The sequence below is a fragment of the Flavobacterium amylolyticum genome (assembly GCF_048284335.1).
In the GTDB taxonomy this organism is placed as follows: domain Bacteria; phylum Bacteroidota; class Bacteroidia; order Flavobacteriales; family Flavobacteriaceae; genus Flavobacterium.
In genome coordinates this window covers 1-230686 of sequence record NZ_JBLVPG010000001.1, presented here as the reverse complement: position 1 = coordinate 230686, position 230686 = coordinate 1, and the positions used below count along the sequence as shown (strand labels likewise).

200 protein-coding genes and 2 tRNA genes (1 of these 202 cut by a window edge) are annotated in these 230686 nt (G+C 33.4%); 101 read left to right on the top strand and 101 right to left on the bottom strand.

Features of this window, described 5'->3' with window-relative positions:
• Positions 1–1326 carry the 3' portion of a DNA helicase RecQ gene (recQ, locus tag ACNQF9_RS01010; protein ID WP_417989449.1) on the top strand. 870 nt of this gene lie to the left of the window's left edge, so 1326 of the gene's 2196 nt are visible here — the last part of the coding sequence; the start codon falls outside the window, past its left edge; the stop codon is at positions 1324–1326.
• Positions 1327–1398: 72 nt separating this feature from the next.
• Here the strand turns inward: recQ and ACNQF9_RS01005 are convergent, their stop codons facing one another.
• Positions 1399–1638 (bottom strand): hypothetical protein, encoded by a 240-nt coding sequence (locus ACNQF9_RS01005; protein ID WP_417958408.1) that lies wholly within the window; start codon positions 1636–1638, stop codon positions 1399–1401.
• 179 nt (positions 1639–1817) lie between these two features.
• On the opposite strand from ACNQF9_RS01005, the gene ACNQF9_RS01000 reads away from it, so the two are divergent.
• The gene (locus tag ACNQF9_RS01000) at positions 1818–3380 is read left to right on the top strand and encodes an NAD(P)/FAD-dependent oxidoreductase (protein WP_417958407.1); all 1563 of its coding nucleotides are present in this window, start codon (positions 1818–1820) and stop codon (positions 3378–3380) included.
• 398 nt (positions 3381–3778) lie between these two features.
• Here the strand turns inward: ACNQF9_RS01000 and ACNQF9_RS00995 are convergent, their stop codons facing one another.
• The 6 genes from ACNQF9_RS00995 to ACNQF9_RS00970 all read right to left on the bottom strand — a co-directional run bounded on the left by ACNQF9_RS00995 (position 3779) and on the right by ACNQF9_RS00970 (position 11035).
• Positions 3779–6271: a PAS domain-containing hybrid sensor histidine kinase/response regulator gene (locus ACNQF9_RS00995; RefSeq protein ID WP_417958406.1), complete on the bottom strand. Its 2493-nt coding sequence runs from the start codon at positions 6269–6271 to the stop codon at positions 3779–3781.
• Positions 6272–6663: 392 nt separating this feature from the next.
• Complete coding sequence (locus tag ACNQF9_RS00990) at positions 6664–7476, bottom strand: CHAD domain-containing protein (protein WP_417989448.1); 813 nt, start codon at positions 7474–7476, stop codon at positions 6664–6666.
• A gap of 250 nt (positions 7477–7726) precedes the next feature.
• Entirely contained in the window at positions 7727–9034 is a 1308-nt protein-coding gene (locus tag ACNQF9_RS00985; RefSeq protein ID WP_417989447.1) for an amidohydrolase, read from the bottom strand.
• Positions 9035–9234: 200 nt separating this feature from the next.
• Entirely contained in the window at positions 9235–9864 is a 630-nt protein-coding gene (gene msrA, locus ACNQF9_RS00980; RefSeq protein WP_417989446.1) for a peptide-methionine (S)-S-oxide reductase MsrA, read from the bottom strand.
• 1 nt (position 9865) lies between these two features.
• On the bottom strand, positions 9866–10426 hold the full coding sequence (gene msrB / locus ACNQF9_RS00975; protein ID WP_417989445.1) for a peptide-methionine (R)-S-oxide reductase MsrB: 561 nt from the start codon (positions 10424–10426) through the stop codon (positions 9866–9868).
• Positions 10427–10573: 147 nt separating this feature from the next.
• Positions 10574–11035: a GNAT family N-acetyltransferase gene (locus ACNQF9_RS00970; RefSeq protein ID WP_417989444.1), complete on the bottom strand. Its 462-nt coding sequence runs from the start codon at positions 11033–11035 to the stop codon at positions 10574–10576.
• Positions 11036–11201: 166 nt separating this feature from the next.
• Here ACNQF9_RS00970 and idi point away from each other — a divergent pair, with 166 nt between their 5' ends.
• From idi to ACNQF9_RS00940, 6 genes are all read left to right on the top strand, one after another.
• Positions 11202–11762 carry an isopentenyl-diphosphate Delta-isomerase gene (gene idi / locus ACNQF9_RS00965; RefSeq protein WP_417989443.1) on the top strand — a complete coding sequence of 187 codons (561 nt, stop codon included), beginning with the start codon at positions 11202–11204 and terminating at the stop codon, positions 11760–11762.
• A gap of 13 nt (positions 11763–11775) precedes the next feature.
• Positions 11776–12186, top strand: coding sequence for a 6-pyruvoyl trahydropterin synthase family protein (locus ACNQF9_RS00960; RefSeq protein ID WP_417958398.1), 411 nt, complete (start codon positions 11776–11778; stop codon positions 12184–12186).
• The gene (locus tag ACNQF9_RS00955; protein WP_417958397.1) at positions 12186–12644 is read left to right on the top strand and encodes a peroxiredoxin; all 459 of its coding nucleotides are present in this window, start codon (positions 12186–12188) and stop codon (positions 12642–12644) included. Before ACNQF9_RS00960 ends, ACNQF9_RS00955 begins: the two co-directional genes overlap by 1 nt.
• A 377-nt stretch (positions 12645–13021) precedes the next feature.
• Entirely contained in the window at positions 13022–13288 is a 267-nt protein-coding gene (locus ACNQF9_RS00950; RefSeq protein WP_073209770.1) for a hypothetical protein, read from the top strand.
• 78 nt (positions 13289–13366) lie between these two features.
• A tRNA-Thr gene (locus ACNQF9_RS00945) sits at positions 13367–13440 on the top strand.
• A 128-nt stretch (positions 13441–13568) separates the two neighbouring features.
• The gene (locus ACNQF9_RS00940) at positions 13569–14033 is read left to right on the top strand and encodes a hypothetical protein (RefSeq protein ID WP_417989442.1); all 465 of its coding nucleotides are present in this window, start codon (positions 13569–13571) and stop codon (positions 14031–14033) included.
• Between the two features lie 137 nt (positions 14034–14170).
• Here the strand turns inward: ACNQF9_RS00940 and ACNQF9_RS00935 are convergent, their stop codons facing one another.
• The 10 genes from ACNQF9_RS00935 to ACNQF9_RS00890 all read right to left on the bottom strand — a co-directional run bounded on the left by ACNQF9_RS00935 (position 14171) and on the right by ACNQF9_RS00890 (position 22119).
• Complete coding sequence (locus ACNQF9_RS00935; protein ID WP_417958395.1) at positions 14171–14881, bottom strand: DUF4369 domain-containing protein; 711 nt, start codon at positions 14879–14881, stop codon at positions 14171–14173.
• Positions 14882–15077: 196 nt separating this feature from the next.
• Positions 15078–16946: a M61 family metallopeptidase gene (locus tag ACNQF9_RS00930; RefSeq protein WP_417989441.1), complete on the bottom strand. Its 1869-nt coding sequence runs from the start codon at positions 16944–16946 to the stop codon at positions 15078–15080.
• A gap of 55 nt (positions 16947–17001) precedes the next feature.
• On the bottom strand, positions 17002–17949 hold the full coding sequence (locus tag ACNQF9_RS00925; protein WP_417989440.1) for an alpha/beta hydrolase: 948 nt from the start codon (positions 17947–17949) through the stop codon (positions 17002–17004).
• A gap of 1 nt (position 17950) precedes the next feature.
• Complete coding sequence (locus ACNQF9_RS00920; RefSeq protein WP_417958392.1) at positions 17951–18295, bottom strand: hypothetical protein; 345 nt, start codon at positions 18293–18295, stop codon at positions 17951–17953.
• Positions 18296–18357: 62 nt separating this feature from the next.
• Positions 18358–18636, bottom strand: coding sequence for a DUF2805 domain-containing protein (locus tag ACNQF9_RS00915; protein ID WP_126462107.1), 279 nt, complete (start codon positions 18634–18636; stop codon positions 18358–18360).
• Positions 18637–18754: 118 nt separating this feature from the next.
• Positions 18755–19582 (bottom strand): sterol desaturase family protein, encoded by an 828-nt coding sequence (locus ACNQF9_RS00910; protein WP_417958389.1) that lies wholly within the window; start codon positions 19580–19582, stop codon positions 18755–18757.
• Positions 19583–19626: 44 nt separating this feature from the next.
• Positions 19627–20235, bottom strand: a complete 609-nt coding sequence (locus ACNQF9_RS00905; protein ID WP_417958388.1) for an alpha-ketoglutarate-dependent dioxygenase AlkB family protein — start codon at positions 20233–20235, stop codon at positions 19627–19629.
• Positions 20236–20239: 4 nt separating this feature from the next.
• Positions 20240–20593: a DoxX family protein gene (locus ACNQF9_RS00900; protein ID WP_417989439.1), complete on the bottom strand. Its 354-nt coding sequence runs from the start codon at positions 20591–20593 to the stop codon at positions 20240–20242.
• A gap of 68 nt (positions 20594–20661) precedes the next feature.
• The gene (locus tag ACNQF9_RS00895) at positions 20662–21558 is read right to left on the bottom strand and encodes a DMT family transporter (protein ID WP_417989438.1); all 897 of its coding nucleotides are present in this window, start codon (positions 21556–21558) and stop codon (positions 20662–20664) included.
• Positions 21559–21717: 159 nt separating this feature from the next.
• Complete coding sequence (locus ACNQF9_RS00890) at positions 21718–22119, bottom strand: DUF2721 domain-containing protein (protein ID WP_417958383.1); 402 nt, start codon at positions 22117–22119, stop codon at positions 21718–21720.
• A gap of 162 nt (positions 22120–22281) precedes the next feature.
• On the opposite strand from ACNQF9_RS00890, the gene ACNQF9_RS00885 reads away from it, so the two are divergent.
• On the top strand, positions 22282–24387 hold the full coding sequence (locus ACNQF9_RS00885; RefSeq protein ID WP_417989437.1) for a TonB-dependent receptor domain-containing protein: 2106 nt from the start codon (positions 22282–22284) through the stop codon (positions 24385–24387).
• Positions 24388–24493: 106 nt separating this feature from the next.
• Here ACNQF9_RS00885 and ACNQF9_RS00880 read toward each other — a convergent pair whose 3' ends face one another.
• On the bottom strand, positions 24494–25411 hold the full coding sequence (locus ACNQF9_RS00880; RefSeq protein ID WP_417958380.1) for a LysR family transcriptional regulator: 918 nt from the start codon (positions 25409–25411) through the stop codon (positions 24494–24496).
• Between the two features lie 274 nt (positions 25412–25685).
• On the opposite strand from ACNQF9_RS00880, the gene ACNQF9_RS00875 reads away from it, so the two are divergent.
• The 5 genes from ACNQF9_RS00875 to ACNQF9_RS00855 are packed head-to-tail and all read left to right on the top strand — an operon-like array spanning position 25686 to position 30138.
• Complete coding sequence (locus ACNQF9_RS00875; protein WP_417958378.1) at positions 25686–25988, top strand: hypothetical protein; 303 nt, start codon at positions 25686–25688, stop codon at positions 25986–25988.
• Positions 25981–26817 carry a DUF6671 family protein gene (locus ACNQF9_RS00870; RefSeq protein ID WP_417958376.1) on the top strand — a complete coding sequence of 279 codons (837 nt, stop codon included), beginning with the start codon at positions 25981–25983 and terminating at the stop codon, positions 26815–26817. Before ACNQF9_RS00875 ends, ACNQF9_RS00870 begins: the two co-directional genes overlap by 8 nt.
• Positions 26818–26820: 3 nt before the next feature.
• Positions 26821–27780, top strand: coding sequence for an L-threonylcarbamoyladenylate synthase (locus ACNQF9_RS00865; protein ID WP_417989436.1), 960 nt, complete (start codon positions 26821–26823; stop codon positions 27778–27780).
• A gap of 3 nt (positions 27781–27783) precedes the next feature.
• Positions 27784–29136, top strand: a complete 1353-nt coding sequence (locus ACNQF9_RS00860; RefSeq protein WP_417989435.1) for a dihydroorotase — start codon at positions 27784–27786, stop codon at positions 29134–29136.
• Positions 29137–29172: 36 nt separating this feature from the next.
• Positions 29173–30138 carry a sodium-dependent bicarbonate transport family permease gene (locus ACNQF9_RS00855; RefSeq protein ID WP_417989434.1) on the top strand — a complete coding sequence of 322 codons (966 nt, stop codon included), beginning with the start codon at positions 29173–29175 and terminating at the stop codon, positions 30136–30138.
• Positions 30139–30295: 157 nt separating this feature from the next.
• Here ACNQF9_RS00855 and htpG read toward each other — a convergent pair whose 3' ends face one another.
• Positions 30296–32197, bottom strand: coding sequence for a molecular chaperone HtpG (gene htpG, locus ACNQF9_RS00850; RefSeq protein ID WP_417989433.1), 1902 nt, complete (start codon positions 32195–32197; stop codon positions 30296–30298).
• A 180-nt stretch (positions 32198–32377) separates the two neighbouring features.
• On the opposite strand from htpG, the gene ACNQF9_RS00845 reads away from it, so the two are divergent.
• From ACNQF9_RS00845 to ACNQF9_RS00835, 3 genes are all read left to right on the top strand, one after another.
• The gene (locus tag ACNQF9_RS00845; RefSeq protein ID WP_417989432.1) at positions 32378–32854 is read left to right on the top strand and encodes a lipocalin family protein; all 477 of its coding nucleotides are present in this window, start codon (positions 32378–32380) and stop codon (positions 32852–32854) included.
• Between the two features lie 25 nt (positions 32855–32879).
• The gene (locus tag ACNQF9_RS00840) at positions 32880–33575 is read left to right on the top strand and encodes a YiaD family glycine zipper/OmpA-like lipoprotein (protein ID WP_417958366.1); all 696 of its coding nucleotides are present in this window, start codon (positions 32880–32882) and stop codon (positions 33573–33575) included.
• Between the two features lie 104 nt (positions 33576–33679).
• Positions 33680–34627, top strand: a complete 948-nt coding sequence (locus ACNQF9_RS00835; protein WP_417989847.1) for an ABC transporter ATP-binding protein — start codon at positions 33680–33682, stop codon at positions 34625–34627.
• Positions 34628–34723: 96 nt separating this feature from the next.
• Here ACNQF9_RS00835 and ACNQF9_RS00830 read toward each other — a convergent pair whose 3' ends face one another.
• The gene (locus tag ACNQF9_RS00830) at positions 34724–37135 is read right to left on the bottom strand and encodes an alpha/beta hydrolase family protein (RefSeq protein WP_417989431.1); all 2412 of its coding nucleotides are present in this window, start codon (positions 37133–37135) and stop codon (positions 34724–34726) included.
• A 287-nt stretch (positions 37136–37422) separates the two neighbouring features.
• Between ACNQF9_RS00830 and ACNQF9_RS00825 the strand changes: the two genes are divergently transcribed.
• The 3 genes from ACNQF9_RS00825 to ACNQF9_RS00815 all read left to right on the top strand — a co-directional run bounded on the left by ACNQF9_RS00825 (position 37423) and on the right by ACNQF9_RS00815 (position 40259).
• Positions 37423–38430 carry a 3-oxoacyl-ACP synthase III family protein gene (locus ACNQF9_RS00825; protein ID WP_417958361.1) on the top strand — a complete coding sequence of 336 codons (1008 nt, stop codon included), beginning with the start codon at positions 37423–37425 and terminating at the stop codon, positions 38428–38430.
• A gap of 146 nt (positions 38431–38576) precedes the next feature.
• Positions 38577–39572, top strand: coding sequence for an isoaspartyl peptidase/L-asparaginase family protein (locus tag ACNQF9_RS00820; protein WP_417958360.1), 996 nt, complete (start codon positions 38577–38579; stop codon positions 39570–39572).
• Entirely contained in the window at positions 39573–40259 is a 687-nt protein-coding gene (locus ACNQF9_RS00815) for a copper homeostasis protein CutC (protein WP_417958358.1), read from the top strand.
• Positions 40260–40328: 69 nt separating this feature from the next.
• Here the strand turns inward: ACNQF9_RS00815 and ACNQF9_RS00810 are convergent, their stop codons facing one another.
• Positions 40329–42728 carry a TonB-dependent receptor gene (locus tag ACNQF9_RS00810; RefSeq protein ID WP_417989430.1) on the bottom strand — a complete coding sequence of 800 codons (2400 nt, stop codon included), beginning with the start codon at positions 42726–42728 and terminating at the stop codon, positions 40329–40331.
• A 567-nt stretch (positions 42729–43295) separates the two neighbouring features.
• Positions 43296–43736 carry a retropepsin-like aspartic protease gene (locus tag ACNQF9_RS00805; protein WP_417958355.1) on the bottom strand — a complete coding sequence of 147 codons (441 nt, stop codon included), beginning with the start codon at positions 43734–43736 and terminating at the stop codon, positions 43296–43298.
• A 167-nt stretch (positions 43737–43903) separates the two neighbouring features.
• On the opposite strand from ACNQF9_RS00805, the gene ACNQF9_RS00800 reads away from it, so the two are divergent.
• The 5 genes from ACNQF9_RS00800 (at position 43904) to ACNQF9_RS00780 (ending at position 48067) form a co-directional block, all read left to right on the top strand.
• A complete protein-coding gene (locus ACNQF9_RS00800; protein ID WP_417959383.1) occupies positions 43904–44671 on the top strand; it encodes a TatD family hydrolase in 768 nt (255 codons plus the stop codon).
• A 65-nt stretch (positions 44672–44736) separates the two neighbouring features.
• Positions 44737–45873 carry a 1-acyl-sn-glycerol-3-phosphate acyltransferase gene (locus tag ACNQF9_RS00795; protein ID WP_417958354.1) on the top strand — a complete coding sequence of 379 codons (1137 nt, stop codon included), beginning with the start codon at positions 44737–44739 and terminating at the stop codon, positions 45871–45873.
• The gene (locus ACNQF9_RS00790; protein WP_417989846.1) at positions 45863–46891 is read left to right on the top strand and encodes an asparaginase; all 1029 of its coding nucleotides are present in this window, start codon (positions 45863–45865) and stop codon (positions 46889–46891) included. Before ACNQF9_RS00795 ends, ACNQF9_RS00790 begins: the two co-directional genes overlap by 11 nt.
• A 61-nt stretch (positions 46892–46952) precedes the next feature.
• Positions 46953–47039, top strand: a tRNA-Ser gene (locus ACNQF9_RS00785).
• A gap of 326 nt (positions 47040–47365) precedes the next feature.
• The gene (locus ACNQF9_RS00780; RefSeq protein ID WP_417958352.1) at positions 47366–48067 is read left to right on the top strand and encodes a porin family protein; all 702 of its coding nucleotides are present in this window, start codon (positions 47366–47368) and stop codon (positions 48065–48067) included.
• Here the strand turns inward: ACNQF9_RS00780 and ACNQF9_RS00775 are convergent.
• The gene (locus ACNQF9_RS00775; RefSeq protein WP_417958351.1) at positions 48062–48274 is read right to left on the bottom strand and encodes a hypothetical protein; all 213 of its coding nucleotides are present in this window, start codon (positions 48272–48274) and stop codon (positions 48062–48064) included. The two genes, ACNQF9_RS00780 and ACNQF9_RS00775, sit on opposite strands and share 6 nt — an antisense overlap.
• Positions 48275–48890: 616 nt before the next feature.
• Here ACNQF9_RS00775 and ACNQF9_RS00770 point away from each other — a divergent pair.
• The 8 genes from ACNQF9_RS00770 (at position 48891) to ACNQF9_RS00735 (ending at position 59384) form a co-directional block, all read left to right on the top strand.
• Positions 48891–51338 (top strand): bifunctional UDP-N-acetylmuramoyl-tripeptide:D-alanyl-D-alanine ligase/alanine racemase, encoded by a 2448-nt coding sequence (locus tag ACNQF9_RS00770; RefSeq protein WP_417958350.1) that lies wholly within the window; start codon positions 48891–48893, stop codon positions 51336–51338.
• Positions 51339–51418: 80 nt separating this feature from the next.
• Positions 51419–51835, top strand: a complete 417-nt coding sequence (gene mscL / locus ACNQF9_RS00765) for a large conductance mechanosensitive channel protein MscL (RefSeq protein ID WP_417958349.1) — start codon at positions 51419–51421, stop codon at positions 51833–51835.
• A gap of 241 nt (positions 51836–52076) precedes the next feature.
• The gene (locus tag ACNQF9_RS00760) at positions 52077–53066 is read left to right on the top strand and encodes an aspartate-semialdehyde dehydrogenase (protein WP_417958347.1); all 990 of its coding nucleotides are present in this window, start codon (positions 52077–52079) and stop codon (positions 53064–53066) included.
• A 100-nt stretch (positions 53067–53166) separates the two neighbouring features.
• On the top strand, positions 53167–53514 hold the full coding sequence (locus ACNQF9_RS00755; RefSeq protein ID WP_417958346.1) for a hypothetical protein: 348 nt from the start codon (positions 53167–53169) through the stop codon (positions 53512–53514).
• A 131-nt stretch (positions 53515–53645) separates the two neighbouring features.
• Complete coding sequence (locus ACNQF9_RS00750; protein ID WP_417958345.1) at positions 53646–55853, top strand: TonB-dependent receptor; 2208 nt, start codon at positions 53646–53648, stop codon at positions 55851–55853.
• A gap of 151 nt (positions 55854–56004) precedes the next feature.
• Entirely contained in the window at positions 56005–58107 is a 2103-nt protein-coding gene (locus ACNQF9_RS00745) for a prolyl oligopeptidase family serine peptidase (protein ID WP_417959381.1), read from the top strand.
• Positions 58108–58653: 546 nt separating this feature from the next.
• Positions 58654–58950: a hypothetical protein gene (locus ACNQF9_RS00740; RefSeq protein ID WP_417958344.1), complete on the top strand. Its 297-nt coding sequence runs from the start codon at positions 58654–58656 to the stop codon at positions 58948–58950.
• A gap of 119 nt (positions 58951–59069) precedes the next feature.
• A complete protein-coding gene (locus ACNQF9_RS00735; protein WP_417958342.1) occupies positions 59070–59384 on the top strand; it encodes an HPF/RaiA family ribosome-associated protein in 315 nt (104 codons plus the stop codon).
• Between the two features lie 104 nt (positions 59385–59488).
• Here ACNQF9_RS00735 and ACNQF9_RS00730 read toward each other — a convergent pair whose 3' ends face one another.
• Positions 59489–61069 (bottom strand): L,D-transpeptidase family protein, encoded by a 1581-nt coding sequence (locus ACNQF9_RS00730; RefSeq protein ID WP_417958341.1) that lies wholly within the window; start codon positions 61067–61069, stop codon positions 59489–59491.
• Between the two features lie 616 nt (positions 61070–61685).
• Here ACNQF9_RS00730 and ACNQF9_RS00725 point away from each other — a divergent pair.
• Complete coding sequence (locus ACNQF9_RS00725) at positions 61686–64082, top strand: AsmA family protein (RefSeq protein ID WP_417958339.1); 2397 nt, start codon at positions 61686–61688, stop codon at positions 64080–64082.
• 13 nt (positions 64083–64095) lie between these two features.
• Positions 64096–64599 carry a nuclear transport factor 2 family protein gene (locus tag ACNQF9_RS00720; protein ID WP_417958338.1) on the top strand — a complete coding sequence of 168 codons (504 nt, stop codon included), beginning with the start codon at positions 64096–64098 and terminating at the stop codon, positions 64597–64599.
• Positions 64600–64818: 219 nt separating this feature from the next.
• Here the strand turns inward: ACNQF9_RS00720 and ACNQF9_RS00715 are convergent, their stop codons facing one another.
• On the bottom strand, positions 64819–69105 hold the full coding sequence (locus ACNQF9_RS00715; RefSeq protein ID WP_417958337.1) for a T9SS type B sorting domain-containing protein: 4287 nt from the start codon (positions 69103–69105) through the stop codon (positions 64819–64821).
• A 204-nt stretch (positions 69106–69309) separates the two neighbouring features.
• On the opposite strand from ACNQF9_RS00715, the gene argS reads away from it, so the two are divergent.
• From argS to ACNQF9_RS00670, 9 genes are all read left to right on the top strand, one after another.
• Positions 69310–71088: an arginine--tRNA ligase gene (gene argS, locus ACNQF9_RS00710; protein WP_417989429.1), complete on the top strand. Its 1779-nt coding sequence runs from the start codon at positions 69310–69312 to the stop codon at positions 71086–71088.
• 53 nt (positions 71089–71141) lie between these two features.
• Positions 71142–71858, top strand: a complete 717-nt coding sequence (locus tag ACNQF9_RS00705; protein ID WP_417958334.1) for a hypothetical protein — start codon at positions 71142–71144, stop codon at positions 71856–71858.
• A gap of 128 nt (positions 71859–71986) precedes the next feature.
• Positions 71987–73336 (top strand): signal recognition particle protein, encoded by a 1350-nt coding sequence (gene ffh / locus ACNQF9_RS00700; protein ID WP_417958333.1) that lies wholly within the window; start codon positions 71987–71989, stop codon positions 73334–73336.
• Positions 73337–73487: 151 nt separating this feature from the next.
• Positions 73488–74369 (top strand): bifunctional 5,10-methylenetetrahydrofolate dehydrogenase/5,10-methenyltetrahydrofolate cyclohydrolase, encoded by an 882-nt coding sequence (locus ACNQF9_RS00695; protein WP_417958332.1) that lies wholly within the window; start codon positions 73488–73490, stop codon positions 74367–74369.
• Positions 74370–74592: 223 nt separating this feature from the next.
• Complete coding sequence (locus tag ACNQF9_RS00690) at positions 74593–75519, top strand: magnesium transporter CorA family protein (RefSeq protein ID WP_417958331.1); 927 nt, start codon at positions 74593–74595, stop codon at positions 75517–75519.
• A gap of 84 nt (positions 75520–75603) precedes the next feature.
• On the top strand, positions 75604–75735 hold the full coding sequence (locus ACNQF9_RS00685) for a hypothetical protein (protein WP_417958330.1): 132 nt from the start codon (positions 75604–75606) through the stop codon (positions 75733–75735).
• A gap of 135 nt (positions 75736–75870) precedes the next feature.
• The gene (locus ACNQF9_RS00680; protein WP_417958328.1) at positions 75871–76485 is read left to right on the top strand and encodes a hypothetical protein; all 615 of its coding nucleotides are present in this window, start codon (positions 75871–75873) and stop codon (positions 76483–76485) included.
• A gap of 2 nt (positions 76486–76487) precedes the next feature.
• Positions 76488–76781 (top strand): winged helix-turn-helix domain-containing protein, encoded by a 294-nt coding sequence (locus tag ACNQF9_RS00675; RefSeq protein WP_417958327.1) that lies wholly within the window; start codon positions 76488–76490, stop codon positions 76779–76781.
• 53 nt (positions 76782–76834) lie between these two features.
• Positions 76835–78220 (top strand): DUF4153 domain-containing protein, encoded by a 1386-nt coding sequence (locus ACNQF9_RS00670; protein ID WP_417958326.1) that lies wholly within the window; start codon positions 76835–76837, stop codon positions 78218–78220.
• 40 nt (positions 78221–78260) lie between these two features.
• On the opposite strand, the gene rluF is transcribed toward ACNQF9_RS00670, so the two are convergent.
• The 4 genes from rluF to ACNQF9_RS00650 all read right to left on the bottom strand — a co-directional run bounded on the left by rluF (position 78261) and on the right by ACNQF9_RS00650 (position 81942).
• The gene (gene rluF / locus ACNQF9_RS00665) at positions 78261–79073 is read right to left on the bottom strand and encodes a 23S rRNA pseudouridine(2604) synthase RluF (protein WP_417958324.1); all 813 of its coding nucleotides are present in this window, start codon (positions 79071–79073) and stop codon (positions 78261–78263) included.
• 94 nt (positions 79074–79167) lie between these two features.
• Positions 79168–80025 carry an alpha/beta hydrolase gene (locus tag ACNQF9_RS00660; RefSeq protein WP_417958323.1) on the bottom strand — a complete coding sequence of 286 codons (858 nt, stop codon included), beginning with the start codon at positions 80023–80025 and terminating at the stop codon, positions 79168–79170.
• A gap of 39 nt (positions 80026–80064) precedes the next feature.
• A complete protein-coding gene (locus ACNQF9_RS00655) occupies positions 80065–80844 on the bottom strand; it encodes a zinc ribbon domain-containing protein (RefSeq protein WP_417958322.1) in 780 nt (259 codons plus the stop codon).
• Positions 80845–80847: 3 nt separating this feature from the next.
• Entirely contained in the window at positions 80848–81942 is a 1095-nt protein-coding gene (locus ACNQF9_RS00650) for a Nif3-like dinuclear metal center hexameric protein (RefSeq protein ID WP_417958320.1), read from the bottom strand.
• Positions 81943–82038: 96 nt separating this feature from the next.
• On the opposite strand from ACNQF9_RS00650, the gene lpxK reads away from it, so the two are divergent.
• Together lpxK and ACNQF9_RS00640 are read left to right on the top strand one after the other, a co-directional pair.
• The gene (gene lpxK, locus ACNQF9_RS00645; protein WP_417958319.1) at positions 82039–83073 is read left to right on the top strand and encodes a tetraacyldisaccharide 4'-kinase; all 1035 of its coding nucleotides are present in this window, start codon (positions 82039–82041) and stop codon (positions 83071–83073) included.
• Complete coding sequence (locus ACNQF9_RS00640; protein ID WP_417958318.1) at positions 83036–83848, top strand: purine-nucleoside phosphorylase; 813 nt, start codon at positions 83036–83038, stop codon at positions 83846–83848. The genes lpxK and ACNQF9_RS00640 overlap by 38 nt, the downstream gene beginning before the upstream one ends.
• On the opposite strand, the gene ACNQF9_RS00635 is transcribed toward ACNQF9_RS00640, so the two are convergent.
• The 5 genes from ACNQF9_RS00635 to ACNQF9_RS00615 all read right to left on the bottom strand — a co-directional run bounded on the left by ACNQF9_RS00635 (position 83845) and on the right by ACNQF9_RS00615 (position 92517).
• On the bottom strand, positions 83845–86016 hold the full coding sequence (locus ACNQF9_RS00635; protein WP_417958316.1) for a tetratricopeptide repeat-containing hybrid sensor histidine kinase/response regulator: 2172 nt from the start codon (positions 86014–86016) through the stop codon (positions 83845–83847). The two genes, ACNQF9_RS00640 and ACNQF9_RS00635, sit on opposite strands and share 4 nt — an antisense overlap.
• A 17-nt stretch (positions 86017–86033) precedes the next feature.
• Positions 86034–87038 carry a type I glyceraldehyde-3-phosphate dehydrogenase gene (gene gap, locus ACNQF9_RS00630; RefSeq protein WP_417958315.1) on the bottom strand — a complete coding sequence of 335 codons (1005 nt, stop codon included), beginning with the start codon at positions 87036–87038 and terminating at the stop codon, positions 86034–86036.
• A 34-nt stretch (positions 87039–87072) separates the two neighbouring features.
• Positions 87073–87942, bottom strand: coding sequence for a lipoyl synthase (gene lipA / locus ACNQF9_RS00625; RefSeq protein WP_417958313.1), 870 nt, complete (start codon positions 87940–87942; stop codon positions 87073–87075).
• A 320-nt stretch (positions 87943–88262) separates the two neighbouring features.
• Entirely contained in the window at positions 88263–89090 is an 828-nt protein-coding gene (locus tag ACNQF9_RS00620; protein WP_417958311.1) for an energy transducer TonB, read from the bottom strand.
• Positions 89091–89340: 250 nt separating this feature from the next.
• Positions 89341–92517 carry a TonB-dependent receptor gene (locus tag ACNQF9_RS00615; protein WP_417989428.1) on the bottom strand — a complete coding sequence of 1059 codons (3177 nt, stop codon included), beginning with the start codon at positions 92515–92517 and terminating at the stop codon, positions 89341–89343.
• Positions 92518–93149: 632 nt separating this feature from the next.
• Between ACNQF9_RS00615 and ACNQF9_RS00610 the strand changes: the two genes are divergently transcribed.
• A complete protein-coding gene (locus tag ACNQF9_RS00610) occupies positions 93150–94016 on the top strand; it encodes an alpha/beta hydrolase (protein ID WP_417958308.1) in 867 nt (288 codons plus the stop codon).
• A 99-nt stretch (positions 94017–94115) separates the two neighbouring features.
• Here ACNQF9_RS00610 and ACNQF9_RS00605 read toward each other — a convergent pair whose 3' ends face one another.
• Entirely contained in the window at positions 94116–94703 is a 588-nt protein-coding gene (locus ACNQF9_RS00605) for a DUF1543 domain-containing protein (RefSeq protein ID WP_417958307.1), read from the bottom strand.
• 71 nt (positions 94704–94774) lie between these two features.
• On the opposite strand from ACNQF9_RS00605, the gene ACNQF9_RS00600 reads away from it, so the two are divergent.
• Positions 94775–95266 carry a hypothetical protein gene (locus ACNQF9_RS00600; protein WP_417958306.1) on the top strand — a complete coding sequence of 164 codons (492 nt, stop codon included), beginning with the start codon at positions 94775–94777 and terminating at the stop codon, positions 95264–95266.
• A gap of 56 nt (positions 95267–95322) precedes the next feature.
• Here the strand turns inward: ACNQF9_RS00600 and ACNQF9_RS00595 are convergent, their stop codons facing one another.
• Entirely contained in the window at positions 95323–96270 is a 948-nt protein-coding gene (locus ACNQF9_RS00595) for a TerC family protein (RefSeq protein ID WP_417958305.1), read from the bottom strand.
• Between the two features lie 290 nt (positions 96271–96560).
• Between ACNQF9_RS00595 and ACNQF9_RS00590 the strand changes: the two genes are divergently transcribed.
• The 9 genes from ACNQF9_RS00590 (at position 96561) to ACNQF9_RS00550 (ending at position 106608) form a co-directional block, all read left to right on the top strand.
• Positions 96561–98750 carry a glutamine synthetase III family protein gene (locus tag ACNQF9_RS00590; protein WP_417958304.1) on the top strand — a complete coding sequence of 730 codons (2190 nt, stop codon included), beginning with the start codon at positions 96561–96563 and terminating at the stop codon, positions 98748–98750.
• A 347-nt stretch (positions 98751–99097) separates the two neighbouring features.
• Positions 99098–99784, top strand: a complete 687-nt coding sequence (locus ACNQF9_RS00585; protein ID WP_417958303.1) for a hypothetical protein — start codon at positions 99098–99100, stop codon at positions 99782–99784.
• A 146-nt stretch (positions 99785–99930) separates the two neighbouring features.
• Positions 99931–100455 carry a hypothetical protein gene (locus tag ACNQF9_RS00580; protein ID WP_417958302.1) on the top strand — a complete coding sequence of 175 codons (525 nt, stop codon included), beginning with the start codon at positions 99931–99933 and terminating at the stop codon, positions 100453–100455.
• Positions 100456–100459: 4 nt separating this feature from the next.
• Positions 100460–101194 (top strand): CsgE family curli-type amyloid fiber assembly protein, encoded by a 735-nt coding sequence (locus ACNQF9_RS00575; RefSeq protein WP_417958300.1) that lies wholly within the window; start codon positions 100460–100462, stop codon positions 101192–101194.
• A gap of 121 nt (positions 101195–101315) precedes the next feature.
• Positions 101316–101723, top strand: a complete 408-nt coding sequence (locus ACNQF9_RS00570; RefSeq protein ID WP_417958299.1) for a curli assembly protein CsgF — start codon at positions 101316–101318, stop codon at positions 101721–101723.
• Between the two features lie 127 nt (positions 101724–101850).
• Positions 101851–103224: a CsgG/HfaB family protein gene (locus ACNQF9_RS00565; RefSeq protein ID WP_417958298.1), complete on the top strand. Its 1374-nt coding sequence runs from the start codon at positions 101851–101853 to the stop codon at positions 103222–103224.
• 83 nt (positions 103225–103307) lie between these two features.
• A complete protein-coding gene (locus ACNQF9_RS00560; RefSeq protein WP_417958297.1) occupies positions 103308–104789 on the top strand; it encodes a carboxypeptidase regulatory-like domain-containing protein in 1482 nt (493 codons plus the stop codon).
• Positions 104790–105020: 231 nt separating this feature from the next.
• A complete protein-coding gene (locus ACNQF9_RS00555; RefSeq protein ID WP_417958296.1) occupies positions 105021–106199 on the top strand; it encodes an AIR synthase related protein in 1179 nt (392 codons plus the stop codon).
• Positions 106200–106251: 52 nt separating this feature from the next.
• Positions 106252–106608, top strand: coding sequence for a hypothetical protein (locus ACNQF9_RS00550; protein WP_417958295.1), 357 nt, complete (start codon positions 106252–106254; stop codon positions 106606–106608).
• Positions 106609–106802: 194 nt separating this feature from the next.
• On the opposite strand, the gene ACNQF9_RS00545 is transcribed toward ACNQF9_RS00550, so the two are convergent.
• Complete coding sequence (locus ACNQF9_RS00545; RefSeq protein ID WP_417989427.1) at positions 106803–109640, bottom strand: M16 family metallopeptidase; 2838 nt, start codon at positions 109638–109640, stop codon at positions 106803–106805.
• 279 nt (positions 109641–109919) lie between these two features.
• Between ACNQF9_RS00545 and ACNQF9_RS00540 the strand changes: the two genes are divergently transcribed.
• Complete coding sequence (locus tag ACNQF9_RS00540) at positions 109920–110387, top strand: hypothetical protein (protein ID WP_417989426.1); 468 nt, start codon at positions 109920–109922, stop codon at positions 110385–110387.
• 61 nt (positions 110388–110448) lie between these two features.
• Here the strand turns inward: ACNQF9_RS00540 and ACNQF9_RS00535 are convergent, their stop codons facing one another.
• The 8 genes from ACNQF9_RS00535 to ACNQF9_RS00500 all read right to left on the bottom strand — a co-directional run bounded on the left by ACNQF9_RS00535 (position 110449) and on the right by ACNQF9_RS00500 (position 116247).
• The gene (locus ACNQF9_RS00535) at positions 110449–111039 is read right to left on the bottom strand and encodes a hypothetical protein (protein WP_417989425.1); all 591 of its coding nucleotides are present in this window, start codon (positions 111037–111039) and stop codon (positions 110449–110451) included.
• Positions 111040–111194: 155 nt separating this feature from the next.
• Positions 111195–111587, bottom strand: coding sequence for a ribosomal maturation YjgA family protein (locus tag ACNQF9_RS00530; protein ID WP_417958290.1), 393 nt, complete (start codon positions 111585–111587; stop codon positions 111195–111197).
• Between the two features lie 32 nt (positions 111588–111619).
• Positions 111620–112180, bottom strand: coding sequence for a YdeI/OmpD-associated family protein (locus ACNQF9_RS00525; RefSeq protein WP_417989424.1), 561 nt, complete (start codon positions 112178–112180; stop codon positions 111620–111622).
• A gap of 412 nt (positions 112181–112592) precedes the next feature.
• Positions 112593–113036, bottom strand: a complete 444-nt coding sequence (locus ACNQF9_RS00520; protein ID WP_417989423.1) for a MarR family winged helix-turn-helix transcriptional regulator — start codon at positions 113034–113036, stop codon at positions 112593–112595.
• A gap of 129 nt (positions 113037–113165) precedes the next feature.
• Complete coding sequence (locus tag ACNQF9_RS00515; protein ID WP_417958287.1) at positions 113166–113585, bottom strand: organic hydroperoxide resistance protein; 420 nt, start codon at positions 113583–113585, stop codon at positions 113166–113168.
• Between the two features lie 280 nt (positions 113586–113865).
• Positions 113866–114288, bottom strand: coding sequence for a putative quinol monooxygenase (locus ACNQF9_RS00510; protein ID WP_417989422.1), 423 nt, complete (start codon positions 114286–114288; stop codon positions 113866–113868).
• A 197-nt stretch (positions 114289–114485) separates the two neighbouring features.
• Positions 114486–115226: an SMI1/KNR4 family protein gene (locus ACNQF9_RS00505; RefSeq protein ID WP_417989421.1), complete on the bottom strand. Its 741-nt coding sequence runs from the start codon at positions 115224–115226 to the stop codon at positions 114486–114488.
• A 280-nt stretch (positions 115227–115506) separates the two neighbouring features.
• Entirely contained in the window at positions 115507–116247 is a 741-nt protein-coding gene (locus tag ACNQF9_RS00500) for an SDR family oxidoreductase (RefSeq protein WP_417989420.1), read from the bottom strand.
• A gap of 103 nt (positions 116248–116350) precedes the next feature.
• Here ACNQF9_RS00500 and ACNQF9_RS00495 point away from each other — a divergent pair, with 103 nt between their 5' ends.
• Positions 116351–116698 carry a winged helix-turn-helix transcriptional regulator gene (locus ACNQF9_RS00495; RefSeq protein WP_417958282.1) on the top strand — a complete coding sequence of 116 codons (348 nt, stop codon included), beginning with the start codon at positions 116351–116353 and terminating at the stop codon, positions 116696–116698.
• A gap of 180 nt (positions 116699–116878) precedes the next feature.
• Here the strand turns inward: ACNQF9_RS00495 and ACNQF9_RS00490 are convergent, their stop codons facing one another.
• From ACNQF9_RS00490 to ACNQF9_RS00480, 3 genes are all read right to left on the bottom strand, one after another.
• Positions 116879–117763: an alpha/beta hydrolase family protein gene (locus tag ACNQF9_RS00490; RefSeq protein WP_417989419.1), complete on the bottom strand. Its 885-nt coding sequence runs from the start codon at positions 117761–117763 to the stop codon at positions 116879–116881.
• A 224-nt stretch (positions 117764–117987) separates the two neighbouring features.
• Positions 117988–118464 carry a cupin domain-containing protein gene (locus ACNQF9_RS00485; RefSeq protein WP_417958280.1) on the bottom strand — a complete coding sequence of 159 codons (477 nt, stop codon included), beginning with the start codon at positions 118462–118464 and terminating at the stop codon, positions 117988–117990.
• A gap of 198 nt (positions 118465–118662) precedes the next feature.
• Positions 118663–118965, bottom strand: coding sequence for an SdpI family protein (locus tag ACNQF9_RS00480; protein ID WP_417989418.1), 303 nt, complete (start codon positions 118963–118965; stop codon positions 118663–118665).
• Positions 118966–119175: 210 nt separating this feature from the next.
• Here ACNQF9_RS00480 and ACNQF9_RS00475 point away from each other — a divergent pair, with 210 nt between their 5' ends.
• The gene (locus ACNQF9_RS00475) at positions 119176–119517 is read left to right on the top strand and encodes a hypothetical protein (protein WP_417989417.1); all 342 of its coding nucleotides are present in this window, start codon (positions 119176–119178) and stop codon (positions 119515–119517) included.
• Between the two features lie 154 nt (positions 119518–119671).
• Here the strand turns inward: ACNQF9_RS00475 and ACNQF9_RS00470 are convergent, their stop codons facing one another.
• A complete protein-coding gene (locus ACNQF9_RS00470) occupies positions 119672–121195 on the bottom strand; it encodes an RNA-directed DNA polymerase (RefSeq protein WP_417989416.1) in 1524 nt (507 codons plus the stop codon).
• A gap of 161 nt (positions 121196–121356) precedes the next feature.
• Complete coding sequence (gene xerA / locus ACNQF9_RS00465) at positions 121357–122268, bottom strand: site-specific tyrosine recombinase/integron integrase (protein ID WP_417989415.1); 912 nt, start codon at positions 122266–122268, stop codon at positions 121357–121359.
• Positions 122269–122928: 660 nt separating this feature from the next.
• On the opposite strand from xerA, the gene tgt reads away from it, so the two are divergent.
• The 8 genes from tgt to ACNQF9_RS00425 all read left to right on the top strand — a co-directional run bounded on the left by tgt (position 122929) and on the right by ACNQF9_RS00425 (position 131518).
• Complete coding sequence (gene tgt / locus ACNQF9_RS00460) at positions 122929–124059, top strand: tRNA guanosine(34) transglycosylase Tgt (RefSeq protein ID WP_417989414.1); 1131 nt, start codon at positions 122929–122931, stop codon at positions 124057–124059.
• A gap of 73 nt (positions 124060–124132) precedes the next feature.
• Positions 124133–125221 carry an LptF/LptG family permease gene (locus ACNQF9_RS00455; protein ID WP_417989413.1) on the top strand — a complete coding sequence of 363 codons (1089 nt, stop codon included), beginning with the start codon at positions 124133–124135 and terminating at the stop codon, positions 125219–125221.
• The gene (locus ACNQF9_RS00450; protein ID WP_417958264.1) at positions 125208–126104 is read left to right on the top strand and encodes a DMT family transporter; all 897 of its coding nucleotides are present in this window, start codon (positions 125208–125210) and stop codon (positions 126102–126104) included. Before ACNQF9_RS00455 ends, ACNQF9_RS00450 begins: the two co-directional genes overlap by 14 nt.
• 106 nt (positions 126105–126210) lie before the next feature.
• On the top strand, positions 126211–127164 hold the full coding sequence (locus ACNQF9_RS00445) for an acetyl-CoA carboxylase carboxyltransferase subunit alpha (RefSeq protein ID WP_417958263.1): 954 nt from the start codon (positions 126211–126213) through the stop codon (positions 127162–127164).
• A 140-nt stretch (positions 127165–127304) separates the two neighbouring features.
• Positions 127305–128849, top strand: a complete 1545-nt coding sequence (dnaB, locus tag ACNQF9_RS00440) for a replicative DNA helicase (protein ID WP_417989412.1) — start codon at positions 127305–127307, stop codon at positions 128847–128849.
• 162 nt (positions 128850–129011) lie between these two features.
• Entirely contained in the window at positions 129012–129410 is a 399-nt protein-coding gene (locus ACNQF9_RS00435) for a hypothetical protein (protein ID WP_417989411.1), read from the top strand.
• Positions 129411–130054: 644 nt separating this feature from the next.
• Positions 130055–130846 carry a sensor histidine kinase gene (locus tag ACNQF9_RS00430; RefSeq protein ID WP_417989410.1) on the top strand — a complete coding sequence of 264 codons (792 nt, stop codon included), beginning with the start codon at positions 130055–130057 and terminating at the stop codon, positions 130844–130846.
• Between the two features lie 3 nt (positions 130847–130849).
• Positions 130850–131518, top strand: a complete 669-nt coding sequence (locus ACNQF9_RS00425; RefSeq protein WP_417989409.1) for a response regulator — start codon at positions 130850–130852, stop codon at positions 131516–131518.
• Positions 131519–131551: 33 nt separating this feature from the next.
• Here ACNQF9_RS00425 and ACNQF9_RS00420 read toward each other — a convergent pair whose 3' ends face one another.
• Positions 131552–132220, bottom strand: coding sequence for a DUF547 domain-containing protein (locus tag ACNQF9_RS00420; RefSeq protein WP_417989408.1), 669 nt, complete (start codon positions 132218–132220; stop codon positions 131552–131554).
• 394 nt (positions 132221–132614) lie between these two features.
• Here ACNQF9_RS00420 and ACNQF9_RS00415 point away from each other — a divergent pair, with 394 nt between their 5' ends.
• On the top strand, positions 132615–133799 hold the full coding sequence (locus ACNQF9_RS00415) for an asparagine synthetase B (RefSeq protein WP_417989407.1): 1185 nt from the start codon (positions 132615–132617) through the stop codon (positions 133797–133799).
• 126 nt (positions 133800–133925) lie between these two features.
• Here ACNQF9_RS00415 and cphA read toward each other — a convergent pair whose 3' ends face one another.
• A complete protein-coding gene (gene cphA, locus ACNQF9_RS00410) occupies positions 133926–136550 on the bottom strand; it encodes a cyanophycin synthetase (protein ID WP_417989406.1) in 2625 nt (874 codons plus the stop codon).
• Positions 136551–136815: 265 nt separating this feature from the next.
• On the opposite strand from cphA, the gene ACNQF9_RS00405 reads away from it, so the two are divergent.
• Entirely contained in the window at positions 136816–137688 is an 873-nt protein-coding gene (locus ACNQF9_RS00405; RefSeq protein ID WP_417958254.1) for a cyanophycinase, read from the top strand.
• 34 nt (positions 137689–137722) lie between these two features.
• Positions 137723–138565: an isoaspartyl peptidase/L-asparaginase gene (locus tag ACNQF9_RS00400; protein WP_417989405.1), complete on the top strand. Its 843-nt coding sequence runs from the start codon at positions 137723–137725 to the stop codon at positions 138563–138565.
• A gap of 36 nt (positions 138566–138601) precedes the next feature.
• Here the strand turns inward: ACNQF9_RS00400 and ACNQF9_RS00395 are convergent, their stop codons facing one another.
• The 12 genes from ACNQF9_RS00395 to ACNQF9_RS00340 all read right to left on the bottom strand — a co-directional run bounded on the left by ACNQF9_RS00395 (position 138602) and on the right by ACNQF9_RS00340 (position 148873).
• Entirely contained in the window at positions 138602–139405 is an 804-nt protein-coding gene (locus ACNQF9_RS00395; RefSeq protein WP_417989404.1) for an endonuclease/exonuclease/phosphatase family protein, read from the bottom strand.
• A gap of 277 nt (positions 139406–139682) precedes the next feature.
• Positions 139683–139994: a hypothetical protein gene (locus ACNQF9_RS00390; RefSeq protein WP_417958251.1), complete on the bottom strand. Its 312-nt coding sequence runs from the start codon at positions 139992–139994 to the stop codon at positions 139683–139685.
• 259 nt (positions 139995–140253) lie between these two features.
• Positions 140254–140541, bottom strand: coding sequence for a hypothetical protein (locus ACNQF9_RS00385; protein WP_417989403.1), 288 nt, complete (start codon positions 140539–140541; stop codon positions 140254–140256).
• A 216-nt stretch (positions 140542–140757) separates the two neighbouring features.
• Entirely contained in the window at positions 140758–141426 is a 669-nt protein-coding gene (locus ACNQF9_RS00380; RefSeq protein ID WP_417989402.1) for a DNA-binding transcriptional response regulator, read from the bottom strand.
• 11 nt (positions 141427–141437) lie between these two features.
• Positions 141438–143156, bottom strand: coding sequence for an ATP-binding protein (locus ACNQF9_RS00375; protein ID WP_417989401.1), 1719 nt, complete (start codon positions 143154–143156; stop codon positions 141438–141440).
• A gap of 143 nt (positions 143157–143299) precedes the next feature.
• Positions 143300–143644 carry a 50S ribosomal protein L20 gene (rplT, locus tag ACNQF9_RS00370; RefSeq protein WP_035633036.1) on the bottom strand — a complete coding sequence of 115 codons (345 nt, stop codon included), beginning with the start codon at positions 143642–143644 and terminating at the stop codon, positions 143300–143302.
• Between the two features lie 172 nt (positions 143645–143816).
• Complete coding sequence (gene rpmI, locus ACNQF9_RS00365; protein WP_022827375.1) at positions 143817–144014, bottom strand: 50S ribosomal protein L35; 198 nt, start codon at positions 144012–144014, stop codon at positions 143817–143819.
• A 116-nt stretch (positions 144015–144130) separates the two neighbouring features.
• The gene (gene infC / locus ACNQF9_RS00360) at positions 144131–144688 is read right to left on the bottom strand and encodes a translation initiation factor IF-3 (protein WP_379852977.1); all 558 of its coding nucleotides are present in this window, start codon (positions 144686–144688) and stop codon (positions 144131–144133) included.
• A 16-nt stretch (positions 144689–144704) separates the two neighbouring features.
• Positions 144705–146651 (bottom strand): threonine--tRNA ligase, encoded by a 1947-nt coding sequence (gene thrS, locus ACNQF9_RS00355; RefSeq protein ID WP_417989400.1) that lies wholly within the window; start codon positions 146649–146651, stop codon positions 144705–144707.
• 236 nt (positions 146652–146887) lie between these two features.
• On the bottom strand, positions 146888–147520 hold the full coding sequence (locus ACNQF9_RS00350; RefSeq protein ID WP_417958245.1) for a hypothetical protein: 633 nt from the start codon (positions 147518–147520) through the stop codon (positions 146888–146890).
• Positions 147517–148020: an RNA polymerase sigma factor gene (locus ACNQF9_RS00345; protein ID WP_417958244.1), complete on the bottom strand. Its 504-nt coding sequence runs from the start codon at positions 148018–148020 to the stop codon at positions 147517–147519. The genes ACNQF9_RS00350 and ACNQF9_RS00345 overlap by 4 nt, the downstream gene beginning before the upstream one ends.
• 424 nt (positions 148021–148444) lie before the next feature.
• Positions 148445–148873, bottom strand: coding sequence for a hypothetical protein (locus ACNQF9_RS00340; RefSeq protein ID WP_417989399.1), 429 nt, complete (start codon positions 148871–148873; stop codon positions 148445–148447).
• 185 nt (positions 148874–149058) lie between these two features.
• Between ACNQF9_RS00340 and ACNQF9_RS00335 the strand changes: the two genes are divergently transcribed.
• Positions 149059–150363: an NAD(P)/FAD-dependent oxidoreductase gene (locus tag ACNQF9_RS00335; protein WP_417958242.1), complete on the top strand. Its 1305-nt coding sequence runs from the start codon at positions 149059–149061 to the stop codon at positions 150361–150363.
• A gap of 81 nt (positions 150364–150444) precedes the next feature.
• Here ACNQF9_RS00335 and ACNQF9_RS00330 read toward each other — a convergent pair whose 3' ends face one another.
• Entirely contained in the window at positions 150445–151512 is a 1068-nt protein-coding gene (locus tag ACNQF9_RS00330) for a DUF3810 domain-containing protein (protein WP_417989398.1), read from the bottom strand.
• 109 nt (positions 151513–151621) lie between these two features.
• Between ACNQF9_RS00330 and ACNQF9_RS00325 the strand changes: the two genes are divergently transcribed.
• On the top strand, positions 151622–153085 hold the full coding sequence (locus ACNQF9_RS00325; RefSeq protein ID WP_417958239.1) for an aminoacyl-histidine dipeptidase: 1464 nt from the start codon (positions 151622–151624) through the stop codon (positions 153083–153085).
• Positions 153086–153353: 268 nt separating this feature from the next.
• Here the strand turns inward: ACNQF9_RS00325 and ACNQF9_RS00320 are convergent, their stop codons facing one another.
• From ACNQF9_RS00320 to ACNQF9_RS00305, 4 genes are all read right to left on the bottom strand, one after another.
• Positions 153354–153692, bottom strand: a complete 339-nt coding sequence (locus ACNQF9_RS00320; protein WP_417958238.1) for a DHCW motif cupin fold protein — start codon at positions 153690–153692, stop codon at positions 153354–153356.
• 137 nt (positions 153693–153829) lie between these two features.
• Positions 153830–154597 (bottom strand): carboxypeptidase-like regulatory domain-containing protein, encoded by a 768-nt coding sequence (locus ACNQF9_RS00315; RefSeq protein WP_417958236.1) that lies wholly within the window; start codon positions 154595–154597, stop codon positions 153830–153832.
• Between the two features lie 86 nt (positions 154598–154683).
• Positions 154684–156642 (bottom strand): DEAD/DEAH box helicase, encoded by a 1959-nt coding sequence (locus ACNQF9_RS00310; RefSeq protein ID WP_417958235.1) that lies wholly within the window; start codon positions 156640–156642, stop codon positions 154684–154686.
• 169 nt (positions 156643–156811) lie between these two features.
• On the bottom strand, positions 156812–157417 hold the full coding sequence (locus ACNQF9_RS00305; RefSeq protein ID WP_417959380.1) for a non-canonical purine NTP diphosphatase: 606 nt from the start codon (positions 157415–157417) through the stop codon (positions 156812–156814).
• A gap of 1336 nt (positions 157418–158753) precedes the next feature.
• On the opposite strand from ACNQF9_RS00305, the gene ACNQF9_RS00300 reads away from it, so the two are divergent.
• Positions 158754–161135: a hybrid sensor histidine kinase/response regulator gene (locus ACNQF9_RS00300; protein WP_417989397.1), complete on the top strand. Its 2382-nt coding sequence runs from the start codon at positions 158754–158756 to the stop codon at positions 161133–161135.
• Here the strand turns inward: ACNQF9_RS00300 and ACNQF9_RS00295 are convergent.
• Positions 161132–161896, bottom strand: coding sequence for an NYN domain-containing protein (locus ACNQF9_RS00295; RefSeq protein WP_417958233.1), 765 nt, complete (start codon positions 161894–161896; stop codon positions 161132–161134). The genes ACNQF9_RS00300 and ACNQF9_RS00295 overlap by 4 nt on opposite strands.
• Positions 161897–162144: 248 nt before the next feature.
• Here ACNQF9_RS00295 and ACNQF9_RS00290 point away from each other — a divergent pair, with 248 nt between their 5' ends.
• Positions 162145–163407, top strand: a complete 1263-nt coding sequence (locus ACNQF9_RS00290; RefSeq protein ID WP_417958231.1) for a cysteate-C-fatty acyltransferase — start codon at positions 162145–162147, stop codon at positions 163405–163407.
• Between the two features lie 68 nt (positions 163408–163475).
• Here the strand turns inward: ACNQF9_RS00290 and ACNQF9_RS00285 are convergent, their stop codons facing one another.
• Both ACNQF9_RS00285 and ACNQF9_RS00280 read right to left on the bottom strand, forming a co-directional pair.
• Complete coding sequence (locus tag ACNQF9_RS00285; protein ID WP_417958229.1) at positions 163476–164162, bottom strand: IS3 family transposase; 687 nt, start codon at positions 164160–164162, stop codon at positions 163476–163478.
• A gap of 179 nt (positions 164163–164341) precedes the next feature.
• Complete coding sequence (locus tag ACNQF9_RS00280) at positions 164342–164770, bottom strand: transposase (protein ID WP_417958228.1); 429 nt, start codon at positions 164768–164770, stop codon at positions 164342–164344.
• Between the two features lie 140 nt (positions 164771–164910).
• Here ACNQF9_RS00280 and ACNQF9_RS00275 point away from each other — a divergent pair, with 140 nt between their 5' ends.
• The gene (locus ACNQF9_RS00275; protein ID WP_417958227.1) at positions 164911–165378 is read left to right on the top strand and encodes a hypothetical protein; all 468 of its coding nucleotides are present in this window, start codon (positions 164911–164913) and stop codon (positions 165376–165378) included.
• A gap of 154 nt (positions 165379–165532) precedes the next feature.
• On the opposite strand, the gene ACNQF9_RS00270 is transcribed toward ACNQF9_RS00275, so the two are convergent.
• Both ACNQF9_RS00270 and ACNQF9_RS00265 read right to left on the bottom strand, forming a co-directional pair.
• Positions 165533–166651, bottom strand: a complete 1119-nt coding sequence (locus ACNQF9_RS00270; RefSeq protein WP_417958225.1) for a GTP cyclohydrolase — start codon at positions 166649–166651, stop codon at positions 165533–165535.
• A gap of 22 nt (positions 166652–166673) precedes the next feature.
• A complete protein-coding gene (locus tag ACNQF9_RS00265) occupies positions 166674–167609 on the bottom strand; it encodes a transporter (RefSeq protein WP_417989396.1) in 936 nt (311 codons plus the stop codon).
• 121 nt (positions 167610–167730) lie between these two features.
• On the opposite strand from ACNQF9_RS00265, the gene ACNQF9_RS00260 reads away from it, so the two are divergent.
• The 5 genes from ACNQF9_RS00260 (at position 167731) to ACNQF9_RS00240 (ending at position 173805) form a co-directional block, all read left to right on the top strand.
• Positions 167731–168012 carry a DUF4834 family protein gene (locus ACNQF9_RS00260; RefSeq protein WP_417958223.1) on the top strand — a complete coding sequence of 94 codons (282 nt, stop codon included), beginning with the start codon at positions 167731–167733 and terminating at the stop codon, positions 168010–168012.
• A 48-nt stretch (positions 168013–168060) separates the two neighbouring features.
• On the top strand, positions 168061–170472 hold the full coding sequence (locus ACNQF9_RS00255) for a YfhO family protein (protein ID WP_417989395.1): 2412 nt from the start codon (positions 168061–168063) through the stop codon (positions 170470–170472).
• Between the two features lie 59 nt (positions 170473–170531).
• Positions 170532–171821: a glycosyltransferase family 4 protein gene (locus ACNQF9_RS00250; protein ID WP_417958221.1), complete on the top strand. Its 1290-nt coding sequence runs from the start codon at positions 170532–170534 to the stop codon at positions 171819–171821.
• Between the two features lie 47 nt (positions 171822–171868).
• Positions 171869–173329 carry an oligosaccharide flippase family protein gene (locus ACNQF9_RS00245; protein WP_417958220.1) on the top strand — a complete coding sequence of 487 codons (1461 nt, stop codon included), beginning with the start codon at positions 171869–171871 and terminating at the stop codon, positions 173327–173329.
• A gap of 176 nt (positions 173330–173505) precedes the next feature.
• Complete coding sequence (locus ACNQF9_RS00240) at positions 173506–173805, top strand: hypothetical protein (protein WP_417958219.1); 300 nt, start codon at positions 173506–173508, stop codon at positions 173803–173805.
• 4 nt (positions 173806–173809) lie between these two features.
• On the opposite strand, the gene uvrA is transcribed toward ACNQF9_RS00240, so the two are convergent.
• Positions 173810–176593 (bottom strand): excinuclease ABC subunit UvrA, encoded by a 2784-nt coding sequence (uvrA, locus tag ACNQF9_RS00235; RefSeq protein ID WP_417989394.1) that lies wholly within the window; start codon positions 176591–176593, stop codon positions 173810–173812.
• A gap of 413 nt (positions 176594–177006) precedes the next feature.
• Here uvrA and ACNQF9_RS00230 point away from each other — a divergent pair, with 413 nt between their 5' ends.
• On the top strand, positions 177007–177591 hold the full coding sequence (locus ACNQF9_RS00230) for an RNA polymerase sigma factor (protein WP_417958217.1): 585 nt from the start codon (positions 177007–177009) through the stop codon (positions 177589–177591).
• Between the two features lie 306 nt (positions 177592–177897).
• Here ACNQF9_RS00230 and ACNQF9_RS00225 read toward each other — a convergent pair whose 3' ends face one another.
• A complete protein-coding gene (locus ACNQF9_RS00225) occupies positions 177898–178548 on the bottom strand; it encodes an endonuclease III domain-containing protein (protein WP_417958216.1) in 651 nt (216 codons plus the stop codon).
• Positions 178549–178636: 88 nt separating this feature from the next.
• Here ACNQF9_RS00225 and bcp point away from each other — a divergent pair, with 88 nt between their 5' ends.
• Positions 178637–179089 carry a thioredoxin-dependent thiol peroxidase gene (gene bcp / locus ACNQF9_RS00220; protein ID WP_417989393.1) on the top strand — a complete coding sequence of 151 codons (453 nt, stop codon included), beginning with the start codon at positions 178637–178639 and terminating at the stop codon, positions 179087–179089.
• Positions 179090–179166: 77 nt separating this feature from the next.
• Here bcp and ACNQF9_RS00215 read toward each other — a convergent pair whose 3' ends face one another.
• The gene (locus ACNQF9_RS00215; protein ID WP_417989392.1) at positions 179167–180627 is read right to left on the bottom strand and encodes a TonB-dependent receptor; all 1461 of its coding nucleotides are present in this window, start codon (positions 180625–180627) and stop codon (positions 179167–179169) included.
• A gap of 94 nt (positions 180628–180721) precedes the next feature.
• On the opposite strand from ACNQF9_RS00215, the gene ACNQF9_RS00210 reads away from it, so the two are divergent.
• Together ACNQF9_RS00210 and ACNQF9_RS00205 are read left to right on the top strand one after the other, a co-directional pair.
• Positions 180722–181486, top strand: coding sequence for an MBL fold metallo-hydrolase (locus tag ACNQF9_RS00210; RefSeq protein WP_417989391.1), 765 nt, complete (start codon positions 180722–180724; stop codon positions 181484–181486).
• Between the two features lie 10 nt (positions 181487–181496).
• Positions 181497–181997, top strand: a complete 501-nt coding sequence (locus tag ACNQF9_RS00205; protein ID WP_417989390.1) for a hypothetical protein — start codon at positions 181497–181499, stop codon at positions 181995–181997.
• Positions 181998–182056: 59 nt separating this feature from the next.
• Here ACNQF9_RS00205 and ACNQF9_RS00200 read toward each other — a convergent pair whose 3' ends face one another.
• The 4 genes from ACNQF9_RS00200 to ACNQF9_RS00185 form a co-directional block, all read right to left on the bottom strand.
• The gene (locus ACNQF9_RS00200) at positions 182057–182704 is read right to left on the bottom strand and encodes an alpha/beta hydrolase (protein WP_417989389.1); all 648 of its coding nucleotides are present in this window, start codon (positions 182702–182704) and stop codon (positions 182057–182059) included.
• Between the two features lie 4 nt (positions 182705–182708).
• Positions 182709–183041, bottom strand: coding sequence for a hypothetical protein (locus ACNQF9_RS00195; protein ID WP_417958210.1), 333 nt, complete (start codon positions 183039–183041; stop codon positions 182709–182711).
• A gap of 5 nt (positions 183042–183046) precedes the next feature.
• A complete protein-coding gene (locus ACNQF9_RS00190; RefSeq protein ID WP_417989388.1) occupies positions 183047–184300 on the bottom strand; it encodes a dihydroorotase in 1254 nt (417 codons plus the stop codon).
• Between the two features lie 121 nt (positions 184301–184421).
• On the bottom strand, positions 184422–186350 hold the full coding sequence (locus tag ACNQF9_RS00185; RefSeq protein WP_417989387.1) for a BatA domain-containing protein: 1929 nt from the start codon (positions 186348–186350) through the stop codon (positions 184422–184424).
• Between the two features lie 181 nt (positions 186351–186531).
• On the opposite strand from ACNQF9_RS00185, the gene ACNQF9_RS00180 reads away from it, so the two are divergent.
• Positions 186532–187644: a lactonase family protein gene (locus tag ACNQF9_RS00180; protein WP_417989386.1), complete on the top strand. Its 1113-nt coding sequence runs from the start codon at positions 186532–186534 to the stop codon at positions 187642–187644.
• A gap of 65 nt (positions 187645–187709) precedes the next feature.
• Here the strand turns inward: ACNQF9_RS00180 and ACNQF9_RS00175 are convergent, their stop codons facing one another.
• The 12 genes from ACNQF9_RS00175 to ACNQF9_RS00120 form a co-directional block, all read right to left on the bottom strand.
• Complete coding sequence (locus ACNQF9_RS00175) at positions 187710–189062, bottom strand: DEAD/DEAH box helicase (RefSeq protein WP_417958206.1); 1353 nt, start codon at positions 189060–189062, stop codon at positions 187710–187712.
• An 89-nt stretch (positions 189063–189151) separates the two neighbouring features.
• Entirely contained in the window at positions 189152–189523 is a 372-nt protein-coding gene (locus ACNQF9_RS00170) for a response regulator transcription factor (protein WP_417989385.1), read from the bottom strand.
• Positions 189524–189535: 12 nt separating this feature from the next.
• Positions 189536–191704, bottom strand: coding sequence for a DUF4838 domain-containing protein (locus tag ACNQF9_RS00165; protein ID WP_417989384.1), 2169 nt, complete (start codon positions 191702–191704; stop codon positions 189536–189538).
• 69 nt (positions 191705–191773) lie between these two features.
• Positions 191774–193042 carry a YaiO family outer membrane beta-barrel protein gene (locus ACNQF9_RS00160; protein WP_417989383.1) on the bottom strand — a complete coding sequence of 423 codons (1269 nt, stop codon included), beginning with the start codon at positions 193040–193042 and terminating at the stop codon, positions 191774–191776.
• Positions 193039–194481 carry a glycosyltransferase family 2 protein gene (locus ACNQF9_RS00155; RefSeq protein ID WP_417989382.1) on the bottom strand — a complete coding sequence of 481 codons (1443 nt, stop codon included), beginning with the start codon at positions 194479–194481 and terminating at the stop codon, positions 193039–193041. The genes ACNQF9_RS00160 and ACNQF9_RS00155 overlap by 4 nt, the downstream gene beginning before the upstream one ends.
• Positions 194481–195542, bottom strand: coding sequence for a HEAT repeat domain-containing protein (locus ACNQF9_RS00150; protein ID WP_417989381.1), 1062 nt, complete (start codon positions 195540–195542; stop codon positions 194481–194483). The genes ACNQF9_RS00155 and ACNQF9_RS00150 overlap by 1 nt, the downstream gene beginning before the upstream one ends.
• Positions 195543–195880: 338 nt before the next feature.
• Positions 195881–197146 (bottom strand): YaiO family outer membrane beta-barrel protein, encoded by a 1266-nt coding sequence (locus ACNQF9_RS00145; RefSeq protein WP_417958199.1) that lies wholly within the window; start codon positions 197144–197146, stop codon positions 195881–195883.
• On the bottom strand, positions 197143–199533 hold the full coding sequence (locus tag ACNQF9_RS00140) for a sulfatase-like hydrolase/transferase (protein ID WP_417958198.1): 2391 nt from the start codon (positions 199531–199533) through the stop codon (positions 197143–197145). Before ACNQF9_RS00140 ends, ACNQF9_RS00145 begins: the two co-directional genes overlap by 4 nt.
• Positions 199534–199553: 20 nt before the next feature.
• Positions 199554–200984 carry a glycosyltransferase family 2 protein gene (locus ACNQF9_RS00135; protein ID WP_417958197.1) on the bottom strand — a complete coding sequence of 477 codons (1431 nt, stop codon included), beginning with the start codon at positions 200982–200984 and terminating at the stop codon, positions 199554–199556.
• 2 nt (positions 200985–200986) lie between these two features.
• Positions 200987–202096, bottom strand: coding sequence for a hypothetical protein (locus ACNQF9_RS00130; protein ID WP_417989380.1), 1110 nt, complete (start codon positions 202094–202096; stop codon positions 200987–200989).
• A gap of 30 nt (positions 202097–202126) precedes the next feature.
• The gene (locus ACNQF9_RS00125; protein WP_417958195.1) at positions 202127–202495 is read right to left on the bottom strand and encodes a response regulator transcription factor; all 369 of its coding nucleotides are present in this window, start codon (positions 202493–202495) and stop codon (positions 202127–202129) included.
• Positions 202496–203885: 1390 nt separating this feature from the next.
• Positions 203886–206078: a PAS domain S-box protein gene (locus tag ACNQF9_RS00120; protein ID WP_417958194.1), complete on the bottom strand. Its 2193-nt coding sequence runs from the start codon at positions 206076–206078 to the stop codon at positions 203886–203888.
• Positions 206079–206552: 474 nt separating this feature from the next.
• On the opposite strand from ACNQF9_RS00120, the gene ACNQF9_RS00115 reads away from it, so the two are divergent.
• Entirely contained in the window at positions 206553–206993 is a 441-nt protein-coding gene (locus ACNQF9_RS00115; RefSeq protein WP_417958193.1) for a hypothetical protein, read from the top strand.
• Between the two features lie 149 nt (positions 206994–207142).
• Here the strand turns inward: ACNQF9_RS00115 and ACNQF9_RS00110 are convergent, their stop codons facing one another.
• The 6 genes from ACNQF9_RS00110 to ACNQF9_RS00085 all read right to left on the bottom strand — a co-directional run bounded on the left by ACNQF9_RS00110 (position 207143) and on the right by ACNQF9_RS00085 (position 212999).
• Positions 207143–208384, bottom strand: coding sequence for a peptidylprolyl isomerase (locus ACNQF9_RS00110; RefSeq protein WP_417958192.1), 1242 nt, complete (start codon positions 208382–208384; stop codon positions 207143–207145).
• 37 nt (positions 208385–208421) lie between these two features.
• Positions 208422–209549 (bottom strand): peptidylprolyl isomerase, encoded by a 1128-nt coding sequence (locus tag ACNQF9_RS00105; RefSeq protein ID WP_417958191.1) that lies wholly within the window; start codon positions 209547–209549, stop codon positions 208422–208424.
• A 14-nt stretch (positions 209550–209563) separates the two neighbouring features.
• Positions 209564–210220 carry a gliding motility-associated peptidyl-prolyl isomerase GldI gene (gene gldI, locus ACNQF9_RS00100; protein WP_417958190.1) on the bottom strand — a complete coding sequence of 219 codons (657 nt, stop codon included), beginning with the start codon at positions 210218–210220 and terminating at the stop codon, positions 209564–209566.
• 4 nt (positions 210221–210224) lie between these two features.
• A complete protein-coding gene (locus tag ACNQF9_RS00095; RefSeq protein ID WP_417958189.1) occupies positions 210225–211229 on the bottom strand; it encodes a DHH family phosphoesterase in 1005 nt (334 codons plus the stop codon).
• A gap of 69 nt (positions 211230–211298) precedes the next feature.
• Positions 211299–212555 carry a chloride channel protein gene (locus ACNQF9_RS00090; RefSeq protein WP_417989379.1) on the bottom strand — a complete coding sequence of 419 codons (1257 nt, stop codon included), beginning with the start codon at positions 212553–212555 and terminating at the stop codon, positions 211299–211301.
• Between the two features lie 33 nt (positions 212556–212588).
• Positions 212589–212999 (bottom strand): RidA family protein, encoded by a 411-nt coding sequence (locus ACNQF9_RS00085; protein WP_417989378.1) that lies wholly within the window; start codon positions 212997–212999, stop codon positions 212589–212591.
• A gap of 280 nt (positions 213000–213279) precedes the next feature.
• On the opposite strand from ACNQF9_RS00085, the gene ACNQF9_RS00080 reads away from it, so the two are divergent.
• Positions 213280–213948 (top strand): hypothetical protein, encoded by a 669-nt coding sequence (locus ACNQF9_RS00080; RefSeq protein ID WP_417989377.1) that lies wholly within the window; start codon positions 213280–213282, stop codon positions 213946–213948.
• Positions 213949–213968: 20 nt separating this feature from the next.
• On the opposite strand, the gene ACNQF9_RS00075 is transcribed toward ACNQF9_RS00080, so the two are convergent.
• On the bottom strand, positions 213969–214496 hold the full coding sequence (locus ACNQF9_RS00075; RefSeq protein ID WP_417958184.1) for a hypothetical protein: 528 nt from the start codon (positions 214494–214496) through the stop codon (positions 213969–213971).
• 199 nt (positions 214497–214695) lie between these two features.
• Between ACNQF9_RS00075 and guaA the strand changes: the two genes are divergently transcribed.
• From guaA to ACNQF9_RS00020, 11 genes are all read left to right on the top strand, one after another.
• Positions 214696–216225, top strand: coding sequence for a glutamine-hydrolyzing GMP synthase (gene guaA, locus ACNQF9_RS00070; protein ID WP_417958183.1), 1530 nt, complete (start codon positions 214696–214698; stop codon positions 216223–216225).
• 131 nt (positions 216226–216356) lie between these two features.
• A complete protein-coding gene (locus ACNQF9_RS00065) occupies positions 216357–218300 on the top strand; it encodes a LysM peptidoglycan-binding domain-containing protein (protein WP_417989376.1) in 1944 nt (647 codons plus the stop codon).
• Positions 218300–218701: an OsmC family protein gene (locus ACNQF9_RS00060; RefSeq protein WP_417958181.1), complete on the top strand. Its 402-nt coding sequence runs from the start codon at positions 218300–218302 to the stop codon at positions 218699–218701. Before ACNQF9_RS00065 ends, ACNQF9_RS00060 begins: the two co-directional genes overlap by 1 nt.
• 80 nt (positions 218702–218781) lie before the next feature.
• A complete protein-coding gene (locus ACNQF9_RS00055) occupies positions 218782–219015 on the top strand; it encodes a DUF3820 family protein (protein WP_417989375.1) in 234 nt (77 codons plus the stop codon).
• Positions 219016–219088: 73 nt separating this feature from the next.
• Positions 219089–220702, top strand: coding sequence for a CTP synthase (locus tag ACNQF9_RS00050; protein WP_417958179.1), 1614 nt, complete (start codon positions 219089–219091; stop codon positions 220700–220702).
• 61 nt (positions 220703–220763) lie between these two features.
• Positions 220764–222668 (top strand): membrane protein insertase YidC, encoded by a 1905-nt coding sequence (gene yidC, locus ACNQF9_RS00045; protein ID WP_417958178.1) that lies wholly within the window; start codon positions 220764–220766, stop codon positions 222666–222668.
• Between the two features lie 177 nt (positions 222669–222845).
• Entirely contained in the window at positions 222846–223559 is a 714-nt protein-coding gene (locus ACNQF9_RS00040) for a toxin-antitoxin system YwqK family antitoxin (protein ID WP_417989374.1), read from the top strand.
• Between the two features lie 72 nt (positions 223560–223631).
• A complete protein-coding gene (mnmA, locus tag ACNQF9_RS00035; RefSeq protein ID WP_417958176.1) occupies positions 223632–224819 on the top strand; it encodes a tRNA 2-thiouridine(34) synthase MnmA in 1188 nt (395 codons plus the stop codon).
• A gap of 135 nt (positions 224820–224954) precedes the next feature.
• Positions 224955–226568, top strand: coding sequence for a S8 family serine peptidase (locus ACNQF9_RS00030; RefSeq protein WP_417989373.1), 1614 nt, complete (start codon positions 224955–224957; stop codon positions 226566–226568).
• Between the two features lie 18 nt (positions 226569–226586).
• Positions 226587–227531, top strand: a complete 945-nt coding sequence (locus ACNQF9_RS00025) for an NAD(P)H-dependent flavin oxidoreductase (RefSeq protein ID WP_417958174.1) — start codon at positions 226587–226589, stop codon at positions 227529–227531.
• Between the two features lie 2 nt (positions 227532–227533).
• On the top strand, positions 227534–227944 hold the full coding sequence (locus ACNQF9_RS00020) for a hypothetical protein (protein WP_417958173.1): 411 nt from the start codon (positions 227534–227536) through the stop codon (positions 227942–227944).
• A 33-nt stretch (positions 227945–227977) separates the two neighbouring features.
• Here ACNQF9_RS00020 and ACNQF9_RS00015 read toward each other — a convergent pair whose 3' ends face one another.
• On the bottom strand, positions 227978–228418 hold the full coding sequence (locus ACNQF9_RS00015) for a DUF4268 domain-containing protein (protein WP_417958172.1): 441 nt from the start codon (positions 228416–228418) through the stop codon (positions 227978–227980).
• A 93-nt stretch (positions 228419–228511) separates the two neighbouring features.
• Between ACNQF9_RS00015 and ACNQF9_RS00010 the strand changes: the two genes are divergently transcribed.
• Both ACNQF9_RS00010 and ACNQF9_RS00005 read left to right on the top strand, forming a co-directional pair.
• Positions 228512–229162, top strand: coding sequence for an NUDIX hydrolase (locus tag ACNQF9_RS00010; protein ID WP_417958171.1), 651 nt, complete (start codon positions 228512–228514; stop codon positions 229160–229162).
• A gap of 85 nt (positions 229163–229247) precedes the next feature.
• Positions 229248–230057 (top strand): lysophospholipid acyltransferase family protein, encoded by an 810-nt coding sequence (locus ACNQF9_RS00005; RefSeq protein ID WP_417958170.1) that lies wholly within the window; start codon positions 229248–229250, stop codon positions 230055–230057.
• Positions 230058–230686 lie beyond the last annotated feature (629 nt).

Genomic DNA, 230686 nt, shown 5'->3' with positions numbered 1-230686 from the left:
GCAACTATTGCTTTTGGGATGGGTATTGACAAACCGGATGTACGTTTTGTAATTCATCATGATATTCCTAAATCATTAGAAAGTTATTATCAGGAAACGGGTCGTGCCGGTAGGGATGGGGGCGAAGGTCATTGTTTGGCTTATTACTCCTACAAAGATGTTGAGAAATTAGAAAAATTCATGTCTGGTAAACCTGTTGCTGAGCAGGAAATTGGATTTGCTTTACTGCAGGAAGTTGTTGCGTATGCAGAAACTTCGATGTCAAGAAGAAAGTTTTTATTGCATTATTTTGGTGAAGAATTTGATGATATTACAGGCGAAGGAGCTGATATGGATGACAACGTTAGAAATCCAAAAACAAAAATTGAGGCGAAAGATCAAGTAGTACAACTGTTGCAAGTAGTTCGAGACACCAAACATTTGTACAAATCTAAAGAGGTTGTTTTTACGTTAATTGGACGTGTCAATGCTGTGATAAAAGCGCATAGAACGGATACGCAATCTTTTTTTGGATGTGGTTCAGCTCATGATGAAAAATACTGGATGGCCTTGTTGCGACAAGTTCTGGTAGCGGGGTACTTATCTAAAGATATTGAAACCTACGGCATAGTTAAAATCACTAATAAAGGATTGGATTTTATTAAAAACCCAAAATCTTTTATGATGTCTGAGGACCATGAATACAATGAGACTGTAGATGAAGCGATTGTAACAGCTTCTAAATCAACGGGAGTTGCTGATGAAGTTTTGATGAGTATGTTGCGTGATTTACGTAAAAAAGTTGCTAAAAAAGTTGGTGTTCCTCCTTTCGTGGTTTTTCAAGATCCATCTCTGGAAGATATGGCTTTGAAATATCCCGTCTCTCAAGAAGAATTAATTAATATTCATGGAGTTGGTGAAGGAAAAGCTAAAAAATACGGAAAAGAATTCTTAGAATTGATAAGTCAATATGTTGAGGAAAACGATATCATTCGTCCGGAGGATTTAGTAGTAAAATCAACCGGTGTCAATTCAGTTAACAAACTGTACATTATTCAAAATATCGACAGGAAGTTGTCTCTAGATGATATTGCTTCTGCCAAAGGAATTAATATGGATGCTTTAATTAAAGAAATGGAGCAGATTGTCTATTCCGGAACCAAGCTGAATATAAAATATTGGATCGATGATATGCTTGATGATGATCAACAAGAAGAAATTCATGATTATTTTATGGAATCTGAATCTGATAATATTGAAAACGCACTCAAAGAATTTGATGGTGATTATGATATTGATGAATTGCGCTTGATGCGAATTAAATTCATCAGCGAGGTAGCTAATTAATCATAAAATCGAAAGGCTTACAATCATAAAGTTTTAGAAAGTTTGGTTTTTTAGCATTTCTACTCTATGACTTTAGACTACATAAAGTTCTCCACGATGTGGTTTCAATGCATCTCGAACCTGAATCATATATTCATCGGTTACTACCATAAAAGCAATAGCTTGCATTTCACCATGAATTTCAAATCCAGTTATACTTAACGGTAATTTTTCAATAGTGATGTATTCTTTCAAATGAATTTCGTGATGTTCTGCTGTTTTTGCGGAAGCTGGCCCGCGGAAATCCCATATCAGTTTTATTTTTCTAGACATTTTGTTAGGTTAATTGTTGTTGACGTACAAAGTTACAAAGTCTATTTATAAAATAAGGTGATTTGAAAAATGGATTTTCTTTTCAATAACAGGAAGTCCGTACAAAATACTACTTTTGCACTTAGATTATTTTAAACATTTTAAAGTCAATAATCTAAAAAATCGAATAATCTATAAAAATGCCTCAAGAACTCTTATTACAAGTATCACCTGAAATAGCAGCAAACGATTTACTGCTAAAAGACCATTTGTCCAAACAAATTACCGTTTCTGTACATGAAATTCAGCATATTTCTATTTTAAAACGGTCAATAGATGCACGTCAAAAAGCAATAAAAATTAATCTTAAAGTTTTAATCTATTTTAAGGGAGAATCGTATCAGGAGAAAAAAATTGAACTTCCAGAGTATAAGAATGTTTCCGAAGCTCAAGAAGTAATAGTTGTTGGTGCTGGACCTGCAGGACTTTTTGCCGCTTTGCAACTAATAGAGTTGGGATTAAAACCAATAGTAATCGAGCGTGGAAAAGACGTTCGAGGTAGAAGAAGAGATTTGAAAGCAATCAATTTGGATCATATTGTTAATGAAGACTCCAATTATTGTTTTGGCGAAGGCGGAGCAGGAACCTATTCGGACGGGAAATTATACACGCGTTCTAAAAAACGAGGTGATGTAACACGCGTTTTGGAATTGTTTGTCGCTTTTGGTGCTTCAGAGGATATTCTGATTGAAGCGCATCCGCATATTGGGACAAATAAATTGCCTCAAATTATTCAAGACATGCGCGAGAAAATTATTGAAAGCGGCGGCCAAGTTTTGTTTGAGACGAGATTAACAGATATTATTCTAAAAAACAATGAAGTGCAAGGTGTCGTTACTCAAAAAGGAGATACGATTCTTGCCAATAAACTCATTCTGGCTACAGGACATTCTGCTCGTGATATTTTCGAATTATTAGATAGAAAGAACGTTTTTATAGAGGCCAAACCTTTTGCTTTAGGCGTTAGGGCAGAGCATCCACAATCTTTGATCGATAGTATTCAATACAGCTGTGATTATCGTGGGGAGTATTTGCCTCCAGCTCCATATTCCATCGTGAAACAAGTTGGCGGAAGAGGAATGTATTCGTTCTGTATGTGCCCCGGTGGTGTAATTGCGCCTTGTGCCACAAGCCCTGGCGAAGTGGTTACTAATGGTTGGTCCCCATCCAAAAGAGATCAGGCTACTGCAAATTCTGGAATTGTAATTGAACTTCAACTGGAAGATTTTAAACCTTTTGCTAAATTCGGTGCTTTAGCCGGAATGGAATTTCAAAAAAGTATCGAGCAAAAAGCATGGCATTTGGCAGGAGAAAGCCAAAAAGTGCCTGCGCAACGCATGATTGATTTTACGCAGAACAGAATATCTTCGGATATCCCTAAAACATCTTATGTTCCAGGAACGACTTCAGTAGAAATGGGGCAAGTTTTCCCTGAATTCTTATCACAAATATTGCGTGAAGGTTTTACGGAATTTGGAAAGGCGATGCGTGGTTATTTAACCAATGAGGCAGTGCTTCATGCCCCAGAATCCAGAACGTCATCACCGGTGCGTATTCCCAGAGACCCATTGACTTACGAGCATGTTCAAATAAAAGGGTTGTATCCTTGCGGAGAAGGGGCTGGTTATGCGGGTGGAATAATTTCTGCGGCAATTGATGGTGAAAAATGTGCGTTGATGATTGGTGCTATTTTAAATAATTAGAATACCTCAATATGAACTGCGCTCAAAATTTCAGACAAATTTATTGTTAATTTGAGAATGCTATACTCGATAGTGTATCGGGTATAGTAATTCTATTTAAAATAGGCACGGCAACTAATTCGGCATTCACTTAAGGAACATTTACAAAAACAATTCGATCTCCTATTTTTAAAAGCAGTAGGATTATTTATTAGAACAACAACTACAGCACTTTATAAGCTTCAATACAAGCAGGTTTGTCTCATATGTTATAATTTCCTTTTCGGTTGCATATATTAAGGAAGTATAATTTATGAAACGTATTTCGACCGTATTGTACCTTCTTTTGGTATTGAATATCTGTGTACTCTATAATATCTAAATTGCTAAATGCAAAATAAGGTAGTGCTATCAGACTATTATTTTTCAGTATTGAGATCACTTAAACATTGATTCATTTTGGTAAATAATAGTTTTTCATCAATAGGTTTGGACACATAATCATTCATTCCGACTTCTTTACATTTTTTAACGTCTACTGATGTCACATCAGCAGTAAGTGCTATAATTGGAATTTTTGATTTCATAATATTTCTAATGTAAGTAGTGGCTTCGAAACCGTTCATTTCTGGCATTTGTAAATCCATTAAAATAATGTCATACTTGTTTTTTTGCAGTTCTTCTACGCCTAGTTTACCATTATCAGCAATGGTCACATCATAGCCAAAATCGAGAAGTATTATTTTTATTAAAAGTTGATTTAGTGCAATATCTTCTACAACCAATACTTTGATGTTTTGGGCAGTTTTTTCTTTTGATGTTTTTTCTTGTAGTGATTTGAATGTATCCATAGATTGTATTTCGGGTGTAGTATTTTCTTTTTCGAAACTAAGAATGAAACCAAAGGTAGACCCTTTGTCTTCTTTACTGTTTACTATAATTTTGCCTCCTTGTAGTTCTACAAGTTGTTTTACAATGGCAAGCCCTAATCCAGTTCCTCCAAATGAGCTGCTTGTTCCTGCCGTTGCTTGTTCAAAATTATTAAAGACTTCGGTTAATTTATTTTCGGGAATTCCTATTCCGGTATCTATAATCAGGAATTCGATTGTCGCTTTTTTAGAATCCTGATTCAGCAGGTGAACGCGTATAGTGATCTTTCCATTGGGTGTAAATTTTACGGCATTGCTCATCAAATTAAGCATGATTTGCCGTAAGCGCATCGAATCGCCTAACAGATTTTCAGGAATCCTCAGGTCATAATCATTGATTAGTTGTAAATTTTTCTCCTGCATTTTAGGTTCAAACAAATGGAGCATTGTGGAAACTGACACAGACAAACTTAATGGAAGCTTTTCAAAAGTCATTTTTCCAGCATCAACTTTAGCAATATCAAGGATATCATTAATCAAAACAATCAAAGCATCTCCTGATTCTTTAATGGCATTAATATATTCTTTTTGGGATTCATTCAAATTAGTCTTTAAGACCACATTAGTAAACCCAATTATGGCATTCATAGGTGTGCGTATCTCATGACTCATGTTTGAAAGAAATTGTTGCTTTGACTTTACTGCTTCTTCCGCTATTTTTGTTTTTAATTCCGCATTAATTTTAGCCGCAATTAATTCTTTTTTTGCTACTACCTGTGGTGTAACATCGTAAGCAATGATAGTGACTCCGGAAATTGTTTCGTTGGCTTCCAGATAGGGTTGATATACAAAGTTGAAATAGGTTTCTTCGGTTTTTCCATTGCGTACAATAGGTGCTAATAGTTCGTTTCCGTAAAAAGGAATTCCTGATCTAAAGACCTCTTCAAGTAATTTTGGAAAAGGTAAATCTATGAGTTCAGGTAAAACGGCAATAAATTTTTTTCCTTCTACAGCGTCTCCTTTTCCCCAGATGTCTTTTATGCTTTTATTGGCAAGGGTAACAATCATATCTTTCCCTTTTAATATTGCTATTGCAAAAGGAGATTTCATCAGCATCATATTATAGCGTTTTTCGCTATTTTCAATTCTGATCAGTGTTTTTTTATTTATTTCCAGTTCTTTTTCAAGCAGTATTCTTTCTTTTCTCTGGAGTTCATCGGCGAGTCTTCTAACTTCAGTTATGTCTTTTATGGTTAGTAGAATTAATTCTTCGCCAATTGTTTTTTTTACAAAACAATTGGCATTAAGTAACATTGTCTTTTCTCCAAGATTAGGGAAAAAATGTTTTACTTCTAAATCCGGAATACTATCCGTGCATGAAAGGGCATTATTAAGTAACTGATGGAGTTCAGGAATATCCCATAGCCCATTTTTTAATTGAAATAAGTAGTTTCCTTCCGTTTCTTCTTTGGTGATGCGATGTTTTTTATAAAAGGATTTACTCGCTGATTTTATACAAAAATCTTTATTGAGTATCAAAATTGTTTCCTGAATGGAATCAATTATTGCTTCAGAATATTCATAGGATTCTTTGAGTAATTCATTATTTCTTTTTAATTCTTGATTATTTGAAATAAGAGATTGATTCTCTGTGATATCCTCCCCTTGTTGTATAATATATTTAACATTATTATCAGCATCTAATACAGGAGTGTGACTTATTTTCCAATAACGAACTTCGTATCCCCCACCGTCAGCGTCTGGTTTTTTAATATCGTATTTTTGGACGGGTAAAAAATCAGTTTCCTTATTTTTTAATACACGATTAAAAGAAGCATTTATGTTTTTTTCTCCATCGGCAACTACATCATCAGGATTATTTGGGAACACCTCGAAAATATTTTTATCTAAAATGTTTTCTCTTTTCGTCATGGTGACTTTCAAGAAAGCATCTGTAACCGCTATTATAGTTAAGTCAGGATTTATAACTAACAGAAGTGCTGGAGAGAAATTGAATAATTCTGGGTAGATGTTTTCTTCCATAAGTGTAACCTTTTGATTTTGTAGGTTTAAATTTATTCGGGGATACTTTATCAACTTTAAGAAGCAGGTTTTAGATTTTGTAAATGTCCTTTTTCTTTCAATTGAGTAGTTAAATGTACTAATTTAATTTCTTTAATTCTTAAAACATCACTAAAGTTCAACAAATGTTAAATTTTTTTGTATGAATAATAATTTCATTTCGTTTATACTTTTTATTAAGTATTTCAAAATAGCATTTCAAGAATGGAGTGTGTGTGCTTTACTTTAGTTTAATTTTTTTTAAGTATTTTGTAATAGAAAACAGGGTTATTAATTGTTTTTTCGGAGACATTATAAGATTCGTTGACTCTATTTAGAGGTTATTGTAAAAAATTTAAATAAAAGCTATAACTCTAATCTGAGTTGAGTTGTATTTCAGTGTTGTGTAATTTTGATATCGGAAGTAAAGCATTTATCCTCTCGTGAAGTATTTTGCTTTTGGAGGTGATTGCTACTTTAATGCTTTTAAGGTGCTTTTTTTCGTTTGGATTTGTCTTTTCTGTACTAATAAATCTTTTTAAATGGATGAGGATTACGTGATAATCATGCCATTCTCCAAGCATATTCAACAAGAAAGTCTTGTCAGGAATCAATTTATTTTGATCATCTAAATCGAATATTTTATCATTGTATTGGTACACTTTTAATCGTTTCCGAAATTCATGAATCTGGTTTTTTTTATAAGCATCCTTACTGATTAATTTTCGCGTCTTATTTCTTATTTTATTGATGTAACGATGCGCTTTTTTGCTGCTTATTTTTGTAAGCACCGTAATGATTTTGGGATACTTTTCTTTTAGCTTTTTAATCAGGTGTTTATTTACAATCGTGAAAAATTTTTTTACTGATTTGGTTTCTAGCCTTTCTAATCGTTTGTGATATTTTCTTAATAAATAATAGGTAGGCTCTTTTTCAAGAATAATTTGTTCCAGTTGCAGTTCTCTGACTTCTCCGGCTACTCTAAAAATCATTTTAAAAGGTTTAAAAGTTTCCTTTTGTTCCAATTTTTTAGAACAAAAAACCATTAATTCAAATAATGCTTTTATCTTTTTGATCTCCACGCGGAGTTCGTGGAAAGTTTCTACGGTATACGATAGTGGTTTTTTTTTAAATAAGAGGTTTAAGGCACTTTTTCGTTTTTTAAAATATGTTTGAAGTGCTTTCATTTTACAGTCTTCTAATTGGGGTTTTACTAATAATTCCTTTTACTAAATTCAGAAAATTCAGGGTTAAATCGCACAGTAAGATGTAGTAGTAAATATACTAAAAAATGCTTATTATAGGTAATTAAATACTTTAAAATCAATGTGTTGATGGATTGTAAAATTTTGCTGCGTTAGTTTTGTGCATAAAAAAACCGAAAATCACTTTTCGGTTGTTGTTTCTGAAATTTTTTAAATTTTTATTTATAATAAATTATTTTTTAGCATTCATTTCCATGTAATCTAAAGTTAGATTTGACATTGCTTTCATTCCTAATACAAAACCACTTTCATCAATGTAAAAATCGGGAGTATGATGTGAGGCTGTTTCAGCTGCATTCGTACCTTTTGGCATACCGCCCAAGAAAAAGAAAAATCCTGGAATCTTGTCTTGGTAATACGAAAAATCTTCAGCTCCCGTCGCTGCGGGTGCTAATAAGATATTATTTTTTCCTGCGACTGATTCTAATGTAGGAACCATTTTTTCGGTTAAAATTGGGTCGTTATAGGTTATCAATGTTTGCTTTGTGATACTTACTTCGGCAGTAGCTCCAGCACTTTCCGCAATATTAGTAGTGATTTGTTTTAATCTGTTGTGAATCATTTCCTGTACTTTTTTATCCAGTGTGCGTATTGTTCCGGCCATTTCAAGTTCTTCGGGTATAATATTGCTACGTACGCCAGCTGTAATTTTTCCTACACTAACCACAGCAGCGGATTCAGTAAGATTTACGTTTCGGCTAACAATGGTTTGTAAGCCTATTATTATTTGCGAAGCTGTAACAATGGGGTCTATAGATTGCCATGGGCTGGCGCCATGTGATTGTTTGCCTTTTATTTTTATTTTGAACCAGTCTGAGGAAGCCATAGCGCCTTTTGGTCGGTAATTAATTTTGCCTACTTCCATTTGAGCACTGATGTGTAAGCCAAAAATTACATCTACTTTTGGATTTTGAAGAACGCCTTCTTTTACCATTAATGCCGCTCCACCTTCTTCTCCCTCTGGAGCGCCTTCTTCAGCAGGTTGAAAAATGAATTTGACTGTTCCTTTTAATTCACTTTTAATAGATGCTAAAATTTCGGCGGTTCCCATCAGCATGGCTATATGTGAATCATGTCCGCACGCATGCATAACTCCCACTGACTGACCGTTATATTCGCCATCAACTTTAGAAGCAAAAGGGATGTTTACTCTCTCTTTTACCGGTAATGCATCCATGTCAGCCCTAAGAGCGACAACAGGCCCTGGTTTTCCTCCTTTTAGAATTCCTACAACCCCAGTTTTTGCAACCCCAGTTTGTACTTCAATACCTAAAGAACGCAAATGCACTGCTATTTTTTCGGCAGTTTTAAATTCCCTGTTTCCTAATTCTGGGTTTTGGTGAAAGTCTCTGCGCCATGTAATAACTTTGGACTCTAAAGATGCAGCTTTTTGAGTAATTTTAGATTTGAGAACTGAATTTTGGGCAGAAGCAAAAAAAGAGAAAGCGAATACGCCTGTAAATAAAATAATTTTGTTCATTAGTTGAGGTGGTTTGGTTTAGTACTAATTATTGTTTGAAAAGAAATTTTGAATGTTTTATTAGTAGGTAAAGTCAGTAAAACAAATATAGCAAAATTATTATGTCGTACAGTAAATTTAAGGGAGTACTAACAAAACATCTTATTTTAAAACAGATAAAAAAAACCGCCTCGTTTTGTTTCGTGGCGGTTGTTGTACTTTTACTGTTTCGGGTTCTTAAGTTTGCTTTTAAATAGTTTTTCAAACTTTTCCATTTTTGGTTGAATTACCATTTGGCAATAGGGTTGCGTTTTATTATTTTGATAATAATTTTGATGATAGGATTCGGCTTTATAAAACTTGGTCAGCGGTTCTAAAGTTGTTACAATAGGAGTGTCATAAATTTTAGCTTTTTTCATTGCATTTATTATCGTTTGTGCTGATTTTTTTTGTGTTTCATTTTTATAAAAAATAGCAGAACGATATTGTGTGCCTACATCTGCGCCCTGACGGTTTAAAGTAGTTGGATCATGGACTGTAAAAAAAACTTTGAAAATTTCATCTAGATTTGTTACGTTTTGATCATAGGTAATTTGAACGACTTCGGCATAACCGGACCGTCCCGTAGACACATCTTCATAAGTAGGATTCACGTTCTTACCACCTGCATATCCTGATATTGCTGATTTTACACCGTTTAGATTTTCATAAACCGCCTCTACACACCAATAACAGCCACCGGCTAATGTTATAGTTTCAAGAGGAGATTCTTTTGTAGCTTTATCAGCTGTTTTGTTTTGTGCAAATACACTACATGTAGTCAATAGGCACACTAAAAATAAGTTTTTCATGTTATTTGGTGTCAGGGATAAAGTCAAGTGCAATAGAGTTCATACAGTATCTTTTTTTGGTTGGTTCTGGTCCGTCATCAAAAAGATGTCCTAAATGCCCGTCACATCTTCCGCAAAGAGCTTCAATTCTTTCCATTCCCAGTGAATTGTCGGTTTTATAAACCACGCTATTTTTATTGTCTTGCTCAAAAAAGCTTGGCCATCCACAATTGCTCGAAAATTTGGCGCCAGAGCGAAATAATTTATTGCCACAGGCTGCACAATAATACGTTCCTTTTTCATCCGTGTTCCAATATTTCCCTGTAAAAGGTCTTTCCGTATCGGCATTGCGGGTTACTTCGTAGACATCTTCGGGTAAAACTTTTTTCCATTCGGCATCACTTACGTTAAGTTTTGTCATATCGGTATTTGAATAATACGGATTTCCTGGTTTTTTTAATGAATTTTCCATTGCGATAGGGTTTTTTGTATTGCCTTGTTTTTTTGTTGTTTGTGCACAAGCGGTGAACATAAATAAAGGGATTAAGAATAATACGCTTACTAATTGAGTTTTTGTTTTCATTTTTTTAAATTTATACCACAAAGGTAAAGCGCTTCTAAAAGTTTAAATGTCGCTTACTTTGCAATTTGTTTTTCTTTTAATTAAATTTCTTGTTATAATTTACGATTAAAAGATTCATTTGGATTTGCTATTAACAAAACCTTATAATTATAAAATCATTCGCATGTTTACAAGATGTTTTTTGAATCCTGCTTTCTCATAGGCTTTAATTGCAGAAAGGTTTTCACTATAAACATCCAGCCTTAGTTCAAACACGTTCTGTAGGTTGCACCATTCTTTCAGCGACGTGATAATTGAATTGTTTACTCCTTTTCCTCTGTGATTAGGATCGGTGTACATAAATCCTAGATAGGCATAAGTGGCATGATTCAAATAGGGTTTTGCTACCTCAATACGGGCATACCCAGAACCAATAAGCTTGCCATTTATCTCGGCTACTACTACTTTTATATGCGGTGCTGAAATCATTTTCTCAATGTCGTAATAATGAATTTCACCTTCTTTTAGAGTAGGATCAAAAGGCCGTTCAGCAGTAATAATCCCTTGTTCAAATTCAAGAAGTTTTTCTAAATCGGTAACATTTGCTTTTCGGAGGATTATAGTGTTCATTGCGTTATTTATAATTTTTATAAAAATACAAAAGAAACATTGAAAGTATAGTGCTAATTTTATTGAGATAATGGTAAAATAATTCCAGTTCAACAAATCGAAACAGAACGTTAAAGCCCCCGTCCTTAAGTATCTTTTTTGTATTTTTGACCTGAAATATATTTATATGTTAGAAGAAAACGTAATATTAGTTAATGAGAAAGATGAGCAAATAGGATTAATGCCTAAGCTTGAAGCGCATGAAAAAGCGGTCTTACATCGTGCTTTCTCGGTTTTTGTTTTAAACAATGAAAACGAAATCATGTTACAACAGCGGGCAAGTCAAAAATACCACTCTCCTTTGTTGTGGACGAATACTTGTTGCAGTCACCAGCGGGAAGGTGAAACGAACATTCAGGCAGGGAGTCGAAGGTTGTTTGAAGAAATGGGCTTTGAAACAGAATTAAAAGAACTTTTTCACTTTATATACAAAGCTCCTTTTGACAATGGTTTAACAGAACATGAGCTCGATCATGTGATGATTGGTTATTATAATGAGGTTCCAGTTATTAACCCAGAAGAAGTTGAAGCCTGGAAATGGATGAAAATTGAGGATGTAAAAGTGGATATGGAACTTCATCCAGAATTTTATACGGTATGGTTTAAGATAATTTTTGATGAATTTTATCATTTCCTTGAAGAACATACGAGTCCATTAAATACAAGAAGCGCTAAATTAAAGATCTAAATCATTATTTTTTATGAAAGTTACTATTTCACGAAAAGCCCATTTTAATGCGGCACATAGATTATACAGGAAGGATTGGACTTTCGAACAAAATGATGCGATTTTTGGGAAGTGTAATAATCCTAATTTCCACGGCCATAATTATGAATTAATCGTCAGTGTTACTGGAGCAATTGATCCAGAAACCGGTTATGTCATGGATGTTAAATTCCTGAGTGACATTATTAAAGAAGATGTTGAGAATCAGTTTGACCATAAAAACTTAAATCTTGACGTTCCAGAATTTCAGGATTTGAATCCAACAGCTGAAAATATTGTGGTTGTTATTTGGAATAAAATTAGAAAAAGAATAAAGCCAGAATTTGAATTAGAAGTAGTTCTTTACGAAACACCTCGAAATTTTGTAACCTATAAAGGACAATAATGGTACTAAGAGTAGGAGATACAATTCCTGATTTTATTGCAAAAGACAGTAATGGGAATAATTTTGACAGTAAAAATATTGTGGGTCACAAACCCCTTGTTATTTATTTTTATCCAAAAGATAACACTCCGGGTTGTACTGCGCAAGCCTGTAGTTTTAGAGATCAATATGAAGATTTTAAGGATTTGGGCGCTGAAGTTATTGGTATAAGTAGTGATAGTGTTGCTTCACATGAACAATTCAGTTCACAATTCAAACTGCCCTTTATTCTTTTGTCAGATGCTGATAAAAAAATCAAAAGACTTTTTGGTGTTCCATCGGGAATGTTTGGTCTATTACCAGGTAGGGTAACGTATATTACAGATAAGAAAGGAGTTGTGCAAATGATTTTTGACAGTATGCTGGCCACAAAGCATATTCCTGTAGCTTTACAAGCCATCAAAAAATTAGTATCTTAAATGATATCTTAATTATCCATTGTAATCTTAGTTTAGCAAATGCGTTGTTCGTTTTAGTTTAATGCAATAGATTCTTATAAAGTGGGTTCAATGCACACTACAACTCTTTTATTTCGATTACTATTGAAATTTTAGTTTCTTAATCTATAAAATTCTACAGTTTTTATTAGTGTTTGGGAAATTTTTTAAATAGAATGCAAGAACGTAAAGCTTTACAATATAAAGAGAGATGTGGTTTTGATTCTTGTTGGTATGAATGTATTCATTCTCAATGGAAAAGCTTCAATTTTAGAAATTTACATTTCATAGTCGGTAATAGAAAGATTATGTGTACTTTTGCAGACGCAAATTAAAATTCAAATTTTAAAATAATAAAAATGGCTAACGTTAAGAATTTAAAAAAAGACATCAACTACGTTTTAGGAGATATTATTGAAGCAGTTTACTTGTTCGAAATTTCTACTACAGGAAAACCTACAACAGAAACTAACGCTTTAATCGACGAAGCTATCGCTGCTTTTGACGCTTTGATCACAAAAGTGAACGCTAAAAAGGTAGAGGATAAAAAAGCACACTTCAAACAAATTAATGTTGAATTGGAACAAACTGCTAATCAATTGATTGCTAAAATCAACGAATTGTAGTCAAAAAAAACGCAAAAAAAGTTTGAATTTGTTTTGGAAAATAGAAATTCAGACTTATATTTGCACCCGTAATGAGTCGCCAGCGTAGCTCAGTTGGCTAGAGCAGCTGATTTGTAATCAGCAGGTCGTGGGTTCGAGTCCCTCCGCCGGCTCTTAATAAAACCATCTAACTTTTGTTAGGTGGTTTTTTGTTTTTAATACCTTCAAAATTGAAACATGTTTTAATTACATGTCATAATTTTTTTGTTAAATTTGGAAACTAATCTAAAATAACTAAATTATGGAAGAACATTCAGGTATTGAAAATTTCGAGATGAGATTAAGTGAGTCTGCTAAATATTTTTTGAAGGAGACAGCCAAATGGGCTTATTTTTTATCTATCCTTGGTTACATCGGAATTGGTTTTATAATTTTTGCCGCTTTATTTGCTGGGACCTTATTCTCTGCTATGGGCAAGATAAATCCTGCTATGGGAGCAATGGGATCATCTTTTGGTATAGTAATGGCTTTTGTGTATTTTTTAATTGCGGTGCTTTATTTTTTCCCAGTGTATTATTTAAATAAATTTGCATCAAATGCTAAAATGGCGTTCAAGAATAACGATTCCGAAACATTGACTACTTCTTTAGAATATCTAAAATCACATTATAAATATATTGGAATTATGACATTAGTTATTTTTTCGCTCTATCTCTTGATGTTTGTAGGTATGATAGTGACAGGGATCGCTTTTAACAATGCTTAAACGGGTTTTATAAATGAAATGTTGAGGTTTAGTTTAGCTTCAGGATTCTATACTTTTTGACAAAAAAAATCATCTTGCTATATAGCAAGATGATTTTTTTTGTAATTGTAAGATTAAAATGCAGCTTTCAAAGCTGTTTATTTTTGGTTCTTAATGCTGGTAACATATTCTGTTAATTTCTTGCCATAATGAGACTTTGCTACTTTGGGTGACATTGATTTTTGAATCGTATCTAAATATTTGATATTAATATCATAGATGTCTGATAAGGCAATGTACGGTGCCACTTCAAAGTTTCTGTTGTTTAACGCAAAATTAGTAGCAAATAAATATTTTCGTTTGATATTAGAATCTTGTTTTGCACTGAGGCTATCAACTGCTTTTGTGTTTTGACTTTTTATTGCATTGAATTTTTTTTCAATTAAGGTCAAATTTTCATCAGTGAAACGGGTGTTGATTTTTTTATATTCTTCAAATATTTTTTGATTTTCTGAACCTGTGATTTTTGCATCAGATAAATACCGGTCTAAACTAGTTTCAATAGTTATAGCTCCAGGTTCAGCAAAAAAGGATAGATTATTGTCTAATGAATTGCTAACGCCTCTATCCAAGAACAAATAGAGCATCTCTGGCGATTGAAGAGTAAGATCGCTCTGAAAAGAAGAACTTCCATCAATGATAATAGTGTCGATAGCCACTAGTGTAGTATCAACAATCCTTTGAATGTACAAGGTCCCTTTTTTTAATCCTTTTATATTTCCAGTAATATGTAAATTAGTTTCGGATTTATTCTTGTTGCAAGACACTATTAATAGGAGTGTAACGAAGGTAATAATTGATTTTTTCATGTGGGGTTAATTTTTTTTGGAATATGGTTTCGCCATTCCGTTATGATTTTTTTTGAATGATGGCTATTTTATTTGTATTTCTATTTTGGCGCAAAATAAAGAAAATTGTTGGTAATATTTTGGTGTCGAGGCCAAATTTTACAAAAAAAATCCCAATCTATTTCTAAATTGGGATTTAATGAATTAATTTTTTAACTTATGCTTTGAGCCAAGCTTCTTTTAAAACTTTTTTTGTTGTATCAGTGGCCTTAAGTCCTTCTTTTTCTTCATAAGGAAGTTTTATTTTTCCTTTTATTACTTGTTCCTTACCGTCACGTTTTATTTTAATTGTGATAGCTTCGTTTTCTTTCCATTTTTGACTTTCAGTAATCATTTCATAAATATTGTCTAATGAATACGGTTTGTCATTAAAGGATAGTAAAATGTCTCCTCCTTTTAAACCTAAATTGCTATAAAAAACATTCAATTCCATGTTTGGAATCACGATGATTTCTTTTGTTTGTTGGTTAACAGTAATGTAGGGTGATTGCCCCTTTAAGAAAACATTTGCAGGTGCTTTTTGCATTGATTGAGTAACACCAACTTTAGCTAAATAATTTCCGTAGGGAATAGGTGTAGTACCCGATACATAAGTAGTTAAAAAAGTTCCAACTTCTGGATAAGTTAATGATGTTATTTTTGCGAATAGCTCATTGTCATTAAAGGGTTTAGATGCGCCATACTCGTTAGATAATTTTTGCATCAAATCCAAAATTCCTTTTTGACCGTTGCTTTTTTCTCTAATAATGATGTCCAGACACATTCCTATTAGGGCACCTTTTTCATAAACGTTTAAATATTGTGTTTTGTAAGGTTCTGTTAATACATTGGCACTCATTGTAGTAAAAGGCATAGTGTCATTCATAGCATTGGCATGTGTAATTTTTTCTGCTATACGAGTGTAAAATTCCTCTTCAGTAATTAAGCCTTGGTTTATTTGGAAGAGATTAGCAAAATATTCTGTTACGCCTTCATACATCCATAAATGTTCCGACATTTTAGGAGTGTTGTAATCAAAATAGTGAATCTCTTTAGAATGAATGGATAATGGGGTCACAATATGGAAGAATTCATGAGATACAACATCTTTCATTGATTTTACCAATTCTTCTTTTGGCATCATTTCAGGTAAAACTACCGTTGTAGCTGTAGGGTGTTCCAACGCTCCAAATCCTTTAGCATCAGTGTCTTTCATGCTTGATAAATACAATAATACTGTGTATTTTTTTGTAGCATTAATTTTCCCTAGAAAGGTTTTTTGCGCAGTCATCATTGTTTTCATTTCTGGAGTGATGCTTTCTGCAGTTACTTTTCCAGTTGGAGAATAAACCCCAATTAAGATTTCCATGCCATCAACAGTAAAAGTTGTGTAGTCTGGTTTTGCATACATAATTGGATTCTCTACTAACTCAGCATAACGTGCTGTATGGAACACATCATTAGTTGTGCTAGGATCTTGATCCGTCATAGAAGTAGCCCCCCAAAGCATTTCAGGATGTGCTATACTTACCTGGTATGGAAGGTCTTTTTTATCTTGAAAATACCCTACAAAACCATGCATGTTGAGCATAAAGTTTTTACCAACCTCTATATTTGTTCCCGCTGGGGAAAAAATGTCATTGTTACCAAAGCCGCCCCCTTTTTCAGTATCAAAGGTGTCGTTTACTAAATAGGTGATCTTTACTAACGTTTTTGCATTCTTGATTGTCCAAGTGTTTTCATCTGTTTTTGCAGTAGCAAGAATATTTCCTTTACTGTCAAATGCCTTAAAATCTTCAATATATTTTCCATAATCATCAATAGAATACGTTCCTGGAACAATTTTAGGAACACTATAAGTTACTTCTTCTAAGATAATTTTTGGTGCTGTAATGCTGACCATTACTTTGTCATCTTTAATGTCGATTAAATTGATTCCCACTTGTACAACATCAGAAACAGATTTTGAGGTTTTAGTCGCCGTAGTAGCAGTTTGACAGCTCCAAATAGCTGAAGCAAATGCTAATGCAAAAATTATTCTTTTCATTTTTTGTGATTTTATTTTTAGTTATTAGTCCCTTCAACACTATAATTGTTACATCTTACAGTGATTTTACAAAGGTTATTATGGAGTTCGGTAACCCTTTCGATATTGGGAGATCAGAATTACTGTAAGAGTTTCTGTTTTCTGTGTTGTCTCCTTTGATTTCTTTAAAAACATGATTCATATTTTCAATTAAAACAAGTTCGGACTCTGGTTTTGCTTTTTTTAATAATGCAGCATCTTCTTCAGAGACTTGTAGGTCTTTGGTTCCGTTTATAATTAAAACTGGGATTTTTAGTTTTGTAATTTCTAATTGTGGATTGTATTTTATCCAAGAAATCATATAGGGCTGCACGCTTTTTCTAAAAACAGAGGCTAACATTGGGTTTTTTAGTTCGAAAGTTTTTCCGGTTTTAAGAATGACAAAATTATTTTCCACTTCCTCTTTTAAAGAAGGGGCTTGTTTTGTTATTTGTTCTACAATAACGTCATCAATAGTTCTTCCGGCTCCAGCCAATGAAATAAAAGCATCCGCTTTACCATTTGCCGCAATCATTCCTATTAGAGAACCTTCGCTATGTCCTGCAATTATTATTTTGTTGTATTTCTTTTGATTTTTAAAAAACAATAAAGCGGTTGTCGCGTCGGTGATGAAATTATCAAAAGTAAGCGTTATTTCATTTACCGTTCCACTCTTCATTTGTTCAAGGATTCTTTTATCATAGCTAAAAACCGCAATATCATTTTTAGTTAATTCTTCTGATAAGTATTTCAATGAATTGTTGATTAGTCCTTTTTGATTGCCGTCTCTGTCTGTAGGTCCTGAACCTGCAACGAGAATAACAAGATTTGTCTTTTTGTTTTGTTTTAAAGGAGAATACAACGACCCTTTTATCAATGAATTTATAGTAACTTCTTCTTTATTAAAAGATTTAATTGCTATTTGGGTTTGTGAATAACAGAGTATCGAAAACAATGTCAGGAGTAAGAATAGTGATTTTTTCATTTTATTTCGCATTTAATTTGTTGATTGTCTTTTCTGGATTTTCAACTTCGATAATTAGTTTAGTATAATAGGACTCTTTGAGTTCGACTATAATTGCATTTTTTTTATTGCAAACATCCCAAAAGTTGCGTTTTCCCTTCCTAATGTAAGTTCCAGCAGTAATAATCCATGGTAATTGGGTACCTGGCATTTTCCAACCAATCCAAAAAGTAAATTCATCGTTGCTTTGATACGCCCGAATGATTTTATCTTTCGGTACTCGAATCTTATTTTCAAAAGCCCAAAATTTATGACTTCCAAGGATGTCAAAAATAAATTCATTTTCGTTTGATGTTACTGAAACCATAATTACATTTTTTGAGACCGCTGTTTTAAAACAAAAAACTCCCGAATATCAGGAGTTTTATTTTAATCTAATTTATTTTTTATATAATATTTACCATCTAAATCTTCGTCAAAATCATCGACTTTAATAGGTTTTGGTTTTGGTTTATTTGCGGTAGCTTTCTTTTTCCACATTTCAAATTTTTCTGCCGGCATCTTCTTTTTCATGATCTCAAGAATCTCTTTTTCAGCCAGACCAAATTCTTTTTTTATGATTTCAAAAGGATTTTTTTCTTCTAAAGCCATTGTAACAAGTTTTTCTGTTTGCTCCCAGTTCAATTCTTTTCGGTTACTCTTTTTCATCACGTGAAAATTAATTCAAATAAGTTGTTAATGATTAATAAATTACATTTCTAATTTGTACCAATATTAAGAAAAAAAATAATTAGATTTTCTCAAATGGTCATTTTTTTTATACTTTTTACTTATTTTCTTTCAATGGTTGTTTTTGAAAGGGTATTTTTAATAAATTTTTCAATTCATTATGTTCTTCGGGCCTCGGATGAGTATCGATACCATAAATGATTTCTTCTTTTGAAAGAGTCCTAAAAGTACCAAATAAACGGTCCCAAATCGAAAATATATTACCATAATTACTATCCGTGTACGGCAGAACATGATGATGGTGTACTTTATGCATGTCCGGGGATACAATAAAATAACTTAAAATAGTATCTAATTTTTTTGGAAGCGATATGTTAGCATGATTGAATTGCGTTGCCACTACGGATAACGTTTGGTAGAGAAAAACCATCCACATGGGACTTCCTATGATTAAAACTCCAAGGGCAGTAAATGTAAACCGGATAACACTTTCGCCAGGATGATGTCGGTTTGCTGTTGTCGTATCAATCCAAGTATCGGTATGATGTATCAAATGAAAACGCCATAAAATTTTGGTTTTATGTTCTACCAGATGCACCAGATACGCACCAATTAGATCCAGTAAAAGCAATCCAACAAATGCATAAAGCCATACCGACATTTGAGGTAGCCATTGTAAAATTCCAAAATTATGGGCAATTGTCCAATCAGCTGTTTTTAATAAAATAAAAGCCAAACAAAAATTGACTAGGATAGTGGTAAATGTCATGAAGATATTAATCCCGGCATGATGCCATTTTTTATAGGAGAAGTTAAAAAGCGGAAAAGCATTTTCGATCAGCCAAAAAAAAGTGATGCCACCCACAAGAATTAAGCTTCGATGGCCTGATGAAATAGTAGAAAAATAAGTAATAATGTCATTCATAATTCAGGTATTTATTTCAAATTTAATATTTTTTTCTGAAATACTTATTTGATTACTCGGAAAGTAAGATTTATTCGAGGGGCAATAGGTTTTGTAGTTTTTGGAATCTGATGTTTCCAGAAATGCTGTGTTGTTCCTTTCATGATGATTAAACTGCCGTGTTCAAGAACGATATTTTTCTTTAGTTCTTTTTCGGAATTGTGTTTCAGCTGAAAAGTTCGTTCTGCACCAAAACTCAACGATGCAATTACAGGATTTATTCCTAATTCTTTTTCATTGTCAGCATGCCATCCATTACTGTCTTTGCCGTCTCGATAATAATTCAGTAGTACTGAAGTAAAATTTGTGTCAGCAACCTTTTCGACTTGTGATTTTAGTTTCTGCAAAAGTACATTCCAAGGATGCGGTTGCATGATGATATTAGAATACGAATAGGGTTTTCCTTCATTTCCAAATAAAGCAGTTAAACGAGGTTGTGGGTAAGTTTTTCCGTATACCCGAATTTCATCTTGTTGCCACGGAACCTCTTTTTCAAGTTCAGCAAAAATTATATCTGCTGTCGGTTTGTCAAAAAATTGTGGGTAATAAATGATTTCAGCGTCAGGTAAGAGGAGAACTAATGGTTCAGATGTGGAGTCGAATAGTGATTTCAAAAGATTAAGTATATTGGTAAGCCCAGAAAATTAGAAATAATTGTAACGGCATTCGTAAAAACAAAGCCCATTTTGGCAAACCCATTCTTGCTTTTTTATCCAAATACATGTACAAGTGGGTTGGAAAAATAGCAATTAATAGGGTTATAACTCCCCAAGCAGCATAGGTAGAAAGTAACGTAATACAAAGTGCTGCGGACAAAAGTATTTCGGCTATTCCACTTAAGTAATTTAATAATTTTGGATTCGGGAAATACGGCGGAATAATTTTCAAATACAATCTCGGGTTTCTGAAATGGTTTAATCCTGCTAAAAAGTAAATGAAAGCCATCACATACAAATGCCAAGGTAAATTCATAATAAAGTTATTTATGACGAATTTATAAAAATTTTAATGAAATTTGAGCAATTGTATTGAAATAGCAATTAGGCTCTTTTTTTTAGGCTAACATTCATGATTACAATTGCCAAGATGATTAAAATTATTCCAATCCATTGAATTAAACTCACTTTTTCATTCAAAAGAAAATACGCCATTAGGACTGATACCGGAAGCTCTAAAGCGGATACGATACTACCTAAACCAATTCCTGTAAGTGGGAAACCAGCATTGAACAATAAAGGTGGAATTATAGTCCCAAAAAGAGCTAATATTATTCCCCATTTCATGAAAATTTCAAAATTTAAAGGAGCTGTTTGTGTTGCTATTGCAAATCCGGTCACGATTACAGCACCACCCAATAGCATGTATAAACTGCGTTGTGCAGAGGAAATATGTGTAGCCACACGATTTGCGGTAAACATTGTAGTAGTAAAGGAAGTTGCTGCCAAAAGCCCTAAAACAATCCCACGCCAGTCTATTTCAATTTTGCTTTGGATAAGATTTGTGGCAAGTGCAGTTCCGATTAATACAATAACGACAGCGATTATTTTTTGTGTGGAAGGTCTCTTTTTTTCTAAAATCATTTCGAATAAAACACCCATCCAAACGGTTTGCATCAATAGAACAATAGCAATGGAAACCGGAATATATTTTACGGCTAAATAATAAAAAATACTGGTCATCCCCAGAGAAGTTCCAGCAAGCATTAATTGAGAAATATTTTTCTTAGATGCTTTTATAACGTCATTTCCTTTTTTAATTTTTTGAAACAGATTAATAAAAAGCATTCCTGTGATTCCATATACAAATTGTGCAATCGTAACTTCGGGAGTGGTGAAGCCTTCGCCGTACGCTATTTTTACAAAAGTAGCCAGCATACCATAACTTGTTGCGCCCAGTCCTACTAAGAAAACTCCTTTTAATACATTGTTCTTTGTCATTTTTTTCGATTTTAAAAAGCGGGCAAAGATAGGGTTTAGTTCCTAGTAATGAGTTATAAACTAGGTGTTAATATTTTAGACCTAAATTGTGTTTTTATTTCGCTTAGAAATGAAGGAATTATAAATTTCATTATTAGATTACTAAGATGAAAGCGATTTTTATTTCACTTTTGTATTTATTAAATCACTTAAATGTAGGCGCAGTGCATTTACGGATATACTAATTTCCCAAAAAGATAACGCCAAGGAAATCAATAATCCTAATAAACTCAACCCAAAGAGATAGATTCCAACCGTTTGCTGTTCCAAGAATAAAAGGAGCATTGCAAAAACGGATAAAAACAGACTCAAAACACCTGCCATTTGCATATTTCGAATCAATGTCAAGCGCAAATTGAGATTTTTGATTTCTAATAAAATGATATCATTGTGTTTTTCGGTATAGGTTTTTTTTAATCCCCTTACAATTGTAGCAATAGTCAAAAATCGATTGGTGTATGCTAATAAAATCAAAGAGGTCGCACCAAAAAGTAGGGCCGGAGTTTCTATGTGTAAAGTCATATTTGCTTGTGTTTTGGAATTGTAATGATTCTCAAAGGTCGTTATTCTTTATAGAAATAGGGCTTCAAAGGTTGCTAATTAGAGCAACGTATAATTTTTTTTTTGATTTTGAGTAACGTTTTGTTTTATAGGACTACTAAATGGGTATTACATATTCAAACAATGAAAAAGAATTATTTACTTAGTATATTTTTTCTAGGGGCTGTATTTACCCTCACAGCTCAAGATGCGCCTGGAAAAGCAGTGGAATTGAATGAAGTTGCAATAGTGAAAACTAAAAAAGCAATAGAGCAAAAAGCGGATAGAACCATATTTGATTTTTCCAGTCAGCCCAGTCTAAATTCTGGTTCTGTATTGGAAGGGATTAAAAAACTACCCGGTCTTATCGCTTCGGATGTTGCGGGAATGCTGTATCAAGGCAAACAATTAGATGTTTTTATGGACGGAAGACCATTGAATATTACCTCAAATGAGTTGAATTCTTTTCTGGAGGGAATGCCTGCCAACGCTATTGAAAAAATTGAAATCATAACACAGCCAGGGGCGGAGTTTCCAGCTACTTCGGGTGGTGCGATTATGAATATCATTACCAATAAAAATGCCAAGAATTATTTAAGTGCGACCTATACCAATAGTACTAATTTTACGAGTTACGACTATTTGCGGTGGAGAGTCAATAATAGTTTGTTGTTGAGTGCTAAGAATAAATATTTTGGATGGCAATTGAATGTAGGACAAAATTATAGAGAAACGGCGGTGTGGACATCATTGACAAAAAAAGAAAACAATGCAACCTCATTGCTTTCGGCTACATCTGCAGCTCGTATCGGGCGCACTAATTTTGCGAAATCAGCGCTGACTTTCGATATAGGGAACGATCGCTTATTATTTAATTATGATGTAAACTACAGTAACAACAATAGTAATACAATAGGAAATGGACCTGGATTCAGCACAAATGATGATTCCTACACGGATGCTTTGCGTCAGGATTTTGTTATTACTTTCCAAAAGAAGTTTGAGGATAAAGCCAAAAAATTAGATTTCAGATTCAATTATAACAGCAATCAGAATGATTTTGCACTGAATTCTAGAAAAGAGAATGTGGTACTATTAGATAATGCCTCAACACAACGATTGTATAACGCCAAATTTGATTATTCCCAACCCATTGCATTTTCTGATGAAGGGAAAATAAGTTTTGGAGGTTTGTATGAAGCACTTCTTTTTGAAACCCAAAACATGGAAATTGTCAATTTGGATTATCAGCGTAAAACGGCAGCTGCTTATGGTGAACTACAATCTAAATTTGATAAGTTTAATTTTATTTTGGGTGGAAGAGCTGAGGATTATAATATTACTGGAAAAACCAATACAGCCGAGTTGATTCCATTCCAACAATTCCGTTTTTTTCCAAATGCAAGCGCCCAATATAATTTTAGTAATTCGGTTTATTTTAATGTCAATTACAATAAGAAAATTAGTTTGCCAAGCACTTCCGCTTTAAATCCAAACAACACGAATTACCAAAATCCAAATGTAGATTATTCTGGAAATCCTAATTTGCAACCTACGATTTTTGACAATTATGAAGCCAAATTGAGTGCTTTTGATTACGCTTTTATCGGGTATAATGTGAGTTCTGCTCAGAATCAAGTAATCAACAGAGTGTTGCTTACAGACAATGTCGTTGTGAATACTAGTGTAAACGTTCCAAACATTAAAATTCACAATTTTAATGTCGGTTTGCCTATTCCGTATATGTTGTTTACAAAGGGGCTCAAAGAAACGTTGAAGATGGATGTTAATCCGGATACCATGAACTTTTTATATGTGTATACGGCGTATCAGTTTCATCAGATCCCGGGAATTACGACTCATGGTTTTTGGATGTTCAATTTGATGTCTCAAATTCTGTTGCCAAAAGGCATCAAGTTTGTTGCTAATTTTAATTACATCGTGCCTAAGGGAAATTATTTTTATTTTATTGCTGAGAAACCCTTTAATAATACCTTAGACTTAACATTTTCTAAAAAATTCTTCAAGGATCAATTGTCGGTTTCGATAAGTGCGGATGATGTCCTCAATTCCAATCGATTTTTGTTCAGCTCCTACGATACACCTTTGTTATTGGCGAATAAAAATGATACGCGTCGTTTTGGGTTTAGCGTAAATTATAAAATTCCAACCAAAAACAAATTGGCCAAAGAAGATCCTAACTTGTTAAACAAAGAGAAAAAAGAAGAGGCAGGCCTTTTAAATCAATAGCGATATTGTTTTTTAGCAGGGGATGCTTTCTATTTTGAAGTGCCAAATTGTATTCGATTGTTTTTGTTCAAAGCGACCGTTTGGTACTTAATTGTTACCTTTATTATTATTTAATCCAGTTAAATTTTTGTTCAATAATTCTGTTTTTTTCTTCTTGAACGAATTTTAAGTAGGCAGTGGCTACTGGTGAAAATTTCTTGCCTTTTAACCATATTAAATTCCAGTTGGATTGAATTGGCAGGCCGTGTACCGCAATAATTTGTAAGTCACCGTTATGGAGTTCGTTTTTTATACCGATTAATGGCATGATAGAACATCCAAGTCCAGCGATTACCGCTTGTTTTACCGCTTCATTGCTAGTAAGAACCATTTTTTTTAGGACCGTCAATTGATTGTTTTCTATAAATTTTTCCATGACATATCTGGTTCCTGATCCTTGCTCGCGATAAATCATCGGTAAGGTTTCTATGATTTTTTTATCTTGAATGCCATTCCCTATTTTTTGATCCATGTTAGCAACAAGAAAAAGGGAATTAGGCATAAGCTCTACTTTTTCAATTTGCAGGGTTTCTGGCAGAACGGAAACCAAGGAAAAATCGACTTCGTTTTTTTCTAGATTTTTCAACACTTTAGTCTTATTGGTCACATCCAATATTAATTCAACGCCCTGATGTTGTTTCAAAAATTCAGATAAAAAATAGGGAATGACATATTTCCCTGTGGAAACTACGGAAATTTTTAATCGCCCCGCAAGTTGTCCTTTAAACGCCATTGTTTTATAGTTAATGGCATGCACTTCATTTAATATCTTCTCGGCAGCTATCGAAATTTCTTTACCAAAATCAGTTACGTATAGTTTTCTGCCAATAACTTCTGTTAGGGGAACATCAAATTGGTCTTGAAAATTTTTTAATTGAATCGATACTGCGGGTTGTGAAAGATGCAGTTCCATAGCCGCCTTTGTAACGCTGTTATTTTGGGTTATTTTTAAAAACACGTGTAGCTGATGCAAGGTATAGTTCATAAATATTTTTTATGTATATCATTGCAAATATAAATAAAAATATATGAATATCCGGTTTTACCTTTGTGTGAAATAAATTAGTAGGTATGAAAAAAGAGAATAAGAACAAAAAAATCAGTTTGCTGTTTGCTGTGGTTTGGCTAATTTGTGGACTACTATTATCAATACTGGATCATACAAACATGTTTTGTACAATTTTATTAGGAACAGGAATCTTTTTTAGTACCTACATGTTGATGAAGAATGAAAAATCTAATCTGTTATAAAAAAAGCTATGAAAAAAGAATATCAATTTAAATTAATTGAAGGTCAATTTGAACCTTCCGAGGCAGGGAAAGTCCTCTTTTCTTTGATAAACAGTAAAATTAATTTTCATAATTTGGAGGTGTTTAGCAGCCAGATACGATACAATCAAGAGAATCTACATTCAAAAATCAGACTTGAAGCCCTTACAGATGCTTCTGAATACATCAAAGAACTGATTGAAGAAGCTTCGGCAAAGGATCTGGTATTAAGAATTGACAGTGTGATTCAAATCGTTTTAACTTCCAAAATAAAAACAGAAGTGAATGTTTAAAGATAGGAAATTGCTAATTGCAACGAAACATCACAAAGAGCAGGTAATTGCTCCCATATTTGAAAAAGGTTTGGGCGTTCACTGTTTTGTACCTCACAATTATGATTCGGATATTTTCGGAACTTTTTCGGGAGAAGTGGAACGAAAAAATAGTGCATTAGAAACCGTAAGAGCTAAATGTTTATTGGCAATGGAGCAATTTAACTGTGATTTGGGGATTGCTAGTGAAGGTTCTTTTGGTTCGCATCCCTCTCTTTTTTTTGCTCAGGCTGATGATGAACTTTTACTTTTTATAGATAAAAAAAACAATTTAGAAATCGTTGTTAGAGAACTCAGTCTGAATACTAATTTTTATGGAGCAACAATCAATACTAAAGAAATGCTTCTTGATTTTGCGGATAGGGTTAAGTTTCCGACTCATGGAATAATTTTGAGAGCCAAGCAGGGGGATCTTACTCCTATAATTAAAGGCATTACTACACGCAGTCAGTTAGAAGAATCTTTTGAACATTTAAGTAGTGTTTTTGGGAGCGTTTATGCCGAAACCGATATGCGAGCCCTCCATAACCCCACCCGGATGGGTGTGATAAAGATAGCGGCACAAAAATTACTAGAAACCATAAAAACAGGATGTCCCAGTTGTAAAACGCCTGGTTTTAGCATTACAGCAGTTGAGTCTGGCTTGCCTTGCTCTTGGTGTTCAACACCCACTCGTTCTACGCTGAGTTTTATTTACACTTGCCGGAAGTGTACTTTTAGTTTGCAAAAAATGCATCCTCATCAAAAAACAACGGAAGAACCCGGTTATTGTGATGCCTGTAATCCTTAAATTATGCCTGTAATACGTAATTCGATTTACAATGCCGTAGCGCTTTTAAATAACGACCAAATCATCGGTATTCCTACCGAAACGGTTTATGGTTTGGCAGGAAATATTTACAGCCAAAAAGCCATCCAAAGTATTTTTACGATTAAGCAAAGGCCTTCTTTCAATCCCTTAATCGTTCATATTAAGTCGTTACAGGACTTGGCATTGGTAGCAAGAGACATCCCAGAAAAAGCATTGGAACTGGCAGCTGCGTTTTGGCCGGGGCCTTTAACGTTAGTATTAAAAAAACAAAGTTCTATTCCGGATCTAGTTACAGGTGGCAAAGATACCGTGGCCGTGAGGGTTCCGAATCACCCGCTGACTTTGGCTCTTTTACAACAATTAAGCTATCCGCTTGCCGCACCAAGTGCCAATCCTTTCGGTTCTATTAGTCCAACAAAGGCGGAACATGTCAACGCTTATTTCCACGATACTGTACCAATGGTTTTAGATGGCGGTGCATGCGAAAGGGGAATTGAATCCACCATCATAGGATTTGAAAACGGGGAGCCTGTTGTATACCGATTGGGATCTCTTGCAATTGAAGATATGATAGCAATTGTGGGTACTGTTAAAATGATGACCCATGACGATACTACACCTATAGCACCTGGGATGCTTTCCAGGCATTACGCGCCATTGACTTCGACCCTTTTAACAGCAAATGTCCTTGAGTTGCTTGAAACCTTTTCAAATCAAAAAATTGGGGTGTTAGTATACCAAAATGGGATTTACGATCCAAGAATTACAGCAGAAGAAATTCTATCACCCAAGGGCAGTTTAACCGAAGCTGCTTCGGGATTGTATGCCGCTATGCACCGATTGGACAGCCTAAATCTTGACTTCATTATTGCAGAACGATTTCCAGATGTTGGTTTAGGCAGAACGATAAACGATCGATTAGAAAGAGCTACTAAAAAATAATATATGAATACTATTATCAGAAACGCAACGGTAGTTAACGAAGGTCAAATACGTGTTTTAGATGTGTTGCTTTCAGGGGAAAGAATTGAAAAGATAGCACCTGTAATTGTGTTAAACGCTGCAGAAAAACACATTGAAATTGATGCAACAGGACTATATCTACTTCCGGGTGTAATTGATGATCAGGTTCATTTTAGAGAACCCGGACTAACCCATAAAGGCACAATTTTTTCAGAGTCAGTAGCCGCTGTAGCGGGAGGAATTACTTCCTGTATGGATATGCCTAACACGATTCCTAACACGCTGACTCAAGATTTATTAGAAGAAAAATACACGATGGCGGCTGAGAAATCTATTGCTAATTACTCGTTTTTTATGGGGATTTCAAAGCATAACTTAGAAGAAGCTTTACAAACGGATACCGAAAATGTATGTGGGATCACTGATGATGGACTCTATTTTAACAATGACGAAGGAATTCTAGCGAATTATCCAGATTTTTTAGAGCAGCTTTTTTCAAGAACAGATACGCTTATCGCCTTGCACAGTGAAGATGACGCAATTATAAAAGCAAATATCCGGAAGTTCAAACTTCAATATGGGACCGACATTCCTTTTTTGTACCATTCACTGATCCGGGATGAACTTGCTTGTGTAAAAGCGACCAAAAGAGTGCGGTCGATTGCTAAAAAACACGATACGCGCTTGCATCTGTTTCATATTTCAACTTTGGCGGAAGCTGAATTATTTGATAATACGGTACCCATTCGAGATAAACGAATCACCGCCGAAGCTTGTATACACCATCTTTGGTTTTCGGATGCCGATTACTCTAAATTGGGTTCCAAGATTAAATGGAATCCCTCTATTAAAACAAATCAGGATCGAAAAGGTTTAATGCAGGCATTGCTAAACAATAGAATAGATATTATTGCTACGGATCATGCTCCCCATACTATTGCTGAAAAAGCAGGAAATTATTTTGAAGCGCTTTCAGGCGGCCCTTTAGTACAACACGCTCTTCTAGCAATATTAGAATTATTTCATCGCGGTGAAATTCCTTTGGAGAAGGTAGTCGAAAAAATGAGCCATAACGTAGCCGAAATTTACAGAATCAAAGAAAGAGGCTTTATACGAGAGGGCTATTTTGCCGATTTAGTTCTAGTGGATTTAAATAAAGAACAGGAAGTAACCACAAGTTCTCTTTTATACAAATGCAAGTGGTCTCCTTTTGTAGGACAGGTTTTTAAAAGCAGCATCAATTCAACTTTTGTAAATGGAAATGTAGTGTATGAAAAAGGACTTGTCCAAACGGATATAAAGGGAAAAAGATTAAAATTTGAAAAGATAAGATAATCAAAATGTATAAAATAATTTTAAAACAATTGAAATATGAATCTTAGTTTATTAGTAGATAATTTAACTAACCCGGCCCTATTGTTTTTTGTGTTGGGAATTATAGCCGTCTATGTAAAAAGTGATTTAGAAATTCCGGAGAATACCTCTAAATTTATATCGCTATACCTTCTTTTTTCAATTGGTTTTAAAGGCGGACAGGAGTTAGCCCACAGTCATTTTACTGTTGATATACTTTGGTCGATCGTTTTTGGGGTATTGATTGCAGTAATAATTCCATTCTATACCTTTTTTATTTTAAAGAAAAAGTTTAGCATTGAAAATTCAGGGGCTATTGCTGCGGCTTATGGATCCGTGAGTGCAGTTACCTTTGTAACGGCCATCTCTTTTTTAGAAATTCAAAACTACAGTTTCAGCGGCCACATGGTTGCTGTCATGGCATTAATGGAAGCTCCAGCCATTATTATTGGCGTAATTTTAATTCGGCTGTTTAGTAAAGAACACGTTCAGAAAACCAAAATAAGTACAATTGTTAAGCACTCTTTTACCAACGGAAGCGTACTCTTGATTCTTGGAAGTTTGGTTATTGGGTTTTTGGCCAGTGAGCAACAGGCTTTAGGAATTAAGCCTTTTACTACTGATATTTTCAAAGGGTTCTTGGCTTTATTTTTATTGGATATGGGAATTGTTAGTGGCCGAAAATTAAATGATTTTTTCAAAAGTGGCTGGTTTAGCGTCTTTTTTGCTATTGTTTTTCCATTGATCAACGGATGTATTGTTGCTTTTTTAAGTCAGTTTGTTACAGAAGATATAGGGAACCGTTTTGTTTTTGCGGTGTTAGCGGCAAGTGCTTCCTACATTGCCGTTCCGGCAGCGATGAAAATAGCCGTTCCAAAGGCGAATCCAGGAATCTTTTTACCCATGGCTTTGGCGGTAACGTTTCCTTTTAACATTACTTTTGGGATGCCCATTTATTTTTCAATTGTATTGTGTCACATTTAATAAGGTGCTTTATTTGAGGTAGTAATGCTTATTAATGAACCTGAAAAAGGGGTTGTAAACCATTGTTGATATGATGAATTAGAACGGAATGATAAATTGTAAAAACAAAAAAACCTGCAAACTTTCGCTTGCAGGTTTAGTTTAATAATCTAACGATCTATTTGATTAACTCAAAACTTCTTTTCACAAAAGCGGTCAACGCTTCTCCTTTCAATAGGTTTTGCGATAATTTAGCTAAGTCAAGCGCTTGTTTGACCAAACTTTCCTGAGCGTCTTTGTCTTTATTATTTAGGATGCTTGTTGCCAATTCAGAATTAGTATTGACTACCAAATTGTACATTTCCGGCATATTTCCCATTCCGAACATCCCACCGCCGCCAGACTGACTCATTTCTTTCATTCTACGCATAAATTCCGGTTGCGTGATGATAAATGGAGAAACATTACTGTCTAAAGCTTCCAGTTGTACGGAATACGTTTGTTTTGGAACAATAGCTTCTAAAACAGTTTTCAAGTTGGTTTGCTCTTCCTCTGATAATTTAGAAATAGTCGTTTCCTCTTTCTTGATTAAATTATCAATATGATCTGAATCTACACGTACAAAAGTCATGTTGCTGTTATCACCTTCAATTTTTTGAATTAAATGTGAGATAATTGGGGAATCAAGCAGTAATACTTCGTATCCTTTGTCTTTTGCAATTTCGATATAAGAGTGTTGCGCTTCTTTGTTTCCAGCGTATAAAACTACTAATTTTCCGTCTTTATCCGTTTGATTCGCAGCGAGGTTTTCTTTTAATTCTTCTAGCGTGTAATATTTTCCATCAACTGTTGGGTATAATACAAACGCTCCTGCTTTTTCGTAGAATTTATCTTCAGAAAGCATTCCGTACTCCAAAACGATTTTGATGTCATTCCATTTTTGTTCAAAATCTGCACGATTTTCGTTGAATAACGATTTCAATTTATCCGCTACTTTACGCGTGATGTAATTGGATATTTTCTTCACCGCGGCATCCGCCTGCAATCCAGAACGAGAAACGTTCAATGGAATGTCCGGTGAATCGATAACTCCTTTCAACATGGTAAGGAATTCAGGAACAATTCCTTCTACATTATCTGTTACGTACACTTGATTTTGGTACAACTGGATTTTATCTTTCTGAATTTGTAAATCCGAACCTAATTTTGGAAAATACAAAATACCAGTTAAATTAAACGGATAATCTACATTCAAATGGATGTGGAATAACGGCTCTTCAAATTGCATAGGATAAACTTCTCTGTAGAAATCCTTGTAATCAGCATCAGATAATTCAGTTGGCTGTTTCGTCCAAGCCGGATTTGGGTTGTTGATGATGTTGTCAACTTCTACTTCAGTAAAAGTTTTATCGATATCTTCTGCAGCAACTTCTTCACCCTTTTTTTGTTCAATTTTTTCTTTTTTGGTTCCAAATTTAATTGGAATAGGCATGAACTTATTGTACTTATTTAGGAGCTGATTGATTTTTGAATCTTCTAAAAATTCTAAAGAATCTTCGGCGATATGCAAAATTATTTCTGTTCCGCGAGTGGTTTTGTCAGCTGGTTCTAAAGTGAATTCCGGGCTACCATCACAAGTCCAGTGTGCAGCAGGTTCATCTTTGAATGATTTAGTGATAATTTCCACTTTTTCGGCTACCATAAAGGCAGAATAGAAACCAAGACCAAAATGGCCAATAATTCCAGAATCTTTAGCGGAATCTTTGTATTTGTCCAAAAATTCCTCAGCACCAGAAAATGCGACTTGATTGATGTATTTCTCTACTTCATCCGCCGTCATTCCTAGACCTTGATCGATGATGTGTAGTTTTTTGCCTTCCTTGTCGATTTTTACTTCGATAATTGGGTTGCCATATTCTACTTTAGCTTCACCAATACTGGTTAAATGTTTTAATTTAAGCGTTGCATCCGTTCCGTTAGAAATTAATTCACGCAAGAAAATTTCGTGATCACTGTATAAGAATTTCTTGATTAAGGGAAAGATGTTCTCTACTGAAACATTAATTTTACCTGTTGTCATATTTTGAATTTTTAAGTTTATTTTTATGGATAGAAATCTTTCAAATAGAATACCAATTCTAATAGAAGTGACAAATTGTCGCAAGCGTTAATTATGATATAAAATAATTTAATTCTGAAACAATCTTGTTTCATTGCTTTGTATATTTGTGTAAGTATTAATTCATTAAAATTTAAGAAAATGAAGAAAGTTATTTTATTGTGCACATTAGCGGTTTTGATGTTTGCATGTAAGTCAACATCAGCAACAAGTACAAATACAGATAGAAAATCTCAAGTAGCAATAAAAGGGAATTGGGTAATCAGTTCAGTGACTTATCCTGGTTCACAATACATTAAAGTGAACACTTTTCAGATTGCAGACTCGGAATGTTTTGTAGGTAGTAATTGGAAGTTTGTTTCAAATAACAACAAAGGAAATATGGCTTTGACAAAAGCCAATTGCATCACATTCAGTTCGCCAATTACTTGGTTTGTGAATAATGAAGGTCAATTTGTGCTTAAAGTGCTTAATGCGGGAGAAAAAGCTAGAAAAGTTAGAGAAGGGTATGTTTTAAATCTAGCCAATCAAACTGAAACTTCCTTTCAATTGATTGATAAAATTGATGTAGGAGGAAAAATGACAGAGGTGGTGTACCAGTTTCAAAAAGTTAATTAATTAGTAAAAAATAAAAAATAGAGATATGAAAAAGATTTCAGTAGTTGCAATAGCAACAATAATGGTCATAGGTTCACTATTCACAAGTTGTGAGTCCTTAAAAAACACTAACAAAACACAACGAGGTGTAGCCATTGGAGCTGCAGGTGGTGCGGTTTTGGGAGGTATTCTTGGGAATAATGTAGGAAAAGGGGGTAAAGGCGCCATGGGAGCTGTATTAGGTGGTGTTATTGGTGGTGTTGCCGGAGGCGTTATTGGTAATAAAATGGACAAACAGGCCAGAGAGATTGATGCTGTTCTTCCAGGAGCAGAAGTAGTGCGTATTGGAGAAGGAATCAAATTAGTTTTGAATGAAAATGCGGTTCGTTTTGATACCAATAAATCATCTTTGACTGCCAGTGCAAAAGCAAACTTAGATAAACTAGTTCCTGTTTTTGCAGAATATCCAGATACTAATATTACTATTTATGGATATACAGACAACACGGGTACCGCTAGTTACAACTTAAAATTATCAGGCCAAAGAGCCGCATCGGTTAGAAATTATTTGAGTAGTAAAGGAGTTTCTTCTAGTAGATTTCAAGTTACTGGTTTAGGAATTGCTGATCCAATTGCTTCAAATGAAACAGTTGATGGCAGAAGTCAAAACCGTCGTGTTGAATTTGCTATTACTGCAAATGAAAAAATGATTAAAGATGCCGAAGCTGAAGTGAAAAACTAAGCAAAAAAATACCATAAAAACAAAGGCTGTTTCGTCAAGAAGCAGCCTTTTTTTTTGGCCAAATTTAATTAAACATTGTAAATTTGTACTCTTAAATACAAATGATGCTCGAGATAAAAGATATTTCCTTTACTTATATTGATTCCCCCGTTATTGAAAATGTTAGTTTTACTATTGCCAAAGGTCAAAACACTGCTATTATTGGCGAAAGCGGTTGTGGCAAAAGTACGTTGCTAAAACTCATATACGGATTATATGATTTGGATAACGGCGAAATCATTTATAACAAAAAACCTATTTTGGGTCCTAAATACAATCTTATACCAGGAGAAGAATATATCAAGTATTTAGCTCAGGATTTCGATTTAATGCCCTATGTAACCGTTGCAGAAAATGTAGGCAAGTTCTTGTCGAATATGTATCCTGAACAAAAGAAAGCCCGTGTTCAAGAATTATTAGACATGGTCGAAATGACCGCTTTTGCAAAAGTAAAAGCGAAGTTCCTAAGTGGCGGACAGCAACAACGAGTGGCTTTGGCCAGAGTTTTGGCTTTGGAACCCGAAATTATTTTGCTGGATGAACCTTTCAGCCAAATTGATTCCTTTAGAAAAAATTCGTTGCGCCGCAACTTATTTAGGTATTTAAAAGACAAAGGGATTACCTGTATTATCGCCACACATGACAGCACCGATGCATTGTCTTTCTCTGATGAAACTATTGTGCTTCAAAACGGAAAAGTGGTAGCAAAAGGGAACTCAAAAACACTATATCAAAACCCGGCTAATAAATACATAGCCTCGCTTTTTGGGGAAGTAAATGAATTAAAATTATCTCAACTAATAGCGCTTGAAGGCGAAGAGGATGTTGCACTTTTATTGTATCCGCATCAATTGAAAGTGGTTGACAACGGAATGTTGCAAGCGGTTGTAAAACAATGCTATTTTAAAGGAAGCCATTATTTAGTTAAAGCAGCTTTTGAAAGAAGGGCTATTTTCTTTGAACACGATTCAGAATTAGAACGCAATCAGGAAGTAACCTTGATGATTGCTTAAGGATATCCTGTAATTTTATACCAACTTACAAAGCAAAACCCCAAAATCAATGTGATTTTGGGGTTTTGCTTTGTAAGTTGGTATTGCCTATCCGAATTAATTTTTTAAATACTTTTCTAAGAACTGATCTTGTTCCCAAAGCAAATGTAAAATGTTCTCTTTGGCTACATAACCATGTGCTTCTTTTGGCAGAATTACCATTCTTGCCGGAGCGCCCAAACCTTTCAAAGCTTGAAAATAACGTTCCGTTTGCAGGGTGAACGTTCCCGGATTATTATCTGCTTCACCATGTACTAAAAGCATAGGCGTTTTCATTTTGTCTGCATTCATAAAAGGCGACATCGTATTGTATACTTCAGGAGTTTCCCAGTAGTTGCGTTGCTCCGTCTGAAAACCAAAAGGAGTTAACGTTCTATTGTAAGCACCACTTCGAGCAATTCCACAAGCAAAAAGATTAGAATGAGTCAATAAATTAGCCGTCATAAATGCGCCATAGGAATGACCACCCACAGCTACTTTTTTTCTATTGATGTACCCCATTGCATCTACCGCATTAATGGCTGCTTCAGCATTGTCGACTAATTGCGTCATGAAATTATCATTAGGTTCCGTTGTTCCTTCACCAATAATAGGGAAAGCCGCATCATCAAGCACCACATACCCTTTGGTAACCCAATATACGAAGGAACCATAACTAGGAAAAGTAAATTCATTCGGGTTTTGTGTGCTTTGTCCTGCTGAATTTTTGTCTTTGTATTCTGCTGGATAAGCCCAAATCAGCAATGGCATTTTCTCTTTTTTGACTTTGTCGTAACCCACAGGTAAATATAATGTTCCAGACAATTCAACACCATCTTTACGTTTGTATTTAATTACTTCTTTACTCACGTTTTTAATGCTTTCAAAAGGATTTTTGAACGCGGTAATAGGTGTCAGTTTATTTTTTTGTTTGATATTTCGAAGGTAATAGTTTGGATACTCATTTTTAGACTGGATTTGGACTAAAACAGTTCCTTTTTTGAAGTCTTCAATCTCTAACAAATCTTCTTTTTTATCGCTGTAAGTTGAAGTATACAAGCGGTTTGCTTGTAATGTATTCAAATTAAATTCGCTAATAAAAGGGAATTGTCCGTTTTTAGTAAATCCGTTTCCTATGAGGAATGCATTGTCCTTTTCGATAGCCAACACATAACGGTTGTATTGGTTTTTGCGAGTTTCAAAATTCCCAGGATCTGAATACACATCCTGAGAGTTTCTATCAAAAATAACTTTAGGTGTCTGACTTGGGTTTGAAGGATTGATTAAATATGTTTTGGTATTGCGCGTGTCATACCATTCATCTGTAATTATGGCGGTGTTGTCATTTCCCCAAATGATTCGGTCGTAGCGTTGCGGTGTTTTAACAAGGGAAGTAGGTGTGTTTTCAAAAGGGGCGTCCCAAAGGAAAACTTCGTCTCTGAATGCTACTTTATTGGCTGGATCTCCCGCATCTAATGCCTCAGCAAAAACTAATGTTGCTGGTTTGTCTGTTCTCCAGCTCATGTTTCTTTTTCCTTTGCGAACGGCCATGAAGCCTTTTGGAATGATTTCAGTCAGCGGTACTTCATTGACTGCTTTTACTTCGTTTCCAGTTTTGTCATAGATTACTGATTTTGATGGAAAACGACTTAACGGAACGATGTATGAAAATGGTTTTTGAATGGTAGTCAGCATGATATAATTTCCGTCAGGAGAAAAACTTTCTCCGGCATACATTGCTGCGTTTTTGAATAAAGTGATGGTTCCGTTGAGGGTTACTTTGTACAATTCAGAAGTCATGATGTTTTCAAAATTGATTTCATCATTCTTATTTTTCAACATGTCCGGATAGGTTCTATTCTGTGATTTCACACCATCAGCGTTAGAAATTATAGGGCCGGTTGGTAAATCTTTTTTAGCATCCAAAAGCGCTATTCTATTTTTGGGTAGCATTTTTACCAAAATAGTTTCATTGTCATTCATCCAACTGAATGGATTACCAAGATTTGCATTTACAGTAGCCGCAGTTAATTTAGTGGCTTTCGCCGAAGCAACATCGATGAACCAAAGCTCAACTCCGGTAGCTGTAGTGTGCGAAAACAAGATTTTTTTATCATTGGGTGACCACGCGATATTACTGATACGAGGATTTGTTGGCAAGCCTAAAACGGGTATTTCATTTTTGTCTTTTATTTTACGTAATTTCAGGTTGTTCACATACGTGACTGTACTCGAAATATTAGTGATTGGATTGATACGCAATCCGCCCAAGCGCAATTCGTCCTGATTTAAATCATCCAGCGATTTGTAGGTATTTCTATAGGACAAAAGCAGGTATTCCTTTTTTGTGTCCATGGATACCGAAGGAGCTCTTTCATAATCTGCTAAATCCAAAATGGATTGGGAGGGTTTCTGATAGCTAAGATTTTCTTGTGCAAAACCAGTTAGGCTGAGCCCAAGAAATAGAAATAAAGGAAATTTTAACTTCATAGTTTGAATGATTTTAAATTAGGGTGGATAGTGACAATAATTGGTCTAAAATAATTCAATGTTGTTACATTTGGTGAAAAATATTTCTTTTTAACGTTTTAAGCTTAATGCTGGCACTAATGTAAATTTATTTCGCAGCTGTCTAGAGGTTTTATCTTCAATAAATAAAGGGAAAAAGGGCTAAAATTTGTCGGAATTGTTTTTTGGTAAAAAAACAGTACTTTGTGAGCTCAAATTTTTAAGTATGTTATAAATTTGCACTCTTATTTTAATAAAATAATAATAATATGTATCATTCTAAAATAGCAGGATTAGGTTATTATGTTCCCGAAAACGTAGTTACTAATGACGATTTATCAAAAATCATTGATACCAATGACGAGTGGATTCAAGAAAGAACGGGAATTCAGGAGCGACGACACATTATAAAAGGGGAAGATACGACGACTTCTATGGGAGTTAAAGCTGCCGAAATTGCAATTGAGCGTTCTGGTGTTGATAAGGAAGCAATTGATTTTGTAGTTTTTGCCACATTAAGTCCTGATTTTTATTTCCCAGGTCCCGGGGTTTTAGTGCAACGGGATTTAGGCTTAAGAACTGTTGGAGCATTAGATGTAAGAAATCAATGTTCAGGGTTTATTTATGCATTATCTGTTGCGGATCAGTATATTAAAACCGGAATGTATAAAAACATATTGGTTATTGGATCTGAGGTACATTCTACAGGATTAGACTTGTCGACGCGTGGTAGAGGGGTTTCTGTTATTTTTGGAGACGGTGCCGGAGCAGCAGTTTTGAGCCGAGAAGAAGATTTAACAAAAGGAATTTTATCTACGCATTTACATTCTGAAGGGCAACATGCGGAGGAATTAATTGTAAAAGCGCCAGGAATGGGAGGTCGATGGATTACTGATATTTTGGCAGATAATGATCCGGAAGACGAAAGTTATTTCCCGTATATGAATGGACAATTCGTATTTAAAAATGCAGTGGTTCGTTTCAGTGAGGTAATTAATGAAGGATTACAAGCAAATAATTTGCAGGTTTCGGATATAGATATGTTGATTCCACATCAGGCAAATTTGAGAATTTCACAGTTTATCCAAAAGAAATTTAATTTGAGCGATGATCAAGTGTATAATAATATTCAAAAATACGGTAATACAACCGCAGCTTCTATTCCGATTGCTTTGACCGAAGCCTGGGAAAAAGGCAAAATAAAATCAGGAGATACAGTAGTTTTAGCTGCTTTTGGAAGTGGATTCACTTGGGGAAGTGCGATTATTAAATGGTAAAATCCTACGATGTTTAGCACTTCATTTACAGCTGTTTCCATGTAAATGTCTTAAGCCTGCACAATTCTTTGTGCAGGCTTTTTTATTTAAAGACTATGGTTTAAATTTGAAAAGCCAAATGAGAATTAATCAAAAAAAAACCTAAAATGACAAATCGTAGAAATTTTATTAAAACAGCGGCCATAGCTTCGGCGGCTGTTGCATTTAATTCATTCAAAGGGAAACCAGATGAGGATAATGATTTTTTATCCCAAAAAGGGAATAAGCCGATTGTACTTTCTACGTGGAATTTTGGACTTCAAGCAAATGCAGCTGCATGGGAAATCTTAAAAGATAAAGGACGTGCTTTAGATGCTGTAGAAGCCGGAGTAAAAATTCCGGAAGCAGATCCAACAGAGCGGAGTGTGGGGTATGGCGGAAGACCGGATCGAGAGGGTCGTGTTACACTCGATGCATGTATTATGGACGAAAATGCTAACATAGGTTCCGTAGCGTGTTTAGAATTTATAAAGCATCCCATTGCTGTTGCTCGAGCAGTGATGGAAAAAACGCCACATGTTATGTTGGTAGGGGACGGAGCTTTACAGTTTGCCTTGTCTCAAGGTTTTGTTAAAGAAAATTTATTAGTCGAAGAATCTGAAAAGGAATGGAAAGAGTGGTTAAAAACGAGTCAATATAAACCCATTGCCAACATTGAAAATCATGATACTATTGGGATGATTGCTTTGGATGCTAACGGAAATTTATCTGGGGCTTGTTCAACAAGTGGCATGGCTTTCAAAATGCATGGTCGCGTTGGAGATTCTCCAATTATTGGGGCAGGATTGTATGTAGATAATGAAATAGGCGCTGCAACAGCCACAGGACATGGAGAAGAAGTGGTTCGGATTTCAGGTTGCCACTTGGTTGTGGAGTTAATGCGCCAAGGTAAATCCCCTCAAAAAGCCTGTGAGGAAGCGGTTGCCCGAATTGTACATTTAACTAAAAAAAGAAACAAAAATTTAAAAGATATTCAAGTTGGCTTTATAGCTTTAAATAAAAAAGGGGAATATGGGTCGTATTGTATTCAAGGAGGATTTAACTATGCTGTTAATGATGAAACCGGAAACCGATTAATTGATGCGAATTACTTTTTGAAATAAATGAAAAAAGTACAACTGGAAATCGCATGTTTTAATCTTGAGTCGGCGATTATTGCACAGCAAAACGGTGCTGACAGGGTTGAATTGTGTGCCAATATGAAGAATGGAGGTACAACACCCAGTTTTGAAATGACAAAAGCTGCCCGGGAAGTTCTGACTATTGAATTGTATATTATGATTCGGCCCCGTGCTGGGAATTTTAGCTATTCAAACTCTGAATTGGAAGAGATGAAATCAGCAATTCAGATGTTTAAAAAGCTACAGGTAGATGGTTTTGTATTTGGAATTTTAAACCCAGATGGTAGTTTTAATGCAAAACAAAATAGGGATTTAGTACAATTGGCTAACTCATTGCCTTGTACTTTCCACCGTGCTTTTGATGAGATTAGCAATAGAGATGAATCGCTGGAATCAATTATAAAATGCGGTTTTAAAACCATTTTGACTTCAGGACAAGGAAATAATGTAGTGGAAGGAATAGCGGTACTGACCCATTTAATAGAAAAAGCAAACGATCGGATTATCATTATGCCAGGCGGCGGGTTGCGAGCTGCGAATAGTGTGTTATTAAAAGAAAAAACAAAGGCTATTTTCTATCATTCCTCTGCTATAACGGATTCAAGTGATATCGCAAATCAGCTGGAAATACAATCCATAAAAGCGAATTTAGAAGTTATAGGAAAGTAATTTGATCGAAAAACCCGGAGTTGGCATACTCCGGGTTTTTCTTACTGCAACAAACTATTAAAACTAATTTTATAAAAGTCCACCGCCTCCTTGGGTTTCGTTTTTATCTCTTTGCTTTCTCTCGGCCGCTTTGTTTTTTCCACTTCCAAATCTATAGTTGAATCCTAAATACACAGTTCTGCTCTCCCAGTTGAATTCCCCATTTGATTTATAAGGGCGTTCTCCATTAAAAGCAAAGTGCATTGTTTTAAAAATATCGCTGAATCGCGCACTTATAGTTCCGCTTCCTTTTAATACGTTATAACTTGTACCAATATCCATTTTCCACATTGGACTTCGATCAAATTGCAGACTTAAATCTCTCCCTCTGTACATTCCAAAAAGCTGAAAACGCAAATCTTTGGTCGCTTTAAACGTATTGTTGATGCGGGCGTTGAATGTAGTAACATCAATTTCTACAAATTCATAATTACCCGGAGTATCTTCAATTGTGCCTTTCGTTTTCTTATTATAAGCATCAAAACTAATATTAGCACTCCACCATTTTTTGAAATCTAAGTTTCCGGACACTTCGATACCATACGCATTATTGGTATCAAAATTATCGTAGGAGATAATTTGCCTGTTGGATGCACTTGGATTCGTAAAAATCACTCGCGTTATTTCGTCTTGAATTCTTCTGTAAAAGATACCGGAAGTGATGGAACCAATTTTAGTTTTTCGGGTGTAATTTAATTCAAATGAGTTAGTGAATTGAGGAACCAGAAACGGATTTCCTTCGGAATCTATGGTAGGTGTACTCCATTCTCTAATAGGATTTACCTGAGAAATGCTTGGTCTGTCGACTCTTCTGGAATAATTCAAACTAAAAGAATTGGTGTCAGTTGGATTAAAAGTTATAAAAGCGGATGGGTAAATACTTAAAATGTCATCTTCAAACTTTGAGTCTTCTTCACTTACTTTTCTAAATAAGGCGTCAACATTGTATTGTTCTAAACGAGCTCCCGCTTGAAAATTCCATTTTTTCCATTGCTTTCCTAAAGTTGCATAGGCAGAATAGAGGGTTCTTTCATAAGTAAAATCAGAATTATAGGTATTGTTCAAAAACAAGTTGTTGTCCGTGTTTTCGTTTCTGCTTTCTAAACCTAATTCCAGTTTAGTAGTTTCGGTAAGTGGGTTTACGTAGTCAAGATTGATAATTGTATTTTTTCCTATCGTTTTTACATCATTCGTAAAGGAATTAGTAGCTCCATTTACATTAGTATATAATGCATTTTCCGGACTGTCATTTTTATTGTAATTCACTTCTAGTTCTAAATTATGACCTTCTTTTTTAAAGTCTAATTTATAATCAAAATTATAGGTTTCAGAGTGGTTTTTACTTTTATTATCAAAAAACTGTAGTCGGTCATTAGTTTGTGCTGAAACATAATCTACTGTAGTATTTCCAAAATCTTTTCCATTAGAAAGGTTTTGATTGGTGTAAAAAGAGAATGTATTTTTCTCGTTAATATTAAAATCAAATCCAATTTTTGCTAAATGAGAGGTATTCTTAGAATTCATGTCAAATATCTGCTTGTTTTCATTATTTGATTCTTTGCTATTTATAAAGCCATTGTTTGAATATTTCCCATGATTAAAGCCGTAATTTCCGTAGAAATTAAATTTCCCTGATCTATAGTTTAAGTCAAACGACGAATTTACTTTGGGCGTTATTCCAAAGGTTACACCATTGTTTATACTTCCATTAAATCCTAGTTTGTTGTTCTTATTCAAAACGATGTTGATGATTCCGCTCATTCCCTCCGGATTGTATTTAGCAGATGGATTCGTAATTAATTCGATTTGTTTGATCGATGCTGATGGGATTTGTTGTAATACTTGAGCGGCATCCATATTCGTTGGTTTTCCATCAATAAGGATGCGAACATTAGAATTCCCTCTTAAACTAATGGCATTGGTTTGCGGATCTACACTCACTGATGGAATGTTATTCATGATTTCTCCAGCAGTAGCTCCCGCAGAGATCAAATCTTTACCCACATTAATAATCTTTCTATCAATTTTTTGTACAATTGTTGATCTTTCGCTTACCACTTCGACACCAGCCAGCTGAACAGCGTCTTCTTCTAATACAATTGTATTAAAATTAATGCTGCTGTCTACCGTTAATTTTGCTGATTTTGAAACTGTTTTGTACCCCATAAATTGGATTTCTAGAGTGTAATCTTTCAACGCTAAATTTTTTATTTGAAAAATTCCTTTATCAGATGTGATCCCGCCCGTAATTACTTTACTGTTTTCCTTTACAACAATATTTACATAGGATAATGGTTCGTTGGTAGTCTTGTCAATAATTTTACCAGTAATACTTCCAGAGTTTTCTAGATTTGACTGTTTGACTGAAGTTTGTGCTTGCGTCGAAAAAAACGTTCCGATAATGCAGATTAAGAGTAATTGGAGTTTCATGATTGATTGTGATTTAATTGATTTGATGATGCAAATATAAATACTTATTTTGATTATTATGTATTACAAGGTACTTTTTTATACATATTATGTATTTCGTTTTTAAATGTACCTAATAGACTAGTCAGGCTCGGTTTTGTTACAATGATTTTGCAGTTTTATTTATTTAAATGATAAATAAACCAAAGGACTATCGGTTAGGATAGCCCTTTGGTTTAATTTATATTGGAGTCTGTTTTTTGCTTTTTTACTTTTAATAACAGCTGTATCGTTAAATTGATAAACAGAATAGTTGGGAAGCAGGTGCCATATTTCTTTAGGGAAGTGCAATTTTTCAGTACAAAGGGATACGGTTTAAATAGCTTTATGGATAGCTTAGAATTTTGGGAATCTTAGATGGTCGTATCTAGAAGGTTTAGTCTTTGAATAACCGATATTGATAAGCTGTTAGAAATATGTATGAAAGAGAAGGATATAAATGCAAATAAAACTTATAAAATCAATCCCAAAAAATTAAAAAAGAATGCATGGTATTATTAGAGATTTGTATGAGCGAGAACTATTTTTCTATTTTAACAAATACAAATAATGATGGTAGTAATCCACAATCGCCTTTCCTTTCATCAAAACATCAGCTCCAATAATTCCATGAACGGGTTTTGATTTATGTTGTATCAAAGCTTGATTAACGTGAGATAAATCAAAGATAACAATGTCAAAAGCGATGTCTTTCCAAGAGCCCAGCTGCAATTGGTTTTTTGTAGCAATTTGTGTAAACATTCCTGTTCCACCGGCTCCAGCAGCTTTGGTTTTAGATTTTTTTGCTTCCAATAAAAATAAATCAATACTTTCAAATCCGATACAACTATTGGAGGCTCCAGTGTCAAGAATAAAACTTCCCGTTATACCATTTATTTTTGCTTTTATTAATAGGTGCTGAGTTTTGGTAATCTTAAATTTTACTTTTTTGTAGTTTTCTTTTTTAAGAATATTTTGTAGTTTTTTCATTTTTGCTGAATTTTTCAATCATTCACTTTCAGTTTCACAAAGATACATGGAGTTATTTAATGATTACCAGTAAACGCTTATTCAATGCGAATCTTTTCAGAACCATTTTTTCGACAACTTTTATTCTTGTAATTTTGTACTCTTAAACTTAACACTTGGAAACAAAAATAATAATTACCGATACGCATACTCATTTATATTCAGAAGAGTTTGATCAAGATAGAGCCGAAATGATACAACGGGCAATTGATGCCGGTGTTTCGCGTTTTTTCATACCGGCAATTGACTCCACTTGTACAAAATCCATGTATGAGCTGGAAAAAAATTATCCGGAGAATGTATTCTTGATGATGGGATTGCACCCTACGTACGTAAAAGATAATTATCTGGAAGAATTACAACACGTAGAAAGCGAACTGACCAAAAGAAAATTTTATGCAATAGGTGAAATAGGAATCGATTTGTATTGGGATAAAACTCATTTAGCACAGCAACAAATCGCTTTCAAAAGGCAAATTCAATTAGCTAAACAATACAATTTACCCATTGTAATTCATTGTCGTGAAGCTTTTGATGAGATATTTGAAATTCTGGAACAGGAAAAATCAGCTAATTTATTTGGAATTTTTCATTGTTTTTCAGGAACGCATGAACAGGCTTTAAAGGCTATATCCTATAATATGAAGCTTGGTATAGGAGGTGTAGTCACTTTTAAAAATGGCAAAATCGATCAGTTTTTGAATCAAATCGATTTGAAACATATCGTTTTAGAGACAGATTCTCCCTATTTAGCACCTATTCCTTTTCGAGGGAAACGCAACGAAAGTAGTTATATTGTTAATGTAGTTGCTAAATTAGCACAAATTTATACCCTTTCGGCAAATGAAATTGTGACTGTGACAACGGATAATTCAAAAGCTATTTTTGGGATTTAAAGAAGAATTTACCTTATTTTGATATTTTTTTTGTTCATTTGCCAACATAAAAATTGAGAACCAAAATGCAGAAATTTGACGCTATTCGGCCATTTTACGATTCCGAAATAAATGAAGCACTTCAAAATGTGATGAATCATCCGATGATGAAGGCATTGATGAATTTTACTTTTCCGGATGTCGCTGACGAAGTTTGGAAAGAACAACTTCATAAAACGCATTCTATTCGTGATTTTCAATGTAATTTTATTTACCAATCCGTTAAAAAAGTATTGGAAAAAAGTTCCGAAGGATTGACTACTTCTGGCTTTGAAACGTTAGAGCCTAATACTTCTTATTTGTTTGTCTCGAATCATCGTGATATTCTCTTGGATACGACGTTATTAAATACTGCTTTATTTGAACATGGGCTAGTAATGACTGCTTCGGCAATTGGCGATAATTTAGTCAAAAAATCGTTTCTGAATACGCTGGCTAAACTAAATCGTAACTTTTTAGTGCAACGTGGCTTAACGCCAAGGGAAATGCTGCAAAGCTCTAAGTTGTTATCGGAATATATAAGTAATTTACTGCTTCATGAAAATCGTTCGGTTTGGATTGCACAGCGGGAAGGAAGAACTAAAGATGGTAATGACGAGACTAATCCTGGTGTGTTGAAAATGCTAGGAATGGGTTCTGATGAAAGTAATTTGATGGATTATTTCAAAAAAATAAAAATAGTGCCCGTTTCTATTTCGTATGAGTATGATCCTACGGATGCTTTGAAAATGCCACAACTTATGGCTGAAGCCAATAATGAAGTGTACATCAAAGAAAAAAATGAAGATTTCATGACAATTCTTAGTGGTGCTTTGGGACAAAAGAAACGAATACACATTCACGTAGGGAAGGTTTTAGATACCGAAATAGATGCGATTAAAGCTGACAATGACAGTACCAATAAGCAAATTGTCGCTTTGGCAAAAGTGATTGATGATGCGATTTTGAGTAATTATAAGCTGTGTCCAACCAATTTTATTGCGTATGACATTGTAAATAAAACAGACCGCTATTCCCATTTGTACACAGAAAACGAAAAATCATTGTTCGAACGCAGACTCGAAATGCGAATTGATCATGACAATCCTGTAGCTTTAGATGGTTTTTTGGCAATGTATGCAAATCCCGTTGTGAATAAATTAAAATACCATGATGTTGTATAAATCCAAAATACTTTTAATCTATACTGGTGGAACCATTGGTATGAGGAAAGATTTTGAAACTGGTGCACTCATGGCTTTCAATTTCAGCAAATTATTGCAACGAATTCCTGAATTGAAACAATTAGACTGTGAAATAGAAACGATTTCATTTGAGAATCCCATTGATTCTTCGAACATGAATCCTGAAAAATGGGCAAAAATTGCTACAATCGTCAAGGATAATTACACTTCATTTGATGGATTTGTTGTACTTCATGGATCAGATACGATGTCATATTCCGCATCAGCGCTGAGTTTTATGCTCGAAAATTTGTTGAAACCCGTTATTTTTACAGGCTCCCAATTACCTATTGGGGATTTACGTACCGATGCCAAAGAGAATTTGATTACTGCAATTCAAATTGCTTCTTTGCGTCATAATGATGCGCCGGTTATCACTGAAGTATGTCTTTATTTTGAATACAAATTGTACCGAGGCAATAGAACGACAAAGATTAATGCAGAACATTTCAAAGCATTTACTTCGCCTAATTATCCTGAATTAGTGGAATCCGGAGTCCATTTAAAATTGAATTCCGAATTGTTTTTGCCTAAAAACGAAAATAAGGAATTTAAGGTTCATAAAAGCTTAGATAATAATGTGGCTATTATAAAAATGTTTCCTGGAATCAGTGAAGCAGTTTTATCGGCTATTTTAGACATCCCAAATCTTAAAGGTGTTGTTTTAGAAACTTATGGAGCCGGGAATGCACCTACAGAAGAGTGGTTTTTAGGTTTGTTAAAAAAAGCTATTGCTAGAGGGTTACATATAGTGAATGTCACTCAATGTTCTGGCGGAAGTGTGCGAATGGGACAATATGAGACCAGTACAGGCTTGAAAGAAATTGGAGTAATTTCCGGAAAAGACATTACTACTGAAGGCGCAATAACAAAATTAATGTATTTATTAGGCCAAAAAATAGCTCCAAAGGACTTTAAAACTGTTTTTGAAACTTCTTTGCGAGGAGAAATAGCATAATAGTTAGATTTTACTTTCCTAACTCATTTTTTTTCATGTTATTTGCAACCTCAAATAAAATAGAGAGGTGTCCGAGTGGTTGAAGGAGCTAGCCTGGAAAGCTAGTATGTGGGTAACTGCATCGAGGGTTCGAATCCCTTCCTCTCTGCAAAAAAAATTAATGCTTCCTTAAAGGGAAGCATTTTTTGTTTTAAAACAGGATTTTTATTGGTGTAGTGTGAATGGTAAAAAGGATCTAGTATAATTTTTTTGAGTCGCCTTTCAGAAGCATTTTTATTAATCTCATTAAATAGGGTTGAATAAAACAATATTTAATGGGATTTTATTGTGCATTAAAGTTTTGTAAAAAAGATTATTTGCTGTTAAAACAAGCCATAAAACGATCAGAATAGTATATTTGTAAAGTCTAAAAAAGGCATATAAAGTCTAAAATCTGTTTTTAATAGTCATTGAGCAATTTAAACATAAAACAATATGCGATTTTTTCTGAGTTGGTTTCTTTTTTTATCGGTTTTGAAAGTTTTTTCACAAGAAGTTGCAACTACTGAAAATGCACCTCAGATACAGGTTGACTCCTTGTATCGGGAAGATCAGTTTTATTTTGCAATAACCTACAATACTTTGACCGATAAGCCTTCAGGTTTGTCACAAAGTAAATTTTCATCAGGTCTTTCTGCAGGTTTTTTGAGAGATATGCCTATTAATAAAAATAGAACAGTTGCTATTGCTTCCGGCATAGGTTTTTCCTACAATAATTACAATCAAAATCTAGCTATTTCATCACCAAATGGAACTCCAGTTTATACTATTTTAGATTCAGATATGAGGTATAATAAAAACAAGTTTTCTCTTTTATCTGTAGATGTACCTATCGAGTTCAGATGGAGAACTTCTACTTATGAAAGTCATAAATTCTGGAGGATTTACTGCGGAATAAAATTCAGTTATTTATTGTATGATAAATCAGTTTTTGATGGTGATAGCGGGAAAGTACAGGTTACAGGAAATCCGGATTTTAATAAATTGCAATATGGAGCTTACCTATCATCAGGATACAATACAATAAATTTATATGCTTATTATGGCTTGAATTCTTTGTTTAAATCTGCAAACATTAATGGAGAACCGGTTAACATGAAAGCGTTAAATTTTGGAATTATATTCTATATTTTATAACCACAGTACCAACAAGAGTAACTGTGGAACTGCCCCCAGAAAGAATCCGATTAGCAATTCTTTATATGTGTGAGCTTTCATCTCCAGTCGGGAAGAAGCTACAAAACCATTGAATAAGATAAGTAGTGTGATAATAAATGTATTCTGAATCCGAAGATGCATGCTTAATCCTATCACAAAAATGGTTAGTGAACTGATTGCAATCATATGAAGACTAGCCTTTATATTTGCAAATAGTAGGATCAAAGCTAGTAAAGTACTTAAAAGCCCCCCTAATAGAAAAAAATGGAATTCGGGATATCGGTCTATTGTTATGCTTTTTCGGACCAATAGTATAATTAAAAAGCAGTGAATAATTAATGGGATTTTGCGTTGGGACACCTCCACAAGCATAATCGAATTTATATTTCCTGTAGCCCGTAACAGGAAGAATATTAAAACAGGGATAATAATGGTAACAATTATAACTTGAAAAAAAACAAATAGTTTTTCTTGATTTGTAAAGTCAGTTCCTTTAGATAAAAGGTAAAACAGGGTAGCCATAGCCGGTATAAATATCGGATGGAGAATATAAGAAAACGGGGGAAGGATTTTTTTCAAAATGCTGATTATTTTTCTAAAACAAATATAAGTAATCTACCAAAATTAGTGAAACATATTAGCATTGTTTCTTAACTTAAATAAAAGGGATTGCTAATAATTATAGTATATCTACATCTTCATTTTGAAAAGAAGTGCTATTTTTGAGGAAGTTTTAGAATTCATAAAACCATTAAAAGTATAATTTTCATAAAAGAAATTTATCGCAAACTCTTTTAATTCCATGACCCAAAAAATCATCAGTAGCATTCAAAATATCACGGCAAAGTTCATCGGAAACAATAGTGCCTCAATTGTAGATGTGATTTCTATTGACAGCCGATCCTTGCAAAACGGTCCACAGACTTTGTTTTTTGCGTTGGTAGGAGCCAATAATGATGCGCACCGGTACATCTCGGATTTAATTGGAAAAGGCGTTCGTAATTTTGTGGTTACCCACATTCCGGAGGATTGTACTCATAAGGCTAATTTTTACGTTGTAGAGGATACCGTATTTGCTTTGCAACAGTTTGCGGCGCAGTATCGTAGTTTATTTGATTTCCCCATTATTGGATTAACTGGTAGTAACGGGAAAACAATAGTAAAAGAGTGGCTAAACTTTCTGTTGAGTCCGGATTATAATATTATTAGAAGTCCAAAGAGTTACAACTCACAAATTGGCGTTCCTTTATCAGTTATTGCAATCAATGAGCAACACAATCTCGGAATTTTTGAAGCTGGGATTTCTACCAGTTTCGAAATGGCAAAATTGGAAACGATAATAAAGCCAACGGTTGGTATTCTAACGAATATTGGCTCTGCACACGATGAGGGTTTTATAAATTTGGAAAATAAAATAAAAGAGAAAATTACCCTTTTTCAAAATTCGGAGGTGCTCATTTACCAAAAGGATGAAATGGTTGATGCTGTTTTTTTTCCAAAAACAAAAGCCTTTACCTGGAGTTTTAACGCTAAAGAAGCAGATGTTTTTGTTTTTAATACCCTAATTAGTAATGGTACGACTACACTCCAATACAAATATAATCATAATTCATTCGAATTAAGAATTCCTTTTCAGGATAAAGCATCCATTGAAAATGCCATTTCCTGCTTGATGGTTTTGTTGTATTTTAAATACGATCAAACAACTATTCAAAACCGGATGGATTTGTTGTATCCAGTAGAAATGAGGTTGAAAGTTAAAAACGGAATCAATAATTGCAGTCTTATTGATGACAGTTATAGTTCTGATTTTCAGTCTTTGAAGATAGCCTTAGATTTTCTAGAAAGCCAAAAGCAGTATAAGAAAAAAACAGTTATTCTTTCTGATATTTTTCAAAGTGGTTTATCTAATGATGCACTCTATTCTAAAGTTTCCCAATTAATAGTCTCTAATAAAATTGATCGAGTTATAGGGATTGGAGAAATGATTTCGGCTTTTGGAAATAAATTTACGAATTGCATTACGTTTAATACAACGGCTGAATTTATATCAAAATTTGATGATTTGAATTTTACCAATGAAACAATTTTAATCAAAGGAGCGAGGACGTTTCAATTTGAAGAAATTGTATCTTTACTAGAAGAAAAAACACACGAAACCGTTTTGGAAATCAACCTCAATGCGATCGGGCACAACTTAAACTTCTTTAAATCAAAATTGAAGCCGAATGTCAAAATTATGGTGATGGTTAAGGCCTTTGGTTATGGGAACGGCGGTTTTGAAATCGCTAAATTACTGGAACACCACAAAGTAAATTACCTCGGCGTGGCTTTCGCAGATGAAGGGATTTCGCTGAAAAGTGCAGGAATTCATTTGCCTATTATGGTTTTAAATCCTGAAACGACGAGCTTTTCTGCGATTATTCAACATCAATTGGAACCGGAGATTTATAGCTTAAAAGGACTTCATGCGTTCCTTAAAATTGCGGAACAAAAAAACTTAAAGCAATTCCCAATTCACATCAAAATTGATACGGGAATGCATCGTTTGGGTTTTGAAGAAGCTGCAATTGATGATTTGATTGCTACTCTAAAAGGAAATCAAACCGTAAAAGTCAAAAGTATTTTGTCACATTTAGCTACAAGTGACGATTTGAATTACAAGGATTTTACGAATGCACAAATCAATTTATTTGAAAAAGTATCTTCAAAATTGATGGAACAATTACAAATCAAACCATTGCGACACATCTTGAATACTTCTGGAATTACTAATTTTCCTGCTTCGCAGTTTGATATGGTGCGGTTAGGGATTGGTCTCTATGGTGTTTCGAATGATGCTGAAGAACAAAAAAAACTTGAAAACGTTGGTACGCTCAAATCTGTAATTTCACAAATAAGGACTATCGCTGCTGGTGAAAGCGTAGGATATGGCAGAAGATTCTTGGCTGAGAAACCTACAAAAGTTGCCACGATACCCATTGGGTATGCCGATGGTATTTCCAGAAGTTGGGGAAATAGTGTGGGGTTTGTTACAATTAAGAAACACAAAGCATTAATTATTGGTAGTATTTGTATGGACATGATAATGGTTGATGTTACTGAAATTGAATGTACCGAAGGGGATCAAGTAATCATTTTTGGAGAAAGCCCAACGGTAACATTTATGGCACAAAAATTAAACACAATACCCTACGAGATTCTTACCAGTATTTCCCAACGAGTAAAGCGTGTATTTTATAGGGAATAATTAAATATGATAAAGGGATTAATAGCTTAAAATTGTATTAAATTCGTTTAAAAAATAAATTGTAATCTAAAAAATAAAATATGGGGTTCTTTGGCGATTTCAAAGCTTCTTTAATGAAAGGCGATGTTTTAAGTTTAGCAACAGCTGTAGTTATTGCTGGTGCATTTGGCAAAATTGTTGGATCTGCTGTGGATGATATCATTATGCCAATTGTAGGTTTGATTACTGGTGGAATTGATTTTACCCAAAAATTCATCACGTTGGATGGTAACAGTTATCCTGATTTACCTGCAGCTAAAGCCGCAGGAGCCGCAGTACTCACCTATGGGAATTTAGTTCAAGCGATTATTAACTTCGTTATTATTGCTTTTTTCGTTTTTGTGATTTTAAGAGCCGCTGAAAAAGCCAAGAAGAAGGAAATAGTCGTTGTTGTTGCACCGGTGGGACCAACTCAAGAAGAATTACTGATACAGATAAGAGATTTATTGAAAAAATAATTACCGCTATCCTATATATTCTAACTAAACCGCTTTGTAATTGAGGCGGTTTTTCTTGGTACAAAAAGTAAATATTTTAGAACAGAACTAAATCAAAAGAGAATTTCAGGATTATTATCCAACTAAAACTATTGAATGTTGCATTTGTAACATTTTGTTATTTTTTGTGAAGCTACTTGTTTTGATTTCAATATTACTTACTTTTGTACTTCAAATTTAATATTCAATAATATAATATAAGATGAGAATAGCAGTTGTAGGAGCCACCGGAATGGTTGGCGAAGTAATGTTGAAAGTTTTAGCAGAAAGAAATTTCCCTGTAACAGAGTTAATTCCTGTAGCTTCAGAGCGATCAGTAGGAAAAGAAATTGAGTATAAGGGCAAAAAATATAAAGTGGTAGGCATGCAAACAGCGGTAGACATGAAAGCAGATATTGCTCTGTTTTCTGCTGGTGGAGATACATCATTAGAGTGGGCTCCAAAATTTGCAGCAGCAGGAACAACCGTTATCGATAATTCATCAGCTTGGAGAATGGATCCAACCAAGAAATTAATTGTGCCGGAAATCAATGCATCAGAATTGACTACAGCAGATAAAATTATCGCAAATCCAAACTGTTCTACCATTCAAATGGTATTGGTTTTGGCTCCTTTGCACAAAAAATACAACATCAAGCGTGTGATTGTTTCTACATATCAATCCATAACCGGAACCGGAGTAAAAGCAGTACAACAATTGGAAAATGAATATGCAGGTGTTCAAGGTGAGATGGCTTATAAATATCCAATTCATAGGAATGCCATTCCACAATGTGATTCATTCGAAGAAAATGGATACACTAAAGAAGAAATGAAACTGGTTCGTGAAACCAAAAAAATATTAAGTGACAATACTATTGCCGTTACAGCAACAGCAGTTCGCGTGCCAATAGTAGGTGGACACAGCGAAGCAGTAAACGTAGAATTCTCAAAGGATTTTGACCTAAACGAAGTAAGAAATATTTTGCATCATACCGATGGGGTAGTTGTTCAGGACAACAATGATACTTATACCTACCCAATGCCGATGTATGCCCAAGGCAAAGATGATGTTTTTGTAGGTAGAATTCGTCGTGACGAAAGCCAAGAAAACACCTTGAATATGTGGATTGTTGCGGATAACTTGAGAAAAGGAGCAGCAACAAATACGATACAAATCGCAGAATATTTAATGGAAGCCAAATTGGTGTAAATTATTTTCATTTTTTTAAATGGAACCATTTATCTAACAAAAACACATTTTGTTAGATAAATGGTTTTTATTTTTGCCTGTTTCATTACCTTTGGCTCGGATGAAGAAGAATAAACTCATAATAAGTCTTTCTCTGATTGTTACGGTATTGTTTTCAATGCTGTTTCAGTCTTTTCATACCTATGAGCATTTGGCAAAACAGCTTGCCGAAAAACAATGCCACCATAAATATAATGTTACCGGTACAGAAATAACGCACCACCACCACAAATTAGATCATTGTTATGTTTGTGAATTTGCTTTTGGAAGTTATATTACTCCAAAAGATTTCTCCTATCAATTGTATGCTAAAATTGAAGAAATTCCTCATTTTAATTCTGCTGAGAAAACCATTATTTTCTTTTCCGGTAGTTTATATTTCCTTCGAGGTCCACCAGTGAATAGCTAAATTCAATTTATTTTCCATACAATTTCATGAATTTGATTTTGTTGGATACTTTTTATTTACTTAATAATTTCTATTCTTGGCGAAATTTCTTCTGAATAAAGTCACGAGAAGGAATACTACAATCATTTTCAATGAAAAAATTTATTATAACCCTATTCTTGGGGTTTTCAGCATTGCTTCAAGCACAGAACACGCTTTCTGGAACCGTTACTAATATAAGGAACCAACCTGTAAAAGGCGTTTCAGTATATGCATCAGAATTGCATAAAGGAACCACAACAGATGAAAACGGAAAATATGCATTTTCAAATCTTCCAAACAGGAACTTAAAAATCAGCTTTACATCCATAGGGTTTGCTACACAAAATAAAACCATAAGCAGTCTTCAAAAAGAAAACACGCTTGATATTATCCTGCAAGAAACAATATTCGAAATGGATGAGGTAATTATTTCAACCGCTTTTAATAAAATACAATCACAAAATGTGATGAAAGTGGAGCACGAAAGTATTAAAAATTTGCAGCGAAAAGGAACAGCCACTTTAATTGAAGGATTGGCGACTATTCCCGGAGTTTCTCAGGTTTCTACCGGAACGTCTATTGGGAAACCGGTGATTCGTGGTTTGAGCGGGAATCGTGTTTTGGTGTATTCTCAAGGTGTTCGCATAGAAAATCAACAGTTTGGAGACGAACACGGATTGGGGTTAAACGATTCCGGAATAGAAAGTGTGGAGGTGATTAAAGGACCGGCTTCATTGTTATATGGTTCCGATGCTTTGGGAGGTGTTTTGTATTTCAACCCTGAAAAATTTGCTGATGCGAATACCTTTAAAGCTAATTTTAGTCAAAAATACTTTTCAAATACTGCTGGAAGCAATTCTTCTTTGGGTTTTAAAACTTCCTCCGATAACTGGAAATTTCTCGCTCGTGGAAGTTACAATACGCATTCGGATTATAAAATTGCTGATGGCGACCGTGTGACTAATACCCGGTACAATGAAACTGATTTCAAGACAGGAATTGGTTATAGTAATGCTAAGTTTTCAAGTGTATTGCGTTACAATTATAACAAATTAGATTTAGGAATTCCTGAAAATGGTATTGCGGATCAAACAACAAGCAAGAAAACTAGATTTCCAAAACAAGGAATTTTTAATCACTTATGGAGTTTAAACAATGTTTTCTTTTTCGAAAAATCAAAGTTAGATCTTGATTTAGGGTACATTGCCAATGATCGAAGTGAGTTTGAAGACAGTGATGTAGCAGCTTTACACATGAAATTGAAAACATTCAATTACAATGCTAAATACCACTTTCCAAAAATGGGAAAAATAGAAACCATTGTAGGGGTTCAGGGTATGTACCAAACCAATAGAAATTCAGGGGAAGAATATTTAATTCCGGATGCGGTTACCAATGATTTTGGTGTTTTTGGGACCGCTAATTATGAGTGGAATACCAATGTATTACAAGCGGGATTGCGATTTGACAATAGAAACATAACTACGGATGCACAGGGAACCGCAGGGGAACAAGGCTCTTTTAAAGCTATCGATAAATCATACGACAGTTTTAATGCGTCTTTAGGGTACAAAACCAATCTGGCCGATGATGTGACGTTGCGTTTGAACGTAGCTTCTGGTTTTAGAGCGCCAAATCTTGCCGAATTAACTTCTAATGGTGTTCATGAAGGAACGAATCGCTATGAAGTAGGAAACAGTGATTTAGCGACCGAGCAGAATGTACAAACAGATTTGAATTTAGAATATAAGAATAGTCATTTTGAGTTTTTTATAAACGGATTTTACAATCACATCAACAATTATATCTACACTTCCCCAACAGGAGAAGTGATTGAAGATAATATTGTTTTTGATTATATTCAGAACAACGCTAAATTATATGGAGGTGAAGTCGGACTTCATTTTCACCCACATCCGTTGGATTGGTTGCATTTTGAAACGAGCTTTGAAACTGTAACTGGCGAGAAGCAAAACGGAGATTACTTGCCATTAATCCCAGCAAACAATTGGAATAACACCATTAGAACCGAATTCAAAATTAATAATTGGCTCGAAGATGGTTTTGCAACCTTAAATGTTTCCAGTACATTCAATCAAAAAAATGTAAGTGGATTTGAAACGGAATCGAATGGGTATAACTTGGTAAATTTAGGTTTTGGCGGAACTGTAAAGTTGGGTAAAACTACTTTTGATGTCAATATAAACGGGAATAATTTATTTGATAAAAGATACATTGCACATCTTTCCCGTCTAAAAACGGATGGTATTCCAAACATTGGAAGAAACATCGTTTTAGGTGTGAATTTTAATTTGTAATTCATTTGCTTGAGCAAAACATAAAGCGCTATTCGAAAGAGTAGCGTTTTTTTTGGTTTTATTTAAGACTTTTCCTCATTTAGAACACTAACTATTTTCCTATTTTTGTAACAACCTAAAACACAATCTAATGAAAAAAACTTTTTTAATAATGGCTGTATCTTCTGCAATGGCAACTTTCGGCCAAAACCAAAAACCAAAATTGGTGACGTATCCCACCACTAATAAAGGAGAAACCGTTGACGTGTATTTCGATACAAAACTTCCGGATCCGTACCGCTGGCTCGAAGACGACAAATCATCTGAAACCGGTGCCTGGGTAAAAGCCCAAAACGAAGTGACGTATGGTTATTTAGCGCAAATTCCGTTTCGAGATGTCCTAAAAGCAAGAATGGAAAAACTGTGGAATTATGAAAAAATAGGTGCCCCTTTCAAAGAAGGAAATTTCACGTATTACTATAAAAATAACGGTTTGCAAAACCAATCGGTGTTGTATAGAAAAGACGCCAAAGGAACCGAAACCGTGTTTTTGGACCCGAATACGTTTTCTAAAGACGGAACCACTTCGCTTGGCGGATTGGATTTCTCCAAAGACGGTTCTAAAGTAGCCTATGCCATTTCAGAAGGCGGAAGCGACTGGAGAAAAGTCATTATCATGGATGCCATTACCCAAAAAATAATCGAAGACACAATTGTCGATGTGAAATTCAGCGGTGTGTCTTGGAAAGCAAACGAAGGTTTCTATTATTCCAGTTATGACAAACCAAAAGGAAGCGAATTATCGGCAAAAACCGACCAGCATAAACTGTATTTTCACCAGTTGGGAACTGCACAAAAAGACGATAAAGTAATTTTTGGTGCCGACCAAAAACGCCGTTATGTAGGTGGTGGCGTGACCGAAGATGACCGTTATTTAGTAATCACCGCATCCAATTCTACCTACGGAAACGAATTGTACATCAAAGACCTGACAAAACCGAACAGTCCTATTGTAACTATTGTGGATAATTTCAAGAGCGACAACAACATCATAGAAAACGAAGGGGAAAAATTATTCATAGAAACCGATTTGAATGCGCCCAATAAACGTATTGTTACCGTGGATGTCAATAACCCAAAACCGGAAAACTGGAAAGATTTCATTGCAGAGACCGAGAATGTATTGTCTCCATCAACAGGTGGCGGTTTTTTCTTTGCCAATTATATGAAAGATGCCGTTTCGGTGGTGAAACAATACGATTATTCAGGGAAACTTGTACGTGAAATTCAGTTGCCAGGATTAGGAACTGCCGGTGGTTTTGGCGGAAAGAAAAAAGAAAAAACCTTGTATTATTCTTTTACGAATTACATTACTCCGGGTTCTACTTTTTCATTCGAACCACAAGCAGGAACTTCTGCGGTGTATCAAAAACCAAAAGTAGATTTCGATAGCGCGCAATACGAATCGAAACAAGTGTTTTATACCTCTAAGGATGGAACCAAAATCCCAATGATTATCACGCATAAAAAAGGATTGAAACTCGATGGGACAAATCAAACTATGTTGTATGGTTATGGAGGATTTAACGTGAGTTTGACACCAAGTTTCAGTATTGCTAATGCCGTTTGGATGGAAAACGGAGGCGTTTACGCAGTACCTAATTTACGTGGCGGTGGCGAATACGGCAAAAAATGGCACGATGCGGGAACCAAAATGCAAAAACAAAATGTATTTGATGATTTTATCGCAGCGGCAGAATACCTGATTGCGGAGAAATATACCTCTTCACAATATCTTGCCATTCGAGGTGGGTCAAACGGAGGATTGCTTGTAGGAGCTACCATGACGCAACGTCCCGATTTGATGCGTGTGGCTTTACCAGCAGTGGGTGTGATGGACATGTTGCGTTACCATACCTTTACCGCAGGAGCAGGTTGGGCGTATGATTACGGAACGGCACAGGACAGTAAGGAAATGTTCAACTACATCAAAGGGTATTCTCCAGTACACAACATTCAAAAAGGGATTCAATATCCGGCAACCATGGTCACTACGGGCGATCACGATGACAGGGTAGTGCCGGCACACAGTTTCAAGTTTGCTGCCGAATTGCAGGAGAAACAAACCGGAACAAATCCAACTTTAATTAGAATTGACATTAATGCAGGACACGGCGCTGGGAAATCCGTGGCAGCAACCATTCAGGAAAATGTCGATATTCAGGCCTTTACCTTGTATAATATGGGAGTGGTGGTGTTGCCAGTTTTGGAATAACACTAATTGGAGGTAAGTATTTAGCCCTGAGCGGACAATAGCAGTAGCTTTTCCTGCTGTACACTGTATCTTTTCCTCCGCCGAAAGAGGCGGAAGGAAAAGGATGCCGTTCCCATCAGGGCTAGGATATTAGATTCTCGAGAGGATTGTTATTGCGAGGAACGAAGCTATCACATCACAAATCGATACCAGAAACAAATTCCAAAAACGCTATTCGAAAGAGTAGTGTTTTTTTGTGGAATAAATTTACTTATCAAAAAATCAAGTTGAAAACTAAAAATTAGTGAGGTCAATTGCAGGAGGGTCAGTTGTATAATTAATTATGATTTGGATTTTTTTTACGTTATTAATAAGCCGTTGTGTGAAAAGCAATATTAAAATAGTTTTGTTCCGCTACACTTTAAAATATTTATATTTGTGTAGCAGATAAATAACAATATAGCTCAAAAAAATCTTTGGACTCGTGAAGAATTAATACTTGCTTTTAATCTATATTTAAAAATTGAATTCGGGGAAACTCATAAGGGTAATCCAAAAGTTATTGCTTTGGCAAATATATTAGGAAGAACGCCAAGTTCTATCGGGATGAGGTTAGGTAATTTTGCTAGTGTAGATCCATATCATCAAGGAAGAGAAGTAGGCGTTTTAAAAGCCGACATTACTATGTTCTTTACGGATGATTTTTCTGAAGAAAATTCACAGTTGCTTTTTTTGGATAATCTAAATTCAAAACAAGAAATCGAAAATTGGGTTGATAAATTGACTTCTCGATTTGTAATTAAATTTGATTCAGAGTTTGAAAACGAGAATGATTTCATTTATGATTATTTAGAAAATGGATAATCCAATTCCTTCCTAACTCCACAATTTAGCTCTTTTATTATCACAATGTTTTATTAATTGGCTCGTTTTTTCATACTGCAATCGGTAAATTTGAAAGACAACATTAAATAAATAAAAAAATGACAGTACAAATTAACACAGACAACAATGTAGAGGGAAACGCACGTTTGAAAGCGTATATTGCAGAAGAATTAGAAACAGCTTTGGCTCGTTTTGAGGATAAAGTAACCCGATTAGAAGTGCATCTTGGTGATGAAAACAGTGATAAAACTGGAGTAAACGACAAACGATGTCTTATTGAGGCTCGACCAATAAACATGCAGCCCGTAGCGGTTACCAATCATGCAGATACCACCGAGAAAGCTTTTCAAGGAGCATTGGACAAAATAAAAAAAGTATTAGACACCGCTTTCGAAAAACAGAAAGCGTATTAAATAGTTGCCACTTGGCAAATAAGCATAAAACTAAAATGACACTATCTCACAATTCGATAGTGTCATTTTTTTGTTAATTATTCGCGAGAGAAAGAAGTTGCTCTTTATTTGTCAAATAGTAAAGTGGCCAAGGTTTCATCTCTTTTGTATACATCTTCATAGAAATGTACAATGCCGTCATCACTCACCCAAGCAGTAAAATAACCAATATAGACTGGAATTTTATTTTTAAGCGTATACCAGTATTCCTCTCCGCTGTTCATAGCAGTTTCTATTTTTTCAGGATTCCATTTTTTATCATCCTTCATTATCATGGCAGCAAGTTCTTTTGGCTTTGCTACACGAATGCAACCATGGCTAAAAGCGCGGTCTTCCTTACTGAATAAACTTTTGGATGGCGTATCGTGTAAATAAATCGCGTTAGAATTAGGGAATAAAAACTTTACTAATCCTAATGAGTTTTCTGGTCCGGGTTTTTGTCTCACATAATCATCTTTCCACTCCATATCATGTTCAGCCAAGTAATTTGGATTGTTTTCTATGGCTGGAAGAATTTCTTTCTTTAGGATACTTCCCGGTACATTCCAATAGGGTCTAAAAACAATATATTTCATTGGTGCACTGAAAATAACGGTTTTATTCATGGCTTTTCCTACCACTACTTTAGAGCGCAATTCAGGTTTTCCATTTCTAAAAAAAGTTAGCTCATAGGCAGGAATGTTCACCACGATTAATTCTTTGGACTTAGTGATATCATTCGAAATCCATCGGCAACGTTCCATATTGACCATAATGGTTTTGATGCGATCAGCAACGGATACATTCATATAATTGATGTGTTCCGGCAGAATCGTTTTGTTAATGGTATTACCACTTCGCTTTTTATATTTTAAGATTCCCGTTGCTAATTCGTCATCATACCGCGCACTTTTAGAATCTCGGCTAAGATCACCAGTAATCAATAAACGAGTTCTGATTTGCGCAATTGTTGCGGCACTATCACCTGGTTTGTACGATTTGACATTTGGATCTAACGCAATGGTTTTCCATCCGCCTTTTTTTTCTATTTTACGGTATTCTTGCAAGACGTCTTTAAGTAGGTAATACTGTTTCAAAACCCCTTTTTCATCTTTGTTGATAAGCGAAGGATTGATTAACAATGAATCCAAATAATTGACATACGATTGTCTTTTACGAGGTAAAAACCACCCTAAGTCTTTGGTTTTTTGAGTACTGATCCCATCGTATACTTTATCAGCATAAAAAAAATACAAGGCAGAGCTTAATAACTCGGTATCAATAGTCGCTTTTTGATTGTCTTCTGGATTGTCATAAATGTCATCTAATCTTTCTTTGTACGGAATTTCGGTTTCAATGCCTTCCTGACTCAAATTATTGACTTTGTTGTACAATAAACCGGCAAATTCATTCAGTCCATCTCTGTCAAACCAAATGTAATGAAACTGATGTTTGCGGTATAATTTTTCAACATCCCCTTGGTAACTTTTCAGTTTTGGGTATTTATCAAAAAAAGTGTTAATCTGTGTACTGTCAAAAGCAATTTCAACGGTATTTAAACTTATTTCCTTTTTAGCGGAATCTGTATTGTCTTTCTTTTTACAAGAAATGAGGGTTAACAGTATTGTAAACGCAATAATTAGTATTGGGGATAATAACTTTTTCATAGGTCATGTTTTAATTCGTAAAGAATTGATTTAAGGCAGTACAAAAATACGCCAATTTGAGTGTTGTACTACCAGTCTTGAATGCGTTGCTTTTTTAATAATTTTATTTTTAACGCTATTTTGTTTATAATTTTAAAAATAATAATGATTTTAATAATTTATAAATCAATGTTTTAGGTGTTTTTTTAGTATTTAATAATAAAATATTTTCTATCAAATTGTTTTATTAAAATCCAAAAATTATGAAAAAAATAGTACTACTTTATGTAATTTTTTTACTGCTTTTAGCTTTTAATTGGATTGTTCGAGGGATTAATAAATAAAGAAAAAACGGATGTGTTTTTTAATTCTAATTAGTAACAATGAGAGGATAGTGGTTTTAATTTTCCGCAAAAGGATTTATTGTTTTTTGTTGAAAATAGGATTCAATTTCAATTTATCTTTAGGGATAAAAATAAAAAACTGAAAGATCTAAATCGTAGAAAACCAGTTTAAAACATTCATTTTATAAATGAATGTTTTAAACTATCTTTATTTTAAATATACAGAGTGCCACATGAATCAATTTTTGAAGAATATAAAGACATATTTTAAAACGGAGCAATTAAGAAAAATAATGAAGAAAATTATTGTTTTCTTTGTGGGAATAGTTGTGGTTTTCCTTATATCTTCGGCAGTTTTAGCGCTATATTTTAATAATAACAAAGCAGAAATCATTGCCCAAATCAATGCTAAAATCAATGAAAATATTACAGGTACAATAGATATTGGCGATATAAAATATAAATTTTTAAAGGGTTTTCCCAATATGACTTTGGCGCTAAATCAAGTAGAGTTGAAAGACAGTTTATGGGCCGTTCATAAGCGTACATTACTCAAAGCAGAACAAATTGAGATTCGTATCGATTTGTGGGACTTGCTTTCAAATGAGATTAACATAGATAAAATAGAAATTCAGCAAGCCACGTTGTATTTGTTTAAAGGGAAAAACGGAATCGTCAATACCACTATTTTTAGACCCCAAACCAAAGGTGAAAAATCTAAAAGTTCCACCACTTCTTCTCTCAATGAAGTTGTTTTAGGTCAAGTTCATTTTATTTCTGAAAATCAAGTAGGAAAGAAGTTATTTGATTTTGATATTATAGCTTTAAAAAGTAAAATAGAGTTTGACGAAGGCAACTGGAATACCAATATTTATTTGAAAACGCTAGCCAGAAGTATGGCTTTCAATACACAAAGAGGAAGTTTTATCAAGGACAAAATTATTGAAGGCGTTTTGGGAGTTGACTTTTCAAGCCAGAAAAACCAGATCAGGGTCGCTACAGAAAATCTCGAAATTGGGAAAGAACGGTTTGATATTAACGCACATTTTAGTTTGGAGAAAAACAAGTCTCCTTTTGATGTTTCCATAAAGACAACTATTTTATGGAAAGACGCTTCGGCATTGTTGAGTGCTAATATCAGTAGCCGAATCAATCAATTTGACTTGAAAAAGCCAATACCTGTTGGCTGTACGATTGTTGGCGATATGAATGCGACAGGTGATCCTGAAATTGTGGTAACTACAAAAACAAAAAATAATGAACTCAAGATACCAGACGGAATTATATCCGACTGTAGTTTTGAAGCCAGTTTTACCAATCAATATGAAAAAGGCGCTGGCTGTAATGATGTTAATTCTACAATAACAATTACGAATCTTTCGGGGAAATACAAAACGATTCCTTTTACAATTCCAGTGGGAATTATTTCAAATTTTGAAAAGACAACTGCGGCGGGAAGTTTTAGATCAGATTTTAATGTGGCCCGATTGAATGAGATAATTACTAAGGATTTTATCCATTTTTCTGATGGTCAGGCCAAAGTGAATCTAGAGTTTAAATTTGATATTTTAGATTTAAAAATACAAAAACCTTTGTTTACGGGAAATGTAGCCGTTAAAAATGCAACGGTAAAATATGGTCCACGGAATTTGACTTTCGTAAAAACAGACATTCAGCTTGATTTTACAGAAGAAGCACTTTTTATAAAAAAAATTAATTTTAAAGACCGCCGCAATGCGGTTTTTATGGACGGAAAAGTTAATAATTTCCTGACTTTGTATTATGATAATCCAGAAAAAATGATTGTAAACTGGGATATATATGCTCCTTTTCTAGATGTGAAACAGTTTGTGGGCGTTATTACCAGTAGGAGTCAGAAAAAGCAGCAAAAAAAGAAAACAAGCGCCGATTTTTCTCAAGAACTCTATTCTGTAATTAATAAATGCCAAGTCGTACTAAATATAAGGGCAGATAAAATGGTCTATAGTAAACTAGAGGCAACTAATGCTAAAGCCACAGTTTTATTGGTTAATAATCAGTTAGTAGTGAAAAATGGCTGGGTTCAGAGTTCAGCTGGAATAATTTCTTTTGACGGAAAATTGATGCCAAAAGGAGATCTTTTCTTTTTGGATGCTAATGCTAAAATTAATCATGTAGATATTGCTCGCTTTCTTACTTCGCTGAATAATTTTGGAATTCAATCTTTTAAGCCAAAAAACATTAAAGGGCTTCTGAACGCTTCGGCATCGCTGAAAGGAATACTGCTTTCTGGAGGACAATTAAAAACAAATTCACTCTCTGGGCATGCAACATTTGATGTGAGGAAAGGCGCTTTAATCGATTTTGAACCTATTAAAAATATTGGTAAGTTCGCTTTTCCTTTTCGGGATGTTAACAATATTGTGTTCAGTGATTTGTCCGGTAACTTTAAAATAAACGGGGACTTAGTCTATGTTCCTAATTTGAAAGTCAGTTCGAGTGTTTTAAATTTAGATGTAAACGGAGTTTATTCGTTCAATAGAGGGACAAATCTGGCTATGACAATCCCGCTGAGAAATCCAAAAAAGGATGAGTTTATCACCGATAAAATTGAAAGAGCTGAAAAGCGCAATAAAGGAATTGTGTTGCATTTACGGGCTGTTGACGTAGATGGAAAAATAAAAATAAGATGGAATAAAAACCATGAATAAATACCTTAATCAAATGAAAAAAATACTGACAGTCCTTATCGTTCTCACTTTAACCGGATGCAAAAGCATGATAGAAAATCAAACAGTTTCAAAAGCAAATATCAATTCCGCACTTGATTCCTGGCACAAAGCCGCCGCAGAAGCTAATTATAATGCCTATTTTGCTTTAATGGCCGATGATGCTATTTTTATTGGTACCGATGCAACAGAAAATTGGAATAAAACTGCTTTTCAAGCGTATGCAAAGCCGCATTTTGATAAAGGGAAAGCATGGAGTTTTACCACTTTGGAACGTCATATTTATTTTGAAAAAAGTGGCAAAACTGCTTGGTTTGATGAATTATTGAATACCCAGATGAAAATTTGTCGAGGCTCTGGCGTTATGGTAAAAATTGGTAACGATTGGAAAATAAAGCATTATGTTTTGTCTATGACTATTCCAAATGAAAACTCTGATGAAGTGGTAAAAGTTAAAACATCAATTGAGAATGTTCTATTAAAAAAACTTGAACAGTGACTCAAATTACCTCTAAATTTAGAATTTTAATTTAGACGTTTTAAAATAATAATAAGAGGCCTTAAACAATTAGAAAGGTAGACAAATAGTGATTTTTTTACTAGTTTGAATCTCCCATACGATCTATTTGTAGCAATAGAAAAGTTAATATTGCTGTATTTAATGAAACTTTAGGCGGAAATATTCGTTTTTTAATAGTTAATAAAGTTTAAGCTATATTTACCTTTTTAATGAAAAATGGGATTTATATTCTTTAGTAATATTGTTTTCAGTGTAGGATATAGAAAACCAATAATCATCCGCTGGGATCGCATATCCATTATAGGTTCCATCCCATCCCGAGCCATTCGGTAAAAGTTCTTTTAACAGTTTTCCATATCGATCGAAAATATATAATTTAAAATTTTCTTCATTTGGTATTCCAAGTATATTCCAAGTATCGTTAAATCCATCTCCGTTTGGAGTGAAAAATCGAGGACTATTTATGAATCTGACGGCTATCGGGTTTGTTATAGTTCCACAGTTTGCATCAATTACAGTTATTTCATGAATTCCGGAAGTTACATTATTAAATATGTTACTCGTTTGGGGCGTTCCTCCATCTAAGGAATAAAGAAAATTACTTCCATCACCTATAAATGGTACTGCGTTTATGGTTATGGTTTGATTGTCAGTAAACCATCCACTGGTTGTAAAAGTTACAGAGGCTGGTTTTGAGGATTCAATAACGGTAAAAGGTACGCTCTCTGATGTACAGCCCAAAATAGACAGATCAGTAACTGTTAGCGCGTAATTCCCAGGCTCATTTGTTGAAAAATTCTCAGCTGTACTGACTAAAGTTCCATCCTCAGTCTTCCATTCAAAGGAGTATTGAGGCGCGGTAAAACCACTTACAACATAAGAATCAGTTGTGGTACCTGTGTCAATATCAATACAAATGGGAGGAACGCTGAGCATTGGTTTTGGTTTTTCAGTAATAATAATTACCATGGAGGTTTCTGCAGGACAAATTACCGTTGCTGGTGTACCCGTTTCTGCATATGCATAAATAGTTGTTGAAACAGTAATGAAATCGCCTGGGAATTTTTCAGTATTATTGTTTCCTGGGCCACCGGAGTTTAAAAAGTAGCGGCTAATTGGAGCAGCATAGGGCGGGAGCTCATAGGATTCACATCTTGTTGTATTACTAATAGGGGATATTATTGGGCTAGCATAAATGGTGATAAGAAAAGGATCTTCATCAATGCAAGACACTCTATTGTTGTTTTTTACATATACATAAAGTGTTGTTGTAGCGGTTATAGGAGAGTAGGGCGGCAGTAATTCTCTGCCTGTCCCGTTGGGACCATTCGGAGCTGTATAATAACTGCCCATACCTACTATGGCTGGTAAATTAAAACTGTTACAAGCATATTGATCTTCTATGTCATTTACAAAAGTAACTAAAACAGTTATGCTATATTCTGAGATGCAGCTGTTAGGTGCAACAGCTGCTGCATAAACATAAATTGTTTTTGATGTTGTCAAAACCGTGCCTGCAGGTAAGATAGGGTTTGTAGATGATGGACCACCTGCAAACTCATAATATTCTCCGTTTTTCAAATCATCAAGAACATAACTCTGACCACATCGAATAACTTCAACTGGTTTTGCATCGACCAACGGTGATTTATTAATAGTGATCAGGAATTCTTCTTCTACAAAACAAGGTCCCGTAGTGGCTTGGTTATAGAAATACATAGTTTGGGTAGTGGTAACAGGATATCCAACGGGGCGAAGTTGCCCAGTGCCTTGAGGTCCCGTGAAATAATTGCCGGAATGAGACACAGGAGGTAAATAATACACATCACATTGTGGAGTTGTATCTGGTATTACCGGTAAGGGTGCAATGTTTATGGTAACGGTAAATTGTGCGTTATCGGTACAGTTTTGCCCTGTAACATAATACCAAAGCGTTGTAGTCGCAGTAATAGATGTGCCTGCAGCAACAAGTACTCCTCCACCTGCAGGAGCAGTTCTATATTCTCCAATTGTTAATGTAGGAAGAATATAGGTGGAACAGGAGTTTACATCCGTTGGAGGGTTAAGACTAGGCAAACCAATAAGAATTGTAAGTATTCTTTCAGAAGCACAGTTTTTTGGAGTTGTATTGGTTTCCTTGAAAATATATAGAGTTGTTGTAGTAGTTATAATTGTTCCTACAGGGATCATTGGAAGCCCTTTTTCTGGTCCTGAATAATAGGTGCCTCCATTTGGATCTGGAGGAACGGTGTATGAGTTGCAGTCAAATTGGATTGGATATTTAGGAAGGCGAGTAAACGGAATTATGGTTATTTCAAACGCGCTTTCTTGAGTACAAGAGGGCGTAACAGTGGTGTCTTCAAACCAAATGTATAAAATATTTTGCCCTGGGGTATTTATAACTGTCCCTGGTGCCAATTCTGTGTTTCCAGCAGTATTGGCTCCTCCACTGCGGGTAAAATACCTTCCGTACGGCAATGCTGGAAGCTCGTATTCGGTACAATAAAAGGATTTTTCGGGGGTAATATCACTCAATTTTACAATTGTGATATTAAAAGCGTCTTCATTGGTACACGTTCCAGATTGGTTGAAAACATATAAATTAATCGTCGTAGCGGTTATAACATTTCCAGCAAATAATTGTGTTCCAGTTCCATTACTTCCGGTCCAATATTGTGCGCCTGGATTTCTTAAAACAGGTAAAGTATAGGATGTACATACAAACACGTCATCGAGCAGATCTACAGTTGGTAATGGATTTACAATCAACTTAAAACTAGTAACAACAAAACAATTGTTATCTGAAATATTTTGTAATCGAACCCATAATGTTGCGCTGGGAGACACTAATTCGTTACCCGAATTTAGAGTTACCCTATTGGTATTATTGTTCGCTCCTGTTAATGTAGAATGAACGGAAAGTAAGTTGTACGTATTGCTTTGGGAACCTAATATGGAAGCAATGTTTGCGTTAAGGTTAAAAGTAGCTATTGGAGGTGTTTCAGAAAAATTTCGAGCACATTGGGATAGGTCAACTGGAATTGAGGCAATTATGGGAGAAGGAACAATCTGTAACTGAAAAGACCTAATTTCATAGCATAAGGTAGTCGGATTTTGAATTCTTACAAAAATTGTTTTTCCATTCTCAGCATTCGAAATGGTATGAATATTGGATATTGGAGCGGTATTGCTAGTAGCTGTTGCATTAGTAAGATGGTATGATATTTTAGTAGTTACTGGTAAATCATCTAAAGCACCGGTTGCAGTAGTAGATTGATCAATACCAGCTAAAATGATTGTACTGTTTTTATTTAAATCGAAATCATAGGATGGCGCTCCAGCATCACAGGTGTAAATGGTAGGCACCGTTTGTATTACTCCAATTTTAGGATAAATTTCTAGAATAATTTCATCGGTAACTTCAATACATCCAGGTTCTTTATAAGAGACACTAAAAGTATGGATCCCAGAACTTATCATTGGAAATAAAGTGTTTAGGTCTAATGTTTCCCCAGTTTGTGCTGGAGAAATTCCCATGTTTTCTTTTTTCCATACAAAGGTAGTGCCAGGACTTAAACCCCTTGCAGATAATATGGGTAAAGTACTTCCTGGACAAATTGCAGAATTGTTTGCTTCTGTATAATCCAAACCTAGTACATCTTGTCCAATGTTAAAACTATTAGCCTCTAAAAATATAGCAGAATCATAGCCCGTATTGTTTCCTCCGTCAGCAATAACTAATTTTATGCGGTAAACGTGATTGATATCTAAGCCAGTTGCAGAAGCTATCATTGAAATGGTTTGTCCGTTGAAGTTTATAGCAGGACCAAATCCGTTGCTGTTAAAAGCACCAAAATAGCTTGGATTGGCAGAAGGACAATTAGCATTATAAGTGTCATCTCTTATCGTTTCTACTGAAACGGGTAGGTTGGTGTTAGGAATTACGGCTAGATTTACTGATGTGCCCCCGGCAGTAACATCTTTTAAAAGAAAGGCAAATGCATCAGAGAAATTACATTGGGAGGTTCCATATTCTTCTGACGCAAATAGAAAAGAAAAATCAAAATTGGGTGTTTTTGGTTGGAAATCAAATTCTATATAGCTGGCATTTATAGAATTAATAGTTATTCCAGACTGAGAAAGTAAATTAGCTTCAAGATCGGAGTCGCCCAACCATGCAGAAGTACCATCACTTAGGATGTTAGTATTTGGTCCTGGGATTTTAGTGACATCTCCGGTACTCAAAACTACACCATTGGAAAAGGGGAAACCAGAATTTGTGTTTTCAAAATACCCTATTCCGTTTGAAGATCCAAATGCTATTCCTGTTCTGGAAGTTATATTCGAGCCTAGAACACAAGGGGAATTTATTAACACCTGATTTATTAATTGGTCAATCGAGTACTGAGTGGTACTAACTGTTATTGACTGCGAAAAACCAGTGTGAAAAACTATCAACAGTATGAAAATAATTATTTTTTTCATGGCCTAGGTTGTTAATTTCTGCATATCAAAAATAATCAAAATTGAATTAATAATTTAAAAAAACGCTGAAATTATGTTAACTCAAACTTAAAGACAGGAGGAGAGTAGCTTTTTTAATTTATTAGTGTTTTTAAGGCGTAATTGAACTCTTTTTATAAGCATATTAAGGAATTAGAATTATCTTTGCATTTTTAAATTTATATCATGACATTATCACAAATTCTTACGCCCTCCATAGAAAAAGCAGTGCACGCTTTATTTGATGTTACCATTGGTAAAGTTGAATTTCAAACTACACGCAAGGAATTTGAAGGGGACATTACATTGGTTATTTTTCCATTGTTGAAAGTAGTTAAAAGTAATCCGGTGGAATTAGGGAATAAAATAGGGGCTTACTTAGTCGAAAACTTGGCTGAGGTTAGTCGTTTTAATGTGGTTTCCGGATTTTTGAATATTGTCATTTCAGATGACTATTATTTGAATTTCTTCGGAAATATCAAAGACGTTGTGAACTTTGGTTTCGTAACACCAAATCCCGAGGATAAAGCGGTAATGGTAGAGTATTCTTCGCCAAACACTAATAAACCATTGCATTTAGGTCACGTACGTAATAATCTTTTGGGGTATTCAGTGGCGGAAATTATCAAAGCTTCTGGTAAAAAAGTATATAAAACCCAAATCATTAATGATAGAGGAATCCATATTTGTAAATCGATGTTGGCTTGGCAAAAATTTGGAAACGGACAAACGCCAGAATCCACAGGTTTAAAAGGAGATAAATTAGTAGGAAATTACTATGTTGCTTTTGATAAAGCATACAAAGAAGAAATAGCGCAATTAAGAAACGCGGGTAAAACCGAAGAGGAAGCTAAAAAACAAGCACCAATCATTCTCGAAGCCCAAGAAATGTTACTAAAATGGGAAGCTGGTGATGCCGCAGTTATGTCCCTTTGGAAAACTATGAACACCTGGGTTTATGATGGTTTTGCTACAACGTATAAAAACCTTGGTGTTGATTTCGATTGTTTTTATTACGAAAGCAACACGTATTTACTAGGAAAAGATGTCGTGCAGATTGGTTTGGACAGAGGTGTTTTTGAGAAAGACCCTGATGGTTCGGTTTGGATTGATTTAACCGAAGAAGGTTTAGATCGTAAAATTGTATTGCGTTCTGATGGTACTGCGGTATATATGACGCAAGATATTGGCACTGCGATTCAGCGTGTAAAAGATTATCCAGATGTAGGTGGAATGGTGTATACGGTAGGAAATGAACAGGATTATCACTTTAAAGTGTTGTTCCTTATTTTGAAAAAACTAGGTTTTGACTGGTCTAAAAATTTGTTCCATTTGTCTTACGGAATGGTTGATTTGCCTTCGGGAAAAATGAAAAGCCGAGAAGGGACGGTTGTCGATGCCGATGATTTGATGCAGGAAATGACGGATACCGCCCAGAAAATTGCCGAAGATTTAGGGAAATTAGATGCGTATTCGGCTGATGAAAAAGCTAATTTATACGGAACGATAGGTTTGGGTGCTTTGAAATATTATATTTTAAAAGTAGATCCTAAAAAACGAATCCTTTTTAATCCAGAAGAATCAGTTGATTTTGCTGGAAATACTGGACCGTTTATTCAATATACGTATGCCAGAATCCAATCTATTATTCGTAAAGCCAATTTTGATTTTTCAAACAAGTCAAAAATAACAACGTTGCACGAAAAAGAGAAAGAATTAGTGAAACAATTAGAGTTGTTTCCAGAGGTTATACAAAATGCAGCACAACATCACAGTCCCGCTTTGCTAGCAAATTTCACGTATGATTTGGTTCGGGAATACAATTCATTCTATCAGGCAGTTCCAATTCTTGGCGAAGAAGATTTAGAGCAGAAAATTTTCAGAGTTCAATTGTCTAAAAAAGTAGCAGATACTATTTCGGCTTCCTTTAAATTATTAGGTATTAGTGTGCCCGAAAGAATGTAATAATGGCATATTTTTTGCGTTAATTATTACTTAAATGATTTAAAGATACAATTATGAAAAAAATTCCAATTTTAGCTTTACTTGCACTTATAATAAGTTCTTGTACAAATGATTCCACTTCAGAAGGTAATGTAACTTTGAAAGCCACTGCGGTGTCTACAACAGGTAAGACTTCTCTAACTGCACGTACGGCTGCCTCTACAGTAGTTTTGACTGATTTTAGGATTAATATTGGGAAGATTAAATTTGAAACCGATGTGGAAGACGCGATGTACGGTATGGATCCCAAATATGATGACATTAAACTTGATGGGCCTTTTTTATTGGACTTGCTTGATCCAAACCTAACGTTAAGTCCGTTTATTACTTCTGTAAATGTTCCGAATGCGAGATATGAGGAAATCGAATTTAAGTTCGAAAAATCTACTTTAGTTGGTGAAATGAATGGCAAGACTTATTTGATTAAGGGAACCATAAATGGGAAACCATTTATTATTTGGAGCGATAAGGATGCCGAACTTGAATTGGATTTTGACGACCATAATAAAGATTTTACAATAAATAGTAATGATATTTCTTTAAACATTAAAATACATCTTGATGCTTTAATGAATAAACTAACAACTTTGGCAAACCAAGGCCTATTGTTAGATACCGATGGAGACGGAGTTATAGAAATTAGTACTGGTAGTGATGATAGTCACAACGATATTGGGGATTTCATAAAAGATTTACTAGAACAGGAAACAGATTTAGACGATAGAGATTAATCTTCAGTTTCATTGATTTCATAATAAAAGAGGCTATCTGAAGAAGACAGCCTCTTTTTATTTATAATACTATTTAAACTTCAAAATCAAATGCTTAAATTTGCGCCTTAATTAAAGAGAAAAAAATTATGTTCGATAATTTAAGCGATAAACTAGATAAAGCCTTTCATGTACTTAAAGGTCACGGAAAAATCACCGAAATAAATGTTGCCGAAACATTAAAAGAAGTTCGAAGAGCCTTACTTGATGCCGATGTTAACTTTAAAATTGCTAAAGATTTCACGACTAAGGTTAAAGAAAAGGCAATTGGACAGAATGTATTGACAACTCTTCAACCTGGTCAGTTATTAGTGAAGTTAGTTAAAGATGAACTGACAGAATTAATGGGTGGTGATGTCGCAGGAATTAATCTTTCCGGAAATCCAACAGTTATTTTGATGGCAGGTTTGCAAGGATCCGGAAAAACTACCTTCTCCGGAAAACTAGCAAATTATTTGCTTACAAAAAAGAACAAGAAACCATTATTAGTTGCGTGTGATATATACCGTCCTGCGGCGATTCAACAATTATATGTTGTTGGAGATTCTATAGGAGTTGAGGTATATTCAGAACCAGAAAATAAGAATCCAGTTGAAATTGCTCAAAATGCAATCAAACATGCTAAAGCTAATGGATTCAATGTGGTGATAGTCGATACAGCGGGGCGTTTGGCAGTCGATGAAGAAATGATGAACGAAATCGAACGCGTTCATAAAGCTATCGAACCGCACGAAACATTGTTTGTTGTCGATGCAATGACAGGCCAAGACGCTGTAAATACAGCCAAAACCTTCAACGAGAGATTAAATTTTGATGGTGTTATCTTAACCAAATTAGATGGAGATACCCGTGGAGGGGCTGCAATTTCGATTAAATCGGTTGTTAATAAGCCAATCAAGTTCGTAGGTACAGGGGAGAAGATGGATGCTATTGATGTGTTCTATCCGATTCGTATGGCCGAAAGAATTTTGGGGATGGGAGATGTTGTGTCTTTAGTAGAAAGAGCCCAAGAGCAATTCGACGAAGAAGAGGCACGAAAGATCCAGAAGAAAATTGCCAAAAATGAATTCGGTTTTGATGATTTCCTTTCTCAAATTCAACAAGTAAAGAAAATGGGTAATATGAAAGACTTGGTAGGAATGATACCAGGTGCTTCGAAAGCCATGAAGGATGTAGAGATAGAAGACGATGCATTCAAGCATATTGAAGCAATTATTCACTCTATGACACCAGTTGAGAGAAGTAAACCAGCCTTAATTGATGTGAAAAGAAAGGCAAGAATTGCTAAAGGTTCTGGAACCAAAATTGAGCAGGTTAATCAATTAATGAAGCAGTTCGATCAAATGAGTAAGATGATGAAAATGATGCAGGGACCAGGAGGGAAAAACTTAATGAAGATGATGGGCGGAATGAAAGGCGGAATGCCAGGAATGAAGTAATATTTGTTTAGGTTTAAGGTTTCAAGTGTATGAAACCTTAAACCTAACTTTTTTGATAAACAACTACAACAACTATTCAGTGATGAAGTTTTTTGTTTTAAGTTCCCAATAACTTTAAACAAAGGGCTTTTTAACTTTAAATTAAATTTAAATGCAACTACTAGACGGAAAAAAAACTGCGGAAGATATTAAGAGTGAAATTGCAGTAGAGGTTCAAAAAATGAAAGACAATGGGGAAAAAGTTCCTCATTTAGCGGCACTGATTGTAGGTAACGACGGCGCTAGTTTAACATACGTAGGAAGTAAAGTAAAAGCATGCGAAAGAGTGGGCTTTGAGTCTACTTTAGTAAAAATGCCCAGTACAACTACTGAAGTTGAATTGTTGAAAAAAATTAAGGAATTAAACGAGAATGATGCCATTGATGGGTTTATCGTGCAGTTGCCTCTCCCGGAGCAAATTGATGAACAAAAAGTTTTAATGGCGGTAGATCCAAGTAAAGATGTTGATGGATTTCATCCTGAGAATTTTGGAAAAATGGCTTTAGACATGACAACTTTTATTCCTGCAACACCGTTTGGAATTTTAGAATTGTTAGAACGATACGGCGTAGAAACTAAAGGAAAGCATACTGTAGTAATAGGACGTAGTCACATTGTGGGAAGACCTATGAGTATATTGATGGGAAGAAAAGGTTTTCCTGGAAATTCAACCGTAACTCTGACTCACAGTTATACTAAAAATATTGAAGAAATTACTATTCAGGCTGATATCATTATTACGGCTCTTGGTGTACCAAATTACTTAAAAGCAAATATGGTGAAAGAGGGAGTTGTGGTTATTGATGTAGGTATTACTCGTGTGCCAGATGAAACGAATGACAAAGGATATGTAATCACCGGTGATGTTGATTTTGAGCAAGTAAGTAAAAAAGCATCATTTATTACTCCTGTTCCGGGTGGTGTAGGACCTATGACCATTGCGATGTTATTGAAAAATACGCTTTTGGCTAGGGAAATGAAAAGAAATAAATAAAAAAATAGTTTTTGATTGAAAGCCTTAAATATACCTTTAAGGCTTTTCTTTTCTTAAAAAACGATTAAAATTCTAATAATAGATATTTATTTAGAATTTAAAGAATACTTTCGCAGCACTAAAAAATTACCTTTAAATGGACGATTATTATTCGGAAATGTTAAACTAATATAGCTCTAGAACTATTTTCAAGATGCTGTAAATAAACCTATAGAATTTTGAAATGAAAGCTTTTTACAAAAACAACAACGGATTAATTGCTACTACAGAATGGAGTCCAAACTGCTGGATAAATATTGAATGTCCTACCGAAGCAGAAAAAAAATATTTACTCGAAGACTTACAAATTCCCGAAGCATTTTATAACGATATTGAAGATATTGACGAAAGACCACGGATAGAAATTGAAAATGGTTGGACTTTGATCATCATGCGAATTCCTGTGAAGAGTACTGATGTGAAATTACCTTTTCATACTATTCCAGTGGGTGTTGTTTTTAAAGGAGAAGTATGTATAACCATCAGTTTTCATAAAACAGAAATGCTCACGGATTTTGTTACTTACACCAGACGTAAGAATATCAACATTAAAGATAACTTCGATTTAGTGTTGAAGTTATTGCTGTCTTCTAGCGTTTGGTATTTAAAATATTTAAAACAAGTCAATCAAAAAATAAAATTAGCCGAAGATAATTTAGAGAAATCCATAAAAAATGAGGAGTTACAAGCTTTGTTTCAAATTGAGAAATGTTTGGTATTCTTCATGACATCCTTGAAGGGGAATGATATTTTACTGCATCGAATCAAGAATATAAAAGCTCAGAGAGAGTTTTTTGACACAGAATTAGTAGAAGACGTCGAGATTGAATTGCGCCAAGCCCAAGAAACAACAAGTATTTATAGTGATATTTTAACAGGAATGATGGATGCGTACGCATCTGTAATATCCAACAATATGAATACGATTATGAAGCAGATGACTTCGATTTCGATTATTCTTATGATTCCAACATTGATTGCCAGTTTGTATGGAATGAACGTTCCCAATGATTTACAAGATAATCGCTATGGAATTTGGATTGTTATTTCCGTATCTGTTTTGTTATCTGCTTTTGGCGTGTTTCTATTCAAAAGAAAAAGATGGTTTTGATTTTATATTAACATCTGTAATCTTACTTTTTTATGTCTTTAATAGAATGTTTTTATATTTATAAAATTATTAAATACAATAAAAATGAAAATTTCAAACAGAGACATTAAAATATTTTTCTTAGGATTTGCTACGCTTTTTATCATAGAAACAGTTTACGACTGGGATTCTACTATTGGGTCTTTTAAAAGAGGCTGGGATGCAAGCTCAAAATAGATTATGAGAAGTTAAAATCTTTATCAATACCCTTTTCCTTTAAATGAAAGGAATTTATACTTTATAAAATTAAATCGGTTTCTATTTTGATATCTAATAATAATAATTAACTTTGTATTTCAAAGTACTTTATTTATGAATCAAAAATTGCAAGAAGATTTATCACACATTCGTTCCATGATGGAACGTTCTTCAAGATTTATTTCGTTAAGTGGCCTTTCAGGAGTATTTGCTGGGTTATTTGCGTTAGCAGGCTCAATTTATGCATATCAATTATTTAAAAATAATGGTATTGAATATTTTGATGGTAAGCAAAAGATATATAGTTCTGATTTAATAATCGATTTAGTTTTGATTGCTTTTGCAATTCTCGTCTTTGCATTAGGATCGGGTATATTTTTTACGTTGAGAAAAAGTAAAAAGTTTGATTTGCCAGTTTGGACTAATACTACAAAAAAAATGGTGTTAAATTTAGCGATACCTTTAATGGTTGGGGGTATATTTTGTATGGCACTTATATATCATCAGTTATTCGCTTTGATTGCTCCTGTTACTTTATTGTTTTATGGCTTAGCATTAATAAATGCAGGAAAATATACTTTTTCGGATATTAGATATTTGGGTACATGTGAAATTATTTTAGGTTGTGTTTCCCTTTTTTATCTTGGTTTTGGACTTGTTTTTTGGGCAATAGGATTTGGCGTTTTACACATCCTGTACGGAATAATTGTGTTCAAAAAATACAAATAGAAATGGGAATCATTGATGCATTAAATAAAGATTTTGAAAGTCGGGTCAGATTAGGCATTATGTCTGTTCTGATGGTAAACGACTGGATTGATTTCACTGAAATGAAATCTTTATTAAATATCACGGATGGTAATTTAGCAAGTCATTCTTCGGCATTAGAAAAATCGGGATACATTGAGGTTAAAAAAGAGTTTGTTGGCAAAAAACCGAAAACATCGTATCGAGTTACCCATAGTGGTCGCGCTGCTTTTGTTTCCCACTTGAATAGTCTTGAAAAATTAATTAAATCTAAATAGCCTTTTTTTTAACTTTAAACTTTGAAATGCAAAGTACTTTTAAATTTTTTATTATGAAAAAACATCAATTAATTTTAGTCTGTAGCTTGATTTTTACGTTGCTTTTTTACAAGCAAGAGGTAGGCGTTAATCTTGCTATTTTCGGTGTAGTATTAACCGGAATGATTTGCTATTTCTGTCAAGAACGATTTACAACTCGTTTGCATTTAATATTAGTAACCACCTCAGTTTTGTCGTGTTCTGCCTTTGCTTGGTATGGTGATTTTGTGTCTTTTTTGGCTTTAGCCATGTCTGTTCTTTTTTTACAATTTAAAACTCGTGAAGTAAAACTTAAAATATTACAGATTTTCCCCATTATATTTATCAACGGGTTTGCTTCATTAGGTCGCATATTCTTATTTAGTCAATGGCTTCCAAAAAGAGAATTTAAAAATGATTTCGCAAAAAAAATAATTGCTTACGTTTTTATTCCAGCTTTATTCATAAGCTTGTTTTTTGTGGTATATGCATTTGGTAGTGATCATTTTTCATCTCTATTTATGGATTATAACTTGGATTTGGACATCTTCGAGGTCTTTCTGATAGCTTTGTTAGGATTCTATATTTCGTTTAGTTTTTGGAATTATTGGGTTCCCGATGTTTGCTACGAGTACAACTCAATATTAGATACTGATTTCAGCAACGAAATTAAAAACCAAAATAAAAAGACTTTTTCTTTTCTTGATTTAGATTTCGAGAGAAAGAGTGGCGAAATTACCTTTGTACTTTTGAATGTTATGCTTTTGATTTTTATAGTTACGTATAATTACGAACAGTTTTTTGAAACAATCGAAGTGTCTACATTGAGTTCAGCCACTCACGAAAGCGTAAATGCAGTAATTTTCTCTATTGTTATGGCTGTAGGTGTAATCTTATTTTATTTTAAAGGAGGATTTAATTTTGATGAAAAAGCAAATCATTTAAAACTTTTAGCTAAAATTTGGATTCTTCTAAATGGAGCTTTAATCATTAGCGCGCTTATCAAAAACTCAGAGTATATTTCCTATTTTGGTTTAACCTACAAAAGATTGGGTGTGTATGCTTTCTTGATTTTGGCAATTATTGGATTGTTTTTTGCCTTTTCAAAAATTATTAATCAAAAAACCAATGCCTATCTTTTCAATCAAATGCTTTGGTATTTCTATGGAACGATTCTGTTATGCAGTTTTGTGAATTGGGGAAACCTGATCACTAATTACAATATCTCCGTTAATAAAGGGGTGGAGCCTATGTTTTTATCCACACTTAATTTTAATGATGAAATTCGCAGTGATTATTTTTTACAAAATAAATTAGATGGACAGTACATTGAAATTTCAAGAGAGAAGGAGATTAGTCGCTATCAATCCGAGCCCTTTTTATCAAAAGCTTTGTATTATGAGTTTATAACTGGTAAATAAAAATAAAAAACCATTCAGTTTCTGAATGGTTTTTTTATGCTTAATAATCTCCTTTTCCTTTGAATCTGGGATCATCTCTTTTGATGAATTCAGTTTTTCTTTTAGGTACTTCTGTTTTAGGTAAACTGGCTTCTTCCGTTTTGCTAGAGGGCTCAATAAGCTCGTTTAATTCTTTGATTTCGGCATCAGTCAAATCACGGTATCGTCCAACAGGAATATCTAATGAAATGTTTATGATTCTAATGCGTTTTAGAGCCGTTACATCATAACCTAAATATTCTGTCATTCTACGGATTTGACGGTTTAAGCCTTGTGTCAATATAATTTTGAAAGTGAATTTGCTAATTTGTTCCACCTTGCATTTTCGGGTAACGGTGTCCAAAATAGGAATTCCATTTCCCATGCGTTCGATAAAACGATCGGTGATGGGTTTGTTTACGGTTACTGTATATTCTTTTTCGTGATTGTTTCGGGCACGTAATATTTTATTAACGATATCACCGTCATTGGTCATGAAAATCAACCCTTCACTGGCTTTGTCCAATCGTCCAATAGGGAAAATACGTTTGGGATAATTGATGTAATCCACAATATTATTGCGCACATCAAGGTTTGTGGTGCACTCGATTCCTACTGGTTTATAAAAAGCAAGATAAACAGGTTTCTCATTTTTTTCCCGGATTAACTTGCCATCAATACGCACTTCATCATTCGGGGAAACTTTGGTGCCTAATTCTGGAACGATTCCATTGATGGTTACTCGACCCTCTTCAATGATTTTATCAGCTTCACGGCGAGAGCAATACCCGGTTTCTCCAATGAATTTATTTAGGCGTTTTAAATTTTCTTCCATACTGCAAAAGTAGTACTAAATTGTTTAATCGATTATGCCGTTATTTATTTATTTATTTGAAAAATTAATAAATAAATAAAGCCTGAAGTATCAGTTATACTTTAGTGTCTGAATCAAACAAGAAATGGGAAACTTTTTTATACAACTCATCGTCATGCATGCTATGTCCCAAACCTTTCGTTTCTATAAAAACTACATTTTTCCATGCCCCAGCAATTTTTTGGCCTTCTTCAAATAAAACTATAGAGTCGTCAATATCATGAGCGATTAATCCTTTTATATTTAATTTCGAAGCAAATATTTTACCTGAAAATTGTTCCAGGCTCAGTTTGAAATTATTGAGATAATGGACCTCTAGAGATTTTGAAACTTTAAGGTTTAAGCTTAATAATGCAATGTAATTGTTCAGGATTATTTTAAAATCGCTTGGCGCTCCTAGGATTACCATTTTTTTTAGTGCATCATTTTGATAAACAGATTGGTAATACAAGCAGGTTTTTCCGCCTATAGAGTGGCCGATGAGATATTGTGGCTTGAATTTTTGAACTGCAACATGTATAAATTGGGCGTACTGAGGTATATTAAATTCTTTTCCACTGGATAATCCATGAGCGGGACCGTCTATAGCAATGATCGTACTTCCTGATTTTTTTAGATGCGGAAGTAAATTTTCCCATCGAGAAGCATTACTTTCCCATCCATGAACAAGAAGGATAATGGTTTCGTTTCCTTTCCAGGTGTAGGTATGAAAATAATCTTCTTTGAGTTGGAATGTTTCAGACTGTGCTTCTTGCAGAATTTTAGGAAGTTTGTTTTTGGATAATTTTCCTTCTCTGGGTTCACTAAAAAACGCATACGCAAGTTGCGATGCTTTTTTCGGGAATACAAAACTTAAAATGTTAATGTATAACCCAATGGATTTAGTGAATATAAAAAACAGGACTTTCTTCATAATAAAAAAGTCCCGATGGGGATCGGGACTTGAGTGTAATTAGAATTTAGAAAACAATTGTTCCATTTTCTCTTTTTCTTCGTCAGCCAATGAACTATCGACTAATATTCTTCCGGAGTGTTCATCAGTAATGATTTTCTTTCTGGAAGCGATTTCTACTTGTGTCTGTGGTGGTATAGTAAAGAATGATCCTGCAGATGCTCCCCTTTCAATAGAAACAACAGCTAAACCATTACGAACACTTGTTCTGATTCGTGTGTAAGCCTTCAATAATCTTTCTTCAATTAAAGCTTGAAATTCTGCCGATTTTTCAGACAAGAAAGCTTCTTCTTTTGCTGTTTCAGCCATGATAGCGTCTAACTCTGATTTTTTATGCTTTAAATGATTTGATTTTGCTTCTAATCTTTCTTTAGAACTTGAGATTACTTCTTTCTTGTGTTCAATTGAAGCTTTCATTTCTTTAATTTGTTTTTCAGACAATTGAATTTCTAATTCTTGAAATTCTATTTCTTTAGTCAACGAATTAAATTCTCTGTTGTTACGAACAGTTTCTTGTTGCTTCGTATATTTTTTGATCGCTTCTTTGTGCTCATCAATTGCATTCTTTTTTGCTTTGATTAGATCCTCAATAACTTCAAGTTCTCCTTTCAATTTTTCTGAACGTGTGCTTAAACCAGCCACTTCATCTTCTAAATCTTCCACTTCTAAAGGAAGTTCTCCTCTTACGTTTCTGATTTCGTCAATTCTAGAGTCAATAAGTTGTAAATCATAAATTGCTCTTAACTTGTCCTCAACACTTAATTCTTTCGTATTCGCCATATTCTATAAGTACTTAACTGGATTTGAATTTTCTTCTGATAAAATAACTGCAAAATTAAGGATTTTTTTCCGAAGATACTCTACAATATAATTTTTTGTATAGCGTTCGCTTTCAAAATGACCAATATCTACTAAAAGCAACTTGTTTTCGGCCTCATAAAACTGATGGTATTTTAAATCGGCTGTTAAATAAGCATCAGCTCCAGCTTGAATTGCATTTTTTATTGCAAAACTTCCTGCTCCACCAAGTACAGCTACTTTTTTAATTTCTTTTTCTAAAAAGTTGGAATGTCGAATTCCTTGACATTGCATCTTTTCTTTTACAAAAAGTAGAAATTCTTTTTCTTTCATGGGATTTTTTAATTCACCAATCATTCCCAAGCCAATATTTTGATGCTTGTTTTGTAAATCATAAATTTCATAAGCCACCTCTTCATAAACATGGCTTTTGAATAAGTTTTTGAGGATTTTATTTTCCAAATGTTTTTCGAAAGTGACTTCGATTTTAATTTCGTCTCCTTGTACAAATTCAAATCGCTCTCCAACTTGCGGATCGCTATGCTCGTTTCCCATATAAGTTCCTATCCCTTTCGAATTAAAACTGCAGTTTTCATAATTCCCAATCTTTCCCGCTCCAGCATCGAATAATGCATTGCGTACTTCTTCGGCATTTTCAGGAATAGTATAGGTTACTAATTTGCGGATGAAATTCTGCTTCGGAATCAGGATTTTAGTGTTTATCAATCCTAATGAAGTACTAAAAATTTTATTTACGCCTTCTTGATGATTGTCTAATGCAGTGTGAACGGCATAAATGGCAATATCATTTTTTATGGCTTTAATCACGGCTCGTTCTACGTAGTTTTTTCCTGTTATTTTTTTTAGACCTGAAAATAATATTGGATGAAAACAAACGACCATATTGCAATTTTTTGCAATTGCTTCGTCAATTATGTTTTCTAGTGCATCATGGCAAACTAGAATTCCTTTTGCTTCGGATTCTTGGTTTCCAACCAATAAACCCACATTGTCAAAATCTTCAGCATAGGCTAGAGGTGCCATTTCTTCGAGCACGGAAATGATTTCTTTGATTTTCATAGATCAGATTTTTGATGGTTTAATTCTGGATTTTCGAATAAACAAATTAACGAATAAACAAATCAACTTTAAAATAAAATATTCTACTTTCGTAAAATGAATTTACTTCGAAAATTATTATTTCCGTTTGCCATTTTGTATGGTCTGATAACTAATATTCGGAATTTTCTTTTTGATAAAGGTATTTTAAAATCATATTCATATAATTTGCCAATTATTGCGGTGGGTAATCTTAGCGTTGGCGGCACTGGAAAAACACCGCAAATTGAATATTTGATTCGGTTGCTCTCTGATAAATATAAAGTGGCAACATTAAGCAGAGGGTACAAAAGACAGTCCAAAGGATTTATTTTGGCTCAAGCCGATTCAAATGCGTTGGTACTCGGTGACGAGCCTTTTCAGTTTTATAAAAAATTTGAAACGATTCAAGTTGCAGTTGATGCGAATAGAAAACATGGAATCGAACAATTACTTGCACAAGCCATACAACCGGAAGTTATTTTACTGGATGATGCTTTTCAACATCGAAGCGTAAAGGCTGGTTTTTATATTTTACTCACTTCTTATGGTGATTTGTATTCGGATGATTTTATATTACCTACTGGAAATTTACGCGAAAGTAGCAGTGGAGCACAAAGAGCGAATGTGATTATTGTTACGAAATGTCCATTTAATCTTTCGATAGAAGAACAGAATGATATTAAAAAAAGATTGAAGGTTGTTGCAGAGCAGAGATTGTACTTTACTTTTATAGCATACGAAGATTTTATTTATGCAGAGAAACAAAGGATTAAGCTGACTCAAATTCAGTCAGCTGGTAAATTACTGGTGGCAGGAATTGCAAAACCGGAACCTTTTTTTGCTTATTTGCAAAACACCAATGATGTTTGCCTGTCTTTTCCGGACCATCATAATTTTACCGATAAAGACATTTTAAAAATTAAAAATTTAGCTCAAAATAACATTATTATCACTACCGAAAAGGATTATGTACGGTTAAAAGGAAGTTTGCCAAGCGAGCAACTTTTCTATTTACCCATACAAAGTTCTTTTGTTTCTGGAAGTGAAAATTTTGATAAAACAATTAGTGATTATGTGGGAAAAAGTTCAAGAAACAGTAAGTCAGATTAAAGAAAAAATCAATTTCACACCAGAATATGGAGTGATATTAGGTTCGGGATTAGGGAGTTTTACAGATGAAATGGATGTTGCGTATACCTTACCATACAGTGAAATTCTGAATTTTCCTGTCTCAACAGTTCCAGGTCATAAGGGTGCATTAGTTTTTGGAACCATAGGAACTAAAAAAGTAGTGGCCATGCAGGGGCGTTTTCATTTCTATGAAGGGTATTCTATGGAAGAAGTTACTTTTCCAGTGCGGGTAATGAAATTCTTAGGTGTCGAAAAACTAGTAGTTTCAAACGCTTCAGGCGGGGTAAATCCAAGTTATAAAGTAGGCAATATTGTCCTGATAAAGGACCATATCAATATGACACCGGAACATCCTTTGCGTGGTAAAAACGACGATCGTTTTGGTCCTCGTTTTGTGAATATGAGCGAGCCCTATTCTAGAAAAATGATTGCTAAAGTTACTGAAATAGCTAAAGAATTAAATATTGAAGTTTTTGAAGGAGTATATTTGGGTTTGCAAGGTCCAACTTTTGAAACTTTGGCGGAATATAAAATGGTAAAAATTCTTGGTGCGGATTGTGTAGGAATGTCAACCGTTCCCGAAGTCATTGTGGCACGCCACATGAATTTAGAGACATTTGGAATTTCAGTAATCACTGACATGGGGAACGAAGAAAGCATTGGAACTATTTCACATGATGAAGTATTAGAAGCCGCTAAAAATGCAGAACCAAAAGTGAGAAGTCTTATTAAAGAATTGATTCTGAATTACTAGTTCTTTAAATGTTCAGCGATTATGGTATAAAATTCCTCTGGTATGAACGGTTTAGTAATAACATCGTTCATGCCAAATGATAATAACATCTCGCGATTTTCATGTAGTGAGATTGCAGTAAGCGCAATAATAGGGGTAGTTGTATCAAATGCCCGAATCAGTTCTGTAGCAATAGTACCGTTTATACCTGGTAAATGTACGTCCATAAGAACCAGATCAAATTTGTTTTTACGAACCAAATTTATTGCTTCCTCGCCATTATCAATAACTTCACAGATTATTCCTTTGTTGTAAAGCATTTTGGTAGTTATCATTTGATTGATTTTATTGTCCTCAACTAATAGAATTTTTTTGTTTAACAATTTAGCAGCGTAATCTATTTTATGCGTCGCTTCAATAGGCAACGGTTGTTCTCCTATTTTAAAAGCCAAATGAAACGAAAATGTAGAGCCTTGACCAACGATGCTTGTTAATTTTATTTGTCCACCAAGAATTTTAATTAATTTTTTTACGATAGTTAATCCTAAACCTGTTCCGCCATATTTGCGATTAACTTCTATAGAGCCTTGAGAAAAACTATCAAACACGCAAGCTAATTTATCTTTAGGTATTCCTATTCCTGTATCTTTTATTTCAAAATATAATATTGCATTTTGATTTTCTAAACTCTTTAGATTATTAATAACAGTGACATTCCCGTCCTTTGTAAATTTAAGCGCGTTGTTAATCAAATTTAACATAATTTGAGATAGCTTTGTGGGATCGCCAATTAAATAATCAGGAATAGTAGGATCTATTTCCAAGATGAAATTATTGTTGTTAACCAAAGCTAATTCTTTTAAGGAATTTTTAATATCTCCCAAAAGTTTTTTAAGGTTAAAGCTTATGTTCTCTACTTCTACTTTATTAGATTCAATTTTGTTTATTTCTAAAATTTCATTGATAAATTTTGTTAAATAATCACCTGAAAATTTTAATGAAGATAAATAATCCATTTGAGTTTTCTTAGGTTTTTCTTCTAATAATAAATGGGTGATACCGTTAATGGCATTCAGTGGTGTTCGTAATTCGTGACTTACGGTGGAAAGAAATTCAGATCTTGCCTTTGATGCTTTTTCGGCTTTGTCTTTTGCAATTTCTAATTCTTTATTTTTCTCTTTTAATAATAAATTAGATTGGTTCCTGATGATGTTATTTTTGTACAATGACAGACTCAATAACGATAAAATTGAAATTAACGCTATGGCAAGAATGCTGATCAATTTAGAAAATTTATTTGCTTTTTCTTGTTCCCTATTTTCAGTATTGGTTTGTATAATTTCCTTTAATCGTTCTGATTCTTTGAATTCAGTATAGTCATCTATACCAAGTCTCTCGTTATTTAAAATCGCAAGATGCTCCTTTAGATTTAAATGTTGTTTTAAATGGGAATAGGCGTTATTTTTATCTCGCGTCTTTTCATAAACATTGCTTAAAGCAAGCAAAATATTAGACTTTTGTTGCAAATTCTTTGTTTTGCTATTTAGCTTGAGTGCTTTGTTGAGATAATTTAAAGCTAAATTATTCCTGTTTTTTAAGGCTTCAATATTTCCGGTTTGGTATAATGCTTCTGCTTTAGTGTCTAATAAAGCAGGATTATTAGGTTTTGCAATTATAAAATTGAAAACAGATAAAGCTAAATCTAATTTGTTTTTTGATTTATAAATGAGTCCTTTTTGAAGATTAAATACCTCAGCAGTATCAGAAATTTTTAATTCGCTATAAATGGATTTAGCTTTATTAAAATGCATGGCAGCCCTGTCAAAATTTTCTTTTGCCATATAGGATAAGCCAAGATAGTAAAGGGTTGTGGCTTCATTAGAACTAGAATCTAAGTCTGCATATAACTCGGAACTTTTTAACAACGACTGAATTGCATCGTCATATTTTTTTAAATCGTAATAAAGTTTTCCAAGACTGAAATTTTGTGACGCTAAGTCTTCAATATTTTTACTAAGGTTCGCATATGCAATCGCCTTTTGAGTATAAAATAATGCATCTTTATAATTGTTGTTTTGGATGCAAGAGTTACTCAGACTGCTGTAATAAGAAAGACTGTCTGTTTTCTCATGGGATTGAGAAAACAATATTGTATTAAAAAAAAGTACAAAAACGAAAATATATTTCATTTGTAGCTGATTTTTTGTTAATTGGGTTTTATATTTGTTACAAGTATTAAGTCAATTATTCTTGAGGAATATCCTATTTCATTATCGTACCAGCCTACGACTTTTACCATTTTATCGATAACCGATGTAAGTTGTGCATCAAATATACATGAATTTCTATTGCCAATTACATCGACGGAAACAATTGGGTCTTCGGTATAATCCAAAATGCCTTTTAAAGTAGTTTGTGCAGCAACTTTAAAAGCTGTATTTATTTCATCTATTGTCACGGCACGCTTTACATTAAAGGTGATGTCAGTAAGGGATCCATCGGGTACTGGAACTCGTATCCCACAACCGCCAATTTTTCCTTCAAACTCAGGAAATATTTTTGTTAACGCTTTTGCAGCGCCAGTTGTTGTAGGAACAATAGATTGGCTGGCACCTCGGGCACGGCGTAAGTCTTTGTGTGGCTGATCATGTAAGCTTTGATCCGTTGTGTAGGAATGAATTGTGGTTATGTAAGCTTGTTCTATACCGCAAAGTTCATTCATTACCTTGATCATTGGCGCGGCATTATTAGTAGTGCAACTTGCATTTGATATGATGGTTTCAGTTCCGTCAAGTATGAAATCATTTACCCCTAAAACAATAGTTTTTATGGTGTCTACTTCTGAAGGCGCAGATAGAATTACTTTTTTGGCGCCAGCAATAATATGAGAATTTAATTCTTCAAAAGTCTTGTATTTCCCCGTGGATTCTATGACATAGTCAATATTTATACTTTTCCAATCCAAGTTTGAAATACTTTTTTCATGAAAAAACAAAAAATGATTCCCATCTACCAGAATTCCTTTGTCATCATCGCTTACTGAAAACGGTAAAACTCCGTGGATACTATCGTATTTTACTAAATGGGCCATTGTTTTTTTATCGGCAATATCATTTATGGCAATCACTTCAATCTCAGGATGATTTAGAAGTAATCGGAATAAATTTCGACCAATTCTTCCAAAACCATTAATGGCAATTCTTATTTTCAAATCTATTTATTTATTAATTAGCCAATTGAATTAGTTATAAAATATGTTTCTGTGCTTTGTATGAAGAACGAACAAGTGGTCCGCTTTCTACATGACGGAAACCTAATTCTAAGCCAAATTTTTCATACTTTGCAAATTGTTCGGGTGTTATAAATTCTTTGACGGGCAAATGTTTTTTGCTGGGTTGTAAGTATTGGCCTATTGTAACAATATCTACATTAGCTTGACGCAAATCCCTCATTGTTTGATATACTTCTTCTTCTTGTTCGCCAAGGCCTAGCATAATTCCCGACTTGGTTCTATTTATTCCTTTCTCTTTCAAGTAGCGTAGGACTTCTAAACTTCGGTCGTATTTTGCCTGAATACGCACTTCACGAGTCAATCTGCGAACGGTTTCTACATTATGCGAAACTACTTCCGGATTGGCTTCCACAATTCTGTCAATATTTCTTTCGATTCCTTGAAAATCAGGAATTAAAGTTTCTAAAGTTGTGTTTGGATTCATTCTGCGAATGGCTTTTACTGTTTCTATCCAAATGATTGAACCGCCATCTTTTAAATCATCTCTGTCAACACTGGTAATTACGGCATGTTTGATGTTCATGATTTTAATTGAACGCGCTACTTTTTCAGGTTCGTCCCAGTCTACGGTTTCTGGTCTTCCGGTTTTTACACCACAAAATCCACAAGAGCGCGTACATACATTTCCTAGAATCATAAATGTAGCCGTACCTTCGCCCCAACATTCACCCATATTAGGGCAACTTCCAGAAGTGCAAATGGTGTTCAAACTATATTTATCTACCAAGCCACGAAGCTCAGTGTATTTTTTACCAATAGGGAGTTTTACCTTCAGCCATTTCGGTTTTCCTACAGGTAAAGTATTTTCTAAAACAGTTTCCATATATCATATATTCAAAATGCAAAGATAAGGAATGTAGTCTATTTGTAGATTCGTTTATTTGTTTATTTGATCAAAGTAAATGGAAGTCATAAAATAGAATAGTTTACTTTTTTTTGAGAATTAGTTGCTTTGCCATTGGTTCTATCCTCACCGAAAGTCTCCTTTCAAGTAATTAGAATATGGGAGGTCTATGCAATCAAGGTTGTATTAAGTTTTTTTTGCTTTAGCGGGGTTTAAAGAGTAGAACTATTTTTAATAAATAATTTACTAAAATTATTCCAAAAGCAGAAACATAAAGTCCTGCTTTTGGAACTTAAGGATTAATTCATTTGTACCGTAATAGGAAGATTATATGCAGTACGGACAGCTTTTCCGTCAATCATTCCTGGAGACCATTTCGTTTTTAGAGATTTTAGTACTCGAACCGCTTCTTTGCCTAACCCATAACCAGGATCTTTTTTTACTTGAATATCTGTCATGCTTCCATCTCTCTCAATTACAAAAGAAACAAATACCCGAATAGAACCGCTACCTTCGATTTCTTGTTTTTCAAAATTAGTACCTACAAAATTATAGAATTTAGTAATTCCTCCAGGAAATTCAGGAAGCTTATCCAAAGAAATACTATTAACAATCGTATTTTCGGTATCGATGGTATTGGTGGTTCCTATATTGGTGCTTGAAGAAGGGGAGGTGTTTACTACACCTGTAGTTGTGCCATCAGTAGTTGTAAATTTTGCAATAGTGTTATCTGTGTTTTTTGCACTATCTGGATTCACTTGTGACGCTTGTACTATAATTGGATTTACGAGTTGGTCATTTTTAAAAGGTATTTTTGTAATTTGTTTCTTTATTTCGGGCAATAATTTTTTTGGGGTTTCTTCAAGTTGATTTGGCACTATATCAGATAATTGAACTATAGTATTTTTAAATTCAGGTATTTCGATTGTAGTACTGCTATCTTGTCCAAAATAATTAATTAGTGCAGGAATACTAAAAATCGTAGCAGAAAATAAAAGGCCCATAAAAAGTGCCTTTAAGCAAATTTTAGTGCTTTCCTGACGCAATTGATACGCTCCATATTCTTTGTTTCTGTCTTGAAATACAAGGTTGATCCAATCAGTTTCATAAAGGCTTAATTTTGACATAATTAAAGGATTTAAGGTTAAGTAGCAGTTAAATCATAAGCAGAGGATATTTTATATTAAAAAATAGTGCTGGAATTGTAGTATATAAATTTAGTATTTATTTTCAACTAAATTAGAATTTTTTTATTTATTTAGTTGGTATGTTGGTAAATTAATATTTATACCCTTATTTTTAAGTTAATTTATAAATAAAAACGCATCCATGTTAATGGATGCGTTTTGCAATAAGTTTTATAACGCTTTAAATTATTTAGAAAGCATATTTAAATCCAATTTGTATTTGAAATGGGTTTCCGGAAAGGGTGGGAAGCCCGGCATTATTGACTCTGTAATTAAATTGACGTCTAGTATTGTCAAATCCAGGAACTGCAGTTGTTGTTCCAGAGGCAGGTGTGCCTAAAGCATACAAGGACTGGCTTCCAAGGGATTTATTTACGCCCCATTCTTTATTTAATAAATTGGCAACATTAAATATGTCGGCAGTGAATTCTAAAAATTGTTTTTTATACAAAGCAACTTTTTTACTAATTCTTACATCAACAAGTCCGTAAAACTCATTTATTCCTCCGTTTCTTTCTGCTAATTTACCAGAGTATTTATTGATATAATTTTTTAAACTTTGGCTTGCATTAGGATTATCAAGTATGGTTTGTAAACCTGTTTTGATGTTTTGAGGGACACTTGGATTATTGATGTCAAAAATGTAGGCTAAATCATTTGAAGCTGTAACAAAATCTGCATTCGTATTTCCTCCTGATAATAAACTGTATCGTGTACCACCTATACCGGAATATCGAACACCAACATTAAACCCATAAAATGACGGCAGGGTTCCGTAAAAGACAACTTTATGACGGAAATGATTGTCAGAATAACTCATTTTGCTTAAGTCTCTAGGGTCATCTTCAACAGGTAATACCAAAGTTGCAGTATTGGCTACATTTCCATTAAAAGAAGTATTGTCCTTCGTTTCATTCAAGGTGTAACTCGCGGATATTTCGCCATCTTTAAAATAGCGGTATGTGGCATCCATGACTAGTGCAAATTGATTGACTTTACCTTCGCTGTTTAATTCCAAAACACGCCCTAATTTATTACTTAATCGTCCTTGCATCCAATCTCCAGCCCCATTTGCAGGAATGGAACTAGCGGGTACAAATACACCACGGTCTCCTTCATTGGCCAAAGTGAAAAATGGATTCGCTACCATATTTCGGTCTACATATACATAATTGTTGCGACCCAAAGTAGCATAACCGGCTATTCCTGCTTTTAATTTTTCAGTAAAAAAATGGGAATACGAAACATTAGCCTTATAAACTACCGGTACTTTAGCAGTAGTTCCTGTAAAATTAATAGTTGGCAATTGAAAAGCATCCAAAGTGGGAATACTAGCATAATTGTTTCTATAATCTATAAAATTGGGCATAGGGACATTTGGTGATCTTACATCTACCGTAGCGGTATGATTTCCATCAAAATATAAATTATTGATGATTGCATAATTATTCAAATCAGATGCAAAGATTCCGGCTCCTAAGCGTATATAATCCTTATGGTTTTCATTTACATCCCACGACAATTGTACTCTTGGTTGCAGGATTGCTGACTGTAGTTTATTATCTGTACGAATGCCTAATTCATCAAAAACCAATTGGTTAAATGTAGCCGACGGATATTTAGCATAATCAAATCTTAAACCTAATGTCAAGTCTAAGCCTACTGCTATTTTAGTTTGTAATTGACCGTAAAGACCGGCATTTAGAATATTGGATGTTACTGTAGGATCGCTTACTAATGGTACTTCTCTGAAGTAACGGTAAGGGGTTTGGTTATCAAAATTAGCAATGCTATTGAAATGGAAACGTCCATTAACTTCGCTTCCATATAAAGATTTTGAATTGGTGTGCATTAAATCAAAACCAAAAGTATATTTAATCTTATCCGTATTAAAATATATATTATCAACGATTTGGAAAACATTATTAGAGAATTTTTCTTGTGCAAATCGATGACCACCAATTTGGATATTGGTGGTTCGCACAGCACCATTAATTGTAGAAGCAACGTTTTCTACAATAGCGCGGGGAATGTTGTAGGAAGGCAGTTGGTCGCCGGGACTGCTATCTTGAAAGGTATACAGGTGTTGTATTTTTAGCTCATTAGTAACTCTTGTATTTACTTTGGTTCGTAAAGAAGCCAGAATACTATTGTCAATACTTAAATCATCTCCAGTTGACTCAAATAAATTGATGGCAGTATTGTCTTGAAGACCTAGTTTATTATTGTCATACGTAAAATTATTGCGAACAGTCAATAAATTATTATTGTTTATTTGCCAGTCAATACGAGCAAAGGCCGCATCAGAATTTCGTTTTTTCTCAAAAGAACCGTATTGAGGGGATCTGGAAACGCCATATTTATTTTGGGCTATTGTTACAAAATTATCAAGAGTGGCCCTTGTTACATTAAAACGTAATTCGTCCTCTGGGGATTGAACATCCGCAATGATTAGAGGTCGTAAATCTTGTTGATGGTCCCAGGCAACAAAGAAGTGCAATTTGTCTTTAATGATTGGTCCACCCAGAGTGAAGCCGTATTGTGTTGTAGAAAAATCATTTTGACGCCTGTTTCCTCTAATGTCATACGGACTAGACAGCCAATCCGCACGATTGTAAGCAAACATACTTCCTGTAAGGTCGTTTGTACCGGATTTAGTCACTGCACTTACGGTTCCACCGCCACTTCGGCCATAGCTTACGTCATATTGATTGGTGACCACCTTGAATTCTCTAACAGCCTCAATAGATATAGAGTATGGAGCACCGCTTCGGCTAGTTGTTGCTCCTGCTGAAGTTGGATTTTTAGCATTCATTCCGTCCAGCGTGTAATTGGTTGAAGAGGCTAATTGTCCTGAAATATTTCCTCCTCGTGTTAAAGGAGATAGATCCATCAAACTGGTAAAGTTTCTACCATTTACGGGTAATGCATTAATTAGTTTTGCGGTTACTGCTGTTGCAGCTCCTAAATTCCCAGTTTTGTTTTTTAAACCTCTGCCAACTACTTCAACCACTTCAAGGTTTTGCATTTCGTCTTGCATCAGTATTTCAATATTTATTAAATCACCTTGATTTAAAGTATAACCAGAACGTTGTTGTAAGCCATATCCTGAAGCGGTAACGCTTATTGTGTACGGTCCACCTAGTGGGAGTTCTTTAAAAGTAAAAACTCCTTTAAAATTTGATAATGAATTGGTTTTAAATCCGGTTGACTCATTTCGTATTTGAACCATTGCATCTTTAAGTGGCTCAGTGTTAGTGCCTGAAATAGTACCAGAGATAGATGCTTGAGTTGTTTGGGCAAAATTCGTATTGCCCACTGAAATAGTCAGCGCAATAGAAAATAAAAATAGTTTGAGTTGTTTCATGAATACTTTTTTTTGTTTTTTAATGCTGACAAAGGAATTGATAAATTGAAAATGAATGGTTATTTAAACAATAACTGTAGAATACTTTTATGTTAAAAAGAAGTTGTAAAAGAGTTGGAAATAGAATTGTTTATGTGATATTATTAACGAAAAAATAGTAATGAATACGCTTTTAAAATTTATAAAATGCGGATGTTTAAAAAAAAAGTTGTCTGGAGTGATATCCTTGTTTAAGGTATTCATTTGTATTTCAATTAGTTTACTTACTGATCGTTGTTAGGTTTTCTATTTTGAATTTTAGATTGTAAACTTCGGAGATTGATTTATTTGCTAAAGTTGATTTTGGTGCAGATGTTAATTTTATGTTTTAGTATTTTAGAATTCTTTCAATTATCAAATAAGACCTTCTCATGGAAATTCTTCTAGATTGTAGGTTTTGTAAATTCCTTTTTTTAAATGTGTAGCAGAACAAATTAAGAATTGAATTTTTTTTACAAAAACACATCAATATCGAATTAAGCTATTCAATATGAATCAATTTTTTTTGTAAAGTGTGTTTGATTTTTGAACGATAAAGCAAATTTTTCTGAAAAAGTGTATATTTACTTTTCAATCATAAAAAAAACTATCAAATGAAAAAACTTCAGATTCTATTTTTATTTTTTCTTCTGGGGCACACTGTATTATCTTATGGTGCTAAAGCCGATACGTTACAAATCCCGAGCTCAGCTATGAATAAAACCTACAAAGCTGCAGTAGTATTGCCCAGTTCTTATGCTAAAAGCAAGGTTAATTACCCCGTACTTTATTTGTTGCATGGTGCTTATGGACATTTTAATGATTGGTTGTCTAAAACTCCCGATAAGAATTTATTGCACAATTTAGCCGATCAGTATGATATCATAATTGTAATGCCGGAAGGGGAAACTTTCAGTTTTTATCTTGATAGTCCTGTTAATAAAGGAAGTCAGTTTGAAACGTACATCACCAAAGAAGTAATTCAGAAAGTAGATAACACCTATCGAACAATAAATGACAGAAAAGGACGTGTAATTACAGGGCTTTCTATGGGAGGTCATGGGGCATTGTATCTTTCCACAAAACACCCGGAACTGTTTTGTGCAGCGGGAAGTATGAGCGGAGCTGTTGATATGGGGAGCATGATTAATCCGGAATCTAAGGAAAGAGTGACTAAACTAATGGAGCCTGTTTTTGGAATTGAAGGAGTACCACAGGAAGTGTATGCCTCAAATGCTGTTTTAAATATGGTTGATAAAATAAAAAGTAACAAACTGGAATTAATTATAGATTGTGGAGTAGATGATTTTTTGATAGAATCTAACAGGGAATTGCACCGAAGACTCGTTTATAATAAAGTTTCTCATGATTATACGGAACGTCCAGGAGCGCATACTTGGGAATATTGGGAAAATGCGTTGCCTTCACATGTGCTTTTTTTTAGTAAAATTTTTAAAAATAATGCTGTAGTGGTAAAATAGACTTTGTATGTTTTAAATTTTTTAAAAGGTCTTTCATTACCATCACATGAAAGGCCTTTTGCTTATAATCTACTAGAACAAAAGCAAATGTTGATTAGGCTAATCTTTAATTTTTTTCAATTTTAAATAGCCTATATGCAATGGGTTTTGTTCTAATGGCATTTCGGACTTTGTGATTTTTAATGAATATAAAGATTGGAATTGCGCTGGTAACATGTCTGACACATTATAAATATCATCTATATCTATTCCATATTGATCGTCAATATGTGAAGGTGCTTCTTTGAAACCGCAATGTTTATAAAATGCAGTTTTCTTTGATTTTTTTGATGCCAATGCTAGACTAGCAGCAACTGTAATCATTTTGTAATGGTATTCTTCAAATTCATTTTCTTTATAACCTCCTAAATTGATGAAAAATAATTGTTCTGGAGTAATTTGTACCGCTGTGTTTTTTGGAACAATTTCAATAGAGCAGTCATCAACTACAGAAACTTCTCGCCAGGCATCAATATGAATTTTACCTTTAGCTTCTGGCCAAAAAAGATTTATATGAGGTATCAATTCTTTTAAGGATTTACCAATTCCAAAATAGATATCATGCTGTTCTGTAAAGCGTCCTTCTGGCACACAGCCTAGCATTATCATGTATAATTTAAGTTCATTTTCCATAATCCAAAAGTACATTTTTTTTTAAAATAAAGTTTGGCACAATTCATGAATAGAGTTTTTAATATAAATTATAAAAACGATAACGAATGAAAAAAATTACCTTATTTTTAGTTTTCATCGGGATGATGGCACTACAGAGTTGTGAAGTTAATGAGACTGTGGATAATGATACCATTAGTGAAGTTTTTGAAATTACGACTTCATTTAATTCCAATAATAATTACAGCAAATTGGTTTCCTTTGATCCACCAATTTACTCTTCAGATGCAGTTTTAGTATATCATCTATATGATACTGTAAATGGGGAGGATGTATGGAAGTTAATGCCCCAAACGTATTATTTCAATGATGGCGGAGAGTTGGATTTTAATTTTGATTATTCAAAATTTAGTGTAAATATTTTTCTAACTGCTAACTTTAATTTGAATACTTTACCGGCTAGCTGGACACAAGACCAGACTTTTAGAATTGTAATAATACCCGCTAGTTTTTCTACTACTGTTAATAAGAATAATTTAGACGCGGTTATGTCTGCCTTAAAGGTTAATAAAAGTGAAATTCAGAAAATTAATTTTTAGATTGTATTTTTAATAAAAAAAAAGGGAAATCGTGAGATTTCCCTTTTTTTTATTATTTATATGAATTCCTTACTACTTTTTCTCAAGGAGACTACAATACCAGCTACGAGTGAAATAGCTATAAAGGCTAGGGATCCCCATTCAGGAATTTCAATAAAATCATGAAGCACCATTTTAAATCCTACGAAACTTAAAATAGCAATGAGGCTGTATTCTAAATAACTGAATTTAGCTAACATATTTGCCAAAAAGAAATACATAGATCGCAATCCTAAAATAGCAAATATATTGGAACTAAAAACCAAAAACGGATCATTAGTAATGGCTAATATTGCGGGAACGCTGTCAATTGCAAAAACAACATCCATTACCTCGATTACTACAAGAGCAACAAAAAGTGGTGTTGCTGCAGTGATGTGTCTTCTTTTTACAAAAAAATGTTCCTCATCAATATGGTTAGATATGGGGATTATTTTTCGGAGTGTTTTGTAAACAAAAGATTTTTTAGGTTGGAATTGCTCGTCCTCATTGCTAAACAGCATTTTCATGGCGGTGTATATAAGGAAAGCTCCAAATATATAAGTCATCCAAGAGAATTTATTGATCAACATTACTCCAAAAAAGATCATTAGGCCTCTAAAGACTATGGCTCCTAATATACCCCAAAATAAAACGCGATGTTGGTATTTTTGAGGGATTTTAAAAGCAGAAAAAATTATTGCAATTACAAATATATTGTCAATACTTAATGATAATTCAATCAAATAGCCAGTTATGAATTTTATTGCTGCAGTTGTTGGCTTTAATTCATCTGGATTAGCAATGTAATTATTACTGTAAAGCCAATAAATCACTCCTGAAAACATAAAAGATAAAGTGACCCATATTGCAGTCCACTTTCCGGCTTCCTTTGAACTTATAATATGTGGCGTCTTATTAAAAACTCCTAAATCAAGAGCTAGAAAAATTAAAACAGCGGTTAAAAAAGAAATCCAGACAATCATAAATTTTAGGTATTTGTATTTGTGTAAAGATACTTTTTGATTTTTTAACTTTAACAGATATTTTAAGTAAAGTTAATAGTTGTTTATTATTTGATATTTTATGTAATTCTCTTCCTGAAAAAAAAGTACCCTTAAAATTACTAAGTTGTGATTTCTAATGCTTTTTTTTAGGAATCTCACAAATTTGGAGGTTTAACCCATAAAAATAAGAGGCAAAATTTTATAAAAGTAATAATTAAATTATATTTGCATCAAAATAATAGGGGTCTAATTACTTAAAAACAATTTTTATGTCAACATTACGTTTTCAAGCTTTGAAAGAAGCATCGACTAGAAAGCCAATTAAATTTGAAGAATCTGATAGGAAATCAACTATTTTTGGTTCTAATGTCTTTAATGACAAAGCGATGAAGCAATTTCTAACTTCAGATGCTTTTAAAGGAGTGCGCGATGCAGTACAGCATGGAACTAAAATTGACAGGAAATTAGCCGATTATATCGCCATGGGTATGAAGGAGTGGGCTTTGTCAAAAGGAGTGACACATTATACACACTGGTTTCAACCTCTTACGGGAACAACTGCTGAGAAACATGATGCTTTTTTTGAGACCTCTTATGATGGTAGCGATCCAGTAGAGAAATTTGGGGGAGCGCAATTAGTACAGCAAGAACCTGATGCCTCTAGTTTTCCAAATGGAGGAATAAGAAACACTTTTGAAGCAAGAGGATATACAGCTTGGGATCCAACATCTCCAGCATTTATTTTTGGAACTACATTATGTATTCCAACTGTTTTTATTTCTTATACCGGAGAGGCTTTAGATTATAAAACACCTTTATTGCGTGCTTTAACGGTTATGGATGAGGCCGCTACTGAAGTATGTAAATATTTTGATAAGAATGTAAAAAAGGTTACTGCGACTTTAGGTTGGGAACAAGAATATTTTTTAGTTGATAGAGCCTTAGCGGATTCTCGTCCCGATCTTATGATGACTGGAAGAACTTTGTTAGGCCATACTTCTGCGAAAGGACAGCAACTGGATGACCATTATTTTGGTTCTATTCCTACCCGTGCATTAACTTACATGAGGGATTTAGAACAAGAATGTATGTTATTAGGGATCCCTGTAAAAACGCGTCACAATGAAGTTGCACCAAATCAATTTGAATTGGCACCAATTTTTGAAGAAACGAATTTAGCTGTAGACCACAACTGTTTATTGATGGATGTGATGCAAAAAGTAGCTGAACGTCATGAATTGAAAGTATTGTTTCATGAAAAACCGTTCAAGGGAGTTAATGGTTCCGGGAAACACAACAACTGGTCATTAGCTACGGATACTGGAGTCAACTTATTAAGCCCCAGCAAAACGCCAATGAGTAATTTGCAGTTTTTGACTTTCTTCATTAATACCATCAAAGCAGTAAATGATAATGAATCATTATTAAGAGCTGCTATAGCTTCGGCAAGTAATGATCATAGATTGGGAGCTAATGAAGCTCCGCCTGCAATTATATCAGTTTTTATTGGAGGACAATTGACTAAAGTTTTGGCTGAATTAGAAGGTGTAACTGCTGGAAAATTATCTCCTGAAGAGAAAACAGACTTGAAATTAAATGTAGTGGGTAAAATTCCGGATGTCCTTTTGGATAATACAGATAGAAATAGAACATCACCGTTTGCCTTCACAGGAAATAAATTTGAGTTTAGAGCGGTAGGTTCAACAGCTAACTGTTCTAATGCAATGACTACTTTAAATGCAATAGTTGCAAAGCAATTAAGAGATTTTAAACTGGAAGTTGATGCATTGATTGATTCAAAGGACATGAAGAAAGACGATGCGATTTTTAATGTATTAAGAGAGTATATCAAGCAATCTAAAAAAATCCTTTTTGAAGGGGATGGATATAGTGAAGAATGGGAAATCGAAGCTGCAAAAAGAGGATTGAGTAACTTTAAAACAACTCCTGAGGCATTAAAAGCAAGAATTTCTAAACAATCATTAGACTTATTTTCCGAATTGAATATCATGAACCACATTGAGGTGGAAGCGCGTTACGAAATTGAATTAGAGGAATACACTAAAAAAATCCAAATTGAAAGCAGAGTTTTAGGTGATATTTCTAAAAATCACGTTATACCTACTGCAATACGTTACCAAAATACGTTGATCACGAATGTTAAAGGTTTGAAAGATATTTTTGGGACTGATTTTGAAACTATTGCTAAAGAGCAAATTGTTTTGATTAAAGAGATTTCAGGTCACATTGAAGGAATCAATTCTAAAGTGGAAGAAATGACTAACGAAAGAAAAATAGCAAACAATTTGACTGATGCACAGGAAATGGCAGAAGCATATTGCAATAAAGTAAAACCCTATTTTGAAATCATTAGAAATCACTGTGACAAATTAGAGTTGTTGGTAGACAATGAAATATGGACTCTAACTAAATATAGAGAGTTGTTATTTACTAAGTAATCTACTCGCAAACATATTAAAAAGAGGCTTTTTCATTAAAAGCCTCTTTTTTGTTTATCACAAATGTTAATTTCAGTATTTATTAATACTTGTCCTACTTTGTGAAATTCAATTTTAGTTCTTCATCGATTTAGTTAATCACTTCATCGAAAAAATCTATAAAGACTTAAAAAACAGTTTGTTAGTTTTTTTGTTCCATAAATTCTTTTCTATCTTTGATATGTAATATTAAAATAAGCAATTAATTAAAAACATATTTCTTATTAAATATTCCCTAAGAGAGGTTCCCCAAATCACTTTTAACCTATATATTAACTTGTATTAACAACCAATTAAATATATTTATTATGAAAAAAGTAATTTTGAGCATCTCCGCGATGCTAGTAGGTTCATTGGCTTTTGCACAAGGGAACATGAGTATGGTTAACCAATTTGGAGTTGGCAATGCTAGCTTTGTAACGCAAGCGGGTATGCAAAACGATTCGGATGTTTTGCAATTAGGTTTTGCAAATATTGCGGTCATTGATCAAAGTGGAAGATTTAATGAATCTGACACAAATCAAGCGGGAGCATTTAATTATGCTGATGTTGAGCAAGACGGGCGTCGCAATGATGCTTACATTGGCCAACTTGGAGTTGCTAATGCGGCTTACATCGATCAAGATGGAAGAAGAAATGACGCTGTAACGGGACAGTTTGGATTCTTTAACGTATCCCAAACTACTCAAATAGGCAGAGATAATTCTTCTACTACACTACAGTTTATTGCAGGGAATTATTCAGACGTAATGCAAGAAGGGCACGATAACAATTCCACTGTTGTTCAATTTGGTTTTGGAAACGCCTCTTTTGTTGATACTTACGGAGAGTTCAATAATGCTTTAACTCTTCAAATTGGGGTTGATAATACTTCTTACATCAATCAATATGGAACTGCCAATAATGCATGGACTATCCAAACGGGTAGTGATCATTTGAGTACAGTTAACCAATGGGGTTTAGGTAATTTAAGTATAGTAGTACAATCTAACTAACTTTTACATTATAAAAGGGGATGGAGTTGTATAGATTCAATTCTGTCCCTTTTTTTTACTTTGTTTTATTTCAAATTAATTCATTTTTGAATTTAATTTTTTAGATAATATTTATTTTTATGGCAGTATCAATAAATTAGAAAATCATGAAACTAAAGCTAAATAATATCCTGTTTGTAATTGCATTTGTACATACACTTTTTATTAATGGTCAAGTTTTACAAACTAATGAGTTTTCGTTGGGTTTATATGAACTGGTAGATAAGGTTAAAAATTCCAATTTTAATAATGATGGAATTGGTCAAGTTGAGCCATTAGACAAATATCTTCAGAATAATAATTTGATTCAGATTGCGCAGGTAGGTTTTAATAATTATGCAACTCTTAATGTTAAGGCTGCAAATTATGAAATTGCCATCCATCAGAATGGATATAATAATTATTTCAATATGTATAAAAACACGAGTGATTTAAATCAATCTGTTTCTCAATTAGGTTCTAATAATTTTATAAGTGATTTTTCATTATACGCTGAGGGATCCATAAATATGTCTATAAATCAAGAAGGAAATAATTTATCGTTGTATAATAATGGCACAAATTCAATATCTAAAGACATGAAAATTACACAAACGGGAAATTCAGGGGCGATTTATATCTTTAATCATTAGCACTATGAAATCATCTATATTTAGGATAGTCTCTATTTCTTTTTTACTATTCATAACAGTCGGTTTCTCTCAAAATATAAACAAAGACATTAAACCAAAAATAGAGGTTGAAGAAGTAGAGAATACACTTTCAATAACTGGAACTGTGGAGAATTTAAAATCAGAGTTTAGAAATATCTCCTTTAAACTTACCGTTTTTAAAAAGAATAAATTGAATTCTAATAGATCCGATAATGCACAAGATGGTCGTGTAACATTAGAGCCTATTCAAAAAGTTTTTCTTTCAAAAACACAGGTAAACAGGAGTAAAGAGGATGAAATTATTATATTATTATTGATTTATGATGAAGATAATACTATCATTGGAAAAGATCGTCGCGTTTTTGGTGGAGCGGACGAGACTGAAGTCACCATACTTAAGCCTAAGGATGGTCTAGAAATGTTAGGTATAATTTCTAATGAAACAAAAACCAAGTTAGGAAATGATTTTTATGATTTCTTCTATTCCGAGTTTTCGAAATTAAAGATCAAATCTCAAAAAATAATTACTGTTCAAGAAGAGTTGACTTTTGGACGAACCACTAAGATTATTCTAAAAGTAGATAGTGATGTTATCGAAGAATTTATAGCCAGGCCAGACGAAGACTTTTTAAAATACATGGCTGAATCATCCGCTACTAAAATTTTTCAATATTTTAAAAATATTGAAAAGCAAGCTAAATTTATTACTCAATATTAATTTTCAACTTCAAATTGTTGCTATTGTTTCTTTAAAGTATCAATTTCATATTGTTAGGCTTCTTATATTTTAAAGTTTTTTAAACCAAATCTACTATTCCTTCATTTAAATAAAAACTATTATGAAACTACTATTTGTAATTTGCGGTCTAATTATATTTTCTACTACTTTGAGTGCTCAAGATATGGTTTATAAGCCACGAAATCCTGCTTTTGGTGGGGATACGTTTAATTATCAGTGGTTGCTGAGTTCAGCTGAAGCTCAAAATGATTTTAAAGAGGAGGCGGGTACTGATTTTAAACAGCCAACAGAATTGGAACGATTTAAACAAAATTTAAATAATCAATTGTTGAATCAATTATCCAATTCCTTATTTCAAAAAAAGTTTGGCGAAGGAGGAATTAAGGAAGGATCTTATGTTTTTGGGAGCTTATCCGTTGATATTTATCCTTCAAATTTGGGATTAGTAGTTGATATACTTGATACAGATACGGGTGAACAAACCCAGATTATTATTCCAGGAAACTAACTTTTGTTTTTGAATCAAATGACATGATTTTTTTAAAATCTACCTAATAGTCATAAAATTAATTCATCACTGATTTAATTTTTGTATGATATTTTTTGTTAAAAAAGCCCTAAATACTACCAATATTATGAATAAAAAAACTGTACTTACACTTCTATTTGTTTTTCTATTATCTAGTTGTGGTGCTTATTTCAATCAACCCGTTGGTATTGAAAAAGCCATCTATGGAGAAAACACACCCGCTACATCTTTATTGACAAAGCTACCTAAGCCCAAGGAACAAATAGTTGTTGGGGTTTATAAATTCAAAGACCAAACCGGACAATATAAAGCGATTGATCAGGGAAGCACATTTAGTACTGCAGTGACCCAGGGAGCAACTTCAATTTTAATTAAAGCCTTAGGGGATTCTAAATGGTTTGTGCCTATAGAGAGAGAAAATCTAGGAAATCTTTTAAACGAGAGAAATATTATTCGTTCTACACGTCAAGAATATGCTACTGATTCAAAAACCACGGAAACCCAATTAACCCCTTTGTTATTTGCAGGTGTTTTATTAGAAGGAGGTATTATATCGTATGATTCTAATATCATTACAGGAGGTTTCGGAGCCCGGTATTTTGGAACTGGAGGTTCAACAAGATACCGACAAGATCGAATCTCGATCTATCTCAGGTTAGTTTCTACTTCAAATGGTAAAATTTTGAATACAGTGTATGTATCTAAGACCATTTTGTCTCAAAGCGTAGATGCTAACTTATTTAAGTATGTAAACATCAAAAGGCTTCTCGAAGTAGAAACCGGTTTCACTAGAAATGAACCTATTCAGCTTGCCGTTACTGAGGCTATAGAAAAAGCAGTAGAAGGATTAATAGTGGATGGAATTAAAAATAATCTTTGGGAAGTAGCGGCAACCTCTAAGGAAGTAACCACTTTTATCGATTCCTATACCAAAGAAAAAGAAGAAGCGGATTTAGCATTACTTTATGGTAGAAATAGGGATGAAAAAAGAGGTAAAATTGGGGTAGAAGCAACAAGTGGAGTTACGTATATGGCTGGAGATTATCCAAATCCGATCGCTAAGCCAATGCTTAGAGGTGCGATAAAGTATTTTATAAAACCCAATTTGAATTTGAGCGCTTCAAGCAATGTGTTTAGACTAGGAAATAAAGGTAAACTAGATGTTGGTTACGCATCATTAGAACTAAATTTGGAGTATTTATTACTTCCTTATGACGTTTTTACTCCGTATTTTTTTAGCGGTTTTGGAGCAAGTTTTAATTCTGATTTTGATAATTTAAGTGCCAAAGTTTTATATGGTGCAGGAATAGAATATTTAGTAACGAATAATTTTGGATTAAAATTATACGGAGAGCATAATTTGAATTTTTCGGATAATATTGACTATGTAGTAAGTGGCGTTCGAGACGATTATTATTGGCGTTTCGGTTTTGGGATGACGTATTATTTTCATCGAAAACTAAAGACCAAAATCAAGTAAATTTTGATTTTTTTATAAAAAACAAATCATTAAAGAGTAAGCTCAAATAGTTTCTAATGTCTAATAAATAACACAGTATAAAGATGAAAAAATTAGGAATAAAAATCATAATATGTTTTATCCTCTTCGTTTCTTGTAGTGAAGAACAGATTGATGATAATGGCGTGGGAATAGTGAAAGGAAGAGTTGTTGATGCTGGAACATTTGAACCTATAGCTAACGCAAGAGTTTCTACAAGTCCAACAACAAGTACCTATTTTACTGATAAAGACGGTTATTTTGAGTTCAGTGAAATTCTAGTAGGGAAGTATTCGTTTCAGGCACAAAAAGAGGGTTATATTTCTAAGTTCGAGCCTGCTACAATTACTAAAAATGTGACCGTGCAAATCATCTTTGAGTTAGATATTTCAACGGCTAATAATAAGCCCCCAGCTATTCCCGTATTAACCTCTCCTTTGGATAATGCTAAAAGTCAAGGTTTGAAATTAAACTTGGCTTGGACGGCAACTGATAAAGAATTGGATCCTCTGACCTATACCATAACTCTTAAAAACGGAACGACTGATGTTGTGACTACTTTTAAAGATATTAAAACGACTACTTTTGAGATTTTAGGACTAAGTTACAGTACAAAATACTATTGGCAAGTATCTGCGTCAGATGGTATTAATACACCCTCGAATAGTGTAACGAATATTTTTACAACTGTTGCATTCCCTAATCCTAGGTTTTTGTACATAAAAAAAGTCAATAGCAATAATGTTATTTATACAGCTGATGAAGCGGGTAATCAATTACAATTGTCTTCCTCTGAAGTAAATAGCTATAGACCTAGAAAAAATCTGGAAATTAATAAAATTGCATATATAAGTTCTGATGGTTCTCAAAATCAAATTTATACAATGGATCCAGATGGTCTAAATGTTTTTAAAGTGACTAATTCTATTCCTATTGCAGGTTTCAACATGGAGCATATCAATTACAGTTGGAGTACCAACGGTAGTCAGCTGATATATCCAAATTTTGACAAATTATATCGAATTAATGCAGACGGAAGTGGACTAGTCGAATTGTTTAGAACTCCAAATGGTAAATTTATATCAGAATGCGATTGGAGCCAAGATACCACTCAAATTGTACTAAAAGTAAATGATATTTCGGGTTACAATTCCGAGATCTATGTGATAAATACTTCAGGAGTCGTCCTCTATCAGGTGCTGTCAGGATTAGATGGAGCGGTAAGTGGTTTAGATATTTCTGTTGATAATCAAAAAATCGTATATACAAGAGATGTATCTGGCTATCAAAGTTCGAACTATAGAAGACTCGATTCTCGTATTTTTATTTACAATCGTTTGACCAATACCTCCACAGAAGTAGATACAAATAAGCCAAATGGATTTAATGATCTAGATGTTAAGTTTTCTCCAAATGAAGCAGAAGTAATTTTCACAAGTACTTCTAACGATGGAATTTCGATCAAAAATATTGTAAAGTCAAGTATAACGGATCCAGATACGCGTGCAACTTTATTTTCTGGAGGCTCAATGCCGGAATGGAAATAGAATGTATCTACTCAATTCACCTTTGAATTTGTTCAGAAACATAATTATAATAACGATACAGCTGCTAGCGAAAAAAAATAAGTTTAGCTAAATTGCTAATATATGGTCCGGGATTTACTTGGTCAAAAAATAGTATAATAAATCCTAAAACCTAATTCTGAATTCCTAAATCAAATTAGTATCTTTGTTGCACAACTATCTGCCTAAAAGCAGGCTTCACAACTATACTACATGAGTTCAGAAACTTCAAAAAGATATGCGCTTCGCGGTGTTTCAGCATCCAAAGAAGATGTTCACAACGCTATAAAAAACATTGATAAAGGATTATATCCACAAGCATTTTGTAAAATTGTTCCGGATTATTTAACTCAGGATAGTGATTATTGTTTGATTATGCATGCTGATGGCGCTGGAACTAAATCCTCTTTGGCATATATGTACTGGAAAGAAACCGGTGACATCTCCGTTTGGAAAGGCATCGCTCAAGATGCTTTGATAATGAATATTGACGATTTATTGTGCGTAGGTGCAACCGATAATATTTTACTCTCATCCACCATTGGAAGAAATAAAAATCTAATTACGGCTGAAGTAATTTCGGCAATTATCAACGGAACCGAAGATCTTATCAAAGAACTGGATTCTTTTGGTGTGACTATACATTCCACTGGAGGTGAAACAGCAGATGTGGGTGATATTGTTCGAACAATAATTGTAGATTCAACGGTAACAGCCCGGATGAAACGTAGTAAAGTAATTGATAATGCTAATATTAAAGCGGGTGACGTAATAGTAGGACTAGCTTCTTTTGGCCAAGCTACATACGAGAAAAGTTATAACGGAGGTATGGGAAGCAATGGATTAACATCGGCACGTCATGATGTTTTTGGAAAATATTTAGCCACTAAATACCCTGAGAGTTACGATGCCGCAGTTCCAGAAGAACTAATTTATTCCGGACAGATTAAATTGACTGATGCGGTAGCAAATTCACCAATAGATGCAGGACAATTAGTGCTTTCGCCTACACGTACTTATGCACCAATCATCAAGAAAATTTTAGACCAATATTCTTCTAATGAAATTCACGGAATGGTGCATTGCAGTGGAGGCGCTCAGACTAAAATTTTACATTTTGTAGAGCATTTACACATTATAAAAGACAACTTATTTCCTGTCCCGCCGTTGTTCCAGTTGATACAAGAACAATCCCAAACTGATTGGAAAGAAATGTACCAAGTATTCAATTGTGGCCACAGAATGGAAATTTATGTTCCCGAAGCTGTGGCTCAAGATATTATTGCGATTTCGAAATCATTTAATGTGGAGGCTCAAATTGTGGGTAGAGTAGAAGCTGCTGATGCTAAGAAATTAACCATTAGTAGCGAATACGGTACTTTTGAATATTAAAGATTTTAACTGTAGCTATTTTTTTAATTTTTAATCTTTTAACTTTTTTCTAATGTACGAATTACTTTTTTGGAATTATGAGGAGGGTATCTATCTAAATCATCATTTGGTTTACGAAGATATTGCAGAACAGAAAATTATAGCGGGATTAGAAAATCTTCCCGTTGATGTTATCATGAACAGGCTTAATACGGTATTTTCAAACTGGGAAAAAGTAGATGACAACAGCTGGAAGAACAGTACCGGAAAAGGCGCTTTTCATGTTAAAACTACACCACAAAGCATTCAAATAGATTGTTATGGAACTGAGGGAAAAACGATGGATCTTCTTGTAGATACTATGGCAGAATTTAAATGTGCGCTCTATGATCCCCAAGTTCCAGTTCGTTATGATGAAATGAATGAATAGGATTTTGAGGAGCTAATCCAGCACTCCGTAACAAGTCCTCCATTAAAAAAATATTTTTCTAAATCCTGAAAGGAGCTTCCGTTAATCGCTCTTTCAGGACAAGAAAAATTATTTTTTTGCAGTCCGGGCTTTTCACTTCGATCTGGGCTAAAACTATCCTGCACCTAAGAATAGTTTTTTATGGCTAATACAGTTTAATTTTCAGCTTTTACCTCAGTACGATTCAAAAGAATTGGCTCTCCAAAACCAACTTTATTTAACTTTTGCAATTGCGTTTCAGCATCACCTACTACTAAATAAATCATTTTATTTGAATTTAAGTACTTTTCAGAGAGTTTTTTTATTTGTTCAATAGTAATGTTTTTTACTGTATTCCCCCGTAGTTTAGCGTAATCATCTGAAAATTTATGAGTGCTAATCTCATAGAGCATGTCTAGTTTAGCGGATAGCGTTTCAAATGTTCTTGCATTACTCTTTATTAAATATCCTTTGGTAACTTCTAGATCTGTTGCATTGAAGCGTGGACCATATTGTTCTACAATTTCTTTAATTAAACTTATGGATTCAAACGTTACATTAGAGCGAACACCGCTAAAAATAGTGAATGGGCCTTTGTTATTTGATCCATCAAATGAAGAACCAATACCATATGTATATCCTTTTCCTTCTCTTAATTGTTGGGTTAATTGTGATGCAAAACCACCGCCACCTAAACGATAATTCATAATAGTTGCTGGATAAAAATCCTTGTCAGTTGCAGCAAGTGCCGGATAACCAATTCTAATTACGGATTGTTTTGCTCCTGGAACATCATAAAAATAAATTTTTGATGCAGTAACAGTTTTTGTAAAGGCTATTTGAGGAATAGTAACTTTTTTGGACTCCCAATTTTTGTTTAGGGTCGCTAAAGAATTGGTCACATCATTTTTTGAAACAGCACCAACAATTTGAAAACTGGAAATTACCGGAGAGATGTTATTCACATAATAATTTTTAAGATCATCAATAGTGATTGTGTTTACAGAATTCTCTGTACCGATACGGTTGTTTGATAAGATCGATTCTTTTCCATGAATTAATTTTTTAAACTCATTTCTTGCAATGTTGTTGGGGTCTGCTTTCTGTTGTGTAATTTGACTTAGAGTACTTTGTTTGATCAAATCAAATTCTTTGATGTCCCATCGGGGTTGCAACACTATTTCTTGTATTAATGCCATAGTCGCATTGTAATTCTTTGCCAGGGTATTCCCTGAAATAAAGATTGCTTCATCAGTTGCATTAGCTTTGATTGTGGCTCCAAGGCTTTCGATAGCATTTTCGAGTTGCTCCGGAGTTTTATTTTTTGTTCCTTTTGTCATCAATTCAGCCAACATATTAGAAATACCTACTTTTTGGTTTTTTTCAAGTAGCATTCCCCCTTTTATTTGTAACTGAAACTGGACAAGTGGGACTTCATAATTTTCAATTCCCAAAACGTTTAGACCAGAAGATAATTCATTTTTCCATACTGATGGTAATTTAACATCCGGGCTTTTACCATAAGCTGGTTCTATACTTCGGTCAAATTTTGAAGGCGTTTTTTTATAAGTTGCTGTTATGCTGGCATCAAACGAATCTTCTTTACCGTCAATTATTTTTTCCTCAACAACGGTTGCTAAAGTGGAGCCTTCGAGTATTAAATTAGCACCTCCTTTTGGTACAAAACTGGTGGCAATATAAGGTTTTCCTTTTATATATTTTTGATATACCCGCATTACATCTTCAGTAGTTACGGCAAGAATGTTTTTCACATCCTGATTAATATAATCTGGAGTTCCTGCAAAAATTTCATACTGTGCTAATTGAAATCCTTTCCCCAATACACTGGATAAATTGGTGTAAAAAGCAGTTTCTTGACCCGCTTTAATACGGTTTAAATCTTCCTGTGAGATCCCTTGGGCTTCAAAGTCTTTAAAAGCTTCGTTAACACCATTCAGGACTGTATTTAAATTTATTTTTTCAAAAGCAGTAATATTTAGCATATATTGCCCTGCTATTTCTGAATTGTATTGAAACAAATCAGCGGCATCAGTTAATTTTTTGTCTTCTATGAGTGTTTTGTATAGCGGGGCTTTCTTCCCTTTTGAAAGATAGTTGGCCAATACTTCTAGCGCGTAACTATCTGGATGGTATTCATAAACGGATGGCCATGTTAATGTCAGTTGAGGTAAACGAGCAAAATTATCTTCATAATATAATTTTTTAGTTTCACTAAGCATTACGGGCTGTTTCTCTATTTTAGGAATATTTTCACCTCGTTTGATCTCTCCAAAATATTTTTCAATCCATGCTTTAGTTTGATTGATATCAAAATCTCCTGCAATGGTGAGCGTAACATTGTTAGGTACATACCAGCGATTGTAGAAATTTTTAACATCTTCAAGGGTAGCATTTTGTAAATCTTCTAAGGAACCAATTACATCCCAATTATAGGGATGTGTAGGAGGATATAAATTTTTTGAGATTACCGAAAAATTGTGTCCATAGGGTCTGTTATCATAACTCTGTCTTTTTTCATTTTTAACTACCTGTTTTTCTTTTGCAAGAACAGGTTCAGTTACTGTATTGATAAAGTAGCCTAATTTATCGGCCTCTGCCCATATCATTTTTTCTAATGCATCTTTGGGTACGGTTTGAAAATAATTAGTACGATCTCGACTTGTAGAACCATTAGCACCAGCGCCACCAATTCGCGCACTCATTTTGTCAAGGCCTCCTTTACCTAAGTTTTCAGATTCTAAAAAAAGCAAATGCTCAAATAAGTGTGCAAATCCGGTACGACCAGCCTTTTCTCTTGCGGAACCCACATGGCTTGTTAGAGCAACTGCAACAACGGGGTCCGATCGATCAATATGTAAAATTACTTGTAATCCGTTTTCTAAAGTAAATTTTTCAAATTCAACTTTGAAATCGTTTGATTTTTGATTTTGAGAATACGAGGAGAACGCACTAAGAAGTATAAAATAAAAAAATAATAACTGATTTGATTTCATTTTTTAAATTTAGTAAGAAGTTATTTTGTGAAAGAATATGATTTATTTATGGAACTAAAGTATGAAAATTAAATAATAAAATACAGAAGTTTAGGTTAAAACCAAAATAATGAGCAACAATGTCAAAAAATAAAATTCACTCACCGCTTTATAAGTGCTGCTTAGCGATTAAATTAAAATTATAATTTAAAAAGAAAGTAGGGTAAACGGTTTTATAGTTGTCTTATTAGTGAAAGTTGGTAGTACATCAATATCATATTAATTACTAAATTAAAAATTATGAACCCATTTAAAGCCTTATTTATTTTGATTGCCTTTGGTTTTTCCATAAATGTAACTGCACAAAAAGCGAAAGTTACTGCTGACAATCAAAACGATACCAAACAAGAATTTCTATCATATTATGAGCAACGAGCTGCAGAGGATGCTAAATATGAGCAAGAATTTAAAGCAGAAAATAGTAATGAAGATAAAGTTTTCTGGGAGGAACAAAAGCAATACGAAAAAAAATTAAAGAAAAATAACAGAAAAGCTTACCGAGTTTATATTCAAGGTAAAAAAGAGTCGTATTCGCAACACAACAACTATTGTGATCACGATCATCACAGCGACTATTATTACAGGAATGCAAGATTTTATTATTATGACTATAATAGCAGAAGTAATTATGAGACAAGATCTAGTGGGGCTACAATAAGCACACCGGTTCGCATCAATACTCCAAGGGTACGATTGGGTATTTTTTAATTTGGCGTTAAACTCTGAATCAATCCCTTTGCTTTTAAACCTTTAATAGTGTAGATAAATTTTATTTCCCGTTAGGCTTGGATAGATTTGATGTTGCAAAATGCAGTACCTGCGTTGTAATATACAATGCCACTGGTCTAATGCCTAAATAGAGGACCATACCAAATAGGGCTAATAGAGATCCGACTCCAGTAGGAAGAACAGCACCAAAAGTATAGGTCATGCCAATCACAAACCCCAGAATGCATTCGGCCTTATAAATTGGAAAAAACAGGGCCAATATAAAAACGCCAATGAGCATATAACCGGGTATCTCAGTATAACCAAGAGTGAAAAAGAGCGAAAGTAGTATTCCAAAAGATAGTGCGCCTATGAACCCGTAAAAAATGTGCTTAAAAAGCTTTGATTTTTGTGATTTTTCATGTTTGGTGTCGTTAAACTTGATTTGAATCCGATAGAGCAAAAACCATGTAAGAAATGGAATTAAAAGCGCTCCCCACCAATTTGAAATTTCAGGCAAATCTTCCCGAGCCAATATATGATGGCTTGGAACACCACCATGATAATGGTTCCAAATTAAAAGTGATCCTATTGCAATTGTTGCAATTCCAGTACAATACAAACGGGTCTTAAAGAACATTCTATCATTCATAGTGGCTAAGTTTATAAGTTAGGTTGTTTTAAATTGGATTTGTTGACTTCTTCACTTGATTTGAGTTCACTTACTTTAAAATACTTTTAACGAAGTTATAAAAAAAAACAGTATGTGATACTACTAGTGAACCGTACTGATAAAGTGTTAATAGGCTAAACGACTTTTCTTTTATTCTTTCGTTTTAATAGATTTTTTTCAATGGCAATAACCGTCAGAATACCTAAAATATAAGCAAGTAAATCTACCCATGCAAAGGAATTCCCAAGAATAACGGTAGTGATTTTAGACTCCTGCAAGCCTAGTTTTTCAACCATATTTAAATATTGGGCGATTTCTATAGCAAATGAAAAGGCCAATACACTACCTGAGGCAATATAAACCGTTACATTTATAAATGATTTTAGAAAACAATACAGTAAAATAACAACTAAGAAATCTCCAAAATAAGGTCTTATAAAGGTATCATGCACAAACAAAGCAATTGTTAGTTCTATTAGAAAAAGTAAAATAGTATATGCAAAATATTTCGGGTTGAATTGAAACATATTAGTTGGTTAGTGATTTGATTGTTTTATTTTTACTCCATTTTTTTTTGGTGTTCACTTATTTCTATTGTTTTCTCAAGCCTTGATATTCTGGTCTTTTCTTGTTTAGCAGTCATTATCCAATGTATCATTACCTTTTTGTAGGATGGAGCTTGTGTATTGAAAAAGTCCCATGCTAAGGAGTTCAGTCTGAATTGACTTTCATAATTCGGCGAAAGGATCCCCATTTCTTTTTTTTCGTGAGAATAAATACGGGATTTGCTCTCTGTACGTAAATCAAATGCTTTTTGGCCTTCGGGTGTTATTAGTCCGGATTTATTGAGCTCCTCTACTTTTCGGATGTTGATAGCGCTCCAAATACTGTTGCTTCTTCTGGGTGTAAAACGGATGCTGTAACTTTCATGATCTATTGATTTACGTACGCCGTCTATCCAGCCAAAGCACAGTGCTTGATCCACAGATTGCGACCAAGTCATTGAGCGTTTGTTGCTACCCACTTTATAGAAACCAACTAATAGTTCGGTTTCTTTTTTGTAATGCTTTTCTAACCATTCTCTAAATTCGGCTTGTGTTGCAAAAAAGGTTGGTGTCATTTTAAAGACTAAGTTTATTAATTTGTTGAGAAAAATACAAAAAAAGAGTTTCACAACCATGCTGATTGTTTCTTTAAAAAACAATCATTAGCGCAGTTTTTCGCCCTGTGCTTATTCTAATTAGGAATTATGATATAAATAATAAAATCATTTACCATACAATTTCTAATAAGTTCTTTATTGGTAGTGGCTTGATAGAAAATCAACATTTTTTGTTTTCAATGTGTTAGTTACTTAATAGTCTAGGCATATTTTACATAACGTTGCAAACGAGTGGGTTGTGTCAGCAAAGTGGGAATATGAATTTTTACATTTAGAGTCAAACACGTAAAAGAAATTTGTGGGATTAGCAAGTCTACAATGCGCTAATTGAGCATGGAAGACTTTGCATTTATTATGTTTTTTAAGACGATTAGGTTTTTATATTTTGAATTAATTTATTCAATAAGCGATGAAGGTCAATACCTTCTTGACTCGTAAGTCCAACATTATCGGATAAATGTTTTTGTAAAATTGAGGCTTTCAATTGTATTAAGTTTCCCGTTTCAGTTAATGATATAATGACATTGCGCTCATCTATTTTAGAGCGCACTCGGCTTACTAAATCCATTTCCTGCATTCTTTTTAATAATGGCGTTAGCGTGTTTGACTGTAACTTTAATTTGTCTGAAAGGTAATTAACATTCACAGTGTCCGATTCCCATAAAACGATAAGCACCAAATATTGCGGATATGTGATTCCCAAATTATCAAGAATAGGATGATAGCATTTTGTAACCAGACGCGAAGCCGCATACAATGGAAAGCATAATTGATTCTCTAATTTTAGTGATTCCCTTGTTTCGTCATTTTCCATTAAACTATTTATTTGACCCGTTTATATTTTGAAGCTATTTATAAATAAAGTAAATCAGCTTTAGGTTAAAACTAATTACAAGGTAAACTAGTAATGTTTTAATCCAAAGCTGACTTTTTATTGTTTATTTTAATTCAAATTTAATTCAACGTCAATGTTTCCGCGAGTGGCATTCGAGTAAGGGCATATTTTATGTGCTTTGTCCACCAGCTCTTTAGCTAGTTGATTTTCAATACCAGGAATTGAAATGTTTAACGAAACGACAAGTTGAAACCCACCTTTTGAGTCCGACTGAAGTCCCACAGTTGCTTTTACAGAAGAAGGGTTTTCTGGTCTAATTTTTTCTTGGTTCATGACTAAATTCAGTGCACTGTCAAAGCATGATGCATATCCTGCTGCAAAAAGCTGTTCTGGATTTGTAAATCCTTGTTGTGTACCTCCTAATTCTTTTGGCATTCTTACTTCAAGTTCTAACACACCGTCTTCGCTTGTTACTTTTCCATTTCTTCCCCCCGTTACCGTGGCGCTGGTTTCATACAATGTTTTCATAATTTAAATTTTATCGTTTACGATTATATCGTAAACGATACAAATATATAAATAATATTTTAATAATCGGTTTCAATGATTTTATATATTTTATCTACTTGTTCATTATAGTTAGCTTCACTTGTCATTAACATCCCGCTACTGAAGCGAGTTTAGGACTAAATTTAGCCCATTATTCGGATTTTTCATCTCAGACCAAATACAAAACCAACTTCCATTAAGCCAATTGCCCGCATCTATCGTTGCAGCTGTTAGCGGCAGGCGAAGTAGTAGTCATTTACTATAGTTTTTTAAATATCAGTTGCATCGTTTCTTTATCAATAGCATTCATATCTATCAATTTCAATGCCTTTACCATTTTCAATGTTGATGTTTTGTAATGTTTGAAATGTGGCGTTTGTAAATGCGATTCATAAGCCTTCCTGTTTGCATAGATTTCCAGTATTCTAATTTCAGTTAAATTTTCTTTTTGAAACATTGGATATATTGATATTACTCCAGATTCCAATCTAACGGATGCCTCAGCTTCCTCTTTCAAGATTGAAATATACTCCCCTAAATGTTCATGAACGACTTGAATTTCGGAGATTCTGATCATCATATCTTCAGATTTATTTCCAGATTTTATAATTTGCTTTTGTGCACAGGAAGTGCAAATTAAAATAATCAGTACCAGTGTTCGTAAGATTTGTAAATGTCTCATGCTAGTTCGGTTTTTCTTATTACTCGCCCCTAAGGTCCTGTGACTTTACGAAGTTTGGCACTAAGTTAAGACTTATTTTTCGGATTTGCCACCCGAGCGATAGCGAACAGGCAAAGCAAATCATCCTAAATACAAGGCCAACTTTCCAATAAGCCAATTTTCTAAATCCGCTGTAGTAGCTGTTACCTGCTGGTATTTTAGGTATGTTTATTTCCGAATAGTTTTGAAAAAAAACTTTTTTTAATTGGTTTTTCAATTCCCCAAATCAATTCTGTTTCGTGTCTTGTAGCTTTGTCAATGTTCGGACCGAACTTCCCCCAAGCAAAACCACTTTGGTTTTGTTTATTTCGCAAGTCGGCAATAACAAAATTGTCTGGAAGTAATAATGCAAACTTTTTTAAAGTTGTATCGTTTGATTGCCTAGCGCTTTCAAGTTCAATAAATCCATTATCTTTATTCCAAATATCCATAATAACTTTCTCGTGAATTATGTCAAGATTAGATTTATTGCCATTTTTTCCAAAGTCATTCACGTGTTCAATAAATTGTGTTAAGTTATCTGAATGCTTAACTATAACTGCTGGATCGTGACATACATAAAATACGTTTCCCCAATTTCCATTTTTGTTAACGTCTAAAATCCAAAAATTCCCAAATCCGTCTCCTGTAAGTTGTACAGAATTTGGAAAAAACGCTTCAAAGCCAAATTGTCCAATTCCGTCAAATGTAACTTCTTCAAGTCCATAAAATTCAAAACCTTTTGTAAATTTTAGTAGTTCTCTAATTTCACTTGGAATTTTCTCGGTTGGAGCTTGTTTTGCTAATACATCAATTTGTAAGTCCGTCAATCCAGATTTAAGTTCAACTGTGTATTCATTTCCATCTTCAGAAATATAGTTCTCTGTCAAAATGGATTTAAGCTGTTCAGTTGCTGTCATATTTTAGGATTTTATTTTTAAGTAAGTTCGGTTATGCTTTCCACTAATGTTTACTGGTTTTAAGAAGTTGGGGATTTGTAATCCCGAAATTTTCAATTGAGCACTGAAAATCAAAAAATACAAAACAAACTTTAAATTAAGTCCTTAACCCCAATTTCTTAAAACTGGTGTTGTTAGAAGTGGTCTTCATTCACAATTTAAAGGTTATTGTCCTATAAAAAAAGCCACGGATAACTTCCGTATCTGTGGCTTTTAGTGCTAAGAAGTTGTCATTAATGATTTATTTTAGAGCGTAGTTGATAGCACCACCATCAACTAAAATCTCTGTTCCTGTAATAAAACTTGCATCATCAGAAGCTAAAAACAGTACTGTTTTTGCAATTTCATCTGCCGTTCCAAGTCTTTGTAAAGCCGTAACCGATGCCAAATATTCTTTAGCATCAAAGGCAGCTTTGTCTAAACCTGGTGTTTGAACTGGTCCTGGACTCACAATGTTTACTCTAATTTTTCTGCTTGCCAATTCATTTGCTGCGATACGCCCAATAGCGTTTACAGCTCCTTTAGTTGCCGAATAGATACTGCTATTAATTCCGGAAGCTGTTGCAACAGTAGAGGAAGTCAATAATACAGAAGCTCCATCTTTCAGGTAGGGTATCATTTTTTGCAAAGTGAAATACAATCCTTTTACATTGGTGTTGAATTGGGCATCAAAATCGGCTTCTGTCGCTTGTTGAATTGGGGCAAAAATGCCAATCCCTGCGTTCAGGAATAGAACATCTAACTTACTTCCGCTTTCCGCAACTGCTTTTTCTAAAGCCACAATACCTGCTAAATTTGATGTGTCTGAAACTACGGTTTTCAATTTATCACTACTGATTTCTGTTGCTGCTTTTTGCAAATTTTCAGCATTTCTACTCGTAATCCATACGTTTGCTCCTGCATTGATAAACGCTTTTGCGGTTGCCAATCCTATTCCAGTGCTTCCACCATTTATGACTACATTTTTGTTTGTGAAATTCATTTTATATATTTTTTAAAGTGAAGCACAAATGTAGAATGAATAAATATATTTTTGTAACTTTGTAACTAAAAGTAACAGTAACCTTGAAGTAACAAAGTAACCTATGGAAGAAAATCAATGTTTGCAAAACAAGAAAAATATGATGGCAATCCAAGATTCCATGCATGTGCTAAATGGAAAATGGAAGATAGCAATTATTTCCTCTATTTGCTATTATAACAAAAGACGGTTTTCTGATATTTTGAATGACGTAGTTGGTGTTTCAAACAAAATGTTAAGTAAGGAGTTAAAGGAATTAGAAATAAATAAATTGGTAAAGCGAACCGTTTTAAACACACAACCCATAACGGTTCAGTATGAACTTACGGAACACGGAAAAACGTTAAAAAACATTATCAATAATCTAACAGATTGGGGAATTGCACACCGAAAACAAATAGTAGAGGTGTAATTTCTGCTTTGTTGGGTGTCGTCTTGCCATTGCTGCAAAGGTCCCGAGGTATGGCAGGGTTTGGGTTTGGGACTGATTTAAGATTTATTTTTCGGTTGAGCACAAATTTCCAACTACAAAACCAACTTTCCATTAAGCCAATTGCCCAAATCCGTTGTAGTAGCTGTTGTAGGAAGTGCTTTATTTTAATACTTTAGACTTCTGAATGTTCGTAGCTTTCTGTTTTATCCATTGAATTGAAATATCAACTGGTGCTGTAATATTGCCGGAAGTAGTATTGTGTCCTAATGTTGGAAACAAGGTATATTCGAAAGGTTTACCTTGAGCTTTCAATGTATTTAATTGCTCCATACATAACTTTACTGGAATCTGTATATCTTTCTCACCAAAAAGCCAAAGTCCCGGAATTGAAAGAGTATTCAAGGAAATCTTTGGGTCAGTAGCTGTAAATTGATACCTGTCAGAATCATTTTTGATATGTTCACGTGCTTCTGCTTCAGTGTGATTTCCCCAAAAATTATTATTCCCATTGGTATAAAACTGAAATCTAAGTTGTTCCAAAGTTGTAATTGTTGGGCAACTAAATAAAACCATAAATTCTATTAACGGATTTTTACTTGCAGCAATTGGGATTATCCATCCTGCTTGACTGAAGCCAACTAATCCAATTGGTATTTTTTTATCTTTGAAATAGGTTCGAAATGTATTTACTGCAGAACTTGCATCCTGAGATAATAAATTAAGATTAATATTATCAATATTATTCGTGCCAACAGATGGTCCTACATACACACCGCCTGATTCTCCAACTCCACGTTTATCATATGTCAATACTGCAATGCCTTCTTTGGCAAGACGTTTAGCGAACTCCATTTCTCTTTTTACAGGATCAGACCCATGAACAATTACAACTGCTGCAAGTGTTTTTTTAGGCGTAAAAATCGAGCCTGCAAGAGTGACGCCTTGACTTTCAAACTTTACATCTTGAATGGTAAAATCGGCCGATTGAGAAAATACCATTTCTGGTAAAGTTATTAATAACCAAAGAAATAAGTTAATGTACATTTTGGTTTAATTTAAAAATTGTTTTTAACTGTCTTGGTCTTCGTTAGCATTGCTTATAACGTTATGCCACTTTGAGATGGCTGGAAGTTCGTAAACACTCAATTTTCGGCTTAACGAAAACTTGATGCGAAACTGTAATTCCACTAAATTCCAGCTAGCTCAAAATGGGTGTCGTACGCTGGCTTTTTGGTTCAAGTATCTTGATTTACAAAATTTGATGATTATCAATTATTTTTTAGTTTTTTCGATACTTCATCGTAATATTCTAATGTTACTACTTCAGTCCAAGTAGTTGGTTGTACACCACCGTATAAAGCCAAATAAGTTACATCACTATACTTGGTGGATGAATGCCAATGTTCGATATCTTTCTCACATTTAATTACATCTCCTTCTTTTAGAATTATAGGTTCATTTCCTCTTTCTTGATAATAGGCTTCTCCATCTACGATTATTAAGAGTTGTGCAGTACTATGTTTATGCCAATCCAAGGTTGAGTTGGCTTTGAAGGTTGCTTTTGTTATGTTATAACCGAATTCGGCATCATCGTGAATAATAGCATTCAGCCAAGCCTCTCCTATATAGTGAGTATTGGGTGCTTTAGTACCCTTTGTAAGATATGTGGAAATTTTATATTCAGCATCTTGGGAAAATGCCGATATTGAGGCTAAAATAAATAGGACTAAAATTGATTTTTTCATTTTATAATTTTTAAAGGTTTTATATTTTTTGCTTGCATTAGATTTTTTAAGCTTACTGCTAACGTCCCGCTTCTTGGCGAGGTTAGGGACTAAATTAAGATTAATATTTCGGTTAAGCACAAAATTTCCAAATACAAGACCAACTTTAAAGTATGCCTAAAACCCCAATCTCACCAAACGGCTGTTAGCAGAAGTGGCTTAATCTATTTTTTTTAAGCTTCTTTCAATACTAAAATACATTATAATAAATCCAACAACAAGTGGTACTAAAAGTAAAATTTCTCCATCATACTTTTGATAATCAAAAATTAAAGCTAACCCTAAAATTAGTCCGTAGATTACAATCATATAATTTGATGCATATCTATTCGCAATCTTCCAATGTTCGACACTTTTTTTTGCACTTCCCAACTGATAGCCAAATAAATAATTTGGTTTTTTTGGCGTAAAAAATTTAAGGATAATTGCAAAAATCAACAATATTGAGAGTATTGGTATCATATTTTAATTTTTAATGTTTTTTTAGAGCAATATTTGTGGCCATTTCTGGTAACGTCCCGCTAGTAGGCGATGGTCGGGATTAGAATGATCCATATTTCGGACTAGCCTAAATAATCCAAGTACAAACAAATTAATCAATTAATCACGATGCCCGACTATTTCTTACTAGCTGTTATGCGGGGTTGTGAATGGTTAAAAACAAATTTTATTATGAAAATAAGAACAATAAACATTCCAATTTACTTTGATAAACTTACAATCGTAATTACAGATGATTTTAAAAAAGTAGATAAATTATTCAAAACTAAAATAGGAAATAGCAAATATGACGGTGTTTGTTTTGATAAAAAAGGCGAATATGTAATAGCTTTGAAAAAGATTGAATGCTCTATTATTGCTCACGAGGTTGTTCATATTGTTAATTCTATTTATCTAAAGTGCGGAATACAATTAGACCGAGTAAATGACGAACCTCAAGCATATTTAACTGGCTGGATAATAAATGAAATTGACAAATTTGTAAAAGAAAGTTATTCTGAAAGCAAATTGTAGCAATCCTGCATAACGTCCCGCTACTACAGCGGGTTTGGGGCTAAATTAAGCCCATTCTTCGGATTTGCAAAATTATCCCCAATACAAAACCAACTTTCCATTAAGCCAATTGCCCAAATCCGTTGTAGTAGCTGTTATGCCTTCGCCCTTTTCATTAGTTGAATTCTGTTCTGATAAATGACAATCTGTTTTTTTTCATTACTCTATAATTTCCGGCTAAATCAGTCCAAGATAATGTTTCATAAATATACAGCCAATATCTGTCAAAATCATCTCTTTTTAAAATTTCAGCTAGGTCTTTGTATTCTTTCAAATATGCTTTTGTGTTGTGTTTTTTGTCGTGTAAAAACGAAATTAGCAAAAAAATACAATCTAATGAATCAATTGAGTTTTGTTTAATGGTTGATATTTCAACATCAAAATCATATTTAATAGACCAATAAATTGCGTATGAACAAGCTTCATATATTTTCTTTTTTAGACCGTATGCGTATATGTCTTGAGCTATTTTTTTAATAGTAAGTTTATCAATTTGGTGTGGTTCAAAAACTTTTTCTTCTAGTAAATTTATCAAGTATGGAAACAATAAAACTAAATGATGAATTTGTTTTATGTAATAATCTTTTGCATTTCTGTCTAAATGTTTACTTCCAATTATTTTGATCGCATAATTTAAAATTGAAGCATCTGAATCTTCAAAAAGCATTAATTCAATTGCAAAGTCTAAAAAACCTTTTAATTCTTTAACCCTAATCGCTTCCTTTTTATTTACAATGTATGTGTTTGTGAAATTAAAATGGTTCATTTTAGTAACCCAATTCTTTACACTTGCTTGAGGCAAAGGAATTAGTTTGGACTTCTTACTATTTAATGCCAATTCATACTTTTTAAGTTCTTCTGATAAGCATAAAAAAAATCTGTCTGATTCTTCGTGTGAATCTACATAACAAGTATAATCATCAATATTTCTTATGTATTTAAAACCTTGTTTAGTTAGTTTATAGTCAACTGCAACAAGAATAATTTCTGAAATTAAATTTGAAGAATGTGGACCAATTAGTACGCCATTTGTTTCACCGTGTTTTAAATTTCGGGTATGAAAATCTATTTGATTAAACCATTCGTTCCTGTCAGTTGGTTTTGATTTTGACTTTGCGTGTTTTTTTCCAACTAATGCCCACGAAATTGAGTGGCTATAAACACTTGGAAAACAATTTGAAATATCTGCTAATGCTACAAACTTGCTTTTAATTACTATGTCTTGTTCTGGATCGCCATCTTTAGAAAAATTTTTATAATTCATTTCAAAAAGTTCCGACCTATTTTCAAGTTTTCTTAAATGTATTCTACTGATTTTAAAAGTATCGTTTAAAGTTTTATCTCGGAAATAATTTTGTATATCCTTCCAATTATCTGACAAAGATTTTGCTTGATTTGCATAAGCAAATGGTTCAGGAATTGCCATTGGCCTTGGAATATTTATATTCCTCATACTTGAATATCTGATAAAATCTTTTGGCTTATCGTTTATTGGAAAAGTAAGAGTTTGTGTATATGCTAAAAAATCTACACTAGTCAAAAAGTTAGGAATTTTTTCAGCGAAAAGTCCATAGCCTACTAATCCTTCATATAAGTCGGAGTCCGAAATTTCGTTTTTGTACTCAATGTATTTTCTCATTCAATTATTTTCGGTTTTTCGGTTTTTGAGGGTGAGGCATAACTACTTTATATACGAATAAAATTACCACTTTTGCTCTAAATGAGCATGTTATACGCATATTTTTGATTGTATTGATGCGTTTTATTTTTAGTAGCCTTGTACAAATTTAAAAACATTTCTTACATATCAAAAGGATTGATTATGTTTTTTAAAGAGGTGCTGCTTACATGAGTATATATCATCGTAGTTTTAGGACTACTGTGTCCTAATAAATCTTGAATGTAGCGTAAGTCGGTTCCGCTTTCTAATAAATGAGTTGCAAAACTGTGTCGAAGTGTATGCAAGCTAATCTGTTTTGTAATTCCTGCTTTTTTTGCTGATTGCTGTAATACAGATTGAGCACTTCTACTACTGTATTGACCACCATTTTGTCCTTCAAATAGAAAGGTTTTAGGTTTGTAAATAGTATAATATTCACGTAGTAATCCTAAAACTTTTGTTGATAATAAGGTATAACGGTCTTTTTTGCCTTTTGCATTTTTAACGTGAATCAGCATTCTTTGACTATCAATATCAATGATTTTCATGTTTATGGCTTCACTGATTCGGAGTCCCGAAGAGTAAATTAAAGCCAATAAGGTTTTGTGTTTTAGGTTAGTTGTTAAATCGATAAGTTTAAAGGTTTCTTCTTTACTCAAAACGTTAGGGAGTGTTTTCGCATTTTTGGGACGGTGAATAGTAGCTGTATCTATTTTTGAATCATGAATGATTTTGAAGAATAGTTTGACAGCATTAACGATTTGATTCTGGTACGATGCCGAAAGATTATTTTTCAAAATATGTTCGTTGTTGTACACAATCACGTCCTCGTTGGTGATTTCGGCAATGGGTTTTTTTCTGTAGAAAACCAAGAAGGATTTCAAGGCTTCGCTGTAAGTACTTAGTGTGCTTTCGCTATAGCGTCTGGAACGCAACCATTGCTTGAATTTTTCGATTTGTTCTATTCCTTCGGCAGAAGGAATAGAATGCGAAACAGGGCTTAATTTAAACCGAATCCGGTTCTCATTGGTGTCCGGAAGATGCCAAGTCACTAAGGATTGGCTCCATCTTGCTCCATTAATTTCTTTAATTCTAGCGATTAATTTGGCGTTTTTTCAAAAGATACCGCTATCCTTTTTTCTTTATTGTGAGTGATAATTTTGGCGCTCCAATTCATAACCAGTGATTTTATTGCACTAACGTAGCTAATATAAAAAACAGTACAAATTATCAAAAGCACTTTTTATTTACAGTATGCTTTTTGAATTTATCGGTGAACAATTTTAGTTTTTATTACCGTTGGTTTGCGTGAGGGATAACAGTAGAAATCCTTTTATGAAGTGCAGCGCAATAAAAGAGTACTTCACAATATTTTTATTTTAAGTTGAGTTCAGTGAACTTGTTTGAAACGGATAGCCAGACCTTTTTAGGGCACGTCCAAAGGGATGAGCTACAGGGCAGTTACGGTCTTGAATGATGTAATTATCTGATTTTATTCCGAAAAAGCAGTTGGATTTTGGTTGTCATCCCGATAGTCATGGGGACATTTTTTCATTTCATTGGGAGCAAAATATTTTTTGATGTGGGGTTCAAATTAACCTATCTTTGCCCACTGAAAACGCCTATATGAAATGAGCATGATGGATTTGATAGCGTGAAAAGGGTTGTTTGCGAATTGCATTTGACCAATAAAAAGAAATAGAAAAGAGAAGATGAATTTTGATTTATTAAAAAAAGATCCGCAGTCCAAAGCTAGAGCGGGAACTGTAACCACTGATCACGGTGTGATTGAAACCCCAATTTTTATGCCTGTAGGAACCGTTGGTTCTGTAAAAGGCGTACATCAACGCGAATTGAAAGACGATATAAACCCGGATATTATCCTGGGTAATACCTACCACTTGTATTTGCGACCACAAACCGAAATCCTCGAGAAAGCGGGGGGGTTGCATAAATTCATGAACTGGGACCGTAATATTTTGACGGATTCTGGTGGGTACCAAGTGTATTCGCTTTCGGCCAACAGAAAAATTAAGGAAGAAGGAGTGAAGTTCAAATCGCATATTGACGGTTCGTACCACTTTTTTACACCAGAGAATGTGATGGAAATTCAGCGTACCATTGGTGCCGATATTATCATGGCTTTTGATGAGTGTACGCCGTATCCCTGTGATTACAACTATGCAAAACGCTCGATGAAAATGACCCACCGCTGGCTCGACCGTTGTATCAATCATTTAGACACGCAACCTTTTAAATACGGATACGAGCAAACATTTTTTCCTATTGTTCAGGGAAGTTGTTACAAAGATTTACGCCAACAATCAGCAGAATATATTGCGAATTCCAATCAACAAGGAAATGCAATTGGTGGACTTTCAGTAGGGGAACCTGCCGAGGAAATGTATGCCATGACCGAAATAGTTTGTGAAATCCTACCCGAAGATAAACCGCGTTACCTGATGGGTGTGGGAACTCCTATAAATATTCTGGAAAATATTGCCCTTGGAATAGACATGTTTGACTGTGTAATGCCTACACGTAACGCCAGAAACGGCATGTTGTTTACGGCTAACGGTTCGATAAATATAAAAAATAAAAAGTGGGAAGATGATTTTTCTCCTATTGACGAAATGGGAATCACGTATGTGGATACTGAATATACGAAAGCGTATTTGCGTCACCTTTTTGCTGCCAATGAATACCTGGGAAAACAAATTGCAACGATACACAATCTAGGATTTTATATGTGGTTGGTCCGGGAGGCCAGAAAACATATCTTAGCGGGCGATTTCCGACCTTGGAAAGAAATGATGGTAAAAAATATGAACCAAAGATTATAAAATTATTATGACGTGTAAATTAGGAGTTAGCCTGTAGCTCAAAATTCATAACTCATAACTCATAATTTAAAGTATGTTAACAATAATAGACAAATACATCCTAAAAAGATATTTAGCCACATTTGCGGTCATGTTGTTGTTGTTTATTCCCATAGGAATTGTTGTTGACGTATCAGAGAAGATCAACAAAATGCTGGAAAATAAAGTTCCGTTTTTTGAGATTGCGCTCTATTACTACAACTTTACCGTTTATTTTGCGAATTCCCTGTTCCCGATATTTTTGTTTTTATCCGTGATTTGGTTTACCTCAAAACTGGCAAATGATACTGAAATTATTGCTATTTTGAGCTCCGGGATTTCATTTACACGTTTCTTAAGACCATATATTATTGGTGCTTCCATAGTTTCTGTTTTTGTTTTACTGATGGGATTTTTTGTCGTTCCGGCTGCCAGTGAAGGATTTAATAATTTTAGGTATACCTATCTAAAAGGAGGAGGTAAAGAAGCCATGCGAGGGGATAATACGGATGTGTACCGACAAATTAGTGATGATGAATTCATCTATGTAAACAGTTTCAATACCGAGTCAAAAACCGCTTTTAATTTTTCGTTGGAAAAATTTAAAAATGAGAAGTTAGTTCATAAAATTACGGCCAGCAGGATAAAATGGAATCCGAAGGACAGTACCTACACGATGTACGATTATACTAAAAGAACAGTGGGCGAACTAAATGATAAAATTGAAAAAATAGCTGAAAAAGATGCTGTTTTTACTTTTGATCTGGAAGATTTAACACCAGTGATTTATATTGCCGAGACGCTGAGTTTAGGAAAATTGAATTCATTTATTGCAAAAGAGCGAGAGCGAGGTTCCTCTAATATCAATGTGTATTTAGTGGTATTGTATAAAAAATACAGTGTGCCGGTTTCTGCATTTATTCTTACCATTATTGCCGTTGCAGTTTCTGCTATGAAACGCAGGGGCGGAATGGGAACCAATCTTGCTATAGGTATTGCATTGGCTTTTGCCTTTGTGTTTTTTGATAAGATTTTCGGAGTTTTAGCCGAAAAATCGAGTATTCCTCCAATGCTAGCGGTTTGGTTGCCCAATATAGCCTTTGGAATTTTAGCCATTTATTTGTTACGAAATGCAAAACGATAATTTAAAAAGTTACTTAAACCTACATTTAATAGTTTTTATTTGGGGTTTTACCGCCATCCTAGGCGCTTTAATTACTATTACAGCAGATGCTTTAGTTTGGTATCGCATGTTTTTTGCGGGTGTGTTTTTAGCCATTTTTATACTATTTAAGAAAAAATCGTTTAAAATTCCTTTGAAATCTTTTCTTAAATTAATTTTTGTCGGGTTGTTGATTGCATTGCATTGGATCTTTTTTTTCAAAGCAATTCATGTTTCTAATGTGTCAATCACGCTATCGGTTTTCTCTTTGGGTGCGTTTTTTGCATCGCTATTAGAACCTCTTTTTTATGGTAGAAAAGTGTTGTGGTACGAAGTCTTCTTTGGACTAATTATTATTGCAGGTCTTGGGCTGATTATGAAGGTCGAAATAAATTATCTGGACGGAATGTTATATGCGTTGGCCTCTATTATACTGGGCGTTTTATTTACGTTGATGAACGGAAAACTGATTGCGGATCACGATCCTTCGGTGATCTCATTTTATGAATTCTTTGCAGGTGTTGTCTTTATTTCGATTTATTTTATAGTTCAAGGGAAGTTCACAGCAGACTTTTTTGTTTTGACTGCCAACAATTGGATTTTAATTCTGATCCTAGCTTCAATTTGTACCGCTTATGCCTTTACGGCCTCAGTTAAAGTAATGCAAAAATTAACACCCTATACCGTAATGCTCACTACAAATCTTGAACCGGTTTATGGAATTGTATTGGCGTATTTTATCCTAGGCGGAAAAGAGAAAATGAGCTTTGAGTTTTACATAGGAGCATTAATAATAGTGCTTACCGTAATCCTTAATGGCGCAATTAAACACTATCAAAAAGGCAAAACCCAATTAGATATTTAAACTTTTTCGAAGCGAATTTTTACACATTAATAGAAAAATAGCCGTTTTGAACGATTTAAAATTTTATATTTGCTGTTCGAAATAAAAACAAAAACGCAAAAATCCTATGGAATATTTAGATTTTGAGCTTCCAATAAAAGAACTAGAAGAGCAGTTAGACAAATGTCTTATTATTGGTCAGGAATCAGATGTTGATGTAACGAATACTTGCAAGCAAATCAACAAAAAACTAGAAGAGACCAAAAGAAATATTTATAAAAATTTGACTGCTTGGCAACGGGTTCAGTTATCGCGACACCCAAGCCGTCCGTATACCATGGATCACGTTCGTGCTTTGTGCGGGGATACTTTTTTGGAACTTTTTGGAGATAGAGGTTTTAAAGATGATAAAGCCATGATTGGTGGTTTAGGAAAAATTGATGGGCAATCGTTTATGATTGTGGGTCAGCAAAAAGGGTTTAACACTAAAACACGTCAGTTTCGTAATTTTGGTATGGCAAATCCGGAAGGATACAGAAAAGCATTGCGATTAATGAAAATGGCAGAGAAATTCGGTATTCCTGTTTTGACTTTGATTGATACTCCAGGAGCTTATCCAGGACTGGAAGCTGAAGAACGTGGACAAGGCGAAGCTATTGCAAGAAACATATTTGAAATGATTCGTTTAAAAGTGCCTATTATTACCGTTATTGTTGGTGAGGGTGCTTCTGGTGGGGCATTAGGAATAGGAGTGGGTGACAAGGTGTATATGATGGAAAACACATGGTATTCGGTTATTTCGCCGGAATCCTGTTCTTCTATTTTATGGAAAAGTTGGGAGTACAAAGAACTGGCTGCTGAAGCTTTGAAACTAACTTCTGCTGACATGAAGAAACAAAAACTAGTCGATGATATTATTCCAGAACCTCTGGGAGGAGCACATTATGATAGAGAGTCTGCTTTCAAAACGGTAGAGCAGTATATTATGAAAGGGTTTAATGAATTGAAAGACTTATCAACAGAACAATTAGTTGCTCAAAGAATGGAGAAATACAGTAGAATGGGTGAATATAAAGAGTAAAATCTTACAAATTAATAATTGATCCGAAGCCTTACCGTTTCGGATTTTTTTATGGTTATAAACAAAAAATAGTTAGTTATCAACAATTATTTGTAACAACTCAATACTAATAATTTTTTAATTTTTGCTACTTTCGCTTCATGGAAAACTTCAGAAATATCAGTCCTGTGAAGGTTGATAAAACTACAATTATTAGTCTTGAAAAGGGGAAATTGCAGCCACAGGTACTCGATTTAGAAGAAGCAGTGCTTGGTGCGATGATGATTGATAAAAAAGGGGTTGATGATGTAATTGACATTTTGCAACCCGATGCTTTTTATAAAGAGGCTCACAAACATATTTTTGAAGCTATCGTACAGCTGTTTACAGAAACACAGCCTATTGACTTATTAACGGTTTCAGCACAACTCAAGAAAAACGCAAAATTAGATTTGGCCGGAGGGGATTTTTATTTAATCCAGCTTACGCAAAAGATATCTTCTTCTGCACACATTGAATTCCATTCCAGAATTATACTTCAAAAATTCATTCAACGTAGTTTAATTCGGATATCTACAGAAATAATTGAAGACTCTTATGATGAGACAACCGATGTTTTTGATTTATTAGACCGAGCTGAATCCAAGTTGTATGAAGTAACACAAGGGAACATCAAACGAAGTTCAGAAACCGCACAGAGTTTAGTGTTACAGGCCAAAAAAAGAATCGAGGAAATTGCCGGGCAAGAAGGGTTGAGTGGTGTGGCAACTGGTTTTGATAAATTAGATAAAATTACTTCGGGTTGGCAGCCTAGTGATTTAATTATTATAGCGGCAAGACCAGCAATGGGTAAAACAGCATTTGTATTATCAATGGCCAGAAATATGGCGATTGATTTTGGTATACCAGTCGCCTTATTTTCTTTGGAGATGGCATCGGTTCAGTTGATTACCCGTTTGATTTCGTCAGAAACAGGATTGTCGTCGGAGAAATTGCGTACTGGAAAATTGGAAAAACATGAATGGGAACAATTAAGTACCAAAGTCAAAAACCTAGAAAAAGCCCCGCTTTTTATTGATGATACGCCCTCGTTATCGATTTTTGATTTAAGAGCGAAAGCGAGACGTTTGGTTTCACAACATGGCATTAGAATTATTATTGTTGATTACCTGCAATTGATGACTGCCGGTGGAAACGGAAAAGGAGGAGGTAACAGGGAGCAAGAGATCTCTTCGATCTCTCGAAACTTAAAGGCATTAGCGAAGGAATTAAACGTTCCGGTAATTGCCCTTTCTCAATTGTCGCGAGCGGTTGAAACCCGTGGTTCTAGTAAAAGGCCTTTGCTTTCTGATCTTCGGGAATCCGGTGCGATTGAGCAAGATGCCGATATTGTATCGTTTCTATACCGCCCAGAATATTATAAAATTGATGAATGGGATGACGAGGAAGCCTCACCTACTGCAGGTCAGGCAGAAATAATGATAGCCAAGCACCGTAATGGTAGTATAGAAAACGTCCGGTTAAAGTTTATTGGACATTTAGGAAAGTTTGATAATTTAGAGGATTACAGCGGTAGTTACGATGATTTACCCTCTAGTATGAATCAAGAGGACAATCCTTTTATTACCAAAAATTTGCCCTCAGCTAATGAAGCCTTTGGAAGTAACTTGAATGATCCCGATGATGACAGTGATGTGCCTTTTTAAAATAAAGAGTATTTAAAGTGAGAAATGATGATAGCCTAAATTAAGTAAATGATTTAGGCTTTTATTTGTACTATACCTCTGATGTGTTTTGTTACGACAATAAAAAACAGTAGCTTAGCAAAAGATTTTTTCCTTAATAAGTATAATCTAAAACCTAAAACGATGGTGCAAAAAGAAATTTCTGGAAGTGTTGAACAAAGTAACGTTATAAATGCAATTCCGTTAAAAACTGCCCAAAACTGGGCTAAACGTTGGGCCAAACAAGAGGGGAACTATAACCAACACCATCATGTTAAAGCTTTTCTAATTCCTAAAGTAGATGTGCTGGAAGTACTGAAAGAAGGCGTTGATGCAGTCAGAGCTTACCTTGGAGTGGATGATAATGGAGTCGAAAAATTGATGATTATTGGGACTAAACTAGATCCCTTAACGGGAGTTTATGTGGATATGATTACTGAAACTGAAGGGGATGGCGATACTGCAGCGGCTTCAGATGATATTTATGATTTTACACAACCGTGTCCAACGGCATGTGACCCTGAGAGCCCAATGTTTAAATAACCTACCTACATGTTAATCCTACTTGCAAATATTGGGAATATACTTCTAATATTCAATTTAATTCTTTTCAGTATTGGATTTAGAAAACAACAAAAAGCTTTTAAGATTTTTGCGTGTTATTTAGGTGTAATATTTATTATTCAGATGGCTTCTAAGATTTTGATCAGTTTTCATTTTCAAAATTTATATTTGTCTCATTTCTATTTTATCGGACAATTTATTCTTTTAAGTTTTTTTTACTGGACTCTTTTAAAAAAAGAGTATCAAAAAAAAATAATTAAAACAAGTCTTATTTTATGTTTATTGGCATTAGGAATTCAATATTCAATTAGCACAGACTTATTTTTTAAATTTAATTTATTTGAGATTTTTATCACCTCATTTTTGATAATCATATTCACAACCTTTCATTTTTATAATTTGTTAAATGAAAAAAAAGAGTATTATTATATTAATATCGGGATACTAATGTATTTATTTGGCAGTACTGTATTATTTCTCGTTGGCAATTTGATGTCTTCACTGAGTCCAAAATTAAATTTAATACCATGGATTTTAAATGCTTTTTTGTACATTGTTTATCAATTATTTATTTTATTCGAATGGAAGAAAAGTTTTTCTAAAAAGGGAATAAATACTACTGTATGAAAGAGAATACATTGCATGAAAGTGTCGTCATAGAAGCGATTATTTATAGTTTTATCGCTTTCTTATTGATGGGTTTGGTATTAGTATTATTTTTTTATTTTTCACGAAAGAAAATCATCCAAAAAGAATTTGAGAAAAAAGATCTAGAAATTCAATACCAAAAAGAGTTATTGAATGCTGTGCTTATTACCCAAGAGGACGAGCGAAAACGTATAGCCCAAGATCTGCATGATGATATAAGTTCTAAACTCAATATTGTTTCCCTAAACAGTCATTTGCTCACTACACCTAATTTAACTAAAAATGAGGTTAATGAAATTACGGCGAATATTATTAATCTTACAGCAAAAGCTTTAGATAATTCAAGAAAGATTGCATATGGATTGTTGCCTCCTGTTTTAGAAAAATTTGGGCTTCATGCAGGTGTAGAGGAATTGTGTTTAGAATTCAGTAGTTCCAAAGCTGTTATTGTGAATTACGAAAGTAGAGTTTTATTTGCAATTGCATACAATGACAGACATTTACACGTTTTTAGAATTTTACAAGAGTTGATGAATAATTCCATCCGTCACGGAAAAGCTACTGCTATCTCTATTCTTTTTGAAGAGAAAAATGGGTTGAGAAGTTGTCATTATACTGACAACGGAATAGGTTTTGATATGAAGAAAGATTCCAATAAAAAAGGACTTGGAATGAAAAATATTGAAAGTAGAGTTGCTTTTTTGAATGGGAATATAACTATTGACTCCACCTTAAATAAAGGGATGAAAGTAAATTTTAATTTTTAAACATTGGAAGAAACTATTAAAATAATTTTAGCCGACGATGAAATTCTTTTTAGAAAAGGTATTTCCTTTCTGTTGGGACGCGAGAAAAAAATTGAAATTATTTTTGAAGTTTCTAATGGTGATGAGTTGATATCGTTTCTTCAGGACAATAAAAATCAACATCCAGATATCATTATCATGGATTTAAAAATGCCAGGAATTAATGGTGTAGAAGCAACTAAAATTATTCACAGTCAATATCCTACAATAAAAATCATTGCGCTTACTAGTTATGACTCTAAGTCTTTTGTTGCCAATATGATTGATGTGGGTGCCGTTTCATATTTAATAAAGAACGCCACACCTCAAGAATTACTGACTACTATAAAGGAAGTTGCACTTAAAGGATTTTATTATAGTGATCATGTAATGAAAATTATTCAGGCTGATGTGTTGACTCATAAAAAAACAAAAAGCATTTTTGATAATAACTTTCTCACTGTCCGAGAGACGGAAGTACTTAAACTTATTTGTTCTCAGAAAAGTACGGTTGAAATTGCAGAGGAACTTTTTATTAGTCCAAGAACAGTGGAAGGACACCGAAATAATTTGCTATTGAAAACAGAATCTAGGAATATTGCCGGTTTAGTAGTTTACGCTGTTCAAAATGAAATTATTCCGCTCGATATTTAGTTTAAATTTTCAAATCAATTTCTTTTTATGCAGTTACATACATTGGTAATTTTCATTATTTCTGAACTTTACTTGATATCCTTTCAGGTCTTTTTTTAGATTTTTTTGAAGTAAATTTCTTATTGAATGTATGCCTCCAAAATCGTGTAGATAAGTAAATAAAAATTTAGAAGTTCGGATTAATTTTAATTTTGTATCGAATTCGGTTTCATATTCAATAAAATCTTTGGTAATTAGAGTTAGCTGTTTTTCTAGTTTTTCATAATCATAAAAATCAAATGAATAATTTTTTAAAGAAATACTTCGTATTGCAAAATGGATTCTATAATCTAACTCATTTACGGATAGTACCTTTATAAAATTAGAGTAAAATGGATTGGTAATATATCCAAAGCCCATTTTGTATTTAGACTTCCTTAAGATACCATGTTCAATATCATTTAAAGAAAGTATAGTGCGTGCAATTTTTATTCTTTTCAATTTTAAAATTGTGTTCTGACCTTTTGTTTCTTTTGAAATAATGAAATAAAAGGCTTTGTAAATATTTATCCAAAACGCTTTTTTTAAATCATCTGTATTTAAACTCTTCTCTAGTTTTGCTTGTCGGATATAGAAAAGTTCTCTTCTAAGTGATGTTGAATCTTGTTCTAATGTTGCAATTGTGAGAATATCTTTTGATAAAGTATTGTAATAATTTTTCATTTTTTTTGGTTAAATAACCAGCAGTTGATAACAAAATAAGTAAAAGGTGAGAATTAGTACTACTAGTAAGCACAATCCTATCTTCTTTAATAGATTCATGAGGTTAAACGGATCATTTGTTTCGTTGGGATTCATTGATAAGTTTTTCATTTTGTTTAAGTAAGTTATAAATACAAATTTATACAAAGGGAACACTTTGGGTATAGGTATTTTTACGTGATTTAATTAGGCAGAAGGTTTTGGTACTTTATTTAAAAGTTAAATTATACTCGTTTGAACCGCTTAGTTTCTATCTTTGAGTTATATAAAGTACTAAAATATGATTAAAAAATTCTTGTGTCTATTTATCTGTCTACTATCAATCTCAACAAAGGCGTCTTTTATTTTGGTTCCAATGGATGAAACTACACAGGAAAATCATCTTAAAGCTTATGGAATTACTTTTTGGTGTTTAGAAAATAATTACAAAGCAAGCTGGTTACTCAATTATCGTGGCGGCTCATTTTTATTACCTGATGCTAATGAAATAAGAAAAGAATGTCAGATTAGAGGGGTTAGTTTTGAAGTTATTACCGATGGTGAGCAATTGATAATCTTAAATGAAATCGCAAGTCCCTCTCAGAATATGGAAACAGTGGTACTGGAAAAAGCACCTAAAATTGCAGTGTATACTCCCCAAGGAAAACAGCCGTGGGATGATGCTGTGACTTTAGTTTTAACGTATGCTGAAATTCCTTTTACCCCAATTTATGATGAGGAAGTCCTAAGCGATCAACTGTTGCTATACGATTGGGTACACTTGCATCATGAAGATTTTACGGGGCAATATGGGAAGTTTTATGGGGCTTATAAAAATACGCCTTGGTACATCGAGCAAAAGAAAGAGGCAGAAATACAGGCAACCAGATTAGGATATGTTAAAGTTTCTCAGGCGAAAGGAGCTGTCGCAAAAAAAATAAGAGATTTTGTAATTGGAGGCGGATTTATGTTTGCGATGTGCTCTGCAACAGATAGTTTTGATATTGCTTTAGCAGCCGATGGACTCGATATTTGTGAGGCCATGTTTGATGGCGATGCCAGTGAAGGAAATTATCAATCGAAGATGAATTTCAATAATTCGTTTGCTTTTAAAAATTTTACTTTGGAGCGAAAACCGGAACAATATGAATTTTCGGATATTGATATGACTTCGAAAAGAAGAATCTCTATGGAGAAAGATTATTTTACTTTAATGGAATTTTCGGCAAAATGGGATCCAATTCCAAGCATGTTAAGCCAAAATCACACGCAACTGGTAAAAGGTTTCATGGGGCAAACCACAGCATTTGATTCCGCTTTAATAAAATCAAATGTACTAATTATTGGAGCTTGTGAACTAAATGGAGAAGCACGTTACATTCATGGCCAAAAAGGAAAGGGAATGTTCACTTTTTATGGGGGTCATGATCCAGAGGATTTTCAGCATCAAGTGGGAGATCCGCCCACGGTTTTGGATTTGCATCCTAATTCGCCTGGTTATCGCTTGATTTTAAATAATGTACTTTTTCCTGCTGCGAGAAAGAAAAAGTTAAAAACGTAGTATAACACAAAAGCCAATCGATTACGATTGGCTTTTGTGTTTTTAGCCCTGCTGTCCGTTATATCTTTCTTTGCCTTTTTAGGCAGAGAAAGATATAACGGACAGCAGGATTAGCTTCTGGAAAAATTACACGATTCCGTGTTCGTTTTCTTTATCTAAATATTCCTGTACGATATCAATTGCATTGGTTACTACGTCGCTTAATGCAGTAATGAAGCTGCCTTCTTCGGCACAATTTATGGCGTGTTTTATTGCCTCAGTTTCTTTAGGGATAATTTCATAGGTTACTGTTTTGCCGGAACTATTAATGCCATCAAGTATTAAATTAATGATTTCGTCTTCGGTTCTTCCTCTCAGGTATTTTTCTTGTCTAATGATAATATGATCAAACATTCGCGCTGCAATATTGGCACATTCTCTTATGTCTTCATCACGTCTGTCACCTACACCAGCAATTATACCAATTTTTTTGGTAGCATCAACACTTTGAAGGTATTCCTCAACTCCCTTATAACCGGATGCATTATGAGCAAAGTCAATAAGTACTTTGAATTTTTTGAACTCAAAAATATTCATACGACCTGGAGTTTGTGCTGCACTTGGGATAAAAGTTTGTAACGACAAGCTGATATCTTCTGTTTTGAATCCCCATAAGTAACTCGCTAGAGTTGCCGCAAGTACATTAGCAATCATAAATTTTGCTTTACCGCCCATAGTTAAAGGAACGTGAGTGGCGCGTTCGATTCGGATTTTCCATTCTCCTTTTTTGATAGTTATATATCCATTTTCATAGACTGCAACGGTTTTTCCTTCCGCACTAAGCTTTTTGATAAATTCGCTATCTTCGTTTAAACTAAAATAGGCAACATTACAATTTAGATCTTGACCGAGTTTTACACAGTGTTCATCATCACCGTTCAAAACAGCCCACCCATTTTTCTTAATACTTTTGACCACAGTAGCTTTAACTCTAGCCAGATCGTCTAAAGTATGAATATCACTTAATCCCAAATGATCTTCCTGAATATTAGTGATAATTCCAATATCGCAACGGCTAAAACCCAAACCAGAACGAAGAATTCCACCTCTGGCAGTTTCTAAAACTGCAAATTCTACTGTTGGGTCTCTCAAAATATATTCTGCGCTCAGAGGTCCGGTTGTATCTCCTTTTTCCATCATATGATTTTGAATATAAATCCCATCAGATGTGGTGAATCCCACCTTAAAACCATTATTTTTCACGATATGTGCCAATAATCGGGTAGTGGTGGTTTTACCATTAGTCCCTGTTACAGCAATTATTGGAATACGACACGATTTCCCCGGAGGATATAACATGTCAATTACTGGCGCAGCAACGTTTCTAGGTAAGCCTTCTGATGGGGCCAGATGCATTCTAAAACCAGGAGCTGCGTTGACTTCCAGAATTACTCCACCATTTTCTTTTAACGGTTGTGTTAAATTCTCGGCCATAATGTCAACACCGCAAACATCCAGTCCAATTACTCTTGAAATTCTTTCAGCAAGGAAAATATTTTCTGGGTGCATCATATCGGTAACATCTACAGAAGTTCCACCGGTACTTAAATTGGCTGTAGATTTCAAAAACACAATTTCTCCGGTTCTAGGAATACTGTACAATGTATAATTTAGTTTTTCCAATAAATCTTCGGTGTCTCGGTCCACATCTATTTGAGTGAGCACATTTTCATGCCCGTAACCTCTTCTTGGATCTAAGTTGGTAGTGTCAATTAATTGCTGAATATTGTCCGTTCCGTTTCCTATTACGTGAGCAGGAACTCTTTTTGCGGCAGCAACTAATTTATTATCGATGACCAAAATTCTGAAATCGAAACCGGTTATGAATTTCTCTACGATAACACGTTTGCCATATTCCTGTGCAAAAGCTAAGCCGGAAACGGCATCTTCCCAATTGGTGACATTAATGGAAGCGCCTTTCCCGTGATTACCTCCCAAAGGTTTTAACACAATAGGATATCCAATTTTTTTTATTACTTCCGTTAGACTATCTTCATCAACACAAATGCTTCCGCTAGCTACAGGGATGGAGGCCATCTCCAACATTTTTTTGGTTTGTTCTTTGTTACAGGCAATATCTACGGCAATACTGCTGGTCTTACAGGTAATTGTAGCTTGAAAGCGCATTTGATTAACACCATATCCAAGTTGAACTAAAGAATTTGTACCGAGTCGTATCCAAGGAATATCTCTTGAAACAGCTTCTTCTACTATACTTCCTGTGCTTGGACCAAGGCGAACGCGTTCACGTATTTCACGCATTTTCTGCAAGTCGGCTTCCACATTATATTCTGTTCCGGCAATTAATGCTTCGGCGATAGCAACTGAGGATTCTGCTGCAAAAAGCCCAACATTTTCTTCAGTATAGCTGAAAACGACATTATAAGTACCAGGAGTTTTAGTTTCTCGGGTTCTCCCAAAACCAGTTTCCATTCCAGCAAGAGATTGAATTTCCAGTGCAATATGTTCAATAACATGACCCATCCAGGTTCCGCGTTCTACTCTGGAAAAAAATCCACCACGACAGCCTTCAGAACAACGGTGTTCAATCATGGAAGGGAACATAGCTTCAATACGCATTCTAAATCCGTCTATTTTGTTAGTAGGAAATTGTTCCATTTCTTCTAAATCCAAACGCATTTGGATTAATTTCTTTCTTTGAATACTCCAGATATTTGGACCACGCAGGGCTTGTATTTTAATTATTTTCATAAAAATTAGAAGATTATTTTTTGTGTAAAAAATAGTTTAATACTAAGGCTTAATTTTATTTTTAGCCAATATTGATCGGGATAAAAAATTAAATTACAATCAAATAATTCAATCTAAAATAAGATACAATGGAACTAAAGTAAAGTTTTTAGAATAGGAATCAAAATTTATTCTTTTAAAATTAATGAACATGGTTTGTGTGCAATTATTGAAAAAAAAATACAAGTTCAAAGTATCTTTTTATCTTTTTGGTTATTTTTGCCAGATGAATATACTAGGAAAACTAATAATTATAGGTGGTGCAGTAGATAAAGGGAGTTTTAGTGAAACTAATTTGGACAAGAATGCTACTAGCAATTTAAATTTTTTTGAAACAGGGATTTTAAGAAGGATACTAAATGAATCTAAACACAAAGAGAAATCACGCATAGAGGTCATTACAACGGCCTCTGTTATTCCAAGAGAAATAGGTCCTGAATATGTTAAGGCTTTTGAACATTTGAATGCTAAAAACGTAGCTATTTTACATATTGAAAGAAGAGAGCAAGCAGCAGAGGAAGAAGTATTGACCAGATTAAAAGCAGCGGATATTGTTATGTTTACTGGGGGCGATCAATTGCGATTGACCTCTATTTTAGGAGGAACTTTGTTTCATGATATTTTATTGGATAAATACCATAATGAAGAATTTATTTATGCAGGTACTTCTGCTGGAGCCGCCGCCGCCTCTAATAATATGATTTATCAAGGAAGTAGTTCTGAAGCTTTATTGAAAGGCGAAGTGAAAATTTCGAGCGGATTGGGATTAATAGATGGCGTTATTATCGATACTCATTTTGTACAACGTGGCAGAATTGGAAGACTTTTTCAAGCAGTTGTAGGGAATCCCAGAGTATTGGGAATAGGGCTTGGAGAAGATACAGGCTTGTTGATTACCAATAATAATGAAATGGAAGCGATAGGCTCTGGCTTAGTTATTTTGGTTGATGGTCGTGAAATAAAAGATACAAATTTGACAAAAGTAGAATTAGGGCAACCCATTTCCATCTCCCATTTGGTAACTCATGTCATGAGTAAATTTGACACTTATAATCTTGAAACGCATAAAATGCGGATTGAATCTTCTCATTATTTGTAGAACTGTGGTATAAATTAAAATGCTTTGATCGATTATGAAACTAATTATACATGGTGGTTTTTTCTCAGAATCATCCACCAGCAATGAAACAAAAGCTCACAAACAAAACGCTTTAGAACGAATTGTGAAAGACTCCTATGAATTTTTAAAAACGCACTCGGCTTTAGAAACTGTTGTCTATGCTGTTTCTCTTTTGGAAGATGATGAATTGTTTAATGCAGGAATTGGTTCCCAAATACAAAGTGACGGAAAAATTAGGATGAGTGCTGCTGTTATGGATGGCGAAAGTCAGAAAATGAGCGGAGTCATCAATATTGAAGAGGTTAAAAATCCAGTTCAGGTTGCGCACTTATTGATGCAATATGACGATAGAGTATTGGGTGGAAACGGAGCAACTAATTTTGCACGAGAACATGGTTTTGAATCTTTTTCAACTGAAATTAAACAACGCAGAGATGAATATACAGCAAAATTGAAATCAGTAGGGATAGGAACTGTTGGTTGTGTTGCTTTAGACCATAGCGGAAAAATTGCAGCAGCAACTTCAACTGGGGGAAAGGGATTCGAAATTCCTGGTCGTATTTCTGATTCAGCTACTGTAGCCGGTAATTATGCCAATGCATTTTGTGGTGTAAGTTTAACCGGAGTTGGAGAAGATATTGTGAGTAATGCTATGGCAGCAAAAATAGTAACTCGGGTTACTGATGGATTTACTCTTAAAGAGGCTTTTAGCAAAACCTTTACCGAATTAAAACAGTATGATGGCTTTGCAGGTGCAATATCCATTGATTTTCAGGGGAATATTTTTCATCAGGATTCTCATCCTTCGATGGTTTTTGCCAGTTTTGATGGCAATGAATTTGAAGTTTTTAATTAAATCTTTATTTCTTTTAAATCGATACTTTTAAACGCATTAATTTAAAAAAAATTCGAACCAAATGGGAACATGATCAGATACGGTTCTAGCCTTTTTTAACGAACTGAAATTTTTGTAAAAAAGAATTATTCCGGAATTGAGGGTTCTGACTTTTGAAGATTTGTAATATATATTATCAAATTCTGAGGCAAGGCAGTCATCAGTTTTACATTCTTTTTTCAGTGAGGTTTTTTGATTGACTAAAATGGACTGAAACCCCATTTTTTTCAAAGGATTAAAAACGGTGTGAGATTGAGGACAATTAAAATCTCCTGCAAAAATTAGATTTAGAGTTGGATATTCATCGGGTAAAAACTTAAAATATTTAATTTCGGTTTCGGGTTGTCTTTTTTTTGTAATAGCATGAAAATTTACTGCTGTAAACTGTTTGTTATCATATTGAAATGTGCAAAAATACGGTTCCCGTTCTATCTCTAAGTGGTATTTTTTTTCAAGCCATGCCTTTCCAATCTTTTTTATTTTACTCGTCTTCCAAAGATAGGCATATCGTTCCGTTTTATAGACGCTTCCGCTGGTTGGGCTACTAATAGCATAATCCCATTTGGTTCCTTTACGATTGAGTTCCGCGGCTAATCTAGCTACAGCTTGAGTACCGCCACGACCCGCTACAACCTCTTGAATAGCAATAATATCATACCTATCAAGCGTGTTGGCGATATAGTTTATTGTTTCTTTGGTTTTAGAATTCCCCATGTTTTCAATATTCCAGGAAAGAAGCCTGATTTGGGCAAAAATGCAGAGTGGAATAAATAGGAATAAGAGCAAATAAAAAAATTTCAATTTAATCAAGTTGGTAAATATTGCAAGATGTAAAGGTCAAAAAAATCACACTTCTTATAAGTAAATTAACTATACAATAGTACTATTTATTTTTTACATAAATAATAAACTAAATAAATAATACAGATTACACCTATTGTAATAACGGCTATATGTGTAGAAAATAATAGATTAAATTTTAAAGGAAGTACGAATTTCATTGCTCGTTTTTTTAATGGTATAAAACTATTCTACTACAAAAGGTATTGGCTTTTTATTCTTAGAAGGAAGCAAAAATTTATTTTAGTTTGGTTCCAGATAGTATAGTACGATTTTTAGAATACATAATTTTTCCCTTCTTATTTCTTGAAGATCGTGTTATTGGATTTTTATTTTTGAAAGCATCAGAAGAGTTTTTAATGTTTTTTTGGGGATTAAATTTTCGGGATGCTTTAATTAGATCTTCTTGTGAATCAAATTTTTTATTATTTTGAAGAGTTATAAAAATAGTGTTTTCTTTGTTTATTGGATTGTTTTTATATTTAAGTTTTGTTGGGTATGCGAAAAGTATGATCAAGAATACTACGCCTAATAAAACAGTTATTCTCATTGTGTAAGTATATGTATTCAAAACTGTATTCAATATTTTTTAATTGGATTCTGAACTTTTATTTATTGAATTTTTTAATTGTTTAAGTGTATTTCCTTAAAGAGATTGGCTGTAATTTTGGAATATCCAATTAACAATTTAAATGGAGAACTTGAAAAAGAGTAATTAAAAAACAGAAGGCAAAATTGGATGGAAATCTATTCATTATTCATAAATATTATAATAGATAGGTTTAAATTAGTTGAACGTTTTGATTTTTTTAAATTTTTATCCAATTACTGGCAATCCAGTCTAATAATTGGGCTCTGTATACTTCATTCTCTAATGAGGAATGCTGTAAAAACCCTTCCACTTTTTGAAAACTTGCTTTTGTTTTGGGAACTTTATATTTTTTTAGGAACTCATTACAGAAATGGATTACCTCAAATTCTTCTGTTTTATCAACATACAATTGGTCCAGAATTTCAATATTATCTGGATTGTTGACTAAATCAATTGTTTGTGAATATCCTGTAAATGCTAAGTCTTCTCTAGTGAAATTTGCCATTTTTTATACTCTTAAAGTTATTGAATACAAACCTAACTTCTTTAAGAATGATATCTTTACGGGAAACCGTAAAAGCATCTTTTATTTTAAATATAATTTAAGAAAGATTAGGGGTTTCAATTAAAAAGTCAAATATTGGTTAAAACGAAATAGTGAAAAAACTACAAGAATTAAAATTTTGGTTTAGTTTTTTTATCTTTTAAAGTAATGGAAGAATTAGACTAATCCGAGGTCTTTAGTAATGGCTATAAGATGTACATTATTCGTAGCTTTGAAGTATACTTTTAGTTTATTAATGCGTTTTTCTAAACTGCTGCTCCCATTAGGAATGATTCTGGAATCTTTAAATTCAAATGAAATCTCGTCCAGAGTGAATCCTTTAGATAAGGACTTTAAAAGCGCAATATCATAGGCTTCAATTTCTATGAGCGATTTGTCTTTCATGGCATGATTGATTTCGGAAGTTAATTTGATTTCTTCATTGTTGTAAACATGATCAATGGCTTTTTTGAGTTCTGGAATACTGTCTCTGCCTTTAGATATGTAGGCGTTTATTCCTAAATTATTGAAGAGGGATTTTACTCTAAAAGATTTGTCTTCAATAGAAAATACAATTATCTTGATCTCTGGTTGTACTTTTCTTGCAGCTTCAATAAGTTCTTCACCAGAATTTAGTCTATTCTCACGATGGTCTTTTTTAAATGACAGATCGCTGATTAGTAAGTCATACGGAATCCCATCATACAGAGCTTTTTTAATTTTCAAAAAAGCATCATCACAATATTTAGAATGGTGAATCTCTGTAATAGAAAGGTCTTCCAGCGCATGGACAACGGCAATACTGATACTGTCTAGATCTTCGGCAACTAAAACTTTATGAAACATAAGCATTTGTGTTATATTGGAAAAATAAATTGGATTTTAAATCCTGTATTGGATTTCGTATCAAAAGTAATGGTTCCTTTTATAGCACGAATACGGTTTTCCACATTTAGGAGCCCATTTTTTGAATTTAATTCATTATTTCCTATTCCAATTCCATTATCAGTGTAATCGATTTGCAATTTATTTTTATTTTCTTTAAATGTTAGCACTACTAAGCTGCATTTACTATGCTTTTTCATATTTACAAGTAATTCTTGAAGTACGCGATAAACAATAATTTTTTTATGATTTTCCAAAGTTGACCAAGTTATAGTGTCGATCCCAATGGTTAATACATTGACCATATCAGTATTAAATCCAGACATCATTTCTTTCAAGTGAGAAAGAAATAAAGATCCCGTTTCTATTGTGTTGTTTTCTCTGGAGATATTTCGAGTTCTGGAATAGATACCATCCAGATTAGTTAGTAATATTTCTTTATTTTGGCTCTCTGATAAATCTTTTGTTTCAGCAAAAGCGATACTTTGGTATATATCATTTGCTAATTCATCATGAAGTCTTTTTGCAATTCGAATCTCCGTATTGTAAGTTGCTTTTGTTTTCTCTTTATTATTCTTTGCCACAAGGAGATTAGAGATGAAAAGACTTATTAAAATTATTGTCCCAACTACACCATAAAACAGTAAATTTCTATTTTGCTCTTTTTCTTCCTGTAGTATTTTTTGAGCTTTTAGTTTTAAATTTTCCTCTTTTTCTTTTGTGGAATCGTACCTGATTTTTGCAAATTGATTTTTTGCCTTTTGTCGTATTTTATTTATACTATCATTGATTTGCAGATAGAGAAGAGAGAATTTTTTTGATTGGTTTACAGGTGTATTTTTTATCAGTAACTCCAAGCATTGTAAACGGTCATCAACACTATTTAGCGTAGTTGCTTTTTCATATGCCAAATGAGCATAAGTATCGGATAAACTTGGATTTTTTTCTTTATAAAACAATGAGAGATAATAGAAACATGAATTCATTCCCCGGTGATCTTTTATACGAATTCTTATTTTTAGGGATCTATTTAAATAGCTTAAGGCTCTTGAATCTCCTACTTTGTAGTATGAATACCCTAAATTACAGAGTACTCTAGAAAATGTTTCGTTATTATTTAATACCTCTCTTTTTAAAGTTAAAGGGTAGAGAATTTGTATAGCATGTTTATAATCTCCTTTTTCTATATATATTACAGCTATATTGTTCTTTGTATCTGATTTTCGCAGTTCATCGTTTTTTAAATTTAATGCCTTGGCGTAATAATATAGTGCTTTTTGATAATCTTGTGTGCACAAGTAATTAATCCCAAGAATAATATAAATGTTCCACTTATATTTAGGATTTGTAGTTTTTTCTAAAATTGGGAGCGCTTCCATAGCTGTAGACTCACTTCCTGCATAATCACCTTGATTTTGTTGAATAGTAGCTAAGTTTGATATTGAATAAATGATTTTGGAAATGTCGTTATTTACATAACTAGCAGATTTTGCTTTGCTAAAATAAAAATAAGAACTATCATATTCTGATTTTTCAAAAAAATTGTCACCAAGTTCAATAAGTCTATCAATTTCAACTGTACTGTGTTTTTTTATGATAGTATTCTCCTCCCTTTTTTTACAGGATTGAAGCAGTAAGAAGGTGGTTGATAATAAAAACCAAAAGATTAAATGTGTTTTTTTTGAAGCCATCTTTCGAAATTACAGAAATTAATTAGATATATTGGAAGTTTTTGAGTGCTATATTTTTTATTTTTAGACACAAAAAAACCCCAATCTTACGACTGAGGTTTTCTATATAAGTAAGTAATGTAAATTGAGTTGATAAAAAACGTTTATTTTACTTTATTAAGTACTGCTTTGAAAGCTTCTGGGTGATTCATTGCTAAATCAGCAAGAACTTTACGGTTCAATTCGATTCCGTTAGCTTTTACTTTACCCATAAATTGTGAATAAGACATTCCTTCCAATCTAGCTCCAGCGTTGATACGTTGAATCCATAAAGCACGGAAATTTCTTTTATTCACTTTTCTGTCACGATAAGCGTAGCACATTGCTTTCTCTACCGCATTCTTAGCAACTGTCCAAACGTTTTTACGTCTACCAAAGAAACCTTTGGCTTGCTTCATTATTTTTTTTCTTCTTGCTCTTTTAGCAACTGAATTTACCGATCTTGGCATAATTTTGATGTGTTTTTGTAGCAGGCGGCTTGAATTGAATCAAAAGCACTTAATGGCCATACTCCAAGGTTATTTTAAATTGTTTTAACCTAAAGATTATTTAGTCAAAAGTATTCAAAGTTGAATGTCGAAAGTCTTTTAAGACCTTTGACTTTACAACTTTAAGCCTTAATTAAATAATTCTTAATTGTTGTTTGATGCTTTTCATATCTGTTTTGTGAACTAGCGCAGAGTGTGTCAATGCTAATTTACGTTTTTTAGATTTTTTAGTCAAGATATGACTTTTAAAAGCATGCTTTCTTTTAATCTTTCCAGAACCAGTAACTTTAAAACGTTTCTTGGCGCTAGATTTGGTTTTCATTTTAGGCATTTTTTCCTAGTATTTTAATTTATTCTTACTTACTTATCTTTGGTCTAAAGTATGAATGTCTAAAGTATGATTGTCAGTAGCTGGCTTTCTTACTTTAAGACTTTTGACTTTAAGACTTATTTCTTTTTCTTAGGAGCAATGAACATAATCATTCTCTTTCCTTCAAGAACAGGCATTGCTTCTACTTTACCAAATTCTTCCAGATCTGTGGCTAATCTCAATAATAAGATTTGACCTTGATCTTTATAAATGATTGAACGTCCTTTAAAAAATACAAAAGCTTTCAATTTTGCACCTTCTTTTAAGAATTTTTCCGCATTCTTTCTTTTAAACTCATAATCATGCTCATCTGTTTGGGGCCCAAAACGAATCTCTTTAACGACTACTTGTGTAGATTTCGCTTTCAGGATTTTATCACGTTTCTTTTGCTCGTAAACAAATTTCTTGTAATCCATTATTTTACAAACTGGAGGCTCCGCATTAGGAGATATCTCTACTAAATCCAGTTCGAATTGATCCGCTAATCTTAAAGCTTCCGAAAGTTTAAAAACTCCTGGTTCAATATTCTCACCTACAAGTCTTACTTCTTGTACACCACGAATAAGATTATTTATTCTATGTGCATCCTTTTTTTCTACGCGAGGTTGATAACCTCTGTTGCTTCTTATTGCTATGACTTTATAATTTAAGTTAAACTGTAAATACTTTTAATGTTTTGTTGATTTCTTCATTTACAATAGCAACAAATTCTTCTATTGTAACGGTGATATTTCCTTTTCCTTCTTGTCCATGACGACGGATAGAGATTGTACCATTTTTCTCCTCTTCCTCACCTACAATCAACATAAACGGTGTTTTTTGCATTTCGGCATCTCTGATTTTCTTCCCGATTGTCTCGTTTCTATTGTCTACCAGGGCGCGAATTTCGTGATTTTCTAGCAAATCTAAAACTTTTTTCGCATATATTTCATATTTCTCGCTCAAAGACAATATTATAGCTTGTTCTGGCATCAACCATAGCGGGAAATTTCCTGCAGTATGCTCTAATAAAATAGCGATAAATCGTTCCATGGATCCAAAAGGAGCACGGTGAATCATCACAGGTCTGTGTAATTCGTTATCAGATCCTTTATAGGTCAAGTCAAAACGTTCCGGTAGGTTATAATCCACTTGAATCGTTCCTAATTGCCATTGTCTTCCCAAAGCATCTTTTACCATAAAATCCAATTTTGGACCATAAAAAGCAGCTTCTCCATATTCAACTACGGTGTTCAAGCCTTTGTCTGCAGCAGCATTTATAATTGCATTTTCTGCTTTTTCCCAATTTTCGTCAGAACCAATATATTTATCTCTATTTTCTTTGTCTCTTAAAGATATTTGAGCGGTAAAATTTTCAAAACCTAATGAGCCAAAAACATACAACACCAAATCGATTACTTTCTTAAACTCTTCATCGAGTTGTTCTGGAGTACAAAAAATATGTGCATCATCTTGTGTAAAACCTCTTACACGAGTTAAGCCGTGTAATTCTCCACTTTGTTCGTATCGGTAAACGGTACCAAATTCAGCATAACGCTTTGGTAAATCTTTGTACGACCAAGGACGTACATTATAAATTTCACAGTGATGAGGGCAGTTCATCGGTTTTAGCAAAAACTCTTCTCCTTCTGCAGGTGTAGTGATTGGTTGAAAACTATCTGCACCGTATTTCGCATAATGTCCTGAAGTTACATACAGTTCTTTTTGACCAATATGTGGGGTTATTACTTGCTCATATCCGCCTTTTTTTTGTGCTTTTTTCAAAAACTGTTCTAATCGATCTCTCAAAGCGGCTCCTTTTGGCAACCATAAAGGTAAACCTGCACCAACTTTTTGTGAAAAAGCAAATAATTCTAATTCTTTGCCTAATTTTCTATGATCACGACGCTTTGCCTCTTCTAGTAAGAGAAGGTATTCTGTCAGCTCTTTTTGTTTTGGAAATGAGGTTCCGTAAACACGGGTCAGTTGTTTGTTTTTTTCATCACCACGCCAGTATGCACCGGCTACACTCATGATTTTCATCGCTTTGATTATTCCAGTATTTGGAATATGACCACCACGGCACAAATCAGTGAAAGTAGAATGATCACAAAATGTAATGGTACCATCCTCAAGATTCGAAATCAATTCGGTTTTATAAACGTTGTCTTTATATAATTCTAAAGCAGCTGCTTTAGAAACTGGGCGTAATTTAAATTCATGTTTTTCTCTTGAAATTTCAAGAACCCGATCTTCAATCTTCTTGAAGTCAGCATCCGTGATTTTTTGATCTTCAAAATCTACATCGTAATAAAATCCATTTGAAATCGCTGGTCCAAGAGTTAATTTTATCCCGGGATACATTTCTTCAAGAACTTGCGCCATGACATGTGAAGTAGAGTGCCAGAACGCTTTCTTTCCATCGGCATCATTCCAGGTGTACAATGTAAGACTTCCGTCCGTCGTCAAAGGAGTTGTTGTTTCCACAGTTGTACCATTAAAAGAAGCCGAAATTACATTTCTGGCAAATCCTTCACTAATGCTTTTAGCAACATCCATGGGAGTTACTTCTGGAGCAAATTCTCTAATTGACCCGTCGGGCAAAGTAATCTTAATCATTGTTTGATATTTTAAGAATGCAAATATAGACCATTACAAAAACACAAACAATATATAAGTAAGGTTTGTTAGTCTAAACAGTATAATCTAAAGCGTTTAATTAGAATCAATGTTTTTTGAAAAATAATTTTCTGTATAGTGCATAAATTATAGCCAACGATTCCCTAAATAAAGGATCTTAGGTTTCAATACTATTCAATAAATAGTTCATGTATCCAATGCTGTTGAATTCAAAACTATAAATCTATTTTTTTTAGTTCTTTGTAATTGGCATACAAACGGCGTAATAAAATTCCATACAATACTCTGTAAAACAACCAGAATGCTCCTATAAAAACGATACTTGTAACAATTAAGAAACCTACTGTAATAGCCATGACTTTGGTATTTGCGTCAATTTGGCTCTTTAATGCATTCATTTCAGGATTATATGCAAATGCAATTACAAATCCAATAATCAAACTTAAAATTAGCATAGCTAAATTGTACCAAACATAATATTGAACCGTTCTGCGGGTTTTGAGGATATCTTGCATCAGTTGTTTGGTGGCAGCGGTGGTCGAAATCAAAATGTAATTTTTATAAAACAAATAAATAAAAATCAATATTACTGCATAATTAAAATAGGTCAATACTTCAAAATATGGAATTAATTCAACATGATTTATTCTCTTCAAATACTCATCTGAGTTGAAACAAACACTAAGGCAAGTCCAAAACAAAACCTCTAAAACGCTGATAATCAATATCCATTTCACTATCGAAGATGATTTTTTATGGATCATTTTGTAAATCTCAATTTCCGATACTTGGTCAAAAGAATTATCATTCTTCTGCCAGTCTTTTTTTAATAAATCCAGCTCTTTCATATTCCTAATGGATTTAATATTTTTTTTAATTTCCCTTTTATTCTATTCATTTTAACCCGGGCATTTACTTCGCTAATTCCTAATGTTTCTGATATTTCATGATAATCTTTATCTTCGAGATACATAAATATTAATGCTTTTTCAATGTCATTCAACTGATAGACCGCATTGTACATTAGTTTTAATTGTTCCTCCTCTTCATAGTCATATTCTACATCATTCAGGAAATGGTGTCGTCCTTCAAACTCGATAGTATTTATGGATCGTTTTGTTTTTCGATACAAAGTAATAGCAGTGTTTAAAGCGACGCGGTAGGCCCAAGTAGAAAACTTACTGTCGCCTCTAAATTTTGGAAAAGCCTTCCACAACTGAATTGTGATTTCCTGAAACAAATCTTTGTGTGCATCTTCACCATTAGTATACAACCTACAAATCTTGTGGATTATATTCTGATTTTCCTGCAGCTGCTTTACAAAAGAATGTTCTAGATTATCACTCATATATACGTTAGTAAGTCAATACGGGTTTTTGTTACACGGTAGGATCTTTTTTAGTAGCACAAATTTTCTATTCATCAAAAAGACTCGTCCCGCTGTTCATTTCAATCTTTATTTTCTGAGAAAATCAAAAAAATAAAGGATTTTCAATGCCATCGGGGCTAATTTACGCCTTTTGTTCTAGTAATGTGTATTCCACAAAACAAAAAGAATATGCCTTTTGGATAGGATTTTCCTTAAGCAACGACATTTTAACCTCAATGGTAATTACAAATGGGGTTCGAAAGAACGTTTGTATTAAAATTATAAGATTAAGCTACGGTATTAGATAGGTATAATTTAATTTTGCAAGGACTAATGGTTGATGTAATAAAAAAGCCTTTTATGAAATTCATAAAAGGCTTTTGGCACTTTGATTATTGATGATCTATTTTTTACAATCAGAATAATCAACATTAAAAGTATATTTTTTATCATTTACTTTTTTAACAGAAGGATTATTTCTGTGGTCCGGTTTGTAAGCTGCTCCTGTTCCTAAATCTATACCAATACCTAATAATCCGAATGAGAAAACACTTAAAATAAAGTTTCCTGTTCTGAAGGCATTATTGAAGGTTTGCTTTTTAGCATCACAACCATCTTCTTTTAATTCTACATTTAATACTTTGTTTCTTGGAAATAAAGCAGTTACTTGTCCATTACCCATTTTTTGGCCATCAACATAAATTTCTGCATTTGGACGGTCTTTAGCAACGATTGTGCCTTCATATTTACTTCCTCCAAACATAACACCACAGCTGTTTAACAAAACTAGCATTGATAATGAGACCACAACAGTTGAAATTCTTTTTTTCATAATTGAAAGATTTTTTTTTAAAGTTTAAATTAATTATGTAGCTAAATTAGTAATAATAATACTGTAAATGCAAATATTTTTTTAACTTTTAATTACTGATAATTTACATTGAGTTATATAAAAGTCATTGGAGGCAAATTTCTTAAATCTTCACTAACTTTGGAATTCATCACATTATTTTAAATATGAACATCCCAAATTCAACTTTACCCAGAATAGTAATTATAGGCGGTGGTTTTGCAGGAATTGCACTGGCCAAAAAATTAAAAAATAAAAAAGTTCAGGTTGTTCTTTTAGACAAACACAATTACCATACTTTTCAACCCTTGTTATACCAAGTGGCTACTGGAGGATTAGAGGCGGGTTCTATAGCTTATCCCATCCGTAAAGTAATTCAGGAATATGATGATGTCTATTTTCGGCTTACTAACGTTCAGGAAATTGATGCCAAAAATCAAAAAGTAATTGCCGAAATAGGTGAATTAAGTTATGATTATTTGGTAATTGCTACTGGTTCTAAAACCAATTATTTTGGAAATAAAGAGATTGAGCGTAATAGTATGGCTATGAAAACCATACCGCAATCGCTGAACATTAGAAGCCTTATCCTTGAAAATTTTGAACAAGCAGTTCTCACCACAGATGTTGTTGAACAAAATAGTCTGATTAATTTTGTACTTGTAGGTGGTGGCCCAACAGGAGTAGAGCTTTCAGGGGCTTTAGCCGAAATGAAAAAAGCCATTCTGCAAAAAGATTACCCTGACCTTGATATTGCCAAAATGGAAATCAATCTCATTCAAAGTGGGGATAGAATCCTAAATACGATGAGCGAGGCATCTTCACAAGCCGCAGAAAATTTTTTAACTAATTTAGGCGTGAAAATTTGGAAAAACGTTCGTGTCACTAATTATGATGGACGCACCATAACCACAAACTCCGATTTAACTTTTGAAACGGCTACCGTTATCTGGACTGCAGGAGTCCAAGGTGCTCTTGTTGCAGGATTGGATGCAAAAGCACTGGTTGAAAAAGTAGAACGTATTCGGGTAAACGCATTCAATCAAGTAATAGGATACGATAACATTTTTGCCGTAGGTGATATCGCATCGATGGAAACTGAAATTTATCCAGAAGGACATCCCATGATGGCGCAACCCGCAATGCAGCAAGGAGAATTATTGGGTGAAAACTTAATTAAGTTAATAAAAAAACAACCTATGGACCCTTTCGAATACAATGACAAAGGTTCGATGGCAACTATAGGAAGGAACAAAGCCGTTGTTGATTTGCCGAAGTATCATTTCAGTGGTGTTTTTGCCTGGTTTGTCTGGATGTTTGTCCACTTATTTTCACTGATAGGATTCAAAAATAAGGCCGTCGTTTTCTTGAATTGGGTGTACAACTACATTCGATTTGACCGAGAAGGAAGATTAATTATCAGGCCCTACAAGAAGAAAAGTTTCATGACATTTACGAGTGATGAAGTGTAATTGGCAAAAACTATAAAGTCAAATGTAGAAAGTTTTTATAGTAGATTGTTATTTTACTATAAGACTTTTGACTTTTAAACTTTAGGATTGAAAATCTTTTTCCTTATAATAATTTACCATTAAATTCACGAATTTACTATAGCCTTCTATACCGTCTTTTTGTTGGTTGACTTTTAAAAATTGATCATAAAAAGCATGGAAACCCTTGTCGATAATCGTATCGTATTGCTTCCAGAATTCCTCACTTTCCTTGTAGTTTTTCAAGATTCCGGGATGAACGGTTTGTAGCAGTTGTTTGAAAATTGTCTCGTCCCGAGCCTGCCAATTTCCTAAACAATAACGCAAAGCCATACTGTATCCAGAATATTGAATGTAGATATTGTCATTTTTTATTGAAGCTAAAAATCCAATAAAATTGCATTCGCTTTCGCTGGCATAGCCTATTTGGTGCGCCATTTCATGGTTAGTTGTCATGGGGAAGCTATACATCGGTGCTAGATAATTGACTTGGGCTTCATTGGTAAACGGATTCAAATAGCCTCCAAAACCCATGTAGGTCAGAGGTAAACTGAGGAGTGATTTCTTTGTGCTCAACTTGGAGTATGAAAAATAAGGGTAATCTGCAGCTAGGTTTTTGTATCCATTCAGACTCATTTTGAAAGCCTGTTCTTGCGAGTAAGGGAACACCACTTTTAAACGCTCATTTTTTGTGATTTGAGTTTGAATTGCATTGGTTTTGCTAATTATTTTTTGAGTGAAAGCCAATAAATCTGCATCCGAATATTCTTTTTGAATATCCATTTTTTCAAAAAGTGGCTGGCGGTAATAGTTGAAAGCCCATAGCGAATGAAATAAAAAATAAAATACGGAAATACAACTTAAAATGGATAAAACAGACGTTTTCCATTCGGATCTCCATGTTTTTCGTTTGTTCCAAAACCATTTAATAATCAAAAAAATAATAATAAAATAAAGGCAATCCCCTACAGAAAAAGGAATTCTCCCTAAAAGAGTTCTTGAAAATTTGGAAAGTATTGGATATAGCCCATTGCTGTATAAGTGTTCTACTTGTTGTGGGAAATAAGGCAGAATCTGTAAAATTATTATTTGGGCCAATAGAAAAAAGGAAAGAAAATATTTTGTTCTCACAGGATGAATTTTGATGTCGTAAATATAATTACAATATCAATTAGTATCGATAAAGAAATTAAACTTTGTAACTTTGAGCTTTGTAAATGTAAACCTCAAATAAAAATAAATGAGTCAAGAAATAAGAAATCTGGAACCTAAAGCACTTTGGAATAAGTTTGCCGATTTGAATGCTGTACCTCGTCCTTCCAAAAAAGAAGAGCGTGTGATTGAGTTCATGAAAAATTTTGGGAACAGTCTTGGATTGGAAACTTTTGAAGATGAAATTCGCAACGTAATTATCCGCAAACCGGCTACTGCTGGAATGGAAAACCGAAAGCCGATTGTTCTTCAAGGGCATTTGGATATGGTGCATCAAAAAAACTCAGATACCATTTTTGATTTTGATACCCAAGGGATTGACATGTATGTCGATGGTGACTGGGTTCGTGCCAGAGGTACTACTCTTGGTGCGGATAACGGGCTTGGAGTTGCCACAATTATGGCAGTTTTAGAAAGTACTGATATTCCGCATCCTGCTATCGAAGCTTTGTTTACTATTGATGAAGAAACGGGAATGACGGGTGCTTTGAATTTAAAAGGAGGAATTCTTCAAGGGCAAATTCTTTTGAACTTAGACACGGAAGAAGATGATGAAATCGATATTGGTTGTGCAGGAGGAATTGATGTGACGGCAACTGCAGAGTATGATGAAGACGAAACTCCGGAAGGTTCTGTAGGGTATACGATTACAGTAAAAGGATTGAAAGGCGGTCATTCAGGAATGGATATTCATAAAGGTTTAGGCAATGCCAATAAAATCATGAACCGATTATTATTTGATGGTTTTGATAATTTTGGTTTGCAAATTTCCGAAATAAAAGGAGGGAGTTTGCGTAATGCAATTCCGCGTGAAAGTGAAGCTAAAGTAATTATCGCCCAAGTGTACGACGAAGCTTTTGTTTTTGATATGCAACAGATTGTAAACGAAATCAAGACAGAGTTTAAAACAATGGAACCTACTTTGGAAGTTGTTTTTCAAAAAATGGAAACCCTTCCTGCTAAAGTAATGCCTTCTATTGCTCAGTTTTACTTTGTGAGAGCTATGTATACGGCACATAATGGTGTGTATAGGATGAGTGCAGATTTGGAGGACTTAGTAGAGACTTCAAATAATATTGCCAAAGTAAGTATAGGGGCAGGAAAGCTTTCGGTACAATGTTTAACGCGTTCGTCTGTTGAAACGTCAAAATTTGATCTGGCAAATGCCTTGCGATCTGCTTTCGAATTAATGGGTTGTGAAGTAGAATTTTCCGGCTCTTATCCTGGATGGACACCAAACTCAAACTCAGGGATTTTAGATGTTTTGGTAGGGATATACGAAAAACAAAATAATGAAAAACCAAAAGTAGTGGCGTGTCATGCAGGACTAGAATGTGGTATTTTGGGAACTAATTACCCTGAGATGGATATGATTTCTTTTGGGCCAACAATTCATGGCGCACATTCGCCTGATGAAAGAGCTAGTATTTCCTCTTCACAAAAATTTTGGAAATTTGTATTAGAGATTTTAGCCAATATACCAGTGAAGTAAAATTTATTGTTCAAGATAAAAAAATAGTGTTCAGTATCAAAAATACTGAACACTATGCTTTAGATACTAAGTACGAGTTTTTAGTCTCTTTTCGGACTATTTTTTTTGTCTCTTTTTTCTTCTTTCTTTTCTTTTGCCGTTTTTAAAGGCTCTTTCTTAGCTGTTTTCTTCGCGTCTTGACTTTTTGCCATGATATGGATATTTAAATTTTGGTTGTATGTTTTTGATAGTAGTAAATGTAAAAAATATTTTTGATTTGTTTTAAATATTATATCAAAAAATCCCCATCAATGATTAATAATTCGGTGCCTTGGGTTGAAAGGGAGCGGTGTGAACTCAAATTATCAGACACTACATAAGTCATTCCTTTTGATAATTGAATTTGTTCCCCACTTTCAAGTTCGCTACTGAAAGCTCCTTCAAGACAATGCACAATATGTCCTTTTTGACACCAATGGTCAGCTAAATAACCATTAGAGTAAATCACTTTGCGTATCCGAAGTCCGCCAATTTGAAACGTTTGCCAATGTACGGTCCCCGTGTCTCCGTTGTGTTCCGTTTTTTCGATTGTATCCCAATTAATGGTTTGGAAAGGTATAGTAGACATAGTTTTTATTTATTTATTTATTTAATTCCCATTAGAATTCAAAGCTAACACCTTTAAAATTAAAATTCCCCAACTGCTTTTAGGAATTGGGGAATGCTTTAATGTGTTGAAAAGAGTAATCATAAAGCAATAGCTTTTTATTTTTTCTTTAAAACCTTATATTCTTCATAGCAACCACTTATGGCATCCATGATTTGTAAGTCGTTAGCTGTTTTTATAAAAGATTCAGAGTAGTTGCAGCGTTGTAAAATTTCAGCAATCTCATTTTTATCTACGCCCAAAAGCACGGATATGGTTTCTCTGTCAAATTTAGATTCTAAAAGATTCCGTACCGTGTCATCTTTCTTCATTTCTTTCAGTTTCTTGAGCTCTTTTGGATTTTTACCAAAAAAATTATAAAGTACATCTGCGGGATTAAAGATGGAACCAAGAACTCTTCCAAACGCATTAGGAGAATATTCACCTGCCTCATATCCTTGAGTTAATCCGGAAATGCTATACCTGAAATTTTCTCTTACGGGTATGATTTTAGTGTCTACTTCTAAATAGCCTGTTAAGTTAAAGGGACGGATTACTACTTCTTCAAGTGCTATGGCTTTTTCGGTAAGCTGTATTTTAGTGCTTTTATTTTTGATCCAGTCATTAGTAACTCGAATACGTAACGATTGAAATCCCAGACTCGTTACATGTAAGGTGTCATTAAGTTGTACATCTATTACAAAATATCCTCTAGAATCAGTAGTTGCGCCTCTAACTTTATTAATATTAATAATGTTGACGCTAGTTATGGGTTCTTTGGTTGTGTTGCTAATGATGATACCATTAACTTTTTGGGAGGGTTCTTTAACTTGCGCAAATGCGGTTGCAGAAAATAGTAAAAAAAAGAAAACTACAAAATATTTCATAAACTGATTTAAAACTTTAAAAGTAATAAAAGTGTATTAGATATTTTGTAGTTTCAATATAATTATAAGAAAATTAACAATGAATGTTAGTCTTTTCTTGGTCTTCTTGGTCTTGGTGCATCTCCAAACCCTTCAGAACGTCTTGGAGCTCTATCAGAACTACCTTCGTTTCTTGGAGCTCTATCAGAAAAACCACCTTCTCTTGGAGCTGAGCTTCTTCCGCCGAAACCACCTTCTCTAGGAGCCGAACTTCTTCCGCCAAATCCACCTTCTCTTGGAGCAGAACCTCTGTCGCTTCTAAATCCGCCTGAACCTTCTTTTCTTGGAGCAAAACTTCCTTCTCTTCTTGGAGCAGCACTTCTTCCGCCACCAAAACTTCCACCAGAGCTTCTTCCGTTATGGTCACGTCTTCCGCCACCATCATTTTTAGAAATTTCAACATTGATTCTACGTCCTTCTAATTGTACGTTGTTCAATACTTCCATTACTTTATCAGTATGTTCTGGATCAGTGTTAAAGAAAGAGAATCCTTCTTTTACATCTACTTTGAAAACGTCATCACGACCTAAGTCTAATGTTTCTTTCAAATAATCTTTCAATGACATCCAATCAAAGTTATCTCTAGAACCTATGTTCACAAAATATCTTGTTGCACCGCCGTTGTTATTTTCTCTTGGAGCACCATCTCTATCATCACGTTCCCGTCTTTCAGAACCTGAAGCTTGATTAGAAAGGTCTCTTGTTTTCTTGTAGTAATTGATAAAACGATTGAATTCAACCGATACCATTTTCTTGATTAATTCTTCTTTTGATAAATCTTCAAGTACACTGTTTATTGCAGGAAGATAGTTGTCAATTTCGTGATCAACTTCTACGTCTTTAATTTTATTAGCTAAGTGTAACAATTGGATTTCGCAGATTTCGATTCCAGAAGGAATTGTTTTTTCTTCGAATTTTTGTTTGATGATTCTTTCAATTGAAGAAATTTTACGCAATTCACTTTTAGTGACAATTACAATAGAAGTTCCTAATTTACCAGCACGACCAGTACGACCAGAACGGTGATTGTACGTTTCTATTTCGTCAGGTAATTGGTAGTTTACAACATGAGTAATGCTATCAACGTCAATTCCACGAGCAGCAACGTCAGTCGCTACCAGCATTTGGATTTGTCTTCCTCTAAAAGATTTCATTACACCATCACGTTGCGCTTGAGATAAATCTCCGTGCAATGCAGCAGCACTGTATCCGTCTTCTACTAATTTTTCGGCAACAGCTTGCGTATCTCTTTTAGTACGACAAAAAACTACAGAAAAAATGTCTGGATTAGCATCAGCTAAACGTTTCAAAGCTTCGTAACGGTCACGTGCATTTACAAGGTAAAATTCGTGAGATACTGTAGCAGATCCTGAATTTTTAGCACCAACTGTAATTTCAATTGGATCAGTCATAAATTGTTTTCCAATACGTGCTACTTCAGCAGGCATTGTTGCGGAGAACAACCATGTGTTTTTTTCGTCTGGCGTAGTAGAAAGGATGTTTACGATATCTTCGTAGAAACCCATGTTCAACATTTCGTCAGCTTCGTCAAGAATACAATAGTTGATTTGAGAGATGTTTACTAAACCTCTATTAATCATGTCTTGCATTCTTCCTGGAGTTGCCACAATAATTTGTGCGCCTCTCTTTATGTCTCTCGCTTGTTCTGTTATGCTAGCTCCACCGTAAACTGCTACCACATTAATACCTTTTTCGTATTTAGAGTAGTTTTTAATTTCGTTGGTAATCTGTAAACAAAGTTCGCGTGTTGGAGATAAAATTAATGCTTGTGTGTTTCTGTTGTTGGCATCAATTTTCTGAATAACTGGAAATCCAAAAGCTGCCGTTTTCCCTGTCCCTGTCTGAGCCAACGCAACCATATCTGTATCTTTTTCCAATAATAGGGGAATCGCTTTCTCCTGTACTTCGGTCGGATTTTCAAATCCTAGATCTAAAATCGCCTTCAGTAACGATTCACTCAATCCTAATTGTTCAAATTTATTCATATGTATTTTTAAAATAGGGTGCAAAATTACTGTTTATAATTCATATAAACTAATGCTATTTTAAGATTTAATGATTTATTATAATTTGATTATCAGAAAGTTATATTTTTATTTTCAAATATTAAATTTAATTTGTATAATTCAGTGTCAATTAATGACAATGGTTAAGTTATTTTTCATGAAAAACAGGTTTTTCATTCTTTTTTTTATTTAAGAACTTTATTAATTGTTGAGTTGCCTTTCCTCTGTGGCTGATTTTATTTTTTATTTCTAATGATAATTGAGCAAAAGTTTCAGAAAAGCCCTCTGGTTGGAAAACGGGATCATATCCAAACCCTTGATTCCCTGTTTTTTCTAAAGTGATTTCCCCGCGAGCAATTCCAGTAAAATGATATTGCTGGCCTTTTAAATTCAGTGTAATTACCGTTTTAAATTGTGCCTTTCTATTACTTTTATCTGATAGAGCCGCCAGTAATTTATTCATGTTGTCAACAGTATTACGTTGTTCCCCAGCATATCGTGCAGAATAAACACCTGGTTCTCCATGCAAAGAATCTACCTCAAGTCCAGTGTCATCTGCAAAGCAGTCGTACCCGTACTTTTCAGTAACATAATTGGCTTTTTGAATTGCATTACCTTCAATGGTATTTTGTGTTTCTGGAATTTCTTCAAAACAGCCGATACTTTCCAAACTTAAAATAGTTATCGATGCAGGAAGCATACTTTGTAATTCCAGGATTTTATTTTTGTTGTTGGAAGCGAATACGAGTTGCATTTTTTTAATTTTAATTTTCAAATATACATTTTCTAAATAGCAAGAATCGTTATTGTTACTTTTTTATTTGTAAGGTTTTATATTCGAATAATAATTAAGGAGAATTTAGTGTTTGAATTACTATTTCACAAGTAATAAATTAAAGTTAAAATACTGTTATTCAATATAATATAGTTTTTTTAATTGTAAATTTGAATGTTGTTTTGATTAATCAATTGAATATTTCACCAATCTAGGATGATACTATTCAGATAGTCAATTATACTGAACGGTAAAGTTGATAATGATGAATCAAAATGAACAATTGGAGGTCTTTAATAGACCTCCTTTTTTTATGATTTGTAACAGAAGTTTTTTAAATGAATTAAAATCGAATATTTCGGCATAATAATACAAACAAAAAAATCTATTAATTTATGTTCTTAAGATGTTATTTTTGGGTGTTAATTTATAGTTAAATAGCTATTTAATAATGGTTTATACTCGTATCTTTGAGTATGGTTTTGGTTTATTGTTGAATATATCCATCTGTAAGGAGAAGAGTATTTTTTAGTCAGAGTTGTCGCAAGATTTAAACTGATAACAACACACCAAAGTCCATATCAGGAGGCCCTTTAAAAAGGCCTCCTTTTTTTATAATTTTCAAACAGAATTATGAATCAAATTGTTTTCTATTATTTAGGGATAGATTTAAAAATTTAATAGGAACGATTGCATTATTCTTTAAGTTTTTAAAAAGCAATTGTTTTAAAAAAGAAATAAAAATACGCCTGTTAATTATTAGTTAAAATACTGTAAATTAAGTGTTTATGATTTATTAATTGTATCTTTGATTATGGTTTTGGTTTATTGTTGAATATATCCATCTGTAAAGAGAAGAGTATTTCTTAGTTAGATGTGTCGCAAGACATAGACTGATAACAACACACCAAAGTCCATATTAGGAGGCCCTTTAAAAAGGCCTCCTTTTTTTTGATAAACTTCTAAGTAAAAAATATTTAAATTTGTCAAATAATTTTGGATGCAAAAAGATATTATTAGCTATGCTAATAGCTTGTCATTCTTTTATTTACTAGATACTGCACCAGCAAACATACAATAGTATTATAAAAAAAATAGTTCTTGGGATGTAAATTTTATTGTCTACCATTGAAACTAAATTTTTCTCTCATTGTAAAGTCATTTCACATAAAATATGCTGTAAATACGGAACGTTTGTGCATTTAAAATGATATATTTGAAAAACAATCTTTTAGTTTAAAATATATTTTTTTTTAAAAACTAAAACATTGTTTTTAACGTACATACTATGTTACTTAATTATAATTTATTAAACATGAGTCAAGAAATATACAAACAGATTTGTGCTAGCTTGAAATTGTTATTCTTCATTTTGTTTTTTTCAAACTCTTACTCACAATATATCTTTAGAAACGATACAATACTTCAAGAAGTTTCTTTACATAAGTTTACCACAATCACTGATGTAGGTCAAAGGAATTTAGATATTAAGTATGTGATTGCTAATTATAGTCTATTGAAACCTTTTAAACTTAAAACAGAAAGTGATGATTTAGGTTTTACTAAAAATAATTTTTGGTCAAAAACAGAACTTATCAATCCTACAAATCAAGCATTAAGTTATTACTTAGAAACCGCCAGGCCCATAACTGATTTAGTTGAATTGTATAGTGTTGACGGGGAAACTGGAGCAATTACTAAAGAAGTAAGTGGTGATGCTATGAAATACTCTGAACGTAGTTTTGATAACCGTAAAACTATTTTTAAAATTAAATTAGCGCCAAAATCCAGTCAGCAATTATATTTACATTTAAAAAGCGACGGAGAAGTAATTAAAATGCCTGTAATGTTGTATTCATCTGAAAGTTTCATAAAGATGATTTCCAATGAGCAGTTGTTTTTTGGAATTTTTTATGGAATATTGACAATTGTTTCCATTATATACTTTTTTTTCTATTTTGCTTTACGTGAAAGAACATTTTTGTATTACAGTTTATATGTTGTTTTTATAGGGTTAATGCAATTTTCATTAGATGGTTATTTTTACGAGTTAGTTACGCCGCAGGGAGGTTGGTTTTCTCTTCGTGCAGTATTGTTTTTTGCAATGATAGCCGGTTTTTTATTGGGTAAATACAGTGAAGTTTTCTTAAATATTAAAAAATATAATAAAACAATTTATATCCTTTTTAATATCGTTTATTTTTTAGCGTTCCTGTTAATTGTCTGTATACTTTTAGTTCCGTCAGCTCTAGCCATAAGCTATCCCTTGGCAAACGTGCTTGGATTATTGATTCTTATTCTAATCATTTCTTCAGTCATTTATCTGTATTACAAGAACAAATATGTTGATGGTTTTTTTACTATTGGTATTTTCTTTTTAATTCTTGGTTTTGGGATCTTCATTCTCAATAATTTTGGTCAAGTTCCTAATTCATTTTTAACTGAAAATAGTTCTAAATTAGGGACAGGTATGGAGGTTATTTTCCTTTCGCTATCGATGGCAAACTTAATCCGGAATCTTAAAAATGAAAAAAATGAACTCAATCGTCTGGCTTTAGTTCGATCCGAAGAAATGAATGATTTAAAATCGTATTTTTTATCAAATATCAGTCATGAATTGAGAACGCCGCTCAACGCTATTATGAATTTAATTGATTCTATTTCTAATGAAGTACAAGATGATAAAATCAGGAAAAATTGCCAAATCATAAAATATTCTTCTCACAGTTTACTGAGTTCTGTAAATGATATTTTAGATTTTTCTAAAATTGAAAAAGGAGAATTAAAACTGGAAAAAAATCAATTTGATCCGGTGCAGGTTTTTGAAAACCTAAAGAATAATGCCACTAACATTGCTTCAGAAAAAGGATTGCGATTTGAGTTTTCTAAATCAGATTCAATTCCTGATTTTTTAATTGGAGATGTTAATAGATTGAATCAGATTATCAATAATGTTTTGAATAATGCTATTAAATTTACTTCGTCCGGTTTTGTAAAATTTGATATTGATGCGGAACTAAAGTCGGGTAATAAAGTGCGTTTGATTTTGACAGTATCGGACTCCGGAGTTGGAATTTCGAAGGATAAAATTGAAAGTATTTTTGATTCATTTTCTCAAAATAAAATCGACAACAAGCGAAAATTTGGCGGACTGGGTTTGGGTCTTTATATAGTGAAGACTTTAGTCGATATGCAAAATGGTACAATTGAAATGAACAGTAAAATCAATGAAGGAACAACTTGCGTTATTACAATAGATTTTGATGTGTCAACCGAGCAGAAAAATACAGAAACTTTTGCTACAGTAGTTATTGAGGATTTGGGAGGCAAGTGCATATTAGTAGTTGAGGATAATCCCATTAATCAAATGGTGATAAAAATGATTACTAAAAAATGGTTGAATACGACTGTTGTCTTTGCAAATAATGGACAGGAAGCATTGGAAGCATTTAACACCAATCAGTTTGATATAGTATTAATGGATTTACAAATGCCTATAATGGACGGTTATGAAGCAACAATTGCTATTAGAAATGGAGAAGCAGGAGCGCATAATAAAAACATTCCCATTATAGCAGTAACGGCTGATGTTATGGAAACTACAAAAGATCGTGTAAAGGAAATAGGGATGAATGATTATCTGTCTAAACCAATTAAGAAAGAAACGTTATACGAGGCTGTCAAAAAGTTAGTTTAACTAAATCGTAATCGAACATAAACGTGTTTTATACCTTTTTTGTCAGAATCTCTTTCATCTATTTCCAGAATATCAGTTAGTGATTTTAACATTGGTGTAAGTTTAGAAAAGCCATAATTTCTGGGATCGAATTCTGGTTTTTTCTTTACAATGAGATTGCCAACATCTCCTAGAAATGCCCAACCACTGTCATCTGCGATATCCTCTATTGTTGACTCTATCAATTCGATGGTATGTAAATCGACCTTGTTTAAACTTTTTGGTGGTGCTTTCTTAGCATCAGTCGTAGTTCTTTTAGGTAGTTTCTTTTTAATTGCGCCATCTAAAACTTCGATGTAAATAAATCGATCACAAGCAACAATAAAAGAATTTGGAGTTTTCTGTTCTCCAATTCCAATGACTTTCATTCCGGACTCTCGAAGTCTAATAGCCAAACGTGTAAAATCAGAATCACTTGAAACAATACAAAAACCGTCGACTTTGTCTGAGTACAACAAATCCATGGCGTCAATAATCATTGCTGAATCTGACGAATTTTTTCCCACCGTGTAACTGTATTGTTGAATAGGAGTAATAGCGTGCTCCAGTAATACACTTTTCCAACCTCCCGCATTTGGCTTGGTCCAATCGGCATAAATGCGTTTTGTCGTGGGAGTACCAAATTTAGCAATTTCTTCCATCATTCCTTTTACATTACTATAGGGAACATTGTCTGCATCAATTAGAACGGCCAATTTTAATTCTTTTGTATCTTGTGACATAAATTTAAAGTTGAAAATATATTCAAATATACAAAGTTTACGGCTTAAAACGAATTTTTAGCTCTGATCAAAACGACATCTTTTTGTGCGATTTTTTGTTCAGTAACAAAAAGGTAATATAGATCATTTTATAGGTAAAAATGTTGATTACTAGAAAGGCTGAAAAATAAATTTGCTTTCGAGACCATTATAAAGTTTAAATAATTATTTTTGCAACTTCTTAAAATTAAAATATTACTTGACATATTATGGTAAAAGATTTATTCGAAAGGATTCAAAACAATAAAGGACCATTAGGAAAATGGGCTTCGCAAGCAGAAGGTTATTTTGTTTTTCCTAAATTGGAAGGTGAATTGGGTCCAAGAATGCAGTTTGGTGGAAAAGATATTTTGAATTGGAGTTTGAATGACTATTTAGGTCTTGCTAATCACCCGGAAGTGCGTCAGGCCGATACCGAAGCAGCAGCACAATATGGAGCAGCTTACCCTATGGGAGCGCGTATGATGAGTGGACATACTAAATATCATGAGCAATTAGAGAGTGAATTGGCTGCTTTTGTAATGAAAGAATCGGCATATTTATTGAATTTTGGCTACCAAGGAATCATGTCAACAATTGATGCACTGGTAACTAAAAATGATGTGATTGTATACGATGTTGATGCTCATGCTTGTATCATTGATGGGGTTCGTTTGCACATGGGCAAACGATTTACATACCGTCATAATGATCTTGCAAGTATGGAAAAAAACTTGGAACGTGCTACAAAATTAGCTGAAGTAACTGGAGGAGGTATTCTTTTTATTACAGAAGGCGTTTTTGGAATGCGTGGACAACAAGGGAAATTGAAGGAAATTGTTGCCATGAAAGAAAGATATAATTTTCGTTTGTTGGTTGATGATGCACATGGTTTTGGAACACTTGGAAAAACTGGAGCTGGGGCAGGTGAGGAGCAAGATTGTCAGGATGGAATAGATATTTATTTCTCAACGTTTGCAAAATCAATGGCAAATATTGGTGCTTTTATTGCCGCAGATAAAGATATTATTGATTATTTAAAATATAATTTACGTTCTCAAATGTTTGCCAAAGCATTACCAATGATTCAAACGATTGGTTCTTTGAAACGATTGGAATTGTTGCGCAACCATCCCGAGTTGAAAGATAAACTTTGGGAAAATGTAAATGCATTGCAAAACGGGTTGAAAAAACGTAATTTTAACATTGGAGACACTAATACCTGTGTAACTCCAGTATATCTGGAAGGAAGTGTGCCAGAAGCAATGATTATGGTAAACGACTTGAGAGAAAATTACGGAATTTTCTTATCTATTGTGATTTATCCTGTGATTCCAAAAGGAATTATTTTGTTAAGAATGATTCCTACTACGTCACATACTTTATCAGATGTTGAGGAAACACTAACAGCTTTTGAAGCCATTCGTGAAAAATTAGAAAATGGTACTTACAAAGAAATAGCGAGTAGAACTACAGTTGATCTGGATGCTTAATTAAGTGTCAAAGTTTGTCTAGTCCTGAAAAAACGACACAGGATTAATAAGAAATAAAAGTACAATTTTTAAACAGTAGTAAGCTCAGGTTTACTACTGTTTTTTGTTTTATAGGTTCTCATTTTAATTTGGTTTTGAGCATGCATTTGATCTGGGGTCAACATATAATTTGAGTAATGCGGACGTTGTATGTTATATGTTTTTATGGCTTCTGCGACAACAGATTTCATAATATGTAAATTTTGATTGTATTTGTCAATCATGAATTCTTGTTTTAAAATCCCGTTTATTCTCTCTGCTACTGCATTCTCATATGGATCAGAGTTCTGTGTCATACTACATAGAATTGCGTTTTCATTTAATATTCTTTGATAATCGTTAGCACAATACTGTAGGCCTCTATCAGAATGATGGATTAATGGAGACTCTTTGTTTTTTCTTTGCTTGACTGCCATTTTCAGTGCTATTAAACTACTTTCTGTGCTGAGATTATCTGCTACATAATACCCGATGATCTTCTTAGAGTAAGCATCTGTAATGATACTTAAATAACAAGGGTTTTCTCTTTTTCCAATGTATGTAATATCGGATACCCACACTTGTTCTGGTCTGTTTATTTCTAAATCAAGAATTTGATTTTGATGCTTTCTAAACCGATGATGAGAATTAGTGGTTATGTGATAGCTGCGTTTTGGCTGTATTAGTAAATGATTAGCTCTAAGGATATCAAAAAATTTATCTCTACCAATGTTCATCAATTGGAGTTTATCCCATAAAAGATATTATAGCTTCCTAGTACCTAATCTAGGCATTGATTTTCTGAGCTCAATCACCATAGAAACTACTTGTGTAGCTTTACTTTGTTTACTGATTTTTCTTCTAATTTTTCGATAATAAACCTGTCTGTCTACCCCGAACAAATAACAGGAGAACATTAGCGTTTGTTGTTCTTTTTGTCTAAAATGGTCGATTGTTCGGGTGGAGAGTTTTTTCTTATGTCAATTTGATATTCTTGCTCAGCGATATCAATCATCATATCGAAAATTATGGCTTTCTTGTCTGATACATAAGCTTGTTGTTCCAAGAAAGATTTCTGCTTCTCCAAGAGTTTTACTTTGGCTTCAAGCTCCATGATCTTTTGTTCAAGTGTCTTAGGCATATTTGAAGGTATTTGGTTTTCCCAATCAAAGTTACCAAATTTTCGTAACCATTGAACTACCGTTGAGCGTGCTTGAATACCATATTGTTTTCTGGCTTGGCTAACTGACAACGTACCCCTTTCGATTTCACTAACGATTTGAAGCTTTAAAGACATACTGTAATCTCTCTGACTTCGCTTTACATAATTTGTTTTTGATTCCATAACGATGTTTTTTGTGTATCGCTATTTCAGGACGGGACAGTTCTTAGATATAAAACCATCAATCTCAGTATTGATGGTTTTTTTTTGAATTTTATTATCTGAAGAAGTAGTATATTTATAAAAACTAAAATTAAAAATGTATGAAAAAAGTAATTTTATTGAATCTGGTTTTTATGAGTGTTTTTGTTTCCTGTAAAAACGAAAAGGAAAAAGTTTCCGTGGAATCAGAAAAAAGTGTTAGTGAAAAGTCAGTATCTTTAGAATGTTACCGTGCAATTCTTAAAAAAGACACTGTTTCATTGACTTTAAATATAAAAAATGGTCTGCTTCTCTCGGGGAATTTAAGCTATAATTTTTATGAAAAAGATAAAAGCAATGGAACATTAATAGGAGAAATAAAAGGAGATACGCTATTTGCAAATTATACTTTTATGTCAGAAGGTATCAGTACGGTTCGTCAAGTAGCTTTCTTGAAACAAGGGGATGCTTATATTGAAGGTTTTGGGGATGTTATTGATGATAACAAAGGAAAGGTAATTTTTAAAGATACAAAACAATTGAATTTTGATAGCAATTTAGTTCTGTCAAAAGTAAATTGTCAAAAGTAAATTTTATTCTAAAATTATAAGATTATCAACAAGTGAAACTAATAAAACAATTCGTTTTTTTTAGACTGTACCAAAAAAGTTAGATATTATTGGGTGCAGTCTAAAAAAACGAATTGTTTTAATTTTATTAAGACTTACATTCTGACAGGGAAAATTACAATTCTGTCCTGTAAGTACATCGCCGTTTGTGAATTTGAGGATCAAAATGTTTCCATAAATTGATGCTGGCGGCGTTATCAACTAATTCAGGAGTCCTGAAACAATTTATAATACCTCTTTCTCTAAAAGTCTCGTAATATTCTTTAAATATAATCGCTGTAACAGCTTTGTTTTGGTATTCTGGCAGTACACCAATAAGGTAGAAAATGACATCTTTACTCTGTTTTTTTGCTTTGAGCAAATGAAGGAATCCAAACGGGAATAATTTTCCTTTTGCCTTTTGTATCGCTTCCGAGAAGGAAGGCATCACAATACTGAAAGCAACTATATTATGATCTTTGTCTTCAACAAATTTGATAAATTCAGGATTGATAAAACTGATGTATTTTTTCTTGAAATATTCTTTTTGCGTGTCTGATATAGCTACAAATGAAGATAATGAAGCATAAGATTTATTGAATAAATCAAACATTTTATCCACATGGGGCATTACTTCTTTGGTGGTTTTAAAATTAAGCGGGCTTAATTGATACCTTCTTTTTACCAAATCATTAGCTTTTTCGAAAAATTCAGGCTTTACGTTTACAAAAGGAAATTTACTTTCTATATATTCCTTTTCTTTTACATAACCCAATTTTTCAAAATGCGATGCATAATAGGGATGATTGTACCAGGTAATCATCGTTCCTATTTCGTCAAAGCCTTCTGTCATGACTCCTACTTTATCTAGATTTGAAAATCCCATAGGGCCTTCCACATATTCTAAATTATTTTTGCGCCCTAATTCATACACTTTTTCTAAAAGTGCTTTGGTTACTTCAATGTCATCAATTGCATCAAACCAACCAAAACGAACTTTCATTTTTTGTTGATCTTTTACTTCACTCCAATTGATGATAGCAGTGATTCTACCAACTATTTTGGCATTTTTTTTAGCAACATAAAAATACGCTTCTGCAGTTTCAAAAGCTGGATTTTTAGTTTTATCAAATCCTTCAAGTTCGTCTGCAATTAATGGAGGAACCCAGTTTTTATTGTTTTTATACAGGGAAAAAGGAAATTTAATAAAATCCGTTAATTCCCTTTTTGTTTTTGCTTCTACTATTGTAATCATTCTGTTTTTTGAAATGCTATGTTTATCCTTTTTTTGTTTTTTTTGCTCTTTTCTCTGCTTTCTTTCCAGAGTCACCTGAATCGATGTCCATTCTTACTTCTTGATAGTTAGCGTCATAACGCCAGGAAAAGCCAATGCCGCCATAAAGTGCCGATGGGGTGTCTTTTAAACTGGTACTTATAGAGGCGTCAATTTGCATGTCTTTGTTTAATAAATAAGCGGCGCCTCCACGAATAATTGCATCGCTGTAAAAATCACTTTTAAAACCTTGGTTTTCTACAAACCCGGACCATTTATCGCTAAAACCTCGGGTCAAAGTAAGTACATAGCCGTAACTTGGAAAATCAGTAGTTACATAATCAGCAATTATATTCGTTACAAAAACCCATCTTCCGTCACCCAAATGGTTCTGGGTTATGATTATTATTTTTGGAGATATACTAGATTCTGCAGAAAAGGAATACGGATTATCTGCCATGGTGAAATTTGCTCCAGCAAATACAGAAACTGCTGGAATTAGTTGGTGCCAGTTGAAAGCTCGATTGGCTTTCCAACTGTAAATATTAACCTTTTTTTCGTAATTTTTAAAAGGATCATAAATCAAATACTTAGCGCCCAAAATGGTTTGCTTGAAATCAGCACGTTTTGAAATATTAAAGAGAGTGTTGTAGGTCTCGTTTTGATATTGTATATCGGCAATCAATTCTAACTTTTCCATAAACAATCCCCATCGTAATGTGGCATCAATGGCAAAACCATTAGCATTATAATTTAATAGACTATGCTTTTGTTTGATACCATACACACCTGTTTCAATCTGGATAACTGATTTTCCAACTGCGAAAGCCGACATGGTTTCCCCTGGTCTGTTCGAGTTGATCTGATCTGTATGTTGGCCATAATGAACGCACGGAATCATTAAAAGGGCCGCAGCAATTAAGATTTTGATTTTAGACATATTATTTTGAGATTAAAAAGTAACAACGCTTTTCAAATGTACTATATTTTATTATTTATTTAAGAGAGATATTTTAATTTTGAGCGCTTGATTTATTATTTTTGAAAAAAATTTCACTCATATGCAAACAGCTTCATTTGTTGGTTTTATAAAAGCACTATTTTATATGATTGCTTTTTACTATATTTTCAGGTTTTTGGCAAAATTATTTTTGCCTTTATTGGTTAAAAAGGTAGTAGAAAAAGCAGGCGAAAACATGCAGAAGCAACAGCAATATGCGCAAGATAATACTTGGAAAAAAACACAAAGTAAGGACGAAGTAATTTACAATACAGCAAATACTAAAAATCCACGCGAAACCAAAATAGTGGGAGATTATGTTGATTACGAAGAAATAGATTAAATTTGTCGGTATTAACAAGTTTTTTACTCTAATCCAAACTTTTTTAAATTGAAAATAATAAATAAGTTCTATCAGCACGCTCTTGCCATACTTGGTTTTGTTATCGTTTCTTTACTTTATTTTTATCCTGTATTGCAAGGAAAACAAATATTTCAATCAGATATTGTGCAGTATACCGGAATGGCTAAAGAGCAAAATGACTTTAGAGCCTCAGACAATATAGAGCCTTATTGGACTAATTCAGCCTTTGGCGGGATGCCTACGTACCAGTTAGGAGCAAAATATCCGCATGATTATATTGGAGTTCTTGATGATGCTTTGCGGTTTTTACCGCGGCCTGCAGATTATTTGTTCTTATATTTTCTAGGTTTTTATGGCTTGATGCTGGTGCTGAAGATAGATCCTTTAAAAGCTTTTTTTGGGGCATTAGCCTTTGGATTGTCCACTTATTTGATTATTATTCTTGGAGTGGGGCATAATGCAAAGGCACATGCGATTGCTTATATGCCACTCGTTATTGCTGGATTTATTTTAGTGTTTCAAAAAAAATATATTCTGGGAGGTTTGATAACACTCTTTGCCACCGCATTAGAAATTAATGCGAATCACTTCCAAATGACCTATTATTTATTGATTTTCTTGCTGATACTATCGGGATATTTTATCTACGAGTTAATTAAACAAAAGCAATATAAATCGTTAATGTATTCCTTTGTAATTTTAGCAGTGGCAGGTGTTTTTGCTATAGGAGCCAATGCGACTAATTTATTAGCAACAGCTGAATATGCGGATTTTAGTACACGTGGAAAAAGTGAATTGAGTTATAATCCTGATGGCTCTAAGAATACTACTGATAGTGCACTGACTCATGATTATATCACGGAATATAGTTATGGAATTACCGAAAGTTTCAATCTGATTGCACCAAGACTTTTTGGTGGTTCAAATAATGAGGCTGTTGGAAAAGACAGCAATATGTATGAATTCATGATTGGTCAGGGTGTGCCGGAAGATCAGGCAACAGATTTTGTTTCTGGAATGCCAACTTATTGGGGTGACCAACCGATAGTTGCAGCTCCTGCCTATATTGGTGTGGTCGTTTTCTTTTTAGGAATTTTAGCCTTATTCATCGATAAAAGAAAAATAAAATATGTGTTCCTTTCGGGAGCTGCTATAGCATTAGTACTTTCATGGGGAAAAAATTTCCCTGTAGTGACGGACTTTTTTATTGATTATGTTCCAATGTATAATAAATTCAGAGCCGTTTCCTCGATACAAGTTATCCTTGAATTGTGTTTTCCTGTTTTGGCAATTATGGGATTACAGTCTTTCTTTCAACTGGATAAAAAAATGCAATGGAAAGCGTTGTATGAAACTGCAATTTTAGGTCTTGGAGTTGTTATAATTTTGTTTTTGGCTAAAGGCATGTTCAGTTTTTCGGGCGGAAACGATGCTTATTTTCAAGAAACGTATGGTCCAGACTTTGTGAATGCACTCAAGCAGGACCGAATGAGTTTGTATAGCGCTGATTTATTGCGTTCTGGTTTTTTTATCTTAATAACCGCAGGCGTTTTATGGTTATTTATTAAAGACAGATTTGCCCAGAAAACAACTATTATAATCGTAGGGTTATTAATGGTTTCTGATTTATTTTTTGTAGATAAAAATTATGTCTCAGGAAAAGATTTCGTTAGCAGAAGCGAAGTGGAAGTTCCTTTTCAGGAATCTCCTTCAGATGTAGAGATTTTAAAAGATACAACTCATTACCGAGTATTTGAAGTTTCAGGGAATTTATCAAGTGCCAGAGCTTCCTATTTTCATAAATCCATAGGTGGTTATAGCGCTGTAAAACCTCGAAGAATGCAGCAATTATTTGATTATCAAATAGCGAATAACAATATGGAAATTCTGGATATGCTAGATGTTAAATATGTAATTCAAACGAATAAAGAAGGCAAAGAATTTCCAACTTCAAATCCAAATGCTAACGGGAATGTCTGGTTTGTGAGTCAAGTAAAATTCGTCAATTCAGCTGATGAAGAGATGAAAGCGTTGGATGGTTTAGATTCTAAAAATGTAGCGGTAGTAAATACTAAAGATTTTGTAATCAAAAATACGGCTTTCACCAAAGACAGTTCAGCTACTATAACTCTAGAAAAATACAAACCTAATTATTTGAAATATGTGTCTAATAATTCAAATGAAGGTTTAGCTGTTTTCTCCGAAATGTATTATGGGAAAGGTTGGAACGCCTATATAGATGGTGAAAAAACGGATCACATTAGAGTGGATTACGTTTTAAGAGGTTTACAAATTCCTGTAGGGAAACACACAGTAGAATTCAAATTTGAACCTCAAGTTGTAAAAACTGGAAGTAGAATTACATTGATTAGTTCAATAGGAATGCTGTTACTTTTGATTGGTGGGGTATATTTTGAAAGAAAAAAGCGAACTAATTAGATAGAGAAGCACTGTAGCGATGCACTGCTGTGCGTCTCTACTAAAATAAAAAAATTAAATTGAAACCAGAATTCAAGAAGATTTTAATAATTACCTATTATTGGCCACCGGCTGGAGGACCAGGTGTTCAACGTTGGCTTAAGTTTGTCAAGTACTTGCCTGATTTTGGCATTCAGCCTGTCGTTTTTATACCGGAGAATCCAACGTATCCTATTGTTGATCAAAACTTGGTTATAGAAATTTCTGATAAAGCGATTATTCTGAAACAGAAGATTTTTGAACCGTACCAACTGGCATCTTTTCTTTCGAAAAACAAAATCAAAAAAATCAGTTCAGGAATTATTCCAAATCAAAAAAAACAGTCTTTTTTGGATAAAACTTTTCTCTGGATTCGGGGTAATCTTTTTATTCCTGATGCGCGCGTTTTTTGGGTAAAACCATCGGTTGCTTATTTGGAAAAATACATTGTTCAAAATAAGATTGACACCATTGTTACTTCCGGACCACCACACAGTCTGCATCTTATTGGATTGGAATTAAAACAAAAATTAGATTTAAAATGGTTTGCTGATTTTCGGGATCCATGGACAACCATTGGTTATCACAAATCATTGCGACTGTCCAGTTTTGCTGCCAAAAAACATAAAGCATTAGAATATCAGGTTTTGAATACAGCCGATACCATTATTGTAACGAGTAAAACTACCAAAACTGAATTTCAAGCGATTACAAATAAACCTATTGCGGTAATTACCAATGGGTATGATACGGAGCAAGTCGAAAAACAAGCCTTGGATACTAAATTTAGTTTGGCGCACATTGGTTCTTTTCTTTCAGAAAGAAATCCTCTGATTTTATGGGAGAGTTTGGTCGAATTAATTCATGAGATTCCAGAGTTCAAATCGCATGTAGAAATTAAACTAATCGGAGCAGTCAGTCAGGAAGTTTTGGAAACGATTTCTCAATTCGGGTTAAACACCTATTTGAATAATTTGGGGTATGTTTCGCATACAGATGCGATCGCACACCAAAGAAAATCACAGGTTTTGTTGCTTATTGAAATTAATTCTGAAGATACTAAAAGTATTATCCCGGGAAAATTATTTGAATATATGGTTTCTAATAGACCTATAGTTGCGATTGGTCCCAACGGCTCTGATTTTGCAGAAATTATTACCAATACAAACACTGGTGTATTCTTTGATTATTCAGAGAAGATGAAACTTAAAAGTGTGATTTTGAACTTTTATAATCAATTTTTAGAAGGAAAATTAAAATCTAATGCCGTAGGTTTACAGCAATATTCCAGAAGAAACCTAACCAAAGAGTTAGCAGGACTGATCAAATAAAAGCTGGATTACCAGTAACCTTAAACCTTAAATTTTAAACTCCTAAAATGGGAATAGTATTAAATCAATCTTTAAAGAATACAATAATTACCTATTTTGGTTTTGGTATTGGGGCAATAAACACACTTTACTTATATCCTATTTTCCTCGGCGCTACCTATTATGCGGTAACGGGCTATATTCTTTCCTGCGCAAATGTTATTATGCCATTATTTGCAATAGGAATGCAGAATACTTTAGTGAAATTTTATTCTCAATACGAATCTGACGAGGAAAGATCTCAGTTTTTATCGTTTACGGTATTGTTTCCTTTGCTTTTGTGTATTCCGTTAGTGTTGATTGGTTTGGTTTTCTTTGATGACATTTTATTTTTTGTAACTAAAAAAAACCCTGTAGTTAACGATTTTATTTGGCTAATTCCATTTATTGGATTGTGTATGGCTTACTTTGAAATTTTTTATGCTTGGGCCAGAGTTCACATGCATTCAGTTTTTGGAAATTTTGTTAAAGAGGTTGGATTAAGGTTGTTTTCCTTATTTGCGCTTATTGGAGTATACTATAAATGGATAACTGTTGTAGAATTTGTGTATGTAACCGCAGGAATATATCTTTTGGCACTAGTGATAACGATGACTTATGCTTTTTATATAAAAAAGCCTAAATTTCAATTTACTAAACCGAACAATGTAAAAGGCATAATAGAGTATACTTTTTACATCATTTTATCAGGAAGTGTAGCAAATTTATTATTGGACGGCGATAAAATTATGCTCAATCAATATATGATTATTGAAAATATAGCCTATTATTCCGTTGCCACTTATATAGCTTTAGTGATATCGGTTCCAAGTAGAGCGATGCATCAAATTGTTTATCCAATTACTGCCAGGCTGATGCATGAAAATAAATTTGAAGAACTCAATGATTTGTATAAAAAAACGTCTATTAATCTACAAGTTGTTGGTGGTTTTGTGATGTTAGGTATTTTTGTGAATATTAATCAACTGTACGAAATGGTTCCAAAAGAATACAGTGGGGGTATTTTGGTGGTTTTCATGATTGGAATTTCAAAGTATTTTGATTTGATTTTAGGGAATAATAATGCTATTATTTTTAATACAAAATATTACAGAGCAGTATTGTTTCTTGGGGTATTTCTGGTTCTTTTAACCATTGCACTAAATATGGTTTTTATTCCATTGTATGGCATCATAGGATCTGCTTTTGCTACTTTATTATCAATTACTTTGTATAGCGTGGCTAAATTGCTTTTTGTAGTCAAGCGTTTGCATTTATATCCTTTCACAAATCAAACGATGTATTCTCTTGGGATTACATTTGTATTATTTCTATTGTTTTATTTCTGGGAATTTCCTTTTGATCCCATACTCAATATCGTTTTAAAATCTATTTTGGTTACCATTTTATACATCTATATTAATTACAAATTTGTGATTTCTGTTGAAATTAATCAGGTAATTAAATTCGTTCTGAAAAGATTTAATTAGGTACTATTTTCTTTAAAAGGATTTTTATAAAAATTTGTAGTAGGTTAGTGATATTTTTTATATTAAAATATCACTGAAAGTGGGTATTGTAAAAGTCTTGATTTGCTATTAATTTTGTCAAAATTGTTGTTGTCAGTTATTACCGCAATAAATCCGAATAAATTACAGTAAGACATATGAGTAGCTATAAAAATAAAAGTGAGGAGAATTTAATTAAATTTTCAACTGTTTTAGAAGATAAAACCAATAAAGGATTTATAGTTTTAGAACGAAATGACAAACTACCTTATGCTATTTTATTAAAAAGGAAAAAAGAGGTAAATCATATTTTTAATTTTTTTGTTTTTTGTGTTACACTTGGACTTTGGTCCGTAGTTTGGATTTATATTGCCCAAGTTTCTTCCAAAGCTAAAAAAATACTGATAGCAGTTGATGAAGATGGAAATACTTTTGAGGAGAAATGTTATATGGGATAAACTGCTATAGTTTATCTTTTAAATAATGACCGGTAACAGATGCTTTTATTTTTGACACCTGTTCTGGAGTTCCTACTGCTAATAACTTACCTCCATTTTCCCCGCCCTCAGGTCCCAAATCAATAATCCAATCGGCACATTTAATTAAATCAAGGTTATGTTCAATAACAATAATCGAATGTCCTTTATCAATCAATGCATCAAAGGATGCTAATAATTTTTTGATATCATGAAAATGCAATCCCGTGGTAGGTTCATCAAAAACAAATAAAGCTTTGTCTTTTGTAGCCCCTTTTACTAAAAAGGATGCCAGTTTTATACGTTGGGCTTCACCTCCGGATAGAGTAGAAGAGGATTGACCTAATTGAACATAACCCAGACCTACATCTTGCAAAGGCTGTAATTTTTGAGTTATTTTAGGTTGTTTATTAGTATTGAAAAAAGAAATAGCATCGTCTATGGTCATCGTGAGAATATCATGAATATTTTTACTTTCAAATGCTACTTCCAGTACTTCTTTCTTGAATCGCTTCCCGTTGCAAGTTTCACAAGGCAATTGAACATCAGCCATAAAAACCATTTCTACGTTGATAGCACCTTCCCCTTTGCAAGTTTCACATCTCCCCCCATCAACATTAAAAGAAAAATGTTTGGCTTGATAGCCTCTAATCGTTGATAGTTTTTGTTTAGCATACAATTCGCGGATATCGTCATAAGCCTTAATATAGGTTACAGGATTAGAACGGGAACTTCTTCCTATAGGGTTTTGATCTACATATTCGATGTGTTTTATTTGAGAAAATGAACCGGACATCTCACTGAACTGGCCTGCTTTTTCCCCAACATTCTCCAGTTTTTTTTGCATTGCTGGGAACAAAATTTTCTTCACTAAAGTACTTTTTCCGCTTCCTGACACACCAGTAATTACAGTTAACACATCTAAAGGAAAGGTCACATCTATATTTTGAAGATTATTCTCTCGAGCCCCTTTTATATCAATAAAGTTCTTGAAAAGTCTTCTTTTTTTAGGAACACTAATTTCTAAATCTCCATTGAGATACTTCGCGGTTAGTGAAGTAGATTTTAGGATTTCAGCATAGGTTCCCTGAGCGACTAAATGACCTCCAAAAGTTCCTGCTTCCGGACCAATATCAATAATCATATCGGCAGCTTTCATAATATCTTCATCGTGTTCTACAACAATTACAGTATTTCCTAAATCACGGAGGGAGAGCAATACTTTTATCAAGCGTTCCGTGTCTTTTGGATGTAAACCAATACTGGGTTCGTCTAGGATATACATTGATCCCACTAAGCTGCTCCCTAATGAAGTAGCTAAGTTGATGCGTTGTGATTCACCTCCAGAAAGTGTTGCAGAATTTCTGTTTAAAGTTAAGTAGTCTAATCCTACTTCGGTTAAAAATGATAAACGGTTGTTAATCTCCACCATTAATCGCTTCGCAATTTGCTTTTCATAAACATCTAAATCTATATTTTTGAAAAAGGCAACTAGATGTTTAATCGGTAAATCAACTAAATCCGAAACTGTCTTGGAGTTAATTTTTACGTAAGAAGCTTCTATTCTTAAACGTTTTCCTTTACAAGCATGGCATTTAGTTTTGCCACGATAACGCGAAAGCATCACACGATTTTGTATTTTATAATTTTTTTCTTCCAGTTCTTTAAAGAAATCATTCAACCCTTGAAAGTAGCTATTTCCATTCCAAATTAATTCTTTCTGATCTTCAGATAATTCATAATAGGGTTTGTGAATAGGAAAGTCAAATTTATAGGCTTTGTTGACCAATTCATCTCTAAACCAGCTCATGCTTTCGCCACGCCAGGGGAAAATAGCATTTTCATAAACGGATAATGTGGTGTTTGGCACCACCAGTTCAGCATCAATACCAATAATATTTCCATATCCTTCACAAACAGGACAGGCTCCATACGGATTGTTGAAACTGAACAAATGAACGTTGGGTTCTAAAAAGGTCAGTCCGTCCAACTCAAAATTATTGGAATAGGAAAACTTTTTATCGGAATTTAATTCCTGTAAATGACAGATTCCTTTTCCTTCAAAAAAAGCAGTTTGTACCGCATCAGCCAATCGATTATAGAATTCTTCTTCCTCTTTTACTACAATTCTGTCTATGATCAGAAAAAGATCTTTTTTTTCAAGTGAATCCGGTAAATCATCCAAACGCACCATTTCATTATTTACCAAAATCCGGGCAAAACCCTGTTGCAAAAGCACTTTTAATTTGTCTTCCAGTTTTCTTCCTTCTTCTAAGTGTATCGGAGCAAGGAGCAACCATTTGCTATCAAGTTCAAAACTTTTTACATCAGTAACCACATCAGTAACGGTATTTTTCTTGACTTCACGATCAGATATAGGAGAATAGGTCCGTCCAATTCGAGCAAAAAGTAATTTTATATAGTCGTATATTTCGGTTGAAGTTCCTACTGTAGAACGGGCATTAGTGGTGTTTACTTTTTGTTCAATAGCAATTGCAGGAGCAATTCCTTTGATGTATTCCACTTTTGGTTTATCCAATCTTCCCAGAAATTGTCTTGCATAGGACGATAAACTTTCCACATATCGGCGTTGTCCTTCGGCATATAATGTATCGAAAGCCAAACTTGATTTTCCAGAACCCGAAAGACCCGTAATCACCACTAATTTATTTCGTGGGATCGCTACATCTACATTTTTCAAGTTATGTACTTTAGCGCCTTTAATGATGATGTTTTTCTTCGGATCTAATTTTGAAAGGTCAACTTGCATAAAATGATAATTTTCACAAAAGTAATCAATTTTCAATTGAGTAAAAGGATTGAACAAGTCACAAATAATGCTTAAAAGCTCGGCGAACGAATGTTTTTTTATTTGACTTTTATGTTTTTTTTTTATAATTCATTTAGAATCAGTATTTGTTTTTATATTTTAAGAATTTAATTACAGAAATTATTATTTTTTTTCGACGGCATACTATTTGTATTGTAAATGTGAAAAAAGTTTAAATTTTTTTACAAATTATAAGTTTGATATGTTAATTTTTATTAATTTTATTTGCTTGTTGAAATAATAATTTGTTAAATTTGAAAACTTAAATAACCTATAAATACTTTAGCCTATACTTAAAAACTACTTTTTAGAGAAAAATCTCCAATTTTAATTAAAAACTAAAAAGTATTATTATGGTTAATATACAAATCCCAGACGCGTCATTAGTAAAGGAATATGTGGCCGGTAATGAGGATGCCTTAGCTAAACTAATAAAAAGGCATGAATCAAAAATTTATGGATTTATTTACTCCAAAATTCCAGACAAGGAGACTACTAACGATATATTTCAAGATACATTTATCAAAGTTATTAATACCTTGAAATCAAACTCATATAATGAAGAAGGTAAATTTTTGCCATGGGTGATGCGCATTTCTCATAATCTAGTTATTGATCATTACCGAAAGACTAAAAAAATGCCAATGTTCAGAGAAACGGAGGAATTTTCTATTTTTTCGATTATGTCTGATGATTCTTTGACTATTGAAAATAAAATAATATCAGAACAAGTCGAGATGGATTTAAAGAAATTAATTGAGGGACTTCCCGCTGATCAAAAAGAAGTATTAGTAATGAGAATGTATCAGGACATGAGTTTCAAGGAAATTTCTGAATCTACAGGTGTAAGTATTAATACAGCTTTAGGAAGAATGCGTTATGCTTTGATGAATTTGAGAAAAGTAATTGATAAACACCAAATTGTTTTAACTAATTAACAATATCTTGAAACTAGCTGCGTTGTAATAATAAACGAATATTTATTATTTTTATGGCAAAAACTTACTCAAAAAAACCGTTAGTTTCTCAAACAATGAAACCAAATAAAGAGACAATTTCTTTTTTATTAAGCTACTCCAAGGCGTTGAGCATAATAAAAATTGACAATAGAAGTTTCGAAATTATATCGAATTAAGCTTTCTTTGATTAAGATAAAATCAACTTAATATTTAAATTTGATATTATTAAGCTTAAAATCCCCCTATTTCTAATGAAAATAGAGGGATTTTGCATTTGTGATCTGTTTATTTTTTATAATACGATTCGAGAACCGTTTTTCTTCCAATGGTTTTCGTGATAAGGTCATTTTCTAAATTCCAACCACGAGCAGGTGAATATTGCCTTCCATACCAAATAATCTGAAGGTGTAGATCGTTCCAGATTTCCTCAGGAAAAATGCGTTTGGCATCTTTTTCAGTTTGCACCACATTTTTTCCATTGGTTAAATTCCACCGGTACATTAAACGATGAATATGTGTATCAACAGGGAAAGCAGGTACTCCAAAAGCTTGAGACATTACTACACTAGCCGTTTTATGCCCTACAGCTGGTAATTCCTCCAGAAACTCAAAACTTTGAGGGACCTTTCCGCTATGTTTGTCAATTAAGATATGTGATAAACCATGAATTCCTTTTGATTTCATTGGCGATAGACCGCATGGACGAATGATTTCTTTAATTTCCTCAACAGACATTTTTATCATATCGTAAGGATTGTCAGCTTTCGCAAAAAGTAACGGTGTAATTTGGTTCACCCGAACGTCTGTGCATTGTGCTGATAATAATACAGCAATCAACAATGTGTAAGGATCCTTATGGTCTAAGGGAATAGGTATAGTTGGGTATAACTCTTTTAACGTATTTATAACAAACGTTACACGTTCTTGTTTATTCATTATTCATTAAATTTGAGTTGTAAAGAAAAACAATTTCATTGGCAATAGCAAAATTCAATTTCGATTCAAATAAATAAAATTTTAAACAATGACAACATTAAAAAAAGGAGATAAAGCGCCAAATTTCTCTGCTCTTGATCAAGATGGAAAAACACATCGATTAGCAGATTATGCAGGTAAAAAATTAGTTGTATTCTTTTACCCAAAAGCAAATACACCAGGATGTACAGCTGAAGCTTGTGACTTAAGAGATAATTTTGAACAATTTCAAGCCAATAATTATGCACTTCTGGGTGTTAGTGCAGATGCGCAAAAAGCCCAAGCTAAATTCAAAGAAAAATATGATTTTCCTTTTCCACTACTTGCAGATGAAGATAAATCAGTTATTCAAGCCTTTGGAGTTTGGGGTCCCAAAAAATTTATGGGTAAAGAATATGATGGTATTCACAGAACGACTTTTGTGATCGATGAAAAGGGAGTTATTGAGGAGGTACTTTCAGATGTAAAAACAAAAGCGCACGCCGCTCAAATATTAAAATAAAAGATAGAAAATTAAAAGAAAAAGCCAAGAAACAAGATCGCGATGTAATCTTATATCTTGGCTTTTTTGTGGAAACACTATTTAATTTCCTTTAATACTTTATTGGGATCAAAACCAAAAAGTCTGTGCTCCTTAATTATTTCTGCAATACCAGAAGGAAGCATTATTTCCCAACCTGGTTTTCCTTGATTAATCATATTGAGCACTTCTCTTGAGAAGACTTCTAGGATTTCAGGATCATAATCATCAATATCGACTACTTTTCCGTTGAATTTAAAGAATTTGTATAATTCTTTCATTCTGGGATGTACTTTTAAATTTTCGGAGGTGATAATTTCTCCATTTTCTCCTATCATTGGATATAGAAATACTTTCATATCTCGATAGAACAATTTTCCAAAAGCTTCTAAAATACCACCACTAAGATGACGGTAATATTTCTCATCAAAAATATCCACTAAATTATTTACGCCCATGGCAAGACCCATTCTGGCCTTGGTATAATTAGCGAAATATTCTACTACTTTATAATATTCCTGAAAGTTTGAAATCATTACTGTTTGTCCTAATGAACACAGTAATTCTGCCCGATCCATAAAATCTCTTTCATCGATTTCACCATCAGAGCGCAAGTTTGATAACGTAATTTCAAAAATTACAAGGGTATTTTGAGCATTTACTTTATTTTCGTTTAGAAACATTTTCAATGATTTCTCATACATGTCCATGTTTACTTTGGTAACGGGACGAAAACTACCTCTAAAAGCAAGAATATTTTTCTTGTATAAAATAGCTGCAGGAAGAATGTTTTTACCTTCAGGATTAAACATTACCGCATCAGTCATTCCATTTTTTACCAATTGTAAACTCATTAAGCGATTGTCTACATCAGCAAAACGTGGTCCTGAAAAATTTATAGTATCTATTTCTAATTGATCTTTATCTAAATGGTCATACAAATAACGCAACAATCGTTTGGGATCATTGTATTTGTAATATGCACCATAAATTAAATTAACTCCCAGGATTCCGAGTGTTTCTTGTTGTAAACGAACGTCAGTCTCTTTAAATCGTATGTGAATAATAATTTCGTTATAATCCTCATCGGGTTCAATTTGGTAACTTATTCCAACCCATCCATGTCCCTTGAATTGTTTAGCAAAATCTATAGTAGCAACAGTATTAGCATAGCTAAAAAACATCTTGTTAGGATGTTTTTCCCTGCTCAAGCGTTTTTCTATTAAATTTACTTCATGAGACAGCATTTTTTTTAGTCGGCTTTCAGTTACGTATCGGCCGTCTTCTTCAATACCATATACGGCATCACTAAAATCTTTATCATAAGCTGACATCGCTTTTGCGATTGTTCCAGACGACCCTCCAGATCTAAAAAAATGTCTTACAGTTTCCTGTCCTGCTCCAATTTCTGCGAAAGTTCCGTAAATATTTTCATTCAGATTGATACGGAGTGCTTTATCTTTTATTGAAGGGATTTGTTCAATGATTTTATCACCTTTTAATCTTATTTCTGTATCCATTTTCTTTTAATATGGCTAATATGTTGCAAAGTTAATGAAATAGGTTTCTAATGAAAGGTAATTAACCCTATTTTTGTAAATAAAATCAAGAACGTTGAAGGTATATTTTTTAGGGACTGGCACGTCACAAGGCATTCCAGTTATTGGGAGTAATCATCCAGTATGTAAAAGCACTGATTCTAAAGATAAAAGGCTAAGAGTTTCAGTTTGGATATCTTGGGAGAATTATTCTTTAGTTATTGATTGCGGACCTGATTTTAGACAACAAATGTTATCCTCAAATTGCCAGAAAGTGGATGCTATCTTATTTACTCATGAACATTCAGATCATACTGCGGGAATAGATGATATTCGACCGTTTAATTTTAGGCAAGGGGACATGCCAATTTATGCCCATGATCGAGTAATAAAAAATCTGAAAAGAAGGTTTGAGTACGTTTTTGAAACCATAAACAAATACCCCGGAGCACCGTCTGTACAAACGATACAAGTTTTCAATAACGAACCGTTTTGTATTGGTAATAAAACCGTAATTCCTGTCAATGTAATGCACGGAAATCTTCAGGTTTTTGGGTATAGAATTGACGATTTTGCTTATTTAACGGATGTAAAAACTATTGCCGATAGTGAAATTGCAAAGCTAAAAAAGCTAAAGGTATTGGTAATAAATGCTTTACGCGAAGAGCCTCATGACACACATTTCAATTTGAAAGAAGCGTTAGATTTTATAACTTTGGTACAGCCAGATATTACTTATCTTACCCATATTAGTCATATAATGGGATATCATGAAGAAGTTCAAAAAAATCTTCCAAGAAATGTTTTTCTGGCTTACGATAATTTAGAAATTACTATTTAATTCAATTAAAATGAAAAAATCATTATTCCTTTACCTAACTATCCTTGCTGTACTCTCTACTGTTTTTACCTATATGTTTTTGAGTAAAGAAGTAGCTTTTGAACAAAAAAGGTATGATAAAACGACCAAAAAATTAAGAGACAGTCTAGCTTTAGTTTCAAATCAGTTAGTTGATGCCAACTATTTTTCTTTGGAGAAAAACGAGAACGCCCAAAATTATTTTGAGTCTGGAAATAGAAGTAAAATAATACAATATGAAAAATTAATACCTTTTGTTACGGAAAAATTAATGGACTTTAATTCAAATCCTAAAGGAAATCCTTATACAGGTCAAGATCAAATAGGTGCTAATAAATTTATTATAAATAAGGTCAAAATTCTAAACCACCGATGGATTATCGCTGACTATAGTAATAGTGAAATATGGGGTGAAGTTTTGTTAAAGTATTTTGTAAATGAGGATGAAAGCATCACATTTGAAGTAAATCAGTCGTTATTATATCAGAAATAAGTGTCTTCTCACAGTATTGAATTACATCAGTACTCAATACTGCGAGCGTAAACTAGAGACTATTTTTCAAGAAGCCAACTTTTGAAATCATAAAAATTTTGAGGAGCGATCCCGTGCCCTATTGGATATTCTTTATAGATATGGTTTATAGATAAATTTTTCAATATCTCAGGCGTTTTTCTGGCCCATTCTACAGGGATCACTTGGTCTACAGTACCGTGTGAAGCAAATATTTTCAGGGCAGTAAAGTTGTTTTTAAGGTAATCATCAGATACTATCTCTAAATTTAAATAGCCGCTCATAGCCACTACTTTTTGAATTTTTTCTGGATAAGAAAGTGCAACTGCATAACTCAATATGGATCCTTGGCTGAAACCAACTAGAACAATTTGTGTTGCATCTATTGGATAATTAGCAATTAATTCGTCAATAAATCCGGCAATTAGATCTCTTGACACTTTGGCTTGTTCGTGATCTGAAAATTTGTTTTCGTCTGCGTCAAAGTTTATTGCATACCAAGCATAACTACCGTATTGTAAATCATAGGGAGCTCTGGCTGAGATAATATAATATTCCTCTGGTAGCTCTTCCGCAAAAGAGAATAAGTCTTCTTCGTTGCTACCGTATCCATGTAATAAAAGGATAACGGGATTTTTATCTAATTTTATTTTAGGTTCTTGTATTTTATATTCTAAAGATAAATTCATTGAATTATGATATATTTATAAGCCATTTTTGAAAATAAGTTCCCAATAAAGGAACGGGTTTTGTTTCTCCTTTAATAGCACTGGTGATGCCATAAGACCATAAAACAAATACGAAAATCCACATTGGAGCTGAAATCAGTAAGCTGTCAAAATTACTAATGATTAGTCCTAGTGATATAAAAGTCAAAGTGAGTCCTAATCCTTGTCGAATGTGAAAGGAAGCAAACGCATTTTTGTCTTCGGAGTTCATAGACATCGCTATAAATACGCCAATGCCAAAAATATAACTTGTAATGGCGGCAGTTTTCCCTGTTTCGGTATTAGTGCTATTATTCATGTTTTTTATACTAAAATTAATTTTCCCTGATTTATTATCCCATGAACTTTTCCTTTAATTTCTGTTCCCAGAAATGCAGAATTTTTAGATTTTGATAGAATTGATGCTTTACTAAAAATACCTTTTGGTTCTGGATTGAACAAGGTCATATTTACTTTTGAACCTTCATTAATGATATGTACGTCAATTCCAAATCTAGATTTCCCAGCAGTCAATTTCTCAATTACTGTTTCTAATGGCAATATGGTCATCAAAGCACCAAAAGCACTTTCCATTCCAATCGTTCCATTCTTGGCACCATCAAATTCCATTTTCTTGTGTTCAATATCTATAGGATTATGGTCGGATGTAATCATGTCTATTGTTCCGTCTTTTAGGCCTTTTAGCAATGCTTTTCTATCCGTTTCAGTTCTAAGTGGTGGCGAAACTTTATAGCGGGTATCAAAACCTTCCAGTTTTTCATCCGTTAAAACTAAATGATGTACCGCTACACTGCAGGTTACATTCAATCCATTAGCTTTAGCTTCTTTAATTAATTGGACTGATTTTTTAGTCGAAATCGTAGGAATGTGTAGTTTCCCTCCCGTATATTCTAATAGGAATAAATTTCTTGCGATTTGTAATTCTTCAGCAAGATTTGGAATTCCTTTCAAACCTAATCGGGTAGATACAACGCCTTCATTTGCTACTCCGGTTCCTTTAATATTTTCGTCTTGGGAAAAAGCAAGAAGCAATCCATCAAAATCCTGAACGTATTGTAAGGCGATTTTTAGCAAATTAGCATTGTTCAGACTCTTATTATAATCTCCAAAAGCGACTGCTCCGGATTTTTTCATATCATACAATTCGGCCATGTCTTTTCCTTCGCTTTCTTTGCTTAAAGCACCTATAGGATACAGTTGAGTTGCAAATCCTATAGCTTTGTTTAAAACAAAATTTACTTGGGATTGATTGTCAATGATAGGGAAGGAGTGGGGTTGTAATGCTATTGCAGTAAACCCACTTTTGGCAGCAACATTAAGTCCGTTTGCTATGGTTTCTCGGTCTTCAAACCCGGGTTCTCCTAATGAAACGCTGCTGTCAAACCACCCTTGTGAAATATGTAAATTATCAAGTTTTACTTCTTCCGCTTTTTCTGGATTTGGGAGTGAAGTTCCAATTTTTTTTATAAAATCATCAACAATTAAAAGATCTACTGTCTTATTATGAAAGGGACTTTTCGAATCGATAATTTTAGCACCTCTGATGATTAATTTCATATGTAGATAATATTTGTTTTTTAATGGAATATGGAATTCGCATAGTTGCATTAACTTTTACGACCAAATTGCGGTCATGCTCATTTCATATTGATTTTTTTAAGTAATTGAACTTAGTTGATTACTTTACAAACCGTATGATTAACATTTCGGTTATTATAAATATCAGTGCAAAGATAACAAACCATTTCCAAATTTGATTATCAGTTCTGTCAGTTTGTAGCGTGTCAAAAAATGATTTTATCGATTCTATTGTTTTATAATTTGAAAGGCTATTTTGATTAGCTATGGCCAAATCACTTTCGGTTCTATTGTAATTGAAACTGATGTTTTCGATCCATTCTTTTTTATTGTAAATACTGAAATTTCCGGCTTGTTTCGGATAATCGTTGAAGGTCATTTTGACTTTATTTTTCAGAATTTGTTGGATAGGGATAAATTGTTCTTCCAAGCCTTTTACAGTTAAAATAGCGTCATTGTTTAGTGACGCTTCTGTCATGTGCGGATTGTTATTTCCAATTGTCAAAGCATTTACGCCATTGTTTTGATTGTTCATTGCCATCTTGTAAAATGTAGGCACAATTAATGGAGATTGTTGGAAATTTGAATTTTCGATGTTGATAGGAGCTGCAAAAACAGTAACTGCTGAAACCGAACTTGCTATTGAAGCCAAGAAAACGCTTTGGTCCTGATAAGACAAAGCGGCTGGGCTGGGGCTGGATATTGCAAAGGATTTTTTTGTTTTTGGATACTGAAAATTAGTCACTTTGTTTTCAAAAACACTACTGAATATAGGATGATTGAAGTTGATTGTAGTAATTAATTTTTCTGTGTTTTCTAAAGAATTGAAGGTGAGGTTTCCAAAATTCCTCACAAAATAATTCATATTTGTAATTGAAATTATTGCCGAAGGAATCACAATTAAATTGCCACCTTTTTCTACAAAAGACTTTAAAGTGGTCGCCAAAGCTTGCGGAATTTCATCCAATTCATTTAAAACAATCGCATCTTGTTCTTCCAGTGTATTGTAGTCCAATGCACTTAAATTGTAATTATTGAAATTGAATTCTTGACGGGTGTATATTCGGGAAAGAAAGTTGCTTTTCGTTGTTTCTCCAATGCTGATAACATTAGTTTTCTTTATTTTTGAAATACTAAAATACAACGTGTTGTCGTAACTTAAACCATTGTCTACAATAGAAAAATAGCCATGAAAGGCTTGTTTTGGTATCGTAAAGTTGATGTTTTTTTTCTTTTTTTCTAATGTTACTATTGTCTTTGCAATGAGCTTGTTCTCATTGTATAACGAAATAGGAATGGGTTTAATACCATCGCCGTAAGCGGATATTTGGACACTAATTTCATAAAAATTATCTAATGTTTTATTGATGAAAACGCTGTCAATGGAGACATTGTTTTTTTGCTCTGCTTTAGGAATTATAAATAAAGGCGAATCAGTTGCATTACTATTTTTCAGTTGATTTTCATCAAGACCTACAGCATCTGTAATGATAAGAATATCTTTTTTAAAAGCCGATTTATGCGCTTTTATTTTGGATATTATATTGTCTAATTGGAAAGGAGTGGCACTGTATTTTAGATTTTGCAATGCACTACGCACTAACTTTATATCCGTGTTCCAATAATTTTCGGAATTGGTGAGTAAAGAGAAATTAACATTTTCAGGAGTTTCTTCAAGGAGTTCCTGAACGGCTCTTTTTAGTAATTGTCCTTTTTTGCCTTTGGCTTGCATACTGAATGAATTATCCAAAATAATATACAACTCATTGTTTGCATTTTCACTGTCTTTTGACTCAAAAAAAGGCTGTGCAAACGCTATAATAATACAAGATAACAATAATAAACGACAGGTTAGAAGCAACCATTTTTTGAGTTTAGAGCTTTTTCTGGTTTGAATCGAAAGTGCCTTTAAGAAACGAACATTAGTGAAATATTCTTTCTTGAAACGGCGCAATTGAAATAAATGAACCAAAACAGGAACAATCAACAAGAATAGAAAGTATAAAATTTCGGGATGTTTAAAATACATTCTAAGGTTGAGTTTACTGCACTAGATTTTATTTTCAATGGAGTTCATTGAATTTAGTGAGTCAAAAATACAAATTTGTTGACAGTTTTTTATGAAGTTGTAGTAATTTTTTAAAGGAATAAACAATTGACATCCATTATGAATATAATGCGTATTTTAGCTCTTCAATACCATTTAACTTATGAAAAATATATATACAATTCTTCTTTCTATTATTGCTTTAACCACAATACAAGCGCAAAAAAACAAATATAATTTATTGATTGGAACCTATACAAAAGGTTGCGAAAGTAAAGGAATTTATGTGTATGATTTTGATTCAAAGTCAGGTGATTTTAGTTTTAAAAATGCTACTGAAAAAGTCGTGAATCCAAGTTATTTGACAGTTTCAAAAGACAATAACTTTATATATTCGGTAAATGAAAACGGGGCGGCAAGTACGGTAAGTTCTTTTAGTTACAATCCATCAAGTGGAAAACTTAACTTAATTAACAAACAAAGCTCAAAAGGTGCGAATCCTTGTTACATTATAAATGATAATAAGAATGTGATAGTTGCCAATTATTCTGGGGGAAATATTTCCGTTTTTGGTAAAAATAACGACGGAAGTCTAGACGAAGCAAAACAAGTTATTCAACATTATGGAAAGGGAATTAATGTACAAAGACAGGAAGGTCCACATGTGCACATGGTATATTTCTCTCCTGACAAAAAGTTTGTTTTGTCTAACGATTTAGGAAATGATAAAGTATATTCATATGCCTATAATCCGGATGCTACAAGTACTGTTTTAGAATTAAGAGATAGTGTTGCGGTAAAATCTGGAAGTGGACCAAGGCATTTAACGTTTAGTAAGGATGGGAAAATTGTTTATTTATTGCAAGAATTAAACGGAGGGCTAACCGTATTTAGTTATTCCAAGGGGATCTTAAAAAAGATTGATGAAACTACTATTTTACCCAAAGACTTCAAAGGGTCTTTCAGTGCAGCAGATATACATATTTCGCCGGATGGGAAGTTTTTATACGCTTCTAATCGCGGAGAGGCAAATAACCTTACCATTTTTAAAATTCTAAAAAGCGGAAAATTAGTATTTAAAGGACAAGCCAGTACCTTAGGTAAAGGACCTAGAAATTTTGCAATTGATCCAACTGGAAATTTTCTTTTGGTAGCACATCAATATACAAATGACATTGTAATATTTAAAAGAAACAAAACTACAGGTGCTCTTGTAAATACAGGAAAAAAGATTGCTATGTGTTCTCCGGTTTGTTTGGTTTTTACAAAGAATTAAAATAAAAATATTACTAATAATCAAAAAAAAAGGCTAAAATGAATTTCATTTTAGCCTTTTTTTGATTATTTATTCTTGTCTTTCCTCTTTTTGTCTCTTGTTTTTAGCATATTTCTATTTACAGAACCATGAGTTTTTTTCTTGGTTACGCCAGGTCCTCCCAGATTGACTTTTTTATTCTTTTTACTTTTCTCTTGAAAAGCACCATCTCCGTCAAGTTTTTGTTTTTTCATCATAAACTTAATCGGTTGCCTGTCTTTTTCAGGTTCGATTAATTTTGAGGAAACTTCAACAGTCTCTGGGAAAGGTTCGATTACTAATTCCATATTCATCAGTACTTCTACTTCCACTTTTGACTCTTCTTCACGAGGTGCAATAAGACTTATGGCAGTTCCTGTAGCATCTGCACGACCGGTTCTACCAATTCTGTGCATATACAATTCAGGCATTTCAGGCATTTCAAAATTGATAACATGAGTAATATTGGAAATATCCAAACCTCTGGCCATAATATCTGTGGTAATTAAACCACGTAAATTTCCTTCTTGAAAAGAGGCCATCGTGCTCAAACGATAATTTTGAGATTTATTAGAGTGAATTACTCCAAACTGCCCTTCAAAATCTTCCTCAATTCGTTCGTGAACCATATCAGAAATTTTCTTATTGTTAACAAATACTAGAACACGGCTCATGTCTTCGTTGTTTTGTAATAAGTATTTAAGCAGGTTTATCTTTGTATTAAAATTGGGAACTTTATAACTAATTTGTTTAATGTTCTCTAATGGTGTTCCTGATGCCGAAAGCGTCACTTCTTCAGGATAGTCAAAATAGTCATTCAAAATAGCATCTACTTCATCTGTCATCGTTGCCGAGAAAAGAATATTTTGACGTTTTTTTGGCATCATCGCCAGAATAGATGTCAGTTGAGTTCTGAAACCTAAATTCAGCATTTCATCAAACTCATCGATTACCAATTTTTGCATTTCTTCAAAACGAATTACATTGTCTAGCGTTAAATCCATGATTCTTCCTGGAGTCCCCACTAGTATGTCACAACCTGCGTAAACAGATTTCTTTTGCGTATTGATATTGACACCACCAAAAATTCCAATAGTTCTAACCGACATGTATTTAGTCAGTTTTTCAACTTCTTCGACTACTTGAACTACAAGTTCACGTGTAGGAACCAGAATTACTATTTTTGGGGTATGGCCGGGAGTAAATTTATATAATTTCAACAAAGGTAATAGATAAGCAAAAGTTTTACCAGTTCCCGTTTGAGCGATTCCCATCATATCTCTTCCTGACATTATCACAGAAAATGTTTTTTCCTGAATAGGAGTAGGTGTAGTAAATCCCAAATCATCTATCGCTTTTTGTACGGATTTAGGAAGATTGAATTGCTCAAAAGTAGTCATTTGCTTAAATTTTTTGCAAAGATAGTCTTTTTGAAAGTAATGCTATAAAATCAATAGATTTCAGGCTTCTTTTTAGAATTTTAATTCGACTAATTGTTTAATAATCGTTTCACTCGCAGTAATAATTCGTTTGCATTAAACGGTTTTGAAATAAAATCATCAGCACCAAGTTTAAAAGCTTCACTTACAGAATTCTCCTCTTCACCCAAAGACGATAAAGCAATTATAGCCTTTTTTTCAAAATGTCTTTTGACAAAACTGATTATTTCCAGTCCTGATTTATAGGGGAGCAACAAGTCAGTAATCACCATATCAGGATTTATTGTCGGCAATTGTTCAATAGCACTTAGTCCGTCTCTAATCACGGCTATTTGATATCCTTCTTTTGTGAGTATGAAAGTAAGGATTTTAATCATTAATTCATCATCTTCAATAATCAGTATTTTTTTGTCGCTATTCATTTTTAAAATCTTTTATTTGTTGTAAAGCTCAATTTCATCAATCATTACCATCGGTTTTTTATTCTTTCGTTTTCTCCAAATTGGTAAGTCTTCTTGATTTTGTACCACCAATTTTATTTTTTCAAAAGTATTAAAACGATCATCAGTAATCTCTAGTTCACTACTTTTCACCTCAAAATCTTCTATTAAAGCTACATATTTTTTCTCAGATATAAAGACCCATTCTTCATTTTTATATCCAAATAGTGTCACTTTTTGAGGAATAAAAATCCAATTTCGTTGGTTATCTAAAAAGTGTATTCGGATATGATTAAAGTTTAATTTTTTCGTTATTAATTCTATTTCAGGATTAATACCATACCATCCAATCCAATTTATATTATAATCGGTATGGCCTTTAATTCCATCAACAAGCCCTGGTCCTCCTTTGCCAAAGAATTCTGGCGCAGGTGTTGTAAGGAAATTGACTTGTATTTTTTCTCCAAGATGTTTTGCCGTATTTTTTGTGATTTCTAGCCAATTTTTATAATATTTCTCTGGAGACAATCCATCTTCACTGAGTTCATAAATTCCAAATTCATGACATGCTTTTGCAAAATTCAATACTCGTTCACTAAGTCCGGGTTTGACTACTAACATTCCATTTTTATTAACGATAAACATTCCATGTTGTTCTTGTCCGTAAAATTTAGATTGTTCAAAATATACATATTCTAAGGCCAGACGTAATTTTTCTATTCTGGAATTTAAAATGGGATCTTGATTTATAGCTACCGAAGCTTTGTCCAATAATTGGTCATACTGATCCATTGCCACAGGAGATAAAAAGTTATTTCTGCTTTGGATAGGGCCAGAATAGATGTCTAAATTGCGATTAAATTTTTCTTGATTTTTAGTCAAAAGATTTAAATAATCATTGATGTATGGTGCTGCATTGCCGTAAAAACCTCTTAAAAAGTCATCGGTAGCTGCTTTAATATCTGTTTCAGTATTCCATAATAATTTAGCTAACAGATACTGTCTTAATTCCGAAAAGTCTCCCGGCACATCTGCATATCCTTGCACAAATAATCCTGTCACATCATTTTTTTGGAAAAGTTTATAATTATCGGAAAACGTATGTAAGTTAGGAAAAGGCGATAAATAATTTGAGAACTGTACGGTGTAATCCCATAAGTATAAATTCGAAGCCGTTTTGTCCCAATTCTGCAATATTTTTAAAAATGCTTTGTTTTGGCTGTCTTTTTGGATTGATTTCCCGCGATTCAATTCAATTGGACAAAATAAAGTATAAATATTTGGCTGTAATTTTATATTAATGGGTGGTTTGAAAGTATGTTGATACGCCAGAGTAGCTATTTTTGTTTTTGGAAAATGTTTTGCAATTTTATTCAAAAAGTAGTACAAAGAACCTTGAGGACCTCCGTGTTTTTCATTTAATAATTTGCATTGGTTACACTCACAGTAAACTGTTTCATCATTTTGGCTGACTGATATAAAGGAAGTATTAGGATTGTTTTCAATAATTTGAGACATATTCTCTATAACATGAGTAACCACGGCTTCATTACTCATACAAAGTGATTCAGGTCTTCGACTGCCCTCGTACAGGGCAAAAAACTCAGGATTAGTTTTAAAAAATTCTTTTGGGGGCAAAAGTGTATGAAACGAGTGTCCCCAAATACTAAAATCGTTTAAATGCCAATCTAATTTGTGCCAATCTCTAAAATCAGCATCGTAAGCATCTGGATAAAAGAGTACTCGGTATTCAAAAGAAGGAGTATAGGCTTTCTCTTTATTTTTTGGATAAACGACCTCTTTCAATTTTGGGACATACATTTCTTTTGCTGTAAATTTTCGGAATCCCCAAATTTCTAACAATGTATAAACGGCATAGCGTAAATTTTTTTCATTGGATGCAGTTAAAAAAATATCTGCAGTATTACTTTTGATACTAAAACTATTTTTATTTTTTTTGTTTTCTGAATTTGTAATTGTGAGATGAATGGTACCTGTCGTTTTCTTCTTAGGCTCATTAGTTTCAATTAAAAAGGGATTAGAAAAACTTTGATCCAAATATTTTTTTAAAATTTTTGCAGTGGGCTTTGCATTTTCATCCAGGATATGAATGACATTTTCAGAACCTGGTTTATTCTCCATGACGATATTAGATTGTGACATTATTTTAAAGTTAAAAACAACTAAAAAAAATAGTGCGTACATTAAGGTCAGTCGTTTATTAAGCATAATCTAGAATTTATATTGCAACATTATTGATAATTCCAATTCGTTTTGCGTTAAGTTTTTGACATACTCTTGTTCATTATAGGTAAACTGAATGCCTGTTATATAATGATTATTGAACATTTTATAATATCCTGCGCCTATCCTGTACGAATCCAGCGAGATTCTTTCTCTAAATTGCCCTAAAGTAGTTCTCTCCTCTGGGGAAGAGCCGTAACCAGAGATTAAAGTTACATAATCAAAACGAGTATCAAAATAATAGCGTATTGTTAAAGTAACTGCGGGAAAAATATTGTCATTATCACTTTGAATAAACGTCCTTAAATTGACCCAATAGGAGTCGATATATTTTCCCAAACCGAGAGCTACAGTTTTAAATTCAGTATCTGTTGTTTTTAAATATCGAATTCCAACATCTCCTTCCCAACCTTTTTTAAAATTCTGATAGAAGGAATACCCCAATCTTATTTTTGGAAATACGAGGTCTTTGCTATATGCTCCGTTTACATAAGAATAATTATTTTTTCCGGTAAAAAAATAGGACTCGGCTTCATATTGAATTCCATTTGCAATACTTTGCCCGGAAGACAAGCGATCGGCATAATTTATCCGGCCTATTAAAGAACCCCATTGCCGCTCTCTTATGTATTGAAAACTTAATAAATGCCACGGACCATAGCCTTTTCGATCAAAAGTGGTATAGCCATAATTGATTCCCATTCGGTCTGTTTTTAATTTTGATTCCAATTGAAAAATGAGTTGCGTTATTGCATTATCATTCGGATTTTTTAACTGCAATATTTTTAAATATTCATATTCTTTCTTTCTGTCTTTTTGCAATTGGAAAACAGTTAATTTTTTTTGTTCAAATGTATCATCTTCAGGATGTAATGCAATTGCTTTATCAATTGTAATTTCGGCCTCTTTGTATTTCTTTTCTTCTAATTCCAGATTTATAAGATAGTTGAGTGCTTCTCGGTTCAGTGTGCTCTTTTCGATATAATATTTGTAATAATACTTAGCACTATCATTTTTTTTAAGTAAATCATAATTTCTACCTAATAGCAAATAATAATCTAAATAGTTTGGCGCAATTTTTTTTCCCAAGAGAGCCCTTTCAATATTTTTCTCATAGTTTTTATTATTCTGCATGTCTTTTACAATAACAGAAAGAAGGCTGTCAGAGTCTATTTTTTGTGCAAGTACAGCCTCATTAGATAAAAATAATAAAATAATAAAAAAACGGACCGTATTAAAAATTTTACTCTTAATCATGATGTAACTTTTTGAGTATTTGTGAATCCTTTTCTAATCATTACCCCCCATTTTTGTTCAGTTTGTCTAAAAAAGAACCAATATCCCTTTAATGAGGCATATACATTCAACGGATGGTACACAAATGGTTCGATTGCGGCCATAAAAATCAAAACCATTAATTCCTTATGATTAGCATAGCTCTTGTATAATAAATCATCTATTAAAATAGAGATTAGAGTAATCAATAAGTAAAATACATAAACAAATATACCTATAGTAGCAAGGTATTCGATATTTAGAGATTTATTATAAATGCTTATAATTAGGGCTATTACACCTAAAAATTCTATAATGGGTACCAAAAATTCGAATACAAAGAAAAAAGGTAAAATCAAGAAAGCAGTTTTACCATATTTAGGGTTCAAAAACATTTTTCGATGTAGGTATAATGTTTGAATTAATCCTCTGGCCCAGCGCGTTCGTTGTCGTATTAGCACTTTTCTTGTTTCAGGGACTTCAGTCCAACAGAGCGATTCTGGAATGTACTTAATTAAAAATTTTTGGTTTTTTTCATGCATGTATTTACGCATGCGGGTGATGAGTTCCATATCCTCTCCTAATGATTTATGCCAATACCCTCCCACTTTTATGGCTATTTCTTTATCGAACATCCCAAGCCCTCCAGAAACTAAAAGTAAACCATTAATTTGGCTCCAAGCCATTCTGCCAAAAAGAAAAGAACGCACATATTCTAATTCTTGAAATCTTGGATACCAATCTTTAGGAAAATGTACTTTATATAAAAAGCCATCTTTTATTTCGCACGAATTTGAAATTCGAATACCTGCACCTGTTGCAATAACGCGAGTTTCATTTTCCATAAATGGCTTGGCTAATTTAAGGATAGTATCTCTTTTAAGAATACAGTCCACATCAGTACATAAAAACAAAGGATAGCGTGAGGAATTAATTCCTGCATTAGAGCCATCTGCTTTACTTTTCCCATTTTCTTTATCAACAACCATCAGTTTAGAGTATATTGGATTGGTTGATTTATAGTGTCCTCGTACGGGTTTAGTTATGATTTTTTCTTGGTAATAAAAATCTATTTTAACCAATTCAAATTCAGTTATTAATTTTATCAAAGTATCATCTGTACTGCCGTCGTTGACAATAATAATTTCATATTTTGGATAAGTCAATGATAGCAATGATTTTACATTATAAACAATACTGACTCCTTCATTAAAAGCTGGAGCCACAATTGAAACGCCTAACAAATGATTTGACCTAGTAAGAATATCTTCAGAAATATATTTTTGATGTCTTAGGTGTTTTAGTATAGCATAATAGGAAAGAATAGACAAGAAAATGTAAAATACAACATAGGTAAGAGAAAAGAATGAAATAAAAATTTCATAAAGTTCAATAATTTGATGTGTTAAATAGTGTATCATTATAAGTATATTTCTCTAACATGATGAATCATTTTTGTAGTATCATAATCTTTGGCGGACAGAAAATCCAATTGAGTTTTATCTATTTCATTTAAGCATTCAACCGCTTTTAATTTTATGTCCTTATTAGTTTCCTTTTGGATTTCCTTTTCTAAAAAAGGAATTATACTCTCGTCGCCGATTACTTTTAAAGCATCTAAAATTTCTAATCTAATTTCTGAGGATGTATTATCAAATAGATGGATCAATTCGTCTTTTGCTTCAGTCAGGAAGAGTTCTTTGATAGCCATAATGGCCTCCTTTTTTAGTGAATCATCATCACTCTGAATAAATGTTATAATTTCTTTGGCTTTATGTCTATAATTATGAAAAGTCATAATTTTTAAACCTAATTTAGTAACTGAAGCATTATTAGTTTCAATCCATTGATCAATATTTTTTGGGAGAGGAATTTTTTTATCATGAAGAATATCCATTATTTTTATCATGTTTAAATGTGAAATGGCAGAGGACAATTCTGTAAAACTTTCCATGTGATTTTCTGATAATGAGATGTAAGCCATATTAGCATTTGACCGAATCACATTATTAGGATGCTTTAAATACGGTTTTATAAAAGCGCTGCCTTTTTTATAGTCTAAAGCTTGGAAATGATAAAAGCCCTCACATTTGTAAAAACTTCTAAAATCCCGTATTAGTCCTGCAGAATATTTATCTAAGTGTAATGCTTGATAAAAAATGTTAATTTGATCCGATGCTTTTCCTTTTAAACTTTGTTTAAATCGTATCATATCATTAATAATCATTTCCTTGCACCAGGTTTTATGCAGTGGAATCTCTTTTTTAAAAAGATATAGTTTTTTTCTAAATGTTTTCTCATCAGGTTTTGATAGAATCATTTCGGTCAAAAAAATCTCAGTTTTATTGCTTATTGATTCCCTCAACGGTTTGGTATATTCATAACGAATTCGTTTTAGTAGTAAAACAAATGTCAATAATAAAGTTAATATTAAGAGGAACGGGATGATATAATACTTTAGATACGAAATAAATAAATCCATGATTATCAATGTTTTATAATATAATATTACAAATAATGAAAAGGGGAAAAAAATATTTTCGATGTATTACTTATATATCCTTCAAAACACTTAATCGGAACAATACAGAAACTTATTTTTTAGAATTCAATTTCTTAGTTTTTTATCAGATTCTTATGGTTTTTAGATTAATGCATTCCTTTAATTTTTAACAATTATGCAGTCTTACCTGTAATGGAACAAGAGATTTTTTGCTTTTTGGTTGGCTGATTTTAAATTTCATATAAATCAAAATCCTTCTTTAATTAGAGTTAAAGAAGGATTTTGAAATTTAAATTATTAAGGTGAAACGGGATCTATTATTTAAATTTTAGTTCCCATGACAGAGCAACGGAATAAATCCAAAAATAATTTCCTTGATCGAATATTATTTCTTGGTGAGATACTCCAAACTGTGTACCCCAAGCATTTTGATTATTTGATGAGGTGAAATAATAGCCAATATTAATCCTTTGGGCCTGTAAGTCTACAAATTTAGCCGCATTTTCATTGGTATTGAACTGATTGATCTCTGGGGAGAATCCTACACTAGCAGCTATGCCGATATAATTGTCAGCATCACTACCATATTTCCGGTAAGTTAATGTTCCAGATTTACTAGTGCCTGTTGCTCCGGGAGTAAAATAAGGACGAAAAGAGATGTAGCTATTTCCAGTATACCAGCCAAGAGATCCTGTATAAATATTTGTTGTAGTACTGTACTTAAGAGTTCTGAATCCTAAGGAAACTTCAAAACTTTTAGGGAGTGATTTAAACAATTCCGCTCCATATTTAATATCAGGAAAGAGAAAAGTATTCGCTACACCAACATTTACATAAGCATATAAACCTTTTGCAATTTTTGGGTATAAATCGACTTCATATTGCATTCCATTTTCGTTAAATCGTCTATTAAAGTTGACTCTTGCTATGATACTACCATACTTAGTTTGTCGCCTGTACATTAATGCATAATATTGCATTGGATCAAAAACATCAGAATAAATGTCTACCGATGAGGTGATACCTATAGCATTTCGGCTCAGCCCATTATTGATACTTGATTTATAATCTTTGGCTTTTTGATCTTCTGGATTTTTATTCAATAGTAATTGAATCGTGCTCAATGCTTCTAATGTATTATTGGTGTTTTCTTGTGCGCTCGCTTTCAAATACAATAACTCAGAGTCGTTTGGGAACGTTTTCAAAGCATTATTTGCCATATCAAGAGCAGCATACGGCATTTCTCCCCACAGTTCGTTTTTGATAGCTGCTATCCAGGTGTTTTTATTTTCTTTGTCTTTTTGTAAAATATAATCAAACTCTTTTCTTGCTTTCTTATATTCACCGTCCCAGGAATAGGTAGTTCCTAAAAAAGAGCGAATGTCATGGTAATCCGGATAGCTGGTCAAAATAAATAATAAGGTATCCTGCGCCTGTTTACGTTGTTGATTAAACGCTAAGTTGCGTGCTTTTTCAAAAGAAGCATCTGGATCACCATCAAATTTAATTTGTTGTCCAGACATTTGAAATGCAGCAAAAAACACCACCAGAAAAGTCAGTTTTATATCTATTTTTGAAATCATTTTTTTAAGGATTTTTTAAAATTTGAGTATTCTGTATTAGTAGGATATATTTTTATAAGACTGTCAATAATTCTATTCGAATCTTTAGCATTATTCATTCTGTTGTATGCTTGTGCCAGTTTATAGCCTAATTCAGCATCAGTTATTTTATTGCTTAAAGCTTTTTGACCAATTTTGACAGCTTTTTTATTTTGCCCAGACCACCAATAGACATCCATTAATGCTAAATAGGAATCGCCATAAAATGGGGTTCTGTTTGTAACTTCAAGTAGTTCTATTTCTGCATTTTTATAATCACCATCCCAGGCTAACGTCCTGCCTTTTAGTGTCCTTACATCGCCATAATTGGGGAGGTCATTTAGAATATAATTGCATAATAATCTCGAATTTTCACGGTCTTTTTTAAATGCTAAATCTCGGGCTAATAAAAAAATCTGATCACGATCTAATCCCTTAGTTAACTTTTTGATTGTGGAAAGTTGCTGTTGGGTAAACTCATACACTGGTTTTTTAAAGCTTGTTGCTACACTTGTAATTTTATTTTTTGTGGTTAAATAAGCATTCAATCTTTTAAAATCAGTAAAAGAATTACTAATAACTTCTATCTGATCACTATCAGTTTGACTAATATTTAAATTTTCATCAATTTTGAACATTATACCATCTGAATAAAAATACTCCTTATAAATATAGTCATTGATGCTACCTTTATATCGCATCAATGGAATACTATGAATATTTCTAAAAGCTCTTACCGTATCCAGTCCTTGACCCAGCCAAGTCGTTTTTTCTAATTTATTGAATTTGTAATTATTAGTTAAAAAAGAAACTAAACTTGGCGTTACGTCACTATGTGAAGAAATAGATTTAAATTTTGCTGTTTTCTTTAACATAGGGCTATAGATATAAAAAGGAACATGAAAACGCGACAAATTATCTTTCTGAGGGACTGGAATCAAGCGGTGGTCCCCTGTAATTATAAAAATAGTATTTGCATAATCGGGTCTTTTAGCATAGGCTTTCATGAAATTTTGAATAGAATTATCTGTGTAAAGCAGACAGGCAAAAATGTCTTTGTATTCATCTATCTTATTTTTCTCTAAGTATGGTTTAGTTTTTATAATACGCTCTACTTTTTCTAAGTATACTTTTTTAGAAGGGAAATCAAATGGTTCATGATTAGTAAGCGTCATTATAATATCTAACCGGGGTTGTTTATTATCTTTTATCTCAGATAATGTTTTACGATATATTTCTGCATCAGGATAGCCCCATGAAAATCCGCCAGAATTTTCTTTTGTTTTTATATAACCGGGTCCAAATTTATTAATATCTATAATTTTATCTATTCCATTGTATTCTAAGAAATTACTTTTTCTGTCAAAACTAGATTCATCACCACAGAAGTAATTGGTGGCGTAACCATTTGATTTAAGTATACTAATTAATGAATTGTGTTTAGGTAATGGATTTAATTCCATAAATCCATTTTGTCCAAACGGCAACGAACCAATTAAAGAAGGCAGTGCCCCAAATGTCCGTCCAGCATTACTAACAAAATTCTCCCAGTAAAGCGATTTTGACGTTAAGGAGTCGAGATAAGGTGTAAATCCTTTATACTCACCCTCATCAATAAAATCACTACCAAGTCCTTCAACAATAATAAAAACGACATTAGGCTTCTCTTCACCAATGTTGAAAAATGGAGCCAATACATCTTTAGTGTTTTTTGAAGCTTGTTCTAAAGGGTATTCTTTTTTAAAGGATAGGCTTCCTTGAGATGCTAAAGCGTTGTCATTTTTAGCTCTTATAATATCACTGAATAAAAAATTTAATTTGTTCTGTAATGCAGGTTTATTACGGGTGTTAATGAATAAATGTAAACTTCCAAAAAGGAGTATTGCTAAAAGTAAAATTTTTGGATTGATTCTTTCTCCATACGAATGGAACACCCAATTCAGCCCCAAATAAATAATGGGTACTACAATAAAAGGCAAAATCAAAAGGAAGGATAGTGATAAAGATGCGGTAACAGTAGTGTACATATCACTCCAAGAATATCCTAAAAGATCAGCTCCAAGATTGATGTGAGTGGTAAGGCTATATCCTATTAAACCAAGTTGAATGATGACGATAATGGAAAATAAGATTCGAATAACAATTATCCCTAACTTTTTTTTTATGTATTTTAAGATCAGGTACAATGGGAAAAATAATAATCCGATTAGAGTTCCGGTAAAAAAATCATTTATTACTTTATAAGTAAATGCCTGTAAATCGAATGTTTTAAATATTTCAATTAAGCTTAATAAGCAAAAAATAAGTATTAATGAAACCGTTGAATAAATGTATTCTAAACTGTTTTTATAAGTAAATTTCATTTTCATTTATCTGTAATTGTATAGTTTTATGCTTTAGTCATTCCCTTTCGAGTCATTTCTCCCCATTTCTTTTTTTTGTTAAAGTAGTAATCGATGTTGCCTCGAATTGCCGCATATAAAATGAAAGGATGGTTCACAAATGGTTCTAAAAAAGCAATGACTAATAAGCGAATACCAGTCCCTTTCTTTTTATACTGGTGATACGTTAATTCCTCTGTAATTATAGCAATTAAAGAAAAGAAAACGGTAAATAAATAGGCTAAAATAATAAATGCAAATGAATAATCCCATCGTACTTGATTATATACAATAAGAATTCCAAAATAGATCAAACCGGTAACTTCAATTACGGGAGCCAGTCTTTCAAAAAAGAACCAATAGGGATAACTTAGTAATCCAAGGGCTTTATATTTTGGATTAAAGCCAATTTTTCTATGTTTTCTCAATGTTTCTATGGTGCCTCTTGTCCATCTGTTTCTTTGTGAAATGAATATTTTATAACTATCAGGCGCCTCGGTCCAACACAGAGGATCGGGAATATAGGCTACATTATATTTTTTTTTCTGTTCTTCCATGTACCCTCTCATCCTTACCACCAGCTCCATATCTTCGCCTACCGTATTCGTATCATAACCACCTACCTTTATGGCAATTTTTTTATCAAATAAACCAAAAGCCCCTGATATTACTAACAAACCATTAAGCCTGCTCCAAGCCATCCTTCCTAATAAAAATGCCCGAATGTACTCGAGAATCTGTCCTTGCTCTAGTAATTTTTTAGGGAAATTGACATCATGTAATTTACCCTCTTTTACGATACAGGAATTTGAAATCCGTATTACTCCACCTGCCGCTATTACTCTTCCATCGGTTGTTTCAAGAAAGGGTTTAATCATTTTTTGAAGGGAATCTTCTAGGAGCAAACAATCTACATCAATACAAGCAACGTATTTGCTGTTGCTTATGTTAAGTCCCATATTCAATGCATCCGCTTTTCCTCCATTTTCTTTATCAACAATAATTAGCTTCTCAAATGCAGGATTTGTTGATTTGTAGATACCCTTTCTAAGGGGTTTAGTTTGTATTTGTTCGTTGATTAGATAATCAATAGGAATCAAATCATAAACACTAATAAGTTTTTCTAAACTATCGTCTTTACTTCCATCGTTTATTATGATTACATCATAGTTTACATAATGGCTTGACAATAAAGAGCGAACATTTTCAACAATATTTAAGCTTTCATTATAGGCTGGCGCTATAATTGAAATTGAAGGTGAAATATTTGAAGACAATATTTCTTTGTAATTTACAAAGCTATTTTTCCTCATATACTCTACTGTTTCTATGGCTGAAATGATTGCGAGTATAAGATAAGACCCAATTGCAGTAAAGCTATAAATGAAAAATAAATAATGAATGATTTGAATTATAATTTGTAAAGTACTTCCTTCCATAATTAATTGTTTTCTATAAAATTTATAATTCTTAGAAATTGAGGATCAGAAGATTCTAACTTAAGTATATTGAATTTTTCGTTATTTAGAACCTTTAAAATTCTTAATACAGACACTTTAATTTCGAATATTTCGTTATGTATATAGTCCATTAAAAATGATTCATCACTACTTTCGTAAAGATTTTCCATCATTTTAAAAAAAGCAATTTGCTCCTCTTGACTACGTTTTTGGATGTTATATTTCAGAATTTCTTTGGCTTCGAAAGCGTTTAAATAGTTTAAAACATTAATTGATTCTAATCTTATTTTTTTATTAACATGATGCAACAAATATAGAAGTTCATCTTTTACCTCAAACTGGTTGTAAATTTTTGCCAGTTTTAAGGCAAAAATGATGACAGAATCATTTGGAGAATTTAACCAAAATTTTATATTTGATATATTTTGATTTTCTAATCTTTGAAGTACTTCCAGTAATTGAATCTGATCCCATTCAGAAAGCTGTGTTTCTAGTATGTCTAAAAAATTAAGTCCTTCAAAATAGAATAAACTCACCATATACAATTGCATTTCTTTCCTAACTTCTCGCTTCGGGTGGTTTATGTGAATAATAACTTGATTGTGGGCTTCCTTAACATGAAATTGTTTTAATTCTCGGATACCTTTTGCTATTATGTACCATTTTTTACTGCTTAATTTAGATAAAGTATAATTTATAAGCCCCGTTTGAAAATAAAGTTTTTGAATAGCTTCTGCAATTTCACCAGAAATTTCATTTTTTAACTTTAACAAGACTGCAATTAAAATTTTTCTTTTGAAAGGATCTTTTATGGATTCTTTTAATTGATCAATAATCACTTGTTGTTCAGAACTAACATTATCATCACCATCTTCATTTCCAGAATATAAATAGGAGATGAGATGAGATTCGTATTCATTTTCATATTCAGAAGTTATCCGCTCTTTTTTTCTCAAATATTTTCTCAAATATTTTAAATAAAAAATTAAAGGAATAATTATTACAATAAAAACACCACTAATCATCCATGCTGCTTGGATGATAGGCGGTGACCCTTTTAAATAATTAATGAAATAGTACTTCGTATTCATATGAAAAACTAGAGGCAATTTATTTTAATTTTAACGCAACAATCGTTTTACTCTAATTACTAATTCATTTGGACTTAATGGTTTGCTCATAAAATCAGTGGCGCCTAAATCAAATGCTTTAAGAACGATTTCCTCTTGCCCAGCTGATGAAAAAACGATAATAGGCGTTTGCAGGTTTAATTTGTTTCTCACATGACTAATTACTTCTAATCCACTAATAAAAGGCATCATAATATCGGTTAAGATTAATTCTGGATTTACTTCCTCTATTAACTCAATTGCTTTTTTTCCATCTACAGCTGTATGGATTTTATACCCTTCTTTTTCCAATCTAAATCTAAGTAATGTCAAAAAAATTGAATTATCTTCTGCTAGGACAATTTTTTTAATCTCACTCATGGTGTAATAATTTTAGTTTAGATAAAAATTTAAATAATAGTTTTGATAAAATTGTTTTATCTAAGTTGTTAAACTCTGTACTATCATGTTGAATTTTTTTAATAAATAATTTATTTGTCATGTATTAAAGTTGTTTGTCTTATTTAATGTCACAATTAAACAAAAATTTATTTTTTAATTTACGTAATTTTATCAATGATAGTTTGTCATTTTTAAATTTATTTTAAAACGGGTTTAATCTTAAGTATGGTTTTTTTTCTCAATATATTTTAATTGTTATATCTAGTTTTAAACTCATTTTCAAAAGTTACTCATACAAAAGGCTTGTTACATATTACATTAATTAAACTTAAATGCAAAGTTACTGTTTGTAAGATGAAATAGTATCTTTAAACGGAGAATAGATAAAAGAGAAAAATATTTTATTTAATGGTAAAGTAAAAGTTGTGTAATTTAACAATGCAAAAAAATTATTGATTTTAGCCAATAACTTTTCGGAATAAATTTTATTAGCCAAACAATTTATTTTTGTTCGAAAGAAACAATTTTTGTAGCAAAATAAATATATTGATTTTACACTTCTGTTAACTAAATACTGGATTATTATGAACTTATTTGCCATAAATATAATTGAGGTTTGTTGTGGTGTAATTTAGTGTTAAATATATATATAATAATTAACTTTTTAACAGTATTAAATTATTGTTTTATTTTAATATAAACTTTATTGAGAACACAGCTTTTTGAAGACATTTTGCAATGGATACTCTTTTTTTATAAATTTACGACAATAAAATAATGATTTTTATCATTTTTTGTTAGTTTTAGCTTCTTGTAAAAGATTAGCTTCTGACTATATACAGTCAAAATAATTTTTAAAATCAAACGTTTACTCTAAAGTTCTTTCGTAATCTGATAATTTTATAAAGTGGATTAGATTTAAATAAATTTAAAAATTGATTTTATTAAGGCCGTTTTTCCTTTTAAACTATCAATCTCTTTCTTATAATTAACAATTTCAATTGCCTATTTTTAGAACTTGTTACATTTTTTAAATCGATAAAAATTATTTATTTTTATAATAAAACCATCTATTGTCGAAGAGATTTGGTAAAGGACTCTTACTTTTGTATTACTCGGAGATGCAACCCAATTTTTCAGGAAGATCGACTTAGACAACCTCCATAAAGTTAAAATATTACTACAGAATTTCTAAACCGTTATTCCTAACTTTTCTTGGAGGTAAACATAGGTTTGTTGTATACTTTTGATTCAATTGGATAGCTTTATCTAGGAGTCTACGATAAATCTTAGATTTATTGCACAAATTAAAATAGTTTTAAATTTGTGAAGAAGATTATATACGTACTTCTATTCTTCCTTTACATTATTAAATCATAGTGTCAGAACTTCCTTTTCTAAATCCAATTAATTGTCTGTATTTTGATTCAGTTTCTTTTAAATCTTCTTCCATTTGTTTGTATTTACTGATGTCTTTTATTGTAACTACAGCTGCAACAACATTTTTATTTTGATCCATTAGGGGTTTGCCGCTAATAAGGACTCTTTTCTTTTTTTGCTCCACTGGGTTCCAAAGAACTATTTCAATATCATCAGTCACTTCGCCATTTAATGCACGTTCCATGGGAAGGTTTTGAGAAGGAAAAATGGTTTTTTCATCAGGGTAATAGAGCTGGAAATGATTACTTAAGTTAGTTGAGATTTTATCATCTTGTTCAATTCCAAAAATTTCATTTCCCATTTTATTAGCCAAAATTATCTTTTTGTCAGCATTAGCGACTATAATTCCTTCACTAATATTTTCAACAATTAATCGTAATTTTTCCTCGTTTTCATATAAGTTATTAATGATTTTTTTGTTTTCGGTGACATCACGGACAAATCCAATAAAAATATATTTATCTCCCATTTTAACGGGGGAAATACTCAAGGAAACAGGGAATTCCGTACCTTCTTTATTAATGGCTACCATTTCGGTAGTTTTATTAATAATAGCACCGGAACCTGTTGCTAAAAATAGTTCCATACCTTTCTTGTGTAATTCTCTGTACTGTATAGGCACAATGAATTCATACAGAGGCTTTCCAATAATTTCATCTGTTTTCCATCCAAAAACAGCTTCTGCCTTGGGATTCCATTTCAAAACATTACTTTCACTATCAATTACTATAACCGGATCTGGAGCTCCATCAAATATGGTTTGTATTTGTTGTTCATCATCTATTAATTTCTGAGTATACACATTTAGCTTTTCTTCATCCATTTTCTTTTGGGTGATGTCTTGTAAAACAGCATAAATTGTGCCTGTTTCCACATCGGTTGCGATCATCGATTCAGCCCATTTATAAGTACCATCTTTACATCTGACAGGATATATAACATTTGTGTCTACATCGATTCCTTCCAGACGCTTGGTGAGTCTTTCTGTAGCAATCTTTACATAATCAGGGTGAATTAAATCCAATAGTGATATAGCTGCCAGATCACTTTGAACGTAACCGGAGATTTTAGTAAATGCAGGATTTATTTTTATGATTGTAGTGCCTTTTGCGACAAAAAAGGCATCGAATGACATCTCAAAAAAGTTGTTCACTATTTTTAAAGATTTTTCAATCTCTTTCTGTGCCGTAATATCACGCCCAACAGCATATAAAAAACCCGTTGAGAGATCAGGCGAGGCTGACCATTCTATCCATTTAATGGATCCATCTTTGCTAATCCATCGGTTTTCAAATTCAATAGTTAAAACGCCAGTTTGCAGTTTATCAATTTCTTTGTGGGTAATATCAAGATCCTCAGGGTGGATATAAGTAAAAAAGGGATGGTGAAGTAATTCTTCTTCGGAGTATCCTAATATTTTAGAAATTGTAGGGTTTATTTTTAGGAATTTATCTTTAGATGCAATCAACATAATATCTAAGGACATATTAAAGAATTTGTCTCCTGCTTTTAATGTTTCTTCAGATTTTTTTCTTTCGGAAATATCGGTAAAAATGCCCCCAATAGCATAAATTCTGTTGAAGCTATCATAAATTGGAAATCTGACCGCAATATAAGTATGTATGCCATCAGAAAGTTCAATGGTTTCCTCTGTTTTTAATTCTTTAAGTGTTTTTACTGCTTCAAAATCAGAATTACGAAAGTTATCTGCTATTGGTTTTGCCAAAAAGTCATGATCCGTTTTACCAATTATTTCTTCCAATGAGATTTTAAATAGACTTCCGAACTGTTTATTAACCAATAAGTATTCTCCATTTAATTTTTTTATAAACATGGGAAGTGAAGTGTTGTCAATAATAGCTTGAAACAATAGTTTGTTTTCCATGACCAAGTTTTGGGAAATATTTTTAGCACGCAATTGAGAACGAATAATAAAATAAACGATGGTTAGTAAGAGGACTGAAAATAGGATTAATGAAATAATTATCCAATTTAACCTAAGGTCTAAATCTTGATTTCTTTGTTTATCAATTCGTAAAATAAAAATCCAGGCTATTGCAAAAACAACGCATAAATTCATGATAAAGCCAAAAACTATTTTTTTCTCTAAAGAAATCTTCATGGTTTAGTAGTATTAAAATTAGGGATTATAACCTTAATATTCTGATGTTGTATTTCAATATAAGTAGATGAAAGTTAATGAATTAAATTGAATTAGCAATTAGTTTATTAAAATTATCATGTACTAAGCAAAGCTAAAAATATATATTCTTAGCTTTTAATTTTAATTTTTGCAAGATTTTCTACAGTCAGTTTTTAATTAAATAGAATAGACTAAATTTCAACTCATTCCGGAAATTTCGTATCGTTATTGTCATTCTATAAAAGCTCAGTAAGCGAGCTTAATTCCTAAAATTAAAGTTTAAAGGTAAAAACAGATTTCTCATTTCCTTGATAACTACCAGTTGTAATTGACACTAGGAAAAAATATTAATTTTAAACAGATAGGTTAACTTTTAAATACTAATTGTAGTGTACTTTGCAAAAAACTTTGCGAACTTTACTGTCAAATAAAGAAATAAAAATAGAACTATATATGAAAATAAATCCAAAAAACGGAATTGACAAGCTCATTTTCGGAATGAAACAGAACGACGTTACGGCTATTTATGGCAAGCCGGATAGAAATTATAAGGATGAAGAGAATAATGTGATTTTTGCATACAACAAGCTTAAAATGCGTTTGACATTCTATCAAGAGGAAGAACTTAAATTGGGATACATTGTGGCTTCAGGTATCGATTTAGAGTTATTTGGAAATAAAATAATCAATAAGAAAATAAGTGACGTCAAAAAAGAGTTGGCTCTTAAAGGAATAACTAAATTTACTCAGGAAGAGTTTGATACTTTTGAAAACTATTTTAATGAGGAAAACTGGATCATTTTTCAAACAGAATTTAATGAGATTGTCAAATTGGAGATTGGTGCCATCATCAATAACAAAGATGAGTTCGATTGGAAATTTGGGAAGAAATAATTAGTTCTAAATAACAAGTTCTGTTAAGTTTTGTAAAATAGATAATTACGAATTTTTATTAGGTGGCATAATTAAGCTTACTGAATAATTTATAAAAAAATACCCGAGAGATTTTGAATTCTGTCGGGTTTTTTGTGGATTTTTAAAATTTATTGTTTTGAGGCAGGTTGTTTTTCTAACATTTCCAGTTCGAAAACAAGAGTTGTATTGGGCGGTATCACACCACCGGCACCTCTTTCTCCATACGCAAGATTTGAAGGGATATAAATTACGGCTTTGTCTCCAAGAGTCATATTATCTAGGCCTTCTATAAATCCCGGAATCATACCTTCCTTTTTTCCTGCTTCAAATGGAAATGCTTGATATCCATTTTGAGCAGCTCTATTGGCATCAAATTTTCCAAAGGATTTATTCACCTCTTCATAGCTGCTGTCAAAAAGAGTTCCATCTTCAAAATAACCAGCATAATGGAAATAAAATGTTGTTCCATTAGTTGGTTTTTTACCGGTTCCTTTCTGAGTTATTTTATACGCTAATCCTGAAGGAGTAGTTGTTGCACTTGCTTTTGTAGTTGCTAAATACGCTTTTTTTGCAGCTACAACAGGACCGTATTTTTCCGTGTATACTCTTTTAGTTTCAGCTTGGATTGCAGCTTGTTTGGCCTTACTCTCAGCATAAACGAGGTCTTGTTTTTTTTGATCTTCCGATTTATTGTTGAAATAATCAGAGAACACTTTTGAGGCATCAAATTTTTTGGCTAAAGCTCCTTTTCTAACAATAGTAATCTTTGTAATTACATCATTTTGAGTAATAGAATTGACAATATTCATTCCTTGAGATACATGACCAAAGACAGTGTGCTTTCCATCTAGCCATGGCGTTTCTTTATGTGTGATAAAAAATTGGCTCCCGTTCGTAGTTGGACCGGAATTAGCCATTGATAAAATTCCTGCTTTATTATGTTTCAAATCTGTAAATTCATCTTTGAATGCATAACCGGGTCCACCAGATCCATTTCCTGAAGGATCACCACCTTGAATCATGAAATCTTTGATAACTCGGTGGAATTTTAAACCATCAAAAAAAGGTTTTCCTTTTAGTTTTTCATCGGTTACAAAAGTATTTTTACCTTCAGCAAGTGCTATAAAGTTTGCCACAGTAACAGGCGTTTTTTTGTACTCTAACTCAAGAACAATATCTCCTTTATTTGTAGCAATAGTAGCAAAAATCCCTTCAATTACTGCAGGTGTTTTTACAACAGGTTTAACTGCTTTCTTTACGGTCGCTTTAACTGTTGTCATCGGTTTTTTAACCGGCATAGATTTTTTAATAGTTTGCGCATGTATGCTTACTGTTCCGAGAAATAATAAAAAGAGAATTTTAAATTTCATTTTCTAAATAATTAAGGTCTAACTTTTTTTAAAAATATTATTGTTGAGGCATTGTTTCTAATAATTCAATTTCAAAAATGATATTAGCACTTGGGGGTATTACCCCACCAGCTCCAGCCTCTCCATATCCTAAACGGGATGGAATGAAAATTACGGCTTTGTCTCCAAAAGATAATTGTTCAAGTCCTTCGATGAAACCAGGAATCATGCCATCTTTTTTTCCGGCTTGAAAAGGGATGGGTTGGTAGCCGTTTTGAGTGGCTCTGTTTTCGTCGTATTTTCCAAAAGTTTTCGCAACACTCCCTATACTCGTATCAAACAATTCTCCATCTTCCAGAAAGCCGGCATAATGGATGAAAACAGTAGCGCCATTTGCTGGTTTTTTACCGCCACTTTTCTTGGTGATTATATATTGTAATCCTGTAGGTGTTTTAGTTGATTTGGCTTTTAATGTTGCGAAATACGTTACTTTTTGTTCCCTAACTTCTTTGTATTTTTCGTTATAAACTCTTTTGTTTTCTGCATCAATAGCTGCTTTGTTCTTTTGATTTTGTGATTCAACAGCAAAATAGTCATTGAATGTTTTTACAGCATTAAATTTTTTTGCTGCTTCACCATTTCGGATGATAGTGACGGTATTGATGTAATCATTTTGTTCAATTTTATTGACAACATCCATTCCCTTTTCAACTACACGGCCAAAAATAGTATGCTTTCCTTCTAGCCAAGGTGTTGCAAGATGTGTGATAAAAAATTGACTGCTATTAGTAGTAGGTCCATTATTGGCCATGGCCAAAACGCCTCCCTTGTCAAATTTCAAATCATTAAATTCATCTTTAAATTTATAACCGGTATCTCCTGAGCCAGTACCTAAAGGGTCACCAGTTTGTATCATGAAATCTTTTATTACCCTATGAAATTTTAAACCATCAAAAAACGGTTTTTTCTTAAGATTTTCATTAGTGACAAAGTCATTTTTTCCTTCAGCCAAAGTCACATAATTTGCTACAGTTATAGGCGCTTTTTCAAAATCTAATTGTACAATTATTTCTCCTTTATTAGTCTCTATTTTAGCATACAAACCGTCAGGAAGATTGTTATGTTCTTCTTTACAAGAGTAAAATGAAGCGATTACCAGGAATACGAATAGGATCTTTTTTTTCATTTCTAAATTTAATTTTATTGAGTTATAGTGTCCGTAATCTTATTTACGATAGGGGTTTCTGGTTTAATAGGTACTGTCGTTGAAGGTGTTTTTGTTTTTAATTCATTTTCTTTTTTATACAAAACTTCGGATTTGAAATCGCGGAGCGTAACGGTACAAATTAAGGGTTGATTGGTCCCAATTTTTTTGTCATCTCCATGGTATCCATACCCCATGTTTGAAGGGAAAAGAAAGTTTATTTTCTCTTTTTTACGCATCAATTTAATACCATCACGCAGGCCCATCATGATATTTTGTTTGTCAACATAATAAATTTGGGGTCTTAATTCTAATTCAGAATAGATGATAGTACCTTTTAAATCTTTTATTTCATAATCAAAAAAAGCAACATCTCCTTTTTTGGGAGTAAGAGAATCAATTTCGTTTCGTGTAACATAGGAATACCAATACCCTTTCTTAGAAGCCACGTATTTGACATTCGGATTACTTTTAATCAAATCCTGAATTTTAGTTTCCTCATTGGCTACTAACTTTTTATTGCGCGCTATGGACTTCTTCATGAAACTACCGGAGGTTTGAGAGAGAGGTCTTCTGGCTTCCTGTTGCTGTTTACAAGCTGAGACCAAAACAAGCAAAAAGAATGACACTGCTATTAGTGTGCTGTTTTTCATGGGATTAGATGCTTAATTTTGTTACTAAATCTTCAAATTTTCGTATTGTTTCTTCCATTGAAAACTCTGATTTTCCTCCGGCTGCATTGCGATGTCCACCACCATTAAAATGATCTCTTGCAAATTGATTAACATCAAAATCACCTTGAGAACGGAATGAAATCTTGATGATTTTTTCTTCTTTATTTTCTATAAATATAGCAGTAAAAACGATTCCTTTTATGCTTAGTCCATAATTTACAATACCTTCAGTATCTCCTTTTATGTAATCAAACGAATTTAATTCGTCTTGAGTAAGCGTCGTGTATGCAGTTTTGTGCTCCGTTAACACTTTCATATTTTGAAGCGCTCTTCCCAATAATTGTAAACGTCCAAAAGAGCTGTTGTCAAATAATAAGGTTGGAATCTCCGTATTTTCGACACCTAGATCAATTAATTCAGCAATAATTCGATGGGTTGTTCCTGTTGTTTTTGGAAAACGAAAAGAACCTGAATCAGTTAGAATTCCGGTATAAATACAAGTTCCTATCGTTTTATCGATGTCTTCTTTTTTACCTAGAAGTGATATGAAGTTATAAATCATTTCACAAGTCGATCCAAACGATGTATCCGAATAGGTAACAACAGCATAATCATCTGGTTTTTGATGATGGTCAATCATGACAAATGGCGTTTTAAGTTTATTTAAAACGTGTTCCATTTCACCTGTACGGTGCAAAGCATTAAAGTCTAATGTGAAAATCAGCTCCGTTTCCTCCAGAATTTTGGTGCAATTTTGTTTGTCTTTTTCGTATATCTTGACATTTTCTGATCCAGGCATCCAAGCCAGAAAATCTGGAAATTCATTTGGAGAAACCACAACTGGATGGTGGTTGTTTTTTAATAAAAAATGATATAATGCTAGGGTAGAGCCCATGGCATCTCCATCAGGACCACGGTGAGGGATTATGGCAATCTTTTTTGGAGTTGATAATAACAACTCTATCGCTTGAATGTCTTGTATTTTCATAGTTTGCGAAATTACATTTTTTTAATGTAATGTTGAAATCATTTGTACAATTAACAAACTTTTACAAAGTCACAAAAGATGGATTTTTTTTCTTTTAAATTTTTGATACACCTTGTATTTTGCTCCTTTGACAATCTGAGCATTGTAAATCCCCACAAATCCCGAAGAAAAATAAGCGACGGTACAAGCAATTCCAATATAAATTCCGCTTTCTATTCCGAAAAGTTCCATCCCCAGGACCGTACAGGCAATAGGTGTGTGGGTGGCACCCGAAAAAACAGCTACAAAGCCCATTCCTGCTAAAAGTGCAATGGGTAAAGGAACTACAAGCGATAAAACACTACCCAGAGTAGCTCCAATAAAAAATAGCGGAGTCACTTCGCCACCTTTGAATCCTGCGCCGAGCGTAAATCCTGTAAATAGTATTTTTAAGATAAAATCATACGAAGCACTAGGATTAGAAAAGGATTCAATGATTACGGGTATTCCTAATCCGATGTATTTTGTCGTTCCGATACAAAAAACCGTAAGTGCTATAATAAATCCTCCTATAAAAGGACGAAGCGGAGGGAAGGACACCTTTTTTGAAAATAAAGAACTCCAAAAGCGTGTGCTTCTTGAGAAAAGCATAGCGGCTAAACCAAATAAAATACTCACGAGAATCACCCAACAGAAAATGGTGAAACTTACAGTTGGAATAAGTGGAATGGTATAATGAGTATGTTTTACCTGCCAGAGGACAACAGTGAAATAGGCTATGTAAGCAACAAGAAAAGAAAGTAGCATGCTTTTGAAATTGATTTTACTAAAATAAACAACTTCTAAAGCAAATAACGCTCCGGCTAAAGGTGTACCAAAAATGGAGGCAAAACCAGCACTGATACCCAGAATGAGTATTGTTTTTCTATCTGAATCATTGAGTTGGAATATTTTTGTGAACTGATCGGCAATAGAACCTCCCATTTGTACGGCGGTACCTTCTCGACCCGCCGAACCTCCGAAAAGATGGGTAATTAAGGTACCTAAAAGGATCAAAGGAGCCATTTTTAAGGGAATGATTTTCTGTGGATTTTCGTATTCTTCGAGAAGTAAATTATTGCCTTTTACTACTGATTTTCCCCAATAATAATATCCATATCCGAGTAATAATCCCGCTATTGGCAGCAGCCATATAATCCAGTTGTTATGTGTTCTAATTTGTGTAACCCACTCTAAGGTTATTAAAAAAAAGGCTGAAGCTGATCCGGAAAAAACACCTGTTGCAGTGCAAATAAAAACCCATTTAAGTAAATTGATCGTAAATTTTTTAGTTTTTTCTAAACTCATTATTTGAAAAGGAAATATGTTTTTGCAAAAGTTTTATAATCCTTCCTGTACTAATGGTTTTTCATTAGCTATTGCGGTAAATTCGATTTCTACTAAATATTCAGGAGAAATTAGTTTACTGATTTCATAAAAACCTGTGGTAGGTTTTATGTCTTTGAAAAATTGAGCATGAGCCATTGCTACAGCTTCAAATGTAGAAATATCAGTAGTAAATATGCGGGTTCTAATGACATCATCCATGCTAACTTTTAAGTCTTCGAGAACTTTTTGTACGCGCTCTAATATGTTTAGGGTTTGTGCATAGGCATCATCAGCTCTTACTTTTTCACCATCAACAATGGCAACTGTTCCAGAAACTTCAATAACGTTCCCAATACGTACCGCACGGCAATATCCCATTTTGTCTTCCCATGGGGAGCCTGTCAAGATGTTTTCTCTTTTCATTTTAGTGATTTTAGATGTTGTTTTACTGTGTTTAGTTGTGTTTTATGATATGGCATACTTTTTGCAAGTTAGAAAAAAAACTGAAATAAAAAGAGCAATTAATAATTAAAAAGTTGAATTTCGGTGGAGTAAAATGCATCAATTTTGTATTGTAAAATGTACTAAAACTAAGAATTAGGAGTTATAAATGAAAGTTAAATAACTGCCTAATTTTGGAATAGATGCGATTGGTTCTTTATTTTTAAAATTTACAAGCACTGACACACTAATTTATAAAGCTATGAAAAGGATTTTATTTTTAATTATTACAATCAGCATGTCTCTAAGTGGATATGCTCAGAATGAATTTAGCTCAAAATTTAAGGCAATTCCACCAAAAAATAATGCACCAAAAATTAAGAAAACAACACCTCCAAAAGTTAATATACCTCCTGTTAAGACTCCAAACGTATTTAAAAACCCGGAAATATTCAATCCAAAGCCGAGTGCTTCTCTTCCTATTACACCAACAAATAATTTTTCAATGACTCCTAAAAATGAGTTTATGAATCCAGGTGACATTTACAAGGATAAGTGGAATAAAAAAGAAGAAAATACTAACGGTATAGTTTACAGAAAGAATCAAAATTTAGGTAATTTTCAAACGGGATCTGTTACTGCTAAGGTGATGTACCGCGATGCGGCTTACGTTGATGGAGATCAGATTAGAGTGTATTTAAATGATAAAGTAATACAGTATCAAGTGAACTTGGACAGTAATTTTAAAGGTTTTGAAATCGTTTTAGAAAAAGGGTTTAACAAGATTGATTTTGAAGCCTTAAACCAAGGAAGTTCTGGTTCTAATACCGCTGAATTTAAAGTCTATGATGATAAAGGTAGTTTGATATCTGCAAGTCAGTGGAATCTTGGAACGGGTTTCAAAGCTACCATAATCTTAGTTAAAGAATAGTTTCTACATTAAATTGATCTCTAAAAGGGATCGGCGGTGACTTGAAATTTCATGTCCGCTTTTATAGATACATCCTGAGTAATTGTTTCTTTAGTTACGGCTCTGGTTCTTAATTTGAAACTGGATGCCTTTATGTATTTATCTAATTTTTCGGGAGTACAAGTTAGACTTATTGTAGTAGAGGTTGAATTGATATTGTCTAAGAAAGCGAGTTCTATTTCATCAGTATCATTTGTAGAAATATACATGTGTATTGATTTCAAGAATGAAAATGATTTATTAGCAGGATTTGTTACCGTCAGTTTCATTTCTTTTAGTCTAACATCCTTTACTAATTCAGCTTTTGTATTGTTGTTTTGAAATACGGCACTTGAATTAGAAGGAACTTCTGGAGTAACAAATTCTAGAGCGGTATTTACAGGAAATCCAGTAGGAACGGTAACAGTAGTTTGATTGTCTATTGAAAAGGTCAATAAATCATCAATCACATTACAAGAAATAGCTAGCAGTCCAAAAATTGCAATAACTAAGTATTTTTTTGCTTTCATCTTTTTGTTTTTAGTAGATTTTAGGTCTGTAAAAGTAGTGTTTTATATTTTTAAAGGCAATTTTAGAAAAAAAGTAGTTCACATTGCTAATCGTAATTATTTTTTATATCAGAAATGAGATTGTTTAATTAATAAAAATAAAATAAATATTTTTCAGAATTCAATTTTTCAATTCAAAATATAAAAAGTATTTTTGCGCATGCAACACAACGTACTTATTTTAGATTTCGGATCGCAATACACACAGCTTATTGCGCGTAGAGTTCGCGAATTAAATATATTCTGCGAAATTTTCCCTTACAATCATTTTCCGAGTGATTTGTCCCCTTACAAAGCAGTTATCCTTGGTGGTAGCCCATTTTCTGTTCGTTCAGAGGATGCGCTTCATCCCGATTTATCTCAAATAAGAGGAAAATTACCTTTGTTAGCCGTTTGTTACGGTGCTCAATATCTGTCACATTTCAGTGGAGGTGAAGTCGCTTCATCTAATACTAGAGAATATGGAAGAGCTAATCTGTCTTTTATAAAAGAGAGCGAAGTCTTCTTTGAAGGTGTTTCAGAGAACAGTCAAGTTTGGATGAGTCATAGTGATACCATAAAAACATTGCCTGCAAATGGAGTTAAGATTGCAAGTACACATGATGTAGAATTTGCTGCTTATAGAATTGAAGGAGAAACTACTTTTGGTATTCAATACCATCCAGAGGTTTTCCATTCTTCAGATGGGTCAAAAATGTTGGAAAATTTTTTAGTAAAAATTGCTGAAGTTCCACAAAATTTCACTCCAAACGCTTTTGTGTCTGACATGGTAGCGGAACTTAAAGAAAAATTGCAAGACGATAAAGTTGTTCTTGGACTATCTGGTGGAGTAGATTCTACCGTAGCGGCAGTTTTGTTGCACCAAGCTATTGGTAAAAACCTATATTGTATTTTTGTCAATAATGGTTTGCTTCGCAAAAACGAATTCCAGAATGTGTTGGATCAATACAAGGGCATGGGTTTGAACGTAAAAGGAGTTGATGCAGGTGATCGTTTCTTATCTGAATTAGCGGGAGTAAGCGACCCAGAAACCAAACGTAAAATTATTGGGCGTGTATTTATCGAAGTTTTTGATGATGAATCGCACCTTATTGAAGACGTTAAATGGTTAGCTCAAGGAACTATTTATCCGGACGTAATTGAATCGGTTTCTGTAAAAGGACCTTCAGCCACTATTAAATCCCATCATAATGTGGGTGGTTTACCCGATTACATGAAATTGAAAATTGTAGAACCACTTCGTATGCTTTTTAAAGATGAAGTACGAAGAGTAGGTGCTTCACTAGGAATCGATGCTGAATTATTAGGAAGACACCCTTTTCCTGGACCAGGATTATCAATTAGAATTTTAGGTGATATCACACCAGAAAAAGTTAGAATTTTACAAGAAGTAGATTTTGTCTTTATCGAAGGTTTAAAATCTTGGGGATTGTATGATAAAGTTTGGCAGGCCGGAGCTATTTTACTTCCTGTAAATAGTGTGGGTGTTATGGGAGATGAACGTACTTATGAAAAAGTGATAGCGCTTCGTGCCGTAGAATCAACGGATGGTATGACTGCAGATTGGGTACATTTACCATATGATTTTTTGATGAAAGTGTCAAACGACATCATCAATAAAGTAAAAGGGGTAAATAGGGTAGTATATGATATTAGTTCAAAACCGCCTGCAACTATTGAGTGGGAATAATAGTCTAAGTTTTTTATCTTCTTTGAACATCATTGTTTAGAATGTTCGATACATAAACGGTATCAAATTTTTGGAATAAAATTTGATACCGTTACTTTATTAATGATTTGGATAATTTTATAAATAAAAAGATGAAATATTTTTTTGCGATTTGTATGACTGCTATGTGGTTTAATTACAATGTTTTTGCACAAGAGAAAACAACTACACACAAAGTAGAAAAAGGAGAGACGATCAATCAGATTGCACAAAAATATAAGGTTACTCCATTTGATATTTATCAATTAAATCCAGATGCACAAAGTGGTTTAAAGCCCAATAGTATTTTGTTGATTCCCAAAAGTTCAGGAAAACAAACTGTAAGTGCTCCTCAAAAAAAAGGGATTACCACTATAATAATGCATCAGGTAGCACCAAAAGAAACGCTATATGGTATTGAAAAAAAATACGGAGTCTCTGACGAAGCGTTAAAACAAGCCAATCCGTTTCTTGAAAAAGACGGCTTGCAAATAGGGCAGACTCTTACAATACCTTCAGCCATTATTTTAAAAAATAATACGGCCACTACGGAAAAAGTGGTTTACCATTATGTGCTTCCAAAAGAAACCAAATATTCGATTTCTAAACAATACGGTATTACAATTGGCGAATTAGAACGCAAAAATCCGGAAGTAGTGTCTAATTTACCGGAAGGATTTAAATTATTGATTAAAGGTATGGCTCCTAAATCAGATAAATCTATTGTAGTTCTTGAATCTAAAAAAGAGACTACAGCTTTAAATCCTGAGAAGGCTAATGCAGTAATTAATTATTTTGATTATACAGTAAAATCAAAAGAAACACTGTATAGTCTATCAAAAAGGATTGGTATTTCGCAAGAGGAGTTAATTGCTCTAAATCCTAATTTGTCCCAAGGCGTCATAGAAGGTATGGTTTTAAGGGTGCCTGCAACAATTACTCTTTCGCCCGAAATTAAAAAACAATACACAGAGTTGTCAAAAAGCAACACGAGTGACAGAAAAAAGCTAGTGCTCCTATTGCCATTCAATTTAGCTAAAATGGAAGGCGATACAGTCAATACGTTACCCATGCGTTTGAAAAAAGACAAATTTTTGAATATGACTTTGGATTTTTATGCTGGAGCTTTGGTGGCTATCGATTCGGCTAAACAACTAGGGTTTGACATTGATGTAAAAATTTTCGATTCGCAAGAAACTAAAAACACGTCTAATGTTGCTTCGATTATAAGAGATAATGATTTAGAAGTTTCTGACGCGATCATTGGGCCTTTTTATCAAAGTAATGTAGAGAAAACGGCGGAGTTATTGATGCCAAATCAAGTTCCCGTAATTTCTCCTTTGTCAAAAGATTTAGGGATTTCTTACGCTAATATTTTTCAATCTATTCCTGCTGCTGAAACCGTTAAAAATGCCGTTTTCGATTATATGCGTTCCAAAGGGGGAAATATTATAGCAGTAGTTGATAAGAAAAAAAGCTCCGTAATACAGTATATCAGTACCAATCATAAGGATGTACGATTTTCAACGCTTACTCCAAATGGAGGTGTTTCTGCTGAAAATTTGAAAAGTTTATTTGTAAAAGATAAAATAAACTATGTGGTGATGGAGACCGAAAATACCGGAATGATAAAATCAACAGTAGCAGCTATGTTAAGTGCCATGGTAGCTTATAAGGTGCAGTTGGTTATTTTGGAGCCAAACGAAACATTAGATACTGACGAAATCAACTTCACTAATTTGGCTAAATTAAAATTAATGTATCCTTCTGTTACTCGTGAAAACGAATCTCCAGAAGCTTTAATTTTTGAGAAAAATTTCCGAAAGAAAAATAAAATTTATCCTAGTGTTTTTGCAACCCGAGGATTTGATGTTACTTTTGATACCATGTTGCGTTTGTCTCAAGGTAAAAAATATCAGGAAACAATTGATGCTACCGCAACAGAGCAAATAGATAATAAATTCGAATTTTATAAAAAAGAAGGTGCAGGTTATGTGAATAAAGGTATTTATATTTTGTATTATGATACTGATTTAACCATTAAAGAAGCGAATTAATGACATCAATAGTGACTTATTTAGGAGATTTAAGAACATCTTCTATTCATTTGCAATCAGGTACCGAAATTCTGTCGGACGCGCCATTGGATAACAATGGTAAAGGGGAGGCTTTTTCTCCAACGGATACTGTTGCCAATGCTTTGGCAAGTTGTATGATGACTGTAATGGGAATAAAAGCTCGAGATTTAGATGTTGATTTGAAAGGTTCTACGGCTGAGGTCGTTAAAATTATGAACGCGGAACCAAGGCGTATCGGTGCTATTGAAATTATCTTTGAGATGTATGGGACAACCGATATAAAAAATAAAACAATATTGGAAAGAACCGCAATGACTTGTCCTGTTTTTTTAAGTTTGCATCCTGAAATCGATAAGCGTATTAGTTTTAACTGGAAATAAATAGAGTTGAGTAGCAAGAGGAAAGAAGCAGGAAGGAGTACTTCTTGTTTCTTTTCTCTTTGTTGTTTTCTTCAAAATAAATGGATCAAAATCAAAAGCAACTCATTAAGCTATATCATACCAAAATGCCTTTTGGTAAATATGAAGGGTGGTTTCTTATTGATATCCCTGAGTACTACATTGTTTGGTATAGCAATAAAGGTTTTCCTAAAGGAGAATTAGGGGAACAATTGAAGTTAATTTATGAATTAAAATTGAATGGCCTGGAAGAGTTAATTCGAAATATAAAAAAACGGTATCCAAAACCGATTTAATTTTCAATTTGACAATTTATAATTGTACTTTTGCCACGTTTTTTTACACAACTACAATACAAACAACAACAGCATGAATCAAACGAAATATATTTTTGTTACAGGCGGTGTGACTTCTTCTTTAGGGAAGGGAATCATTGCAGCATCTTTGGCAAAATTGTTACAAGCAAGAGGATACCGTACCACCATCCAAAAGTTTGACCCATACATAAATGTAGATCCAGGGACATTAAATCCTTATGAACATGGAGAATGTTATGTGACCGATGATGGTGCCGAAACGGATTTGGATTTAGGTCATTACGAACGTTTTTTGAATGTTCCTACATCTCAAGCAAATAATGTTACCACTGGAAGAATTTATCTTTCGGTTATAGAAAAAGAAAGAAGAGGAGAATTTCTAGGTAAAACGGTACAAGTTGTGCCTCATATTACCAATGAAATTAAAGAAAGAATGCAATTGCTGGGAAATTCTGGCGATTATGATATTGTAATTACTGAAATTGGGGGTACTGTAGGAGATATTGAATCTTTACCTTATATAGAATCTGTTCGTCAGTTAGTTTGGGAATTAGGAGAGCACAATGGTATTGTGATACATCTTACTTTAGTGCCTTATTTAGCTGCTGCTGGCGAGTTGAAAACAAAACCGACACAGCACTCTGTAAAAACATTGATGGAAAGCGGGATAAAAGCAGATATTTTAGTGTGCAGAACAGAACACGAAATTTCTGAAGAATTACGCAATAAACTAGCTTTGTTTTGTAATGTAAAAAGAGAAGCTGTTATTCAATCAATCGATGCTTCTACTATTTATGAAGTGCCTAATTTAATGCTGGAAGAAGGACTTGATGTTGTGGCGTTAAAAAAACTAGACTTACCTAAAAAAGCCGCTCCCGATTTAAAAAACTGGAATACTTTTTTACGTCGATTAAAAAATCCGAAGCATACCGTGAATATCGGTTTGATAGGAAAATATGTAGAGATGCAAGATTGCTACAAATCTATTTTGGAGGCGTTTATTCATTCAGGTGCTGCCAACGAAACAAAAGTGAATGTTATTTCGATACATTCAGAACATATTGATGCAAGCAACATACACGAGAAATTAGCGGGTTTAGATGGTATTCTTGTAGCACCAGGTTTTGGAGAAAGAGGAATAGAAGGGAAAATTGCAGCAGTGCAATATGCTCGTGAAAATAAAGTACCGTTTTTTGGTATTTGTTTGGGCATGCAAATGGCAATTATAGAATATTCAAGAAATGTGCTGGGTTTTGCTGATGCTAATTCTACCGAAATGAATGAACATACAGCTCATCCGGTAGTGAATCTCATGGAAGAGCAAAAAACAGTTACGGATAAAGGGGGAACAATGCGTCTTGGTGCATGGAAATGTGACATCAAAAAAGATTCGTTAGCCTATAAAATTTACGGAAAAGAAACTATTTCGGAACGTCACCGTCATCGTTATGAATACAATAGCAATTTCGTTGCGCAATTACAGAATGCAGGATTGCTTGCCTCAGGAGTAAATCCTGATACCGGATTGGTTGAGATTGTAGAAATAGAAGATCATCCGTTTTTTATTGGTGTACAGTACCATCCGGAATACAAAAGTACGGTAGCGAATCCGCACCCAATTTTTGTAAATTTTGTGGCAGCAGCAGTTCAGGCAAAGAAAAAATAATAGGAGATGATTCGGTGCTAATAAACGGAACACTTTAAACTTTAAACTTTTTTTAATTATAATGGAACAAAAAAAATTTGACCTCAATTCGATTATAGGTTTTGCATTAATTTTTGGTATTCTGATTTTTATCATGTACCAAAATCAACCAGACCCGAAAGTGGTTGCTGCTGAAAAAGCACAAAAAGAGTTGGTAATTAATCAAGCCAAAGCGAAAGAAGTAGAAGCTATAACTGTAGCCAAAGCTACCGTTGCTGTTGCTGCTACTGGAGATTCTACACAATTGGCCCGGTTACAGAAAACTTTAGGGAGTTTTGCGTATTCAGCAACACTGCCATCTGCCAAAGCAGGATTTACTACTATTGAAAATGAAGTAGTTAAATTAAAAATCGCCAATAAAGGAGGCTATATTGTTGAGGCCACTTTGAAGCAATTCGAGAAATTCAAGAAAGGTTCTGGACAATTAGTTGAATTGATAAAAGACAATAACGCCAATTTGAATGTACAATTACTGACCAGTGATAATCGTACTTTAAATTCTAAAGACTTGTATTTTGAGCCTACTTTGACTAAAGTTGGAGCAGATCAAGTATTGTCAATGAAATTGAAAGCAGGAGCTAATGCGTTTTTAGAATATAAATATATTTTGAAACCGAAGGAATATATGATTGATTTCGATATTCGTTCTCAAGGATTGAATAATGTCTTGAATACCGCTAAACCATTGGATTTAGAATGGAATTTGAAAACGTACAGAAATGAAAAAAGTGTTTCATACGAAAATCGTTATACCGAAATCTATTTTGAGCACAAAGAAGGAAAGATTGATTACGCTGGATTAGGACAATCAGAAGAATCTGATTTAGAAAAAGCGACTTTTGTGGCTTTCAAACAACATTTTTTCTCTACGATTCTTTTATCAAAAACACCTTTAGAAACGGCTAAAGTTAAATCTGATAATTTAGTTAAAGATGATAAAATTGATACTACTTTTACCAAACAATTTAAAGCTAATATTCCTCTAGCTTTTACAAATGGAGAATTAGATCATAAGATGAGTTGGTATTTTGGACCAACGGATTATAAGACTTTGAAACATTATGATAAAAATCTTGAGAAGATTATTTCATTGGGTTGGGGTATTTTTGGATGGATTAATAAATTCATTTTCATTCCATTATTTGGATTTTTAAGCTCTTATATAGCTTATGGAATTGCGATTATTGTATTTACGATTATCATAAAAATTGCAATGTCACCTATTACGTTCAAATCATTCTTGTCACAAGCCAAGATGAAAGTATTGCGACCTGAAATTACAGAATTGGGAGAAAAATTTAAAAAAGACCCAATGAAGAAACAACAGGAAACTATGAAATTATATAATAAAGCGGGGGTAAATCCTATGGCAGGTTGTATTCCAGCATTGATTCAGCTTCCTTTTATGTATGCTTCGTTTCAGTTTTTTCCATCGGCTTTTGAGCTGAGACAAAAAAGTTTCCTTTGGGCTGATGATTTGTCTTCTTTTGATGAAGTAATCCGTTTGCCTTTTTACATCCCTTTTTATGGGAATCACATCAGTTTGTTTCCTGTACTTGCGTCTATAGCTATTTTCTTCTATATGAAAATGACTTCTGGTGACCAGCAAATGGCGGCACCACAGCAAGAAGGAATGCCGGATATGGCAAAAATGATGAAAATCATGATTTATGTATCGCCAATAATGATGTTGTTTTTCTTTAATAGTTATGGTGCGGGATTGAGTTTGTATAACTTTATATCAAATTTAATTACAATAGGAATTATGATTGTCATCAAAAGATACTTTATTGATAGCGATAAGATTCATGCTCAAATTCAAGTAAACAAATTGAAAGAGCCAAAGAAACAAGGTAAATTCCAGAAAAAACTTCAAGAAGTGATGGAACAAGCAGAAGCTCAAAAAGCACAGCAAAAGAAAAAATAATTTAAATAAAAAAATCTCGAGATAATCGAGATTTTTTTATTTAAAAATACTTTAAGTGACCTGATTTCGTTAGTATATTAAGGGACTTAAGAAACGATTATTTGTGTTATTATGTTCTAGTAACTAATGATAACATAGCAATTACTTTTGATCAATATAAATCAATAAACACTGCTCATGAAAATATTTTATAAAAAAGGAATAGTAGTGCTAATTTTTTTGAATGTGCTTAGTCTTTTTGCACAAACTGATTTCAATAAATTAGATTCCAAAGGAAAAAAACACGGCGTGTGGAAAGGATTTTATGAAGAATCCAAAAGACCTCGATATGAGGGTACTTTCGATCACGGCAAAGAAATTGGTGTTTTTAATTTCTTTGATGATACCAAAGCTAAATCCGTAATTGGCACAAGAGAATTTAATTCGAAAGATAATTCGGCCTATACCATTTTTTATGACCAAAATAAGAATAAAGTCAGTGAAGGTAAAGTGGTCTTTAAATTATTTGAAGGGCAATGGAAATATTATCACGAAGCATCCAAGAATATAATGACAACGGAGTACTACATTAAAGGAAAACTAGAAGGTTTGCGCACCGTTTTTTATCTCAATGGTAAAGTTGCCGAGGAAATCAGTTATAAAAATAATTTAAAAAATGGTTTTTATAAAAAATATACTGAAAAAGGGATCGTGCTAGAAGAGTCTGTTTTTAAGAATGATCTTTACAATGGTGTCGCAATTTTTAGAGATTCAAAAGGGAATACAGTCTCTAAAGGACAATTTGTAAATGGTAAGAAAGCGGGAATGTGGCAGTTTTTTGAAAAAGGAAAAGTTGTCAAAGAAATGAATATGAACATTCCGGAAAATGCCACTAAATCAAAAAACAATTAATGGTAACGTTAACAAATACTATTGTAAATCTTTTGTAACTTTGCAACCTTATAAAATATTAATTTTTTAAAGATGAAGCGTGTTGTTGTTGGACTTTCAGGAGGTGTTGATTCAAGTGTTGCTGCTTATTTGTTGCAACAACAAGGCTATGAAGTCATAGGTCTTTTCATGAAGAATTGGCATGATGATTCGGTTACTATTTCTAATGAATGTCCATGGTTAGAAGATAGTAATGATGCTTTATTGGTGGCCGAGAAATTAGGGATTCCTTTTCAAACGGTAGATTTAAGTGTAGAGTACCAAGAGAAAATCGTAGACTATATGTTTAACGAATATGAAAAAGGGCGTACTCCAAACCCCGATGTACTTTGTAACCGCGAAATAAAATTTGATGTTTTTATGAAAATTGCTTTGAGTCTTGGTGCTGATTTTGTAGCAACGGGGCATTATTGTCAAAAAAGCGAAATCGAAGTCAATGGAGAAACCATATTTCAACTGAAAGCTGGTGCCGATACCAATAAAGATCAATCTTATTTTCTTTGTCAATTGTCCCAAGAACAATTGTCAAAATCGTTATTTCCTATTGGGGAGTTAACAAAACCGGAAGTACGTGAAATTGCAGCTCAAATGGATTTAGTTACCGCGGATAAGAAAGATTCTCAAGGCTTGTGTTTTATTGGAAAAGTACGTTTACCGGAATTTTTGCAGCAAAAATTGCAACCCAAAGAAGGAATTATTGTTCAAATAGATAAAAACGATTCTATTTATACTACTGAAAACAAAGTAGGACTTGGTATAGAGCAAGATTTAAAATCAGCATCCAGAAAAATTCCATACACGCCGCAAATGGGTAAAGTAGTAGGAAAGCATCAAGGGGCTCATTATTTTACTATTGGACAGCGAAAAGGATTGAATGTTGGAGGTACAACGGATCCCTTGTTTATTATAGCCACAAATGTAGAAACGAATACGATTTATACGGGTTTGTCGAGTCAGCATCCAGGATTATTCAAAAAAGCATTGCGCATTGAAAAAGAAGAAGTGCATTGGATTCGTAAAGATTTGGCTTTGATTGATGGAGAAACTTTAGACGTTATGGTAAGAATACGCTACAGACAACCTTTGCAAAGCGCAACTTTGTATCAATTTGAAAACGAAATGTACGTAGCCTTTGATGAACCACAATCTGCAATAACCGAAGGACAATTTGCTGCGTGGTATTTGGCGGATGAATTAGTAGGTTCAGGAGTGATTTCTTAATTTAGTAATTTGTTTGCTAAGGTTAAAAGGAATTTACTGTAGCCAAATTAAAAATAGTTTTTTAAAAAACAGCTGTAATTGTGATTCATTCCCATTTAGTTAGAATCGGTATGGCCTAAAATATACAAGGTACTTATGAGAAAATTCTATTTATTTATTCTCCTATTAATTGCGAGTACCGGTTTTTCACAAGAGGATGCTTGGGTGTATTTTAATGCAAAGCCTAATTCTAAATTCTTTTCTGATTCACCATTGGAAATGCTTTCTCAAAGAGCATTGGACCGAAGAACAAATCAAAAAATAGATTTGGATTTTAAAGATATTCCAGTAGAGGCATCTTATATAAGTCAAATTAAAGCTGCAATTGGAATTACTATTATGGCAAAATCCAAATGGTTGAATGCAATTCACGTTAGAGGATCTCAGGCAAATATACAGTCATTAGTATTACTTTCTTTTGTCAATAAAGTTGATTTTGCTGACAAATCATTAAATCAAACTGGAAAAATAGCAAAATCCCATAAGGTAAAAACAGGGAATAAGACTAAGAAAACGAAAATTGATTATGCCTACGGTTCCTCTTCCAATCAAATCCAGATGCTCAATGGGAAAGTGTTACACCAACAAAATTATACAGGTTCCGGAAAAATAATAGCCGTGATGGATGCGGGTTTTCCTGGTGTGAATACAATATTACCTTTTCAAAGATTAAGAGATAACAGTCAGATTCTAGGAGGTTATAATTTTGTATTACGAAATCCAAATTTTTATACAGGATCTTCTCACGGTACATCCGTACTTTCCTCAATGGGCGGATACAAGGAAAATTCATTAGTGGGAACTGCTCCTGATGCTTCCTATTATTTATTCATAACCGAAGATGATACCGCTGAAAACCCTGTTGAAGAATCACTTTGGGTTGAAGCGGCTGAAAAATCAGATAGTTTGGGTGTAGATATTATTAATACTTCTTTGGGGTATTTTGATTTTGACAAAGTAGCATACAATCATACTTATAGTGAGATGAACGGTACAACAGCATTTATGTCCCGTGGGGCTGAAATTGCATTTAGCAGAGGAATGATATTGGTTACTTCTGCGGGTAATTCAGGTGGTACATCAGATGCACACATTGCAGTTCCCGCAGATGCGGTTTCAATAATCGCAGTTGGTGCAGTAAATTCTTCTGAAGTGATAACTTCGTTTAGTTCAATAGGACCTTCTTTTGACGGAAGAATAAAACCGGATGTGATGGCTCAAGGACAAGCGGCAATAGTTTCCGATGCAGCAGGAAATATTGTTACTGCAAATGGAACTTCTTTTTCAAGCCCAATTATGGCAGGTATGGTAGCTTGTTTGTGGCAAGCTTTTCCACAAAAAACAAATCAACAAATCAAAGAATTAATACTAAAATCATCTGATAAATTTTCAGTTCCCAATAATCAATATGGGTATGGAATTCCGGATTTTGGATTGGCAGTAAGCACTGAATTGTCTATGGATTCTTTTTCAAAGGATGATTTTATAATCTACCCCAATCCATCCAGCGATTTTGTTACCGTTTTGTTGCCTGATAAATTTGAAATAGGGACTTTTTATATATATACTATTTCAGGGCAGAAAATTTTAGAGCAAAAAATTACTCTGCAATCCTCCATTATTTCATTGAAATGGCTCGATAAAGGAATGTATCTTTATAAAATGGAATCCAATGCTTTTTCGAAAGCAGGTAAAATAATAAAAAAATAATGATAGTATCAATACCACATGAATAAAATTACAAACCTTTTCAAAATTAAATACCCAATTATTCAAGGTGGAATGATTTGGAACAGCGGATATAAATTAGCGAGTGCAGTAAGTAATGCTGGTGGTTTAGGATTAATTGGTGCAGGTTCTATGTATCCTGAAGTTTTGCGAGAACACATTCAGAAATGTAAAAAAGCTACTTCAAAACCTTTTGGGGTAAATGTTCCCATGTTGTATCCCAACATCGATGAAATTATGAAAATTATTGTTGCCGAAGGTGTGAAAATCGTTTTCACATCTGCGGGTAATCCAAAAACATGGACTTCCTATCTAAAAGAGAATGGCATAACTGTTGTTCATGTAGTCAGTAGTTCTTTATTTGCTTTAAAGGCGCAAGACGCTGGTGTTGATGTAATTGTTGCTGAAGGCTTCGAAGCAGGAGGACATAACGGTAGAGAAGAGACCACAACGCTAACACTTATTCCTATGGTAAAAGAAAAAATTACCATTCCATTGATTGCTGCTGGCGGTATTGCCACTGGTCGCAGTATGTTAGCAGTAATGGTTCTTGGTGCAGATGGTGTTCAAGTGGGAAGTAGATTTGCCGCATCCCTGGAATCATCAGCTCATGATAATTTCAAAAATACAATTATAAATGTTAAGGAAGGAGATACGCAATTGACCCTAAAAGAACTCGCTCCAGTTCGATTGATTAAGAATAAGTTTTATCAGGATATCCAGGATTTATATGAAAAATGTCCAACTAAAGAAGAAATCGCTATGTTATTAGGACGAGCTAGAGCAAAACGAGGGATGTTTGAAGGGGATTTAATAGAAGGAGAATTAGAAATTGGTCAAATAGCAGGCATCATACAAGTGATAAAACCCGCGGGTGAAATTATTGAGGAAATGATTCTTGATTTTGAAATTGCAAAAAAAGAGATAACAAATTATCATTTTTAAAAATGAAAAAAACAAATAGATTTATACTGCTACTTTTTTTAATCTTAGGATTACAATATTCTTACAGTCAAAATTATAAATTTAAAACGTCTGGTTTTAGTGTTTTAGAAAAAAATGAAAAAGGAAAATGGGGTAAGTGGTCTGATTTGAATCTGGTTAATATGTTAGTGACATTGGATACTAACAAAAACCGAATTGTTGTTTATTCTCAAATTATTCAATTATTTGAAATAATCGATTATCAGCCCACCGAGGAAAATGATACTGATATTGTATATTCATTTACGTGCAAAGATAATGAAGGAGTCGATTGTACGGTTTCAATAATTACCAGAAAAAAACAAGAAAATAGAAAACAGTTGTATATCAATTATGACAATCGGATTATTGTGTATAATATTTTCAATATGTAATAATGTAAACTTATCGTTGTTGAATTTTCGTATTTATAGTTTTTCAATATCCTTAATGAAATCATCATATTCTAAATAAAACAATTCTAGAGCATTCATTTTTTCGTTGTAAAAATTAAAAATTTCATCCCAGTATTTTCTGTTACTGACTCCAACTCCTATTTTTTCAACCCAAATCCTACTAATTGTTTTGCCACTTTCCAGTGTGTATTCTTTTTCGAAAATTAAGTCTTTGATAAATTCCTCTTCCAGAATGTTTTTTAGTGCTTCCAATTTTTCAAAATAAGCAATTCTTTTTTCATCACTACGATGTTCGATATCTATTAATACCTGTGCTTTTTTATTGTCTACATAAAATTTAAAAGAGAAATCTTTTATCTTAGTATCGTACAACAGCCATTTGCGAGGATATTTTTCTGCAAATTCAATCCAGAATTCGCGTTTCAATCTTTGGGTTTCTTCTTTGCTGTACATTAGGAATGACTTTTGGTACTAGAAAATTTGTGCAACTCTATTTTCTAGACTATATTTATATTAAATTTCAATGTGCAAAAATAGACTTTGATTATGGATTTTCAAGAATTTTTACAATTTGTTCCCAAATTAGTTGATGCAAAGCTACCTGCCTTTGATGCACATATAAAAATGGCACCATTGGAACGATTGGAAAGCTTGCAAAAAAAAGATTTCGGAGCTGATAATCCTAGAATAGCTGCAGTAATGATGCTTTTTTACCCTAAAAATGAAACTACCCATTTAGTTTTGATCGTTAGGAATTCATATTCAGGAGTGCATTCAGCACAAATTGCCTTTCCAGGCGGAAAATATGAACTCGAGGATCAGGATTTCGCCTTTACTGCGCTGCGAGAAACGCATGAGGAAGTTGGAATTCATCCCTATAAAATTGAAGTTTTAAGACCGTTTACTGAATTATACATTCCTCCAAGTAATTTCATGGTACATCCTTTTTTAGGAATCAGTAAAGAAGAACTTGTGTTTGTTTTAGACCCATCAGAAGTGTCCAATATTATCGAATTGCCTTTGTCTGTTTTCTTAAGTGATTCTATTGTGGTCGCTGCTAATATGACAACTTCTTATGCGACTAATATTAATATTCCTGCTTTTAAAATTGAAGAGCATATCGTTTGGGGGGCAACAGCAATGATGTTAAGTGAATTAAAAGAAGTTTTGAAAGAAGTGCTGGGTCCTTCTATTTAAAGTTAAATTGAGGTTGTGAAATTGTAAATAATATCAAGTTTTATTTCGTAAATTTGCTAATTAAATATTAAAAACACATAGTTTTATGGGATTGTTTAAAAGAAATCCTTTTGGTCATATATTATTTATAAAGAAATGGGTAATTCGGATTTTCGGTGCCATGACACATAGGCGGTATAGAGGTTTTAATGAATTACAAATTGAAGGTTCAGAAATAATAAGAAACTTACCAGATACCAATGTGCTCTTTATTTCCAATCATCAGACTTATTTTGCAGATGTTGTAGCCATGTTTCATGTTTTTAATGCGAGTCTAAGCGGTCGGGATGATAGTATTAAAAATGTATGTTATCTTTGGCAACCCAAAATGAATATTTATTATGTCGCTGCCAAAGAAACCATGCGGGCGGGATTGTTACCAAGAATTATGGCTTACGCGGGTGCAATTACAGTCGAGAGAACATGGAGAGCAAAAGGCGTAGATGTTCTTGAGAAAAAAGACATCAACCCTGATGATACTGAGAATATTAAAATTGCTCTAAAAGATGGCTGGGTTATTACATTCCCGCAAGGTACTACCAAATCTTTTAGGCCTGTCCGCAAAGGAACAGCCCATATTATTAAACAACACCGACCCATTGTAGTTCCTATTGTGATAGATGGTTTTCGTCGATCTTTCGATAAAAAAGGTTTACGCATGAAAAAGAAAGGGATTTTGCAGTCCTTTATCATTAAGGAGCCTTTGGATATTGATTATGATATGGACAGTATTGAAGAAATCGTTGAAAAAGTGGAGTACGCGATAGAACAACATTGTTCGTTTCTAAAAGTAATACCAGCAGAAATTATAAAAGAACAAGAGGAATTGAATAAAACCCGCAGATGGGAATATTAGACAATAACGATAAGACAGCTTAATTATTCAACATTTTCCTTTTTAGTATTTCTCCTTATATATAAAGCGGCAATTACCAGATGGGTGGTTGCTGCTTTTTTTATAATTGGTTGTACTATGTCTGGGCAGAACACGATTTTGTTTAGCTGTGGTTTTGCGCTGCTATCCCGGCGGGAGTTTGAATGTTTGAGCTTTCTTATATGTATAGAAGGAATTCAAAAAGGTATGCCTACTATATATAGTATAGAATAAGAAAGTGATGTTAATGAGTTATAACCAAAAAGCATTTACGATATTCCAATTTAATGCCTTTCTATTGATACTATAGGAAGATTATAGGGATTGTATTGATATAGAATGGCAATAGATATTGAATAATATTTGAATTTCTACAGCTATATTAAATAGATAAGGATGTTTAAATAAGTTGGATTAGTTGATTTGGTTAAGAAATAGGGTTTGATTGTAGTTTAGGTAAAAAAAGATTTGGTTTCAAAAAACTTGATATCAGCTAGTTAAAGATTAGGTTAAGAAAAGGTCAAAAAAAAGCGATTAAAAAGCTTGTAAAAGCGAATAAAGGGTGTATTTTTGCACCCGCAATGACGCATACGTTCTTTTAAACACTGGCA

Excerpts from the sequence above, each read along its gene's own strand:
- rplT (WP_035633036.1), bottom strand. The coding sequence starts at position 143,644 with ATGCCAAGATCGGTAAATTCAGTTGCTAAAAGAGCAAGAAGAAAAAAA.
- ACNQF9_RS00205 (WP_417989390.1), top strand. The coding sequence starts at position 181,497 with ATGAAAAAATCATTATTCCTTTACCTAACTATCCTTGCTGTACTCTCT.
- ACNQF9_RS00565 (WP_417958298.1), top strand. The coding sequence starts at position 101,851 with ATGAATAAAAAAACTGTACTTACACTTCTATTTGTTTTTCTATTATCT.
- ACNQF9_RS00225 (WP_417958216.1), bottom strand. The coding sequence starts at position 178,548 with ATGAATAAACAAGAACGTGTAACGTTTGTTATAAATACGTTAAAAGAG.
- ACNQF9_RS00995 (WP_417958406.1), bottom strand. The coding sequence starts at position 6,271 with ATGGAAGAAAACATCTACCCAGAATTATTCAATTTCTCTCCAGCACTT.
- ACNQF9_RS00215 (WP_417989392.1), bottom strand. The coding sequence starts at position 180,627 with ATGGATACAGAAATAAGATTAAAAGGTGATAAAATCATTGAACAAATC.
- ACNQF9_RS00230 (WP_417958217.1), top strand. The coding sequence starts at position 177,007 with ATGGTTAATATACAAATCCCAGACGCGTCATTAGTAAAGGAATATGTG.
- ACNQF9_RS00110 (WP_417958192.1), bottom strand. The coding sequence starts at position 208,384 with ATGAAATTTAAAATTCTCTTTTTATTATTTCTCGGAACAGTAAGCATA.
- ACNQF9_RS00160 (WP_417989383.1), bottom strand. The coding sequence starts at position 193,042 with ATGATTAAGAGTAAAATTTTTAATACGGTCCGTTTTTTTATTATTTTA.
- ACNQF9_RS00340 (WP_417989399.1), bottom strand. The coding sequence starts at position 148,873 with ATGAAAAAAAGAATTTCAACTGTTGTGGTCTCATTATCAATGCTAGTT.
- htpG (WP_417989433.1), bottom strand. The coding sequence starts at position 32,197 with ATGACAACAGGTAAAATTAATGTTTCAGTAGAGAACATCTTTCCCTTA.
- ACNQF9_RS00880 (WP_417958380.1), bottom strand. The coding sequence starts at position 25,411 with ATGAACTATACCTTGCATCAGCTACACGTGTTTTTAAAAATAACCCAA.
- ACNQF9_RS00090 (WP_417989379.1), bottom strand. The coding sequence starts at position 212,555 with ATGAGTTTAGAAAAAACTAAAAAATTTACGATCAATTTACTTAAATGG.
- ACNQF9_RS00715 (WP_417958337.1), bottom strand. The coding sequence starts at position 69,105 with ATGAAAAAAATAATTATTTTCATACTGTTGATAGTTTTTCACACTGGT.
- ACNQF9_RS00830 (WP_417989431.1), bottom strand. The coding sequence starts at position 37,135 with ATGAAGTTAAAATTTCCTTTATTTCTATTTCTTGGGCTCAGCCTAACT.
- ACNQF9_RS00770 (WP_417958350.1), top strand. The coding sequence starts at position 48,891 with ATGACCCAAAAAATCATCAGTAGCATTCAAAATATCACGGCAAAGTTC.
- ACNQF9_RS00755 (WP_417958346.1), top strand. The coding sequence starts at position 53,167 with ATGAAGAAGAATAAACTCATAATAAGTCTTTCTCTGATTGTTACGGTA.
- thrS (WP_417989400.1), bottom strand. The coding sequence starts at position 146,651 with ATGATTAAGATTACTTTGCCCGACGGGTCAATTAGAGAATTTGCTCCA.
- ACNQF9_RS00015 (WP_417958172.1), bottom strand. The coding sequence starts at position 228,418 with ATGTACAGCAAAGAAGAAACCCAAAGATTGAAACGCGAATTCTGGATT.
- ACNQF9_RS00970 (WP_417989444.1), bottom strand. The coding sequence starts at position 11,035 with ATGAACACTATAATCCTCCGAAAAGCAAATGTTACCGATTTAGAAAAA.
- ACNQF9_RS01005 (WP_417958408.1), bottom strand. The coding sequence starts at position 1,638 with ATGTCTAGAAAAATAAAACTGATATGGGATTTCCGCGGGCCAGCTTCC.
- ACNQF9_RS00595 (WP_417958305.1), bottom strand. The coding sequence starts at position 96,270 with ATGATTGTCTGGATTTCTTTTTTAACCGCTGTTTTAATTTTTCTAGCT.
- ACNQF9_RS00600 (WP_417958306.1), top strand. The coding sequence starts at position 94,775 with ATGAAAAAAATTACCTTATTTTTAGTTTTCATCGGGATGATGGCACTA.
- msrB (WP_417989445.1), bottom strand. The coding sequence starts at position 10,426 with ATGAAAACAAAAACTCAATTAGTAAGCGTATTATTCTTAATCCCTTTA.
- ACNQF9_RS00930 (WP_417989441.1), bottom strand. The coding sequence starts at position 16,946 with ATGAAAAGAATAATTTTTGCATTAGCATTTGCTTCAGCTATTTGGAGC.
- ACNQF9_RS00745 (WP_417959381.1), top strand. The coding sequence starts at position 56,005 with ATGGCTGTATCTTCTGCAATGGCAACTTTCGGCCAAAACCAAAAACCA.
- ACNQF9_RS00495 (WP_417958282.1), top strand. The coding sequence starts at position 116,351 with ATGGAAGAAAATCAATGTTTGCAAAACAAGAAAAATATGATGGCAATC.
- ACNQF9_RS00870 (WP_417958376.1), top strand. The coding sequence starts at position 25,981 with ATGTTTAAAGATAGGAAATTGCTAATTGCAACGAAACATCACAAAGAG.
- lpxK (WP_417958319.1), top strand. The coding sequence starts at position 82,039 with ATGAATTTACTTCGAAAATTATTATTTCCGTTTGCCATTTTGTATGGT.
- mscL (WP_417958349.1), top strand. The coding sequence starts at position 51,419 with ATGGGGTTCTTTGGCGATTTCAAAGCTTCTTTAATGAAAGGCGATGTT.
- ACNQF9_RS00680 (WP_417958328.1), top strand. The coding sequence starts at position 75,871 with ATGAATCAAAAATTGCAAGAAGATTTATCACACATTCGTTCCATGATG.
- ACNQF9_RS00010 (WP_417958171.1), top strand. The coding sequence starts at position 228,512 with ATGGATTTTCAAGAATTTTTACAATTTGTTCCCAAATTAGTTGATGCA.
- ACNQF9_RS00940 (WP_417989442.1), top strand. The coding sequence starts at position 13,569 with ATGGAAGAACATTCAGGTATTGAAAATTTCGAGATGAGATTAAGTGAG.
- dnaB (WP_417989412.1), top strand. The coding sequence starts at position 127,305 with ATGGAAAACTTCAGAAATATCAGTCCTGTGAAGGTTGATAAAACTACA.
- ACNQF9_RS00895 (WP_417989438.1), bottom strand. The coding sequence starts at position 21,558 with ATGACAAAGAACAATGTATTAAAAGGAGTTTTCTTAGTAGGACTGGGC.
- yidC (WP_417958178.1), top strand. The coding sequence starts at position 220,764 with ATGGAACAAAAAAAATTTGACCTCAATTCGATTATAGGTTTTGCATTA.
- ACNQF9_RS00920 (WP_417958392.1), bottom strand. The coding sequence starts at position 18,295 with ATGGTTTCAGTAACATCAAACGAAAATGAATTTATTTTTGACATCCTT.
- ACNQF9_RS00005 (WP_417958170.1), top strand. The coding sequence starts at position 229,248 with ATGGGATTGTTTAAAAGAAATCCTTTTGGTCATATATTATTTATAAAG.
- ACNQF9_RS00865 (WP_417989436.1), top strand. The coding sequence starts at position 26,821 with ATGCCTGTAATACGTAATTCGATTTACAATGCCGTAGCGCTTTTAAAT.
- ACNQF9_RS00400 (WP_417989405.1), top strand. The coding sequence starts at position 137,723 with ATGAAACTAATTATACATGGTGGTTTTTTCTCAGAATCATCCACCAGC.
- ACNQF9_RS00795 (WP_417958354.1), top strand. The coding sequence starts at position 44,737 with ATGCAGAAATTTGACGCTATTCGGCCATTTTACGATTCCGAAATAAAT.
- ACNQF9_RS00145 (WP_417958199.1), bottom strand. The coding sequence starts at position 197,146 with ATGATTTCAAAAATAGATATAAAACTGACTTTTCTGGTGGTGTTTTTT.
- ACNQF9_RS00050 (WP_417958179.1), top strand. The coding sequence starts at position 219,089 with ATGAATCAAACGAAATATATTTTTGTTACAGGCGGTGTGACTTCTTCT.
- ACNQF9_RS00310 (WP_417958235.1), bottom strand. The coding sequence starts at position 156,642 with ATGAATAAATTTGAACAATTAGGATTGAGTGAATCGTTACTGAAGGCG.
- rluF (WP_417958324.1), bottom strand. The coding sequence starts at position 79,073 with ATGGAAGAAAATTTAAAACGCCTAAATAAATTCATTGGAGAAACCGGG.
- ACNQF9_RS00445 (WP_417958263.1), top strand. The coding sequence starts at position 126,211 with ATGGAATATTTAGATTTTGAGCTTCCAATAAAAGAACTAGAAGAGCAG.
- ACNQF9_RS00855 (WP_417989434.1), top strand. The coding sequence starts at position 29,173 with ATGAATCTTAGTTTATTAGTAGATAATTTAACTAACCCGGCCCTATTG.
- ACNQF9_RS00695 (WP_417958332.1), top strand. The coding sequence starts at position 73,488 with ATGCAACTACTAGACGGAAAAAAAACTGCGGAAGATATTAAGAGTGAA.
- ACNQF9_RS00315 (WP_417958236.1), bottom strand. The coding sequence starts at position 154,597 with ATGAAATATTTTGTAGTTTTCTTTTTTTTACTATTTTCTGCAACCGCA.
- ACNQF9_RS00580 (WP_417958302.1), top strand. The coding sequence starts at position 99,931 with ATGAAACTAAAGCTAAATAATATCCTGTTTGTAATTGCATTTGTACAT.
- ACNQF9_RS00760 (WP_417958347.1), top strand. The coding sequence starts at position 52,077 with ATGAGAATAGCAGTTGTAGGAGCCACCGGAATGGTTGGCGAAGTAATG.
- ACNQF9_RS00650 (WP_417958320.1), bottom strand. The coding sequence starts at position 81,942 with ATGAAAATCAAAGAAATCATTTCCGTGCTCGAAGAAATGGCACCTCTA.
- ACNQF9_RS00025 (WP_417958174.1), top strand. The coding sequence starts at position 226,587 with ATGAATAAAATTACAAACCTTTTCAAAATTAAATACCCAATTATTCAA.
- ACNQF9_RS00535 (WP_417989425.1), bottom strand. The coding sequence starts at position 111,039 with ATGAATGATAGAATGTTCTTTAAGACCCGTTTGTATTGTACTGGAATT.
- ACNQF9_RS00655 (WP_417958322.1), bottom strand. The coding sequence starts at position 80,844 with ATGGCGAATACGAAAGAATTAAGTGTTGAGGACAAGTTAAGAGCAATT.
- ACNQF9_RS00860 (WP_417989435.1), top strand. The coding sequence starts at position 27,784 with ATGAATACTATTATCAGAAACGCAACGGTAGTTAACGAAGGTCAAATA.
- gldI (WP_417958190.1), bottom strand. The coding sequence starts at position 210,220 with ATGAAAAACAGCACACTAATAGCAGTGTCATTCTTTTTGCTTGTTTTG.
- ACNQF9_RS00610 (WP_417958308.1), top strand. The coding sequence starts at position 93,150 with ATGAAAAAACTTCAGATTCTATTTTTATTTTTTCTTCTGGGGCACACT.
- ACNQF9_RS00135 (WP_417958197.1), bottom strand. The coding sequence starts at position 200,984 with ATGGAAGGAAGTACTTTACAAATTATAATTCAAATCATTCATTATTTA.
- ACNQF9_RS00685 (WP_417958330.1), top strand. The coding sequence starts at position 75,604 with ATGAAAATTTCAAACAGAGACATTAAAATATTTTTCTTAGGATTTGCT.
- ACNQF9_RS00125 (WP_417958195.1), bottom strand. The coding sequence starts at position 202,495 with ATGAGTGAGATTAAAAAAATTGTCCTAGCAGAAGATAATTCAATTTTT.
- ACNQF9_RS00900 (WP_417989439.1), bottom strand. The coding sequence starts at position 20,593 with ATGAATTTACCTTGGCATTTGTATGTGATGGCTTTCATTTACTTTTTA.
- ACNQF9_RS00335 (WP_417958242.1), top strand. The coding sequence starts at position 149,059 with ATGAACATCCCAAATTCAACTTTACCCAGAATAGTAATTATAGGCGGT.
- ACNQF9_RS00140 (WP_417958198.1), bottom strand. The coding sequence starts at position 199,533 with ATGAAAATGAAATTTACTTATAAAAACAGTTTAGAATACATTTATTCA.
- ACNQF9_RS00935 (WP_417958395.1), bottom strand. The coding sequence starts at position 14,881 with ATGAAAAAATCAATTATTACCTTCGTTACACTCCTATTAATAGTGTCT.
- ACNQF9_RS00350 (WP_417958245.1), bottom strand. The coding sequence starts at position 147,520 with ATGAAAGAGCTGGATTTATTAAAAAAAGACTGGCAGAAGAATGATAAT.
- ACNQF9_RS00690 (WP_417958331.1), top strand. The coding sequence starts at position 74,593 with ATGAAAGCTTTTTACAAAAACAACAACGGATTAATTGCTACTACAGAA.
- ACNQF9_RS00675 (WP_417958327.1), top strand. The coding sequence starts at position 76,488 with ATGGGAATCATTGATGCATTAAATAAAGATTTTGAAAGTCGGGTCAGA.
- ACNQF9_RS00750 (WP_417958345.1), top strand. The coding sequence starts at position 53,646 with ATGAAAAAATTTATTATAACCCTATTCTTGGGGTTTTCAGCATTGCTT.
- ACNQF9_RS00420 (WP_417989408.1), bottom strand. The coding sequence starts at position 132,220 with ATGAAAAATTATTACAATACTTTATCAAAAGATATTCTCACAATTGCA.
- ACNQF9_RS00570 (WP_417958299.1), top strand. The coding sequence starts at position 101,316 with ATGAAACTACTATTTGTAATTTGCGGTCTAATTATATTTTCTACTACT.
- ACNQF9_RS00165 (WP_417989384.1), bottom strand. The coding sequence starts at position 191,704 with ATGTCACAATCTAATATCGTCATGGAGAATAAACCAGGTTCTGAAAAT.
- argS (WP_417989429.1), top strand. The coding sequence starts at position 69,310 with ATGACATTATCACAAATTCTTACGCCCTCCATAGAAAAAGCAGTGCAC.
- mnmA (WP_417958176.1), top strand. The coding sequence starts at position 223,632 with ATGAAGCGTGTTGTTGTTGGACTTTCAGGAGGTGTTGATTCAAGTGTT.
- ACNQF9_RS00325 (WP_417958239.1), top strand. The coding sequence starts at position 151,622 with ATGAGTCAAGAAATAAGAAATCTGGAACCTAAAGCACTTTGGAATAAG.
- ACNQF9_RS00200 (WP_417989389.1), bottom strand. The coding sequence starts at position 182,704 with ATGAATTTATCTTTAGAATATAAAATACAAGAACCTAAAATAAAATTA.
- ACNQF9_RS00385 (WP_417989403.1), bottom strand. The coding sequence starts at position 140,541 with ATGGCAAATTTCACTAGAGAAGACTTAGCATTTACAGGATATTCACAA.
- ACNQF9_RS00170 (WP_417989385.1), bottom strand. The coding sequence starts at position 189,523 with ATGAATAGCGACAAAAAAATACTGATTATTGAAGATGATGAATTAATG.
- tgt (WP_417989414.1), top strand. The coding sequence starts at position 122,929 with ATGAATTTTGATTTATTAAAAAAAGATCCGCAGTCCAAAGCTAGAGCG.
- cphA (WP_417989406.1), bottom strand. The coding sequence starts at position 136,550 with ATGAAAATAATTAAAATACAAGCCCTGCGTGGTCCAAATATCTGGAGT.
- ACNQF9_RS00725 (WP_417958339.1), top strand. The coding sequence starts at position 61,686 with ATGAAGAAAATTATTGTTTTCTTTGTGGGAATAGTTGTGGTTTTCCTT.
- ACNQF9_RS00825 (WP_417958361.1), top strand. The coding sequence starts at position 37,423 with ATGTATCATTCTAAAATAGCAGGATTAGGTTATTATGTTCCCGAAAAC.
- idi (WP_417989443.1), top strand. The coding sequence starts at position 11,202 with ATGTTAGAAGAAAACGTAATATTAGTTAATGAGAAAGATGAGCAAATA.
- ACNQF9_RS00720 (WP_417958338.1), top strand. The coding sequence starts at position 64,096 with ATGAAAAAAATACTGACAGTCCTTATCGTTCTCACTTTAACCGGATGC.
- ACNQF9_RS00195 (WP_417958210.1), bottom strand. The coding sequence starts at position 183,041 with ATGAATAATAGCACTAATACCGAAACAGGGAAAACTGCCGCCATTACA.
- ACNQF9_RS00020 (WP_417958173.1), top strand. The coding sequence starts at position 227,534 with ATGAAAAAAACAAATAGATTTATACTGCTACTTTTTTTAATCTTAGGA.
- ACNQF9_RS00270 (WP_417958225.1), bottom strand. The coding sequence starts at position 166,651 with ATGATTACAATAGTAGAAGCAAAAACAAAAAGGGAATTAACGGATTTT.
- ACNQF9_RS00560 (WP_417958297.1), top strand. The coding sequence starts at position 103,308 with ATGAAAAAATTAGGAATAAAAATCATAATATGTTTTATCCTCTTCGTT.
- ACNQF9_RS00085 (WP_417989378.1), bottom strand. The coding sequence starts at position 212,999 with ATGAAAAGAGAAAACATCTTGACAGGCTCCCCATGGGAAGACAAAATG.
- ACNQF9_RS00060 (WP_417958181.1), top strand. The coding sequence starts at position 218,300 with ATGACATCAATAGTGACTTATTTAGGAGATTTAAGAACATCTTCTATT.
- rpmI (WP_022827375.1), bottom strand. The coding sequence starts at position 144,014 with ATGCCTAAAATGAAAACCAAATCTAGCGCCAAGAAACGTTTTAAAGTT.
- ACNQF9_RS00470 (WP_417989416.1), bottom strand. The coding sequence starts at position 121,195 with ATGAGAAAATACATTGAGTACAAAAACGAAATTTCGGACTCCGACTTA.
- ACNQF9_RS00265 (WP_417989396.1), bottom strand. The coding sequence starts at position 167,609 with ATGTCTAAAATCAAAATCTTAATTGCTGCGGCCCTTTTAATGATTCCG.
- ACNQF9_RS00730 (WP_417958341.1), bottom strand. The coding sequence starts at position 61,069 with ATGAAAAAGTTATTATCCCCAATACTAATTATTGCGTTTACAATACTG.
- ACNQF9_RS00925 (WP_417989440.1), bottom strand. The coding sequence starts at position 17,949 with ATGAAAAAATCACTATTCTTACTCCTGACATTGTTTTCGATACTCTGT.
- ACNQF9_RS00885 (WP_417989437.1), top strand. The coding sequence starts at position 22,282 with ATGAAAAAGAATTATTTACTTAGTATATTTTTTCTAGGGGCTGTATTT.
- ACNQF9_RS00490 (WP_417989419.1), bottom strand. The coding sequence starts at position 117,763 with ATGTACATTAACTTATTTCTTTGGTTATTAATAACTTTACCAGAAATG.
- ACNQF9_RS00540 (WP_417989426.1), top strand. The coding sequence starts at position 109,920 with ATGAACCCATTTAAAGCCTTATTTATTTTGATTGCCTTTGGTTTTTCC.
- ACNQF9_RS00780 (WP_417958352.1), top strand. The coding sequence starts at position 47,366 with ATGCGATTTTTTCTGAGTTGGTTTCTTTTTTTATCGGTTTTGAAAGTT.
- ACNQF9_RS00555 (WP_417958296.1), top strand. The coding sequence starts at position 105,021 with ATGAGTTCAGAAACTTCAAAAAGATATGCGCTTCGCGGTGTTTCAGCA.
- ACNQF9_RS00055 (WP_417989375.1), top strand. The coding sequence starts at position 218,782 with ATGGATCAAAATCAAAAGCAACTCATTAAGCTATATCATACCAAAATG.
- ACNQF9_RS00990 (WP_417989448.1), bottom strand. The coding sequence starts at position 7,476 with ATGAAAGCACTTCAAACATATTTTAAAAAACGAAAAAGTGCCTTAAAC.
- ACNQF9_RS00320 (WP_417958238.1), bottom strand. The coding sequence starts at position 153,692 with ATGTCTACTATACCTTTCCAAACCATTAATTGGGATACAATCGAAAAA.
- ACNQF9_RS00475 (WP_417989417.1), top strand. The coding sequence starts at position 119,176 with ATGAAAATAAGAACAATAAACATTCCAATTTACTTTGATAAACTTACA.
- ACNQF9_RS00305 (WP_417959380.1), bottom strand. The coding sequence starts at position 157,417 with ATGCAACTCGTATTCGCTTCCAACAACAAAAATAAAATCCTGGAATTA.
- ACNQF9_RS00915 (WP_126462107.1), bottom strand. The coding sequence starts at position 18,636 with ATGAAAAAGAGTAACCGAAAAGAATTGAACTGGGAGCAAACAGAAAAA.
- ACNQF9_RS00605 (WP_417958307.1), bottom strand. The coding sequence starts at position 94,703 with ATGTACTTTTGGATTATGGAAAATGAACTTAAATTATACATGATAATG.
- ACNQF9_RS00615 (WP_417989428.1), bottom strand. The coding sequence starts at position 92,517 with ATGAAACAACTCAAACTATTTTTATTTTCTATTGCGCTGACTATTTCA.
- ACNQF9_RS00805 (WP_417958355.1), bottom strand. The coding sequence starts at position 43,736 with ATGAAAAAACTACAAAATATTCTTAAAAAAGAAAACTACAAAAAAGTA.
- ACNQF9_RS00450 (WP_417958264.1), top strand. The coding sequence starts at position 125,208 with ATGCAAAACGATAATTTAAAAAGTTACTTAAACCTACATTTAATAGTT.
- ACNQF9_RS00030 (WP_417989373.1), top strand. The coding sequence starts at position 224,955 with ATGAGAAAATTCTATTTATTTATTCTCCTATTAATTGCGAGTACCGGT.
- ACNQF9_RS00295 (WP_417958233.1), bottom strand. The coding sequence starts at position 161,896 with ATGTCACAAGATACAAAAGAATTAAAATTGGCCGTTCTAATTGATGCA.
- bcp (WP_417989393.1), top strand. The coding sequence starts at position 178,637 with ATGACAACATTAAAAAAAGGAGATAAAGCGCCAAATTTCTCTGCTCTT.
- ACNQF9_RS00810 (WP_417989430.1), bottom strand. The coding sequence starts at position 42,728 with ATGAAACTCCAATTACTCTTAATCTGCATTATCGGAACGTTTTTTTCG.
- ACNQF9_RS00950 (WP_073209770.1), top strand. The coding sequence starts at position 13,022 with ATGGCTAACGTTAAGAATTTAAAAAAAGACATCAACTACGTTTTAGGA.
- ACNQF9_RS00910 (WP_417958389.1), bottom strand. The coding sequence starts at position 19,582 with ATGAATGACATTATTACTTATTTTTCTACTATTTCATCAGGCCATCGA.
- ACNQF9_RS00670 (WP_417958326.1), top strand. The coding sequence starts at position 76,835 with ATGAAAAAACATCAATTAATTTTAGTCTGTAGCTTGATTTTTACGTTG.
- ACNQF9_RS00065 (WP_417989376.1), top strand. The coding sequence starts at position 216,357 with ATGAAATATTTTTTTGCGATTTGTATGACTGCTATGTGGTTTAATTAC.
- ACNQF9_RS00735 (WP_417958342.1), top strand. The coding sequence starts at position 59,070 with ATGACAGTACAAATTAACACAGACAACAATGTAGAGGGAAACGCACGT.
- ACNQF9_RS00955 (WP_417958397.1), top strand. The coding sequence starts at position 12,186 with ATGGTACTAAGAGTAGGAGATACAATTCCTGATTTTATTGCAAAAGAC.
- ACNQF9_RS00380 (WP_417989402.1), bottom strand. The coding sequence starts at position 141,426 with ATGTTTCATAAAGTTTTAGTTGCCGAAGATCTAGACAGTATCAGTATT.
- ACNQF9_RS00130 (WP_417989380.1), bottom strand. The coding sequence starts at position 202,096 with ATGAATACGAAGTACTATTTCATTAATTATTTAAAAGGGTCACCGCCT.
- msrA (WP_417989446.1), bottom strand. The coding sequence starts at position 9,864 with ATGAAAAACTTATTTTTAGTGTGCCTATTGACTACATGTAGTGTATTT.
- lipA (WP_417958313.1), bottom strand. The coding sequence starts at position 87,942 with ATGGAAACTGTTTTAGAAAATACTTTACCTGTAGGAAAACCGAAATGG.
- uvrA (WP_417989394.1), bottom strand. The coding sequence starts at position 176,593 with ATGCAAGTTGACCTTTCAAAATTAGATCCGAAGAAAAACATCATCATT.
- ACNQF9_RS00430 (WP_417989410.1), top strand. The coding sequence starts at position 130,055 with ATGAAAGAGAATACATTGCATGAAAGTGTCGTCATAGAAGCGATTATT.
- ACNQF9_RS00190 (WP_417989388.1), bottom strand. The coding sequence starts at position 184,300 with ATGAAATTAATCATCAGAGGTGCTAAAATTATCGATTCGAAAAGTCCC.
- ACNQF9_RS00875 (WP_417958378.1), top strand. The coding sequence starts at position 25,686 with ATGAAAAAAGAATATCAATTTAAATTAATTGAAGGTCAATTTGAACCT.
- ACNQF9_RS00075 (WP_417958184.1), bottom strand. The coding sequence starts at position 214,496 with ATGAAAGCAAAAAAATACTTAGTTATTGCAATTTTTGGACTGCTAGCT.
- ACNQF9_RS00280 (WP_417958228.1), bottom strand. The coding sequence starts at position 164,770 with ATGGAATCAAAAACAAATTATGTAAAGCGAAGTCAGAGAGATTACAGT.
- ACNQF9_RS00840 (WP_417958366.1), top strand. The coding sequence starts at position 32,880 with ATGAAAAAGATTTCAGTAGTTGCAATAGCAACAATAATGGTCATAGGT.
- ACNQF9_RS00820 (WP_417958360.1), top strand. The coding sequence starts at position 38,577 with ATGACAAATCGTAGAAATTTTATTAAAACAGCGGCCATAGCTTCGGCG.
- ACNQF9_RS00590 (WP_417958304.1), top strand. The coding sequence starts at position 96,561 with ATGTCAACATTACGTTTTCAAGCTTTGAAAGAAGCATCGACTAGAAAG.
- ACNQF9_RS00545 (WP_417989427.1), bottom strand. The coding sequence starts at position 109,640 with ATGAAATCAAATCAGTTATTATTTTTTTATTTTATACTTCTTAGTGCG.
- ACNQF9_RS00375 (WP_417989401.1), bottom strand. The coding sequence starts at position 143,156 with ATGGCTTCAAAAAAAACACATTTAATCTTTTGGTTTTTATTATCAACC.
- ACNQF9_RS00240 (WP_417958219.1), top strand. The coding sequence starts at position 173,506 with ATGAGTAGCTATAAAAATAAAAGTGAGGAGAATTTAATTAAATTTTCA.
- ACNQF9_RS00890 (WP_417958383.1), bottom strand. The coding sequence starts at position 22,119 with ATGACTTTACACATAGAAACTCCGGCCCTACTTTTTGGTGCGACCTCT.
- ACNQF9_RS00285 (WP_417958229.1), bottom strand. The coding sequence starts at position 164,162 with ATGAACATTGGTAGAGATAAATTTTTTGATATCCTTAGAGCTAATCAT.
- ACNQF9_RS01000 (WP_417958407.1), top strand. The coding sequence starts at position 1,818 with ATGCCTCAAGAACTCTTATTACAAGTATCACCTGAAATAGCAGCAAAC.
- ACNQF9_RS00275 (WP_417958227.1), top strand. The coding sequence starts at position 164,911 with ATGAAAAAAGTAATTTTATTGAATCTGGTTTTTATGAGTGTTTTTGTT.
- ACNQF9_RS00635 (WP_417958316.1), bottom strand. The coding sequence starts at position 86,016 with ATGAAATATATTTTCGTTTTTGTACTTTTTTTTAATACAATATTGTTT.
- ACNQF9_RS00620 (WP_417958311.1), bottom strand. The coding sequence starts at position 89,090 with ATGTCAAAATTAAGCCTTTATGAAACTGATTGGATCAACCTTGTATTT.
- ACNQF9_RS00985 (WP_417989447.1), bottom strand. The coding sequence starts at position 9,034 with ATGAACAAAATTATTTTATTTACAGGCGTATTCGCTTTCTCTTTTTTT.
- ACNQF9_RS00040 (WP_417989374.1), top strand. The coding sequence starts at position 222,846 with ATGAAAATATTTTATAAAAAAGGAATAGTAGTGCTAATTTTTTTGAAT.
- ACNQF9_RS00415 (WP_417989407.1), top strand. The coding sequence starts at position 132,615 with ATGGATGAAACTACACAGGAAAATCATCTTAAAGCTTATGGAATTACT.
- ACNQF9_RS00455 (WP_417989413.1), top strand. The coding sequence starts at position 124,133 with ATGTTAACAATAATAGACAAATACATCCTAAAAAGATATTTAGCCACA.
- ACNQF9_RS00300 (WP_417989397.1), top strand. The coding sequence starts at position 158,754 with ATGAGTCAAGAAATATACAAACAGATTTGTGCTAGCTTGAAATTGTTA.
- ACNQF9_RS00115 (WP_417958193.1), top strand. The coding sequence starts at position 206,553 with ATGAAAATAAATCCAAAAAACGGAATTGACAAGCTCATTTTCGGAATG.
- ACNQF9_RS00575 (WP_417958300.1), top strand. The coding sequence starts at position 100,460 with ATGAAATCATCTATATTTAGGATAGTCTCTATTTCTTTTTTACTATTC.
- ACNQF9_RS00260 (WP_417958223.1), top strand. The coding sequence starts at position 167,731 with ATGCAAACAGCTTCATTTGTTGGTTTTATAAAAGCACTATTTTATATG.
- ACNQF9_RS00520 (WP_417989423.1), bottom strand. The coding sequence starts at position 113,036 with ATGGAAAATGACGAAACAAGGGAATCACTAAAATTAGAGAATCAATTA.
- ACNQF9_RS00640 (WP_417958318.1), top strand. The coding sequence starts at position 83,036 with ATGTGGGAAAAAGTTCAAGAAACAGTAAGTCAGATTAAAGAAAAAATC.
- ACNQF9_RS00585 (WP_417958303.1), top strand. The coding sequence starts at position 99,098 with ATGAAAAAAGTAATTTTGAGCATCTCCGCGATGCTAGTAGGTTCATTG.
- ACNQF9_RS00390 (WP_417958251.1), bottom strand. The coding sequence starts at position 139,994 with ATGAGAATAACTGTTTTATTAGGCGTAGTATTCTTGATCATACTTTTC.
- ACNQF9_RS00155 (WP_417989382.1), bottom strand. The coding sequence starts at position 194,481 with ATGATACACTATTTAACACATCAAATTATTGAACTTTATGAAATTTTT.
- ACNQF9_RS00405 (WP_417958254.1), top strand. The coding sequence starts at position 136,816 with ATGAATATACTAGGAAAACTAATAATTATAGGTGGTGCAGTAGATAAA.
- ACNQF9_RS00150 (WP_417989381.1), bottom strand. The coding sequence starts at position 195,542 with ATGGATTTATTTATTTCGTATCTAAAGTATTATATCATCCCGTTCCTC.
- ACNQF9_RS00525 (WP_417989424.1), bottom strand. The coding sequence starts at position 112,180 with ATGACACCAACCTTTTTTGCAACACAAGCCGAATTTAGAGAATGGTTA.
- ACNQF9_RS00790 (WP_417989846.1), top strand. The coding sequence starts at position 45,863 with ATGTTGTATAAATCCAAAATACTTTTAATCTATACTGGTGGAACCATT.
- ACNQF9_RS00705 (WP_417958334.1), top strand. The coding sequence starts at position 71,142 with ATGAAAAAAATTCCAATTTTAGCTTTACTTGCACTTATAATAAGTTCT.
- ACNQF9_RS00180 (WP_417989386.1), top strand. The coding sequence starts at position 186,532 with ATGAAAAATATATATACAATTCTTCTTTCTATTATTGCTTTAACCACA.
- ACNQF9_RS00815 (WP_417958358.1), top strand. The coding sequence starts at position 39,573 with ATGAAAAAAGTACAACTGGAAATCGCATGTTTTAATCTTGAGTCGGCG.
- ACNQF9_RS00530 (WP_417958290.1), bottom strand. The coding sequence starts at position 111,587 with ATGTTTCAATTCAACCCGAAATATTTTGCATATACTATTTTACTTTTT.
- ACNQF9_RS00660 (WP_417958323.1), bottom strand. The coding sequence starts at position 80,025 with ATGAAGAAAGTCCTGTTTTTTATATTCACTAAATCCATTGGGTTATAC.
- ACNQF9_RS00480 (WP_417989418.1), bottom strand. The coding sequence starts at position 118,965 with ATGATACCAATACTCTCAATATTGTTGATTTTTGCAATTATCCTTAAA.
- ACNQF9_RS00080 (WP_417989377.1), top strand. The coding sequence starts at position 213,280 with ATGAAAAGGATTTTATTTTTAATTATTACAATCAGCATGTCTCTAAGT.
- guaA (WP_417958183.1), top strand. The coding sequence starts at position 214,696 with ATGCAACACAACGTACTTATTTTAGATTTCGGATCGCAATACACACAG.
- ACNQF9_RS00105 (WP_417958191.1), bottom strand. The coding sequence starts at position 209,549 with ATGAAAAAAAAGATCCTATTCGTATTCCTGGTAATCGCTTCATTTTAC.
- ACNQF9_RS00845 (WP_417989432.1), top strand. The coding sequence starts at position 32,378 with ATGAAGAAAGTTATTTTATTGTGCACATTAGCGGTTTTGATGTTTGCA.
- ACNQF9_RS00775 (WP_417958351.1), bottom strand. The coding sequence starts at position 48,274 with ATGATTGCAATCAGTTCACTAACCATTTTTGTGATAGGATTAAGCATG.
- ACNQF9_RS00120 (WP_417958194.1), bottom strand. The coding sequence starts at position 206,078 with ATGAAGATTTCTTTAGAGAAAAAAATAGTTTTTGGCTTTATCATGAAT.
- ffh (WP_417958333.1), top strand. The coding sequence starts at position 71,987 with ATGTTCGATAATTTAAGCGATAAACTAGATAAAGCCTTTCATGTACTT.
- ACNQF9_RS00175 (WP_417958206.1), bottom strand. The coding sequence starts at position 189,062 with ATGACTACTTTTGAGCAATTCAATCTTCCTAAATCCGTACAAAAAGCG.
- ACNQF9_RS00515 (WP_417958287.1), bottom strand. The coding sequence starts at position 113,585 with ATGAAAACATTGTATGAAACCAGCGCCACGGTAACGGGGGGAAGAAAT.
- ACNQF9_RS00485 (WP_417958280.1), bottom strand. The coding sequence starts at position 118,464 with ATGAAAAAATCAATTTTAGTCCTATTTATTTTAGCCTCAATATCGGCA.
- ACNQF9_RS00510 (WP_417989422.1), bottom strand. The coding sequence starts at position 114,288 with ATGAGACATTTACAAATCTTACGAACACTGGTACTGATTATTTTAATT.
- ACNQF9_RS00550 (WP_417958295.1), top strand. The coding sequence starts at position 106,252 with ATGTACGAATTACTTTTTTGGAATTATGAGGAGGGTATCTATCTAAAT.
- ACNQF9_RS00185 (WP_417989387.1), bottom strand. The coding sequence starts at position 186,350 with ATGTATTTTAAACATCCCGAAATTTTATACTTTCTATTCTTGTTGATT.
- ACNQF9_RS00500 (WP_417989420.1), bottom strand. The coding sequence starts at position 116,247 with ATGAATTTCACAAACAAAAATGTAGTCATAAATGGTGGAAGCACTGGA.
- ACNQF9_RS00290 (WP_417958231.1), top strand. The coding sequence starts at position 162,145 with ATGGTAAAAGATTTATTCGAAAGGATTCAAAACAATAAAGGACCATTA.
- ACNQF9_RS00345 (WP_417958244.1), bottom strand. The coding sequence starts at position 148,020 with ATGAGTGATAATCTAGAACATTCTTTTGTAAAGCAGCTGCAGGAAAAT.
- ACNQF9_RS00095 (WP_417958189.1), bottom strand. The coding sequence starts at position 211,229 with ATGAAAATACAAGACATTCAAGCGATAGAGTTGTTATTATCAACTCCA.
- ACNQF9_RS00245 (WP_417958220.1), top strand. The coding sequence starts at position 171,869 with ATGGGAATAGTATTAAATCAATCTTTAAAGAATACAATAATTACCTAT.
- ACNQF9_RS00435 (WP_417989411.1), top strand. The coding sequence starts at position 129,012 with ATGGTGCAAAAAGAAATTTCTGGAAGTGTTGAACAAAGTAACGTTATA.
- ACNQF9_RS00835 (WP_417989847.1), top strand. The coding sequence starts at position 33,680 with ATGCTCGAGATAAAAGATATTTCCTTTACTTATATTGATTCCCCCGTT.
- ACNQF9_RS00960 (WP_417958398.1), top strand. The coding sequence starts at position 11,776 with ATGAAAGTTACTATTTCACGAAAAGCCCATTTTAATGCGGCACATAGA.
- ACNQF9_RS00505 (WP_417989421.1), bottom strand. The coding sequence starts at position 115,226 with ATGACAGCAACTGAACAGCTTAAATCCATTTTGACAGAGAACTATATT.